Source organism: Kitasatospora sp. NBC_01266, from assembly GCF_036242395.1.
In the GTDB taxonomy this organism is placed as follows: Bacteria; Actinomycetota; Actinomycetes; order Streptomycetales; family Streptomycetaceae; genus Kitasatospora.
Window position 1 is genome coordinate 8,239,015 of record NZ_CP108458.1, and the last position, 186,799, is coordinate 8,425,813.

A 186,799-nucleotide genomic window follows, 5' to 3' on the forward strand; every position below is an offset into this window, starting at 1 on the left:
AGGCCCTGCCGGCACGTGCCGCGACGGCTCGGTGTGTGCCGCACCGGGGCGTCCGAACGCCGGCAACCGGTCTGCGAGCGAGCGTGGGCCGACTCGCGGCACGTGCAGCCAGGCGCTCCGACTGAAGGTCCTGTTGCCCACCGTCGCCGGCACTTCGAGGAAGTCACGCGTTGAGAGCCGGGTGACGCACTCGCCTACGACGACCTGCCGGTAGACCTCGTCCGAGATGATCAGGGCGGTGTGCGAGCCTTGCTCGATCGCCACGTCGAGCCCGGCCCGGACGGCGTCACTGTCGACGTAGCGGCAGGCGTGATTGATCGCGCTGGGCAGGCGGGACTCTGGCAGCGGCCCGCGGTGGATGCTCGCCCGGATTCGTAGTTGCAGTCGGTCAGCGGGGGGAGCGTGATTCTCGCGGTGCAGGGCCTCATCCAGGTTGTGGATCAACGGGTCCATCAGCGCGCAGCTCCGGGTGGTGGGCATCAGGATGACGCAGCGGGCGCCGGTGTCCTCGACCAGTGTCCGGTCGGTCCAGATGCCACCCAGTCCGCTCTGGATGAAGACGCTGCCCAGCACGCGGTCCAGCTTGTCGCGCAGGCCCGGTAGCGCGGTCTCCCCGGCCTCGCTGAGCTCCTCGATGTCAACTACGAACAACGTCAGGTCCGGGGCCGGGTCCTGGTGGTCGACGAGTGCGAGAGTGCACATGACTGATCTCCCGTCAGAGAAGTTGCCTGAGTGGCTGATTGCTGCCGAGTCCTGGGTAGCTGTTGCTGACGCGGGTTGGGGAGCGACCAGCTTCGGGTGGGCCTGGTGACGGCGGTCCCGACCGGTGGCCGTCCTGGTAACCGGCGTCGCTGGCTTACCAACGTCGTTGCACAGAAGGACGGTTGGACGTCTTTTGCCGAAGCGCCCGGCCGGACCGGCCGATGGCGTTGAGATGATGCTAGCGCCTCTCGGTCGTACTTTGGTAGAGCTTTGGAGAAAGTCTGGGATACCATGGGGTAGCTTCGGTTGTTGTTGGTGCCCCTTGGAGTTCCTTGGTTGAGCGGGTAAGCTGGTGTGCATGGCCGAGACACTGGAGCTTCTCGAACAGCGGATCGCCGAGTTGCGGCGCGAGGTGCGCCAGGCGTCGCAGGCCGGTGACAAGCTGGCAGTACGCCGGGCCAGGGTTGAACTGCGCGCGGTTGAGCAGGCGTGGGAGGAAGCGCTCGAACGGGACGGCGCAGAGGGTCCCCCGGTGTCATCGGGGGTGGCCCCCGACTATGCGTCAGCGCCTGGGCCGCTTGCGGGAGCGACGATTCCCGTCCGGGAGCAGGTCCATCAGGCGCTCACCGTCCTGGGAGCCTGCGCCGCACCCAAATTGATCTCCGCCGTGCATGAGGCCTTCTTTAACGACGCCATCGTCACTACCAAGCTGGCCTCATTGCGGCGTGACGAGGAGCGCTCCTTCGCCGCACAGGCCTACGCGCGGCCGTACTACATCTGCGCCGCGCTCAACCACGAGGGTCTGACCTCGGCTCGCGCCCTGCTGGCTGTGTCCACTTGGACGTTGGAGCAGCGCATGCTGGGTCCGCTGGGTCCACGCATCGACTTCCTGACGCACGCCGAGCGGATAGCCGTCCATGTGCAGCGCATTCAGCAGAGTGGGCGTCAACCATCTGATGTCGCCTGGCGGTTGCTGGGGCGGTTTGCAGCCAATGTCCCGGACGGCTTTCAGGGGTCCGGCCGACCGGACCCTGAGCAGGTGGCACATGCGGCCCGGATGGAGGCGGCTGTCCACCGCGAGGTCGATGCCACGCAAAGACGTCTGGCGGCTGATCGTGCCCGGGCTCAACTCGGCGCTTCGGAGCAGCTCTTCGGCGCGCCGGTACTCGCCGAGGCGCGTCGGCTCGGGACTGATCGGCGTACTGCGGAGGGGACGGTCACCTAGTCACCCGCCAAGGTGGATTGGGTCGATTCGGGTAGAGAGTAGCCGAACGCTCAGCTAAGAAGAGGTCATGCCCACGCTCGATTCCTCAGACTGGCTTGCGCTTCTCTGCGGCTCCGCCGCACCCGAGGCGTTCACCGCGCGGAAGATCACCGCACTGACCATCAACCCGGGCTGCCGGCGGCGAGCGGTGCTCGATGCTGCTGGCGTGAACAAGACCCGACTACTCGTCCGGCTGGGCTATCCGGTGCGCGACGGCCGCTCGCCATTCGCCATCGTCCGAGGCAGGGCCTTTGAGGAGCAGGTGAAGCGGGACGGCTACGCCGCACTGATCACGCTGTTACGCGCCGCACTCGCCGTGCCGATTGCCGAGGCGGCCGTCGCTGACCTCAATGGGGCTGGTGAGACGGCTGATCTCCCCAGCCGGGCCACCAGGACGCGTCACCTGTTGCGCAGGCTCGTCGCAGGTAAGGACGAACGGCTGATCCTGGACCGTCCAGTGCTGCCGTTCACGGTGGCCGGTCGAACGGTCCACCTGGAGCCGGATGCGCTCACACACCGGATCAACGGCCGGTTCTATCTGATCGAGATCAAATCCTTCTCTGCCATCGACGGCCGGGCGGATGCCGAGAAGGTGGCCGAGGTCACCAAGCAGGCCGCCACCTATGTGCTCGCGCTACGTGCGCTGGTCCGCGCGCTTGGGGGCGATCCGGCAGATATTGCGGACGAGTACCTGCTCGTCTGCCCCAAGGACTTCAGCAACCTCCCTTTCTGTAGCCTGGTCGATCTGCGGCAGCAACTCGAGCACGTGGCGTTCCAACTCGCCCGCCTGGAAGGGGCGGACCGGCTGGCGGCGGCTCTCTTCGACGCTCTCGGCCCGGCCGCCACCCTGGACCTGTCCACCGATGCGCTTGGGAAGCCGTTCCGAGCTGATCACGAACTACGGGCCACCCTTGACGTGTTGGCCCCCCTGTTTGGCCCTGACTGTCTGGCTCACTGTGAGCTGGCCCCACATTGCCGGGCCGAGGCCACGGTGGCTGGCGAGCCGGCCCGGTTCGGCAGCACGGTGCGCGATGCGGTGCCTGGCATCGCCTCTACCGGGGCAGCGCTGCGGTTGATCAGCGGCGCCGAGGAACCCGACGAGACGCAGCGTGACGTGGTCGAGATGCTGCGCCGAGCCGAGCAGCTGCGCGAGCAGGCGCTGGGTCGGGCCCGTTCGGCCGAGGGCGGTGCGGCATGAGCACGCTGACGCTGGCGGCGCTTGCCACCCTGCACGCCGCTGAGCGCGGCCGGGCCGAGCCGATCGCCACTGTCCGGCACTGCCACCTGGCTACTCGGCCGCTGGTCCTGGTTCCCGTCCAACTGGCCGGCGAGGCCTGCGCACCGCTGGCTGCTCTGGTGGGTACGGAACGGGAGAGACCGGTGCTGCTGACAGTGCGCCAGCCCCTCTCCCGTCAGCTGAGGTTCAGGTTCGCGGCGGAGCTGGGCGAGTTGCTCACCGGCTATCTCGACTGGTGCCGCGCCGGCGGAACGGAGCGGGTGGTCCGGCGCAGAGGTGTGGTCGACCGGTACCGTGAGGCCCCTCAGCTCATTGTGCCAAACCGTGGTGGTGTCGGGTTCCTCTCGCTGCTCGGCCGCTCCACTCGGCTGCGTCGTACCAGCGGACCGCACGCGGTCAATCCGGTAGTACCGGTCCTCGGCAGCTGGCTGAGCTGGCTCGCTGACATGGCGGAGTTGCCGGGAAGTAGCCTGCTGCTCGACTTGTGCGGTGAGCTGACGGGCCAGTGGGCCAGCGGCCAGAGTGAGGCGGAGGACCTGCACCTCGGCTCGTTGTTGGCCTGGATCGCGCCCCCAGCTGGTCTCGATGGCGCCAGGGCTGCGGAATTGGCGGAGGACCCTTGGCGCTGTCCGCCGGCCGGACCGGCCACCAACCCCGACTTCGACCGCCGGTTGGCCGAGCTGATCACTGTGTACAGTCGGGCTCGGCAGGAGCGTGTGCGCGACGCGGCCGGCCTGCGCATCGACCGTGCGTTACGCGCCCAACTTGAGCCGACCTGGCAGTTGGTGTGGCAGGGCATCGACCTGCTGGGATCGGTGGTTCCGGGCGCCCGGGTGGCTCGCCGATGGGATCGGGATCGGGACGCGTTCACCCACCGGGACCGGTACTTGTTGGCCGGTGGCATGCCCCAGCCGCGCCGCGAGCGGGCGGCCGGCGCGGCCCGCCGACTGGCCCGCCTGGAGGACGCGAAGGCGCGCTTCGAGTTCGACCGTGCCCTCGACGACCCGCTGGTCCTGGCCGAGCACGAGCTGTCCGGTGATGCCTTCTCCGGCACGGTGGCGGCCGTCGAGGCCGACCGCACCGTCCCCGGGGCCGGGCCTCGGGCGCGGCCCAAGCTGCGCCCCCTGGTCACCCTTCGGCTTGCGCACTGCCAGGCCGCCCGCCTCGACGCCCACTATGTCAGCCCTGGCAGACAGGGGCAGCAGGCCGTGCTGCTCGCCGTGCGGGCGAATCCTGATGGCATGTTCGACGTGGACCTCGAACTCAGTGGTGGCCTGGGGCGGGGGCGCACTCCAGTACCGGGATCTGTGCCTCAGTGCGGGGAGTGGCTGACCTATATCCGGCATGAACCGTACATCCCGCCCGCGGACTTCCCGGACGAGAGTCAGGTGCCCTGGACCCACGGCGGCCCGGCGGCGCCGTTCCGACCAACCGATGCCGACGCCGGCGAGAACTGGGAATGACTGTGCTGTCCGGGGGTGACCGTCATGATTGATGCCGCTGCTGTTGCGCAGCGAACGGTGGCCGCAGTGCTGGCCGAGCTGGCGTCTACCGCAGAGCGCGGTGTGGTGGTCAACTCGCCACCGGGCGCTGGAAAGTCGACGCTGGTGGTGCGCGCGGCGGCGCACCTCGTGGCGCAGGGCGAGAAGCTCGTCATCGTGGCGCAGACCAACGAGCAGGTGGACGACCTGACCGACCGGCTCGCCAATGCCCAACCACGTCTGGGCATTGGCCGGTTGCACAAGCAGGACTACCGCCCGCCGCCGCGGGTGACCCGTCACTGCGGGGTGAGCGGGTCCAGTCGTGTGGCCGACCTGGCGGGCCTGCCGGTGGTGATCGCCCCCGCTGCCAAGTGGGCGCGAGTGAAGGACTTCACGCGGTCCTGGGCGATCGTCGACGAGGCCTATCAAATGCGCTCGGACCTCATGTTGCAGACTGCCAGGATCTTCCAGCGGGGCCTGTTCGTCGGGGATCCTGGCCAACTCGACCCGTTTGCCACGGTGGAAACCGACCGATGGGCTGGGCTCAGCTGGAATCCCTTGCTGAACGCGGTGGATGTCATCCTGGCTCACAATCCTGGGATCCCGGTTCACCAACTCCCGATCTCCTGGCGGTTGCCGGCATCGGCGGTCCCGTTGGTCGGACGGGCGTTCTATCCCTTCGATCCATTCGACTCGGGCACGGCCCCCGGCGACCGCAGGCTTGTCCTCGACACCCGCGGGCTGGGTCGTTCGCCGGTCGACCAGGTGCTGGACAAGGCTGCGGCGACCGGCTGGGGATTCCTCGAACTGCCCCACCGGCATACTCTGCCGACGGACCGCGAACTGGCAGGGAGTCTGGTTGAATTGGTAGTCCGGCTGATCCAGCGAGGGGCGCATTCGTTCAGCGCGCCGGATTCTGACGGGCGGCGGCTGACACCGGAGCGGATCTGTATCGGTACGGCTCGCACGAATCAGGCCGAGATGGTCCGGGCACTGCTACCCGCCGAGTACGCGGCCGTGACCGTTGCCACGGCCAATCGGCTGCAGGGCCGCGAGTTTGACGTGACCCTGGTCTGGCACCCGCTTTCCGGTCGAGCTGATGCTGGGGCGTTCCACTTGGAGACCGGTCGGCTGTGCGTCCTGCTCTCCCGGCATCGGCAGGCCTGCCTGGTAGTCGGGCGCGGCGGGATGCGCGAGTTGTTGGACCGCTACCCGTCCACCACCCCGGTGCACCTCAACATGCGACCCAAGTTCCCTGACGGCTGGCGGGCCCATCAGGGCGTCCTGGAACAGCTGTGCCAGGACGCCCATCGGGTGAAGATCGGCTGACCAGGACTCAAGGCCCAGTTTCCGCGTAGCGGACGATCTGGGCGGACAGGACCAGAATGGCGACTGTTTCGACGAAGGAGATCAGCAGGGGCATGGTGCTGCTGGTGGCGTTGCACCAGTAAGCGATGACGGCAGCGAGAGGGATGGCCGTGAATACGCTGAGGTCCACCGCACACTGAATGATCTTTCGCTGGGTGCGATGGCGGTCCCGGCGATGAGCCACCTCCCAGCCGAACAGGTTGTGCTCGGCGCCCGCCAGGGCGCTGAGTCGGGGACCGAGATCGGTCCGGATGTACCGGCCGATCGCGCTGATTTTCTGATCGTTCATCAGATATGTCCATCCCAGGACCGAGGTGGCGCCAGGGAGGATCAGGAGTAGCGAGGTGTGCCGACCCTGGACGGTTGTGACCACGACGGAGAAAAGTGCCACAAAAGTGGCGTAGAGAATTTTGTCCCGAGTTCCGATCCGTGCTTTCTGTTCGTCCTTCATCTTGTCATATTCGGCCAAGAGCAAGCTGCTGGACGGTACATCGTCGACCATTGCCATTGGAACTCCTTGGTGCACAATCCGTCTGGCGATAACGCTCATTGTGGCCCTTGGCGCCCGAGTTGGGGAGTGCCCTGGTTCATCCGATGGGGGGGTTTGCATGGTCTTCTGGATAGCTATGAGCGGCGAGGGAATCGCTTTTCTGGCGAACATATTTTCCGAGTGATTCGATCTGGCAAGGAGTTTCCTGTGCACGAAAATGAATTCGGCAGGGTTCGCCCAGTGGTGATCCTGACGGCGCTCGGGCTGGAGCACGACGCTGTCCGCACGCGCCTCACTGGACTGCGCTCAGTGTTGGACAACGGTACCCAGTTCGAGGTGGGTGAACTGCCGGGGGTTCCGACCCCGGTCGTCCTCGCCGTGGTGGGGCCGGGCAATCTGCAGACCGCAGGGCTCGCCGAGCGGGCGAGGGCTCGGTTCAAGCCCCAGGCGATCATCTTCGTCGGGGTCGCGGGCAGCCTGAAGGCCGATGTCCGGCCGGGTGACGTCGTGGTGGCCACCCGGGTCTACGCCTATGAAGGGGCGAAGCACTCACCTGATGGTGTGTCCATCCGTCCGGCCAGCTGGGAGGCCCAGCATGGCCTGCTCCAGGTCGCCCAGCATGCCCTGAGTGGCCCGGCCCTGGCCCGGAACGCCGGTGGGGTCCAGTGGATCGAGGACGATGTTCGGGTCCACTTCAAGCCCATCGCGGCGGGTGAGAGCGTGCTGAACGCGATGGACTCGCCGCTACGCCGCCGACTGGCGGAGGGGTTCAGCGACGCAGTGGCGATCGACATGGAGAGCGCGGGTCTAGCCGCGACAGCCGCGCTGGGCGGGGTGGCCGCGCTGAGTATCCGGGGAATCAGCGACCGTGCTGACGGTCAGAAGGCGGCAGCCGACGCCGCAGGTTCGCAGCCCCGCGCGGCGGTCCATGCCGCGGCTGCGGCTGTCGCCGTCATCGCCGCCCTGCCGTCGGAAGCCGCCGAAGCCGATCGAGGTCGCCTCAACACGGCTACCAGCGCACCGGCGCCGGAGCGCGGTGCCCTTCAGCTCAACACCGCGACGCACGGTGGCACGGTCCAGGCGGTCCAGGGGGGATGGTTGAACGTCTACCACTACGGGTCTGCCGGCGAGCAAGGCAGTGGTGCTCGGTGAACGGGGAGTGGGGAGCGCAGCCCGGACAGACCAATCTTGCCGACCATGGCGGCGCGGTGTACGCCGTGCAGGACGGATCGCTGACCGTCAACAACGGCGTCTCTCGGCTACCCGCACACCAGCTCTTCGACCAGTGGGAGAGCAGTGTGCGACGCGGTAACCGCCGAATGCTCCGCATTGCACCGGATCGGACGGCCGCCTTGGAGCGTACAGAGCCGTTGCGTCGGCTGACCGACGCTCTCGGTGCGGTGAGCCCCGGGCAGGTGCTCCTGGTCCGCGGTGAGCCGGGAGTCGGTAAGACGGCGCTGACCCTGCAGGCCGCAGATCAGCTGCGCGCCCGATCGGTCCGGGTGCTGGTGGCGGCACTGCCCACACTGTCCGTCCATGCCGGCGGGCTGGGGGAATTGCTGGCCGAAGCGGCGCCGCCCGGGACACCTGCGATGCCTCCTGGGCTGCTGATCCTCGACGCTGCGGAGGCTGTCCAGGAGGGCCTCGACGCACTCTGTGCGGAGGCCGTGACAGCTGCGTGGGCGGCCACGCTCACACCGGTGCTGATCAGCCGTGATGATGCTGTAGACAGCGTGCGGGACGTGGTGGAGCAGCTCGGCGGCCGGGATATCGGTGACTGCACGGTGCCGCCGCTGGACGACCATGAGATCTCCGATCTGCTCGCCCTGGCACCTGAGCTGTCCCGGCTCGCGCGCGACCCCCGGGCTCGGTGGCTGTTGCGTCGGCTCAGCGTTGTCGATCTGCTCCTGCGATCCGCCGCGCGGGGCACCGACCTGCCGGCTGTCCTGTCCAGTGAAGCGGACGTATACAGCCACGTCTGGCTCGGTCTGGTGCTCAACAACAGTCGGACCGTGCGCGGCATCGTGCCCGAGGACCGGGAGTCAGCACTCATCTCGTTGGCCGAAGGACGGCTGAGCGGTCGCCGTGTCCCGCTCCTCCCCGGCTCAGCCCTGGCAGTGCTCCGCTCGGACGGGATCCTCGCTCCGTTGGGCGCGGCATCACCGACCTCCTGCGAGGAGCATGCCTTCGCCCATGACGTGGTGCGCGACTTCGCGACGGTCAGACGACTGGTGCTGACTGATGGGCTTCCGCTGCTCGAGGAGCATGGCCCCCGGTGGGCCCTGCGCGCTGCCCGGATCTACTGTCAGGCCAGGCTGTGGCCGGGTGGCGGCTCGACCGGGACGTTCGCGCTGGGCTGGGCACAGGTGCACGGTGAGATGACACGGCTGGCGGCACGGCACGGCTCGCGCTGGGAGGAGGTGTGCTGGGAAGCGGTGCTGTCCGCCGGATGGTGCGCCGATGCCCTGGCCGCGTTGACTGAGCGGCTACTGCACGAACCGGACCTGCTTCGGCAGTTGAAGTTCCCCCCTGATCTTGGACAGCGGGTGCTTACGCTGCGGGGGGTGAAGTCGTGCTGCAGCCTGGCTCGGGTTTCGAGTGGGGTGAGGTACCCGAACTCGGGGTGCCTGCGGAGCCTGGTGCGGTTGTATTCGACTTCGATGAAGCGGAAGACGTCGGCTCGGGCCGCTTCCCGGCTGTCCCAGACGGTGGTGCCGATCTCCGCTTTCAGCAAGCCGAAGAAGCTCTCGGCTGCGGCGTTATCGTAACATATGCCGGTTCGCCCCATACTCTGTCTCAGGTTCAACTTCCTTATCTCCTGGCGGAATTCGCTACTCGTATACTCGCTGCCGCGGTCGGTGTGCATGATGCAGCCCGGCTTCAGGCCGCCCCGGCCGGCGGCCATTTTCAGGGCGTCGGTGACCAGTTCGGCGCGGTGGTGGTCGGCCATCGCGTACCCGATCACCTCGCGGGTCGCCAGGTCGATGACCGTGGCCAGATACCACCAGCCCTCGATCGTGGGCAGATATGTGATGTCGCCGACGAGCTTCGTACCGGGCCGCTTCGCGGTGAAGTCGCGGCCGATCAGGTCGGGGGCCGGGGCGGCCTTGGTGTCCTGTTTCGTCAGGTGGCGGCGCCTGCGGCGGGTGATACCCCGGATGTCGCGCTCGCGCATGATCCGCTCGACCTTCTTCCGGTTGATCGCACGGCCCGTCCGCCGCAGTGCGGCGTGCACGCGCGGGACGCCGTAGGCTCCGCGCGAGGAGGCGTGGATCTCCCTTATCTCCTGGGCCAGTTCGTCTTCTGCCCGCTGCCGCTCGGCGGCGGCCGGCCGACTGGCGAGCCAGGCGTAGTAGCTGGTGCGCGGGAGCTTCAGAACCCGGCACAACAGCGCGACACTGAAGCCGTCAGGTCTGTCCTCGGCAGCCCTCTCCGCGTCGATGAAGCGGCACAACGTGCCTACTTCATCGTCTCCTTCGCGAAGAAGGCCGCGGCTTTTTTCAAGATCTCGATCGTCTGCTGCTGTTCCCGGTTCTCCCTGCGCAGCCGCTGGAGCTCGTCCTTCTCCGCCGTCGTCAGCGCGCCTGGCGCCCCCTCGCCGCGGTCGACCTTCGCCTGTTTCACCCAGCCGCGAAGCCCCTCCGGACTCACGCCCAGCTCCCGGGCGATATCGGTGACGTTCCGATGGGGCGAGGACCGGACGAGCGCGATCGCGTCCCGCTTGAACTCCGCCGTGTACCGCTTGCTCATGTTGCTCTTGCCACTCACTACCTGGACTGCTTCCTCCGGGACTCAACCGTCCCAGTATCAAGCTGTCCAGATCAACGGGGGAACTTCAAGTTGCTCCGCTGCGCGTTGCTGCGGTTCACCGAAGGCGGTGTGGCGGACCCTCTCGTTGTCGCCCCGGTCGCCGCCTGGCTGGTCAGGCACACCGACCTTCTGCTGGGGGAGCAGGAGACGGACGCGGACCGGGTCATCCTGACCTGGCTCCGAGCCGTCGGTGAGCGGGAGGTCCTGGGAGCGGAGGTGGTGGACTTCCGGGCAACCCGGGTGCTGGTTCGTGAGGCGCTGCTCCGAGAGGTTGCCAGGTTCCCGGCGCCGACGTTCGTCGAGGCTCTTGCCCTGCTCGGCGCCGACCGGGACGAAGCCGCCGACAGAGTCCTGCGGCAGCTGGCCAGGGATCGCGCGCACGCGCTCAAGCCCGCGGTCGAGCGGCCCGACGCGACCTACTGCCTTGCCGCGACTGATCCCCAGCTGCTCGCGGAACTGGCGGCCTCCTACTACCTGTTGGCACCTGGATCAGGCTACCGCAGCGGCTGGCTCCGTGACCTTGTGCGGGAGCACGAGTTCGTTGGCTTCATCATGGGGTCACGAGCTGCTCGCCAGCGAGGCCCCTTTCTGGCGCTGATGCAACTGAGTCCCCGACACGGCCTGGCGTTGATCAGTGTCCTGCTCACCGGGGCGATCCGTGCTCAGGAAGCTGCTGCTGTCCGGGACCAGGACGAGGCCTCGGAGCGGTTGGCGCTGCAGGGCGACTTCCTGGCGACGGGCTGCCGGTCGTACCCGGGGAACTCTGACGCCTGGGCTTGGTATCGCGGAGCCCTGACGGGTCCCCAGCCCTGCATGAGCGCGTTGATGGCCCTCGAATGGTGGCTGGAGCAGGCGATCGAGGAAGGGGCAACTGTGCGTGCCGCGGCGGCGAAGGCGCTGTACAGCGTCGGCACCGTAGCCGGAGCCGGCCTCGCCTACGGCATCCTGGTGCGGCACCTCGACCAGGTCACCGACGAGTTGGACGACTTCTTGGCCACTCCCGAGGTCTGGGAGTTCGAGATTCACCGGGTGAGCATGGACCAGGTGCAGCACCGCGGCAGCGGGCCCTCCGGCGGTGAATCCCTGCTTCGCAATCCCGCTGAGATCGCTGGTTCCCTCGTGGCTCTCGCTGCTGAGCGCGGTGACAAGGCGGGATTGGCTCGGCTGCGGGCCGTCGCTGACAGGTTGCGGGCGGCGCCGGGTGGTCAGGCGATGGCGCTGAACGCCAAGATGTGGGCGGACTATCTGGACGTGGAGCGTTACAGGGCCACGCCGGACGGCTGGCTCGCGGTTCAGCCCTCCGAGGAGATCGCGCAGGAGCTGGCAGGCCATCGAGCCCAGCTGGCTCGTCGCTCGGAGTCGTACCGGCTCCGTCACCAGTACCGTGCTTGCGCTGATGTGCCGGGCCAGACGCCCGCGCCTGAGCCTGTGCTGGACACGGTGGACCCTGCCCAACTGGCTCTCGATCTCGAGTTGGCGCGGACGCTCACCGCGAGCGTGGACGAGCAGGACTGGGTCGCCTCGGATGGCGCCCATGCGGTCGCGGCTGCTGCCGTCCACGCGGCGACGTCCGGCGTGACGCTGTCAGCCGATGACCTGCACTGGGCTGTCGAACTTCTGACTGGGACAGTGCTGGATCACCGGCCACCGACGAGCGCTGCCGACCCGACTTTCCCGTGGGACGGTGCTCGGCAGGCAGCCCTTGCGCTGCCATGCGCGCTGCTACCCGCGACCGTGGATGCGCCGATGTCGGCGCTTGGCGTCCGACAGGTCGAGCGGGTCCGCTCGGCTGTTCGGTGCTGTGCGGCCCACCCGGTTCTTGACATACGCGAGTACGTGGTCGAAGGTCTGCGTCCGCTCTGGTCGATCCCCTGTCGGCCTGAATCCCGGCCCTGCCACCATGTCAGCGCCTGGGAGGCGGTGGCAGCCGGTATCGAGCTTGTGCTGGGCGAAGCCGGCGGGACCCTCACGGTGGAAACGGTGTGTCCGGCACCTTCAGCAGCAGCCGCAGCAGTGGAAGCACTGGACCGGTTGACCGGAGCTGAGGGGGCCCTCGCCACCTTGGGTACTGTGCTGCCGGCGGTCCTTGAGGCGGCCCGCACTCGGCATTGCCGGACGGCGGTGGCTAGATCCCTGCGGATGGCGACACTCCACGCCTATGCCCGCACGGCGTGTGCCTGGGCGGACGGCGGCTTCCATCGAGCCGCGGAGGACCACGCGTCCGTGGCCGCCGCACTGTTGCGTGCCGCTGAGGGGGAACCGGGTGTCCTGGTCGACCTCGTCGACCGGTTGGCCGCATCCCCGGGGGCGCTCGACCACCTCCTGCGCGCGCTGAAGACTGCCGCGACCTACCAGAGCCAGCTTGTACGACCGCTTGCGACCGTCTGGCCCCCCATCATGGAGCTGGTCCTCACCCAGCCGACGGCTGATCTTGCCGACCGTGCCCGGCGCGAGCGCACACGACTGGTGGTGGAGGTCCTCCCGGGTCCTGTGCTGTCCATGGCGGACACCGACCCCGACCGCACTCTGCGACAGGCCGCAGGCTGCTGGTTGGGGCTTGACCCGCTGATCGACCTGATCGACGCCTGGACGTTCTCGGCGGCTGGCTTCGAGTTCGCGACTGAAAGCCTCGTCGGGCTGCTCAGGACGCAGCCCGTCCAGCAGCAGCTCGACCCCGGCCTGCGCTGGGTGCGGCAGATCGCCGTCCAGGCTGACGGAACCGTCTCCTCCCTTGCCGGTCTGCTACCGAACTGGCTCCGTGAGCTGCGCCCAGCCCTGACGCTGCCAACTCGCTTCCACTACCTGGCGATCGTGGATGCCCTCGCACTGAGCAGGCACCCTGATGCCGCGGCACTGCAGCAACTCGACGAGTGAGCGGCGACCGCACGCGCCGACGCGACCGACCGAGCGGTGGCCACGGCCGGCGGTGTGCTCCCCCCGCCACCACACAGGTGATGCCCGGGGGAGCAGCGGCGGGGCGGTGGAGGTCGCGGCGGGTGGGCGGGTGACCTTGCCTGACGCGGCACTGGCTAGCGGCTGGACCGTCCCGCCGTCGGATCCGGGTCCGCCCGGCTCCCGCCGCCACTATTCCTGGAGCGTTCCGCCGTGAAACGTGTCAGTACCCTGCTGCTCTCGCTGGTCTGCTCGCTCGCCGGCGCCGCCGCGTCGGCCGCGCCCTCCTACGCGGTGGACGACGGCGTGTACGTCATCCGCGACCTCGCCACCGGCAGTTGCCTGACTCCCGGCGCCCGGAGCGCGTCGGTGGGCGGGGTGCCCGCCGTGCTCGGTTCCCGCACCCGGTGGCGGGTCGAGAACGAGCGTCCGGGGCAGGCCATCCTGCTGGACCTCACCACCTCCGAGCGCGACATCAGGTGCCTCGACCGCGACCTGCCGAACAAGCTGCTCGTGTACCCGTGCGTGGCCCCGCAGCGGTGGTTCGTGCCGACCGACGCCGGAGTGCCCAGCAAGCTGCGCAACGTCGAGACGGGGTTGTGCGCCACCATCCTCCCCGGCAGCAACGGCACGCTCCATCCCTGTGATGCGGCGACCACCTGGCGCTTCGAGCGCGTCCAGCCGGGCGGCGCGCCGGGCCCCCGCGACAGGTGAGGGACGGAACGCGGCCGACCCGTCGGGCTCAGCGCAGCTTCGACCGACCGCCGCCGGGCGCCTTCGCACCGCGCCGGGTGCGCGCCGGGCGGGACGGGCGGACGTCGGGCCGGGCCGGCTCCTCCTCGAGGGCGGGGGGCGCGGCACGCCGGCGGGCGGCGAGCAGCGCGAGGGCGGCGGCTGAGGGCGGCTCGCTGATGCCGCGCTCGCGCATCACGCTCTGGTGCTCGGTGCACCAGAGCGGGCTGGCCGGGCTGCCGTCCCCGTAGACGAGGCCCTCGGGCGGCAGGTAGTGGATTCCGCACTCGGTGCACTGGAAGACAGCTCGCATCTCAGTTCACATGGCCTTTCCCGCCGCAGTGGTCGCAGGGTGAGAGGTAGCTCTCCGCCTTGGGCTGCTGCCGGCCGTCGGGGCCGGTCTCGACGGTGTACCGGAGCTTCTCCGTGACACCGCTGCCGCCGCAGCGCGGGCAGGTCTGCTGACTCATGGCGCTGACGCTACCGCTGGTCCCCGGGGCGCGGGAGGGGTTTCACCCGGTCGAGGGACGAAACCGGTGGGCGGGAGTGCTCAGAGCCACTGGTGGATGGCGGCGGCCGCCTCGTCGAAGCCGATCCGTTCGGTCAGCTGTTCCCCGGGCGGGATGTAGGAGTTGGCGAACAGCTCGTACACGCCGCTCGAGCCGACCGAGAGCAGGTCCCTGAACGGCACGCGCAGCACGGTCCGCAGGTACTCCGGCGGCATGCCGCCCAGACTGAAGACGTCGGCGGCGTGCAGCGTGCGTACGGTGCCGCGCACGCGGTCGAAGAACATCGGGGTGCCGGCGATCAGCCCGCCGGTGTCGATCCGGCCGATCAGCTCCGCCTCCACCGGATCCCCGTGGCGCCGCAGCAGTTCGGTCCACCCGCGCTGCAACTGGCCGATGTAGACCAGGGAACCGGGCCCCACCAGCGGCCGCACGCCGAGGTGCAGCAGCACGCTCATGCAGAGCGCCACCGAGGGGATGATCTCCTCACGCTCCAGGTGGTCGGCGATGGCGCCGGGTTCCAGGGGGACGCTGAGGTCCGAGAAGCGCGGGTCGGCCGGGACCAGGGAGGAGCCGTCGACGAACATCCGCAGCAGCTCGGGCCGGCCCGGGTACTTGCGCCAGAAGAAGTGGGTGCCCTTCCCGGCCGCCTCGTCCCAGGCGATCACGACGCCCCGGAAGGCGGCCAGCACCTCGCGCCGGAAGTCCGCATCGAAGAGGGCGGCGGACAGGAAGTTGGCGCGGGGCAGGAGTTCCAGCAGGCATTCACGCGTCACGTCCTCGGCGGTCGCGTAGAGCAGCTCCGGCAGGGTCGCGCGCAGTGGTTCGGCGAAGAGCAGCGGCCAGGTGCTGCGCAGCGCCACGGTGAGCTGGTCCCGGTGGCGGCCGGTGTGGGAGTAGTCCAGACCGTTCAGGAACAGCTGATATTCCGTCAGGAACTGCTGGTCGCACGGACTGTAGCGGTCCCAGCGCTTGATGGCGCGCAGCCGCTCCACGAAGTCGAAGCGCCTGCTGCCGGTGTAGTAGATCGCGTCCCGGTGCTGCTTGGCCGTGAAGTAGGGGACCGTCTCCTCGCGGAACCGGAAGCCGCCGCGCATATAGGAGTTGCCGGGTGCCACGTTGCTGCAGGAGAAGGTGATGATCGGCCGGCGGTCGTCGCCGCCCAGCAGCCGATCCGCGTTGGCGATGATGTTGGTGCCCAGCAGCAGTGGGTGGTTGAGGAGTTGGTGGTGGTCGACGATGTTCATCGCCGTCACGTCCGCCGCCTCGATGCGGACCCGCGCCGCCGGACCGAGCGCCTGGCGCAGGACCGTGCGGACGGCGCGGGCCAGCAGCTCGTGCCGCTCGGCGTGCGCGGGGTCGGCCCCGGTCGCGTGCAGGCCGGCCGCGTACTCGCCCAGCGGGGCGTCGATCTCGAAGTACGGTGCCATGGGCGGCACATACCGCCGGATCTGCCCCACCACGGCCTCGACGTCCGCCCTGGTCCGCCGCTCGCTCATGGCCGCTCCCGTCCGGCCGCGCGGGCGGCGGCCACCATGGCCTGACCCGCGCTGAGACCGCCGTCGTTGGTTGGGATGCGGCTGTGGGTGTGGACCCGCAGGCCGGCCCGGGTGAGTTCCTGTTCGGACCTGATCAGCAGGTGCTGGTTGAGGAACACGCCACCGCTGAGCACCACGTCGCGCAGCCCGCTCTCGTGCGACAGCCGCAGGCAGGTCTCCAGCACCGCGTGCACCACGCTCTCGTGGAAGGCCCGGCTGAGCTGCGCCGGGGACCGGTCCGGGTCGCCGAGCTCCGCCACCAGGGCTTCCAGCCAGGGCCGGTGATCGATCACCAGGCAGTCACCCGCCGGCCGCAGCCGCACCGGCCAGGGCGTGACCGGCGTCTGGTCCCAGGCGATCAACTGCTCGAGTTCGATGGCCGCCTGGCCCTCGTAGCCGACCCGCTCGCAGACGCCGAGCAGCGCGGAGACGGCATCGAAGAGCCGTCCCATGCTGGAGGTCTCGGGCGCGCTGACGCCCCGCTCGGCCATCCTCAGCAGGACGCCGACCTCGAAGGGGTCCCGCCGGCGCAGCAGGTCCAGCGGCAACCGTGCCGCGTCCGGCCCGAAGTGCTGGCCCAGCAGGGCGATGGCGATCCGGTCGGGCTCCCGCACGGCCCGGTCGCCGCCGGGCAGCCGGAAGCGGGCCAGGTGGGCCTTGCGCTCGAAGCCGCGGTAGTCGCCGATCAGGAACTCGCCTCCCCAGATCGTGCCGTCGGGGCCGTAGCCGGTGCCGTCGAACACTACCCCGATCACCGGCCGGTCCAGCCCGTTGTCCGCCATGCAGGCGGCCATGTGGGCGTGGTGGTGCTGGACGGCGACCAAGGTCACGTCCTGGCAGGCGGCGGCGTAGCGGGTGCTGTGGAAGTCGGGGTGCAGGTCGTGGGCGACGTACCGCGGCGTCACGCCGAACAGGGTGCGCAGCCGGGTGATGGTCTCGGCGAAGAACTCCTGGTTCGCCACGCTCTTGAGGTCGCCGATGTGCTGGCTGACGTAGAGGTTGCCGCCCTCGCCCAGGCAGACGGTGTTCTTGAGCTCCGCGCCGAGGGCGAGGACGGGTGGCACGGGGAAGGGCGTCGGCAGCGGGTCGGGGACGTAGCCGCGGGCGCGGCGCACGAAGCTGACCTTCGGGTCGAGGGTGCTGTGCACGATCCGGGCGATCGAGTCGTCCACCCGGGTGTGGATCTCCCGGTCGTGCACCAGGAGCGCGTCCAGGCCCCGCAGCGAGCCCAGCGCCTCCTGCTCGGTGCGGACCATGGGCTCGTCCGGGGCGTTGGCGCTGGTCGCGATGAGCACCGGCCCGGCGGCGGCGAGCAGCAGGTGCTGCAGCGGCGTGGCCGGCAGCATGAAGCCGAGCGTGCTGGAGCCCGGGGCGATGTCCGGCGCCAGTCCGCTGTCCGGCCGGGCCCGCAGCAGCACGATCGGCCGCCCCGGAGATTCCAGCAGGCGCCGTTCCCGCTCGTCCAGCACGGTGTGCACGGCGACCGTCGCGCTGTCCCGCCCGAGCAGCGCGAAGGGCTTGCCGCCGCGCTCCTTGCGGGCCCGCAGCTCGGCCACCGCGCGGAGGCTGGTCGGATCGGCCATCAACTGGTAGCCGCCCAGGGCCTTGACCGCCAGGATCCGGCCCGCACCCAGCAGGGCGGCGGCCGCGGCCACCGGGTCGGGTGTGTCGACCTCGGAGCCGTCCGGGAGCAGCAGCCGCACCTGCGGGCCGCAGGTCCAGCAGGCGTTCGGCTGGGCGTGGAAGCGCCGGTCGGCAGGCGAGTGGTACTCGGCCAGGCACTGCGGGCACATCGCGAAGTCCGCCATGGTGGTCCGCGGGCGGTCGTAGGGGACGGACCGGATGATGCTGTACCGCGGGCCGCAGTTGGTGCAGTTGAGCAGCGGGTAGCCGTGGCGCCGGTCGCCCGGGTCGAACAGCTCCCGCGCGCAGTCGGCGCAGGTGTGGCTGTCGGGGGTGACCAGCGCTCCGCCGGCGCCGCTCGACTCGCTGCGGCGGATGGTGAAGGAGGCCGACCAGTCCCGCACCGGTTCCTCGGCGACCACCGTGCAGGCGTCGACCCGGGCCAGCTCCGGCAGCCGCTCGAGCAGGTCGGCACCGAACAGGTCGGCCGCCGCGCGCGGGCCTTCGACGCAGATCGTCACGCCCTGGCTGTCGTTGCGCACCCAGCCGCCGAGCAGGTGCTGGGTGGCCAGGCGGTACACGTAGGGCCGAAAACCCACGCCCTGCACGAAGCCGGTGACCTCGAGCGTGCGGCGGACCGCCTCGGCGCTCATCAGCAGAGCCTTGGCAACTGGGCTCCGTAGAGCAGGTCGACGGTGCTGCGCCGGCCGTCCGCGCCGAGCAGCCGCACGGTGCCCGGTGCGCCCGCCACGACCTGTCCGACCACCGCGGCCCGCGCGGTCTCGGGGTGGGCGTGCAGCGCGTCCAGGGCGGCCGTCGCCTGCTCGGGCGCGACGACCAGGCAGAGGTTGCCCTCGTTGGCGAGGTACATCACGTCCACCCCCAGCATGTCGGCCGCCATCGCCGTCTCCGGCCGGATCGGCAGGGCCGACTCGAGGAGTTCGACGGCGGTGGCCGAGGCCTGGGCGAACTCGTTGACGACCGTGCCCAGTCCGCCGCGGGTGATGTCGCGCAGGCAGCGCACACCCGCGCCGCACGCGTCCAGGACATCCGCTACGACGTGGTTGAGCACGGCGCAGTCGCTGCGCACCCGCTGCTCGAAGCCGAGCCCTTCGCGCAGCGAGAGGAGGTGGATGCTGTGGTCGCCGAGGAAGCCGGTGACGATGACCTGGTCGCCGACCCGCAGGGTCCGGCTGGACAGCGTGTGCGGGCGTTCGACCAGGCCGACACCGGCGGTGTTGAGGAAGATCCCGTCGGCCTCGCCGCGCCGGACCACCTTGGTGTCGCCCGCCACGATCCGCACGCCCGCGGCTCGGGCGGTGTCCCGCACGGAGTGCAGGATCCGCCGCAGGGCCTCGAGTTCGAAGCCCTCCTCCAGCACGATCGCCAGCGTCAGGTAGAGCGGGCGCGCGCCGCTCACCGCGAGGTCGTTGACGGTGCCGGCGACGGCGATCTTCCCGATGTCGCCGCCGTCGAAGAAGACGGGGTCGACCACGAAGGAGTCGGTCGTCATGGCGATGCGGGTGCCCGTGAGCTCCAGCACCGCGCTGTCCTCCATCTCACCGATGTAGGTGTCGCCGAGAATCCGCGCGATGGTTCCGGTGATGAGCTCCTGGCTCATGCCGCCGCCGGCTCCGTGGTCCAGGACGACCTTCTCGGTCACTGCGGTCCTCTCCTGCTGGTGTTCGGCGATCGCGGGTTCAGGCGGCGGCGCTGGTGGTTTCGGCCAGGGCCTTGCCGAGCAGCGCCTGCCACCAGGTCTCCATGACCTCGATGGCGTCCAGAGCGCCCTGGCGGACCTGCTCGCCGTCGATCGCCGCACCGTCCGCCGGCTCGCTGCCGCGCTGGTCGAGGTCCACGAACGCGGCCAGGCCGTCCTTGTGGCCCTGCTCCACCCCGTCCTCCAGGTGGATGTCGTGGAAGCGCTTGATCAGGCTGCCCTCGTAGGGGAGGCCGCGGCGGTCGCAGATCTCCCGGCAGATCTCGAAGAAGGACTCGTGCTCGAAGATCGCGGCGGTCTCGGTCGCGTACAGCGCGCCCAGGGCCCGCGAGGGGTCCGGCGCGCAGAGCGCCGCGACCTCGGCCAGGAACGTGGTGGTGGCGGGGAACTCCACCCGCTGGTCCATGTCGGTGCCGACGTCGAGCATGCCCTGCTTGTACATGGGGGCGTGCCCGTCCTCCTCGTCCACGTTGCGCTGCAGCTCCACCGAGACCCCGGGCTCGGCGAACTTCCTGGTGCACTCCACCGCCTGCTGGAGCAGGTCCTTGTTCGCGTAGGAGAACTGGTAGTGCTCCATGACGAGCCACTCCAGCGATTCCGTGCTGATCGCGGAGAGGTCTCCCAGGAGCCTGCTCTTCACAGCGGTGGTGAACGCGTCGTTCCGCTCGTCGATCTGCACCGACAGACGCTCGGTCATGGCACACCTCTGCTCTCTTGCTGAAGTGAAGGCGGGATCGGGTGTAACAGACACCCACCGGAGTCGAGTTGAGCAGCCCGCCGGAGCCCGTTCGCGGTGGTCGGAGCTAACGTAGTCATACGCATGATGGCTGACAAGGCATCAGCTGTGGTGGATATGGCTTGACTTGGCTGGCCACAACCCGTTGCGGCGACTCATACGTATGACTAGTGTCCTCTGGGTCTGGGCCCGCTCTGGCGCCCCTGCACTCCTGGCGGACTGACATGCTCCGATATGCGATCCTGACCAACGATCTGCAGCGTGACCTGGTCGACAAGAACCCGCAGCGCAAGGCCAACGTGGCGGCGATGACGCCGTCCTTCGTGCACTTCCTCGACCAGCTGCGGGAGTTGGGCGTCGTCGTCATCCACCTCCAGCTGATCTACGACGAGGGCGACAAGAAGCTCGAACTCCACGACGGGCGGATCCCGGTACTGCGCGGCACGCCGGGGGCCGAACTGCTGCCGGAGTTCGTGCACCCCTCGGACGTCGTCATGGAGAAGAAGAAGGACAGCGGCTTCTTCGAGACGAAGCTGCACGAGTACCTGGCGGAGCACCGGATCGACACCGTGATCATCACGGGCATGCAGGCGCAGGTGTGCATCCAGACCACCGCGGCCGACGCCCACTTCCGCGGCTACAACGTGGTCGTGCCGAGCGACGGAGTGGTCTCGACCCGCGACGAGGACCGGCTGCGGGCGCTGGAGTGGCTCGCCTCCTACTGCGCCGTGGTGACCCCGATGGCCGAGGTGGTCGAGCGGATCCGCGGCGGCGTCGGCTTCGACTTCTCCGTGCAGGCGCTGCCGTGAACGGGATCGGACCATCCGCTCACTGGAACGGCCTTGTCCTGAACGGAAGTTCGGACCAGTCGGCGGTGCCGGACCAGTCGCCGGCACTGGCGGGGTCGGCCGACCTGTTCGTGATCGGTGTGCCCTTCGAGGGCGGTGCGGGCGGCGCCGGCGGCGCCTCCCGGGGGCCGGAGCGGGTCCGCGAGCTGTCGAGCCGGCTCAAGACGACCGACCGGCGCGGCCGGGACGCCTCCCACCTGCGGTTGCGCGACCTGGGCGACGTCCAGACCTGGCGGTTCGACCTCGCCCGGTCGATCGCGCAGCTGGAGACCGTCTACCGGTCGGTGTTCCAGGAGGTCGACGCCCCCGTGCTGACCTTCGGCGGCGACCACTCGATCACCTACCCCATCGTCCTGGGCGCATCCCAGGAACGGGAGTTGGGACTGATCTGGTTCGACGCCCACCCCGACGTGCTGGACGGCTACCAGGGTTCCGCGATCTCGCACGGCTCCCCGCTGCGCCGGATCATCGACGCCGGCGTGATCGCACCGCAGGACGTGCTGCTGGTGGGGACGCGGGCGTACGACCCGGGCGAAGTCGACTTCATCCGCAAGACGGGCATCAACGAGATCCCGGCGGCGGTCTTCACCGACGATCCGGCCGACGCCCGCGCCCGCTACCGGCAGCACCTGCGGGAGATCGCCGAACGGGTCGGCCACTTCTACGTCACGGTCGACATCGACGTGCTGGACGCCTCCTGCGTCCCCGGCACCGGCACACCGGTGGCCGGCGGTTTCGGCACCGGCGAGCTGATCGGCCTGCTGGAACTGCTCCCGGAGCCCGTCATCGGCTACGACATCGTCGAGTTCGCGCCCGGCCACGACGTCGGCGGGATGACCGGCCACGCGGTGCTGGCGATCACCACGGCCGTGCTGGCCCGGATCGCCGCCGCGCGGTGATCGGACCGGACCGACCGACAGGCCCCGGCACCACCCTCAAGGAGCTTCTGCCATGCCGCCGTTCAGCGCCGCCCGGCCGCCCGCCTTCCTGCTCTTCACCGACCTGCCCAAGGCCGGTCCGTATCTGGCGGCCATCGCCCGCCGGGGCCTGCGCAGCCTGGTGGTCACCGGGCCGCCGCAGTGGCCGCTGGAGCACGTCGCGGTCTCCTACGTCGGCCGGCCGGGGCATCCGTTCGAGGCGGTGGAGCGGCTCGACTTCCGCGCGCCCGAGGACCTTTCGGCGATCCTGGCCCAAGTCGCCCGGTGGGCCTCGGAGTACGACATCCAGGGCGTGTTCGCCTCGTCGGAGACCTTCGTGGAGCCCGCCGGGCAGAGCGCCGACCTGCTCGGGCTGCCCGGGGTGGGGCTGCGGGCCGCCCGGGTCTGCCGGAACAAGCAGCTGCAACGGCTCTACCTGGACGAGTGGAGCCCCGTGTCGGTGCTGGCGAGCAGCGGGCGGGAAGCGGTGCTGACGGCGCTCGGCGAGCGGTACCCGGTGATCTCCAAGCCGCTCGACCTCTACTGCAGCATCGGGGTCCGGGTGCTCAGGGACCGCGAGGCGCTCGAAGCGCACCTCGACGAGGTGGTGTCCGGGCCGCCCGTCCTGCTCGAACAGCGCGTCTCGGGACGTGAGTTCAGCGTGGAGAGCATCATCGCGGGCGGCCGGGTGGTCTTCTCCTCGGTCACCCAGAAGTCGACCAACGAGGACGAGAGCGACTTCTTCGTCGAGATGGGGCACACCGTGCCGGCCTGCAACCTCAGCCCGGCGGAGGCCGAGCGGCTGCGGCAGGCGCAGGCGGCGATCCTGGCGCGGCTGGACTTCGGCACCGGCATGGCGCACGGCGAGTACCGCATCCTGCCGGACGGCGGCGTCGCCTTGATGGAGATCGCCGCCCGCCCGCCGGGCGACGGGCTGATGCACGTCTACCACCTGGCCACCGGTGCCTCGATCGAGGCCTCGGTGATCGACGCCGCGCTCGGCCTGCCGGTCGAGCACCCGCAACCACGGCGCTGGGCCCGGCAGATCTACTTCGACCACGATCCGGGAAAGCTCGCCGGAGTCGCCGTCGCGGGCTCCGCCGAGGTCGAGCCCTTCTGGGTGGTGGACCACGGCCTGTGGCCCGAGGTCGAACCCGTCGCTCCCGGCGCGCCGCCCGCGCTGCGCAAGCTCCTCGTCCTCAAGGCGCCCGGAGCGGAACTGGGGCCGCTGACCGACTCCTTCGGCCGGGTCGTCACCGCCCTGTTCGACGCGCCCGATCCCGAGCAGCTGGAGCGGTTCGACGCCGCGACCCGCGAGGCGGTCCGCGTGCTCGTCAACTAGGACCTTTCCAGCGGAACTTGCCGGGCGCCCAGACCGTGCGTACGGACGACACCAGAGCGTGAGGATGAACCAGGCATGGCGACAGGGCCCAGCAGGACCCGCGACCAGGAAGCCGGCACCCCCCGTCCCCGGAGCCCGCGGGCCGTGGCCCGGCAGGCCCTGGGGCGGCTGCCGAAGTCGCGGGCCGCCAGGGTCTTCGTCCTGGTCGCCCTGGTGGACGCCTTCGGCCGGGGGTTCTTCCTGGCCGGCTCGACCCTCTTCTACACCCAGGTGATCGGCCTCGGGGTCGGGCAGGTCGGCCTCGGGCTCTCCATCGCCGGACTCTGCGGTGTCGCCTGCGCGTTGCCGATCGGGCGGCTGGCCGACCGGATCGGCGACGGGCCCACGCTGATCGCCCTGCAGCTCTGGCGCGCCGCCGCCTTCCTGATCTACCCCTTCGTGCACGACTTCCGCCTCTTCGTCCTGGTCGCCTGCCTGGTCGGCGCGGTGGAGCAGGCGGTCGGGCCGATCATCCAGTCGGTGGCCGGCGCGACGGCCGAGGAGGGCTCACCCGTCGAGTCCATGGCCCTGATCGCCGTGGTCCGCAACGCCGCCTACGCACTCTCCGCCGTGATCGCCACCGCCGTCATCGCGATGGCGAGCTCCGGCACCTACGTCGGCTTCGTCCTGGCCAACGCGCTGGCGTTCCTGGTGACCGCGGCCCTGCTGACCCGGCTGCGGCTGCCCCGGCGGTCACCGCGCCGCAGCGGGCACGCCGACCCCGGCGGCGGCAGGCTGCTGCCGTTCCGCAACCCGCGCTTCCTGCTGCTCTCGCTGGCCAACGGCATCCTCTACCTCCACCTGTCGATCCTCTCGGTCGGATTCCCGCTCTGGATCGTCACCCGCACGCACGCGCCGCGCGGACTGGTCGGCGTCGTCCTGATGCTGAACACCGTGCTGGCCGTCGCCCTCCAGGTACGCCTCAGCAAGGGCGGCGACGACCTCGGCCGGGCCGGGCGCAAGCAGCGGGCAGCGGGAGCCTCGTTGGCCCTGTTCTGCGTGCTCACCGCCGCCACCGCGTCACTGGACGGCGTCGCGGCCGGCGCGCTGCTGGTGCTCGCCGCGATACCGCTCACCCTGGGCGAACTGTGGCAGTCGGCCGGCGGCTGGGGCATCTCCTACGGCCTGTCGCCCGAGAGCGAACGCACCTACTACCTGAGCGCGTACCAACTCGGCGCCACCGGGCTGACGGTGGCCGGGCCCGCGCTGCTCTCGCTGGCCGTGGTCGGCGAGGGGGCGGCCGGCTGGCTCGGCCTCGGCGCCCTGTTCGCCCTCACCGGCCTGGCCGTCCCGCTGCTGAGCCGGTTGGGCGCCCCCGCCGGACGATGAACGGAAACGAGCGGTCCCGCACCGTGACCGCCACCGATGTGGCGCGCGTCGCGCGGGTCTCCCAGTCCACCGTGTCACTGGTCCTCAACGGCAAGTGGCGGGGCCGGATCAGCGAGCAGACCGCGCGGCGCGTGCTGGCGACCGCCGACGAGCTGGCCTACCGGATCAACCACGCGGCCCGCAGCCTGCGGCTCGGGAGGACCGGCACGATCCTGCTGGTGGTGCCGACCATCGCCGATCCCGTCTTCGCCGCCGTGCACGCCGGCGCCGCCCGGCTGGGCGCCAGCACCGGCCTCGGGGTCGTGGTCTTCCCGCTGGGCGCGGAGGACGGCCGCGGCCCGTTCCCCGTCCCGCGCCAGGCCCTGGACGGTGTCATCGCCTGCGCGGTCGCCGCGAGCGCCGTGTCGCAGCTGCGGATCGGGCTGCCGCTCGTCGTCCTCGACGAGGCGCCCGCGGTCGGCACCCCCGCCGTGACCATGGACATCGGCGGCGGCATGGCCAAGGCGCTCGCCCACCTCATCGCGCTCGGGCACCGGCGCATCCTGCACGTGCGGGCCGAACGGCGCGCCTGGACCTTCGCCCGCCGGGCGGAGGTCTTCGACCACTGCGTGCTCAGCCACCCGTTCGTGACGGCGACCCGGCTCCGCTGCCCCTTCGCGCCCGCCGACCTCCGCGAGCGGCTGCTCCGGGTGCTCGCCGCGCCCGACCGCCCGACGGCGGTGGTCTGCGACGACGACGCCATCGCGATGGGCGTCTACGCCGCGTCCGTCGCACTGGATCTGACGGTGGGTCAGGACCTCTCGGTGATCGGCTTCAACGACCTGCCGACCGCAGCGCCGGTCTCGCCGCCGCTGACCTCCGTCCGGCTCCCGTTCGAGGAGTTGGGGTCGCTGGGCCTGCGGACCCTGATCGGCTTGCGCGACGGAACGGTGGGGGAGTCCGCCGCGCAGGTCGCCGAGTTGCCGACCGAACTCGTCGTGCGGCAGTCCGTCGGTCCCGCCCCGTCGGCGCGGACCTGGTGAGGGTGCCGGACCCGCGGTTCCCCCCTGAATGGTGGCGCGCCGGCTTCGGGAGGAGCATGGGACGTACTGGCCCGGCCCCGCCGAGCCCCCGCTGCATGAGGACCGCCGGTGGCCGGGACGTACCGAGCCGGGACGTACCGAGGAAGGACGTCGCCATGGACCGTCGCCCCGCGTACAACGAGCGCCATCGTCGCAACCCGCTGCGCCCCAATCCCCCGAAGTCCGCGACAGGGCACGCCGAGGCCCGGGAGGAGCGCTCCGGCCTGTCCGGGATGCGCGCCAGGCGGCGGTTGAAGGACGTGCCCGAGGTGAAACGGCGGGAGCTGACCGAACGGTCCCTGGACCTGGGCCTGGAGGCCGCGCGGTCGGTCAAGGACCGGAACATCTCGCTGTTCTCGCGGGGCCTGGACCCGATGTTCGCGGGCATCCCCACGTTCCTGAAGTCCCCCTACGTCGAGAACATCCGCGACATAGGCCGCTACGACGTGGCCGTGGTCGGCGCGCCGTTCGACATGGGCACCACCTACCGCTCCGGTGCCCGCTTCGGGCCGCAGGCAGTGCGCCGCATCTCGGCGTTGTACGACTCCTACAGCCCCGACCTCGGCATGGACCTGCTGGAGGAGGTCACCATCGGCGACGCGGGCGACATCTTCGTCATCCCCGCCAACATCGAGAAGACCTTCGACCAGGTCGACCTCGGCGTGTCCCACATCCTCGACCTGGGCGCGTTCCCCGTGATCATCGGCGGCGACCACAGCATCGGCTATCCCGATGCCAAGGCCATCGCGAAGCACATCGACGGCCGACTCGGCATCATCCACTTCGACCGGCACATCGACACCGCCATCACCACCATGGACGAGCGGATGCACACCACCCACTGGTCGCACGCCACGGACCTGCCCAACGTGCCCGCCTCGAACCTGGTCCAGATCGGCATCGGCGGCTGGATAGGCAACCACTCCGGCGTCCAGGTCGCCGAGGAACGCGACACCACGGTCATCACCATGTTCGACGTCGAGGAACTGGGCATCGACCACGCCATGGAGATCGCGCTCGAGATCGCGTGGCAGGACGTGGACGCGGTCTACCTCTCCTTCGACATCGACGTGGTGGACCCCGGCTACGCGCCGGGCACCGGCACACCCGAACCGGGCGGGATGTCCCCACGCGAAGCGCTCAAGGCCGTACGGATGGTGGCGCAGGAGGGGCTGGTGGGAATGGACCTCGTCGAGATCGCGCCGCCGTACGACGTCGCCGACACCACCTCCCAACTCGGCGCCCGCGTCATCATGGACACCCTCGCCACCCTCGTCGAGAACGGACACCTGGGCACCCGGCTCACCAACGAGCAACGCGCCCGGGCCGAAGCCGACCGCGACCGCGAAGCCGGCCTCGAAGGTAATCCTGGTTCGGCAGCGCCGTGAGCGGATGCAGCGCACCGCTGGCACGCCGGTGGGCGGCCTGAGTGAGAACCCAGGCCGCCCACCGGACAATTGACGTGTGATCAGACCAGCACCCGGGTCAGCTTGTCGAGTGCTTCGGCCACACCCGCCAGTTGTTCGGCACCGTGCACCATCTGCAGGTGCCGCCCCGGCATGTCCAGGACCTCCAGGCCGGCCGGGTAGCGCTGCTGCCAGTGGGCGGTGTACTGCGCGGGGCCCACCTCGTCGGCGGTGCCCTCGGGGCCGGCGGTGCGGACGGACTCGCTGACGAAGAGGGTGCTGCGGGTGAAGGCGCGCCCCGGCCGGTAGGCGGCGAGCGAGCGGACCTCGGCCTCCAGCACCTCGTAGGGGAGCCACTCGTCCAGGGTGACGGCGTCCACCTCGATGTTCATCTGCGGTGCCAGCCGCTTGAGGGCGCGCTCCGTCTCGGCGCGCTCGGCACCGGTCTGCCGCTGGCCGCGCCGCCAGAGGTCGTTGACCCGCCGGTAGACCTCGGTGTACCGCTCGAACCGCGCGCGCTGCTCGGGCCCGGTGACGGCCGGTTCGAGCAGGAAGGCCGCCGCGACCTCGTCCGGGCGCTGCACGCAGAGTTCGTGCGCCACCACCGCCCCCGTCGACCAGCCCAGCAGCAGGCACGGCCCGTCCGGCTGGACCGAGCGGATCTCCTCCCAGTACCGGGCCGCCATCGCCTCGATGCCGACGATCGGTGCCTCGCCCGGGTTCAGCCCGGCCGCCTGCACGCCGTAGACCTCGAACGAGCCGGCCAGCCGGGCGGCCAGCTCCCGGTAGGAGTGGGTGCTGCCGCCGCCCGGGTGGACGCAGAACAGGATGGGCAGGTCCTGGTGCCGGCCCTCGGTCAGCCGGACCATCAGCCCGGCCGGTGCGGCGGTCGCGGCGCTCGGGGGCTCGCTGATCGCGGCTGCCAGCTCGGCGATCGTGATGTGCCGCATGATCTGCTGCAGGCTGACCCGCCAACCCGCCTCGCTGATCCGGGAGGCGATCCGGACCGCGTTGATCGACTGCCCGCCGAGCTCGAAGAAGTTGTCGTGGATACCGGCCCGGTCGACGCCCAGCACCGCGATCCAGGCACCCGCGATCGCCTCTTCCACCGGGGTGCGGGGTGGGATGTAGGTGGCGGCGAGGTCGGGGCGGTGGTGGTCGGGGGCGGGGAGGGCTTTCTGGTCGACCTTGCCGTTGGGGGTGAGGGGGAGGCGGTCGAGGGTGACGTAGCTGGTGGGGATCATGTAGTCGGGCAGGTGCTGCTGGAGGTGGGTGCGTAGTTCGGTGGTGCTGGGGGTGTTGGCGGAGACCAGGTAGGCGACCAAGCGCTTGTCGCCAGGGGTGTCCTGGCGGACGGTGACGGTGGTGGCGGTGATGGCGGGGTGGGTGAGGAGGTTGTTCTCGATTTCGCCGAGTTCGATGCGGTAGCCGCGGAGTTTGACCTGGTTGTCGATGCGGCCGATGAACTCCAGCTGGCCGTCTTGGCGCCAGCGGACGAGGTCGCCGGTGCGGTAGACGCGTTCGGTGGTGCCGTTGAGTTCGAGGTCGACGAAGCGGGCGGCGGTGAGGTCGGGGCGGTTGTGGTAGCCGCGGGCGACGCAGATGCCGCCGAGGAGGCATTCGCCGGGGACGCCGATGGGGACGGGGTGGTTGTGGCGGTCGACCACGTAGGCGGTGGTGTTGGTGATTGCCGTTCCCACGGGCGTGGTGCCGCCGTGGGGGTCGATGGTGGTGTTGAGGCTCATCACGTTGGCGACGGAGCCTTCGGTGGCGCCGTACTCGTTGGCGATGACGGTCTGCCCGGCGCCGGTGGCCAGGATGCGGTTGGCGAGGGTGGGGGAGAGGTCTTCGCCGCCGGCGACGATGGTGGCGATGTTGTGGCGCTTGCCGGTGGTCTCGAGGTGGGCGGTGAGGAGTTCGAGGTGGGAGGGGGTGGCTTTGAGGAAGCTGATCTCGGTGCCGGTGAGGATGAGGTCGATGGCGGCGTCGAAGGCGGTCTGGTCGGCGGCGGGCTGGGGGATGGCGAGGCGTTGGCCTTGGATGAGGGGAGGAAGAGGGCGGTGATGGTGAGGTCGAAGGTGACGGAGGAGTAGAGCAGGGTGCCGATGCCGTTGGGGGTGATGACCGGGTAGTTGAGGTCGCACCAGTGGAGGTAGTTGACGACGCCTCGGTGGTCGAGCTGGACGCCCTTGGGGCGGCCGGTGGAGCCGCTGGTGTAGATGATGTAGGCGAGGTGGTCGGGGGTGGCGATGGGTGCGGGGGTGGTGGTGTCAGCTGACGTGGGCCAGTCCTGGTCGACCAGCAGGAGGGGCGTTCCGTCCGGCAGTCGGGAGGCGTGCTGGCTGTGGGTGATCACCAGGGGGGTGTTGGTGTCCTCGACCATGTAGGTGATGCGGTCGGTGGGGTAGTCCGGGTCGAGCGGCACGAAGGCGGCGCCGGCCTTGAGGATGCCCAGCAGCGCGCAGATGAGGTCGGGGCTGCGGTCGAGGCAGACGGCGATCAGCGTGTCGGGGGTGATGCCCTGGGCGCGCAGGTGGTGGGCGAGCTGGTTGGCCCGCTCGTTGATCTGACGGTAGGTCAGTTCCACGTCCCCGTAGGTGAGGGCGATGGCGTCGGGCTCGCGCTCGCAACGCTCCTCGATCAGTGAGTGGATGGTGGCCGTGTCGGGGTACGGACCGTCCGTGGCGTTCCAGTCGACCACGATCTGCCGGCGCTCGTCCGCCGTCAGCATCTCCAACTCGCGGAGCAGTGAGCCAGGTTGCCCGGTCACCACCGAGGTCAGCAGCGTCCGGAAGTGCCCCACCAGCCGCTCGATCGTCGCGTCGTCGAACAGCCCGCGGTCGTAGACGAACCGGAACTCCAGCGCCCGCCCGGCCGAGGCCACCAGCGTCAGCGGATAGCCGGTCCGCTCCACGCAGTTCACCAGTCGGCTGGTCAGCCCATCCGGGACGTCCGAGTCCTCCTGCATGACCGGGTAGTTCTCGAAGACCAGGATGGACCGGAACAGCGGCTCACCGCGCGGGATCTGGCTGTACTCGCGGACGTCGACCAGGTGGCAGTACTCCCACTGGCGCATGTCGAGCTGCTCGTCCTGCAGCGCCCGCAGCCACTCGGCCACCGGCTCCTCGCCGTTGACCCGCCCGCGCACCGGCAGGGTGTTGATGAACAGGCCCATCATCGAGTCGACGCCGGGCAGTTCGATCGACCGGCCGGAGATGGTCGAGCCGAACAGCACGTCCTCGTTACCGCTGTAGCGGGCGAGCAGGATCGACCACAGGCCCTGGACCAGGGTGTTCATGGTGATCCGCTGCGCGCGGGCGTAACCGCGGGCGGCGGCGAAGAGTTGTTCGTCGGCCTGGATCTCGAGCTCGCCGATGCCCGCCTCGCCGGTGATCCGGTCGACGTGCAGGTCGGTCGGCTCGGTGACGCCGGCCAGGTAGCCGGTCCAGAACTCCTTGGAACCGGACGGGGACTGGGAGTTCAGCCACTCGATGTACCGCCGGTAGGGCATGGCCGGCGGCAGCTGCCGGGGCGCGCCGTCCAGCAGGCCGCGGTAGAGAGAGAACAGCTCCTGCTGCAGGATCTGGATGCTCCACCCGTCCAGCAGGATGTGATGGAACGACCAGACCACGATCCGGCGTTCCTCGTCCATCCGGATGCTGGCCACCCGCACCAAGGGCGCCTGGGTGAGGTCGAAGCCCTGCTCCCAGTCCGCCGCCAGGAACTCCGCCAGCCGCGCCTCCTGCGTCTCGGCCGGCAGGCCGCGCCAGTCCTGCCGCTGGTAGGGCAGTCGGGCGGTCCGCTGCACCACCTGGACCGGCTCGGAGACGCCCTCCCAGATGAACGCGCTGCGCAGGATCGAGTGCCGGTCGATCAACTGCTGCCAGGCGTCCCGGAAGCAGTCGTCATCGAAGGAGCCGTTGATCTCCTCGGTCATCTGCACCAGGTAGGGGCGGGTGTCGGAGGAGTCCTCCAGCGAGTGGAACAGCATCCCGAACTGCAGGGGCGAGAGTCCGTAGACGTCTTCGACGTTGTGCGCGCTCATCAGGAGAACCTCTTCAGGATCGCGGCCATGTCGGTGGCACTGACATCGGTGAGGGGGGTGCCTTCGGTGGCCCGCGCGGGGCCGTCGCTCTGGTCGGCGCAGGCCGTGATGAGCTGCCGCAGGCCGTCCAGCAGGTCGGCGGCCAGGCGCTCCACGGTCCGGCGGTTGTGCAGTGCCGCCGAGTAGTTGATGTTCAGGTGGAAGGTGTCGCCCTCGACGGCGGCGGTGATGTCGAGCACGTTCCAGCGCATGCCGTCCGGGCTGATCGAGTGGCCCTTGGGCTCGGTGGGATCCGCGTAGCGGCCGATGCCGGGCAACTGCTCGGTGAACTGGCCCAGGTAGTTGAAGTTGACCTCGGGGGTCGGCTGCGCTCCCAGCGCGGCGGTCACCTCCGGGCTGCCCAGGTAGCGCAGGATCCCGTAGCCGACGCCCTTGTTGGGGATCCGGGCCAGCTGCTCCTTGACCGCGGTGAGTGAACTCACCGGATCGGCGGCGCTGTCCACCGTCAGCGCGACCGGGAAGACGCTGGTGAACCAGCCGATCGTGCGGGACAGGTCCACGTCGCTGAACAGGTCCTCGCGACCGTGGCCCTCCAGGCCGATCAGTGTGCGGCCGTCGCCGGTCCACCGGGCCACCGCGCGGGCCAGCGCGGTCAGCAGCGCGTCGTTGATCTGGGTGCTGAACGCTCGCGGCACCTCCCGCAGCAGGGCGCCGGTCTCCTTCGCGGTGAGCGCGGCACTGACCGTGTCCGCCGAACGCGCCGTGTTGGCGCCGTCGCGGTCACGCGGGAGCCGGCCGCTCGGCTTGGGCTCCGACCAGTACCCGAACTCCGCCTCGGCCTCGGCCGACACCGCGAACCGGCTGAGCTTCTCCGCCCAGGCCTTGAACGAGGTGGTCTTGGGCGGCAGTTGCGGGGACCGCCCGGCAGCGCGCTGCTCGTAGGCGCTGCCCAGGTCCTCCAGCAGGATCCGCCAGGAGACGCTGTCGATCGCCAGGTGGTGCACGGTGAGCAGCACCCGCTGCCCGCGCCCGGCGCCCAGGTTCAGCAGGGCGCAGCGGAGCAGCGGCCCGTCGGCCAGGTCGAGGCTGCGCTGGACCGCCTCGCCGATGCCGCGCATCGCCGACCACAGGTCGTCGTCGGCGACCTCGGAGAGGTCGTGCACGTCGAGCAGGTCCGGGCCGGCCGAGTCGGCCAGGTGCTGGGTCCAACCGGGCTGCTGGGGACGCTGGTAGCGCAGTCGCAGCGCGTCGTGGTGCTCGGTCAGGTCGGTCAGCGCCTGCTCCAGCAGCTCCGGGTCGAGATCTTCGGTGGCCAGCAGCTCGGCCTGGTTGAAGTGGTGGCTGCTCGGCAACTCCTTCTCGAAGAACCAGTGCTGAATCGGCGTCAGGATCACGTCGCCCAGCACCTTGCCCTGCTCCGCGTCCGCCGAGGCCCCGGACTGCGCGTGGGCGGCGATCTCCGCGATGGTCTGGTGCTTGAAGATCATCCGAGGCGTCAGGTGCAGGCCGAACTTCTTGGCCTTGGCGATCACCTGGATGCTGATGATCGAGTCGCCGCCGAGCTCGAAGAAGTTGTCGTGGATGCCGATCGGGTCGACGCCCAGGATCTCGCTCCAGATCGTGGCGAGGGTCTGCTCGATGGGCGTGCGGGGTGGGGTGTAGCCGGCTTCCAGGTCGGGGCGGTGGTGGTCGGGGGCGGGGAGGGCTTTCTGGTCGACCTTGCCGTTGGGGGTGAGGGGGAGGCGGTCGAGGGTGACGTAGCTGGTGGGGATCATGTAGTCGGGCAGGTGCTGCTGGAGGTGGGTGCGTAGTTCGGTGGTGCTGGGGGTGTTGGCGGAGACCAGGTAGGCGACCAAGCGCTTGTCGCCAGGGGTGTCCTGGCGGACGGTGACGGTGGTGGCGGTGATGGCGGGGTGGGTGAGGAGGTTGTTCTCGATTTCGCCGAGTTCGATGCGGTAGCCGCGGAGTTTGACCTGGTTGTCGATGCGGCCGATGAACTCCATCTCACCGTCCGCCCGCCACCTGACCAGGTCGCCGGTGCGGTAGACGCGTTCGGTGCTGCCGTTGAGCTCCAGGTCGACGAAGCGGGCGGCGGTCAGCTCCGGGCGGTTGTGGTAGCCGCGGGCGACGCAGATGCCGCCGAGGAGGCATTCGCCGGGGACACCGATCGGGACCGGGCGGTTGTAGCGGTCCACCACGTAGGCCGTCGTGTTGGTGATCGGGGTGCCCACCGAGGTGGTGCCGGCGGTGGGGTCGACAGTGCTGCTCAGGCTCATCACGTTGGCGACGGAGCCTTCGGTGGCGCCGTACTCGTTGGCGATGACCGTCGTGCGGCTGCTGGTGCTGAAGATCCGGTTGGCCAGGGTGGGCGTCAACTCCTCGCCGCCGGCGACGATGGTGGCGATGTTGTGGCGCTTGCCGGTGGTCTCGAGGTGGGCGGTGAGGAGTTCGAGGTGGGAGGGGGTGGCTTTGAGGAAGCTGATCTCGGTGCCGGTGAGGATGAGGTCGATGGCGGCGTCGAAGGCGGTCTGGTCGGCGGCGGGCTGGGGGATGGCGAGGCGTTGGCCTTGGATGAGGGGGAGGAAGAGGGCGGTGATGGTGAGGTCGAAGGTGACGGAGGAGTAGAGCAGGGTGCCGATGCCGTTGGGGGTGATGACCGGGTAGTTGAGGTCGCACCAGTGGAGGTAGTTGACGACGCCTCGGTGGTCGAGCTGGACGCCCTTGGGGCGGCCGGTGGAGCCGCTGGTGTAGATGATGTAGGCGAGGTGGTCGGGGGTGGCGATGGGTGCGGGGGTGGTGGTGTCGGTGGTGGTGGTGTCGGTGGTGGTGGGCCAGTCCTGGTCGACCAGCAGCAGCGGGGTGCCCTGCGGGAGTCGGGAGGCGTGCTGGCTGTGGGTGATCACCAGGGGGGTGTTGGTGTCCTCGACCATGTAGGTGATGCGGTCGGTGGGGTAGTCCGGGTCGAGCGGCACGAAGGCTGCGCCGGCCTTCATGATTCCCAGCAGCGCGCAGATGAGGTCGGGGCTGCGGTCCAGGCAGACGGCGATCAGCGTGTCGGGGGTGATGCCCTGGGCGCGCAGGTGGTGGGCGAGTTGGTTGGCCCGCTCGTTGATCTGACGGTAGGTCAGTTCCACGTCCCCGTAGGTGAGGGCGATGGCGTCGGGCTCGCGCTCGCAACGCTCTTCGATCAGCGAGTGGATGGTGGCCGTGTCGGGGTACGGACCGTCCGTGGCGTTCCAGTCGACCACGATCTGCTGCCGCTCCGCCGCCGTCAGCATCTCAAGCTCGCTCAGCCGCGCCTCCGGCCGCTCGGCGACCCCCGCCAGCAGCGTCCGGAAGTGCCCCACCAGCCGCTCGATGGTGGCCGGTTCGAAGAGGTCGGTCCGGTACTCCACCGCGGCGTCCAGCCCACCGCCGTTCTCCGCGACGGTCAGCTGCAGGTCGAACTTCACCGCCTGGCCGCCGACGCTGACCGGCTCGACTGCCAGGCCCGGCAGCGCCCAGGAGTCGTCGCCGTCCGGGACGTTCTGCAGCACGAACATGGTCTGGAAGAGCGGGTTGCGGCCCAGGTCCCGCTCGGGGGCCAGCTCGTCGACCAGCCGCTCGAACGGGAGGTCCTGGTGGTCGTAGGCGCCCAGCGCGGTCTCCTTGACCTGCTCCAGGAGCTGCCGGAAGGTCGGGTCACCGCTGAGGTCGGCACGCAGCACCAGGGTGTTGACGAAGAACCCGATCATCTCTTCCAGTTCGGCCCGGTTGCGGCCGGCGATCGGGGTGCCGACGGTGATGTCCTGCTGGCCGCTGTACTTGGACAGCAGCAGCTGGAACACCGCGAGCAGCGTCATGAAGAGGCTCGCGCCCTGGTCGGCGGTGGCGGCCTTCAACCGCTCGGTCACCTCGGCCGGGACGCTGAACCGGATGACGTCCCCGTCGCCGTCGCGCTCGGCGGGCCGGCGGTGGTCGGTGGGCAGCTCCAGCGGCTCGATGCCCGCCAAGGTCTGGCGCCAGTAGTCCAGTTGCCGGTCCAGCACGTCGCCGGTCAGCCACTGCCGCTGCCAGAGGGCGAAGTCCGCGTACTGCGCGGCGGGCTCCGGCAGTTCGGCCGAACGCTGCTGAACGGCGGCGGTGTAGAGATCGCGCAGATCGCGCGCCAGGATGCCCTGCGACCAGCCGTCCGAGACGATGTGATGCAGCGTCAGCAGCAGGTACTGGTCGTCCTGCGCCAGTCGCACCAGGTCTGCTCGCAGCGGCCGGCCGGCGGTCAGGTCGAAGGGCAGGGCGCCCTCGGTCGCCAGCAGCCGCTGCGCGGCCGCCTCGCGGGCGTCGTCGTCGGCGATCTCGCGCAGGTCGTGGACGGCCACCGTCACCGGGTGCGGAGCGTCGATCAGCTGGGCCGGGCGGCCGTCCGCGTCCGCGAGGAACCGGGTCCGCAGCACCTCGTGCCGGGCCACCAGCCCGCTCAGCGCCGCCTCCAGCGCACCCACGTCCAGCCGGCCGCGCAGGCGGAGCCCGAAGGGCACCAGGTACTCGGCGCTGTCCGGCTCCAACTGGTCGAGGAACCAGAGCCGTTGCTGGGCGAAGGAGAGCGGCAGCGGGCTGCCGTCGCGGGGCACCGCGACCAGCCGCTCGGCCTGGTCAGCGCCCAGATCGGCGATGGCGGCGGCGAGTTCGGCCGGTGTCGGGGCGGTGAAGACGGTCCGGACCGGGACCTCGACGCCGAGCTCCTTGCGCAGTCGACTGGTGACCTGGGTGGCGAGCAGTGAATGGCCGCCGAGCTGGAAGAAGTTGTCGTGGATACCGATCGGGTCGACGCCCAGGATCTCGCTCCAGATCGCCGTCACGATCTGCTCGACGTGGGTGCGGGGTGCGGTGTAGGCGGCTTCCAGGTCGGGCCGCTCGCTGTCGGGAGCCGGCAGCGCCTTCTGGTCGACCTTGCCGTTCGGCGTGAGCGGGAGCTGGTCGAGGGTGACGTAGCTGGTGGGGATCATGTAGTCGGGCAGGTGCTGTTGGAGGTGGGTGCGCAGCTCTCCGGCGCTGGGCGCGGTCGTGCCGGCGAAGTAAGCGACCAAGCGCTTGTCGCCGGGGATGTCCTCGCGCAGGATCACGGTGGCGTCGGTGATCGCCGGGTGGGTGAGGAGGTTGTTCTCGATTTCGCCGAGTTCGATGCGGTAGCCGCGGAGTTTGACCTGGTTGTCGATGCGGCCGATGAACTCCATCTGGCCGTCTTGGCGCCAGCGGACGAGGTCGCCGGTGCGGTAGACGCGTTCGGTGGTGCCGTTGAGTTCGAGGTCGACGAAACGGGCGGCGGTGAGGTCGGGGCGGTTGTGGTAGCCGCGGGCGACGCAGATGCCGCCGAGGAGGCATTCGCCGGGGACGCCGATGGGGACGGGGTGGTTGTGGCGGTCGACCACGTAGGCGGTGGTGTTGGTGATTGCCGTTCCCACGGGCGTGGTGCCGCCGTGGGGGTCGATGGTGGTGTTGAGGCTCATCACGTTGGCGACGGAGCCTTCGGTGGCGCCGTACTCGTTGGCGATGACGGTCTGCCCGGCGCCGGTGGCCAGGATGCGGTTGGCGAGGGTGGGGGAGAGGTCTTCGCCGCCGGCGACGATGGTGGCGATGTTGTGGCGCTTGCCGGTGGTCTCGAGGTGGGCGGTGAGGAGTTCGAGGTGGGAGGGGGTGGCTTTGAGGAAGCTGATCTCGGTGCCGGTGAGGATGAGGTCGATGGCGGCGTCGAAGGCGGTCTGGTCGGCGGCGGGCTGGGGGATGGCGAGGCGTTGGCCTTGGATGAGGGGGAGGAAGAGGGCGGTGATGGTGAGGTCGAAGGTGACGGAGGAGTAGAGCAGGGTGCCGATGCCGTTGGGGGTGATGACCGGGTAGTTGAGGTCGCACCAGTGGAGGTAGTTGACGACGCCTCGGTGGTCGAGCTGGACGCCCTTGGGGCGGCCGGTGGAGCCGCTGGTGTAGATGATGTAGGCGAGGTGGTCGGGGGTGGCGATGGGTGCGGGGGTGGTGGTGTCAGCTGACGTGGGCCAGTCCTGGTCGACCAGCAGCAGCGGGGTGCCCTGCGGGAGTCGGGAGGCGTGCTGGCTGTGGGTGATCACCAGGGGGGTGTTGGTGTCCTCGACCATGTAGGTGATGCGGTCGGTGGGGTAGTCCGGGTCCAGGGGGACGAAGGCTGCGCCGGCTTTCATGATTCCCAGTAGCGCGCAGATGAGGTCGGGGCTGCGGTCGAGGCAGACGGCGATCAGCGTGTCGGGGGTGATGCCCTGGGCGCGCAGGTGGTGGGCGAGCTGGTTGGCCCGCTCATCGACCTGACGATACGTCAGTTCCACGTCCCCGTAGGTGAGGGCGATGGCGTCGGGCTCGCGCTCGCAACGCTCCTCGATCAGCGAGTGGATGGTGGCCGTGTCGGGGTACGGACCGTCCGTGGCGTTCCAGTCGACCACGATCTGCTGCCGCTCCGCTGCCGTCAGCATCTCAAGCTCGCTCAGCCGCGCCTCCGGCTTCTCCGCGACCCTCGCCAGCAGCGTGCGGAAGTGGCCCACCAGCCGCTCGATGGTGGCCGGTTCGAAGAGGTCGGTCCGGTACTCCAGCGAGGCCAGCAGGCCGTCGCCGCTCTCCACCAGGGTGAGCGTCAGGTCGAACTTGGCGAAGCCCCGCTTGAGTTCAACGGGTTCCACCCGCGTGCCGGCCAGCTGCCAGCCGCCCGCCCCGGTCTCGCCACCGCTCTCGGGGGCCTGGAGCACGAGCATCGTCTGGAAGAGCGGGTTGCGCGACAGGTCCCGCTCGGGCGCCAGTTCCTCCACCAGCCGTTCGAACGGGAGGTCCTGGTGGTCGTAGGCACCCAGCGCCGCCTCCTTGACCCGCGCCAGCAGTTCGCCGAAGGTCGGGTCGCCGGAGAGGTCGGTGCGCAGTACCAGCGTGTTGACGAAGAACCCGATCACGTCTTCCAGCTCGGCCCGGTTGCGGCCGGCGATCGGGGTGCCCACCGCGATGTCCTGCTGGCCGCTGTAGTTGGACAGCAGTAGCTGGAACACCGCGAGCAACACCATGAACAGGCTCGCGCCCTCGCCCGCCGCCGCGCTCTTCAGCCGCTCGGTGATCTCGGCCGGCACGCTGAACAGCACGGTGTCGCCGCTGCCGCCGTGCCGCGCGGGCCGCCGGTGGTCGGTGGGCAGCTCCAGCGGCTCGATGCCGGTCAGCTGCTGCCGCCAGTAGTCCAACTGCCGGTCCATCGTGGGGCCGGTCAGCCACTGCCGCTGCCAGAGCGCGAAGTCCGCGTACTGCAGGGCGGGCTCGGGCAGTTCGGCCGACCGGCCGGTCAGCCCGGCGGCGTACAGCTCGCGCAGCTCGCGGGTCAGGATGCCCTCCGACCAGCCGTCCGCGACGATGTGATGCACCGTCAGCAGCAGGTACTGGTCGTCCTCGGCCAGCCGCACCAGGTCCGCCCGCAGCGGCCGTCCCGCCGCCAGCTCGAACGGTCGGCTGGCCGCGGCGCGCAGCAGCTCGTGCGCCGCCGCCTCGAGCGCCGCCGCCTCGCGGTCCGCCGCCGGATGGTCGGCCGACCCGCCGACGGCCCGCAGGTCGTGGACGGTGACGGCCACCTGCCACGGTGCCTCGACCAACTGCGCGGGCTGGCCCGCGTCGTCGGCCACGAAGCGGGTCCGCAGCACCTCGTGCCGCGCGACCAGAGCCGAGAGGGCGTCGGTCAGCGCGCCCACCTCCAGCGGCCCGGTGACCCGGAGCGCGAAGGGGATCAGGTATTCGGCGCCGCCGGGCTCCAACTGATCGAGGAACCAGAGTCGTTGCTGGGCGAAGGAGAGCGGCACCGGGCCCGTGGTCTCCCGGCGGGCGATGCGGTCCTCGGCCGCCCGCCGGCGCATCCGGGAGAGCAGGCGGGACTCGACGGACGTGGCGCCGGAATTCTGACCGGACTTCTCGTTCATGATGATGCGTTTCCTCACTGTCCACGTGATGCGGACGTACGGTTTCCCAGAAAGAGCCGTTCTTCCGTGCCGAGCCGGTCTGACGCTGAACCCGCTTTCGGTTCAGTCGACTTCGTCGGCGTCGTCGAGTTCCTCGAGCAGCTCGAGGAGCTGGCTCTTGATCCCGACGACGGTGGGCACCAGGAAGAGCTTCCGCAGGCTCACGCGGACACCGGTCAGTGTTTCGATCCGGTTGACGAGTTGGGTGGCGAGCAGCGAGTGGCCGCCGAGTTCGAAGAAGTTGTCGTGAATGCCGACCCGGTCGAGCTTGAGCAGGGCGCCCATGACCTCCGCGACCGCGGTCTCGATCTCGTCGCGCGGAGCGACGAAGTCGGCGCCCGGGTCCGTTCCGGTGGCGTCGGGGACCGGCAGGACCTTGTGGTCGACCTTGCCGTTGGCGGAGAGCGGCAGTTCGTCCAGCAGCACGAAGGCGCTGGGCACCATCGTCCGGGGCAGCACCTCGCCGGCCCAGGCCCGCAGCCCCGCCGGGTCGATCCGCTGCTCGGGCGCCGCCACGCAGTAGGCAACCAGACGCTTCTCCCCAGGGCTGTCCTCGCGCACGATCACCGCGCAGCTGCCGACCGTCTCATGGCCGAGCAGCATCGCCTCGATCTCGCCGAGTTCGATCCGCACCCCGCGCAGCTTCACCTGCCGGTCGACCCGGCCGAGCAGGTCGAGTTCACCGCTCGCGGTGAACCGTCCCAGGTCCCCGGTCCGGTACATCCGAGGCACCCGGCCGCCCTCGACGCTTCCCCCGGCGACAGCGCCGGCAGCAGCGGCGGCAGCGAACGGGTCGGGCAGGAACCGCTCCGCCGTCAGCTCGGGCCGGTTGTGGTAGCCGCGCCCGACGCTGGCCCCGCCCAGGTAGACCTCGCCCAGCACGCCGGGCGGCACCGGACGCCCCGCCTGGTCGAGCACGTAGACCGTCTGGTTGATCATCGGCCGCCCCGCCAGCACCGGGCCGGTGGGCGTTTCGCGGTCGGCCCGCCAGAAGGTGGTGTCGACCGAGACCTCGGTGGCGCCGTAGAGGTTGATCAGGTCGCCCGGGAACCGGTTCACGAACCGGCTCACCAGGGTCGGCTGCAGCGGCTCGCCGCTGGCGAAGGCGTACCGCAGGTGGGTGCAGTCCTCGGGGTGGGCCTCGGTGACGAAGAGGTCGAGCAGGCTGGGCACGAAGTGCAGTCCGACGATCCGGTGATCACGCATCAGCCGCGTCACCCGGGTCATGTCGAGCCGCTCCGAGCCGGGCACCAGGACCACGTTCGCCCCGCGCCAGAGCGGCCAGAAGATCTCGTAGGCGGAGACGTCGAAGGAGAGCGGCGTGGCCTGCAGGAAGCCCTCGCCGGCCGCGATCGGGAACTCGTCCTGCATGCCCGCCAGGTAGTTGACCACCCCGCCGTGCTCGATCCGCACGCCCTTGGGCCGGCCGGTGGAGCCGCTGGTGTAGATCAGGTAGCAGAGGTCGTCCGGGCCGGCCAGCGGCGTCGGGTTGCCGACGGGCTGCCCGGCGATGACCGCTCGGTCGCGGTCCAGGGCCAGGTACGGGGTCCCGGCGGGCAGCCGGCCGGTGTGCGCCGTGTGGGTGATGACCAGGGGCGTCGCGGTGTCCTCGACCAGGTAGGCGAGCCGGTCGGCGGGGTGCTCGGGGTCGAGCGGGAGGTAGGCGGCGCCGGCCTTGAGGATGCCGAGCAGTGCGCAGATCAGGTCCGGGCCGCGCTCCAGGCAGACCCCGACCGGGGTGTCGGGGGTCAGGCCCAGGCCGCGCAGGTGGTGGGCGAGCTGGTTGGCCCGCTCGTTCAGCTGGCGGTAGCTCAGCGTGTCGGCCCCGCAGGTCACGGCGGTCGCCTCCGGGTCGAGCCCGGCCCGCTCCTCGAAGAGCTGGTGGATGGTCGCGGTGTCCGGGTAGGCGGTGGCGGTGTCGTTCCAGTCGACCAGGATCTGCTTGCGCTGCGCGGCGCCGAGCAGGTCCAGTTCGGAGAGCCGGTCCTGCGGCCGGGCGGTGGCGGCGGTGAGCAGCTGCTGGAAGTGCTCGGCCAGCCGCTGCATGGTGTGCGGCTCGAACAGGTCGGTGCTGTAGACGATCGCGCCCTCCAGGCTGCCGTCCGCCGTCTCGCTGAGGTACATGGCCAGGTCGAACTTGGCGTCCTTCGCGCTGAGCGGGACCGGGGCCACGGCCAGTCCGGGCAGCTGCCAGGTGTCGAAGTCGGGGACGTTCTGCAGTACGAACATGGTCTGGAAGAGCGGGTTGCGCGACAGGTCCCGCTGCGGCGCCAGCTCCTCGACCAGCCGCTCGAAGGGCAGGTCCTGGTGCTCGTAGGCGCCCAGCGCGGTCTCCTTCACCCGGTCGAGCAGCTCGGCGAAGGTGGGGTCGCCGGACAGGTCGGTGCGCAGCACCAGGGTGTTGACGAAGAACCCGATCAGCTCCTCCAGCTCGGCCCGGTTGCGGCCGGCGATCGGGGTGCCGACGGTGATGTCCTGCTGGCCGCTGTACTTGGCGAGCAGCAGCTGGAAGGCCGCGAGCAGGGTCATGAAGAGGCTCGCCCCGTGCCCGGCGGCTGTACTCTTCAGGCGCTCGTTCAGCTCGGCCGGTACGGCGAACGCGATGGTGGCGCCCTCGCCGGTGCGCTGGGCCGGGCGGCGGTGGTCGGTGGGCAGCTCCAGCGGCTCGACACCGGCCAGCCGGGTGCGCCAGTAGGCCAGCTGCCGCTCCAGGGTGTCGCCGGTCAGCCACTCGCGCTGCCAGCGGGCGTAGTCCGCGTACTGCACGGCCAGCGCGGGCAGCTCGGCCGCGCGCTGCTGCCGGGCGGCCGTGTAGAGCTCGGTCAGCTCGCGCGAGAGCACGGTCACCGACCAGCCGTCGAAGGCGATGTGATGGACGGTGACGGCCAGGATCGACTCCTGCTCGGACAGCCGGATGAGCAGCGCCCTGATCATCGGACCGGTGCTGAGCTCGATCGGCCGGAAGGCCTCGGTCTCCACCAGTTGTCGGGCCGCCGCCTCGCGCTCGGCCGGATCGGCCAGCCGCCGCAGGTCGTGGCAGGCCAGCGCGGGCTCGGCCGGGGCGTCGACCAGCTGGGCCGGGCCTTCGGCGCTGGTGCTGAACCGGGTGCGCAGCACCTCGTGCCGGGCCACCAGCCCGCGCAGCGCGGCCCGCAGCGCGTCCGTGTCCAGCGCGCCGGTGATCCGCAGCGCGAACGGGATCAGGTACTCGGCCCGCCCGGGGTCCAGCTGGTCCAGGAACCAGAGCCGCTGCTGGGCGAAGCTCAGCGGCAGCGGGCGCCCGTCCCGCACGGCCGGGGTGATCCGGCTCGCCTCGGCGCTCTCCAGGCCCTCGATCGCGGCGGCGAGCTGAGCGGGCGTCGGCCCGGTGAACAGCGCGCGCACCGGCAGTTCGACGCCGAGGGCCTTGCGCAGCCGGCTGGTGACCTGGGTGGCGAGCAGCGAGTGCCCGCCGAGGTGGAAGAAGTTGTCGTGGACGCCGATGGTGTCCACGCCCAGCACCTCGGACCAGATCGCGGTGACGGTCTGCTCGACGGAGGTGCGCGGGGCCGTGTAGGCGGCGTCCAGCTCGGGCCGGTGGCTGTCCGGCGCCGGCAGCGCGCGGCGGTCGATCTTGCCGTTCGGGTTGAGCGGGAAGCGCTCCAGGGCGACGAAGACGGCCGGGACCATGTAGTCCGGCAGGGTGCGCTGCAGGTGGGTGCGGAGCTCGCCGGTGCCGGGCACGCCGTCGGCACCGATCAGGTAGGCCACGATGCGGTGGTCCCCCGGGGTGTCCTCGCGCAGCAGCACGATCGCCGCGTCGACCTGCGGGTGGTCGGCCAGCGCCGCCTCGATCTCGCCCAGTTCGATCCGGTAGCCGCGCAGTTTGACCTGGTTGTCGGCGCGCCCGACGAACTCCAACTGCCCGTCCGGGTGCCACTTGGCCAGGTCACCGGTCCGGTAGACGCGGCGGGCCACGCCGTCCAGGTGGTACTCGGTGAACTTCTCGGCGGTCAGCTCCGGCTGGTTCAGGTAGCCGCGGGCCAGACCCGGGCAGCTGATCAGGATCTCGCCCGGCACCCCGACCGGAACCGGGTGGCCGTCCCGGTCGACCAGGATGACCTCGGTGTTCGCCACCGGTCGTCCGATCGGGACGAACCCTCCCGGCCGCTCGATCAGCGCGGTGGCGGCCTCCTGGGCCCCCTCGCTGGGGCCGTAGCCGTTCACCAGCGGGACCGCGCAGCGCTCGAACCACTGCCGGACCTGCTCCTGCTGCAGCGCCTCGCCGCCGATCCGCACCAGCCGCAGCGCCGGGCCCACCGACCCGGGCCCGTCGAGCTGGGCGGTCAGCGCGGCGAAGGCGGTCGGGGTGAGCCAGGCGACCGTCACCTCGGCCGCCCGGATCAGTTCCGCCAGCCCGGCCGGGTCCCACTCGGCGTCGCGCAGCGCGACCGAGGCACCGCAGCTGAGCGGTGCGAAGGTCTGCCCGACCGAGGAGTCGAAGGCGACCGAGGCGAACTGCAGCACCCGGTCCTCGGGCGTCAGCCCGAGCTGCCGGACGGTCTCACGCATCCGGGCCCGCAGCGCGCCGTGCTCGATCTGCACGCCCTTGGGCCGGCCGGTGGAGCCGCTGGTGTAGATCAGGTAGGCGAGGTCCCCCGGGCCGGCCAGCGGCTCGGGGTTGCCGCCGGCACCCGCCGGCCAGTCCTGGTCGACCAGTAACTGCGGGACGGAGGACGGGAAGTGGTGACTGTGCGCGCGCTGCGCCACGATCAGCGCCGCCGCGCTGTCCGCCACCATGTAGCTAAGCCGCTCGGCGGGGTACTCCGGGTCGAGCGGGAGGTAGGCGGCGCCGGCCTTGAGGATGCCGAGCAGCGCGCAGACCAGGTCCGGGCCGCGCTCCAGGCAGACCCCGACCGGGGTCCCCGGGGCCAGTCCCAGGCCGCGCAGGTGGTGGGCGAGCCGGTTGGCCCGCTCGTTGAGCTGACGGTACGTCAGCTCACCCGCGCTGGAGCTCACCGCGATCGCATCCGGACGCAACTCGACCTGCTGCTCGAAGAGCTGATGGATAGTCACCTCATCCGGGCGATCGCTCTTCGCGCCGTTCCAGTCGACCAGCAGCTGCCGCCGCTCGGCGGCCGTGAGCAGTTCCAGCTCGGAGAGCCGGCGCTCCGGGGCGGCGGTCGCGGTCGCCAGCAGCGCCTGGAAGTGGCCCACCAGACGGTGCATGGTGGCCGCCTCGAACAGGTCCGTGGCGTAGACGACCATCCCGTCGAGGCTGCCGTCGGGCGCCTCGGTGAGGTACCAGCTGAAGTCGAACTTGGCGTCCTGGGCCTCCAGTTCCATCGGCTCGACACTCAGCCCGGCCAGCTTCCAGCTGCTGGTGTCAGGGACGTTCTGCAGCAGGAACATGGTCTGGAAGAACGGGTTGCGGGACAGGTCGCGCTCGGGGGCGAGGTCCTCGACGATCCGCTCGAACGGCAGGTCCTGGTGGTCGTAGGCGCCCAGCGCCGTCTCCTTGACCCGCGCCACCAGCTCGCCGAAGCTCGGGTCGCCGGACAGGTCGGTGCGCATCACCAGGGTGTTGATGAAGAACCCGATCATCTCCTCGATCTCGGCCCGGTTGCGGCCGGCGATCGGGGTGCCCACCGCGATGTCCTGCTGACCGCTGTACTTGGCGAGCAGCAGCTGGAAGGCGGCCAGCAGGGTCATGAACAGGCTCGCGCCGCTCTCGGCGGCCAACGCACGTGCCCGCTCGAGCAGTTCGGCGGGCACGGTGAAGGTGATCTCGGCGCCGTTGCCGCTGCGCTGGGCCGGGCGGCGGTGGTCGGTGGGCAGCTCCAGCGGCTCGACGCCGGTCAGGCGCTCGCGCCAGTAGCCGAGCTGCCGCTCCAGGGTGTCGCCGCTGAGCCACTGCCGCTGCCAGAGGGCGAAGTCGGCGTACTGCAGGGCCGGCGCCGGCAGGGTCGCGCCTGCTCCGGCCGCCGCCAGAGCGTAGAGCTCGGTGAGTTCACCGGAGAGGATCCCGGTGGACCAGCCGTCGAAGACGATGTGGTGCACCGTCACCGCGAGCAGGTGCTCCTCCTCGGCCACCCGCACCAGCACCGCCCGCAGCATCGGCCCGCGCGCCAGGTCGACCGGCTGGAAGGCCTCGTCGTCCAGGATCCGCCGCGCACTCTCCTCCCGGGCGGCCGGCTCGGCGAGGTGCCGCAGGTCGTGCGTGCTGATGGCCACCGGGCTCGGCGCGTCGATGAGTTGGGCGGGCTGCCCGTCCTCGTCGGCGACGAACCGGGTCCGCAGCACCTCGTGCCGGGCCACCAGGGCGCTCAGTGCCGCCCGCAGCGCCCCGGCGTCCAGCGCGCCGGTGATCCGCAGCCCGATCGGGATCAGGTACTCGGCCCGCCCGGGGTCGAGCTGGTCCAGGAACCAGAGCCGCTGCTGCGCGAAACTCATCGGCAGCGGACCGCCGTCGCGGGCGGCGACCGGAATGCCCGGCTCCTCGGCGAGGTCGGCCGCGACGTCGAAGTCCGTACCCTCCTCGAACATCCGCATCGCCTGGAGCATCGCCTGCTCGGCCAGGTATGACGAGATCGAACCCACCGTCAGCGGCCCGCTGATCGCCTCGACCCCGAAAGCGGTGCCGAATTCGGCCGTGACCCGCTCCGCCATCGCCACGGCACCGGCCCGGTCGCCACCGAGCTCGAAGAAGTCGCGGTCGCCATCGGCCACTTCGACACCGAGTAGCGCCTGCCAGATCGCGGCAATGCGCTGCTGGGCCGGAGACAGCTCCTCGCGCCTCGGTTCCGCCATCGGGTTCGTCGTCATGAGTCCCACCAGATCCTCGTCATCGACCAGCTCCGGTTGAGCCGTTGGCCGATATTGAGGCTGGCAGAGGCATCCCGAGGGGATAACTGGTTACTTTCACCCGGCGGCCGGCGGGGCACTTCTGCCCGCCGAGGGCGAGGGCGGGGCGCTGCCTCGCCGCCCGCTGCGCAGGGACCGGCGGGTCCCGGGAACAGGGCTGTCCGGGACTTGTGCGGGGCCCCTGGGAGGCGCTCACCGCCGGCGCGGACAAACTGCTCGCCGAACGGCCTGTGCTCCGCCGGCTTGAGGTCGAGCAGGCGGACCGTCCCGCCATGGAGCACGGCGCGCAACAGCCTGGCCATCCGGCGAGCGGATGGCCAGGCCGGCCCGCATGGTCAATCCTCGATGGCAGAGCTGTGCCGTGACACGGTGATGGGAACCTGGTCACGAGAGTGGGAACCGGGGGACACCGGCGTCGATCCTCTGGGCGAGGAGTGGAGGACTGTCAGAGCGGGTCGAGACGGCGCTTGAGCAGGCAGAACTCGTTGCCTTCCGGATCGGTGAGGACGTGCCAGGACGCCTCCGCAGGCTGACCGATGTCGACGAGTTCGGCCCCGGCGGCCAGCAGGCGCTCGAGCTCGGCGTCCTGATCGCGATCGGTGGGGTTGACGTCGATGTGCAGCCGGGCAGTCCCGTTCTCCGGCTCGTCGTCCCGGATGAGGAAGATCGTCGGCTGCGGGCCGCCGAACCCTTCGCGCGGACCGATCTCGATACAGCCCTCCGCTTCGCGATCGAGCTCTACGAAGTCCAAGACCTCGCACCAGAACCGCGCCAGCACCTCGGGGTCGTGGCACTTGAGCACGATCTCACTGATACGGCATGCCATTGACGAAACCTACTCTCAGCTCGGGAACTGCCGGGGCGGCCGCACGCGGATCCCATGGGCCGCTCCCCGCAGTGAGAACAGGCTCGCGACCGTACCGGGTGAGGCGAGCGGGGTCGAATCGATTTCCGGCCCTCACCTGGCCAGTTCGCCAGCTGAGGGCGGTGCCGACAGACGTGCCCCGCAAGCTCAGAACCGCCAGGTCACCACACCGCCTCGGTCTCAACCACCGTGTCCCGACAGCCTCCTATGCGCCGGCCGGCCACTCGGCTTGCTTGCGTCCGAACCACGCCACGGCCGCATCGGTGAGCTGCACAAGGTCGTGGCTGGCGCGACGGAGGAGTTGGCCGGCGACTGATGTACGGAAGTGGCGGGCGGCGGACTAACTGTCCGCGCGTGGGCGCAGGCCGCCGAAGGCGAGGTCGATGAAGCGGCGCCAGTCACCGCTGCCGGTGTGGATGATGCTGGAAAGGCCGCCGACGATCATGTAGACGTCCGCGACTGTGACGTCCGACCGAAGGGTGCGGGCGGCCTGGTCCTGTTCGACCAGGGCCCCGACCGCGCGTTCGAGCTGGGCGAGCGTCTCTCCCCGGGGCGCCGACGAGCCCACGGCGGCCGCGATGGAGGCGGACAGCCCCCGGTCCTCGGCCAGTACCTGACCGACATGGCGGAGGTATCGGGCAAGCCCCTGTCCCGACTGGGGATCATGCAGGCAGTCGGTGCGTGCGAACTGGAGGATCTCGGCGAACCGGTGCTCTGCGGCGGCCTCGACCAGTGCCTGCCGGGTCGGAAAGTGGCGGTAGACCGTGCCGATGCCGACTCCAGCGGCACGCGCCACCTCGGGCATCTGGACATCGTCGCCGCGTTGCGAGAACAACGCACGTGCTGCGGTCAGCACTCGGGCGCGGTTGCGCTCTGAGTCGACGCGCGGCTTGCGGCCGGCGGGTGTCGAAGGCATCGACAAGCTGAGCACTCCCCTGACTACACTTTTCCGGAATCGGACTCCGCTTCCGATTATGCCACTCAAGGAGGGCCACGCCCATGCCTGAAGACCGTTTCATCCTGCTGGAGCCGGGTGCCGCCCGGCCGGGGCGAATCCCGCTGCCATCCGCCTTCGCCGTCAACCGTGGTCGGCGGGTTCGTCCTCGACTCCGCCGGGTTTGTCCCGCTGCAGGTCCCCCTCTTCCGCCCCGGTGGCGTGCTGGTGGGCGCGAGCGACCGTGGAACCCTCGCTGACGTCCCAGGTGATCAAGCCCTTCGAGTCGGCCTCGGCCTGCAACTGAGTCAGGATGCGCTTCTTCGGCGTCGACTGGTGGGCGCGGGGCCGGACCATCGACCCCGAGACCGGGTTCGACACCCGCACCATCGATCCATTGTCGGCCCCGTGCCATCGATGGTTGAGTGTGATCATGGACGGCTTCGAGATCAATGAGAACTTGGTGCGCTCTCTGGTGCGTGAGCAGCATCCGGACCTCGCAGGACTGGACGTGCGTGAGGTGGTCGGCGGTTGGGACAACCAACTGTGGCGTCTCGGGGATGAGTTGGCCGTTCGCATGCCACGCACGGAGCGTGCGCCGTCGCTCCTGCGCAACGAGCACCGGTGGCTGCCCGCCCTGGCCCCGCGGCTTCCACTGCCGGTCCCGACCCCCGTCCGGATCGGGGAACCGTCCGCACGTTTCCCGCGGCCGTGGACCATCGCGACCTGGGTTCCCGGTGAACCGGCCGACCACGCCCCGATCAGCCACGACAGCGCGGCCGACACTCTGGCGGGCTTCCTCCAGGCGCTCCATGTGAAGGCGCCCGTCGAGGCACCGGTCAGTAAGGATCGCGGCGTTCCCGTTGAAACGCTCACGGACGGTTTCGAAAGGACCCTCGATGAAGTCGCCTCGGGAGACGCCGCCGCTGGCCTCCGGGATGTCAGGGACGTCAGGGATGTCCGGGACGTCTGGGACGAGGCCGTGGCGGCTCCCGGTTGGGAGGGCCCGCCGGTATGGCTGCACGGCGACCTTCACCCGGCGAATGTCGTCGTCTCGGACGGGACGCTCTCGGGCGTGATCGACTTCGGTGACATGTGCGCCGGCGATCCGGCGGTCGATCTCGCGGCTGCCTGGGTGCTCCTTCCCGCAGGGGCGGCTGCCCGGTTCTTCGACGCGTACGCACACGTGGACGAGGCGACGATCCGGCGCGCACGAGGGTTGGCTGCCCTGAAGAGCCTCGTCCTCATCCTCATCGGGCGGGCCGGGGATCGGGGCCTGCCAGGCGGCAAGCCGACATGGGGACCCGCGGGCCGGGCGGCGCTGGACCGTGTTCTGGTATCAGTCCAGGAGACTGGACTCTGACGGTCCGTCAGGAACGGGGCTCGGTGGCGTCCGGCCAGACGCCCCGCTCGGACAGGTGGAGAATGAGGGCGGCGATGTTCCAGGCATCGTCCTCGCCGCGATGGTGACGGCCTTCGAGTCGCCGTCCGGCGATCTTCAGGGCCTGCGCCATCCCGGGGCGTTTGCGCAGGCCGTATGCCTCGGCGAAGGCCGCTTTGGCGTTGCTGTGGTGTCGGCCGAACGGGTAGGACGTCCGGGTGGCCTCGCACTGCCGGGTGAACTGGTGGCGGTCGTAGTCGCCCCAACTGGCCCACGGGCGGGACCCGGCGTGGTGTTCGGCCGCCAGCAGGCGGCATGCCTCGGCGAAGCCGACCCCGCCGTCGACCTCGTGTTGGGTGAGGCCGGTCAGCTCCGTGCAGAACTCGCTGACCGTGGACCGGGCGGGCCGTACGAGGATCCGATGGCGGGCGAGGCGCTCCCCGGCGGCCAGGTCCACGACGGTCAGCCCGATCTCGATGATCTCGCTGACCGCTCCCGGCGGCTGGTCGCCGGCCCAGCAAGTGGCTTCGACGTCCGCGACGTTCAAGAGGTGCTCGGCCCCAGTGCTGTCCATGGCGGGAGCGTAGGCAGGGGAGGCGGCCGGGGCACCTGGTTTTTGCCCACTGGATGCGAGGCTGCGCCGGGCCGCCTCCGGGCACCGACCGGCCCCGGACGGGGGCTGACGATGTACCGGTTCGACCTCAACGGCCGGTCGCAGCAGCGCTGTTCGTGTCCGGGCGGTTCGTGTCCGGGCGGTTCACGCGCCGCCGGTAGTAGGAGATGGTGACGACCCCGAGCAGTGGCCCCCAGAGCAGGAGTGGTGCGTAGCAGGCGTCCATCACGACGAGGGCCGGCCCGGTCGGTGCTCCCTGTGCCCCGCCGAAGCCGCGGGCGTGGGGGAGGGTCAGCAGCATCAGAACTGCCGAGCCGAGCGCGGCCGGGATCACGGCGGCCAGCGGGGCGACGCGCTTGCCTCCGATGAGCGGGAGCCGGCGCGGTACCACCTCGCCCCAGGGCTTGACCAGGCCGAGGGTGAGCAGCGTGAGCCCTTCGACGCCCAGGCTCATCGCGAGGCACATGACGGTGAACCAGCCGGGGACGCCCAACCCCCTGGTGTCGAAGCCCACCGGGATGCCGAGTCCCATGGTGATCCGCCAAATCCCGGATGGCACCGCGCTGAGGGCGGCGAGGTGCGCGACCCGGACCACCCAACGGGCGGGCGGTGGGCTCGCGGAGACGGTGGTGGCTGCAGGTGTCCCGAACGTGACCATGGCCCCATGCTGCCCGGTGGACCGCCCCGCCGAATCCTGCGGGAGGTTCATCTCGGCTCCCCCGCACGGGGGATGGAGAGCTGAGCGGTCCGGCGGACTCGGCAGACTCAGCGGTCTCAGAGGACCAGGCGCAGGGTGACGCTCGACGCGCCGTTGACGTCCAACTCGCGCATGCCGATGTTGATCGACGGGCTGGCAGCGACGTCCGGGCACCAGTCGAATTCCGACTCGGGGACGTTCTCGGGAAACGGCCCGGACCATTGCGTGTTGTCCACGGCAAAGGCGTACCAGTACCAGTACCGGTTGAGGGCGGCGAGATCTCCGCCGTAGGCGACCGCGGATGAGCCCGGCGAGATGACCCACCAGCCGGTCCGGTGCCACGGCGTCGGCTGACAACTCGAGTCGTACCGCTCGATCATGACGTTGATGGTCTGGGAATAGCCGTTGTCGAAACGCAGCACGTGCCCCGCCCCCTCAGTCTCCGGAGCCGGCCGGCTGGCGCCGGTAGGCGGGGCCGGTGCTCGGTTGCGTCGCCGCCGTCGGTGCCACGACCGCGGTGATGGCGCCGGAGCGCTCCTCGCGGACGGAGCCTTGAACGGAGCCGGCTTCCTGGGGCGCGATGCCCGCGGGCTGTGCCGCGGCCGCGGCGGTCAGCTGCTGCAGATTCACGCCCGAGACGGGATCGATCGGGATGTCGTCAGGAGATTCGTTGGCCATGAAGCAGAGCTCCTTCTCCAGCGAACTGGTACCGCGCGCCACGTGCGGCGGACCTGACTTGAGAATAGTGGCGCAGGGGACTTGTCGCTAGAGTGGTGGATTGATTTTAAAAAGTAATCAAGGGTGATGATATCTCGAATAGGGGCCGCATTGTTCGGGAATCGCGAGGCACGGGAATCGCGAGGCACGGGAATCGCGAGGCGCACGGGCGTCATCTCCCGGTCCGGTAGCGGCCCGGGGTCGTTCCGATGATGTTGGTGAACGCTGCGATGAAGCCGCTGGGATTGGCCCATCCGCAGGCGTAGGCGGTCTGGCTGGTGTCGTGGCCGTCGGCGAGGAGCACGAGCGCGTGGTGAATGCGTAGCTGCGTGCGCCACTCGTAGAAGGTCATGCCGAGTTCGTTGCGGAACAGTCGGCTGAGGGTGCGGGTACTGGCTCCGATCGTCTTCCCGAGTTCGGCCAGCGTGGCGTTGTCTGCCGGCTGCTCGTACAGCATCCGGGCAATGGCTTGCAGTCGGTCGTCCCGTGGCTCCGGCAGGTGCAGTGGCTGCTCGTGCACTTCGCGGAGTTCATCGACGAGGACTCGAAGGAGGCGAGCGCGCGCGGAGCGGCTGTAGCCAGGCGCGGCGTCGTCGTAGTTCCGGGGGCCGGTCAGGGCGAGCAGGACCTCGCGGGCGAGGTCGGAGGCCAGGAACACGGCGGGATGGTCCGGGATGAGCCGGGCGAGGGACGGCGCGAGAAAGACGATCCGCATATCGGTGTCGCCGTGGGCGCGGTGATAGTGCGTGAACCCGGCGGGGGTCCAGGCGACCCGGTTGGCGGGAACGATCGAGGTGCCGCGCTCGGTGTGAACTGCCAGGACGCCGCTGGCCGCGTATACCAGGTGCCCTCGTGCGTGCGACCGCACGGCGCTTGTTTCGCCGGATGGCCAGAGGTGGCGCCCGCCTGACGGCCACACATGTGACGTCACCTCGGCGATCCGGCGAGGTTGGCGGTGAATGGGCATCAGTTGGCATCGTAGCGATAACAAGCCACCTCCTGATCCGGTGACACTTCCTCATGCGGAGTGGTCGTCAGTCGCGCGAAGCGCCCGACCGTGCCACTGCGCCACTGCGCCACAGGTCATCGAGGCAGCGTGCCTCGATGCCGCGGCTTGAGACAGAAGGAGAAACGCATGGCGACGTTCGTCCTGGTACCCGGCGCCTGGAAGGGTTCCTGGGCGTTCGAGGCGGTGGTTCCGCTGCTGGAGCGTGCCGGTCATGCCGTTCACGCCCTGACCCTGACCGGTCTGCGGCCGGACGACGACAACGCGACGGTGGCGACCGCCAACCTCGACACGCACGCCGACGACGTATTGCGGCACCTCGATCGCAACCACATCACCAGCGCGACGCTGGTCGGCCACAGCTACGCCGGGATGGTGATCGCCGCCGCAGCCGATCGCGCCGGCGGCCGGATCTCACGACTGGTGCATCTCGACGCCTACGTACCGCGCGATGGCGATTCGTGCTGGTCGTCGACGAACGAGCACTTCCGGGACGTGTTCGCGGCCGGCGCTACGGCCGCCGGCTACGCCGTCCGACCGCCGGACGGCGGCGATCCCCGCCGCCGTCCGCACCCCCTCGCCTCGTTCCTGCAGACGATCCGGCTCACCGGCGCGCTCGCCCAGGTCCCCCGTCGGGAGTTCGTCTACTGCTCGGGATGGGAGGACCGGACGCCGTTCGCCGAACTCCGCACCCGACTCCAAGCCGACCCGGACTGGCAGGTCCACGAACTCCCCACCGGACACGACGCGATGCGTGAGGCCCCGGAGGCGGTCGCCGCCCTACTGCTCGGCGAATGAACCGCGGCTGCGTCGAGGTACGGACGACAGGCCGACGCACGCGGCCTCGAAGTCACCGGGCAGTGGCTCGACCCGGATCGTCCGGCCGCCAGCCTGCCGCACCTTCTTCGGGACCTTCTTCGGCACCGTCTTCGGCCGCCCGGAGTTCGGCGATGATCTCGGTGCCGAGCGCGTAGGCCGGCACGCCCGCGGTGATCAGCGCGGTCTCGGCGACCCCGATGAGGTCGGCGAAGCCGGCGCCCGCGTGGAGGGCACCCCGGGCGTGCAGCCGGGCGGGGGCGTCCCGGCCGAGCGCCAGCAGCTGTCCGAAGTGGACCAGTTGCTGCACCCGCGCGCCCAGCGGGCTGTCGGTCAGGACGATGTGCCGCAGTGCCGCGATCGCCTCCTCGGTAGGGAGCCGGCCGAAGTCCTGGGCCAGGCGCAGTCGGTCCGCGACACTGCTCGGCACGGTGCCGAGGGTGGCGCGGTAGCGGTCCCGGATGGTCTCGGTGCGTCGGGTCAGGGCGTCGTCGGTCATGACGAGACCCGCGCTATCGAGGCTCGCACGGCCTCCAGGGCGCCGTCGGGAAAGTCCACGGCTCCGCCGATCGCCGCCGCGGTGACCTCAGCCTCGGCGCTCTCCTCGATCGCCACCAGGAGGTGGGCGGTGGCCGCGGGGTCCGGGCCGAACACCAGGAGGCCGTGGTTGGCCAGCAGGGCCGCTGCCGTGGTCGGGCGCCGTTCCAGCACATCGGCGATGCCGCGCACCGATACGTCCGACCCGCGAGGTCCCCAGGGAACCACCGGGACCTCCTCGGCCTGCCCGAAGCGCAACATCGGCTCGGTTCGGCAAGGCAGCGGCCGGTGTGCCACCGCGAACGCCGTCGCGGCGGGCGAGTGGGTGTGGATGATCGCGCCCACGCCAGGGCGGGCGCGGTAGACGACGCTGTGCATCGCGATGATCTCGGTGCTCACGGACCGCAGTTCTCCTCGGAGGACCCGCCCGTCGAGACCGACGGTCGCCAGCTGTTCGGGCCGCAGCCCGCGGACGAACCCCGGCGTCAGCAGGAAGCGATCGCCGTCGAGCCTGGCGCTGAGGTTGGCGTGCCCGGAGTGGGACATCACCCCCGCTGTGAACAGGCTCTCGGCGGCTTCGACGAGTTGCCGCGCCTGCTCGTTCTCCACTTGTACGTCTGTCATTCCGGTAGCTCCGAACTCCGTTGCCAGCGGCCGCTCATTCGCCGCTGTCCAGCTGCGGACCACTCTTCAACTTGAACTAAGGTTCAAGTCAAGGGCTGGAACGAGGGGAGGGGGCGAAGCATGCGCATGACGATCGGGCGGCTCGCCGAGATCACCGGAGTGCCCGCGTCGGCCATCCGGTTCTGGGAACGCCATGGCCTGCTGCCGACGCCCGAACGCCAGGGCGGGCAGCGGCGTTATCCACCGGAGGCCGCCGAGCGGATCGTGCTGCTGCGCAAGTGCCAGCAGGCCGGGCTGACCCTGGAGGAGATCGGCGAGCTCCAACAGGACCGGCAGCGCAGGCAGATGATGATCCGTAGCAAGGTCGCCGAGATCGAGCAGCGCATGGTCGACCTCGAGCACGCCCACCAGATGCTGACCCATGCCCTTCAGTGCGGCGAGGAGGACATCGTCAGCTGCCCGAAGTTCCGGGAGCAGATGGCGACTTGGCGGACGCCACCCGGGCCCTCGCCCGTCCCGTGACGGCGAGTTCACCGTCGTCGCCCCGGACGACCCCGGGTGACGCCGGACGACGCCGGGCGACCAGGGCCGCCGGGCCCGGCCGAAAAACCCCGCGCCCTGGATTCCCGAAGGAGTCCAGGGCGGCGGGGTGGTCCACCCCTGACGGGGCGGGCTCGCTCAGGTGGTCGACAGCTCCGGCACCGGCAGTCCGGCGGCGGCTTCCGTTGCCGCCTCCTGCGCCGCCGCCTCCGGTGCGTCCTCCCGCACCGCCGGCTCGGTGGCCGCCTCCGTAGCAGGCTGCTGCTGCTTGCGCATCCCGGACCAGTCGCCGCTCAGACCCGGCAGGACGATCGCGACCAGGTAGAGCCCGCCGGTGATCCACAGCGCGCCGCTCACCCCGGCGAGCGTCACCAGACCCGCGCCGACCAGGCCGCCGAACGGGATGCCGGCCCAAGTGACCGCCTGCGCCAGGGTCTTGACCCGGCCGAGCAGGACGGTGGGGATCAGCTCGTAGGTCACCGCGCCGAGGATCGGGTTGACGAAGCCGGAGCCGAGGCCGCCGGCGGCCAGCACCACCAGGACGCCCCAGAGCGGGACACCGGCGGCCATCGCGACGAAGCGCGGGATGCCGCCGATGACGAAGCCGATCAGGTAGACGGTGCGGCGCGGCAGGCGCTCGGCGACACCGGCGGCGACCAGGGCGGCGATGATCGAGGTGGCGGCGAAGACGCTGACCACCAGGCCGATCGCGGCGGCGCCGTTGCCGGAGTGCTTGGCCCAGACCGGCAGCAGCACCGACATGAAGGTCTGGTCCAGCAGGTTGGTCGCGGCGAGCATCAGGATGATCGAGCGCAGCAGACCTGAGCTGCGCAGGAAGTCGGCGCCCTCGCGCAGCCGGGTGAAGTAGCCGGCGTCCTGGGTGGCGGCCTGCTCGGCAGCGTCGGGGACGGGGTTGCTCAGGGTGCTGGAGACGATCAGCGCGGAGAGGCCGAAGAGCGAGGCGGTGACCCAGAGCGCGAAGATGCTGCCGAAGGAGGCGACCACCACACCGGCCAGCGCCGGGCCGACGGTGGTGGCGGTGCGCTCGACCACGGCGGACAGGCCGGTGCCGCGTTCGATCGAGACCTTGGCCGCCTTGGTGGCGCCAGGCAGGAAGAGGCCCTTGGCGCCGTTGGCCGGGCCGTCCGCGATGCCGATGACGGCCATCAGGCCCATCAGGACCGGGAAGGAGAGCGCGCCGCTGAGGTAGAGCACCGGGGCGACGGCCATCGCCGTCATCGAGACCAGGTCACCCAGCACGCTGATCCGCTTGGGGCCGACCCGGTCGATGATCGGACCGGACAGGGCCTGCGAGATGACGTAGGGGAGCACCTGGCAGAAGGCGACCAGGCCGGTCTTGGCGATGCTGCCGGTGGTGGTGAGCACGAACCAGGGCAGCGCGATCGACAGCACCCGGTTGGCGGAGAGCGAGGCGGCACTGGCGGAGAGGATGCCGATCAGGCCACGCAGTAAGCGGCGGTTCGTCAGGTCCGTGGTAGCCGTGGTAGCCGTGGTCATCGTCTCACTCCGTTTCGGGGGCGGTGCTCGAGTTCGGGGCGGTGCGGGAGTCCGGTGCGGTGCGGGGGTCCGGGGAACCGGGGCGCTGGTCCTCGGGGTTGGGGAAGAACTGGAACTGGAAGGTCACCCGGGCCGCACCCTCGGTGGGCTCGTCCTTGGCGTCGGTGCGGTGATGCCGCTTCAGCACCTCGTGCACCTCGCTCATCAGGTGCTTCGCCTCGTCGGGCGTGAGGTTGAACATGTAGTCGCCGAAGTCCTGGGCGTCGCGCCAGGCCGGCGGCAGGGCCGGGGTCGCTTCGACGGCCCGGACCAGGTTGTCGGCCCAGACCCGGGAGAGCGACTCCAGGAAGAGCGGCCCGAGTCCCTGACGGTCCGTCAGCAGCTCGGTGTCCGCCAGCACCGTGTTGGCGTGCGCCGCCTGCCACCACCGCTCGCGTCGCACCCCGCGGGCCGGCACCTCGGCGATGAAGCCGTGCTCGGCCAGCTGCCGCAGGTGGTAGCTGGTCGCGCCGGTGTTGACGTCCAGCCGGCGGGCCAGCGTGGAGGCCGTGGCCGGTCCGTCGGTGCGCAGGATGCCCAGGATCCGCACCCGGAGCGGGTGCGCGATCCCGCGCAGGTTCCGCGCGTCCAGGTTGACCTGTGCGAGCTGTTCGGTGCGGTCTTCCTCGTTCATGGGATTACCGTACGACATCACAGAGTTCTTTGCACAGGGTTCTGTGCAAAGAAAAATGTGTACTGGTTGGTAACTTGTCGGGCGGGCGGTCCGAATGGGTGGCCCGCCCGCCCGGCGCGGCCGTTGGCGCTGGTCAGGGGAGTGAGTGTGCGTCAGGCTGCCCCGAGAGGAAGGGAGGGCGAATCCATGGAGCGGCGCCCGGTGGCGGAGTTGGTGCTGTGGGTGCTGCGGGTGCTGACCGCGGCGGCGCTGGCGGTGGACGCCTATGTGCACGCCGATGAAGCGAGCGCCTACGACCTCGTCAAGAAGCAGGTCAGCCAGGGCACCCTGTTCCGGGCCGAGGCCGCCGCCGCCGGGGTGGCGGCGCTGCTGGTGCTGGTGGCCGGGCGTCGCCTGGTGGTCTGGGCGTTCGCGTTCGTGGTGGCCGCCGCCGGGTTGGCCGCAGTGCTGGTCTACCGGTACATCGACGTGGGCACGCTCGGCCCCTTCCCGAACATGTACGAACCGGTCTGGTTCGGCAAGAAGACCGCTTCGGCGATCGCCGAGGCCGTCGCGACGGTGGCCGCTCTGCTCGGCTTTCTGACGGCACATCGGCTGCGGCGGGCCGAAGCCCGGCCGGTCAGCCGAGTTGATTGACGAGAGCCGCGAAGAGCGTCGGGAAGCGGGCGGCGGTCGGCACGATCCGGTGCGCCAGCGCGGGCCGTTCGCGCAGCTCGAGCAGTGCGCCGGTGAGCAGGCGGTAGCGCGCGGACACCCGGCGCCAGGCCTGCTCGTACTCCTGCGGCCGGTCCGCCCGTACGCAGCGCACCAGTTGCTCGGCCGCGCGGAGCGCCATCGCGACTCCCTCGCCGGTCAGCGCGTCGACGTAGCCGGCGGCGTCGCCGACCAGCAGCACCCGGCCGGCCACCCGGCCGCGCACCCGCTGGCGCAGCGGCCCGGCGCCCCGGGTGGCCGTCACCGGCGCGGGCAGGCGCTCGGCCAGGCGCGGGAACCGGGCCAACTGCTCCTCGAACGAGGCGCGTTCGCCGCTCAGCAGGGCGACTCCGACCAACCCGGGGCCGACCGGCGTGACATAGGCCTCGGAGTGCGCGGACCAGTGCACCTCGACGCAGTCCGTCCACGGTGGCAGCGCGAAGTGCCGGCGCAGCCCGTACCGGGCCGGGCGGCGGCCAGAGCGGGCGGCCGGGCCCGGGCCTGGGTCCAGGCTCAGGTCCAGGCCCAGCGCGCGGCGGATCGGTGAGTGCAGGCCGTCGGCGGCGGCCAGGTAGCGGGCGGTGATCCCGGCCGCGGTCACGCTGTCGGGACCCTGGTGGACCGCGCCGACCCGCAACGGGAGGACCGGGATGCCGAGTTCGGCGACCCGTCCGGCGAGCGCGGCGTGCAGGTCGGTGCGTCGCACACCCCGGCCGGGCCGCTCGCGGAAGTACGCCACGGCCTGCCGCCGGGCGTCCAGGTAGCGGATGCCGCGCAGCGGGTGCCCGGCCACCTCGACGCCCAACTCGGCCAGCGCGCGGACCGCTCCGGGCAGCAGCCCCTCGCCGCACGCCTTGTCGACCGGTGTGCGGCGCGGTTCCAGGACCACCACGCGCAGCCCGGCCCGCGCCGCGTTGATCGCGGTGGCCAGGCCGGCGGGGCCACCACCGGCCACCAGCAGGTCGATCACCGGGCCACCCCGGCCGGATCGCCCGTGCCCTGCGGCAGGCGGCCGCCCGGCGCGGTGCCCAGGGCCGCGTTCTCGCAGCGCAGCCGCACCGCCAGCAGCGGCAGGTTGAGCAGGGTGAACCCGGTCGCGGTGAGCCAGGCGCTGTGCACCAGCGGCAGCGCGGCGCCCTCGACCACCACCGCAAGGTAGTTGGGGTGGCTGAGCAGCCGGTACGGCCCGCCGGTCACCAGTGGCAGCCCGGGAACCACGATGACCCGGGTGTTCCAGCGCGGCCCGAGCGTGCCGACGCACCACCAGCGCAGGCCCTGCGCGGCCAGCGCCAGGAGCAGCATCGGCCAGCCCAGGGCCGGCAGGAACGGCCGGTCGGCCCAGGCCGGTTCGGCCAGGCAGCCGACCAGCAGGGCGGTGTGCAGCAGGACCATCACGGGGTAGTGCCCGCGGCCGTACTCGATCCCGCCCCGCCGCCGACTCCAGACGGTGTTGCGGCGGGCGATGACGAGTTCGGCCAGCCGTTCGGCGGCCACCAGCAGGACGAGCGCGGTGTAGGGGGTCATCGGTGGCCTACCAGCGGAGCAGGACGGCTTCGGAGCAGAACCCCGGGCCCATGGCGAGCAGCACCCCGGGGGTTCCGGGCAGCGGTGGTCGCAGGGTCAGCGTGTCGCGCAGGATGTGCAGCACCGAGGCGGACGAGAGGTTTCCGACCTCGGCCAGCGAACGCCAGGTCAACTCCAGTGCGCGAGCGGGCAGATCGAGCGCCTCGCGGACGGCCTCCAGCACCTTCGGGCCGCCCGGGTGGCAGACCCAGGCCGTCACGTCCTGCGGCTTCAGCTCGTGGTCGGCCAGGAACGCGCGGACCTCGTCGCCCAGTTGGCGGCGGACCAGTTCGGGCAGCTCGCTGCCCAGCAGGATCCGGAAGCCGCTGTCCCCGATGTCCCAGCCCAGCAGGCGCTCGGTGCCCGGATAGAGGTGGCTGCGGGTCGCCTCCACCACCGGGCCGTCGTCCGGCCGTCGGCTCGGGTGCTCGCGGCCGAGGGCGACCACGGCCGCCGCGCCGTCCCCGAAGAGCGAACCGGCCACCAGGTTCGCCGCCGAGGAGTCGGCGCGCTGCAGGGTCAGTGAGCAGAGCTCGACCGAGAGCAGGACCGCCACGCCGCGCGGCCGGCCTTCCAGGAAGTCGTGCAGCCGGGCGAGCCCGGCGGCGCCGGCCACGCAGCCGAGCCCGAAGATCGGCACCCGCCGGACATCGGGGCGCAGCCCCAGGCGTTCGGCCAGCCGGGCCTCGATCGAGGGGGCGGCGATGCCGGTCACCGAGGTGGAGATGACCAGGTCGACCTCGTCGGGCCGGATCCCGGCCTCGTCCAGCGCCGCCCTCATCGCGCGCTCGCCCAACTCCACGGCCAGCTCGATGAAGAGGTCGTTGGCCTGGCCGAAGCCGCTCAGCGTGGCATACCGCTCCAGCGGCAGCGCGAGCCGGCGGGTGCGGACCGTGGCGGTGCTGTGAAGCCGGTCGAGCACCCCGCGTTCGGCCTGCGGCACCAGGCCCATAGCGACCAGGGCGTCGCTGATCTCGTGCTGCTCGTACTGGTGGGGTGGCAGGACTCCGTGGACAGCGGCGATTCGCGTCATTGGCCCAGCATAGGGAGAAAAGCCGCAAAACAGCCTTAGCATCGTGCGGTGCCCAGCATCGGAACTCGCCGCGCGGTCGCTCAGGACCCCGATCAACAGCAGCAGCTGACGCCACGTCCGTCGGCCTCGCCGGTGCTGGGGCTGCTGCGGGCCTGCCATCCGGAACCCGCGCTGACCGTCACCGTGCTGGTCACCGCGCTGGCGGCCACCGCCGGACGCGGGCCGCTCGGCTGCCTGCTGGTGGCGTCGGCGGTGCTGACCGGTCAGCTGTCGGTCGGCTGGTGCAACGACCGGCTGGACCGCGAGCGGGACATCGCGGCCGGCCGCGCGGACAAGCCGCTGGCCACCGGCGACCTCGCCGGGTCGACGGTGTCGCGGGCCGCCGCCACCGCACTGGCCCTGTGCGTCCCGCTCTCGCTGGCGAGCGGCGCGCTCGCGGGCGCCGCCCACCTCACCGGGGTCGCCGCCGCCTGGGCCTACAACCTTGGCGTCAAGCGCACCGCGCTCTCCTGGCTGCCCTACGCGCTGGGCTTCGGCCTGCTGCCCGCCTTCGTCACGCTGGGCCTGCCGGGCCACCCGTGGCCGCCGGGCTGGATCGTCGGGGCCGGCGCGCTGCTGGGCGTGGGCGCGCACCTCACCAACGTGCTGCCGGACATCGAGGACGATCTGCGGGCGGGGGTGCGCGGGCTGCCACACCGGCTGGGCCGGCGCCGGGCCCGCGCCGTCGCGGCCGGACTGCTGCTCGGCGCCTGCGCGGCCCTGGTGTTCGGCCCGCCGGGGACGGTCGGACCGGCGGGCTGGGCCGCGCTCGCCGTCACCGGCGGCCTGTCCGTGGCGGTCGTGCTGCCGGGCGCCGCCGGTGGCGACCCGCGCAGCCGCCGGCCGTTCCTGGCCACCCTCGCCATGGCGGCGATCGCCGTGGCCTTGCTGCTGCTGCGCGGCGCCGGGCCGGCCTGAGGTCGGCCGTGCCGCCGAATGCCGGTCAGCGTGCGGTGAATTGCTGGTGGACGCAGTGCTGCCACTGCTGGATCCTGTTGAACTGGTAGCAGCTCTGCGTCTTGTGGGCGAACCACACGGCAGAGATCGCGACCAGGACGGACGCCACGATCGCGATGGACGACGTCACCGTGCCGGTGATGGCCTTGCCCCGGCCGACGCCGGTCCGCTTGGCCGTCCTCAGCGCGAGGACGCCCAGGACCAGGCCGATGACGCCGAGCAGGCCGCCGACGACGACGATCGAGCTGATCAGGCCGATGACGCCCAGCACCACCGCGGCCAGGGCCAGGCCGTTCTTCCCGGCCGGTGCCGCCTGACGCGGCGCTGCCTGATTCGGTGACGTCTGTATCCCTTGGGTGTTCATCTGGGTGCTCATCGGCGGTCCTCTCGTCCACTGGGCGGGACATGATCATGGCTTACGGGATCGCGGGCGGGCATCGCGGGAAGGAGGGAGAACGTACTCCCTCGATCGGGGGAGGTCGCCGGTGAGCTGCCCGGTCGTCCTGATGATCAGCTGCCGGACAACGGCGTGCGGCGGCGCCAGGTCAGGGCAGCGGTCGGCGCGCCCTGCTGCCTGCGCCCCGGCCGTGGCCGGGGCGCAGGGACCGCAGATGTCGGGTCAGCTCGCCGGATGCTCGGCCAACAGACGTGCAGCGATGATTTTCTGACGCAGTATCAGAAACACACCGGCAGCCGCAGCAGCCCGCGAGCGCGCAGCGAGGGACGGTGCCGCAGCTGTTCGGCGGGCTCCGCCAGGGCCAGCGCCGGGAAGCGGCGCAGCAGGGTGGTGAGGGCGATCTCGGTCTCCATCCGGGCCAGCGGCGCGCCCAGGCAGTAGTGGATGCCGTGGCCGAGGGTCAGGTGGCCGTTGTCCGTACGGTGCAGGTCGAGCAGCTCGGGCCGGGCGAACCGGTCCGGATCCCGGTTGGCGGCGGCCAGCGAGAGCAGCACCGTCTCGCCGACCGGCACGGTCACCCGGCCGAACGTCAGCTCCTCGCGGGCGAAGCGGCGGATGGCCACCGGCACCGGACCGTCGAACCGGGCCAGTTCCTCGACTGCGGGGCCGATCAGGCGCTCGTCGGCGCGCAGTTCGGCCAGCCGCTCGGGGTGCTGGAGCAGGGCCAGCACGGCGTTGCCGATCAGCTGGACGGTGTTCTCGTAGCCCGCGAAGAGGATCAGGAAGGCGAGCGAGGTCAGCTCGTCCTCGGTGAGCCGGTCCTCCTGGTCGCGCACCGCGATCAGGGCCGAGAGCAGGTCGTCGCCGGGTTCGGCGCGCTTGCGGGCCAGCAGCCGGGTGAAGAAGTCCAGGATCGCGACGACCGCCGCCCTGGCGTCCTGCGGGCGGTCGGGGTCGGGGACGATCAGGGCGTCGGTCCAGGCGCGGAAGTCGTGGCGGTCGTCGACCGGGACGCCGAGCAGGTCGCAGATCGCGGTGATCGGCAGCGGGCCGGCATACGCGGCGACCAGGTCGGCGTGGCCGAGCGGGGCGATCGCGTCCAGCAGCTCGTCGGCGATCCGCTGGACGGGCTCGCGCAGCCGCTCGACCTGCCTGGGGGTGAAGGCCTGCCCGACCAGGCGGCGGATCCGGGTGTGGTCCGGCGGGTCCATGTTCAGCAGGTTGGCGTCCAGGGCGGGCGGCAGCGCCAGGCCCCGGTAGTTGCCGGGGGTGGCATGCCGCTTGTCCAGCGCCAGCCGCTCGTCGGCGAGCCCCTGGCGCACGTCGGCGTAGCGGGTGACCAGCCAGACGGGCAGGCCGTCCGAGCCGATGATCCGGTGCACCGGACCGGCCTCGCGCAGCGCGGCGTAGCTCGGGTGCGGGTCGGCGATCAGGGCCGCGAGGGAGACGGGGGAGGTGTTCGGGGCGTCGGCTGACGCCTGCTCAGGAGAGATCACAAGGTCAGCCTACAAACTGGCATCAGCCGGTCGCGCCCGGTTCCGCCCGCTCCCGGTCGCGCCCGCTCCCGGTCGCGCCCGGTTCCGCCCGCTCCCGGTTCCGCCCGCTCCCGCTCCCGCCCGCTCCCGCTCCCGCCCGCTCCCGCTCCCGTCCGGCTCCCGCTCAGTCGCCGAGGAGCAGCCGCTCCAGCGCCGCGCGGGCCCGCGCGTCCGAGCGCGCCCGCGCGGTCACGGCCGCCGCCAGCTCGTGGGCCCACTCGTCCAGCGGCACCGGCCGCCGGGACAGGATCACCCCGCGGACCACCCGGCACACCTCGGCGGCCGGCCGTCCCTGGGTCACGCTGAGGATCAGCCACTGGTCCTCCATCGAGACCTCGACCCGCTCGATCCGGCCCGGCCGGCCGGCCATCCGGTCACCCATGCTGCGCTTGCGCTCGATCGCCACCGCGTCGGCCGGCAGCGCGTCCGCCAGCGCGCCGGTCAGCACCTGGGTGTACACCTCCAGGTCCGCGGCGTCCCGCCGGAGGGCGGCTGCGAGCAGGTCGATCGAGCCCTCGCCCTCCGAAGCGGGTTCGAGCTCGCCGTGGTCGGTCATGTCGCTCCTTGACGCGATCGGTCGACGATCGCTGGCTCGCGGGTCGGTGGTGGGTCAGCGGGCCGCTCAGCGGTCCAGGCTCAGCACCATGGTCGGGCGCTCGATCTCGTGGTCGGCCCGCAGCGGTCGCACCGCCGTGCCGATCGCGAAGAACTCGGTGGTGTGCCCGCCCCAGCGGTGGTTGTGCGCGTTCAGCTGGACGCCGACGATGCCCTCCGCCTGCAGCTCCTCGGCCTCCGCCTGCATCCGCGCCATCGCCAGCTCGCGCGCGTCGTAGAGCGCCTGGGTGTACTGCTCGATCTCCACGTTCTTGCCGATGTTGGAGAAGACCGAGCCCATCTTCTGGTGCGCGATGTGGTAGACGCAGGTGCCCATGGTCATGCCGAGCGGCGCGTAGCCGGCCCGGATCAGCGTCCAGAAGTCCTGGCCCGACAGGTCGGAGGTGAACGGCTGGCCCTTGTTGTTGCGCCAGCTGGTGCCGTCGGGGGCGGGCTGGTCCGCCTTGACGGCGGTGCCGATGGCGATGAACTCGGCGATGTCCGAGCCGAACTCCCGGGCCTCCACGGTCAGCCGGACCCCGACGATGCCGTCCGCGCCCAGTTGGGCGGCCTCGGCCTCCATCCGGGTCATCGCCAGCTCGCGCGCGTGGTACATCGCCTGGCTGAGCGTCTCCAGCTCCTGGTTCTTGCCCCAGCGCCCGAGCTGGATCCCGACGTGGTAGATCGAGCTGCCCAGGACCAGGCCGATCGGCTTGAACCCGGCCTCCCGGACCAGCAGGAACTCGTTGACCGAGAGGTCGCTGGTGAAGATGGAGCCGGGCTTGCCGGGCTCCAACTCGGCCAGCCGCCGCATCGCGTCGGCGGGCACACCCTGCGCGGTGGGATCGAAGCTGCTCATGTGGGTCGTTCTCCCCTGACTGTGCTGATGCCTGACGGTGGTGAGGAAATGGGGGCGGCGCGGCGCCCGGCCGGCGGTTCGACGGCCGGAGGTTCAGCGGCGGGCGGTCGGCCGTCCGGCCTGGGCCAGGCGACGACGCAGCAGGTCGCCGCCGCCGTTCAGCGGCATGACGGTGAGCGTGCGCGGCTCGGCCGGCTTGGCGGCGAAGCGGGCGATCGCGGTGCCGATCAGGGTGCTCTCCGCGATGTGGTCGGTCTGCTCGGCGTTCATCGAGGTGCGGATGCACCGCTCCTCCCAGATCCGCAGGTCGCTGTCGGCCAGGATCACGCCGTCGCCGCCGTACTCGCTGCCCTGGCGGCGCAGTTGGGTGCGGGCGTCGGCCCGCACCCGGCGCACCAGCTCGCTCCAGCCCTCGACCTCCACGTTGCTCCAGGACATGTTCAGCCGCCGGGTCCGGTAGTCGTCGTGGCGCACCCCGACCGACATGCCGACCAGCAGGTCCACCGGGACCCAGCCGGCCGTGATCAGCTTCGCGAACCCCTGGCCGTCCAGGTGCGAGGTGAACGGGCGGCGCGGTCGCACCGGGCCCTGCGCCCGTACCGCGGTGCCGATCACCTTGAACTCCAGGCAGTTCGGCACCGCGGGGAACGGCGCCATCGTCAACTGCGCCGCCACCACGCCGTCGCCGCCCAGGGCCGAGCACTCGGTGGTCATCCGGCCCAGCGCCGTGCGCCGCGCCGAGTCCATCACCTGCACCAGCGCGGCCGAGGGTGCGCCGTTGCCGGACAGGGCGATGCCGGCGTTGCCGTAGCCGCCGCCCAGCATGCCTCCGCCGTTGTAGAGGCAGTCGTGGTAGCCCCAGTACTGGCCGCTGCGGCCGACGTGGTAGACCGCCGAGCCCATCACCTGGCCGACCGGCTCGAATCCGACCGACCTGATCGCGGCGAACTCGCCGGTCGACAGCGCCGACGACCACGTCCCGCTGGCCCGCCCCTCGGCGACCCGCGCCGCGGCCGTGGGCGGCAGCCCCGCCCCGCTCCACGACTCCGTCATGCGTCCACACCCGTTCCTGTCCGGCCGGTCCGGCGTTCCCGTCGCCGACCCCGCTGAGGTTCGACAAGGCAGCCTATGCGCAGACCCCTGCCGGGCACAGCGTCAGGGGGACGTTCCGCGTGGTCAGGCCCGGACCCCACCCGCCGGTGGGATCCGTCCGCTACTCACCGGCCGGCTGCGCTCGCTGCCCGCCGGTGGCCTCCGCCCGCTGCCCGCCGGTCGGGCGGGCCCGGACGTGCATCCGCTCGCCCTGCGGCCCGAAGAGGCTGAGCACCTCCACCGGGGCCTGGCCGGTGCTGCCGAACCAGTGCGGCAGGCGGGTGTCGAACTCGGCGGCCTCGCCGGTCTTCAGGATCAGGTCGTGGTCGGCGAGGACCAGGCGGAGCTTGCCGCCGAGCACGTAGAGCCATTCGTAGCCCTCGTGGGTGCGGGGTTCGGGGGTGCTCCGGGTGGCGTTGATGATCATCTTGAAGGCCTGCACGCCGCCCGGATGCTGACTGAGCGGCAGCACGGTCGCGTCGAAGCGCTGGATCGGCCGCAGCCTGACCCGGGGGTCGCCGACCGCCGGGGCGCCGACCAGCTCGTCCAGCGGGACCTGATGGGCGTGTGCGATCGAGAGCAGCAGCTCCAGGGTCGGCTTGCGGCCACCGGACTCCAGCCGGGAGAGGGTGCTGACCGAGATCCCGGTGGCCTGCGACAGCGAGGCGAGCGTGCAGTCGCGCTGTCGGCGGATCCGCTTCAGGCGCGCGCCGACGCCGGCCAGCACGTCGGCGGTGTCCGTGGCGGCCGGCCCGTCGGAGGCGCTCGCGTGGTGATCGTGTGCCATGCCCCCATCTTGCCGATCCGGCAACAAGCTTTGTCAACCAGGCCGGGGTGGCAGCATGGTCAGTGGCAGGAGGTGCTCAACCATGGCACATGTGAACGACTTCGACTGGGCCGCGCTGGCCGACCTGCTGGAGCTCGAAGGCGAGACCCAGGGCTCGTACGTGCGGGGGGCCATCGGCGAACTCGCCGCGCTGCCCGCGCTCACGCCGCGGCGGATCCTGGACATCGGCAGCGGCCCGGGTGTCGCGGCCTGCACCTTCGCGGCGGCGTTCCCGCAGGCCGAGGTCGTCGCGGTGGACGGGACGGCCGAACTGCTCGGGCGCGCCGAGCAGCGGGCCGACCGGCTCGGTGTCCGGCTGCGGACCAGGCAGGCGGAGTTCCCCGGCCAGCTGGCCGAATTGGGGTCGGCGGACCTGATCTGGTCGGGGCAGGCGGTGCACCACGTCGGGGACCAGCAGGGCGCCCTCGACCAGCTGGCCGCGCTGCTGGAGCCGGGCGGTGTGCTGGCCGTGGTCGAGGGCGGTCTGCCGGCCCGCACCCTGCCGCGCGACCTCGGCTTCGGGCGCCCCGGCCTGCAGGAGCGGTTGGACGCGGCGCAGGCCGAGCGGTTCGGGCGGATGCGCGCCGAGTTGCCCGGTGCGGTCCGCCTGGCGGAGGACTGGCCCGCGATGCTGCGGGCGGCCGGGCTCACCGAGGCGGGCAGCCGCACCTTCCTGGTCGAGCTTCCCGCTCCGCTGTCGGACGGACCGCGCCGCTGGGTCCGCGGCTCGCTGCGGCGCCAGCGCGAGATGCTCGCTCGGGCCTCGGAGTGGTCGAAGGACCTTGACTGGCCGGAGCGGTGGATCACCGAGGACCTGGCCACCCTGGACCGGCTGCTCGACCCGGCGGACCCGGCGGGCGTCGACCGGCGGACCGACCTCTTCCTGCTGACCGCCAAAACCCTGCACTACGCGCGCCGGGCCGTCGCCTGACGCGTCCGGCCGCCCGACGTTCGGTCCGACGCTCGGTCCGACGTCCGGGGCACTGACAGTCTGTTCGATCACCCAATCCGGCCCTCGGACGCTGGTGTCCCGCACCACTCGTTCCATTCGGCACGCGTTGCTTCAATCGCCGTAACGAGCTGGTCGAGGACGGTGGAACGACGTGGATCTGAACACGGTGGCGGAGGTGCGCGACGCCCGCGAGCGCGTGGCGTGGCGGGACGGTGACGCGTGGCTGGGCGGGGGCACGTACCTCTTCTCCGAGCCGCAACCCCGGCTGCGCAGGCTGATCGACCTGAGCCGCACCGGCTGGGCGCCGCTGCGGATCACCGCCGACGGTGACCTGGAGATCGCCGGGACCTGCACCATCGCGCAGCTCTCGCGCTACCCCAAGCCGGCCGGCTGGACGGCGGCGCCGCTCTTCGAGCAGTGCTGCCGGGCCTTCCTGGCCTCCTGGAAGATCTGGAACATGGCCACCGTCGGCGGCAACCTGTGCAACTCGCTGCCCGCCGGTCCGATGATCTCGCTGGCCGCCGGCCTGGACGGGACCGTGCTGCTGCTCGACCAGGCCGGCGGCCGGCGCAGGGTGGCGGTGGCGGACTTCGTGGTCGGCGCCGGGCGCAACGTGCTGCGGCGCGGCGAGCTGCTGCGCGCGGTGACCCTGCCGGCCCGGGCGCTGGCCGCCCGCACCGCCTTCCGGCAGGCCTCGCTCTACGGGCTGGGCCGCTCCGGCGCCCTGCTGATCGGCGCCCTCGAACCGCCCCTGCCCCTCGAACCGCCCCTGCCCCTCGAACCGCCCCTGCCCCTCGGCCGCACCGCGCCGTCGGGGACCGGCACCCTGACCATCACCATCACCGCCGCCACCGTGCGGCCGATCCAGCTGCGGTTCCCGGTGCCACCGAACGCCGAGGCGGTGCGCGAGGCGGTCGAGCACGCCGTGGCGCCGCACGAGTACTTCGACGACATCCACGGACTCCCGGCCTGGCGGCGGCACATGACCTTCCGCTTCGCGGAGGAGATCCGCCGGGAGCTGACCGAGCCGGCGCACACGGGCGCGGCCTATTCGCACGCCGAGGAGGCCGGACGATGAGCTTCGCGATCCGCGTCAACGACCAGGACTTCGACGCCGACCCCCGCCCCGGCCAGTGCCTGCGCACCTACCTGCGCGAGCGCGGCTGGTTCGGCGTGAAGAAGGGGTGCGACGCCGGCGACTGCGGCGCCTGCACGGTGCAGGTGGACGGTCAGCCCGTGCACAGCTGCCTCTACCCGGCGGTCCGCGCCGAAGGCCGCTCGGTGACCACCGTCGAGGGCCTGGCCAAGGACGGTGAGCTGCACCCGATGCAGCAGCGGTTCCTGGACGCCCAGGGGTTCCAGTGCGGCTTCTGCACGGCGGGCTTCCTGATGACCACCTCCGCCCTGGACGCCGAGCAGCTCACCGACCTGCCCCGCTCGCTCAAGGGGAACCTGTGCCGCTGCACCGGCTACCGGGCGATCGAGGACGCCATCCGGGGCGTCAAGCACGCCGAGGAGCCGTGCGCGGGTCAGGCCGTCGGCCGCAGCCTCGGCGCCCCGGCCGGGCCGCTGGTGGTCACCGGCACCGCCCGCTACACCTTCGACGTCGAGGTCGAGGGCCTGCTGCACCTGAAGCTGCTGCGCTCCCCGCACCCGCACGCCCGGATCCGCTCCATCGACACCTCGGCCGCGCTGCGGGTTCCCGGTGTGCACGCGGTCCTCACCCACCACGACGCGCCCGCCAAGCTGTACTCCTCCGCCCGCCACGAGCACCCCACCGAGGATCCGGACGACACCCGGGTGCTGGACGACGTGGTCCGCTTCGTCGGCCAGCGGGTCGCGGCCGTGGTGGCCGACAGCGAGGGTGCCGCCGAGGAGGGTTGTCGCCGGATCGTGGTCGAGTACCAGGAACTCCCGTACGTCATCGACCCGGAGCAGGCGATGCTGCCAGGGGCGCCGGTGATCCACCCGAAGGGCCCGGAGTCGCGGATCTTCCGTGCCGAGGACAACGTCTGCGGCGAGGTGCACGGCGAACTTGGCGATGTCGAGCAGGGTTTCGCCGAGGCCGACGAGGTGTACGAGGAGACCTTCCAGACCCAGCGGGTGCAGCACGCCAGCCTGGAGACCCACGGCTGCCTCGTCTCCTTCGAACCGCAGGTCGACGAGGAGGGCACGGAGACCGGCGAGGAGCGGATCGTGGTCCGCTCCAGCACCCAGGTCCCGTTCCTCACCCGGCGCGCGCTCTGCGACCTGTACGACCTGCCGATGGAGAAGGTCCGAGTGGTCGCGGGCCGGGTCGGCGGCGGGTTCGGCGGCAAGCAGGAGATGCTCACCGAGGACATCGCGGTGCTCGCCGCGCTGAAGCTGCACCGGCCGGTGAAGCTGGAGTTCACCCGCCCCGAGCAGTTCTACGGCGCCACCACCCGGCACCCGTTCAAGGTCACGGTGAAGGTCGGCGCCAAGCGCGACGGCACCCTGACGGCCCTTCAGTTCCGGGTGGTGGCCAACACCGGCGCCTACGGCAACCACGGCCCGGCCGTGATGTTCCACAGCGTCGGCGAGTCGATGGGCGTGTACCGGGCGCCGAACAAGAAGGTCAACGCCTACTCGGTGTACACCAACTGCGTGCCTGCCGGGGCCTTTCGCGGTTACGGGCTCGGCCAGGTCACCTTCGCCCTGGAGTCCGCGATGGACGAACTGGCGCGCCGGCTCGGCATCGACCCGCTGGTGCTGCGCGAGAAGAACGTCATCGGTCCCGGCGAGCAGATGGCAGGCCCGACCGGTGAGGAGGAGGACCTGCACATCGCCAGCTACGGCCTGGACCAGTGCCTGCAGGTGGTGCGCGAGGCCCTCGCCGCCGACCGCAGCGCCGAACTGGCCCCCGAGGGCTGGCTGGTGGGCCAGGGCTTTGCGATGGCCGCGATCGCCACCGGCCCGCCCGGCGGGCACTTCGCCGACGCCACGGTGAAGCTGCTGGCCGACGGCAGCTACGACATCGCCGTCGGCACCGCCGAGTTCGGCAACGGCACCACCACCGTGCACAAGCAGATCACCGCCGGGGCGCTGGGCACCACGGTCGACCGGATCGCCATCCGGCAGTCCGACACCGACGTGGTCAAGCACGACACCGGCGCGTTCGGCTCGGCGGGCACGGTGGTGGCGGGCAAGGCCGTGATGAAGGCCGCCAACGCGCTGGCCGAGCAACTCCTCTCCTTCACCGCCGAGTACGCCCGCACCCCGCGCGGCCTGCTGCGGCTGACCGCCGACGCGGTGGACTGCGACGGGCGGCCGGTGCCGCTCAAGGAGGTCTTCGAGGCCGCGCGCGGCGCGGGGATCGAGCTCAAGGCCGACGGGCACTGGGGTGGCTCGCCGCGCTCGGTGGCCTTCAACTCGCAGTGGTTCCGGATCGCCGTCGACCCGGACAGCGGCGAGATCAGGATCCTGCGCAGCGTGCACGGGGCCGACGCCGGGAAGGTGATGAACCCCATGCAGTGCCGTGGCCAGGTCGAGGGCGGCGTCGCCCAGGCGCTCGGTGCGACCCTCTTCGAACAGGTGCTGGTGGACGAGCGCGGCGAGGTGACCACCGCCGCCTTCCGCCGCTACCGCCTGCCGGCCTTCGCCGATGTCCCGCGCACCGAGGTGCACTTCACCGAAACCTCCGACGCCATCGGCCCGTTGGGCGCCAAGTCGATGAGCGAGAGCCCCTTCAACCCGGTCCCGCCCGCCTTCGCCAACGCACTGCGGGACGCGACCGGCATCCGCTTCACCGAGGCCCCGTTCCTGCGCGACAAGGTGTGGCAGGCGCTGCGGGAACGGGCAGCGCGACCGTAACTGTGCCGCGAAGGAAGCTTGTTGACTGTTACCGTCGCACGCCGCGCCGTCAGAACAGCGTTGCCGCCGGGTCCGGTTGCCCACCGGTGCCCGGCAGTGCGTCCTGCCAGGCGTCGGCCGTCGAGGTCGGCAGCTGCCGCATGCTCGCCTCGCACAGGATCAGCGAGCGGCGGTCCTTCTTGTGGTCGTGGACCACGCCGTAACCGGCACGCCGGGTCGGCATCAGGGCGACCGGGCGGCCGCAGCTGGGGCATTGGATCCGAGGAGCGCGCATACGGATCAGGGTGCCAGAGGCCACTGACAGCGCGCAGCCCGCCCGGGCGCGGAACCTGCGGCAGCCGCGCCGTGGCCAGAGGTGTGGAAGGCGTGCGACAGGCCCGCTTGAGGAGTCAGGCGCTCGCGCACGGTCTCCCGGACCCGGACCAGGGCGCGGCTGCCGTCGAGGGCTCGCGGATGGGGCGCGGGCCGGGGCCCCGTGCGGTGGGGCCGAGGCCTATCCAAACAGGGGCGCGGCCGGTGCGGCGACTGGTGCCGGGCACCACGCGGCGCGCGCCTGCCTGGGTGATCGAACAGCCGGCTCGGCCTGGTGGTCGCGGTACCTCAGCGGCCTACCGGTTCGTCAGCGGCTCAGCGGCTCAGCGGGTTTGGCGGATCGCCGTGCGCGGGACGGTCCGGAGCAGCAGCGGCTGACCGGCGGCCAGCAGCAGGCAGCCACCCGCCATCGCGAACCAGAGGGCGCCGCTCCCGGCGCGGGCGAGCAGCTGGGTTCCGAGTACCGGCGCCGCGACGGCCGCGATGCCCCAACTGGTGCCGTAGGCAGCCAGATAGCGGCCACTGGCGCCGGGCGGGGCGAGGTCGGCGACCACGGCGTAGGCGCGGCCGAGCAGCAGCAGCTCGCCCAGCCCCAGCGGCACCGTTGCGGCGAGCAGGCCCGCCAGGGTGTGCGCGATCGCGTAGCCGGCCAGCCCCGCCGCCAGCAGCAGGTAGCCCGCGCGCAGTGCCGCCGGGGCCGGCAGGGCGGCGAGTCGTGGCCGGCGCAGCAGCGGTTGGCCGGCCAGCACGGTCAGCGCCGAGGCGGTGTAGAGCAGCCCGGCGTCGGCGGGCGGCAGGCCGTGCCGGGCCAGCGAGAGCGGCAGGGCGACGGAGAGTTGCAGGTAGACCAGGGCGAACAGGGTGCCGGAGCCGAGCATGGCGAGCAGCGCGCGATCCCGCCAGGGGCTGATCGGCGACGCGTCGGCGGTATCCGGGCCGCCGGCCGAGGAGGGCCGGTCCGGCGGCAGCACGGCGCGCACCACGAGGGCGCAGGCCAGGCAGCTCACCGCGTCCGCGACGAAGAGCCACCGCAGGTTCCAGCGGCCGAGCGCGGCGGCCAGCACCCCGGCCACCAGCCCGGCCGCCGCCAGCGTGGCGTTGAGCAGGCTGTAGGCGCGCACCCGGTCCGAGGGGCCCACCGCGTCGGCGATCATCGCCTGGCTCGGCGGTTCGTACAGCTCGAAGGCCAGCCCGAGCAGCACGGCGAACCCGGCCGCACCCGCCAGGCTGCCCGCCGTCGCGAGCCCCAACTGCGCGACGGCGCAGCCGGTCAGCCCCAGCACGATGGTGCGCCGGCGCCCCAGCCGGTCCGCCAGCCGCCCGCCGGCCAGTCGGGAGGGGATGGTGGCGAGCCCGAAGGCCGCGCCGACCAGTCCGGCGGTCGCGGTGGAGGCGCGGAAGTCGGTGCTGATCAGCACGGTGAGGAAGGCGAGCGAGAAGGCCGCGAGGCGGTTCACCGCGCGGGCCGCGATCAGCAGCCGGACGGCGCGGGGCAGCGGGGGGCACGCTGCCGCAGGATCCGGGTTCGGGCCAGTGGGTGGTTCGGCTGGAGCTGTGCCTGAGCGCATCGGAGTGCCAATCGTCACTGGTGAACCCTGTATCGTCAGTGACGGACGCTAGAGGGCAGAGGAGTAATTGGTCAAGTGATGTTCGACAGTCACCTGGTGACGCTGCTGGACGCCGCGGCCGCCCTGGTCAACGCGCTGACCGACGGCGACCGGCGCGGCAGGCCCCACGCCGCGCCGCGCGGCGCCGAGTTGGCGCCCGCGATCGTTGCCGCCCTGCCGCCCGCCGGTACCGACCCCGCCGCCATCGGCGCGGACCAGGCCGACTACCTGGCGGCCACCGCCCGGCGGATGCGCGAGGTCTTCGAAGCGGTCGCCGTGGGCGACCTCGACGCCGCCGCCGGCACGCTGAACCCGCTGCTGCGCTCGGCCGGTGCCCGGCCGCAGCTGGACCGGGTGCCGGGCGAGCCCTGGCAACTGCACTTCCACGGCACCGACGACACCCTCGCCGTGGGTTGGAGCGCGGGCTGCGCCACGGCGCTGGCGCTGGCCATCGGCAGCGAGCTGGCCGGCCGCCTGGGCCTCTGCCAGGCCGCCCGCTGCGACCAGGTCTACGTGGACCGCTCACGCAACGCGGGCCGGCAGTTCTGCTCGACGGCCTGCCAGAACCGGGCCAAGGCAGCCGCCTTCCGGGCCCGCCGGGACAGCGCGGGAGCGGGCTGAGCCCCGGTCAGCCCCGCGCGACGGTGACGATCGCCGGGCTGGCCTCCGTCAGCGGGCCGCCGCGCAGGTCGCCGAACTGCTCCTCGATCACCAGCCCGGCCTCGGCCAGCGCGATCCCCAGCGCAGCCCGGTCCAGGAACCGCAGCCTGCTGCCGCTGCGCCGGGGCGGCCGCCCACCGGGGAAGCTGGCCCTGGCGGGGGCCAACTGCTGCAGGCGGCCGGCAAGTTCGCCTCCTTCCGGCGGCACGGCAGACTCCTGGCAGCGGCTGTCGAGCAGCCGGTGCGGAGCGAGGAGGCGGCAGTCGGTTGAGGTGTCCCGCGTTCGGCCGTCCGGGTAGCGCAGCGTGCGGACCGTTTCGCCGAGCTGACGGCGGGTCATGCGTACCGGGTCGCCCCGTGAACCCAGGAGGCCCGCACTCGTGCTGTCCCGTCCGCTGCGCTCGCTCGCCCTCGTCCTGCTGGCTGCCCTCGGGCAGTCCTCCGTCGGCTGGGCCGCCGCGCCGTCACCGCTGACCGCCGACGACCTGAACCGGGGTCGCCTGAACCGTGAGCTGGCCGAGCTGGTGCAGACGCCCGGCGGGCCGCCCGGTGCGATCGCCGTGCTGCGCGACGGCGATCGGGTCGAGGCCTTCCGGGCCGGAGTCGCCGACCTCGCGGGCCCGGCCGCCCGCCCGCCGCAGGCCGACGACCACGTGCGGCTGGCCAGCGTCTCCAAGGCGTACAGCGGCGCGGTGGCGCTGGCCCTGGTGGATCAGGGGCGGCTGAGCCTTGACGACACCATCGCCCAGCGGCTGCCCGATCTCCCGGCCGCCTGGGGTGCGGTGACGCTTCGTCAACTGCTCAATCACACCAGCGGCTTGCCGGACTACCCCGGATCACCCGACTTCCAGGCGGTGCTCAAGGCCGACCCGCACCACATCTTCGACCCGCACTGCCTGCTCGCCTACGTCGCGGACCAGCCGCTGGCCTTCATCCCCGGCACCGAGTACCACTACGCCAACTCGGACAACGTGGCGGTCGCCCTGATGGCCGAGGCCGGCACCGGGCAGCACTACGAGGACCTGCTGCGCACGCTCGTCCTGGACCCGCTCGACCTGCACGCCACCAGCCTGCCGCGCGGCTTCCGGATCCCCGAGCCGTACCTGCACGGGTACGCCGTCGACCCGCCCGCCGGCCCGGAGGACGTGAGCACGGTGTACGGCATGTCCGGCCTCTGGGCGGCCGGCGGCATGATCTCCACCCCGCGTGAGCTGAGTGCCTTCACCGCCGCCTACGCGGGCGGTCGACTGATCTCCCCGGCCACCCGCGCGCAGCAGCTGACCTTCGTCCCCGGCCGCTCCCAGCCCTCCGGCCCCGGCCGCAACGAGGCGGGGCCTGGCGATCTTCCGCTACACCACCCGGTGCGGCGTCGTCTATGGCCACACGGGCAACTTCCTCGGCTACACCCTGCTCACCGCCGGCACCCCCGACGGCCGTCGCAGCCTCGCCTTCGTCGTCTCCGAGCAGCTCAACGACGCCGGGCAACCGGAGCTGGTGGCCAGGCTCCGCGCGGTCCAGGAGGACTTCGTCTGCCACCTGTTGGGTACTGCTTGAGCCGGGCCGCCAACCCGCAGAGATCGTGACGTAGCATCAAGCCGGTTTCAGCAGACGGTTATTGACGGGCGTCCGCCGGATCGGCGGCGTACCATCGCACCCGTGATCTCAAACGCCCCCACTGCACTGTCACTTCGGCCCGAGACCCCCGAGGATGAGGACGCGGTGCGCGAGTTGCACGCGCTGGCCTTCGGTGACAGCGAGCGGGTGCCGGGGCTGGTGGACGCGCTGCGGGCCGCCGAGGCCGCGCTGCCCGCGCTCTCCTTCGTCGCCACCCTGGAGGGCCGGGTGGTCGGTCATGTGCTGCTGAGCGCCTGTCGGTTGGACGCGCCGGAGCGGCTGGTCGACGTCTACGCGCTGTCCCCGCTGGGTGTGCTGCCGGAGTACCAGGGCCACGGCATCGGTGCCAGGCTGATCGAGCACGCGCTCGCGGCGGCCGACCAGCAGGGCGTGCCACTGGTCTTCTTGGAGGGCTCACCGCGCTACTACCGCGAGCGGGGCTTCGACGCGGCGGAGGAGTTGGGCTTCCGTCCGCCGACGCTGCGCTATCCGCCGGGCGCCTTCCAGGTGGCCAGGCTGTCGACCTACCAGGGCTGGATGACCGGGACCTTCGTCTACGCGGAGCCCTTCTGGGCACTGGACTGCGTCGGCCTGCGGGGCCTGTGACCGACGGTGCTGGGTGGCCGGGCGCGGGAAAAAACCGGTCGCTGTTGATCCAGGTTTCTGGAACCCTGACCAGCATGAATCCGGACCCCGTCGACCAGGCTCGACGTCTCGCCCGTGACCGCTTCCCCGATGCGCTCGCCGTGCTCCTCGCCGGGTCGACGGCCGCGGGGCGAGCCACCGCCGGCAGTGATCTGGACATCGCGGTGCTCGTCGCGGACGGCGGGGAGACGGGGCGCGAGACCATCCGGTTCGAGGGTCGGGTCGTCGAACTCTTCATTCACACCCGGGCCGGCCTCGCGGAGCTCTTCGCGGCGGACGCCGCCAGCCGCCGTGCGGTGCTGCAGAGCATGTATGCCAGCGGCCTTGTCCTGGTCGACACGGACGGTGCGGCCGGGTGCGCCCGCGCGCTGGCCGAGGCGGACCTGCGCCAAGGGCCGCCGGCGCTGGAACCGCAGGCGGTCGAGACGAAGCGGTACGGGCTGACGGACGCACTGGACGACCTCGCCGACACGGGCGACCGGATCGAGCGCCTCGCGGTGGCCGGGTTCGTGCTGAACGCCGCCGCCGAGTTGCTCTGCGACCACCACCGCGCGTGGACCGGCAGCGGGAAGTGGCTGCCGCGGCGCCTGCTGGCAGCGGACGCGGTGCGTGGGGCCGCGCTGCTCGAAGGGCACCTGGGGCTCTGCGAGTCGGGGGATCCGGCGCTCCTGATCGACGCGACGGCGGCGATCCTCGACCTCGTCGGCGGGCCGCTTCGCGAGGGCTACCGCAGGACCTGGCGCGGTGTCATCGAATCGCTCGCCGGCACTGCCGGACGTTGACGAGTCCGACCGATCGACCCGGAGGTGCCATGTCCCCGCAGCTGAAGTTGACCATGATCACCCTCGACTGCGCCGACCCGTTGGCGCTGGCGGCGTTCTACCAGCAGGCCACCGGCCTGGAACCGCACCCGAAGTCGGACGCCGACTTCGCCGCTCTCGGCCGTGCGGACGGACTGTTCCTCGGTTTCCAGCGGGTGGACGACTACCGGGCGCCGCGCTGGCCCGACCAGAGCGGTCCCCAGCAGTTCCACCTCGACTTCACGGTCGAGGACCTGGCCGAGGCCGAGGCCCGGCTGCTGGAACTGGGCGCCGGCAAGCCGGAGTACCAGCCAGGGGAGGGGAAGTGGCTGGTCCTCACCGATCCGGCCGGGCACCCGTTCTGCCTGGTGCGGGGCTGATGGCCGGCTCCCGGCTGCCGGGCCGTGCGGGAGTGCGCCACCAGCCGGCAGCCGGCGCGGGCAGGATGTGCGGGTGAACACTGTGACCATCACCGACGAAGACCGCCGGTCGCTCGGACTCTGGGCCGCTGACTGCGCCGAGCGGGTGCTGCCGCTCTTCGAGGCGAAGGCTCCGTCCGACAGCCGCCCGCGCGAGGCGATCGAGGGCATCCGGGTCTTCGCCCGGGACGGGAAGCGGACCCGGCAGCTGCGCACCCTCGCCGTCGCGGCGCTCGCGGCCGCGCGCGAGGTCGGCGATCCGGCTGCCACCGCCGCCGCCCGGGCCGCCGGCTACGCGGCGGCGACCCCCTTCATCCACCCGCTGGCCACCCCGCACCAGGCGAAGCACGCCCTGGGGCCGGCCATGTACGTGGCACTCGCTCGCGAACTCGCGGCGGGCGACGACACCGGCGTCGACGCTGAGGCCGACGCCGACGCCGACGTCGGCGACGCGGAGATCCGCTGGGCGATCGAGCACGCCCCGCCGGCGGTTCGCGGGATCCTGCGGCAGCTGCCGGTGTTCAGCCCTGGCCGCAGCCGCCTGGACGGGTTCCGCCACCAGCTCGACGCAGCCCTGCGCCGCTGATCACTGAGGCGCGCGACCGGTCGGCCGACCGGTCGCGCGCGCTGCCACCTGGACCGGGTGGCGCGGTCAGCCCTCGGCCGGCAGCTCGTAGATGTGGTCCGGGGTGATGACGGAGGTGATCGCCTTGGCGATGATGGTGCTGGGCTCGAAGCCGTCGTGCAGGATGTCGGTGTTGATCAGGATCACCATCGTGGCGTCCTCCTCCGGCAGGTACATCGTGACGCTCTCGTAGCCGGGCAGCGACCCGTTGTGCCCGATCCAGCCGTGGGTGTTGAACAGGCCCAGCCCGTACCCCGCGCCGTCGAACCCGGGGACGGGGATGAACTTCTCCCGCTCCGCCTGGGTGGCCGGGGAGAGCAGGGTGCCGGTGGCGACGTCCTTGGCCCAGTGGTGCAGGTCGTGCAGGTCGGAGATCATCGCGCCGGCCGCCCAGCCCCAACTCGGGTTCCAGTGCGTCGTGTCGGCGATCTCACCGGTCAGCGTCTGGTTGGTGTAGCCGTGCGCGTGCGGCTTCGGGAACTCGGCGCCCTGCGGGAGGAAGGTGCGGCCCAGGTGGGAGGGTCCGGTGACGTGCTGCTGGATGAAGTCGGCGAGCGGCATCCTGCCGAGCTTCTCCACCAGCAGGCCGAGCAGGATGTAGTTGGTGTTGGAGTACTGGAACTGGGTGCCCGGGGGGAAGACGTTCGGGTTGCGGAAGGCGTACCCCAACAGCTCCTGCGGCGTGAACGGCCGGGTCGGGTCGCTGAGGAAGGCCTGCACGAAGCCCGGGTCGGCGCTGTAGCTGAACAGGCCGCTGCGCATCTCGGCCATTTCACGGATGGTGATGTGGTCGCCGTCGGGGACCCCGTCGAGGTAGGCGGAGATCGGGTCGTCCAGCTTGACCAGTCCCTCGTCGACCAGCTCCAGCACGGCGGTGGCGGTGAAGGTCTTGGTCTCGCTGCCGATCCGCATGTTGAGGTAGGGCTTCATCGGTGCGTCGGTCGCGGTGTCGGCCACCCCGGTCGACCTGATGTAGCTGCCCCGGCCGGGAAACCACAGACCGACCGTCACACCGGGGACGTTGGCCTCCTGTTGGGCCTGCGCGATCGCCTTGTCGAGGCGGGCCGTGAGTTCGGGGTCGAAGCCGTGCGGGCAGTCGTCCGCGTACGGGTCGGCGGTGGAGACGGCGGCCGCCGGTGGGGCGGCCTGGGCCTGGGGCGCGGCAAGCGCCAGCGGGGCCAGGGTGGAGAGGGCGAGGAGGGCGGTGGCGAGTCGGCGGGCGGGGGCACGGCGCATGGCAGGACGTCTCTTCCGGGGTGAGGGGACCTTGCTTCAGGCAAGGTCACCACCTGCCCCGGCTGCGGATCCCGCGTCCTGGCGCGCCACTCGGCGAGTCCACCCGGACGGGCCTGCTGCCGCAGGCCTCGCCGACGGGCCACCGACACGCCGCTCAGTGCCCGAGCACGCCGGTCAGTGCCCGAGCACGCCGGTCAGTGCCCGAGCACGCCCGCGAAGTCGGTGCCCAGGTTGGCGAGCTTGGTGAGGTCGCCCAGGTCGGTGATGCCGCCGACCGGGATGCTGTAGGTGTGCTGCTGCTTCGAGGGCGCCGGGTACGCCGGGTCGCCGGCCGCGCATGCCGAGGCGGTACCCGCCAGAGCGGCGGCGGTGAGCAGGACGCCGGTGACGGTGAGTCGGATCGCGGTACGCATCTGGTCCTCCGGGGGTGGGGTGTGGCCGTCCTGATCAACGGCCGGTGACCCGATCGGTCACGCGAAGGCGGGCGTTTCACCAGGTCGGGGGAGTCCTCGGGATCAGGCGTGGTGATCCGCCACGGTGATCCGTTATTCGGTGGCGGGTTGCGGCGCCGAAACGGCAGGGTGGGGCGGATGGACGTCGAACTTGTTGCCACCACCGCCGAGGACCGGCCCGTGCTGGCGAATCTGCTGCAGCTGTACCTGCACGACTTCTCCGAGTTCCAGCCCATCGAGCTGACCGCGCACGGCACGTACGACTATCCCTACCTGGACCGGTTCTTCGGCGACCCGGACCGCGAGGCGTACCTGATCCGGGTCGGCGGCCGGCCGGCCGGGTTCGTGTTGGCGCGGTGCGATATCGCGGGGGACGACGGCGCCTGGAACGTCAGCGAGTTCTTCGTGGTGCGGGGGCAGCGCGGCAAGGGTGTGGCCGGGGCGGCCGCGCGGCTGCTCTTTCAGCGCCATCCGGGGATGTGGACGCTCTCCTACCTCCAGCAGAACGCGCCGGCGGCCCGGTTGTGGCCGGCGGTGGTCGCCTCGGTGGCCGAGGGGCCGGTGGCGCGGGTCGAGCAGCTGCCGCCGGCGGTGACCGAGGCCAGGTACCGGCTGCGGTTCGAGGTGGCCGCCGGTTCCTCGGCCACCGAGGCCGTGAGCGGTGGGCGAGGAGCGGCGGGATAGGCTGCGTCGATGCGTGCGGAACTGGTGGAGTCACAGGGGCCCGAGCCGCTGCTGCCCGGCCTGGCGGCCGAGGAGCGGCTGGTGGCGCGGGTCACCTGTCGTGGGTGCGGGCGGCTGCTGCACGACCCCGAATCGCGGATGCTCCGGCTGGGCCCGGGCTGCCGCCACACCGGCGAGCCGGTGCGGCGGCATGTGGTGGAGCAGGACGCGCTGCCGGGTCTGTGAGCCGGGCGAGTCCGGCTGGCCTTGGCTCCGGTGGGCGGTGACTCGGGCGGGCTGTGACTCCGGCGCGGGCGCAGGCACAGGCGCTGGGTTGGCGGTGCGTCAGACTTCCAGGTCGGCCTCGATCTTGGCGAGCTGGTGCCGCGCCATCGCCAGGTTGGCGCGGCGCTTGTCGAGCGCGAGGTAGAGGAAGAGGCCCTTGCCGCTGCGGCTGGTCAGCGGCCGGATCAGGTGGTACTGGCTGCTCAGCGAGATCAGGATGTCCTCGATCGCGTCGTTGAGCCCCAGCATCTCCATGGTGCGGAACTTGGCCCGCACCACGTCGGTGTTGCCGGCCGCCGCCACCGTCAGGTCCAGGCCGCCGCCGCCGTCCACGGTCCCGAGCGCCATTCCGCTGCTGTAGTCGACCAGGGCGGCGCCGATGGCGCCCTCGATGTTAGCGATCGCCTGTCGGAGCGAGTTGTCGGCGTCTGCCATGGTGATCTCCTGAAGGGGTGTTGAGTGGGTGAGTTGGTCGGGAAGAGGAGGACGGGGAAACCGGGTCAGCCGGCAGGGGGGTGCGGCTCGCCGCCGTGCAGCACCTCGCTCAGCCGCTGGGCCGAGCGGCGTGCCTCCAGGTGCAGGCGGCCGATGCTCACATCGGGGTGCGAGAGCAGGGTCAGCACGCAGCCCGGCCCCGCCGCGTAGGTCGCGATGTAGCCGTGCTCGCCGCGGAACAGCGACTCGCGGAAGCCGCCCTGGCCGGTCGTGTCGGAGAGCCGCTGGGCCACCCCGAGCGCGGTCGCGGTCAGTGCGGCCAGGCTCTCGGGGTCGGTGCCGTGGGTGTCGTGGGCGAGCAGCAGGCCGTTCACGCCGGCCACCAGGCCGCCCGCCAGGTGCGGCACGCGCTGGCGCAGCACGCGCAGCTCGGCGAGCAGGGTGCTCTCCAGGAGCGCGAGTTGGTGCCGGTCGGGCCGCGGCTTCAGCATCCGCCTCATGACCGGGTGTGCGGGGCAGCGGGCGGGGCGAGGGTCATGGTCGGGCCTCCAGTGCGGTGCGGACGCGGATCAGCAGGGCGATGTCCGGTTCGGTGGGTGCGGAGCGCGGCGGCGGGGTTCGCGCGGTGGCGTGCCGCAGGGTGGCGCCCGGGACCCGGCGGACCGGCGCGTCGCGGGGGAGCGGTACGAGCAGCGCGGCCGGTACCGGAGCTTCAACTGGTGCGGCCAGTAGGGGCGGTGGGGCCGGTGCGCGCAGCGCGGCCGGTGCAGTCGGTGTGGCCGGTGCGCTTGGTCCGGGCGATGCGGCTGGCGCGGGTGGTGGTGCGACCGGCTCGGCGGTCGGCGTCGCGATCAGGCCGGCTGCCGCCAGCTGTCGGACCTCGACGATCGTGGCGTAGGTGGAACGCCCCAGCAGCCGGGCCAGTTGGGCGGGCGTGCGGCGGCCGTCGGCGAGGCCGAGCAGCTCGCGCCGTCGCGGGCTGGGGGCGAGGGCACGGTGCGCAGCTCCGGCGCGGCGGACGGGGGCGGTGTCCACCTGGGGCCAGGGCCAGATCCGCTCCAGCCGGTCCCGGCGGCGCACCGCCTCGCGCCGCAGCAGTCTCGGGTCCACCTCGTTGACCGGGCCCAGCCAGTGCCGCACTCCGGGTTCGAAGCGGGTGGTCAGCGAGCGCGGACCGAGGGCGAAGTACGCGGCGTCGTGCAGGGCCGCGAGGTGGCACACCTCCAACTCGCCCTGGGTGAGCGAGCCCTGGGCGACGAGCATGTGGCCCACCAGGCAGTGCTCGGCGAACCGGTCCAGGGCGTGCCGCCAGCAGTTCGGCGCGACCCGGCCGCAGCGGGTCAGCAGGGTGCCGAGGTCGAGGGAGTGCGGGCTGTCCGCGTGGACGACGGCGCCGTGGTCCAGGTAGAGGGTGCCGGTCTCGGTGTGCAGGGCCCCGGTGGCCCGCCCGTCGGCCAGTTGCTCGATGGCCGGGCCGGGTGGCTGCCAGTGGCGTGCTTGTGGTGTGCTCACATCCTCAGCTCCCGTGCGTGGGGGAAGAATCGGCGGCTGCGTCTGGCGCCGCCCGACCGCCCGGTGGTGCGGCTGCCCGGGCGCGCGGCTCGGGTGGCAGGCGGCGGGTCAGCCGAGCACCAGCTCCTCCGCGAGCGCCTGCAGGCGCAGCCGGGCACCTGCCAGATTGGCCACCTCGCGGTCGAGCCACAGGTGCAGCAGCAGTCTGCTGTCGAAGACCGTGCCGATCAGCCGGAACAGGTGGTAGCTGCGCTCGGTGGTGAGGATCAGGTCCTGCAACGGCAGTCGTGGATCGCTGGGTTCGGCGAAGCTGAGGCTCTCGGCGGCCAGTCTGACCAGGTCGGTGGCCTCGGCGGCGGTCGCCTCGTGGTCATCGGCCGGGCTGTCTCCCGCCGTGCCCAGGGCCAGACCGCTGCCCCAGTCGAGCAGGCCCGCGCCGCGCGCGCCGGCGATTCGCATCGCCGCCGACAGGCAGTCCTCGATCCCCGGCACCTGGGCTCCTTCGGGATGGTAGAAGTCGCGGGAGTTCACGGCTCGGCGACCGCCGTCCGGCTCATGGACGGCGGCCGAGCCGCATGGGTAGGCCGAGTTGGACGGGGTCGGCCGCGCCGCATGGGGCCGACCGCCACGACGTGTCGCTCAGCTGCCACGGAAGGTTACTGAGTGCAGCGTGCCGTATGACAATGCCGTTGGCATATTTACTACCTCAGCGAAGCTTTTCGGCCAACCGTGGCGCACTTCCGACGGCCGACCGCAGGGCTCGGGCTTCGGCGGTTGCACTGCCGGGCGCCGACGCGAACTCGGCCACCAGCACCGGGTGGTTGGCTGATTCCGCGTTCCTCGAACGGTGCGGGCGCCCTGGTCGGCCGGATCTCTGGGATGCTCCGGGGCAGCGTTTTTCGAAACGGCTGCTCCGGCGCGCCCGCACCGCTGGGCGGGTCAGCCGCGCAGGTGCCCCAGCACGGACCGGAACGCCTGGCGCACGGCGTGGCGCGCCTGCTCGGTGTGATCGATCGTCTCGAAGCCGTGGTGGGCGAGCGGCACGTCGACCACCTCGACGTCGGCACAGCAGATCGTGGCGGCGGTGAGGAACTCCTCGACCGTGGCCGCGATCTGGGCGTTCTCCAATTCCACCCGGGTCAGCACGACGGGCAGTCGACTCGCGCTCGCGCCGCCGATCGAGGCCGCGGGGCGGAACCGGGACTCGGCGAGCCCCCAGTTCGGCAGCGGTGCGAGCACGGGGTAGCTGGCCGCCACACAGCGCAACCAGGCCGGCGGTGCGGCGAGCCAGTCCGCCGACAGCAACCCGCCGCCGGAGAAGAACCAGAGCGCGACGCGTTCCTCGTCGACCCGTGGATCGGCCCGCACGAGTTCGACCGCCTCGGCGATGTCCTCGGCGGACTGCTCGAAGTCGCCCAGCCCGTGAAGTCGGTGATCCACCGTCACGCCGATCGCACCCAGGCTTGCCGCGTACCGGGCATAGCCGAGAAAGGTCTGGCTGTCGCGTGGCGTGGACGGCGCGTCGCGGGGGACCGGGCCGCCATGGACGAAGACCACGGCTGGATAGGCTCGGCCGACTCGGCCTACCGGGCCCGCCGCATCCGGCAGATGGAGGTCGACCCGCCCCACCCGCTCGCGACGGCACTCCGGCACGTCCAGCAGGAACTGCCGGGCTGGGGCGGGCTGTTCGCCCGCCCGCGCGGTGATCCGGTGGCCCTCGCCCGCGGCGGCGCGGAGCAGCGCCGTGGCCAGTTCGTCGGGGGTGGAGAGCATCGGCCAGTGCCCGGTGGCGAGTTCGAGGAAGCGCACCCGAGGCTCGGTGAGGACCTGGAAGCGCGGATCCCCCATGGCCACCACGGTCTCGACCATGGCGATGCTCGCTCCGTTGGCCGTGCACAGGATGCCGGTGGCCGGCAACTCGGCGGCCACCCCGGAGAGTCGGAGCGGTTGGGTGAGCGTGCCCAGCGGCTGCGGTGTGGCGAGCCGGACCAACCGGTCCAGCGCCTCCTCGGGGACACCGGCCAGGCTGCCCCAGAGCGGCCACTCCTCGGCCGGCGGCGGGGGGATCCGCCGGCCGTCCCCGGTCGCCGTGGCCCGCCGCAGCAGCAGGTCCCGGACCGCCGGGTCGGGCACCAGGTCCAGCACCGAATCGCCGTCCTGGGGCAGGCCCGCGTCCAGGTGGACGATCCGGGCGATCCGCTCCGGGCGCCGTTCGGCGGCGCCCAGCACGGGATGCATGCCGTGCCCGTGTCCGACGAGCACCACCTTTGGGGAGGGCACCTGGTCGATCAGCCGCAGCAGGGCGGCGATCTGCGTCTGCAGGTCGAGGTCGTCCGGCCCGTCCGGCTGGTCCGGCAGCTCTGTGAGCGTCACCGGGAACACCTGGGCCCCCGACTCCCGCAGCCGGGTGGTCACCTGCCGCCAGATCCAGTCGCCGGTCCAGGGGCCGGGCACCAGCACGAATGCCGTCATGATCGTCTCCTCGTACGCCTTGGTTCGCTTACGGGCACGGTAGGAACTCCCCTTGAAGGAGGTTCAAGCCGTGTCCGCCGAGGATCTGAACCGCTGCGGCCTTGCTGATTGACCCAGCGGCCATGAACGGCTCCAGTCCGGTGCTCCGCAAGGGCGAGGGTGTCGTGTGCTCCCGTTGCCGTGGCGATCTCCAGGCCGAACTCGTCGTCCTCGTTCTCGGAGTCCTGGCTTTATACGTGAGTTGTGGGTTCTGGCACAGATTTTGGGGAGCGGTCGCAGAGGATGACAGGTTCGTTCGATTACAGGGGGCGGCGACCTCGGGGACCGTCAGCGTTCACGCGTTCTGGTCCACCACCAGCGGGTCGTCGCCCACTCGTTGTAGTTGGGCTCCGGCAAGGTGCGGCGCCCGAATTCCTCATCGATACGCGTGATCAAGCGGCCCAAGTCCCGTTTGGCTCCGGGCGGAAGGTACAGCATCGCCCACTCGAGGTCATCACGGGCATCTCACACCCCGGGCGATTCAAACGCGGAGGCGTCCAGGTAGCGTCCGGGCTCCTGAAAAGCCCACTCGAAACACGAGAGTGCCTTGGCGACCGCGTTGGGCCACATCTCCTGGTCTTCGACCCGGCGGATCGCTGCACGAGTCCGCGCGGAGACACCGGGGACCCTCAGAACCGGATACCGCCATCGTGGCCGCCACCGCTCTGCACGGACGACCTTGGGACGCCTACGCGGCATCGCCCTTTCGGATCAACATGAGGCCATCCTGCCACGGCTGGGCACTTGCATGCACTGGCGATATGCCAGCCGCAGCAGGGGTTCTTCTTCCTACTGTCCGGTTCTCGCGCAGCTCCTGGGGAACGTCGCAAAGTGTTACTGGAGAAGGATCATCTTGCGGAGTAGTTCGAATCCAGCGCGGCCGTAGATCTCCACGCCTGGGTGACGGACCAGCCACGCAGCCAGCGGCCCGGCCCCACGCGTCGGGAGCACATCGACCACACGATGGTCTTCGACGCTGGTCAAGACGGTGGAGTAGGTCTGGCCGCGACGGATCGCCAAATCGTCCACGCCCAGCACACGCGGCGTGCTGAACGCGGGATCGGGCAATGCCATGACCCTGCGCAGCAAGGTCATCCTTCCCGCGCCGAAGCCCAGCTGGGCTGCCAGCCGGGCGCCGGCCCGACCGGCCAGCGCGAGCCCCACCCGCTCCAGGGCATGGTTGAGCCGAGTGGTGAACCGTGCGTACGGGGCAGACAGTCGCGAGAACCGCTCAGCAAACGTCCGACGCGGACAGTCCGCCGTCCCACAGATGAAACGCCGGACCACCAACCGAATCACGAAGCCCTGCTCAGCGAGCGGAAGATCCTTCGGCCTGCGGAGATAGCGGTCGTGCACCCGGTCCGAGAAGCGGCCACAGTCCGGACACTCCTCGCCGGCCACCCGGCCACCCGGCCCCGCGCCACCGCCTCGACCTCCACGTCGTCGATCCCGTCGAACACGAGTGAGTCCCAGGACGATGCGTTGGTCTGCATGACCGACACGATCACCGCCCACGGCCGACGATGGCAGGGGTCCATCAGGGAGTTGATGGGGCGTCACCTTCGGCTGCCGGGCAGCCGGGCGTACGCGGTCTCACGCGACACAGCCCCTCACAATCGAACACCAAGGTGACGCTCCGCGACCGCTCCCAAGATCTCTGCCAGAACCGCTCCCTGGCAGCTTTTGTCGGCGGGTTTCGGCATCAGGAGGAGCCTGGAGCAGGTGAAATGTCGGCGAGAAGTAGCAGCACCGCGCGGCGGCCTCAGGTGTGAACGGCGCGTCCGTCGGAGAAAGCGATGTCTCCGGAGTCTCCCACGGCCCACTGCTCCCAGGCCCGAGCCTGCGGGTGCCGTGTCTCGAAGGCAAAGTGACCGCCGTTCCGCAAGGCGCCGCGGATCGCGGCGAGGGAGACCTGGACCTCCTGGTCGGACAGCAGGCACTGGAAGGCGTGGCCGGTCATCGTGGCCAAGTCGAACTCTCGATGCCAGGCAATGTCGGCGGTCGTCCCCTCGACCCACTCGATATCGGCGCGCCGCCGCGCCCGTCCAAGGGCCGCCGCGTCGGGATCGAGGCCCGCAAGATGGCCGACGTGGCCGCGGACTCGGGCCTCGTGCAGCATCTGCCCAGTACCGCAGCCGACGTCCAGTGTTGAACCGGCGGCTATCACAAGGCCGTTGTAGAACCGGTCACTCGGCCATCGGTCGGCGTCCCAGGGGTTCGTCAGATCGTACAGCTCCGCGACATCGTCATCAGTGAAGTCCAGCCCGGCATGGTCCCGTTGACCGCGGAACTGGTCAACGGAGAATCGCACCCGCCCCGTTCCACCCACCCAGAGCGGCCTCGGGCCGGGTTCAGTGTCGAGGGGCTGGATTGGGTGACAGCGGACACTTGGTCGTCAACGCCACCGGTCGACCGGCGCCTGGCGATCCTCGCCGCGAAGTACGACAGCATCGGGATGGGCCGCTCCGGGCGCGAGCACTCGATCTCGTTCGCGGCGGCCTGGCCCAGCCCCCGGGGCGGATCCGCGCGCTCCCGCGCCGGCCCGTTCCTAACGGCACCTGACGGACTGCATCGCACGCCCCGGCGATGGCACTACGACGAGGCTCCGCCGCCGCCGGGGCCTCGGAAGGTCAGGAACCGGTCGGCCGGGGTGGCCGGCCTACCGGTCACCGCCGTTGGCGATCAGTGTTCACGCGTTGCACGTGATCACCACGGTTGACTCCCAGGCGAACGGGCTGATCCGGCTGGCGTACGCGGGGGAGGTCAACTGGCACTGGGCGGCCGTGTACCCCGCGTCCTCGCCCTCGGAGAAGCCGAACGCCTCCGCGGCGCTGACCGCCTCCGGTGAGGTCGCGCCGTAACCGATGGCGGTGTACCGGGTCTGCCCGGAGACGGTCGGCTGAGCGGCACTGGCGGGCAGGACGCCTGCGGTCAGCAGGATGGCGCCAGTGGCAAGGGTGGTTCCAAGCACGCGGCTGAGCACAGTCATGGTGTGACCCTTCGGGAGGGAGCGGCTTCATGGGGTGCGAAGCGCGAGGCCATGTGGCACGTGAGTTGATGCAGCGTGAGGCGTGTTTATTCTGGCTGCCACATTGCTCGGGCCGCAAGGGGCCCTGCGCCGCCCGCAGGCGCCGGCCGGACACGGCTAACCGCCCGATAGCACGCGGCGCAGCACCGCGAGCACCTCGGCCTCAGGGAACCTGGTCAGCGCGGCGGCTTCGGCGCCGGCCAGCACCTCGGCCAGATCCTGCGGTGCCGCGTAGCGCGCCAGCTGACCCACCCACGCCGCCAGGTCGGCCACGTCCTCGGGCAGGCCCGGCGGCAGCACTCCCGCGTACGGCGCGGGAGCCCTTCGCGCCCGGCTCCGCCCGCTCGGCGCCGCGCCTCCCTGCGCAGGCCGTCGGGCGATCGGAGAGCAGGGCCCGTTGCCCAGTCCAGCGTCCCGCCAGCAGCACAGACTCGTCGGTCTCCGTCCTGGACCGCGTCCCAGGACGAGACCTTGACCCAGCGCTGACGCCCGGCCGGTGCTCTTCAAGTCGTCACGCGCAGCATTCTCTCCTGCGACCGTCCACGGGCGCCGGCAGCAGCCAGCGGGCGCTGGAACCGGGGCCAAATCGGCCCGGGAGCCAGGGCCAGCTCAAGCCGGAACATTCGCCGCAACAGACCCAGGGTGGGGCCGGCTCGGACCAGAAAAGAGGGGCCGGTTCGATGGTGCAGGCACGGATTTCGTGAACTCGATCAAGACCTGCTGCTGAGGAGGGCTCCTGGCCGACTGTCGACTCCATGCCGTGGCTAGACTCACGTCGTGAGGATCAGTCAGGCGAATCCGGACGACGTTGCAGACTTGGCCCGACTGTTGTGGCTGGATACCCATCATGAGGACCCGGCAGAGCGGTCTGTCGACGATTTTGCAGCGCAGCTCGCGCAGTGGTGGGCGACCCGCCAGGACTCGCACGTAGCGTTCGTGGCTCGACTCCTCCAGCCGGAGATCGTCGGCATGGCCTGGGTCGCACTCGTCCCTCGCGTGCCGAGACCTGGAGCGACAAGTCGGCTGTCCGCAGACATCCAGAGCGTCTTCGTCATGCCGGAGCAGCGAGGCCAGGGGATCGGCTCGGCGCTCGTGGAGGCTGCTTCGGAGCATGCGACACGCCTCGGATCCCTTCGCGTGACGGTCCACTCCGGTCGCACGGCTGTGCCAGTGTACGAACGGCTGGGCTTCGAGTCGTCGCGACAGCTCCTGAAGCGACCGCCGGGCTAGGGGCTGTCGTCATCAGCAGGAGTCGCTTCCGGAGCAGGGGCGGCTTCGCTCGGCCGAACATGCTGCGCTTGAGGGCCCTGAGACCGTTGACGCAGCCCTCGACCGGGCCGGACGACCAGTCGGTGCTCATGCCGTAGGCGACGGCGTCCAAGTCGGTGGTCAACCCGCCGGCGAAGCCGGCCAGGCCACACTGCTCGTCCGCGCAGACATCTGCGATCCGGTGCCGCAGTTGGTCTCCCTCGCGGTTGGTCATGATGGCCGCGAAGGCCGAACGTGGCCGGCAGCGGCAGCGGCAGCGGCTGTGAGTTCGGGAGAGCGGGCGAGCAGTGCCTTGAGCTGCTGCTGGCTGTCCTCGCGCAGGTGGTCGGGGTGGGCCGTGATCCAGCGGATGGCCTGGCGTGGTGAGGGAGGGCGGGCCAGCGGGGGGTGTGGTCGCCTCGGTCCTGCGGCCGGGGTGTAGTGGATGGACCTGCCATTCCACCGGCGGACACGGCAGCCCCAGATGTCGCGCAGCAAAAGCATGGTGATCACCCGTCAGCACGAGCAGAAGGAAGCCTTGATGGGCTCAATTCCCTTCAGAGCCAGGGCCGCTGACGGCTCCGACGACGGTTTACCCGCAGTCATTTGGACCTGGTGGGTAGCCGAGACGACCGAACTGTGTATCCAGACGTGCTGGCGGGGTCTGGCGCAATCCGGCCGCCATCGTCATCATGGGAAGTGAGGGAACATCCCGGGGGGCCGTCGACGCGGAACGTCGAATCCGGGCCCGCGCCTCCGCGTGAGGGGTCCCGGAGAATGGATCCCTCCCATGGACACGATCCTCCTCACCGTAGATGCCGTTCTCGGCGTCCTCGGCTCCGCCCTGTCCCTGTCGGTGGAAATTGTTCGGGCACGACGGCGGGCCTCGGACCAGCAGTCCAACTGCCCTCAGGGACAAGCGCCGTTCCCGGACCAGGACGCGGCTGCGTGAGCCAGTACCACGGCCTGTCAGGGACTACTCGCGAGCTCGCCGCCTGATCAACCTTCATGAGTTTCTCGTGGTGTCCAGCCGGATGGTGACCGTAGGTGGTTGCCGGTGGCGTGCTGCTGGAGCCGGCGGCCTTCCGCGGCGTGGACGGCACCCGCTACGCCAAGGTGTCCTCCCAGCCGTGCTGGACGATCGTCGAGACGGCCGGCCGCCGCCCCTCGGACGGCGCGATGGTCGACTCCTCGGCGCTGTTGCCCGCCGACGGCCGGGCCGGGCGCTACTGGCCCGGCCCCGCGCTGAAGGACCCGCGAACCGGCGAGCGCGTCGGCGGCCGGTTGGAGCCGCTGACCCCCAGCTCCCTCATCCTCGGCGCGGACGACGGAAGGTGGAGAGCCACCTCGGGTACGCCGTCGTGCGGTACGAGCGAGGGCGTCCGTCCCGGCCCCGGGAAAACGTAGGCCCGTTGGACCTGCTCAGTGGTCGGCTCCGGAAGTCCTTCGGGGGTGTTGTGTGGTGTCTCGTTCGGCCGCGCCGGTTGATCGAGTAGCCGGCGCGATTCGGTCGGCTCTCAGCGCAGGCTGCTGAACCAGCGGACGATGGCGGCCGTGGCCGCGACGTTGGAGCCAAGGTGCCGGGAGCCCGCGAAGTCCGGGGTGCCGAGATTGACGACCGGCGCGTTCACGCCGTGTGCTTGCAAGGCGGCCTCGCAGTGGTCGGTGTTGGCGCTGGCAGCCTGCTCGTCCGCGCTGGCGGCGTACAGGCGGACCGGGACGCGGGGGCTCCAGGCGCAGGTGTCGTCGGCCACCCGCAGTGCCGCCGCCAGCTGGCCGGTCGGGTGGCTCAGCATGTCGAAGCCGTGAGGGGTGAGCAGCGCGCTGAGGGTGTTGGGCGTGCCGGCGAAGAGCTGCTGACCGGTGTGGGAACCGTCGAACAGTGCCTCGATCGTGTCGGCGTACGGCGCCTGGAAGACCTCGCCCGGCGAGTCGTACAGCTGGTGCAGCCGGTTCCACGCGACGAGAAGGTACGCCGTGTAAAGCACACTGGATTTCGCATCGAGAGAGCCGTCGAGGAGCGCCGGCAGCTCGGCGTTCTGGAAGTCGTAGGCGCCGCTGATCGGCGCGACGGCTTCGAGCCGGAACCAGCGATCGCCGCCGGCCTGGAGCGTTCGCGCGAGTGCCATCGCTGCCGAGGCTCCCTGGGAGAACCCGGTGACCAGCACATCGTGTCCCAGCGCCCGGCCAGTGTGCGGAACAAAGGCGCGCGCTGCCCGCAGCATGTCCATCGAAGCGGTCGTTTCGGAGGGCACGTCCATCCAGGGGTGGAGTCCCGGGCCGACGCCGAGGCCGAGGTAGTCCGGGGCGACAGCGGCGAACCCGGCGGACGCGTACGTCATGGCGGGCGCGGACGCGAAGCCGACCTTGACCATGGACGACGGCGCATCGGACCGGTAGCTGGCGGTGCCATGAGTGAACGAGACCGTCCGCAGCTCGTGTTCGCGGCTACGGGGCAGCACCAGCAGCCCGCTGGCGGTGGTAGGCCGACCCTGGGGGTCCACGGTGCGGTACACCAGCCGGTAGGCGTCCACCCCGAACCGGACCGTACTCGCGTCGAATCCGGCAGCGTCCAGTGCCGCAGCGACGTCCTGCTTCGTGGCCAGTGTGCTCACCTGCTGAGCGGACACCAACTGTCCGCGATCGCTGGGGGCCGCCGCGCTCGCGGAGGCGGCTCCAGTCGTCACCGTATTCACGGCCAACACCAGGGAGGCCAGGGTTGTCACGGCGCTGAGCCGACGGAACGCGGCGCGCGAACTGCCTGTTGAATGAACGGATTTCATGTCGCAGACGCTACTGACGACCGCGTTCGCGCACCGCCCGGCCAGCAGGTGTATCTGCCCTGGAGCCAGCTCTACCACGGCACCAGGTTCGAGCGCCTGATGAGCCTCCCGTCAACCCCCGAAGGACTTCCGGAGCCGACCACTACGCGTCGCTTCGGCTCAGGAATTCGCCGACGGTCCGGACGAAGAACTCCGGGTCGTCCAGCCACGGGATGTGCGCGGCGCCCGGCTGGACGACGAACTCCCCGCGCGGGAAGAGCGCCGCGACCTCCGCAGCCTTGTCCGGGCGAGGGGACGGGGCCAGCTCGCCCGCGAGCACCAGCACCGGCGCGTCGAGCTTGGTCAGCACCTCGCGCACCGCGGCCGCGTCGTCGAACGCGCCGGGACCGGGGTAGGCGTGAGCGGCCTCCTCGTTGTAACCGTCCTCGCCGGAGGCGGCGTGGAGCAACGCGAGGTCGCCGGAGGCGGAGTGGGCCAGCACGTCGATCCGCTCCGGCCCGAGGTGAGTCCGGAGAGTTTCGACGTCGTCCACCTGCCGGTCGACGCGGTAGCTCGACGGGTCGGCCGGAGTCTCGGACTGCCCCGTGCCACGCAGGTCGAGCAGCACGAGCGAACGCCCTGCGGCGGTCGGCAGGCCGCCCAGGTCACCGAGGTAGGCGGAGGCCTGCATCGGGCCTCCGGGGAGACAGATCAGCGGATCGCCCTCTCCCATGAAGAAGATGGCCTACGGCCACAAGGCCGAGCACCGGCTGCGGATACGCGCGCAGGTGGTGCTGCACGCCGCACGCGGACGCTCCAACGCGCGCATCGCCCGCGCCACCGGCCTGCACCTGGACACGGTCCGGTGCTGGCGCGGCTGGTTCGCCGAGCACGGTCTGGGTGCTCTGGCCGACCGCGACCGGTCGGGGCGGCCGCTGTCCTTCACCGCGCTGCAGGTGGCCCAGGCCAACGCGCTGGCCTGTCGCCTGCTCACCGAGACCTGGGTGCCGCTGGCGCGCTGGTCCTGCCCAGAGTTAGACCGACCGGCAAATGGTGGGCGGCGTCGCGGGCCCCGTCTCCGCCGCGACCGTGCGCCGCTGGCTCAGGGACGACGCGCTCAAGCCCTGGCAACACCGCTCCTGGATCCTCATCACCCATCCCGGCTTCCGTGCCAAGGCCCAGCGAGTGCTGGACGTGTATGCCCGCACCTGGCAGGGCGTCCCGCTCGGCGAGGACGAGTACGTCATCAGCGCGGACGAGAAGACCTCCACCCAGACCCGCTGCCGCTGCCACCCCACCCTCGCCCCCGGTCAGGCCCGGGCGATGCGCGTCAACCACACCTACGGACGCGGCGGCGCCCTGGCCTACCTCGTACACCGGCATCGGATCCGACTCGGGGCAGCAGATGGTGTGCTCATCAGCGATCACCGTGAGGCAGCCCCCACAGAGCCACGCCGTCTCGGGCTCCCCGCACGGGCCCACGCACGGGCCCGTGCGGGGAGGGCTGCACCGGGGGAGCCGGACGAGCGAAAACCCATGGCCTGACGGCCTGCCAGGGCGATTGACTGACACTGGGCATAACATCGACCGACGAGGGGGATCCGTGGAGGATCCGAGTTTCACAGTCCTGCTCACCGGCGACTCCCCTCACGACCCCAGGGTCCTCAAAGCGGTCCGCACGGTCACCGGGCTGAGCCTGTGGCGCTGCCGGCAGCTGTTGGACAGCGCGCCCGCCACCGTCAGGTCGGAGATCCCGTTCGACATCGCCGCTCGCACGGCTCAGCATCTGCACCAGGCCGGCGTACCAGCCGTGATCCGATGCGGCTGGTGCCGGCGCACCCTGCCCGGCGACACGCGGGTCGACCCCGGCCCATGCGCTTCGCCGTACTGGCCCACCGCCCACTGCCAGGCCAACTCCCTGACCAGTTGCGGCTGCGAGTTCTGCGCCGTGCACGGTCCCCTGCCCGGGCACACAACCTACCGCAGCCCCTGAACCCCATGCCGACGACCCCGGGCCCGGCCCCGGTTCGGAAACCATGAGCACAGGCCCAACACCACCCGGCACTGGGCCGGCTGCCCGCCCAGGGATCTGCATCAAGATGTCACTACGCGAAGTCTCCTGACGTCACCACACATCCGCACCCCGGTGACACCCCCCGGCCCCCCGCCCCCAAACACCACCATCATCAGGGGCTGGTGACACCGGCCGATTCCCCAGTGACAACAAGCCGCAGATTCGCAAAGGGGTCTGACGCCCCATCGCGCGGCCAGGAAGAAGGTGACGGGCGGGTCCCCGGGGAGCGGCCTCCCGGGGACCCGCCGGTCAGGTCCGTACTCGCGTGCGAACGCGGGTCAGCTGATCGTCCACTGCTGCTGCGGCGAGTTGGTGTTCACCTGCTCCGTGGCCATGGTGGTGCCGCTGGCGGTCGAAGCGGTGGTGAGCAGCAACCCGTTGTCCATGAAGGACACGATGTAGGAGCCGTTCGAAAGCGGCGTGAGGGTCCAGTGCTCGCTGGAGTTGTAGGGGTTGCACGACATCTGGATCACCTTGCCGCCCGCGTCGGTGGACGCGCCGTAAACCGAAGCGCCCTCGGCGCACAGGCCAGAGGAGCCGTTGGCCAGTTCGTAGGAGCCGTCGGACTGCTGGACGAACCGCCAGTTCTGGTTGACGCTGCCGGCCACGGTCCAGGCGTCGAGCTGGATGCCGGCGTTGGGGCTGCTGCCGGGGTCGTCGAGGGCCAGGCCGCCGGTGACCAGGGTGTGGTAGCCGCTCAGGACGGGGTTGACCGAGCTGATCGTCCACTGCTGCTGCGGCGAGTTGCTGTTCACCTGCTGCGTGACCGTGGCGCCGTCGGCGGTCGAAGCGGCGGTGAGCAGCAACCCGCTCCTCACCGAGGCGACGTTGTAGGAGCCGTTCGGCAGCGGCGTGAGGGTCCAGAGCTCGTTGGTGCTGCCGACACACTGCCACTGGTCCACCACGGCGCCCGCGGCGGTGGACCCGCCGGTGACGTCGGCGCACAGGCCCGAGGAGCCGTTGACGAGTTCGTAGGAGCCGTCGGACTGCTGGACGGACTTCCAGTTCTGGTTGGCGCTGCCGGCCACGGGCCAGGTGTCGAGCTGGGTGTCGGCGTTGGGGCTGCTGCCGGGGTCGTCGAGGGCCAGGCCGCCGGTGACCAGGGTGTGGTAGCCGCTCAGGGCGAGGTTGACCGAGCTGATCGTCCACTGCTGCTGCGGCGAGTTGCTGTTCACCTGCTGCGTGACCGTGGCGCCGCTGGCGGTCGAAGCGGTGGTCAGCAGCAACCCGCTGCTCACCGAGGACACGATGTAGGAGTCGTTCGACAGCGACGTGAGGGTCCAGAACTGGTTGGGGCTGCCGACACACGGCCACTGGTCCACCACGGCGCCCGCGGCGGTGGACCCGCCGTTGACCTCGGCGCACAGGCCCGAGGAGCCGTTGACGAGATCGTAGGAGCCGTCCGACTGCGGGATGAGCTCCCAGTTCTGATTGGCGCTGCCGGCCGCCTTCGAGGTGTCGAGCTGGGTGCCGGCGTTGGGGCTGCTGCCGGGGACGTCGAGGGCCAGGCCGCCGGAGAGCAGGGTGTGGGTGCCGGTCAGGATGGGGGTGGCGGACCGCTGAGTGGCGGCTGAGGTCGAACCGGTCGTGACGGTGGCGTGGGGCGCGGCCGCCGCAGCCGCTGTGGCGGCCGAGGCGGTGGTGGTCAGACCGGCGGCGGTCAGCGCGAGGGCCGTGGCGGCAAGCGCGCCGAGGAGTTTTCGCATGCGAGGAACTGACACAGGGACTCCTTTGTCGGTGTCCGGGTACGCCAGGCTGGCGGACCCGTCGTGGGCCGGCGCCCTGGTAGGTGCCGGTGGGGCCGGGCAGGTGCCCGCCTGGTCGTTGCCTCTTCGCGGATGGCCCCTTCCATCGGTGCCGGGGGCCGGGTCCCCGGTTGCGGATGTGCGGACGTTCTCGTGCGGTGGCACCGGTCGGCCGGGACCGGGCGGGCGGCGAGCCGGAGGGCGCGGAGGGAGACCCCGCCATCGTCAACCGACCTTCGGGTCCGGCCGGTTCGGCTGGTAGAGAGCAGATCATCGAGCTGGTCGGGGCACCAGGAAAAAGGACGGGACAAACCACCGGAAGAACCCGCGTCCGACCGGACGACCCCGCGTCCGCGACGGGCTCAACGCCCTCGCCCGCCCGCCCGGGTGCCCGCCCCGAGGAGGGGCGGGCACTGCCGTTCGGGAAGGGCCGGGGGTCTGATTCGCAGGCCGGACGTGACCCGTCGCACCTGCCGATGGTGCGCGGGAGTTGACGCTGCCTCAACTGCCGCGCCACCGTGCCCGTCACGGCGACGGACGGGCACGGTACGGAGGCCGCCGGTGGGGTCGCCCGGCCGTGCTACTGACCGGTAGGGTGCGGTAGCTCAGCAGTCCCGTCCTGCCGGGGACGGGACCTGTTGTGACGTCTGGACACCAGGGGAGGGTGTGTTGGTCGGACAACGAAGTTCGCGCCGGGCGAGTGCGGCGGTGGACCGTTGAGGGAGTTCGGCGAGATGCTGCTCGAGTGCCGCCGGGTGGCCGGGCTGACCCAGGAGGAGCTCGCCGAGGCGGCCGGCCTGTCCGCCCGGTCGGTCAGGGATCTGGAGCAGGGGCGACGCGGGCGCCCGCAGCGCCGGACGGTGGAGCAGCTGGTGTCGGCGCTGGGCCTGGTGGGAACCGGCGCCGCCGAGCTGCTGGCGGCCGGGCGTCCCGGGCGCCCGGCCGACCGCGGCCGGGAGGGAGCCGTGCTGCTCGACCGGACCGAACAGCTCGCGGTGCTGGAGCGCGCGGCCGACGGGGCACGGGCCGGTCAGGGCGCGGTGGTGCTGGTGTGTGCCGGTGCGGGGATGGGGAAGACCTCGCTGCTGAACGCCTGGGCGGGCGCCGAACAGGCCCGTGGGATGCGGGTGGTGCGGGCCGACAGCGGTGAACTGGAGCAGGACTTCGCCTTCTCGGTGCTGCGGCAGTTGATCGAACCGCTGCTGGCCCGGGCCGATCAGGCCGGGCGGGAGCGCCTGCTGTCGGGCCCGGCGGAGTTGGCCACCTACGCCCTGCGCGTTGACGGCGCCGACGGGGGGCCGGGGCTGTCGCCGGACGCGTCCCTGGGCGTGCTGCACAGCCTCTACTGGCTGATGGTGCACGTCGCCGACGACGGGCCGCTCGCCCTGGTGGTCGACGACGCGCACTGGGCAGACGTGCCGTCGGTGCGCTGGCTGGAGTACCTGGCCCGGCGGATGCGCGGTCTGCCGCTGCTGGTGGTACTGGCCGCACGCCCGGATGCCGGACGCGGGTCGAGCCGCTGCTGGAGCAGATCGGCGCCCAGGCGCACTGCCGGCCCGTGGAGCTGCCGGCCCTGGCCGCCGACAGTGTGGCCGCGCTGGTGCGAACGCGGCTGGGCGGGGACGCCGATCCGCGGTTCGCCGCCGCCTGCGCCGAGGCGACCCGGGGCAATCCCCTGCTGCTGCGCGAGCTGCTGCGGACGCTGGCCGACAACAGGGTCAGGCCGGCCGGCGATCAGGCGTTGGTGGTGGAGGAGTTCCGGGGCCGGATCCTGGCGGGCACTGTGGTCAAGCGCCTGGCGGGCGAGCCGGAGGCGGTCCGCCTGCTGGTCCGCGCCCTGGTGGTGCTGGGGGACGGCACCGGCTGGCCGGTCGCGGCCGAGCTGGCCGGGCTGGGCGAGGCGAGGACCCGGGAGCTCGGCCGCCGGTTGCAGCGGATCGGGGTGCTGGCCCCCGGTGACCCGGCGCGGTTCGAGCATCCCCTGGTCCGCGCCGCGATCGCCGAAGCCCTCTGCGGGCCGGTGGAGTTGGCCGACGGACATGCCCAGGCGGCCGAACTGCTCCGGCGCGAGGGGGTGTCCGAAGCGGTGGTGGCGGCTCATCTGCTGCTGGCTGAACCGAACGGTGAGGCCTGGCGGGTGGACGTCCTGCGGGAGGCGGCGCGGGCCACCCGCGGCCGGGGGGCACCGGAGGTCACCGTGACCTATCTGCGCCGCGCCTTGCGCGAACCGATGTCGGTCAAAGAACGCGGCCCGCTGCTGCTGGAGTTGGGCGCGGACGAGTTACAGGTCGACGTCGGTGCGGCCCGGCACCGCCTGGCGCGGGCCGCGGACGCGCTGACCGACCCGTACTCCCGGGCCCAGGCGGCCCACCTGCTCGCCCACGCGCTGTTCCTCGGGCAGCAGCACGAGGACGCCGTCGACGTGCTCGCCCGCGCGGTGGAGGACCTGCGGGAGGCGGAGGACGGCAGCGGGATCGCCCGCGAGGTGTCGTGGTACCTGCAGGCCCAGATGCTGCTGATCGGCTACGACCAGCTGTCCACCCTCCCCGCCGCCCGGTTGCGGGCCCGGCGACTGCGCGACCACGCACTGGCCGGTGACACCCCTGGGGAGTGCGCGATGCTCGCCGCGCTGTCCGTCTCCGCCCTCAGCGGCGAGGCCGGCGCCGCCGTCGCCGATGACCTCATGGACCGGGCGCTGCGCGGCGGGTTGGCGGGCACGGACCAGACGCAGATGCTGCTGAGCCTGGCCGGGCTGGCCTTCGTGGCCACCGATCGGCTCGACGACGCGGCGGCGCGGTTCGACCAGATCGCCGACGTGGCCGGGCGCTGGGGTTCCTTCCTCATGGTGTCGGCGGCGCTGACCTGGCAGGTGTCGATCAGCCGCCACCGGGGTCGACAGCTCGCGCTCACCCCGGAGTTCGGGCACCCGGCGATGTCCGACGAGGACATGGAGCTCCGGGTCCGGGCAGCCATGATGACCCAGGTGGGCGAGTCGATGATCGAGCGCGGCGACCTGGCCGGGGCCGCGCGGGCACTGGCCCCAGACGCCGACAGCGACCGGGTGGGTTGGGCGTGGCAGGGCCCGATGCTCCTCGTCCGCAGCCGGGCGCACGCCGAGCGGGGCGATCCGGCCGCCGCGCTCGCGGTCCTGCTGGAGTACGGCGCGCAGGAGCGGTGGGCTCAGGTCACCAACCTCGCCCTGGCGCCCTGGCGGTCGCAGGCGGCCCTCGCCCACCTGGCACTGGGGCAGCGGGCGGACGCACTGCGACTCGCCGCCGAGGAGTTGGAGCTGGCGCACCGCTGGGGCACCGAGCGGTCCATCGGGGTGGCGTCGCGCTGCCTGGGCGTCGTGACGGGCGGGGCCGAAGGGGCCGCCCTCCTGCGCGAAGCCGTCGGCGTGCTGAAGCGGTCCCCGGCCCACCTCGAGCTGGCCCGGGCGCGGTACGACCTGGGGATCGCCCTGGCGCGCACCGGCGAGGCCGATCGCGCCCGGCAGAGCCTCGCCCAGGCGCTGGACCGCGCGCAGGCCTGCGGCAGCGTCCTGCTGGCCGGCCGGGCGCGTCGGGCGTTGACCGAGCTGGGCGTGCGCCCCCGCCCGGTGCCACCGCCCGCCCCCCAGCCTGTCGATGACCGAGCACCGCGTGCTGGAGCTGGTCGGCGCCGGCCACAGCGACCGGCAGATCGCCCAGGCCCTGCTGCTGACCCCGCAGGACGTGACCGTGCTGATCGGCCGGGTGGCCCGCACCCTGGGTGTCACCGGCCGGGCCGACCTGGCCGGCCGCGGGCAGGGCATCGCACCCGCGAGCCCGCCGTGACCGCGGGACGACGGCCACGTCGCACGGGTCGGCCCGTCCGCGCCGGGTGCCGTCGCCTCGTGTCGCACCACGTGTCGCACCACGTGTCGCAGGACCGGCCGCCGGCGGCGGGCCCGCACCGGGTCGGCTCCGCCGGCCAGGGCCCCGAGCTTGCGGGCGCGGCCCAGGAGGGAGACGGTGTTGCCTGCCGCCGCGGCCAGTGCTTGATCGCCGCCGCCGTCGTGTGCGTCCTCCAGGCGCACGTCCAGGTACTCGCCCGCGATCCGCCCCGTCAGACGATCAAGACCGCGGACACCCGCCCACGACCAGCACGAGTAGGAGCAACTCGGCGCCACGCCGGTCGAGTTCGAGATATCCCAGCTCGTCGACGCACAAAAGGTCGACGCGCCCGTAGCGGGTGATCGTCTTGGTCGGCTGCTTCTCGTCGGCGGCCTCCACGAGCCCGTTGACGAGCTTGGCCGCGAGCACGTACTTGACCTGGAAGCCGGCCATCGCGGCAGCCGAGCGAGGGCGATCGGCAGGTGGGACTTTCCGGTCCCGGAGTCCCCGATCAGGCAGAGGGGTTCGCCCTTGCGGATCCGTTCGCAGCCGGCGAGGTTGTTGATCTGGGCCTGGTTGACGTTCGGATTGGCGGAGTAGTCGAAGTCCGACAACCACTTCGGCCGGGGAAAGCCGGCCGTCTGCGGGCGCCGCTCGGATCGGCGGCGGTCCCGTTCCTCGCACTCGGTCATCAGCAGCTCGGCCAGCAGGCCGCGGTAGGTGAGCTGATCGCGGTAGGTGAGCTGATCGGGCTCGGCTCGTCGGATGATCTCCTGGTAGTGCGCGAGCACGGTCGGCAGTCGAAGGACCCGGCAGGCGGTGTCGATGCCCGCGTCGGCGGCCTGCTCACGGATGTCGCACAATCGGCCCTGACCCGAGCCGGTGTACGCCTTCAGGAGCGGAGCGTGGCGCGGTAGGCGCTGGGAGGCATGCCGTGGTGGCGTTTGAATGCGGTGCTGAAGGCGAATGCGTCGGTGTATCCGACGCGTTGGCCGACCGTGGTGATGGGGGTGGTGGGGTCGTGGAGGAGGTCTGCGGCCAGGGACATGCGCCGGCCGGTGAGGTAGGTCAGGGGTGGCTCGCCGACCAGGGTGGTGAAGCGTCGGGCGAGCGCGGCCCGTGACACGCCTGCGGTGGCGGCGAGTTCGGCGACGGTCCAGGGAAGCTCGGGGCGCTCGTGCAGGGCGTGCAGGGCTGGGCCGACTGTCTTGTCGCCGAGGGCGCGGTACCAGCCGGGTGAGTTGGCGCCGGGGCGGGTGAACCAGGTACGCAGGGTCCGGATGAGGAGCAGGTCGAGCATGCGATCCAGCACGACCTGCTGGCCCGGTTCGTCCACGACGATTTCATCGACGGCCACCGCCAGCAGGGCACGTGGGTTGTCAGCGGCAGGCAGGTGCACCACCTGCGGCAGCGCGCACAGCAACCGGTGCGCGGTCTGGGTCACCGTGGGGTAGAAGCCGGTGAACATCATCATCGGTGCAGCACAGGTCTCCCCGTAGGTGCGCGGGGCGAGCGGGACGGGCTCCGGGACGGGCGTCCCGTGCGGGGTGCTGCAATCGCCGGCGCCGTGGATCAGTACCAGCGGTGCCGTCTCCGGGGCGTCGGCGACGGTGTGCGGGCCGGGGCCACGAGCCAGAACGATGTCGCCGCTGCCCAGACGGATGGGCGTGCTGTCGTCGGGAATGATCCAGCCGGTGCCGCGGAGCATGGCGTGCAGCGTGAGGGGCGGCGGCGACACGTACCGCACCGACCACGGCGGGGCCTCGATGACCTGCCGCAGCACCGAGCCACGCGCGCGAACGGAGTGCAGGAGATCGGCTATGACGTCCACTCCACTGAGCGTAGACGATGACAAAGGAATCAACGCGGATCACCCATGGAACGTCTCCCACTGAGTGGTGTGCATCGTGAAGTTGCAGGTCATGGTTCTGGTGTGCGTCGGCGTCAGGGTGCTCACGCTGGTTGTGGACGTATGACTTCGGCGTAGATCGTCGGTCAGCGGGCGACTTCGCGGTTCGTCAGGACCAGAAGGGCCCGGACCAGCGCGGTCGCCCACTTCGGGTCGGTGCGGACCTTGCCGAGGACGCGCCAGTTCTTCAGGTGTGCGAAGCCGTGTTCGACCGGCGCCCGGACCGCGGCCAGCGCCTTGTTGGACACTTTCTGACCTCGGGTCAGGGGTCGGTTGCGGGCGGCCTTGTAGCCGGTGATCACCGCCGGGTCGGCGTCGGGGTCGCTGTCGTCGAGGCCGACGAAGCCCAGGTCGGCGATCGCGCCGAGGCCGGCCGCGCGCAGATGGGCGGTCAGTTTGTCGTGGCGGCAGGCGGTGATCTCCGAGGTGCGTCCGGGCCGGACCGCGCTCACCCAGACCAGGCGGCCCTTGTCGTCGGTGAGCGCGATCACGAGCAGGCCGTGGCATTTGTGCTTGCCGGAGTAGTTCTTCCGGTTCTCGGTCCCGGTGCGGCGGTGGGTGCGGATCAGAGAACCGTCCAGCAGGGCCACCCCGCCACCCGATCGGGTGATCTTCTTGAGCGCGCGGTCCAGGCGCGGGGCGCGAGCGGCCAGCAGGCCGACGACCTCGCGCACCCACCGGGTCACGGTGGTGCGGTGCACCCCGTTCCCGCCGGCCAGGTCGCCGGGCCGCTGGTCACAGCGCAGCACCGCCAGCACGATGCCGGCGATCCTCCCTGCCGACAGGGCCCGCCACCGCGATCCGATCTTCTTGCAGTGGCCGCGGATCAGGTCGGCGAGCCAGTTCAAGGTGGCACTCGACAGCGGCAGGCGGGCGGTGTAGACAAGACCGTCGGGGCCCTCGACGAGACCGTTGTTTTTCTTCACACCAAACTCAACTGCCGCCGGGGGCCCTCCGGTTACGCCCCTGCGGCGTGCAGGGCCGGGATGGCTACAGCCGTGCGGTGAACTTCCCGTCGCCGCGTTTGTGCAGCCATCCGCGGTCCTCGAGCTTGACCAGTTTCGCCCGCAGCGGCTCCAGCTTCCCGCGCGCCTCCACCGGAAGGCCCAGCTCTTCGCCCACCGCCCGCACCTGCACCGGACCGCCGGCGGCTCGCACGATCGCCAGTATCCGGCGGTAGTCCTCGGGCAGCGCGGTCTCGTCAACGCTGTCGCCACGGTGCGGGACCAGCAGCACCGCACGCCCGCCAACATGCGCTGACGCCGGTGCGACGGCAGCCCGTTCCCCAGCTGTCCGCTCGCTCATCCGCGTCAGGACCCTCTCGGCGACTGCGCGTTCGTCCCGCTCGGCCCGCACCTGGTCCAGCTGCTTGACCAGCTGTTCTTCCAGCTCGTCCAGTTCCGCGCGGCGCGCGGCGATCCGTTCCAGTACCTCGGGGTCCACCATGCCCGGGAGCGTAGGAGCACCGCGGGCTGGAACGGGCCAGAACCCACGAAGACCTCCCTGCCCGATGATCTACACGCCAGACTGCCGCGCATGACCAGCACGAGCACCCGGGCACGGAATCACACCAGGCCCGTGACCTGCCACTTCACGATGCACACCACTCACTGCATTGATTGCCTGGAACGACACAACAGCCAGGCGGCCAGCGGCCGCTGTCGAACGGAAGAGACGCACCATGAGCAGGAGTGACACGGCCAAGGCGCTGCTCCAGAGCTACATCGACACCATCAACGCCAACGACCTCGAAGGACTGCTGTCCCTGTTCGCCGAGGACGTCGTGTGGGAGGACCCCTACGGGACGGAGCCCGTCCACGGCCGCGCCGCGCTCCGTGAGATCTACGCGCCGGTCATCGGCACCTTGCAGCTCACCCTGGACACCCCGATCCGGGGCTCCCACGGCGACAGGGCCGCCATGGCGTTCAGCTTCGAGTGGGTCGTCGACGGCAAACCCGCTCGCGCACGAGCGATCGACCTGATCACCGTCAACGACCAGGGGCTCATCTCCGGCTTCCAGGCTCACTGGGCACCCGACGACACCGAACTGCCCGACGGCACCACCATCGCTTGACGAAGCGGAATCCGCGCCGGCTGCCGATGCCGCCTGCGATCCACTCACACACCGGTTCTGGGTGAAGTCGCAGAGTGTGAACGTGACGTTCGGAGAAGCCCACGATGTCGTTGCCGCAACCGAGTCGCCTTGCTTGCGGTCCGGTGCCGAAACGCCCGGCCTTCGGACGTCTTCGGAGCGTCGGTGAGCCGGAGCACGGTCCTGCGGCACTGCCGAGGGCCCTGGTGCGGCGACAGGGATCGCTGTGCCAGGGCCCTCGGTCGTCCGGGTGTCAGTCGTTCTGGTAGTAGCCGAACATGTCGACGATCAGGTCGCTGGGGCCGTCGGCCGCATTCCAGAAGTCGACGATGCCGTCGGGGCCGCCGGCTGTCTGGACCAGGTTCGGAACCGTCGCACCGGCAGTCCAGTTCAGCGAGGACGACGACGGCTGCCACGGCGGCGAGGCAGCGTTCTGCAGGTACTGCTGCAGCGTGTTCGGGTCGGGTGCGTCACTGAGGTGGCCGGTGGAGGTGGTGTCGGTGACGGTCGTGTTCAGTACGACCGCGCTGATGTCCGGCGCGAGGGGGGATAGTGTCATTGAAGTTCCCCCGTTGATCTGGACAGCTTGATACTGGGACGGTTGAGTCCCGGAGGAAGCAGTCCAGGTAGTGCGTGGCAAGAGCAACATGAGCAAGCGGTACACGGCGGAGTTCAAGCGGGACGCGATCGCGCTCGTCCGGTCCTCGCCCCATCGGAACGTCACCGATATCGCCCGGGAGCTGGGCGTGAGTCCGGAGGGGCTTCGCGGCTGGGTGAAACAGGCGAAGGTCGACCGCGGCGAGGGGGCGCCAGGCGCGCTGACGACGGCGGAGAAGGACGAGCTCCAGCGGCTGCGCAGGGAGAACCGGGAACAGCAGCAGACGATCGAGATCTTGAAAAAAGCCGCGGCCTTCTTCGCGAAGGAGACGATGAAGTAGGCACGTTGTGCCGCTTCATCGACGCGGAGAGGGCTGCCGAGGACAGACCTGACGGCTTCAGTGTCGCGCTGTTGTGCCGGGTTCTGAAGCTCCCGCGCACCAGCTACTACGCCTGGCTCGCCAGTCGGCCGGCCGCCGCCGAGCGGCAGCGGGCAGAAGACGAACTGGCCCAGGAGATAAGGGAGATCCACGCCTCCTCGCGCGGAGCCTACGGCGTCCCGCGCGTGCACGCCGCACTGCGGCGGACGGGCCGTGCGATCAACCGGAAGAAGGTCGAGCGGATCATGCGCGAGCGCGACATCCGGGGTATCATCCGCCGCAGGCGCCGCCACCTGACGAAACAGGACACCAAGGCCGCCCCGGCCCCCGACCTGATCGGCCGCGACTTCACCGCGAAGCGGCCCGGTACGAAGCTCGTCGGCGACATCACATATCTGCCCACGATCGAGGGCTGGTGGTATCTGGCCACGGTCATCGACCTGGCGACCCGCGAGGTGATCGGGTACGCGATGGCCGACCACCACCGCGCCGAACTGGTCACCGACGCCCTGAAAATGGCCGCCGGCCGGGGCGGCCTGAAGCCGGGCTGCATCATGCACACCGACCGCGGCAGCGAGTATACGAGTAGCGAATTCCGCCAGGAGATAAGGAAGTTGAACCTGAGACAGAGTATGGGGCGAACCGGCATATGTTACGATAACGCCGCAGCCGAGAGCTTCTTCGGCTTGCTGAAAGCGGAGATCGGCACCACCGTCTGGGACAGCCGGGAAGCGGCCCGAGCCGACGTCTTCCGCTTCATCGAAGTCGAATACAACCGCACCAGGCTCCGCAGGCACCCCGAGTTCGGGTACCTCACCCCACTCGAAACCCGAGCCAGGCTGCAGCACGACTTCACCCCCGCAGCGTAAGCACCCGCTGTCCAAGATCAGGGGGGAACTTCAGTTCGGGGCGGGCGGCGGTGTGGTGGGCGACCAGGACGGTGCCCAGGGCGGTGGCCGCTCCGCGGACCACGCCGGTGAGTGCGGTGCGCTGCAGGCGCTCGATCTGCTCGGCCGTGAGCTTGTCCTTCCGGGCTTTCTGGTTGTTGAGCCACACTCCCAGCGACAGTCCTTCGCGCCGAGGCCGACGGGCGATCGGTGGCCTCGTGGACCCGTCGCGCTGTCGGGCACGAGCTCAATCGGACGGCGTGCCCGGGGAGCACACGCCGAGCCACTGCTCGGCGCCGTAGTCCTCGAACCGCTCCGCCTCGGTGAACCCCAGCTTCTGCGCGACGCGCATCGAGGCCTCGTTGGCGGTCTGGGTGGAGAGCACCACCAGCTCGCCGGGATGCGCGTCGGCGAACCAATCAAGCGCCGCTGCGCACGCCTCAGTGGCGTACCCGTGTCCCCATGCCTGCGGCAGGAACATGTAGCCGAGCTCAGGCTCCCCGCCCGCTGGACGGATGTGGCCCTTCCGCTCCGGGTCGCGCCGATCGAGCGTGATCATGCCGATCGTTGTTCCGTGGAGCTCGACCACAAAGAAGCCGAAGCGCTGCCCGGGCACCTCGGGCATCGCACGCTCGAGCTCGTCACGCGGTCGGGAGCCGCCGACGTAGGTGCCCACCTCTGGTGAGGCGGACAGGTCGATCAGCGCCGCACGGTCCCGGGCCTCTGACTGGCGGAGCACGAGCCGCTCGGTCTTGATCGGGGCAGGTGGCCAGGCGGCGGGGTGCACTGTGATCTCATCCGACATGGAACGCTCCTGATTCTCTCGGCCACACGGTTCGACCTCGTATGGCCGTTGCGGGCACCGACTTCTGACGTCGTCACACTTCGAGACGCGCTCTGACGTGATGCCAGTTGCGTGCGCCCGGAAAGATCCGCGGGGCAGGAGCCTCAGATGACCGACAGCAGCCGCGGCCGCAGGGGCGCCTCCGACCGGCTGTGCCAGGCCGAGGGGCTGACCAACCTCGGCCCGAGCCCAGATCGCCTGCAGGAGACCGGGGACGGCGCCGTCCGCGACGCACTGGCCCAGACACCCAGACGAAGACCGTTGGGCGAGGGCTCGCACCTGGTACTCGTCGACGCACGGACCCTTGGCGCTGAGTATTCCGCCCCCGGCGGTGACCGTTCCGGGCTTCGCCCTGATCTCTGTTGCCTCACGCCGTGTCGCCCGGCGTCTGCCTCAGGTCCGTGTCACCTCCTCGGGCTCTGACTCACTCACCGATCAGACGGCATCGAGGACGAAGAACAGAAAGCACAGGAACCTCGGCGCGGCCGCGACCTCGGCGGGGAACAGCTTCTCGGCACCTGGCGCAGCCGGCGGTTCACTGATCACGGAAATCCGAAAGCCGGATGCGGTGAAGGCGTCCGTCATAGCGTGCAGCGGCCGGTGCCAGTTCGTCAGGACGGCTTTCTGGCCGGCGAAATCGCAGTCGTAGGACCACTGGACGGTCGCGAAGTAGTCGTTGGCCGGATCCATCATTTTGAAGACCGAAGGATGGTTGACGGACACGATCAACCGACCGCCGGGCTTCAACACGCGCCGCAGCTCCGCCAGCGGCGCCGTCCAGTCCTCCAGGTAGTGGAGCACCAAGGACGCGACGACGTCATCGAAGACACCGTCGGAGAACGGCAGCGGGTCGCCCAGACCCGCACGATGCAGGACGGCCTCGGGCCCGAGCCTCTTGCGGGCCAGCTCCAGCATCCCAGCGCTGGAGTCGAAACCGGTCACGATCGCACCCCGGTCACGCAGCGACGCGAACAGGGGACCGGATCCGCAGCCGACGTCCAAGACCCGCCGCCCGGCCACGTCCCCGGCCAGGTCCAGGATCGCGGGCCGGGCGTAGTAGCCGTTGATGAGATTCGCCTCGGTGCCGGTCTCATACGCCTGCGCGAAGCTGTCGTAGTCGTTCGCCACGGCCTGACTCGCCGGCTCGGCAGAACTCTCAGAGGGCGGTACGCAAGGATTCGCCCGACTTATCCCTGTCGCGGGATTGACCTGCAGGACAGGGCAGTTCGCGGGCCTCCCACTGCCCTCGCGGCCTGGGATCGGGACAGAGGGCTGTCCCAGCCGGGGCTCAGCGGCATACTGCGGTCATGAGTGAGGAATCGGCACGACTGGCGCGAGCCCTCGTCGAGTTCCGTGAGGCCGAAGGCATCTCGGAGCGCGAGCTCGCACGACGTACCTGGCTGAGTCACGCGACCATCAGGACCTTCGAACGCGACCGCGCGGGCCTGCCCACTCCGACCGTGGCCCGAACGTTCGAGGAAGTCCTCGGCTGGGCTCCGGGGAGCATCAAGGCCACGCCGTCCGAGGCGACGGGCCTTGTGTCATCGGCCGATTCGAGCTCAGGCCTCAAGTAGGCGCGCTGGTCAGGCCTGCTTGCCGGACGGCTACGGTCGCGGCAGGGCGAACAGGCCCGGTTCGGGCTCTGCCAGGATGTTGCGCCCGGTCAGGCGCTTGAGCTTCAAACGGACGTTGTTGATGTTGTTCGGAGCCGGGTCCAGGTCCATCGCCTCGCACACGCCCCGCGCGCGCAGCGGACCGTCTGCCTGGGCGAACACCACCATGATTTCCTGGTAGGCCGCCCCGTCCGGCACCTGCGGGGCGGACGCCGACGGCGCGGGCGGGTCCGGGTCGGGCAGCCCCAGCAGCGTCTTGCGGGTGATCCGCACTTCCTCGGCGGCCCGATCGAGCTCGTCCAGCACGGCGATGAGCCGCGTGATCTGCTCGCGGGTCTCTTCGGCCTGCGCGGCGATCTCTCGCTCGCGCTTCTCCAGACGCACCAGCACCGCCCCCAGGGTCAGGTCCCCGCTGGTCACGCGCCGCGCCATGACATCGCGCCGCCGGTCAGCCGACGGGTCATCACGTCGCTTATCGCCCAGTAGACCCGGGACTCGGCCGAGGCGGGGCGGTGCTCGTAGTCACGTACCAGTCGCCGGTGCAGCATCAAGATCCCGTTCGTCTGCTCCACCCGCCACCGGATCGGCTGCGGGACGAACCCGGTCTCGGCAGGGTTGCGTTCGACGATTTCGACGTCGATGCCCACCTGCTTGCCGTGGTCCACAACGGTCTTCTTGAACCCCTGGTCCACCAGGGCCTTCGTCACGGTGTCGCCACTGGCTACTGCGACCTTGTCGAGCAGGGCGGTGCCGAAGGCGTTGTCGTGGACGGAGGCGGCCAGCACGACCACGGCGATCACCAGGCCCAGCACGTCCACGGCAAGGCCCCGCTTGCGGCCGGGCACCTTCTTCGCCACGTCGCGTCCCGTCGTCTTGGCCGGCACCCCGGCCGCCGCGTGCAGGCTCTGGGTGTCGAGCACCACCAGGCTGGGGTCGGCTAATCGGCCCCTCTTCTCGCGGACCTGCCAGCGCAGCAGGTCATGAATGACCTGGTCGGTGCCGTCATTGCGCCACGTGTAGAAGTAGTACTTCACCGCGCCGGCGGGTGGCAGGTCGTGCGGGAGGTAGTCCCACTGGCAGCCGGTCCGGGACTGGTAGAGCAGCGCGTTGACGATCTCCCGCATCTCGTAGCGGCCTTCGTGGCCGCTGACCGAGGGATGCTGGACCTTCCACGAGGTGATCACCGGCTCGATCAGCGCCCAGCGTTCGTCGGACAAGTCGCTCTTGTAGGGCTTGCGGTCGCTCACGCAGTCACCTCAGCACGGCGCCAGCCCCGCGACCTGCCAGAGGTAGCAAGGCCACACGTTCAGGCGACGACAGAACGGACTTAATCTCTCATTCCGCCCACTCAGAAGTGGAAGGCATGCGACTCACCCTCGCATGCCCGGCCCCGCCGTCCTGGGCTTGGGACGGAGCTGTGACAGTTCGGGAAACCACGCTCCTCGTGCCAGGCGTTTGGTTTTCAGTGGGTTCGGCGTCGCTGTCCCCGGGGGTGATCGGGTGGTCTGCCTGGTCAGGTGGGTGTTGCGGGCGGCCTGCGCCGCGGCGGCGTACCCGTGGCGCCGCAGCCGGTCGGGGAGGGCGGCGGCGTCTTCCAGCGCGGTGTGCGGCTCGGTGGTGCGCGGGTGCGGTCGGCCGGTGTCGCGGGCGTAGTCGGCCAGCGGCTCGGCGACCAGCCCGTGGAGCCAGGCGATCCTCGGCTCGGCGTATGGGTCGTCGGACACCTCGGTGTAGCCGGCCCGCTCCGGACAGCCCGCTCCGATGGCCCGGTGGGGCAGGTCGTCGGCGGCCGGCGCGTTGTCAGGGCCGTCGGCTCAACGGCTCCGGACCGGCTGGGTGAATGATGCTTGGCAGTAACCGCATCCGCTGATCACACCGCAGGGCACGACGATCGCCGCCCCTGCCCGGGTACCGTGCTGTTCGACGGATCACCAGGGGGGCAGATGGCAGTACAGCGGCACAATCCGAACGACCGGCTCGTGGAAGCCGTAACCGCAAAGGACTCCGGCGCGGTGCGGGCATGTCTGGAGGACGGCGCCGATCCGGACACTCCGGGCCCCGAAGGCCTCTCGCTGCTCTGCGCCGCCGTGGCTGGATTCGACCACGAGACCGCCGAGGCTCTGGCGGAGGGCGGCGCCGAAACCGACCGCGCGCTGCCGGACGGCACGACAGCGCTGCTGCGGGCCGTCGATCTTGGCTCCCCGGCACTGGTCGACGCCGTGCTCGGAAAAGACCCTCGAGTGCGGCTCACCGAGGCCGCCCAGAAGCAGCTGCTCGACCTCGCCCGGCACTGGTACGAGACAGGCGAGGCCGAGGAACTGCGCCGCCGCACGGGAGCCTCGGGCCCGGCCGCCCGGCGTCTGATCGAGGACGCCAAGTACACGGAGGTCGAGGAGGTCTCTCTCGGCGGGCTCACCGTCCGGGCAGGCCACAGCGCCGTCCTCACCTCGCTGGAGTGGGCGTTCGGCGTCCTGCCGCCGGTGGCGGAGCTGGTGGCACGCGCGGTCCGGTGCCCGGACGGGACGAACGTCAACTGGTCCGCTGCCAGTTACACCCTCGCCCACCGCCGGAGCCCGCAGGCCTGGTCCGACCTGGCGGCCCTGCGCCACCACCCCGATCCCGTCCACCGCCGCTTCCTCGCCGGCGTCCTGTGGCACCGGGACTTCCTGGCCGGCGTCTTCGAGGACCGCCCGGATACCGCGCAGGATGTCGACTTCCTGGCCGCCTGGGTGCTCGAGGAGCCGGACGGCCAGGTGCTGGCCAAGGTCCTGGACGTCTACGCCGGCAACGACGACCCGGGCCAGGAGGCCGTCGGCCTGCGGTACGCCGACCACCCGGACCCGCGCGTGCGCCGCGAGGTGCCCGGCTGCCTGAGCCGGTACCAGACCCCGCGGAGCGAGGCCGCCGCCACCACCCTGCTCGCCATGGCTCGCGACCCCGACGCCGGGGTTCGGGGCGTCATCGCCCGGACCTTCGCCGCCCCGCGCGATCTCGCCCCCGCGATCCGAGAGGCTCTGCTCACCCTGATCCGCGACCCCGACCCCGGCGTCCGGGCCTGCGCCGCCGAGTCCCTCTCCGGCTCCCACGACCGGACGGCCGCTGTCACGGAGGCCCTCACTGCCCTGCTGGACGAGGAGGACCAACTCCTGCGTCTGGAGGCCGCCTGCGCCCTCGCCCGCCGCGACGACCCGCGCACCGAGGAAGCCTACGAGCGCGTCGGCCGGTTCGGCCCCGGGTTCCAGGACGACCACCGCGTGGACGCCCACTTTCACTACCGCTGGCGCAACCGGCCCGATCGCACCTGACAGTCCGGCTCAACGACTGACATGAAGGGTTCGCCGGCGCGCGTGACTCGCGGACGCGGACGCGCCGTCGGCCGGGGAGTGGAGCAAGGGCCGCGCACGGACCGGTGTACTGCTCAGCGGTTGCGTTCCGCGATGAGCCGCACCCCCAGTGATGACATCTGCCGGCCGAAGCGGTCGTTGGTGAAGCGCTCCATGATCCTCTCGCGGGCGAGAGCGCCTCGCGCCGCAGCCCCCACCGGGTCCTCCAAGGCGCAACGCAGCGTCTTCGCAAGGCTGTCCGGATCGAGGCGCCGACTTCCTGACGCGCCTTCGACCGGCACCGGGTAACCAACCGAGTCGTCCGGTATCAGTTCGCGGAGGGAGTCCACACTGCTGGCCACCACCGGTCGGCCGAAGGCCATCATCTCGGCGCACACGTAGCAGAACGACTCCCAGAGGCTGGGAACGACCGCGACGTCAGCCACCGACATCCATCCAAGGGCCTCCTCGCGCCTGATGTCGCCGAGGAAGGCGATCTGCCCGGTCAGACCGAGGTCGGTTGCCCGTTGCCGCAGAAGTCCCTCCTCGGGACCGACGCCGACCACCGCGAGCTGTACGAGTGCGGGGCCTGAGCCCGGCCGGTGGACGGGTCCCAGGCGGGCCAGTGCCGTCAGCAGCACGTCGAAGCCCTTCACGGGTACCAGCCGGCCGCAGGCCACCAGGAGCGGTGCCGCGGGGGCGGAGGCGCCGCGGAGCGCGGTGAGCCGCTCGAACCGGCCTGAGTCGGCCTCGACAGCGGCGATCTCGGCCGGGTCGACTCCCAGATGAACCACTGACTGAGTGGCGCTGTCCACCCCGTAGCGGCCGGTGATGGCGTCGCGCAGAGCGTGGCTGATGAAGACCGTGTGATCGCTGGTGCGCAGTGCCTTCGCTTCGATGGCGAGCAAGTCCGCGCGATCGGCAGTCGTTCCGGTCGTCACCCGGTGACCGTCACGGTCGTACGGCGTGATCGCCTCGAAGTCCTGGAGCAGGACATTGATCAACGGTACGGAGTGCTCCCGTGCCAGGAGCATGGCCTCCGGATAGCAGAACAGGTCGGGCAGGGCGACCAGGTCCGGCGGGCCCAGCACACTCACGAGCCAGTTGGCGGCCGCGAGGATACGGCGGTGGGTTCGAAGGCTCTGATCCCGCAGGCCCGTCTCTCCGTTGTAGAGGACCCCGGTGCCGGTCCGGAGCACACTCACGTCGTCCACGAGTTCGTGGACATCGTCGGTTCCGGTGTGGCTCGTGACGACAAGGACCTGCCAGCCCTCTGCCGCCAGGCCCTTCGCCAGACTTCTGGCCACCGTACTGGTCCCGCCCACGGTGAGCGGCGGGTACTCGCGGGAGAAGATGAAGACGCGGCGGGTGGGACTCATGGCTGGTTGCCTCCGGCAGGGTCGGCCAAGTCTTGGGCACGTGAGAGATACCGGTCGATCTGTGCGCGGGTGGCCAGGTCGGGGTCCAGGCCACGTCCGACCATGCGGTGCCATTCGACGGTCGCCGCCGCGGCCTCGTCCAGACCGAGGTGGTGGTCCCACGCGAGTTCGGCCGCGGCCCTGCGACCGTCCAGGCGGAGCACCGCCTCCTCGGTGAATCCGGGATCGGGTCGCGTCAGCAGGACGGAGCCGGGCGGCTCGGTCGCCCGCTGTCCGGTGCGTGCCCAGTGGTCGGCGAGAGCGGCGGCGAGTTCCCGAGCGGTGGCACCGTCGCCCGGAGGCGCGAAGTTGAACACGCGGCCGGCGGGCACCCGACCGGCCCTGAGAGCGTCGGCAAGGCGCAGCAGACCTGCCGTGACATCGAGGACGTGCTGCCAGGGGCGCACGCCGGACGCGTTGCGCAGCTGGATCGGAGCACCGGTGGCCAGGGCCGCGATCGTGTCGGGCACCAGTCGGTGCGCGGCGTGGTCGCCGCCCCCGATCACGTTGCCGAATCGTACGGAGGCGGCACGGGGCCCCTGGCCGTCGAAGAGGGCCGTGTACCCCTCGAAGACGATCTCCGCTGCCGCTTTGGAGATGCTGTAGGGACAGCCGCCACCGATCTCGTCGGTCTCCCGGTAGGGCCAGGGCCAGCCGAAGTTGCGGTAGCACTTGTCCGAGGTCACGTGAACGAGAACGCCGGGCCGGGCGTGGCGGGCCGCTTCCAGTACGTTGATGGATCCGCCGATGTTGGTGTCCAGCGTGGTCCGAGGATCCTCCAACCCGGCGCGGACCAGGGGTTGGGCCGCCAGGTGGAAGACGCTGTGATAGGGCGCCCCGCTCATCACCCGGTGAACGGCGTCGTAGTCCCGGATGTCCGCGACGTGGCTCGTGACGCCGTGGCGTGCCAGCCAGCCGTCGCGCGTGCGGGTCGCCGGGTCGGCGTTGAGGGCGATCCCCTCGACCTCGGCTCCGAGCCGACACAGGGTCAGGGCGAGCCAGGAACCGATGAATCCGCTGTGACCTGTGATCAGGACCCGGCGGCCGCGCCAGGATTCGTTCAGCTGGGTGTCGGCCACGGGAAGTCCTCTCGCCTGACGAGGTCCTCGACCTCGGTGAAGTCCTTGTAGGTGTCGACAGGGTGCCAACGGCCTTCGTGGACGACCGCCCGCACCTGGCCGTCGGCTGCCAGCCGGGGCAGGATGACGTCCTCGAGTTCCCCACCTGGTTCGGCCAGTTCCTCGAAGATGGCGGGAGTGCACAGGAAGTAGCCGGCGGAGATCAGTTCGGGGCGCAGGGGCTTCTCCTCGAAGGAGGTGACCATCGAGTCCGGTCCGACGGTCAGCTCGCCGTATCGCGCCCTGACCCGTGTCGCGGCCATCACGACCATGGCGCGGGTGGTCCGCTGCACAGTGAGCAGCCTGCCCAGATCGAAGTCGGAGAGGGTGTCGGCGTACCCCATGAAGAAGGAGCGTTCACCGATGTGGGTTCGGGCGTCCAGCAGGCGCCGGGACTTCTCCGCCAGCGGTCCGCTGTCCACCAGCGTCACTCGGACGGTGCTGGTGAACCGCGTCCAGCCCGGCCCCGACTCCACCGCGTGCGCGGGGACACCGAACTCGGCGAGGACGGCGCGGCGGACCGCGTCCGAGCCGTACCCCACGCAGAGGACGAACTCGCTCAAGCCGAAGGCGCGGTAGTAGTCGATGACGTGTAGCAGGAGGGTGCGTCCGTCCGGCAGGGGCCGCAGCGGTTTGGGGGTGTGGTCGTCGTGGGTGCGCTGGCGCAGGCCGAGGCCTCCGCACAGTAGAAGGACCGGTGGTCGGTCGTCCGTCCTCGTCGCGGGCCCCAGTATGGCCGTCATGAGATCTTTCCGTTCTCGTTGATGCCGGTCCCGCCTATCGCAGGCCGGTGCGGTAGGCCTCCGCCTGGATCCCGTACAGCTGTGCGTAGTGCCCACCCAGCGCGATCAGTTGGTCGTGCGTGCCGAACTCCGTGGCGCGGGCGCCGTTCAGCACCAGGATCAAGTCGGCTGCCCGTACCGTGGAGAAGCGGTGCGACACCAGCAGGGTCACTCCGCCCGTGCCGGACCCGGCTCCGGTGCGGGCGGCCATGGTGTAGCGGTCGAAGAGCGCGTGCTCGGTCTCGGCGTCGACCGCGGAGGTCGGCTCGTCCAGGACGGTGAGCAGCGGCTGGTCGCGCATGAAGCCCCTGGCGAGGGCGACGCGCTGCCACTGGCCGTGCGAGAGGTCCACTCCCTGCGGCCAGCTGACGCCCAGCTGGGTGTGCACTCCTTCGGGCAGCGCCCGCGCGATGTCGCTCGCCGCTGCCTTCTCCAGCGCGGTGTCGACGGCGTCCGGCTGGTCCGCACGCGGGAGGTCGCCTATGCCGACCGAGAGCCGCAGCCGGAACTCGAACGCGAAGAAGTCCTGGAAGGTCCCGGTCACCCGACGGCGCCAGGACACCGGGTCGGTGCGCGCGAGGTCCTGACCGTCCAGGGTGATCCGCCCGGAGGTGGGTGTGTACAGGCCGCACAGCAGTTTGACCAGACTCGACTTCCCGGCGCCGTTCTCACCCACGACGGCGACCACGGCTCCGGCCGGGAGCAGGACGCTGACCTCGTCGAGGATCAGGCGATCCGTCCCCGGGTAGGCGAAACTGACCGCATCGAGCCGGATGCCCTCGGACAGGCGCTCCGGTGCGGACCGGTCGGCTGCCACCAGGCGCTTCGCCGCGTAGTCCTCCAGCCAGGCCAGCTTGCGGGAGCAGTCCAGCCAGATGGTCCGGAAGAAGTGGATCTGCGTGATCGTCTGGCCGATGTAGCCGGAGAGCCGGCTGCCTGCGGCGAGGACGAGCAGCACGGCACCCGTGCGGTCCGCGGAGTGCGCCGCCGTATAGGCCACGGCCGCGATGAACGCCGCTCCGAACAGGGCCTGCGCGCCGGACTGCCAGGCCGCGCTGATCCAGCGGGCGCGGGCGAGCGGCCGGTGCCGCTGCTCCCATGCCCGGTGCCGCAGGCGCCGGACGAGCGGGCCGGTGCGGGCCACCCGCAGTTCCTTGCCCGCCACCGCGGAGGTGGCCAGCAGGAACAGGTGGCGGGCGAGCCGGTCGTGCCGCGCGCCGGCTTCTTCCACCCGCTTCTCCACCGCGGCGCGGCGGCCCGAGACGAGGACCGTCGGCAGCGGGAAGAGCCCGAGCAGCATCAGGAGCGGGTTCACCGAAGCCAGCAGGCCGAGGGTGATCGCCGCCCTGAGGAGGACACCGACGAGGCTGAACAGGTGCCGGTACAGGTCGCTCAGCGCCGAGGCGTGGTCGCGCAGCACGGAGATGCGATCGAGCTGGGCGGGCCGTTCGTGGTGCTCGATCGTGGACACGCCGGCCAGCAGCTCGGCGATGTGCGACTCGACGACGACGGCGGCCCGGTCCGCGAAGCGCTGGTTCACCCGTGTGCTCACCGTCTGCAGCAGCCAGTTTCCCGCTGCCATCGCCGCGAGGAGCCCCGAACTGGCCGCGAGCCCGGCGCCGCTCCCGGTGATCACCGCGGTGGCGAAGGCGGCGAGTCCCCAGGCGAACATCGCGTCCGGCACGGCGCTGAGCGCCTCGGCGCAGAAGGCCGCGGCGATCATCGCCGGGCTGGAGCGCCAGCCCATGCGCAGGGAGCGTCCCAGGGATCGCCATGCTCCGGGCAGCGGATCGAGTTCGTCGGTGGTCATGGCCGGGCCTCCTCTGCGCGGTCGTCCTGGGCGGACCCGGCCGACCGGGTCGCCGGCACCAGGTCGTCCTCCGGCTCGGCATCCGTCGCCGGCACCAGGTCGTCCTCCGGCTCGGCACCCGTCGCCGGCGACTCGTCGAACCGGGAGGCCTGGAGGGTGTAGAGGTCGTGGTACCGGCCGCGCGCGGCCATCAGCTCGGCGTGGGTGCCGAGTTCGATGATCCGCCCCTGTTCGAGCACGCAGATCCGGTCGGCCTGGCGCACGGTGGAGAACCTGTGCGAGATCAGCAGGGTCGTCACGCCGCGCGTGGCGCGCAGGAGGCGCCCGAAGATCTCGGCCTCGGCGCGTACGTCGAGTTGTGCGGTGGGCTCGTCCAGGATCACCAGACCCGCCCCGGACCGCACCGCGGCCAGCGCCCGGGCGATGGCCACGCGCTGCCACTGGCCGCCCGACAGGTCGGTACCACCCTCGTACTCGCGTGCGAGAACGGTGTCGAGCGGCGCGAGTCCGAGCCCGCCGGCCTCCCGCAGGGCAGCCTCGATGACTTCGTCGCTCGCTCCGTTCGGAGCGACGTTGTCCCGCAGCGGCAGGTGGTAGCGGAGGAAGTCCTGGAACACGGCCGCGACCTGCCCGCGCCAGGCCTCGAGGTCGAACTCGCGCAGATCGGTGCCGTCCACTTCGATGGCCCCGCCGGTGGGGTCGTGGAGTCGGCAGAGCAGCTTCGCCAGCGTGGTCTTGCCCGCCCCGTTGACGCCGACGACCGCGAGTGAGGTCCCTGCCTCGATGGTCAGGTCGACCCCGTCGAGGACCGGGCTCGCGCTGCCCGGATAGCGGAACTCGAGCCCGCGCAGCCGGATTCGAGAGGCGGGAAGACCGTCCGCCCGCTGCGTGCCCGACGGCAGTCGACCGGCCTCTGCCATGGATTCCCGCAGCTCCAGGGCGGTGGCTACCGACTCGGCGGTGGGCGGCAGGGCCCAGTTGATCCCACCGAAGGCCACTGCGGAGACTCCGAGGGCGGCCTGGGCGAACATCGCCGCCCGGCCGACGGACAGCTCGCCGGCGGCCGCCTGCTGGGCCAGCGACCAGAACAGCAGTCCGTTGGCGGCCACGAGGACGAGCACCGCCCAGCGCAGCGGTCTGCGCCGCAGCCGGGTCGCCTGCCACCGCAGTTCGCCGAGCTTGCGGCGCTCCGCGGTGAACCGGGCCACGGTCCACTCGCTCAGCCCGAAGATCCGCAGTTCCTTGGCGGCCGGCGCGGCCACCGCGAGGCGGTAGGAGTAGTCCGCGTCGCGTTGCGCCGCGAGCACCTGAGCCTCACTCCGGTCCCAGGAACTGCTCTCCCGCAGCAACCAGTGCGTCGACAGCCATGCGCCGGCCAGCAGCGGGGCGGCCCACCAGCTGTAGTCGAGCAGGACCGCCGACTGCGCCAGCCCGGCGGCCGCCTCGACCAGGCCGCCGGAGATCAACCCGATCGCGATGATCATCGGCGGCCCGGACATCCCTTGGTCGAAGTCCTTGGCGAGCGCGAGGCGTTCGGCGAGTTCCCGGGACTCCAGGTGGGCGAGGGCGGGTGGTTCGGTCGAGGCACCCGCCAGGACGTCCTGCAGGCGATCGGACATTCGTTCGCCGAGGCTGCTGCTCACCTGGGCGTGCACCGGAGCGAGTAGTTGGATGAGCACGAACGCGACGCCGACCGCCACCAGCGGGTCGAGGTACGCCCGGTCGGCGTTGAGCGCCCCGATCAGCCCGCCGGTCAGGACCGTGAGGATCGCCGGCAGCATGCCGCGGCTCGCGATCAGGCACCACCAGGCGATGCCCAGGCGGAAGTCGGTCCGGGTGAGGAAGGCGAAGAGGACGAGTTCCTGCCGACGACGGATCGCGGCGATCACCGCTGCCTCGCGGTGAAAGGGGTACACATGCGGGTCGTCGGTCCTGTCTGGGGAGAAGACGGTCGGGACGGGTGCCGGGCAGCGCGGGGGCCGCCCGAGCGGGTGCGGTGCTTCACCTGGTGGTCGTGGACTGGGGCTCGCCCGGGCCCGGAGGGTCGCCCAGCCGCAGGCAGGCGGCGGTGAAGACCTCGCCCACGACCATCGCGGGGCGGCCGCCGATGAACACCCGGTAGACGCGCAGGGCGCCGGTCACCGCCTGATCCGGTCCGCGGGGCGCCGCCGCCTCCTTGGCGCCGTCCAGCGGGTCGGGGGCCTCGCCTGCGAACAGCGCGCGACTGAACAGGAGTTCGCGGAAGGTCTCGACCCGCCATCGGCGCAGGACCCGGCCGATCGGCTCGGCGGTCGTGGTGAGGTCCCGGTGGACCGGTCCGGGCAACGTCTCAGCCGCGAGCACGGACCGTGCGCGCACCAGGGTCGTGCCGGAGCTGGCGCCGACCAGCAGCGTGGACCGGTTCAGGACGGAGCCGGAGCCGATGCCGTCCGCCAGGGCCGCCAGGGCCCCGGCGGGCGCGGGACCGCCGTGGTGCAGGGCGGCGAGGCGGATCGCCTCGCCGGCCAGTTCCTCCAGCAGCGTGGTGACGGTTCCGTCGCTGGTCACGAGCATCCGGCCGAACGGGCTCAGCCGGCCAGGGGGCAGGTGTCCCGCCGGCGTTCCGGCGGCTCTCACCGGGAGTCCCGTACCGGCCGTGCGCGCAGCGCCTTTCCGGTGGCCGACCGCGGGATGTGGTCAACCGGTTCGAAGGCGCGCGGCATCTGATGGGGAGCCAGCTCGGCGCGGCACCACTCGATGAGTTCACCCGCCACGGCACCGGGTCGCAGCACGACCCGGGCGACCGGCACTTCGCCACGCACCTCATCGGCCAGGGCGCAGACGGACACGTCGAGGACACCCGGGTGTTGGGAGATCACCCGTTCCACCTCACCCGGAGAGACCTTCTCACCGGCGACGTTGATGACGGCGGCCGACCGGCCGAGCAGTGTCAGCCGACCCGGTGAGACGCCTGACCACTGGGCCAGATCGCCCGTGCGGTACCAGCCGTCAGGGTCGGAGACGGGCAGCAGCCGGTTGCGCGTCCCAGGCCCGAAGCGCCCCAGGGCGAGTGAGGAGGTCCGCACCTGGAGCTCCCCGCCGTCGAGCCGGACCCGCACACCGGGCAGCGGCTCCCCGATGTCACCGGGTTCCTGGCCGCGGTCGACACGGGAGAGGGTCATCGCTCCCGCTTCGGAGGAGCCGTAGCAGTTGTAGAGCGGCAACTCCAGGGCGTTCCCCGGGCGTTGTTGGACGACCGGTGGCAGTGCCGCCCCGGCCGAGACCGCGGCGTTCAACCGGGCCAGGTCCTGGACGGTCGCCCCTTGCCGGCCCGTCCCCTGCGCCAGCAGGCCGTAGTGGGCCGGCAGCGCGATCAGGGTCCGGGCGTCAAGTGCTCGAACCGCCGCGGCGTACGTCGAGGGCAGGCACCTGCTCGGCAGCAGCCGTACGGGGGCACCCGCCACGAGTGGTGCGATGAGGCCGTAGTTGAAACCGTAGGCGTGGAACACGGGCGCGGCGCAGACCACCGGCGCTCCGGGCTCGTAGCCGAGGAAGTCCGCGACCCGCCGCGCGTCCGCGAGCACGGCGGCGCGGGACCGGACGACCGCCATCGGCGTTCCGGTCGAACCGGAGGTGAAGAAGACCTGCGCGTCGGGCGGTAGTTCAGTCGCCGGCTCCAGGCCGTCGGCGGCGGCGGCGCGGACGAGGCCGAGGAACGGTGACTCCTGAGTACCGGGCCGGGCCGGCCGTTCGGTTCCGGCCGGCCCGGCCCCGTCGCGCACGGCCGGCCCGGACGGACCCGCCGCGGTCGCCGGGTCCCGGTGCAGCAGTGGGATTCCGGCCCGGTCCGCGGCGAGCGTGAGCAGAGCCGTGGCCACCGGATCGTCGGACTCGACGACGACGGCGCTGCCCGAGTAACGACGTGCCAGTGCCTCCGACAGCTCCGTCGCCGTGAGCAGCAGTTCGTCCCGGCTCCAGGAACGGTCGCCGGCGATCAGCGCGGGATCGGTGGAGCTGCCGGCGGCCGCGGCGACCGCGGCGAAGATTCCCGGCGAGTTCATGACGACTCCTGGAGTGCGGTTTCGGCTGGGCGACGGACCGGGCCGGTCAGCCGCGCGCGACGATGTAGTCGGCGATCTTCGCGGGCGTGCTGAAGCTCTCCACCGTGAGCTCCTCGTCCGGAATGGTGAGGGAGAACTCCCCCTCGATCCAGACCAGGAGTTCCAGGACACCGAGCGAGTCGAACTCGGCATAGTCGCGCAGGTCCGTATCGGCCTCCGGAGAGCTGCCGCGTAGCGCGGGAATCACCTCCTGGAGGCGCAGCGAGATCGCATCGAGGACTTCCTGACGTTCTGCCATTCTCTTTGACTACCTGTCTCGTTGGGGGTGGGTGGGAGGGAGGTGGCCGAGCCGGGGTTCGTGTTCAGATCGCCGGGGTGAACGACCGCTCGGCGCTGCGCACGGCTGACAGCAGCGCGCGGTACGAGGCGGCGGCGGGCCCTTCCGGCAGCAGGTCCTTCCAGGGCTTCGCCGGGCTCGCGAAGTGCAGCACCGCGGACGTCTCCTCCAACCGGACGAGGTCCTGCAAGGGCATCAGGTCCTGCGTGGTGTACCGGACCCAGGGCGTGCGGACCAGTGCCGACAGCGGAAAGGCGTTCCAGTGCGGCTCCAACCGCTTCCACCGGTCTTGTGCGGCCCAGTTGAGTGCGTCCTGGTCCCAGAGCCGGATGTGCTCCGGATGGGCCGCGATGAACTCGATCGCCCGGGCGAAGAGCCGCTCCTCGCGGCAGGCGGCCGGGTCGATCAGCAGCACGCCGGAATTGAAGTACTCCTGCTCGGGAGGGATCCCGAGCTTGGACCAGCCGGGCAGGGCTCGCCCCCGTCCGACGACCGGGTTGAGCGGATCCCGTACGGCTCCCAGCGGCCGGCCGTCGAGTTCGGTGCCGAACAGTGCGCTGAGGTCCCCGCGGATGACGAGGTCCGCGTCGAGATACAGGACCCGCTCGCGGTCGAGGTACATCTCGGGTATGACCAGCCGCAGGTAATTGGCATGAGCCCCGCCGAACGCGGTCGGATAGCGGATCGGCTCCAGGTGCACGGGGCGCAACCTCACTCGCAGGCCGAGGAGTTCCGCGTGCCACCGTAAACGCTCGATCGTCAGCGGTGAGAGCTCCTCGTAGAGCAGGTCGATCTGCAGCCGGTCGGTCAGTTCGGCATTCGACGCACGGAGCGAGTGCCACGCCACGGTCAGCGGAAGGCTGTAGGACTCGTCGATGGCGAAGACGATTTGAGTCGGTTCTCCATCGTTCGAAGGCATTGGCTTGGGCACAGGCGCTTTCCCCCGGATTCAATGCAAAGGACGGTTCCGCAGCGAACGTCGCCGGGTCTCGCTCCACCGGCTCCCGTCACCCGGCTGCTGCCGCAACGACGGTTCCACCCACGTCATCTGACTGTTCGTCTCGTCATGTGAGCGGTCACGTGAACCTTCACGGAACTATGATCCAGCCGCCAGTAGCTGTCAATAGCCGCATGCGGAGCATGTATAGCCCGATGCTGTCGTCGAGATCCGAACTGATTGACAGTGCAGCGCGCCTCGGGTCATAGTGCCGTGAACGATCACGTGACCGTTCACGTGACGATCATGCGCTCGCTCCAGCAGCCGCTCCGCCTGGCCGGCGCAGACTCCGGGATCCGCCGGAGTCGTACCGAGGCCCTTTCGCTGCGGACCGGCAACCGGGCCGCGCCGCAGTGCGCCGCGCGGCGGACCCGCTCACCACCTTGCCTCGCCGCAGGAACCGGTCGCGTTCCGAGCAAGTCACGAGAATCGAGGGAGTCATGACACGGCCTCACACGGCGCGGGCTGCCCGGCTGCTCCCCGCGCCCCGTCCCGACTCGCCGGCGCGAGCAACGGGCCGGCCCGCCGGCCGGCTCGCCGAGATCGTCGCCCGGGTCCGCCATGTGCCCGACCGCTACCGCGAGTTCCGGCAGGACGGGCACCGGGCAACCCGTGAACACGGCATCATCCCTGCCCTGCTGGGGGAACTCGGCGATGTCGGGCTGCCTTCCCTGGTCCGTGACGGCGTCAGGTACTTCGACCAGATCGATCTGGCCAACGTCGCCCTGGCGTTGCGCCTGCCCAACGCGCGCACCCTGGCGATGCGCGGCTGGGCGAACTCGCTGCGCGCCACGTCCGGCGCGGCCGCCGGCTCGTTCGAGGTCGAGGTGCGGGCGCACTGTCCGCAGCCCGGACACCCCGGTGAGTGCGAGTACACGCGCAGCGAGGCCCTGCGCTCCCTCGCCGGGTACACGCCGGCCGCCGCCTCCGACACCGGGCAGCTGCGCCACCGGGTTGCGCGGCCCATGACCGAGGGGCGGCTGCCCGACGCGCTCGCGAGCCTGTTCCGGCCGCTGCGTTTCCACCTGCTCCCGGAGCCGCTGCGCGCCGATCTCGGATTCCTGGCCGAGACCAATCTCGCCGACTGCGACCTCGCCGCCCTGTACCTGACGCGCGAGGCCGGCCGACTCGGCCTCGCGGCCCGCTACAGCTACGGGTTCTTCCTCGCCGCGCCGTACTCCATCATCCACACGTGGACGGAGGTGCTCGACGGTGGGGAATGGCACGCATTCGACCCGCACCTCCTCAACCTCCTCGGCGACTGGTCGCTGCTCGACCCCGAGGAGTGGCCGCCGCACCGGTCCATCGGGAGCTGCACGGCGCGCGTCAGCGACCACGACGTCTGGCTGACGACACATCACGGGGCCTGCGCTCCGCTGTCGCTCGCCACTCGCCGGGTCGAGGAGGACGCCAGATGAGCAGCCGATCGGAGCTGCCGGACGGGCGGATCACGGGCACGCCGGTCCGGATCGTCCTCGTCGGCGCCGGCGCGATGGGGCAGGCCTGGGCCCGAGCGCTGCACAAGCACCCCCGTTGCCGGCTCGCGGCGATCGTGGACAGCGATCCGCGTCGGGCGCGGGGGCTGGCGCTGCGCCTGCGCCTGCCGGAACTGCCCGTCAGCGCGACGCTGGAGTCGCTACCGGGACCGGCGGCGGACGCCTGCGTCAATGCCACTCCTCCGCAGGTCCACCGGTCGGTGATCACTGAGGCCCTCACCAGCGGCCTGTCGGTACTGACCGAGAAGCCCTTCGCCATGGATCTCGACCAGGCGGCCGAGCTGACCGGGACAGCCGCGCGCCACGGCCGGTTGTTGATGGTCAGTCAGTCTCGGAGCCTCCAGCCGGGGGCGGACGCCTTCCGAACGGCCGTCGGCCGGCTGGGCGGTCTGCACAGGCTGGAGGCACGCTTCAGTCGCGGCTACCCCGCGGAAGGGTTCCGTTCGGAGTTGGACCAGCCGCTGCTGCGCGACATGGCGGTGCACGCCTTCGACACGGCCCGGATGCTGACCGGAAGCGATGCGGACTCCGTCTACTGCGACGCTCCCGCGCGCCCCCGCTCGGGATACCGCGGTCCGGCCGAAGCGATCGCGCTGTTCACCATGCTGGACGGTTCGCGCTTCCTCTACCAAGGCAGTTGGTGCGCTCCGGCGATGCCCACCGCCTGGAGCGGTCGCTGGCGGGCGACGGGTCCGCACGGCACCGCGACGTGGACGGGGGCGGGGACGGTCCGGTTGGCGCTCGTGAGCGGTGCGGGGGTGTCGTCCCGGGAGGCGGGAGCGGACCACGAGCCCGCCTCGGACGAGGACGGGAGGATCGTGGCCCAGGTCGATGACCAGGGGTTCGACCGGGACCCGGTGCGCCAGGTGGCAGCGCCGCTCGAGGAGTTCCTCGACGCCCTGGCCACCGGAGCACCGGGCTGGGGCAGCGCCCGGAACAACCTCGCGACGATGGCGATGCTCGATGCCGCGATCGCGTCCGCGCGTTGCGGCGCTCCGGTCGCGGTCGTGCCGGGCGCGGCGCGGATTCCCGCCGGACGGGGCGACTGATGCGCCTGGCTCTGGTCCAGGCCCCCGCCGCGCCAGGTGATCCGCAGGAGAACCTCAGGCGCGGGCTGGCGCTGTGCGAGGACGCCAAAGCCGACGGTGCCGACCTCGTGGTCTTTCCCGAACTGTGGCAGACCGGGTACGCCCCCTGCCCGACCGACGCGGCGGGGGAGCAGCGGTGGCGCGACCTGGCCACCTCGGTCCACGCCCCCTGGCTGGGAGCCTTCCGGGAGGCCGCGCGGAGCTTGGGCCTCGCCGTCGTCACGACCTACATGGAGGCGCACGGCACGGGCCTGAGCAACGCGGCGGCCGTCATCGACGCGGCCGGACGGGTCGTGGACGTCTACCGGAAGGTCCACGTCTGCGACTTCTTGTGGGAGCGGGTCTTCACACCCGGGCGCAGGTTCGCCGCCGCGACCGTGGAGACGGTCGCCGGTCCCCTCAGGATCGGCGTCATCATCTGCTTCGACCGCGAGCAGCCGGAGGCCTGCCGGGCGCTCGCGCTGGACGGAGCGGAACTCATCGTCTGCCCGAACGCCTCCCTGCTGTGCGACGACCGGATCGGACAGGTCAGGGCTCGGGCGTTCGAGAACTCGGTGGCGGTCGCGGTGGCCAACTACCCGCTGCCGAGGATGAACGGGCGCTCCTGCCTGTTCGACGGGCGGGCCGTGCACCAAAACCGACCGCGCGACCACACGATCGCGCTCGCCGACGGCCGCAGCCGGCTCGTCCTCGCGGATCTGGACCTCACGGCACTGCGTGAGTACCGCACCGGTTCGATCTGGGGCGCGGCGCACCGGCGGCCGGCGGCCTATGCCTCTTTGACCCAGGGAGTGGCCCGATGACCCGGTCAGCTGCGATCCGGCCCTTCCGCTTCGGCGTGCTCGCCGGCGGTGCCGCCGACGTCGCGCAGTGGGAGGCGCTGAGCCGGCGGTGTGAGGAGTACGGATACAGCTCGTTCCTCGTCCCCGACCACCTGAACCGCGAGTGGGGCCCACTCGTCGCCCTGGCCCTCGCGGCGCGGGCGACCCGGTCGATCGCACTGGGCCCGCTCATGCTCGGCGCCGCCCTGCGGCAACCATCGGTGCTCTACAAGGAGTTGGCCACGCTCGACCTCGTGGCTCCCGGGCGCCTGGAGATCGGAGTGGGCGCGGGATGGCTGGCGTCGGACTTCAGCCGCGCCGGCGTCGAGATGGAGCCCGGTGCCGCCAGGATCCGCCAAGCCGTGGAGGCGGTGACGGTCCTGCGCCGGCTCTGGAACGAAGGAAGCGCCACCTTCCTGGGGAGCTCCCACCGGGTCCTCGACGCGGTCGGCGAGCCCCGGCCGAGCGCGGCCCGCTGGACGATGGGTGGCGGTGGACCCCGGATGTTGCGCGCGGCCGCCGAACAGGCCGACATCGTCTCCTTCTCCGCCCAGCTCTCCTCCGGCACCAAGGACAACCGGTTCGGTCCTTCCGCGCGGGCGGCCGAGTTCGACAGGCGGGTGCGCTGGGTGAGGGAGGCCGGGCCGGCCGCGGACCCGCCGGAGTTCCAGTGCCTGCTCTTCGCCGCCGCCATCTGCGCTTCCAGTACGCGCTACGCCGAGCGGGTCCTCACCCACATGTTCGGCCTCCCGCCCGCGGAGGCACTGGACTCCCCGCTGGCACTGGCGGGCAGTGTGGCCGAGGTCTGCGAGCGCCTCGAGGAGCGGCGGCAGCGGTACGGGATCTCCTACTGGGTGCTCCCCGGTGCCCAGGCGGACGCGTTCGCACCGGTGGTCGAGCGACTGGCCGGCAAGTGACCCATGCCCGACGAACACGATCAGGAGGAACGTTGCGCGTCCTAGGACTGGGCGGATCACACCACGACTTCTGCGCCGCCTTGGTGGCGGACGGTCAGGTCGTGTCGGCCATCGAGGAGGAGCGGCTCACCCGGGTGAAGATCGCTTACGGACTCGGGCCGCGCCTGCAGCAGTGCCTCGCGGCGGAGTACGTGCTGAACGCGGCGGGAGTCACCGCGGACGAGGTCGACCTCGTGATCGCCAACGACTTCGTCAATCCCGTCTACACCCTTCGACTGCGGGACCGGGTGCGGTGGATGGGGCACCACCTCGCCCACGCGGCGAGCACCTTCTACACCTCGCCCTTCGAGCGGGCCGCCGTGCTGGTCATGGACGGCCGCGGATCGACCGTGGTCGAGCAGGGCCGGCTGCACGGTGAGACGGTGACCTGCTACCAGGCCGGGCCCGGCGGCCTCGAGGTGCTGCGCGCGCAGCACGGCCGCGTCACCCTGACGGACCGGCGGTCCGAGGACCCTTACGAGGACTCGGTGGGCTGGATGTACGAGGCGGTGTCCAAGGCCATCGGCCTGTTCACCACCGGAGGCATGGGAGCGCCGGGCAAGACCATGGGGCTGGCCGCCTACGGGACGCCGCGCTACGTCGCGCGACTGGGGGAGTTCTTCCGGCTCTCCGCCGGAGAGTTCCGTCAGTCCACCGCCCAGCAGATCGCCATGCGCTCCTTCATCGACCGGGAGCTCGCCGAGGCCGGTGACGCGGTCGAGGGCCAGGCCCGGCGGGCCGACCTCGCCTACGCGGTCCAGCACCACACCGAGCGGATAGTGATCGAGTTCGCTCGCTGGCTGCACCGGCGCACCGGTCTGACCGACCTGTGCCTGGCGGGCGGGGTGGCCCTCAACAGCGTGGCGAACTACAAGCTCCTGTCGGAGACGGGGTTCGAACGGGTACACGTGGTCCCGGCCGCGGGCGACGGCGGGACGGCGATCGGCTCGGCCCTGTACGGGTACCACGAACTGGGCGGGCACCCGTGGAAGCCGGCACCGCAACCGTTCTCCCCCTACCTCGGCCGCGCGTACGGGGCGGACCGGATCGAGGCGGCGCTTGCCGCCGAGTCCGGCCGGCTGCGCGTCCTGCGTCCGGACGACCCGTACTCCCTGGTGGCCCGCGAGCTCGCCGGTGGAGCGATCGTCGGCTGGTTCCAGGGCCGGTCGGAGGCGGGCCCGCGGGCCCTGGGGAACCGCAGCATCCTCGCGGACGCCCGGGATCCGGGGATGAAGGACCGCATCAACGCCAGGGTCAAGCACCGCGAGCCGTTCCGACCGTTCGCCCCGATCGTTCTGGAGTCCCGCCAGGCCGAGTACTTCACCACCACCGTGCCGGCCCCCTACATGCTCATGGTCCCGGACGTGCGGAAAGAGATGCGTGCGGTCATCCCGGCCGTCACCCACGAGGACGGCTCGGCCCGGCTCCAGACGGTGCTGCGGGCGCTCAACCCCCGCCTGGACGCCCTGCTGGCCGCCTTCGACGCCCTCACCGGCGTTCCCGTGCTGCTCAACACCTCGTTCAACGACAACGAGGAGCCGATCGTCGAGACACCCGAGGACGCCGTGCGCTGCTTCCTCAAGACCCAGATCGACGTCCTGGTGCTCGGTGACCTCGTCGCCTACAAGACCGCGGTCTCGTGACCGGCGAGTCGGCGGCGATCGACGCGCTGTGCGCGCTGGTCGGACCGACGGACCGGCAGGCCGGCCGGCTCGGGGCGCTGCGGCTGCGGACCCTGGCGCGTCCGCACGGAGCGCTCGGCCGACTCGACGACCTGGTGCCCAGGATCGCGATGATCCGCAGCGATCCCGACCCCGGGCCGCTGCCCGCGCTCGTCAGCGTGCTGGCGGCCGACCACGGGCTGGCCCGGCGCGCGGTCTCGGCACTGCCGCAGCCTGCCGGGGGGCGGGTGCTCGCCCTCGTGCAATCGGGCCGGGCGCCGCTGAACCTGATCGCCGACCGGGTGCCCGCGCGAGTCGTCAGTGCGGACTTCGGTCTCGTCGAGCCGGTCGGCGAAGCGGAGTTCCGGATGGGAGCGGGTACCGAGGACATCTGCCTGCGTGACGCGATGACGCGTGCCGACGCCGAACGCGCGGTGCTGAGCGGTGCCCGGTTCCTCCGGAGCCGGTTGGGGGAGGAGACGATGGTCGCCGTCGGTGAGATCGGCGTCGGGAACACGACCGCGGCCGCCGCGCTGACGGGCAGGCTGCTGGAGCTTCCGGTGGCCGCGGTGGTGGGAGCCGGGTCGGGCGTGGACCCGGCCGCAGTGGCACGCAAGCACGCGTTGGTCGAACGAGCACTGATCCGCACCGCGGGCCTTCCCGGGACGGACACCCTGGCGCAGCTCGCCGCCCTCGGCGGCTACGAGATCGCCGGGAACGTCGGAGTGATCCTCGCCGCCGCCGCGGCGCGCCGGGTGGTCGTCCTCGACGGATTCATCACCGCGGTCGCCGCCCTCATCGCGGTCCGGCTCTGTCCGCCGGTCGGCCACTACCTGGTGGCCGCCCACCGTTCGGCGGAGCCGGGCCACCGCCCGCTGCTCCAGGCGCTCGGGCTGGACCCGCTGCTGGACCTGGGCCTGCGCCTGGGCGTGGCGAGCGGTGCCGCCCTCGCCCTGGGTCTGGTCAACACCACGCTGGAACTCGCCCATCGGACGCCGCGGGCCCGTGATGTGGGTCTCGCCCTGCCTGCGGAGGACGGATGAACCACGCGGCCGCCGGGCCGGCGCGACCGCGAGGAGTCGTCTTCGACCTCGACGGAACGCTCCTGGACACGTGGCGGATTCACGAACACTGCCTGCGCGAGGCCGTGCGCGACCTCAGCGGGTCGCAGGTGGGCAAGGTGCGGCTCTGGCGCGCCCAGCGGCCGACCGATCTCGCCACCCTGGGCGAGCTCGTCGGGGCCGAGCACGCCCAGGAGGCGCTGCTGGCCTACCGCGCGGCGCTCGCTCGGGAACTCACGGTCCGTCTGCCACCACCGGTCCGCGGGGTCGAAGCAGCGCTGGCGGGGCTGCGAAGCCGCGGGGTCCCGGTCGGCATCTGCACCGGACGGTCGCGTGAGGACGCGCAGACCCTGCTGACGGCCGCGCGACTCGACGTGCCGCTGATCGTCGCCCGCCAGGACGCGCCGCCCAAGCCCTCCCCGGTGGCCCTGCTGCTCGCACTCCAACACCTCTCCCTGGCGCGGCAGGACGCTCTGTTCGTCGGCGACAGCGAGTGGGACCGGTCGCAGGGGAGTGCCGCGGGCGTTCGCACCCTGATCGTCGGGCGGGCCGGCCTGCCCGCCGAACTCGCCGCCGCGCGCTGGCCCCTCGGCACCGGCCCGGCCGCTGCCGCCGATGACCCGAGCGGAAACCCCATCCCTTAGTGAGAGTCAGACATGGACACCAGTAAAGGGCCCGGCCAGGAAGGTCGGCCGGGCGCCCGAGGTCCGGCCGACGCCGCCGCGGGCGAAGGCTCCATCACTGTCATCGACCTGGCGGACGCGCACGACGCCGTGGGCCGGGTCCGGCTGGCCGCCCGGATCCGGGCCGTCTGCGAGGACCTCGGCGCCTTCCTCGTCGTGGGGCACGGCATTCCCGACCAGGTGGTGCGCGGGGTCCAGGACGCGGCCGCCGCGCTCTTCGGCGGACCCGAACGATTCGCCGCCGGGCTCGCCGTCGACCCCGAAGACCCCCTGCTGCGCGGTCTGATCGCCGGGAGCATCGAGCCGCTGCTGGCCTTCACCGTGAACAGCCTCGGCGAGCCGGGAATGGACGCCCGCTTGCCCGAGGATGTCGCGGCGGCGTTGACCACACCGAACAAATGGCCCCGGATCGCGGGGTTCACCGAGGCGTTCGGGGCCTACTGGGCCGCGATGAGGCGGCTCGCCGATCAGCTGATGGAGCTGTTCGCCCTCTCGCTCGACGTTCCCGAGGGCTGGTTCCGGCCCAGCTTCACGCCTGACATGTCGAGTCTGACCGCGAACTTCTACCCGGCCACGGCGCCGGCCGAGTCCGGCGGCTCCACTGCCGACCTCCTCAAGATCGCCCACCGGGACTGGAGTTCGCTGACCGTCCTGCACCGGGATCAGGGGGCCGCCGGGCTGCAGGTGCTGCACCGCGACGGAGCCTGGCACGAGGTCCCCGTGGTCCCGGGATCGTTCGTGATCAACGTCGGTGACCTCATGACGCACTGGACGAGCGGACGTTGGCACAGCGCCGTGCACCGGGTGGTCGGGCCACCGGTGGGCCGCCCACCCCGTGACCGCCTCTCCATCGCCTACTTCCACCAGCCGGGTCCGGCCGCGGTCGTCACCCCGGTCGTGGGACCTGCCGGCCCCGGAACCGGGGCCGCGTACCGCCGGATCCGTGTCGATGAGTACTTCGCTGCCAAGCGCCGCCATGCGCGTGCCGTCGAGCGGCTCATCACCTCGTCCGCCAGGGGGCGGACATGAGTGGAGAGCTGGTCCTGGTCACCGGCGGTGCCGGTTTCATCGGCAGTCACCTGGTCGAGGCGCTGCTCCGCGATCGCCCCCGAGCGCTCGTGGTGTCAGTCGACTCGTACCTCACCGGGCGGAAGGAGAACCACATCGACGATCCCCGGGTGTGCTACCTGACCGGGGAGACCCTGGAGCTCGGTCGCCTGTGGTCCGAGAACAGCCTGCCCTCTCCTCGTACGGTCTTCCACCTGGGTGAGTACTCCCGCGTCGAAAGCTCCTTCAACGAACTCGATCGGGTATGGCAGTCCAACCTCCACGGCACGAAGGAGGTCGTCGCTTTCTGCCGCCGGCACGGGGCCCGGTTGGTCTACGCCGGGTCGAGCACGAGATTCGGCCAACCGCCCCATGACGAGCACTCGAGCCCCTACTCGTGGATGAAGGCGAAGAATGTCGAATACATTCGCAACACCGCCCACTGGTACGGGCTCGACTACGTCATCACGTATTTCTACAATGTCTACGGGCCGCGGCAGATCCGTCAGGGACCGTATGCAACGGTCATCGGAGTCTTCGAGGAGCAGCGGCGTCGGGGAACCGCCCTGACCGTTGTCGAACCCGGTTCCCAGCTGCGCGACTTCACCCACGTCGACGACATCGTCTCCGGGCTGCTGGTGTGTGCCGCCCACGGAGCGGGGGACGGCTACCTGCTCGGTCGCGGCGAGGAGCACCGGATCGTCGATGTCGCCCGCATGTTCGGCGGCCCGGTGCACATGGTTCCGGCCCGCCGTGGCGACCGGTTCCGCAGCGCGTCCGATTTCTCGAAGGTCCGCGATCTGGGCTGGGTGCCGAAGATCCGCCTGCAGGACTACATCGCTGGGCTCGACCACTCGGATCCCCGTCCGGGGCCGAGCGCGGGAACAGAGCTGGACGAAGGAGCGCGTGAATGAGCATCACCGACAGCACCGAAGTGACGGCTACCTGCCCGGTGCGATTTCCTGCCGCGAGGGAGAACCCCTTCGCCCCGCCCGGCGCCTACCGTCCCCAGGGACACGACGGCGGGCCGATCGAGATCGATCTGGCCTACGGCGGCCGGGCCTGGCTGGTCACCCGGCACGCCGACGTGCGGGCGCTGTTCAGCGACAGCCGGTTGAGTTCGGACGCCACCGTCGAGGGCTATCCGCAGATTCCGCTCTCCTACCGCCGGCAACGTCCCGGTGTCTTCCTGTCCATGGACCCGCCGGACCACGAGCGCGTCCGGAACCTGCTGAGCCGGGAGTTCAGCGCCGCCGCGGTGGCCGCCCGCCGTCCGGCCATCGAGGAACTCGTGGACCGGCTGCTCGACCGGCTCACCACGGGCGGGCGCCGTTCGGGCGACCTGGTCAAGGACTTCGCCGACCTGCTGCCGTGCTACGTGTCCGGTTACCTCTACGGAGTCACCGGCGACTACGAGGACTTCGTCCGGCAGTGCATCAACGCCCGGGCCACCCACGACGGATCGATGGCCAAGCGCCTGGTCGCGGGCGAACGGATGCGGCGCTTCCTCGGTGAGCTGCTGGACGCGAAGGAACGGGAGCCCGGCGACGACCTGCTCTCCCGGCTGCTCGCCAACGCGCGTGCGGCCGGCCTCGGACGGGACGACGTCGTCGGCGCGGCCACCCTGCTGCTCGCCGCCAGCCTCGACGCCACCGCGGCCGTCACGTCCATGACCGTCCTGGCGATCCTGCGGGATCCGGACCTGACGGAACGGATGCGGGCGGATCCGCGCCGCTGGGCCTCCCAGGCGGTCGAAGAGGGGCTGCGGTACTGGACCGTGATCCAGCACGGCCCGGTGCGTTCCGCCACGGAGGACATCGAACTGGCCGGTCGGAGGATCCGCAAGGGCGAGTTCGTCATCCTCCACCTGCACTCGGCGAACTGGGATCCGGCGGTCTTCCAGCACCCCGAGGAGTTCGACATCGACCGCGTCCACAACCCGCACCTGGCCTTCGGACACGGCATCCACCGCTGCCTGGGCGGCGGTCTCGGCACCCTGGAGGCGACCATCGCCCTGGAGCGGATCTTCACCGGACTGCCGAACCTTCGGCTCGACATCGCCGAGGACGATCTCGCGTACCGCCATGAGGACCTCGTCTACGGCGTGCGCAGCCTTCCGGTCGCATGGTGACCCGACCCGGCAGGCCGGTCCCTCCCGGTGCCGCACCGGGGCGGGGCGGGCCTGAACAGGTGGCGGAAACCGTGCCCGGACCGCTGCCGCGAACACCGCCGAAGGCCGCGCTCACCTACCAGGACCTGCCACGGCTGATGTCCGTGATGACGGGCGACGAGAAGCACGGAGCGAGCGCCACCTCGACGCTCGACGTCCTCTGGGTGCTGTACGACAAGGTCCTGCGGGTGTCCCCGGAGCAGCCGGACGCCGCGGACCGCGACCGCTTCCTGCTGTCCAAGGGCCACGGTCCGATGGCCTACTACTCCGTCCTCGCGGCCAAGGGCTTCGTTCCGCTGGACGAGCTCGCCACCTTCGGCCGCGCTGGATCGACGCTCGGCCACCACCCGGACCGGACCCTGGTCGCCGGCGTCGAGATGTCGAGCGGCTCGCTCGGCCACGGACTGCCACTGGCCACCGGAACGGCCTTGGGGCTGCGGGCGCAGGGGCGCACAGAGCCGAGGGTCTTCTGCCTCATCGGGGACGGCGAACTGGACGAGGGCAGCAACCACGAGGCGATCGCCTTCGCCGGTACGCAGAAACTCGAATCCCTCACCGCCATCGTGATCGACAACAAGTCGGCGACCCATGGCTGGCAGGGAGGCATCGCCGACCGGTTCAGCCGCGAGGGGTGGTCCGCCGTGACCGTGGACGGCCGCGATCACGGCCGGATCGAGCAGGCCCTGACCATGCGGCACACCGGCCGCCCGCACGCCGTGATCGCCACGACAGAGACCGGGAGGTGACGCAGACCGTGCGCAGACAATTCGCGCTCGCTGCCACCCGTCTGCTCGACGAGGACCCCGACACGGCCGTCGTCCTCGCGGACATCAGTGCCGTGAGGTTCGCGGTGGCCTGGGCCCGCCACCCCAAGCGGGTCATCAACGTGGGCATCCGCGAGCAGCTGATGATGGGTGTAGCCGGAGGGCTGGCACTCACCGGGATGCGGCCGATCGTGCACACCTACGCGCCCTTCCTGGTATCGCGTCCGTTCGAGCAGATCAAGCTGGACTTCGGCCACCAGGACGTCGGGGCGGTGCTGGTGAGCATCGGCGCCTCCTACGACCTGGCCAGCTGCGGCCGCACCCACCACGGTCCCGAGGACGTGGCGCTCATCGACACCCAGGGCGACTGGGAAGTCCACGTACCCGGCCACCGGGACGAGGTCGAACCGCTGCTCCGCGCCGCGGTGCGCGGCGGCGGCCGTGCCTACATCCGCCTCTCGGAGCGGGCCAACGGCACAGCACACGCGCCGGAGCCCGGTCGGTTCCGGGTGCTGCGCCGAGGCCGCCTGGGAACCGTCCTGGCGGTCGGCCCCATGCTGGAAGCGAGCCTGGAAGCCACTCGCGCGATGGACGTCAACCTGTTGTACGCGACGACGGTCAGGCCGTTCGACGCGGCGACGCTGCTGTCGACCCTCGCAGCACCGGCCGTGGCACTGGTCGAGCCCTACCTCGCCGGCACCTCGGCGCGGTTGGTCAGCGAAGCGCTGACGGACGTGCCGCACCGGCTGCTCAGCCTGGGTGTCGGCCGTGCGGAGGTGCGTGCCTACGGAACGGTGGAGGACCACGACCGGATCCACGGGCTGGACGCACGGAGTCTGCGGCAGCGCTTCGACACCTTCTTCGGCCGCTGAGCGGGGGTGAAGAATGAGCAGACAGCACGGAGTCGCACGACGGGGGCCGATGACGCCCGGTCAACCGGCCCGGAGGACCAGGACGGGCTCAGCCCGGCAGGGCCGCCCCGCCCACGGTCGAAGCCCTGACCACGAGTTCCGGATGAACCACCGAGACCTTCGGACCCCGATCCGACTGCCCGAATTCCGCCGCGACCAGTCGGACCGCCTCCGTCCCGAGGCTCCGCTTGTCCACGTACAGGGTGGTCAGCGCGGGCTCCACGAGTTCCGCCAGGCCCAGGCCGTCGAATCCGATGACGGCGCAGTCCTCCGGTACCGCCCGACCGAGCCTGCGCAGCCCGCGGGTGGCACCGACCGCCACGATGTCGTTGTAGGCCAGAACCGCTGTGATGTCCGGCTGGTCCTCGATCAACCGACCGATGGCGTCCTCTCCGCCGGCGACCGAGTTGACCGAGCGCTGCAGGCGCCGGGGGTCCGCAACCAGTCCGGCTTCCCGGAGCAGGTCGAGGACGATCCGACCGCGCGGACCGATGGCCTCGCCCGCTCCGGTCGGCCGACTCGCGTCCAGGACACCGATGTCGCGATGGCCGAGGTCGACCAGGTGGCGGACTGCCGCCGCCAATCCGCTGCGCAGGTCGATGTCGACGCGGTTGAACGTCGCCGCCGCGGTGTCGGACTCCTCCCAGTCGAACAGCGCGAAGGGGATCCCGGCCTCGACGGCGCTGCGCACCGACTCGTCGAACTCCAGATAGCCCACGAACGCGTCAGCCTGACCGGCGATCAGCTCAAGGCCCACCCGCTCACCATCGGGTGTGGAGCCGGTCTGGTGGATGACCACGTGCCAGCCCATCTCCGCGGCGGACTCCAGAATGCCGTTCGCCACCTCGGGGAAGAACGGATTGGTGATGTTGGGCAGCAGCAGGCCCAAGGTGACGGTCTCCTGCCGCACCATGGCACGCGCGAATCGATTCGGGCGGTAGCCGAGCGACCTGACGACGTCGAGCACCCGCTCCCGGGTGGTCGGATCGATCTCGCCCTTGCCGTTGATCGCGCGAGAGACCGTCTGGCGGGACACCCCGGCAGTTCGCGCCACGTCCTCGATGGTGACGCGCCGAGCGGTCGACCCGAAAGCACCCGCATGCGAACTCTTCATCTGGGACTCCTGGCGAGCGGCCAGGCACCGCCCCTCTGGCACTGGGTGCGACATCGTTGACGCACCGACAGCATACGCGGCCGGCCCTCGCTCTCGTCGTCGCCCTTCGGATCCCTCGCTGCGCCCACGAATGGATGAGCTGACTGCTGTTGACACTATTTCAGGCCGTGAGCGAAAATTTGGTGACGTGAGCGTTCCCGTGAGCGTTCACGGGAACGCTCACGGGAACACCCTCAAAGACAGTGCGCCCGGCTCGACAGCACCGCATACGGAGACGAGGTAACACATTGACGCTGGAACCGGACATAACTCCGCCACGGGACGCGGAGTTCGAGGTCCCGGCCCTGGAGGCCTTCGCGAGCCCCGGGGCACTCCGGCGGCCATCGGCGGGACGGACTGGAAGCCAGGGAGGGTGGCCGCAAAGGGCGCCTTGGTGCCGCTCGGGCGTTTAGCCGGACCGCTCGGCCTGACGCGGCCGGGGAAATTCCGGGCGGCTTGCCGGCCCCGGCTGCGTGTCAATTGGGCTGCCGGCCGGGAGGAAATATTCGGTGATCACCGCGCTCGACTGCTTATCAGTCGGGGATGGGGTTCGACCGTCTACGCACTGGCTGGCGTTCGCTCGGGCGTCGGGCCATTGTGCAAGACCGGTTCTGCGTCGGTGGCTGCGGCAGCTGGGCCGGGTCGCAGCGCAATTGCGCTTGTCTGCCCGAGTCGGCAGTCGGGACCGTAGTCGACCGTGCGCCAGGAGGGGGAGTGAGTGCAGGTATGCGGGCGCAGCCCGCCACAGGGGCCTGAGTCGCCCTGTCGGCCGACGGAGTCGATCAGCTCGAATGCCTGACCGTGCTTCCGTGCGGGAATTCCCGCCACGGAAGCACGATCAGCGATGGGGTGCGTCAGCGGTAGCGAAGGAATTCGCTGATCACGCTTACGGCTTTCCCATCTTGAACGAGCGGTCGTCGGCCTCCTCCAGCTCGGTGATCCAAGCCTCGAAGTCCGCGATCTCCTCGACGGTCAGCGCCGTCCGAGTCTCCTCGACGAGTGCGACGGACATTTCTCCACCTCCTTCCCTCTCGAAGTTGGGACCGAGATTATCAGTTCGGATGGGAATTGCAAGGCATGATTCTCGACCTATGGTCGGCGGGTGTCGGCCGAGACTGTTCGTTTGCCCGCTTTGGGTGTTTCGAGTGAATGGTTTCCGGGCATGGGTCGCGGGCCGGGCTATCGACATGCCGGCTGCGGTCATTTATGGTGACGGCTGGAGTTCCGGTAGTGGTGGCACGGCAGGGTTTCTCGTGCCGGCCATCCGTTCTGTTCGCGCGGCCGGATGGATATCCGGAATGCATTGTATGGTGGAGGGGGATTGACCGGGATGCTTCGCCGCCGGGACAATCGGAATTCATTTGGCCCGCCCCGCGGGTGCACGGATTCCTTGCTGCCCGCGACCGGGAGCGGGGTGTCTGCGGGCACTGCCCACCTGGAATCCCGTGAACTCGACGCACTCGCCATGGCACGCGATGTCGAGACGTCGACCAAGCGAGACTTCGGCCAAGGCGGCTCCGGGCCGCCGATCGTCATCGTGCCGGACCGCTCCTGCCGGCCGGAGTTCGGCTCGCACGCGGAGCCGCCGGCCCATCGGGGCCGTTGTCGCGGGGTCTGCGGCGCGCAGACCGCTTGCAGGCCGCTTCCTGTCGGAGTGCGGCGGGTGGACAGCTCGGAAGGGTGGAGCAGGTGACCGGTGCGAAGGACATCGAAGCGAACGGGGCGGGCGGGTTGGCAGGGGATCGGCCGGTGCGGGGGCCGCTGGTCGGCAAGACCGCTCTGGTGACCGGTGGTTCACGTGGTGTCGGCCGGGGGATCGTCGAGCGGTTGGTCCGTGACGGCGCGGTGGTGGTGATCGGCTTCCGCGAGGACGCGGCCGCGGCCGCGGCGGTGGCGGCCCGCATGGCAGCCGTGGGCGGCCTGGTCCACCCCGTGCAGGCGGACCTGACGCGACCCGGTGAGGTGGCGCGGTTCTTCGCCGTCGGCGAGGAACTCACCGGCGGGATCGACATCCTGGTGAACAACGCCGCCACCATGCTCCGGGGCAAGTTCGCCGACGCCACGGAGGAGGACTTCGACCGGATCATGGCGCTCAACGTCAAGGTTCCGTTCCTCGCCATCCAGCAGGCCGCCCACCGGCTCCGGGACGGCGGACGCATCGTCAACATCTCCTCCACCGCCACTGTGCTGGCCCACCCCTCGCAGGCCGCCTACTCGGCCAGCAAGGCGGCGCTCGACCAGTTGACCAGGGTCGCGGCGAAGGAGTTCGCCAAGCGCGGTGTCACCGTCAACACCGTCTCACCCGGCGGCGTGGAGACCGAGGAGGTCGTGGCCGGCGTCCGGCCCGAGGTGCTCCAGCAGTGGCGCCGCTCGAGTGCCTTCGGCCGGCTCGGGCTGCCGCAGGACATCGCCGACGTGGTCGGCTTCCTGGTCGGGCCCGATGCCAGATGGCTGTCCGGCCAGAACCTGCAAGCCGCAGGAGGGGCGGTCTGATGGCGGTGCTCGATAGCCGCTCGGGCCGGGCAGGAGGGCTCGGTCACCCGCTCTCCTGCCCGCCCCAGCTGGACGAACCCTCGCGACGAGCTGACCGCCCAGGTGGGCGGGCCCCGCGCCCGCTCGGACAAGAAACGGACCCCGGAGATGACCTCACACCACGGCGAGCGGTCGCTGGGCCTCTACTTCTTCTCCGCCCTGGAGGACGGCGCCAGGGGCGACGCCGCGGGTTACCGCCTGCTGCTCGATGCGGCACGAGCCGCTGACGACGGGGGACTTGACTTCCTGTGGCTTCCCGAGCGCCACTTCACACGGTTCGGCGGCGCACACCCGAACCCGTCCGTGGTGGCGGCCGCGGTGGCGGTGACCACCCGGCGGATCCGGATCCGAGCGGGCAGCGTGGTGCTCCCGCTGCACGATCCGCTCCGGGTCGCGGAGGAATGGGCGGTCGTGGACAACCTGTCGGACGGGCGGGTGGAGATCGCCTCGGCCGCCGGCTGGAACCCGCGGGACTTCGTGTTGGCGCCGGAGGCTTACGCGGACCGCGCCGCACTGGCCCACGAGAACCTGCGAACCGTGCGGGACCTGTGGGCCGGAAGCGAGGTGTGCCGCACCGGCGCGCTCGGCGAACGGTACGCCGTGCGCTCGTACCCGCGGCCGGTCCAGGCCGTCCTGCCCCACTGGGTCACCGCCGCCGGCAACCCCGAGACGTTCGAGTACGCCGGCCGGATCGGCGCGGGAGTCCTCACCAGCTACGGTGCGTTCACCGCCGCCCAGCTCACGGAGCGGATCGCGGTCTACCGCCGTGCCTTCGAGGAGCACCACGGTGGGACGGGCCGGGTGTCGGTGATGGCACACGCCGCCATCGGGGCCTCGGGGCAGCAGGTCCGCAGCGAGGCCGAGCAGCCGCTCCGCCGGTACCTGGCCAGCTACGCGAGCCAGCAGGAGGCGCGCGGTGACCAGCGGACGGTCGAGAAGAGCCTGGACTTCGCGGCGCAGCGCTACCTGCGGGGCCGGTCGCTGATCGGCGACCGGAACGAGGTGCTCGCGGTCCTGCGGAACATCTTCGCCACCGGTGCCGACGAGGTGGCCTGCCTGGTCGACTTCGGCGTGCCGCGGCGGACCGTGCTCGGCACCGTCGACGAACTCGCCGAGATCCAGGCAGCCCTGCCCCGACTCCCCTGAGCCCGCACCGTGTCCAGCAGGGCCGCCGGCCGTGCCGAGAGGAAAGGATCACCATGCCCCGCGCATCCCGAGCCGCCGACCAGGTCGAATCCGTGAAGCCACTGCCGCTCCCGATGGTGCGGTCATACGTGCGTGAGGTCGTGGCGGCGGTCGTCGGCGGTACGGCGGACGAACTGACCGGCCCCGACGCACTGCGGGAGCTGAACATGGACTCGCTGACCCGGATGAACATCACCCTGCGGTTCGACCAGGACCTCGGCGACATCCCGCCCACTCTCATGTTCGAGCAGCAGACCGTCGAGGATCTCGCCCACTACCTCGTGGCCGAGCGCGACACCCGGCTGCGCCACGTGCTCGCGCCTGCCGGGCCGCGGCCGAGCCAAGCGGCGGCTCGGCCGCACCCGGCGCCGGCCGGTGACAGCCCGGTGACGCCGCCCGCCGGGGACATCGCGGTGATCGCGGTAACCGGACGGTACCCGGGTGCGCCGGACCTGGAGGCGCTCTGGCGCAACCTCCGGGACGGCGTGTCCACCATCAGCGAGGTTCCGGCGGACCGCTGGGACTGGCGCGAGCACTTCGACCCACGTCACGGGCAGCCGGACCGGAGCTACGGGCGCTGGGGCGGGTTCATCGACGGGGTGGCGGAGTTCGACGCCGAGTTCTTCAACATCCTGCCGGTCGACGCGGTGAACACGGACCCCCAGGAGCGGCTCTTCCTGCAGGCGTGCTTCCACCTCCTGGAGCAGGCCGGCCAGTTGGGTGCAACGACGCACGAGCCGTCGACCGGTGTCTTCGTCGGAACGATGAACGCCACCTACGGCAAGATCGGTGCCACCGCCTGGCCGTCGGGCAAGCTGACCGGAGCCCACTCCGCCCCGTGGTCGATCGCCAACCGGGTCTCCTACTTCTTCGACCTGCACGGCCCGAGTTTCGCGGTCGACTCGGCCTGCTCCTCCTCGCTGACCGCCATCCACCTCGCGGTACAGAGCCTGCGGAGCGGTGAGTGCCGCACGGCGATCGCCGGGGGAGTGAACCTGATCCTCCACCCCGCGCACCTGGTCGGCCTGTCCGCGGCGAGCATGCTCTCGTCGGACGAGGCCTGCAAGGTGTTCGACGCGACCGCCGACGGGTTCGTGCCGGGAGAGGGCGTCGGGGCGGTGCTGCTCAAGCCCCTGGCCGCAGCGGTGTCCGACGGCGACCGCGTCTGGGGCGTGATCAAGGGCACTGCGATCAACACGGCCGGCCGGACGTCGGGGTACGCGGTGCCCAACCCGGCCCGACAGGCGGAGCTGGTGACCACCGCGATGCGTGTCGCCGCGGTGCCACCGGCATCCATCTCCTACGTCGAAGCCCACGGCACCGGAACCGAGTTGGGGGATCCGCTGGAGACGGCGGGCCTGGTCCGGGCGCTCGCCCCGGGACGGGCGCCGCAGGCCCCCTGTGCCGTCGGCTCCATCAAGGCCAACATCGGGCACCTCGAGGGAGCCGCGGGGATAGCCGGTCTGACGAAGGTTCTCCTCCAGCTGAAGCACCGTCAGATCGCGCCGTGCTCCAGCGTGGTGAACCTCAACCCCAAGATCGCGGAGTCCCCGGTGCTGCGCTTCCCGCGTGCTCTGGAGGACTGGCAGGCCGAGGGCCCGCGCCGGGCCGGCGTCAGCTCGTTCGGCGCGGGTGGTGCCAACGTCCATCTGATCGTGGAGGAGTACCTGCCCGTGTTCCCGGAGCCGGCAGGTGAACCCGTCGGGTCGGCTGATCCGGAGCAGCTGGTGCTGCTCTCCGCGCGCACCGGCACTCAGCTGCGGTCATTGGCTGGTGCGTTGGCCCAGCGCCTGAATGAAGTGGCCACTGAGCCGTACGACTTGGCGCGACTCGCGTACAGCACGCAGGTGGGGCGCAAGGAGCTTGCGGTGCGACTGGCCCTACCCGTCACCGACGTGGCCGCGCTCCGCAGTGCCCTGACCGCGTTCGCCGCCGGTGAGCGGGCCCCCGGGGCCCGCACTGGCCGCCTGGACCGGGACCGCGCACGCGGCGACCTGCTGGACGACGAGGACGGGCAGGCATATGTCGAGGCCCTGACGGCGAAGCGCCGGCTCGGCAAGCTCGCCGACCTGTGGGTGGACGGAACCCCGATCGACTGGGCACGGCTGTGGGACACCCGTCCGCCCGCCAGGGTCGAGCTGCCGCCCTATCCGTTCGAGCCCACGCACTACTGGGTCCCGGTCGCCCAGGACCACGCGCCGGCCCCCGCCGCCCGGAGCCACGCGCCCGCGGTGACGGCACCAACCACCCGCACCACGGCGGGCGTTCCGAGCGGGACCGATGGCCGGGCCGCCGCCGACGGCCATCGTGCGGTGGTCGAGCGGGACGTGCGGCTCGCGGCCTGCGGATTCCTGCTGATCGACCCCGCCGACGTCGACATCGCGGCCGACCTGATGGAGCTGGGCTTCGACTCCGTCTCCCTGGTGCAGTTGACCGGCCGGCTCGGTGAGACGTACGGCGTGGAAGTGGAGCCGGTGGTGGTGTTCGACCACCCGACACTGGCCGATCTCTGCGGCTTCCTGGTGACGAACTTCGCCGAGGCGGTCGACGCGCGCTGCCGGCAGTCGGGTGCGGCGGCAGCCGGTGCCGCGCCGACCAGCGGGGAGGAGTAGCCATGACGACCTCGACGACCGCTCAGGTGGTGGGCAGAGCCCTCAGGATTCCGGACCGGTACCGCGAGTTCGACATACCGTGGGATACGGTGCTGACGGTCTACCGGGTCCCTCGGCCGTTGCTGGACGAACTGCTGGATCTCGGTCTCCCGCACCGAGGCCGGGGTGAGGAGCGGCGGTTCGACCTCTTCGACCTGGAGAACCTGACCACCGCGCTGGAGATCAACGCGCCCAACTGGGTCCTGATGAGGGCTCTGGGGCACACGTACGACAGGGACATCGGCAGGACCGACGATGCGTACCGCCTTCAGGTGACGGCCCGTTGCCCGGAGCCGGGCCACGCCGGCGACTGCGACGTCGCCGCCGCCCCTCTGCTCCTCCCGGCACCCGAGGAGGCGGACGACCTCCGCTACGAACCGCCGAGCACCATCGTGCGGCGGGTCGCCCTGCCGGCTGACGAGTACTACTTCGAGGACTCGGTGCTCCCGCTCTTCGAACCGGCCGAGCAGCTGACCTTCTACCTCATCCCGACCGACCTCTCCACCGATCTCGGATTCGCCGCCGAGACCGGCCTGGCGGACTGCCGCCTGGCCAACCGCCTCCTCCTCGATCGTGCCCGGCGAGCCGTCGTCGAGTCCCGGATCGCCAGCGGCCTCATCATGGCCGCCCCACTTCCCCTGCGCCACATGTGGATCGAGGTCAGGGTGGGCGACCGCTGGATCGCCGCCGACCCGTTCTTCATCCAGACGCTGACCCGTTGGCGGATCATCAGCCCGCACAAGTGGCCGGTGCGGCGATCACCGCGGCGCATCTACTGGCCGATCGCCGGCTCCCCGTTGCCCGAGGACATGTCGCTCGCCACTCACAGAGGCTCAAAAGTTCGCGGATCGGCGCGGATCACCAACTGGCGACAACGATAGGAAGGTGTCGGACGCTTGGACGTGATCGCTGCGCTGCTGGAACGCACGGCGACCGGACGTGATCACGCGGGTCGCCCGTCCCGGACGCCGCCTGGTCGGCCGGCCCTGCCGGGTGGCACGCACACGAGCCGGCGGCGCACGGTGGAGGCCGGCAGCCGTTGCCAGGCCTCGGCCGGGGCCTGGCCGATGAGGTGGTCGATGCGCGGGCCCGAAGGATCATGATCCGGGCCAGCTCGCCCTTGGTGCTGAGGTTGCGATCGTCCGGCACGCGGGCGGCCCGGCAGCGTTCGCGGTCCTCGGTCCAGGACTTGGGCAGGTAGAGCTCGCGGTCGACCAGGGTGTGGCCGCGGCTGGTGGCGTAGGCGGCGAAGACGCCGATCTGGCGGTTCTCGGTGCGGCCGGCGGTGCCGGAGTACTGGCGCTGCACGCCGGCGGAGGTGGTGCCCTTCTTCACGAAGCCGGTGTCGTCGATGATCAGTACGCCGTCGTCGGTGCCGAGGTGTTCGGCGATGTAGACCTGCAGGTCGTCGCGAACCTCGTCCGCGTCCCAGCGGCTGCGGGGCAGCAGGTGCTGCAGGCCGTCGGGTGTGGCGTGACCGGCGTATTCGGCCAGCTGCCAGCCGTTCTTGCGGCCTACCGGGCCGATAAGTCGATAAGTCCGCGGACGTAGTCCCGCATCCGGCGGCGCGGATCCACGCGGGAGAAACGACCTACACTCCCCACTCCCAGGCTGTTGACCAGCGGGAATGGACAAGTCCGGCTGGAGTACTAGGTGCCGGCCCGGAGCTGGCGGTCGGGTGCCCGCGTCGCCGTCACAGCCGGCCGATGGCCACCCCCATGGTGTCGCCGGCGCCGACGGTGATGGGGGTCACCGCTTCGGTCGCGGTGTTGATCGCGAACACCGTCCCCTGGGGTGTTCCGTTGCCGTAGGAACCCACCACGTAGGCGCTCTTCCCGTCGGGGGTGACGGCCACCTCCGCGGGTAGGAAGTACCTACCCGGCCCGGTGGTCGGCGGGGTGTCGCCGATGGGGATGGTCTTGGTGACTGTGCCGGTGGTGGTGTTGATCACCGACACCTTGTCCCCGTGGAAGGGGTTCTGGACGGCCACGTAGGCGTGCTTGCCGTCAGGGGCGATCGCTTCCCCGTAGAGGATGTCGGGAGAGAGCGGGGTCTGGTCGTAGGGGATGTTCGTGACGCTCCTCTTAGCGATGTTGACCACCGACACGTACTTGAAGGCGTTGGTCACGTAGAGACTGGCGCCGTCAGGGGTGACCGCCACCTGTTCGGGACCACCGCCGACGGTGGTGGTCGCGATCCCCAGGACGTTGTTGGTCCTCGTGTCGATCACGTACACGTGGCCGTCGAGGCTGGTGATGTAGGCATAGACCTGCCGGCGCGGCTTCGGCGGGTGCGCGGCGGCCGTGGCGGGCGCGGGTGTCAGGAGCGCCAGCCCTGACGCGACGGCCACCGCGGCGATGGTTCGCCGCACAGCGGATCGCTGCAAGGCACGTGGACCTCCGGATCGACGTGATGGTCTCTCGTGCCATCCGGTGTACCGCGGCAGCTGACCAGCCGTCAGCGGATCAGTACGTCAATCACCCGGAAGAGTAGTGTCAGCCCGAGCAGTACGACGCCAGAGGAATTCGAAGCTGGCACGGCCGTAGCCTTGGCGTTTGAGGATGGGCACACGTCAAACGCAGCCTGGCCAACCTCGCCGTGGCCGCCCCTCGACCGGCTCAAGCTACTCGTCCGCAACCGGCGCAAGCGCCTGCAGTATCGGCCCGACATCCTCGACGGATTCATGGCCGGTACCGGCTTGACCCTCGACGCCCCAACCTCACCCTGACGAGCCGAAGTCAGTAACGACCTTGGGAGCGATTCGAGGTCGGGCGTGCCGGCCTGCGGGTCGCAGTTCGGCCCGTTCCGGCTCGGTAGGCGCCGCAGGCGGACAGGGTGATGCCGCCGTGCCGTTCGGTCAGCCGTGGAGGCTGTCGTTCCTGACCAGTTCAAGGAACGCGGACCACGCTTTGGAAGGGAACGACAGATGCGGCCCTTGTCGGTCCTTCGAGTCCCGAACCCCGATCCCGTGGGATAGATCGCCTACCTCCACGCAGTAGGAGTCGTGTTCCTGCGAGTGGGAACTCTTGCGCCAGGTGCTGTCGGCCATCGCCAGCCCTCTCTGTCCTGCTGCCAGTAGACCGTGGCGGGCATCTCGCGGCCGCGCGGCCTGCTCCCATCCTGCCCTGTCCGGGTTGTCCCACGCACACTTCGGCGAGTTGATCGAAGAACTCGCCCCGAGAACAGTCTGCTGGGCGCTCAGACGTCCGGCGCCGGAGCCGATGGAGCCGGCCAGCGTGATCAGCAGTTGCAGCAGCACGATGTCGCGCAGCTGCGGGGCCGTCTGACTCCAGACGCCCGCGCCGCCCGTTCACCGCCTTCGCGGTGCGCCACGAGGAGGGTCAGGACGGCCGCTGTCGCGGGGTCGGCCGCCGCGAAGCTGGACGGCTACGCGGTGGGTGCGTGGATGCGCCGCCAGCGCAAGGCTGACAACCTGACCAAGGGCCAGGCCGCGAAGCTCGACGCGCTGGACGAGTTGTGGCGGCTGGAGCCGGACTGGAACAGGTCGTACCGGCGCCTGCTCGCCTACCTCGCCGCCAGCGGCACCCTCGACGGACCGGCCAACCGCACCGGCCTCGGCGACGACTCGGCGTTCCGTCCCGGTGCGTGGCTGCGCAAGCAGGTGGGGGCCCGCGCCGATGGAAAGCCGACCGAGCAGCAGACCGCGCTCCTGGACATGCTCCACGGACATACAGCCGAGACCGTCGCCGGCTGACCGGACCCGAGATCCGCCGTCCAGGCCCTCCGGGGCGGCCCGACCCGGAGGGACGAGCGACCACCACCGAGACCACCCCGCGGCCGCCCGAAAGGCCGGTCACCGCCGCCGAGGAACCGGGCACGCCGGTCGGCCGCGACTGGCGGGAGGAGCTGGAGACCACCCGCCTGGCCCGCCTTGCTGTGGTTCGGCTGCGCCGTGCCCTGGCGGCCGGGTCACAAGGATTTCACAAGACCCCTTGTTAGGTTCGCCGCTGATTCGGCACTTGGAAGGGGTAGTTGATGGCGTTCCCCGGGCATTGGACGTTTCCGTGGGCAATGGCCCTGGCCGTGGCGCTGGGCGCGTCGGGCTGTCAGACAAGCGGCACCGGCCCGAGTGGCGGCACCGGCCCGGCGTCGTCCGTTGCGGTAGCCACAGCGGTTGCCCCGCCCGGGTGCCAGACCGGGCCCGCGCCTTCGCAGCCGCAGCTCACCGGTGTCCGCACCACGAGCCTGACGGTGCCGGCCCAGCCCTTCGGATTGGTCTACGCCCCTACCGGCCACGTCGCCTTCGCCGTGCTGCAGTCGGCACTGGGGGTGCTGTCCACCGACAGCGCCACGCCACGGCTCGTGCGGACGATCCCGCTTCCGGCCGCGAGCCTGGGCAAGGAAGGCGCCACCGGCATCACGCTCACCCACGACGGAAGCGAACTGCTCATCGCCGCGGGCAGCGGGGCGATCGTGGTGGACACGGCCAAGGCAGCGGCCGGCGCGCCAGGGGCCGTGCTGGGAGCGCTCACCGGCGCGGCCGGGACCAGCGCGATCGAGGTTACGGTCTCACCCGACGACCGCTACGCCTTTGTCAGCCAGGAGTACGGCAACGCCCAGACCGGCCACCGCGGTGACATCGAGGTCTTCGATCTGCGCACGGCGGTTCGTACCGGGTTCGGCCAGGCTGCGCGGATCGGCAGTCTCACGCTGGGCGACGCCGTGGTCGGCACCGCCCTGTCCCCTGACGGGCGCCGACTGTACGCGACCAGCGAAGTCGACCCGAGCACGCCGGCCGGCTCCAAGCACGGCGAAATCAGCGTCATCGATCTTCCCACCCTGGAGTCCACGCCGGGCAAGGCCCTGCTGGGCAGCGTCGCCGCCGGGTGCGAGCCGGTACGAGTCCTCCCCGCACCGGACGGGCACACCGTGTGGGTCACCGCACGGGGAAGCAACGCCCTGCTCGCCTTCGACGCCGACAGGCTCACCACCGACCCCGGGCACGCCCTGCTGGCCTCCGTCCAGGTGGGCACCGCCCCGGTTGGCCTGGTCCTCGTCCAGGGCGGCGCCCGCATCATTACCGCGGACTCCGACCGGTTCCACACCGCGGGCGCCACGACCGGCCTGACCGTGGTGGACACCCGGGCCGCGCTCGCCGGTAAACCGGCCGCCCTCGGGCGCATCCCGACCGGCGCCTTCCCCCGCGAGTTCGCCCTCAGCCCCGACGCGACGACCCTGCTCGTCTCGGACCACGACTCTGACCAGATCCAGGCGATCGACACCGCCAAACTGCCGTGAGGTGGGTCAGCCGAGTCGACGTCCGAGCTGTGGACGCCATGTGCTTCACGGTCCCGAAGTCGTCGGTCATCGACATCGCCCAGGCCGCCGGAAGGGCGCTGCGCCAGTTCTACCGTGAGGGCAAGGCGTCCTGGGTCATCATCCCGGTCTACCTGCCGACGCCGGAGGCCGGGGAGGGCGAGCAGCAGCCGGTCGCGGTGGAGTCGCCGATCGAGTGGCTGCGGATCAACGCCCGCCGGCGCGCGGCGCGGATCCTCCAGACGGTGAAGCTGCGGGCGTTCAACCCGCGCGCGGTGGAGTGGCAGCGGATGCACGCCGTCGCCGCCAAGTTCTACATTGGAGCAGGTCACCTCGACCCTACCGACAAGGCCGAGCACGTCGAGCTGATCTGAGGGGGGCGGCCGGGCGGAAGCCGCCCGGCCGCCCCTTCGTCGTGCCACCCGAGACATCTTCACCGACGCCCGCCCACCCGGATGTTCAGCCGCAGCGGCGGGCGACCGCGTCCACGCCCGGGCGGGCGTACCGCTCGATCGGGAAGGGAAAGTGAATGACGGTTGTCCTTCCCTCCCGCTCCGCCAGCGAGATCCGTACTACGAACCCGCTCCTTGAACCAGGCGGTCTGTCGGGCTGGGCGGATTCGCTCGCCAGGCGACCGTAACCACCACCACGCCGCCGCCCCCACTGGACGGAGGAATAGTCAAGACCGGTGGATCGGCGGGTCTGTCGCGAGTGCTGCGGATCCCGAATCCTGGTCGACTTCGTCAAGCAGTCCCCAGGCTTGCTGAGCTTGTCGTTTTACCTCCGGTGATCATCTTCTGCGGCGTTCGGGTTCTCGCCTGTCCGTTCGCTATTGGTTGGTGACCAGGGCGAGTCCGACGTCGTAGACGGGGGCTGGGCGCCGGTTGGGCCGGCCGGGTGGACGCCCGGCACTGGGGCGGGAGGGTCTTGCAACGGCTGCTGGGCAGGGCAGAGTTGTGCGGATGTTGCGGAACCCGCGTCGGACCCGGGCTGGAGTGAGGCGTTCGGCAGGCTGGGGCCGCTCCCAGGGTCGGCGAAGGTCGGCGAAGGTCGGCGGACAAGGCTCTGGCGAGGCGGAGTTGGGTGTAGGCGGCCAGGACCAGGTGGGTCCAGCGGTCGGCCGCTGTGGTTTCGCGCAGGCGGGGGCGGGTCCAGCCGAGGGTCTGCTTGAGGAAGCGGAAGGTGTGTTCCAGGTCGAAGCGCCGTAGGAACGCGTGCCAGGCGGTGTCGATGTCGGTGTCCGCGTCGGCGGGGTGGGGTCGGAGAACCACAGCCAGACCGGCTTCGGGGTGCCGCCGGAGGGCAGGTGGTCGACGTCGAGGCGGATCAGGGTGCCCTCGATGGTGGGGAGTTGGCCGCGGTGTCCGCGCCGGGCTCCAGCCGCTTGGCGTCCAGCAGGGCCGTCCACGAGGTCGGGCCCGACTCCAGGGTGGCGACGAAGGAGTAGGGCCAGCCTGGCACCATCTCGTGCGTGTTCTCGCGCCGGCCGTAGGTGTGGCAGAAGGAACGGCCGTCGCTGGTGTTGGCGTCCGGCCGCAGCCAGGCGGACACGTCGACGGCGGGTACGATCCGTCCGCCAGGGCCGCGGGGCATGCTTCGGGCTGCGATCGCGGACCGAAGGCGATCAGCATCGAGGTCTCCCCGGTTCAAGGCGGCGTAGAGGGAAGCGTGCGAGCGCCGGTGCTCCGGCGCCAGGGCCAGCTCGACCAGGGCACGGACCGGACCGTCGGCGCACAGCAAGGCATCCGAGAGCTCAAACAGTGCGTCCGCGCGGCGGGGCATCGCGGCATACAAGTCCATTCGAAAGGAGGACAGTTCCGAGATTGCCTGCTGGCGAACGGCTTCAGGGACAACAATCGACACCGACGACCTCCGGCTCTGCTGTGCGACTCGACATCACACAGCGTGAGACGGAGGTCGTCGCCTTGTCCGGCAGATCCCCATGTGGGTGATCAGCTCGAACAACCTCGAGTCGATCACCGGAGGTAAAACGACAAGCTGAGAAGCCGTTGTCGTACCGAACTTGATCGGCGGGTTTCCGCAGTTCAGGCATGATGCCGGCATGGCGAGGCATGCTCGGGCCGTTGGGTTGTCCCGTTGGTGGAGGTGCCGGGATGGCGTCGGTGGTGGGTCTCCTGGAGGAGCGGGAGCTGGCCGCGCGTGAGCGCGTGGAGGAGCTTCGGGAGGTGGCGGACCGGGTACTCGCTGAGCTCGCCGAAGCGGAGACGGCCTGGCACGAGTGGCTGATCGCCCGGCAGCGCGTTGGCGAGGTTCTGTCCGGGCCGCGGCCCGGACAGGCAGGTGAAGCCGGCCCGGGAGCCGGTGAGTCGTCCGGGCCGGAGCCCGCGACGAACGCGCCCGCCGAGGTTCCCCTACCGAGGGCCGCGCGATCGGGCTCGATCGTCCCGGTGTGGCGTCCCGCGCTTTCCGTGGACGCGCTCGCTCCCCACTACCAGCGCGTCCTCGCCATGCTCACCGAACAAGCATCCGGCGGGAAGCCAGTGATGTCCTGTCAGGAGATCACCGCCGTACTCGGACTGGAGCCGGTTCCGGCAAGTGTGGAAGGAGTTCGGTCGAAGATGAAGCGGCTGGCCGACCGGGGCTGGGCCGACGAGCCCACCCCGGGATGGTTCACGCTCGCCGCCGGGCCAGCCGGCGGCTCATGAGTATCGTCATCGACCACAGCACCATCTGCTCATGCACGGCGGGGCAGCGAATCGTCTCGTCCTCGCGTGATCGCCAACGAAAGAGCAACCAATGCAACCGATTGTCCTATTCGACCTAGACGGCCTTTTGATCGACTCCGAGCCGATCTGGGACGCGGCAAAGCGCGAAGTGTTCGGTCCGCTTGGCCTGCACCTCACAACGGAGATGCAGGCGGCGACGCGCGGGCTGCGGCAAAGGGACATGGTGGCCTACTGGTTCGATCGGGCCACCATTCAAGCCGACCCCGACGACGTCGAGCAGCAGATCGTGGCCGCCGTGTGCCGTGTGCCGTAGGTTGGAGGGAGTGGCGCTGAAACCCGGCGCCGAACACGCCGTCGCGGCGTGCGCGCGTGCATCGAGGGCGATGGCCGTCGTGTCATCTTCGCCGGAGTCGGTGATTCGGCATGCGCTCGCGAGCACCGGCCTTGACCGATCTTTCGATGCCGTGTTTTCGGCCGAAGACGACGAACACGGCAAGCCCCACCCGGGCGCCTATCTCCGCGCAGCCGCCGCCCTCGGCGCGTCACCCGACGAATGCATTGTGATCGAGGACTCGCTCAACGGCGTCCTCGCTGGCGTGTCGGCCCAGATGACGGTCGTCGCCGTTCCCGAGGCCGCCGATCGCTGCGATCCTTGCTTTGCGATAGCCACTCTGGCCTGCGTTCCGCGTAATTCAGGGGCCTGGAGGATCGAATCTGGGGTCTGACCTGGGCGGACATGGCTTCGGCCGCCTGGAGGGCGTTTCTCTAGGCGGTCGCGTTTCGGCTGGTCAGCGGGATGCGGGCTGAAGCGCGACGACCTGCTTGGGGATGGGGATCTGCAGCTTCGCGAGCAGGTCTCGCTGGGGCTTCGTCAGAGTGGTGACCTGCTGGAACGTTCCGGTGGGGCCGGTGAAGGTGCCCAGGTGGAGGCGGTCGAGCTCGCGTCGGATGTGCGGCCAGGTGTCGCCGGTGGTGGTCTCGGTGATCCGGATCAGCAGGAGGGCGAGCCAGCACAGGATGACGTGGGCTCGGATGCGTTCTTCGAGTCGGTGGTAGACGGGCCGCAGGTCGATGATCTGCTTCATGTCGCGCCAGCCGCGCTCGACTTCGAGCAGTTGCTTGTAGCCCAGAGCGATGTCCTCGGCGCTCAGGTGGGGGTCCGAGCAGCGCAGGAGGTACTTCCCGTCGAGGTTCTCCTCCGCCTTGATCTTGGCCTGGTCGATGCGGAGCTTGCCGGCCGGGGTGGCGCGAAGGTAGCGGTTCAGGCCGGGCTTGTCGGCGATCCGGCCGCGCAGTTCGCCCCGCTTGAAGTCGCTGAGCTTGTCGGTATCGGTGATCAAGTCGGCTAGCTGGGCGACGAGTTGTTCGCGCATGTGTCTGTCACGCTCGGCTGCTTCGGGGTTGTGGCAGATCACGAACCGGTCGGTGTCGGATATCCGCACCTCCTTGACGCGCATGTTCTCGCCCACGTCCTGGTAGCGGCCCTGCCGGGACAGGGCGGCCTGCACCTCGGGACTCCCTGAACGGAGCTTCTCGCCGATGATGTAGGCGTGGTCGCCCTTTCGCAGGTAGCGGCGGTTCTCGGCGGAGGAGAAACCGCGGTCGGCCACCCACACGATCTTGGAGAGGGTCCAGTCCCGCATCTCGTCCTTGACCTGACGGATCAGGGTCTGGTCGGAAGCGTTGCCCGGCCAGCACCAGCAGCGGACCGGGATCCCGTCCCTGGTGACCGCCATGCCGATCACGATCTGCGGCAGGTCGTCGCGGGAGTCCTTCGACTTGCCGTAGGTCCGGAACCCGACCTGCTTCGCTTCGCCGTCCACATCCTCGGTGTTCAGGCGGCGGCCCGCGTCGTCCCGGGCGACGGGCTCGTCCGGCTCCTCCAACTCGAAGTAGGTGCTGGTGGTGTCGAAGAACAGCAGGTCCACCTCCAGGTTCAGCAGGTTCGCGACCTCGTCGAACACCTGCTTCTCCAGGTCGCCGGTCACCTCGTGCAGCCAGTCCATCGCCCGGTAGCAGGTGTCGTCGTCGGTTGCCGACAGGCCGTCGATGTGCACGTCGTTGGTGATCCAGTCCGCGGCCGCGAGCTTCGACGACGGCGCCAGCGCACGGTTGGCGACCAGGGCGAACAGCACCCGCTCGGTGGTGGTCATGTCCCGTCGCCTGCCGCGCTTGGGCTGCCCGACCCGGCCCAGGATCTGGTCGATCCGCAGGCGGCGCCACAGCTGATCGAGCACGTAGGCACCGCCGAACGCGCGCGACGAGGTGAACTCCAGGTCCGACGCCGTGGTCGCGGCCGGGGCGTCACCCGGCTCCAGCAGCTTCGATAGAGACGCGACCAAGCGCCTGACCGCGTCGCGGTCCAGGTCGTCCTCGCGGCCGAAGGTGAACAGCACCTTCGGTACCGCCCGGCCCTTCACCGGATCCCACTCGTTGTGGGCCAGGTGCAGGTACCGGACCGTCCCGGACTTGTTCTCCCGCTTCGTCGTCTTCACGTACACAGCTCCAGACGATAGGCCGAAGCCACAGGCCAGCGCAGCCAAATCACGGAAGTCGCGTCTCTAGGCACTTTCGGCCCGCAGCGACAGCCTCACCACCCTGGCCTGCGACTTCACCCCGCTGACGTCTCCAGAACCGTCGAACTACGCGGAACGCGGGACGGCGGCGACCCCCACCTGAGCGCCGAACTGGAGCGCCGTCAGGTCGGCTACGTCCTCGCCGTCTCACGCAAGCGACCGATCCCGACCCGCGCGGGCGTCTTCACGGCCGGCATGCTGGCCCACTGCCTCCCGAAGACTGCGTGGCAGCGACTTTCGGCCGGAGACGGCGCCAAAGGTCACCGCTTCTACGACTGGGCCCAAGTAACGAGCCGACAGGATCAGCGCCGGTCGGATCGGCCAGGCCACCAGGGCAGACCAGGCCGACAATCCGCCGAATCGTGGCGGCACTCGGCGCGACGCGCACGCTCAACGACCCTACGACCCTACGACCCAGGCACCCAGGCGGGCCAGGGCATGCTGCGGCGCGTTCGCGGACCACTGGCCGATAGCCGTATACGAGCATGCGCCGGCGACAACCGCCGAGGCGGCAACCAGCAGCACCGCCACGAACGGGTGACGCACACCGCGCCGCCGACGCGGATCCGGCAACAGCCGCAACCGCTCCACCAGCGACAACCCTGCGGTGTCCTCCAGAGCGGGCGAGTTGATCAGACAGGCGGTGGCAGACTGACGACACATCGAAGTTCCGGTGGTGTGAGGCGACTTGGGAAGGTCACCCCCGTTCAGCCGGAGCTTCGCTGCGTGCGTGACGGCCCAGCCCGCGTTCCTTGGACCGCCGCGACCTGCGGACCCTCAGGCCTGGTCGTACCAGGAGAACGCCGCGATCCGCCAGCCCTCCGGGGTGCGGACGAACTGGATGGTCTTGGTCCCGCCGCCCTCGAACGGCTCGCCGTCCAGGACGCCGGCCTTCCGGTACTCGCCGAAGCGCGACGCGATGTCGCCCGCGATCTCGGTTCGCTCGGAGGTCTCCCACTCCGAGAACTCGACCAACCGGCCGTCGGCGAGCAGGCGTTCGCGCGGCTCGATGAACTCGTCCACGGCGTAGACCGTGTACTTCGGCCCGGTCAGCACGATCACACCACCCGGAATGACCAGCCGACGGATCCGGGCCACGTCCGCGGCCTTGCCGCCGCGGTTGTCGAAGGCTCCGAAGAACTCGGCGGTTATCGCGTCAATCTCGATCTTGGACATGGCGCGACAGTAACACCGTTGGGGGGCAACGGACATGGCGTCGAGGCAACTTCGACCCAGGGCACCCACGAGATCACGCGACTTTGCAACAGCCCTGCGGGACAGCCATACCGACTGGCTGGGGGAAAGCGACCTGGAATCCGCGTATACGGGCCGCTTCAGACGACGCCAGGCCGCAGAGGAACACCTGGCGGCAATGGCCGACGAGCTGGCAGGACACCTGCGGCGCCACGACGCGAACATCTGGATCACGGTCACCGCCGCCGCGTCGATGCCGTCCAATGCCACCACGGACCGAACCGTCGACCGACCCGTCGACCGAACCGTCGACCGACCCGTCGACCGAACCGTCGACCGACCCGTCGACCGAACCGCGCCCGAGCCGAGCCTGCTCTCCGCGCTCCCACTACTTCCCGACGAAAGCCTGCTCCACCAAGCCTTCGACGGCGGGTTGCCCGCCCGAGGGTCGGTCTGCGGCGCGCGGTGGTCAGCACCGACCTGCCCTACACCGGCCTGAGCACGAGGGGGCACATCGAGCTCTTCCACGGCGGCTCCTTCGCCGGAACCCCGAACGCGTCCCATCCCGACACTGTGAGGCAGGTTCGCTACCTTGTCCAAAGTCGGCTTGAACGCGCGATACATGATCTGGTGACCGTTGCCGCACTGCATGCCCGCCGACAGCACGCCGATGGACTCCTACAGATCCGTGCCACCATCCAGGCCCCCGAGCACGGTCACAACGCCAAGGAAATCGCCCTCACTCACCAATTCCACAACGCGAGGGCGAGCACACCCGAACCCGTCGCCGACAGCATCGCCTTGCGCTGGATAGCCCCTGTCACGGGCGAAGGCCCACTCGTCGACCTCGTGTCCTCGAACGACGCGAGAAACCGCCTGACCAGGCAGCTCGCCCTCGACCTGGTCCACCAGTTTGCGGTTCCCTCGGTGAGGACCCTGTAGCCCGCGCGCAGGCCGACCGGCCCGGCCACGGCGGCCTTGCCCGGGCACGCGCCCACGACGACCCCGTTCCGCCGACGAGAGCCAGCTCACCTTCCGTATCCCAGCCTGACGGAGAACCACGTGCACCGACCTGTCATCGCGCCCATCCCCGAGAGCCCCGCCGGCCAGGCACGCACAGCAGCCGATCGCTCTCGGCGTTCTCGTCGCGGTAGACGATGAGGGCCGGTCCCGCACCGCTGAGGTGGCCAGGGAACTTCTGGTCCGGCTCCCAGCCCTTGCCCGCGATGAAGCTGGTCGCCCACAGGTTCTGGTCGCCGCTGCCGTAGCCGCGGTGGACGAGGTGGAGGGCGCCGTTGTAACCGCACGGGGCCGGGTTGGACGCCGACTCGTGGGCGGGCATCTGCCGGTCCTGGCTCCAACTGGAGCCGTCGTAGGTGGCGTGTCAGAGTCTGTGGCTGTTGCCGGCACGGGTGCACGAGATGGAGCTTGCCGTCGTGGACCGCCAGCGCTGGCCTTGGGTGAGTTGCCGAGCGTGCCGCCGGTGGTCGTGCGGCTCGCCGAAGTCCAGGCCGTGCACCGGCGGTTCGAATCCGGAGCCTCGCACGGCAAGTCGGTGCTCGCGGTCACCGAGCTGAGCTCGGACTGACGCGGTCATGCGTCGCACCGGCAGGTGGCCAGGCCGGAACGGGCGGCCACCTGCCGGTGCGAGCGGTCAGCTCCGGTCGAAGCAGCGATCCAGTTCGTTCAGGTCGTAGAAGTAGCTGCCGCTGGCGATGGGTCGGCAGGAGGGCTTGAACGCCGTCTGCTTCTCGTTGTCGAGCATGCGCACCAGGTGCCGGGTGCCCTCGCCGCCCTCGGGGGTGCCCGTGTACAGGTCCCACTGCACGTTCGCGGCCATTGGGGCGACGCGTGAGCCTTCGCGTGTCCGCAGTGACAGGGCGTGCCATCGGGTTCTGCCCGGCGTGCCCGCCGTGGGCGTAATGAAGGTCATCACCGCAGTCATCGATCATCCTGTTAGCCGTGAGCAGCGATGAAGCGGACGACAGCGGCCTGGACCGGCTGGCCACTCTGTCGGACGGCATCTTCGCCATCGCCATGACGCTGCTGGTGCTCGACATTCACGTGACTCCCGGGCTGGACGCGGCCGGTTTCCGCCGCATGGTGCACGGGTTGCTGCCGAACATCGGCGCCTACGGGTTGAGCTTCGCCATCCTTGCCGGCGTCTGGCGCGACCACCGCCGGATCCTCCAACTCGCCGGGCCACTGGGCACGCTGTCCGTGCGGCTCGCGCTTGCCGGGCTGGGCGTCATCGCACTGCTTCCCTTCCCCACCACGATGTTGTCCGAGTACGCCTCGCAGTCCCTGGCCGTCACCGTCTACGCGGGCACCATCATCGTCATCGACCTGCTGCAACTCGCGCTGCTCTTGTCGATTCGGCGTGGTCCGGGGCGGGCTCGTCCCTCTGACGAGCGTGTCGGCCGGAAGATCGTCATGGACCTGGGCACGAACATCGTGGTCTTCGGCGCGACGGTACCGATCGCCTTTGCCTCACCCTCGGCGGCGATCTGGAGCTGGGTGGCCCTGCTTCCCCTCAGGATCGCGCTCGGAAGGCGCGAAGCTGCCCGGGGACGTCGGTGAGAGGCCTTCGGGCAGGTCGCTCAACCGCGACCGCTCATCGTCGTCCGGCCCGGGCTTGAGACCTGGTCGTCCTCGGCCGCGACGGCTCGGGGCGGGCGGGCGTGGGCCGCCGGCGGGCCCGCACCCGCCCCCGCCCCGAGCGACAGCTCCCGATCGATCAGCGGGCAGCGCGCGTACATCTGCCCCGAGTCGGCGCTGAGGCCCGCCTCCGCGCCACGAGAACAAATTCACGCCGCTGCGTCCGGACGGGTGGCCGACTGGTGGCGCCGGCCTCATTGATTCGTGTACTGGGCTGTGTTGCTGTGCGACCCGCACCAGCTCCCGGAGGACACCGACGACCATCCCCGCCCTGGACTACTTGGCGACCCGCTACTCCCTGGCCCATGCCTACTGGATGGCCCGGGCGGCCGGGCTGGCCGTGCAGGACCCGGATGGTAGTGAGGCCCAGGCCCGGACCTGGGGCTTCGAACAGGTCCGGTGCTTCGAGTCGCCGCACAAGATGCCGTTCCCGATCGAGGACACCCAGGCCTACACCATGGCCAGCGACCGCATGGTCGTCACCGGGTTCCGGGACACCGAGGTCCTGAAGATCTACGACTGGCTGACGGACGTCGACATCCCGCCCGTCCCCGAGCCCCACCCAGGTCGACCTCCACCCCAACCAGTTCACCCCCGACCAGCTGTGCCAGGCCGCGTCGGCCGCCGGCAGCAAGCTCCTCTTCCATGAGTCCACGGTCTTCGACGCCCTGCAGTTCCTCACCGAACTCGACCTCGACGACGACTTCGACCCCGACGACTTCCCGACCGAGCCTCATAACGGCGACGACCCCAGCACCCGCGAAGCCGGAACCGGCGGGGACGAGGACGATGAGGCGGCGACAGCCGAGCTGCGCAGGCTCCACGGTTGGGCATGGCGACAGCAGGGCAAGCTGGCCGGCCTCGAAGTGTGCGTGGCCGCTGACGGCGTCACGCTCCGCTGGAACCGGTTGGCCAACTGGGCTCGCGAGATGCTCCAGACCGCCGAGCAGCTCAAGGCCGAGGAGACCGAAGCCGCCTATCAGGAGAAGGAACTCGCCGAGCAGGAGCAACAGAGTGCCATCACGCGCCTGGCCGCGCTGCTGCAAGACCACCCGGACTTCCGTCAGGCCACCACCAGGACCGCCCGCTACCCGGCAGCCGAGCACCTCCACCCGGCTTCCGGCCCTGACGACCAGAACTGGCGCCGGGTCACCTGGCGGGCCGTCGACCAGGCCACCGAAACCACCCTCCAAGCCGCAGCCGAGATCTTCGCCACCTACGCCGACCAGCGCGAGCAACTCGCCGACGAACTCCTGCTGGAACCGCTCCGCCCCCGACCAGAGTCTTCGCGAGGACGCTGAGCCTGCCGCCCTCTACATGCCGTTTGATCCGCTGCTCTTCTTCGCGGACGCAGGGAACGGGGACCTGTTCGCGCTCCTCCCCAGGATCGGTCGGCCCGATGTCTTCGTCTGGAACCACGAGGACGACAGCCGCACCTGGGTGGCACCGAGCCTGGCCAAATACCTCGAATGGTGGCTGACAGGGCAGATCAAGCTGTAGCACTTACACGGCAGCTGCAGTTCGTGATCCGTAGCCTGTGCGCCCCCCTACGCCCCGGCGCCGACCCAGATCGGGCACTATGAGCGGCGAGCGGTCATAGGCTCGGTGCTACATCAAGCGTCGATCGACCTCACCGACAACTGCGGTGGTCCGCGCTGCGCGCGGGTACATCCGCCCGCGCTCGAGTGCAGTACCGGCGGAGTGTGACGCCTCGCTCTACACGCGCTCGTAGGCGAGGTGGACCGCGTTCCTCGACGGGCGAACGTCGCGTTGGCGGTACATCTGACGCGTGCCGGGCTTGAAGAGCGGCGTCCCCCCGCCGAGCAGCATCGGCGCGAGGTGGATGCGCAGCTCGTCGACGAGACCCTTTTCGAGCGCCTGGCCGATGACGTCGCCGCCGCCCATGATCACGACGTCACCGTGCGTCGCGGCGGCCCGAGCCTGGTCGACTGCAGTGGCCAGATCGTCGACGAAGGTAAAGCGCATCCCGAGCTCTCGTTCGAGCCGAACGTCCTGCGGCGGCGCGTGGGTGACGACGAAGAACGGCGGCGCCCCCGTCTGATCCGCGCCGTACCCCACGTCCTCGTTCCAACCCCCAGGGCTGTCGACGATGTCGAACAGCCGCCGCCCCATGACCACGGCACCACTCTGCGCCGTGGCCCGTTCGAGGATCTCGGTGTCGACCGCGTCCTGTTCCGTCACCCACGTGTGGAGCTCAGTCGCGTCGCCGAGCCCGTGCTGTTCGTCGGCGCCAGGCCCGGTCACGTACCCGTCCAGCGACATTGTGATATCGGCGATCACCTTCGGCACTGCGGTCTCCTCCCGGCGACGATCAGTAGTGCAGACCGAGTGCCGACCACGGACTCAGCGCGGCGAAGCAAACGTGTCAGACGGGGCCGGTCACGTTCGGCCGCCACCCGTTGACATTAGTGTTGTTCGCCTCCTGGTGCGCGAAGCCGGTCCGGCCGAACTCCGCGTGTTGTGCCTTCACCGCGTCGCTCACCGGCTCGACCTTCGAGCTGCCCGGGTCACCCACCGAGCGCCCCTCGGCGTGGGAGTGTCATGAATTCGGCTCTGTCCCGTAATCGGTGGTAGCACTGCGTAGTGGTTACTGGAGGAGGATGCGGTGGCGGAGCAGGGGAAAGATCACTATCTGGGGATCCTGCTGGTCAGGCCGGCTGGCGAGGTCCCGGTACAGCTACAGGGCCAACTCGTCCCCGGGCTCGGTGGCGAGTGCGGACAGCAGCGGATCGTCAGGAGCCGGAGTTCGTTGCGTGACGACGAGCACCTGGAGCCGCTCATGGCGGGTCAGCAGGCCGATCCGACTGTCCCCGTCCGCTGCTGCATCTCGCGCCAGTTGAGGGTGCGCCCTTCTGCGGCTGCCTCGAGTAGCGCGCCGCGGACCGGACGTGCGACATCCGCGAGGATCTCCGCACGGGCCGACGCTCGGCGCGTTCATGCCGTTCCCGCTCGGCCGACCGCTTCCTCCTCGTCGATGTCATGGGTGGTGCCGTGGTCACCGAGGCCGAGCTGGTCGCGCTCGTCGCCTCACGGCAGGTGGTGTTCGAGGCGATCGGGCCGGACGGGGAAGAGCCGGTGGTCCGGTTCTTCGGCGCGACGGCGGTAGTGACCGGTCGCACGCGGATGGCGGGCCGGTTCGACGGGGTGGCATTCGCGGTTCGCAGCCGCTGCACCCACGTATTCGTCTCCGAGCCGGTTCGTCTCCGAGCCGGTTCGGCACGGAACGGACTGGGTTCTCGTGAACGCGCAGGGCACTCAGGTCGATTGACGTCACCGCCCCGGGGCGAGGACGGGAAGGCCGACCCCGGCTGGCCGGCACCCGCGGTTCAGGTGTCGGGGTCCGTCGCTGCCGCGAGCTCGGCCAGCACTGCCGGCAGGCCAGGTCGGCCTCGCCGCTGGGACCGTCGGGTGCCGGTGCCGGCCCACCCCCTACCGGGGTTACGGGTTGTGGCTGAAGGTCACGGGGAACTGCAGGAGTTGGGCGACCACCTGGTTGGGTGCCCCCACCGGCGCGAGGTCGACGGGCCACCCGCCAAGCCGCGTCCCCAACCTCACGGTCAGAACAGCTAGGGCAGACTTGGTACATGATCACACTGTCCACCCGGCCCGCGGGGAAGACCCGTCGGCGCTGGCCGCTGGTCGGCAGGGCGCCCCTGGCTGTGGATGTCCCCTTCGGCATCCTGCTGTCTGTCCTCGAGGCGGCCATCTACGTCTGGCAACTGGTCTTCCTGCGGCTGGACATGCTGCAGACCAATGACTTCCAGGTGACCGACTCCTCGGCCGACGCCTACGCACTCGCCAGCCTGGCCTGGACGCACCGCCTCCTGCTGCTCGCGCTGGCCGTGACCGTGCTGGCCGCGGTGGCCCGCGCCCCGTGGAGTCTGGTGCTGCAGCTCACTGCCGTGATGGCCCTCGGAGCACTGCTCAGCCTGGCGCAGAACCACTACGACCGGGCTCACCCGCCGAAGCCCGTGCCGTACACCGGGCCAGTCTGCTACAGCGGGAGCAGATGCTCGTGACCCGCCAGCCCGTCGACCAGAGCTCGGCGCTCGAAGTCAGTGTTCAGCGTGTCGGCGAACCGGGTACCCATTCGGTCACGTGCCAGTGAGGGCATGCAGAATTGCGTCCATGATTGACGATTACCGGCCCGGTGATGTGCTGAAGCTGGAGTGCCCGTTCACCGAGGCCACGGTCACCGAGGTCTCCCGCTCCTACGTCTCCGTACGGTGGCCGTGGCTGGAGGCGGACCCGCAGGCCAAGAACATCAGGTGGAACGGCCAGTGGGCGCTTCCAACGCCTGAGGCCCACGAGTGGGAGATCTTCCGAACGGAACCGGCGGAGACCGTACTGGGGCCGGGTGACACATGCCTCGTGGGAGTTCCCGCGACCGTGGTGCACGTCCAGGCGGTCTATCACTTCGATCCGCCCCGGGTCACCGGCATGCTGCCGCGGCCTGCGTCCTACCTCGACCTCCTGCGGCAGGGTGACACCTATGACCCCGAGCTTGAGGACCAGGCTTACGCGCTCGATCCGGCCGGCGGTGAACCGATCCGCATCGAGCTGCTCTTCCGCCCGTACGCATTCCTCGAACCAGGCGATGAGCTCGCCGACCAGGCCAGGCGCGTCTGGCGGTTCGACGCGGCCTGGGACTGGCACCCCTTCGACGGTGAGCACTCGGAAACCCCGGCCTGGCCACTGGCTCTGCTCTCCCGCAATGGTGAGCCGACGCCTGAGGAAGCCGCGACGGTAGCCCGGGCGACGGCGGTCGGCAGCCACGCGGAGGAGCTTGATCGGTGGGCTGGACTCACTCTCGCGCAACCAGCCGCCCAACAGCGGTGACCTCGCCGGGATCGACAAGATCAGATGGCAGGAGCACCGCCAGCGGCCAACTCCGCTCGGTACGCGAAACGGTGAGAATCCGACAACATGGACGAGACCGAGTGAGAATCCGCCGGCCTCAGTGCGACAGGGCAGCCATCTCAGCATGATCGCAGCCCCGGACTGGGCGTCGGTGACAGTTACCGTGACCAAGTGACAACTATCTCGACCAGTCACAACCGGGGGCCGGGTTCTCCCCGGTGTGCAGGCCTCGCCATACCGGCTGCCGCAGCCGGCCGGCCGCGGTGAGCTCCAGGTAGGTGACCTCGGCCCGCAGGTACGGGTGGACGAACCGCACCCTGGTGCCGCGCGGTAGACCGAAGGAGTCCGTGCTGAACGGCGAGACGGGGACCTCGAGTCGCCGCAGCGCGGCTGCCAGCGCTTTCCGCTCGGCCGTGGACAGTCCGCTGCCGACCGAGCCGACGTAGAGCAGGCCCCGGTCCAGGTCCAGTGGCACGCCGAGCAGCAGTGCCCGCACGGTCGAGTCGCCGGGCCCGCCGGGCAGCCACCCGCCGATCGTGACCACGGACTTCTGGAGGTTCCCTCGTTGAGGTCCACGAAGACGTCGACGTTGTCCGCCGACTCCAGGTCCTCGTCGGCATTCGGCAGGAACGCCGCCTCTTGGACGCGCTCTCGGTGATCGGCGCGTTCGCGGCGCAGGGCCTCGGTGAGGGTATGGATCACCGTACTGGTCCGCAACGAGAGCGGCAGCCTGGTCGCCCTTGTGGCAGATGATCCTGCCCCGGGCTGTCAGCGGCAGACCCAGTAGCTGTCGCGGGCCGGGTGCCTGCGTCGCTCACCGGTCGGGCGAATCACCACGACGTCGCCGGCCTCGTACGAGATCCGGTCGCCCGCCGCGACGAACACCGGCCCGTCCAGCTTGACCTGGAAGTCGAGGCAGAGCAGGAACTCGCTGATCAGCAGCATTCGCGGCACTGGGGTGTTCCCGTCGAAGTTCACGCGCATGTGCTGAGCATCCCGGACGACCCACTGCGGCCGCGACGGGTTTCCCTTCTGTCGCGGGACACCGGTGGGGCGATCGGGGGTGGCGGCATGAAGGACATGTTCTCAGCCGTGGAAGCCCTGACCAGCCGCGATGCCCGCGAGGACCCTCGGGATGGCCGGTCACGTGCACACGAGCACCAGCGACACCCCCGCCGATCCGGGAGTTCCTACAGTCGGGCTGAACCCGAACGCAACGCTGCTCGCCCCCATCGAACGGCAGCTCGGAGCGGGCGAGGCGAGGTTCGACCCGGAGGACCGCGCGCTGGCGCTGCCGCAGACCCGGTGCCGTCGGCTGCGGCAGGTGATGCCCGGTCCGCTGGAGACGGAGTCCAGCCGCGGTCGAGCCGGCGGCGAACGTGTGAACTCGCAGCCCGCGTCCCGGTGGTCCGACGCTAGGCTGATCGGCATGCCTGTTGCCGCCACCTCGTCCCCACGCTCCGGTTCGGCCGTCCTCAGCAGCGCGGCCGACGTGCTGCTGGCACTGTCCAACGGGCGCCGGCTGGCCATCCTGAACGCGGTGGTCGAGCTGAACGCTGCCTCCGGCCCGGTCGCCCTGTCGGATCTCGCAGGGAAGCTGGGCCTCGACCTCAAGCAGTTGTCCAAGGAGGTCGTGCGCCTGACCGAGGCGGGCCTGGTCGGCCGCGAGAACGGCCTGCTGACGGCGCGGATCTCCGCGCTGGGTGAACTCGCCGAGTCGGTCGCCGAGTCCACCGCGCTGTGCCGGGTGATCCCGCCGGCCTCGCCGCTGCGCCGGTTCCTCTCGCACGGGCGGATCACCGACCTGCCCAAGCGCCCGGAGGATCTCGACGCGATCGCCGCCGCGCTGGCCGCCCTGCTGCCCGCGGACCGTTCGCTCACCGAGGCCGAGGTCAACCTGCTTCTCGGGCAGGCCGGTGACGACGTGGCGCGCCTGCGCCGACTGCTGGTCGACCTCGGCCTGGTCAGCCGGTCCGGCTCGGCCGAGTACCGGCGCCACGCCGCCGGGGCCGGGGCGGTGGCGTCGTGACCGCGCCGGTGAGCGAGCTGCCCGTCGTCGAGTTCGCCGAGCTGTCGAGCCGCTGGAACCGCCAACCCTGCGTGGTGCGCGGCCTGGAGGAGCTCGGCGCGCTGGACGTCTACGACATCTACTCGCGGATCGGCGCCGCCTTCCGCGCCGGGATCCACCGCCGCCCCGACGACGTCAAGCTGTTCACCGCCCCGCCGGCGCCGAGCGGGCTCGGAGGCTGCCTTCCGGACCCGGCAGAGCGGGACTTCGCGGCGTACGCGGCCCGCGTCTCCCGCGAGCTGGGCAAGGACTGGAGCTTCGTCCTCAACTCCGCCCAGGCCGTCTCGCCGGAGCTCTACCGCCAGGCGCGCGACGTGCTGACCCGGCTGCGCGAGACGGAGAACGGGCTGCCCGCCGGCGTCGCCGACTGCTTCATCGTGGCCGGCTCCTACGCCACCGGCCCGACGCAGATCCACAAGGACACCGCGGACGTCTTCCTGTACGTCGCCGAGGGCGTCAAGACCATGCTGCTGTGGCCGTATGACGCACTGTCGGCCCACGTGCCGCAGGACGCGGATCCGCTGCACGACTACGTCGCGCTCAGGGTCGATCCCTCCGCCGTCGACGTCGCGCCGTTGCGGCTCAGCGGTCGGCCGGGGGAGGTCCTGTACTGGCCCTCGTCCTACTGGCACTGCGCGGAGTCCGACGGAAGGCCGTCGCTGAGCCTGCACCTGGCCGCACACCGCAACCGCGACATGGCACCGGTGTGGGCGGGTGCCTTCGCCCGAGCCGGGGTCGGCGCGGCGGCGCACCGGTGGGAGATCTCCGAACGGGCGGTCGGCGGAGCCGAGCTGGCGTTCGGGCGGGAGGCTGCCGAGGCGGCCACCTCGGCTGTGCACCAGTGGAGTCTGGGCCGGCACAGCACCGCCAACTTCGAGATCCTGCCCGAGCTCGGCCCGCGCACCGCACCTGACCGGGCGGCGCGTCGAGCGGTCGCCCTGCAGCGGGCCCCGATCTCCTGGGCGGTCGACGCCGGCCGGCCCGCCGACGTGATCGTGGCGGCCAACGGAAGGTCGTTCCGCGTCCCGGCCCGGCAGCAGGTGCTCGCGCTGCTCGGCGCGCTGGCCGGGCTGGAAGCCGGCGCGGCCCTGGACCTGGAGCCGTGGTCGGCGCCGTCCGGGCCGGTCGGCGATGCGGCGGGGGTGCTGGAGGCGGTGTACGCCGCGGGCGCCGTCGACCTGCTCTGACGGGCCCGCGGGCCGACCGGCCCCCGATCGCCGATCGTTCATCGCCTGACGGCCCGTCAGGCCATCCCAGGTGCGTCATCCTGGCTGGACGGCATGCACTCTGATGGCACGTCAGGTCGAACGGGCCCCTGGTCCCGACGGGATGACCAGGGTGATCGCCAGCGGCTCGGCGAGCACGGCCGGCAGGGCCGCGGCGACCTCCTGATGCGTGACCTCGCGCAGCGCCCCGAGCAGCGAGGCGGTGAACCGGACCGGAAGTCCCGCGCGTTGCACCTCGAACTGCCCGGCCAGCACGCGCTTGGCCGAGCCGAGCCGCCGCAGCAGGTCGGTGCGGATGATGCGCCGTGCGGTGTCGACCATCTCGGGCGGTACCCGTCCGCCGTCCGAGTGGGCCTGCCGGACGATGGCGATCACACGGTCGGCCGCCCGGGGATCGGGAGCCACCAGCATCATGAACTCCCCGCGGGTCAGATCGACCACGCAGTCCCACAGGTAGCTCGCCGCCTCCCGCGACCGGATCGCGTGGTCCACCACCGAGCTGTACGGGCCGACCCAGGCCTGGTTCGCGATCAGGGCCGCGGCCAGGGCGCGGACGGTGGAGACCGGCGGGATCGCACGGCGGATCTGCAGGTAGGCGAGCTCGGCGTGCGGCGATGCCACCTCGACCCAGGGCGGTGGCGCCGCGCCGCGGGGCAGCCGGACGGGTAGTTCCACGGCCGGTTCGTCGGCCTCGGCGGGTCGCGTGGGGCTGTGCGTCGCGGTCAGCAGCACGCTCGCCGCCAGGCGGTCGGCCCGGCCCGGCGCGTCGGCGATGACCTGCCGGGCTCCGGCGAGGGCGAGGGCGGCGACCTGATCGGCGTGCAGGCGGGTGGGGGCTCCGGCCGCCGATCCGACCGGAGGACCGCTGAATGTGGCGAGCGTCGCCAGGTCGTACGACCGCTGGGTGTGCGCGGCGACGACCCGGGTCAGCGCACGGTCGGTGGCGTCAGCCGGCGCGGCACCGGTGCTGACGGCGTGCTGGACGGTACGGAGCAGCACGGCGGCCTCGTCCCAGAGCCGTTGCGGTTCGAGGTCCGGCATCGTGAGGTCGACCCCCACCACGCGGCCGTGGTCCGCCAGCGGTCGCGGGGCGGCCCGGGACGCGTAGAAGTCCCAGAGCAGCGGCAGGACGACGGCGTCGTGGGCGAGTTGCACGGCGGGATCGTGCGGCAGGGCGCAGGCGGTGCGCACGTGCAGGCGCGGCTGTGGTTCGGCGACGGCGAAGCAGCGCAGGCTGCGGGTCGGGTCGGAGCGTTCCACGCTGCACAGCGTGCCGTCGGCCGCGGTGTCCACACCGCTCGACGGGTTCACCGGGCCGGCCCGGCGTGGAACTCGGCGTACGGGCTCGCGGCCAGCAGCGCGGCGAACCGGCGCAGGTCGTCGGCCTTGGCGCTTCGCACCGCGTTCAGCAGGTCCTGGTAGCCGCACGAGGGGGCGGCGGGGGCGGCGCCGAGCAGGGCCACGGCGTCGATCGCCGCGAGCTCGGCCGCGTCGGGGCGCAGCCGCAGCAACTGCTCGCGGGCCGCGTCCAGCTCGGCCGGCCCGGTGTCGAGCGCCGGGTGCAGCACCTCTCGCTGCAGGTCCGGCGGATCGTCCGCGGGGCCGGCCGGCGCGGTGCCCGCCGCCACCGCGTAGAGCAGGCCGCCGCGAACCGGCGCCGCGCCGCGCGGGGAGACGACCTGCCCGGACGCCCAGCGCAGCGTTCCGGGCCGGGCCCGGTGTTCGATCAGTACGCCGAGCAGCCACGCGGCAGCCGCGTTCCCGGGGCTGCCGGGGACGATCCAGGCGGTCGCGCAGGTGCTGGAGCCCTCGGGCCTGACGGGCCGTGAGACCTCCGACGGGACGCCGGGCACGCCGTCGTGGATGCCGGGCACGGCGCCGCGGACGGCGGCTCCGGCGAAGGTGCGCGGCAGCAGGTGCCCGGGTCCGGCGGACCGCGAGCCCTCTCGCCGGTCGGCGGGCCCGGCAAGAGTGCGCAGCAGGTCGTCGGCGGACAGCCGGACGTCCGGTCCGGCCACGCAGACGGCGCGGGGCCGCCCGGCGGCGAACCTGGTGACCCGGTCGGCGAGACCGGGCTCGTCGGAGATGACCGCCGTCGGGTCGAAGCCGGGCTCGCCGCGCAGGGCCTGGGCGATCTCCCGGCGCGGGAACCCCGACATCCGGAGCTCGCGTCCGCCGCGGCGCTCCAGGGTGATCAGGCTGCGCGCCGCGGCGATCCGCTGGGCCGGTGCCGCAGGCCCGTCCAGGCAGTCGGCGAGCCGCTGGGCGACCGCCGCCAGCACGGGCCCCAACTCGTCCGGCGGGCAGAGGTGGTAGAGCAGGATCACGTCCTCGAACGTCTCGCCCCACTCCAGGGTCAGCGCGGCGGGGGAGTGCAGGAACCAGAGGTGCTCGAACAGATGGGCCAGCCCGGCCTCGGTCGGCGGGTCGTCGAGGTAGCCGCGGTCGAATGCCACGCAGACCACGCTGTAGGGGCTGTCCGGGAGGTGCCGGGTCGCGGTGCGCAGCTCTCCCTGGCGCGCGGTGGTCAGCATTCGGTCTCCGTCAGAGCCGTGGTGGCGGGGTTCGACGCTGCCCTGCGCAGACGCAGGCCCTCCCGGGCGAGCCCGGCGCCGGCGGCGGCCATCGTGACGGCCCCGGCCGCGACGATGGTCGCGCGCGGGTTCGTGGCGGCGAAGAGGCCGCCGAGCGCGAAGCCCACCAGGAAGAACGTGTTGACGACCGATCCGGCCGCCGCATGGGCACGCCCGAGCAGTTCCTCCGGCGTGCGCAGCTGCACCGAGGTGCGCAGCGCGATGTTCTGGTAGGCGTTGGCCGCGCCGGCGCACAGGGCCATCACGACGGTGACGCCCACCAGGGCGAAGGCCCCGTACAGCAGGATCGCCAGGCCCATCGCGGCCGCGCCCAGCTGCACGGCGCGCTCCGGGGCGGCCCACTCCCGGCGGGAGGCGAGGGCCGAGCCCGCGAGGGAGCCCAGGCCCCACGCCGCGGTCAGGATCCCCAGCACCGCGCCCGAGGAGTGCAGCGGCCCCCTGACGAAGAACACCGCGGCCACGTTGACCATCGAGCTGGCGGACACGGTGAAGACCAGGACCGGCAGCACGCCGCGCAGCTCGCGCTGACCGGCCAGGAACCTCAGCCCCGCGGTCGCCCCCTTCCACCAGACCCGGCCGTCGCCGGCCACCGGCCGGTGCACGCGGACCAGGGCGAACACGGCCGCGGCGACGGCGAACGACACCCCGTCGGCCAGCAGCGCGGACCTGATCCCCGCGCCGGCCACCAGGACGCCGCCGATCACCGGCCCGGCGAGCGTCGATGCCGAACGGCTGAACTCCAGCAGCCCGTTGGCCCGGGCGGGGAACGCCTGTCCGACCACGATGGGGATCAGCAGGACGGCGGCCGGTGCGCAGACCGCGCCGAGAACGCCGACGGCCGCGGTGCCCAGGAGCAGCACCCCGGTGTTCGGCCAGGCGCACATGGCGAGCAGCACCAGGGCCTGGAGCACCGAGGCGAGGGCGAGCATCCGGCCCGCGTCGCGGCGGTCCAACAGCTGGCCGGTCAACGGGGCGAGCAGCACCGCGGGGGCGATCTGCAGCACCAGCACGGCGGCGATCAGCAGGGACTGCCGGCCGGCGGCGAGGTGGATCAGGACGGCGATCGAGGCGATCTCGTCGCCGGCCGCCGACACGAACACGGCGCCCAGGAATCCCGCGCTGGCGGTCCGGTGCCGGTGTGCTGTGCGGTCCTCCAGGACGGTGCCGCTCATTCCTTCCAGCCTGTGAGGACGTGGTCGACGTCGCTGCCGTAGGCGTGCAGCCGGATCAGGCCGGCCTCGGCGAAGAGCTCGGCGAGCTCCGCGACCGGCCGCAGCCGGCGCAGCTGCACGCCGTCCTCCCGGGCGCGGACCCGGCCGTCCGGGTCGACCACCTCGATGACCCGTTCGACCTTGAGGCAGCGTCCGTCGGGTTCGACGGTGCGGCGCTCGGTGACCTGGGCCACGTCGCCGCCGGGGATCGGCACGTCCGGGCGCCGCACCCAGTCGGTCCGGGTGCGCAGCAGCGAGTCGCCGGCCGAGCCGGTGAGCGCGAGGACGCCGCCCGGGGCGAGCCCGGCGGCGTAGCTGCGGACCGACTCGCGGGCGAGGTCGTCGTCCACGATGAAGCTGAACGCGTTGAGCGGGCAGAACATCGCGGCGTAGCCGCTCAGCGCGCCGTCCAGCGGGGCGAAGCTCCCCCGGTGGACGACCGGTTGCAGGCCGAGGCGGGCGGCCTCGGCGAGGCAGACCTCGGTCATCTCCTCGGAGATCTCCAGACCGTGCACCTGGTGGCCGTCGCCCAGCAGCCGCAGCAGGAGCCGTCCGGTCCCGCTTCCCAACTCCAGGGCGGTGCCGCCGGTTTCGGCGAGGATTCGCTCGAACACCGCGTCCTCACTGAAGTGCTGCTCGGCGATCGCCGCCGCGTAGACGGTCCCGATCAGGCCGTTGTAGAAGCCGGTGGATTGCGCCATGGCTAGTCGTGCCGTCCTCATGTGTGGAGTGGTCAGAACCGGAAGGCGTTGTCGGGCAGTCGCGGCAGGTCGTGCGCGCTGGGCACCCAGTGGGCGTAGCGCCGGTGCACCGCGTCGAGGTGGCCGCGGTAGAGGTCCATCATCTGCCGCAGCACCACGAACAGCCGCTCGACCCTGGCTCCGGAGAGCGCGCGGTCCTCGGCGAGCAGGGTGCTCGGCAGCCCGGCGTGGTCACCCTCGACGTCGTCGTCGTCGTGGGCCCGGAAGGTGCGGATCACGGCCTGGGGGACGCCGTGCTCGCGCTCCAGCAGGTCCAGCACGTCGACGCCGGCGCGGGAGGTGTCGGCGCCCAGCACCCGGACCTCCGGCAGCACCAGGGCCGCGGCGAACTCGGGGACGCCCTGCCAGGCGAAGGCTCCGTAGGCGTGGCTGTACGCCATGGTCTCGACGGCCTCCTGGGCCGTGCGCAGCGCCCCGGGCTCGAGACCGGCCGCCGCGAAGCCGCGCACCAGGAGCTCTCCGTGCCCGGACTCGGAGGCGCGGAAGGCCTCCAGGGCCTCCCGCTGGATCGGGGTCATGTCGTGCCGGAAGACCGGCTGGGCGCTCCAGCTGGCGGCCCGGACCACGAAGTAGGTCTCCAGCAGGAACCCGAGGGCCAGGCCGGGGTTGGGTCCGGCGGCCAGGTCCCGCAGCAGTGGTGCGCCGCCCACGATGCTCGGGAACTCGCGCCGGAAGGTGTCGACCAGTCGGCAGGCGACGTAGGCGCCGGGCAACGCGTCGAGCCGGCCGGCCTCCGGGTCCACCAGCAGGCCGGTGCTGAACAGGCGCTCGACGAAGGAACGCGCCTCGGCCTCGGGGCAGTCGAGCCACCCGCCGACGTCGGCGAGCAGTTCGGCGGGCGCCACGCCGGCCGACAACCGATCCAGCTCCCGCAGGCTGACGCCGTGCGACGGGAACGCGGCCCGGTAGGTGCCGTCCTCGATCCGGACCAGGTCGTCGGCCATGGTGAGCGAGACCTGACGGCTGAACCGGGGACGCACCGCGGAGTCGATGACCTCGACCATCTGTGCTACCTCCTGTCGGGCTTGATGAAGATGCGGCCTTGGGTGTCCATGCGGTGGAGCAACGGCGGGTGCTCCAGTTCGGCGAGGTACTCGTCGGTGGCCCGAGTGGCCCCGGCGAGCTTGCCGTAGTCGTCGATGATGACCACGCCTCCTGGTGAAACCCTCGGATAGAGCTCGCGCAGCTCGTGCAGGGTGGAGTCGTACTGGTCGGTGTCCAGGCGCAGCAGGGCGATCCGCTCGGGGGCCTGGTCCGGAACGGTGTCCTGGACCAGGCCGGTGACGCAGCGGATCCGCTCGGCCGGGTAGCCGCCGGCGGCGATCCGCCGGAACACCTGCTCGGCCGTCACCCCGGCGGACATCTGCTCCGCGGCCACTGTTCCGGCGTCGGCCGGCCGGGTCTCGGCCGACGGGGCGTCGGCCGGCGGCTGCCCGATCAAGCCGTCGCGGTCGCCGCTCTGCTCCCACTTCCAGTCGAAGGTGTCGAACAGGTAGAGGTCGCGGTCCTCGGTGCCCGTGCCGAGCAGTGCCAGCGCGGACAGCAGCATGCTGCCGCCGCGCCAGACCCCGCATTCCACCAGCGCGCCGGGGATGCCGTTCGACACCAGGTAGCGCACCGCGGACCAGAGCGCGTACTGCGCGGCCGGCGAGGTCAGGGTGAGCCCCTCGCAGCTGCGGGCCGCCCGCATGAACTCGGGGTCGGCGTGCAGGTCGGGAGCCGCCGCGATGGCTTTCGCGATCTCGACGTTGACATCACGCAGGGCGGGCTGCGGCTCGTCCACGACCACCTGCGCCTGCCGCAGCCGGGCCAGCGCGGCGTCCACCGCGGGCCGGCCGGCCGCCACGGCGCTACCCAGCTCGTCCGGTCCGGTCCCGCGCGAGATCTCGGCGAGCAGCACCAGGATGCCGGCGTCGGCCTGCCAGAGATCGAACGGGTGGTCGACGTGGCCCAGTACCAGTCGTCCGTCCCGGGCGGCGACGAACGCCCCGTCATTGATCCTCATGCTGCGACCTCTCCGTGGTCCAGTGCACCGCGCTTCACCATCTCCCGCATCAGGAAAGCGAATTCGCCGCCGGAAGGCCCGCCGGCGGCCTGGGCGAACTCCTCCCAGCGCGCGAACGGACGACTCGTGCCGGGCGCCAGCGAGGGTAGGAACGCGTCCAACCACGCGCCGCCCCGCACCCGCAGGACGTGACCGTTGACCGCGAGGTAGGTCTCACCGTCGACGTCCACGGTCCGGACCGCCGACTCGGCGGGCACCGTCAGCCGGTCCTCCGTGCCGAGTTCGGCGCACGGCCGCAGCGGCGGGACCACCTCGAAGTCGGAGGACGTCTGCCGCCTGGCCCGGCGCAGCCGCAGGTCGAGATCGAGCCCCTGGTCGTCGAGCAGGCGGGCCACCACCTCGCGGATCCGCGCGTCCACCGGTCGCGGGTCGCCCGGGCCGTCGCCGGTGACCTGGTCCGGCAGGGCGCCGCCCGCGAACCTCCTGATCCCCAACTCGGCGGCGGCCGAACGCTGCAGGCGGCGCGTCAGCAGTGCGAGCCGGTCCTCCCAGCGGTAGTGGGCGAGGTGCAGCGAGACGGCCAGGTCCCCGTCGGAGGTCGCGCAGTGCCAGCGGTCCGAGGGCCAGTAGAGCACCGACCCGGGCCCTGCCTCGACCACGGTGGCGGTGTCCAGGTGGTCCTGGTAGCGGACCGAGGCGGGGAGGTTCACCTGGCGCTGCGTCGCCTCACCGCCGGCCAGGTCCGCGAAGACCTCGAACGGCCAGGTGTAGTAGCGCTTGAAGCCGCTCACGACGTAGGTGAAGACCCCGGCGGTGTCCTTGTGGACCAGTGTCGGAGCGGTCCCGTAGGCCGAGGCGATGAGGTGGCAGTCGACGCCGCCGGCCGGCGGGGCCGGCACCGCGGCGAGCACCGGATCGACCTGGCGGCGCAGCGCCCGCCACAGCTCCCAGCCGAACTGCTGGAGGGAGTTGATGGTCAGCGCGAACGATCCGGCCCGGGCGCGCAGCCGCTCCGCGTAGCCCGCGAAGTCGCCGTCGATCGCTCGGGACGGTAGGTAGGCCTCGACCATCGAGGGGTTGACGATGTTGTCGCCGGCGAACACGCGCACGTCCTGCGGGTCGGGCAGGGTGGCGCGCCGCGCGGCGGCGGTGCAGGCGAGGTCGAACAGCGCGCCTTCGGTGAACAGCGCCTCCTGGTCGAGGCGGTCCAGGACGCGGGGCCGCGTCTCCCAGAACGCCTCGACGTCCCATCGGTCGGTCATCGCAGCGACCTCCTCGCCTGCTCCACGTACGGCGCGGTCCGCGGGTCGAGGGCGGTCAGCCGCTCGCCGTGGACCCGGACGAACTCGTCAGGGTGGTCGACCTGTTCGGCCTTGAGCAGGGTGGCGAGCTCCTCGCCCGTGGCGCCGGCCCAGAGCAGCGCGGCGAGCAGGTAGCCGTCCGCACCGTGGGCGGGCACCCGCGACATGATCTTGCGGCGGCGGAACTCGGGCACCGCCGGGGCGAGGCGGGCGAGGACGGTGTCCTCCCGTGCCGCGTCGGCCCGTTCCAACAGGGTGGTGACCTCGTCGACCGGGTTGTCGCAGAGCTCCTCCAGCACGTGGACCAGGTGGATCGGGTCCACCAGCGGCAACGCCGCCTCCAGCGTGCCGAGGTAGAGGCCGCGGTTGGCCCGCCGCAGCATGCCAAGGCCGTCGACCCACCGCTGTATGTTGGAGGTCTCCTGGAACGCCGCGGGCAGGTAGGCCGCGCCGGGGGCGATGAACTCATGGGGGCGGTGCGGCGCGGGGCCGGGCGCGGTCGGCGCGGGGGCCGGCCCGGGAACCCGGCGGATCGCCACCGTCACCGACGGCTTCTCTATCCAGTACAGCTCATGGATCATGCTCGGCAGGATCGGCGAGACCGAGGCCTCCCTCATCATGGTGCGGGAGGTCGCCGACAGGGTCCCGAAGGTCACGCCCGTGCCCAGCGCCGCCGCGGAGGCGAAGTCGTACTCCAGGTGCAGCCGCCGTCCGCTGAGCGCCAGGAACGCCCCGGACGACACGTGCTTGTGCAGGGTGGAGGCGTTCTGCAGCCAGTAGAGCACGTCGACCCGGAGCGTCTCGGTGCGGATCACGGTGACGCACGCGTTGCCGAAGTAGTTCTTCCAGGACTGGTCCGGCCAACCGCGCGGGTCGGCCAGCAGGTCCGCGAGCAGCAGGGCGGGATCGACCCGGGTGAGCGCGTGCGTGTCGGCGAGCACCGCGGCCAGCGCGTGCGCCTGGCCGTCGTCGGCGCCCGGACCGTCGTCGGCGTCGACGGCTGCCAGCGCGTCCTCCAGGTCGCGGAAGGCGTCCAGCGTCTTCACAGCGGCTCCCTTTCAGTGGTCGGGTGGGCTTGGTGCGGGCAGGGCGGGTTCGGACCGGGTCGGACGGCACGGCAGGCTTCCGGGCGGCTCGGGTCAGGTCGGGATGCCATGTGCCCACGGCGCGTCGAGCAGTGGGCGTCCGCCGCGGCTGCGGGAGGCGTGGGGCGAGGTGGTCGCCCCCGGCACCAGGACGCGCACGACGGTCCAGTCGGGGCCTCGCAGTGGTAGCCGGACCACGATCGGATCGGTCCCCAGCACGGCCAGAGCGTCGACGAGATGGGCCAGTTGGCCCCTCTCGTCGGAGTACGGCAGGGCCTCGCGGCTGCCCCAGGGCTGCGCGTCCAGATACCGCCGGGCCCGGTCAATGACGGGACGCCGAGCCCAGGCCGCGTGGACCGCGCTGGTCGCCTCACCCGTCCGCCGCGCCCGCACCGCCTCGAAGTGCACCTGGCACAGCTCGGTGACGGCGCCGTCGAGCGCCTCCTCGAACGACACGCCGGAACCGCTCGCCCGCACCAGCAGACCGGCCTGCGGGTCGTGGTGGAACGCGTGCACGTCCGGCAGCGCGTAGCCCTCGTGCGGCCAGTGCACGGCCCAGAGCCGCCCGGGGAACGCGCCGTCCAGACCCAGCCGCCGCAGCGCGCCGGTGTGGTCCAGCCGGCGGGCCGGAAGCAGCGCGCTGAACGAGGTGTAGAGCTGCTGTCGCTCCAGCACCTCGCGCAGGCCGCGCAGCACCGCCGTGTCGGCGTCCGGCGCCGCCGCCAGGCCGGTGGTGGTCCCGTCGGTCGGGCGGTCGGCCGACGGGCAGGGGAAGGTGACCAGGGCCTTGGGCACCGCGACGCCGGCGCCGTCGACGAGGCTCACCCCGTCGACGTAGGCCACCGGGCCCGGCGCCCCCTCGCACTGCCGCTCCCACGCGGCCCCGTACGGGTGGAGGTCCGCGAGCTCGACCCGTCGCGAGGCCTGCCGGGCGGGCGGCAGGCTCCAGTTGGCCTGGTAGGCCGCGTATCGCTCGACGGCCTCGCCGACCGCCCCGGTGATCGCGGCCGAGGGGGTGATCCCCTTGCCGCTGTTGCCCTCCAGGTGGTCCTGACCGCCCGCCGGGGTCCGGCAGGTGGCGACCTGGCTGCCGGCGATCGACCCGGGCCGGACCACCAGGCCGCGGACCATGCCGAACGTCCAGCCCTGCCGGTCGGGCAGTTCGCGAAACGGGGTCGACCCGACGCTCCCCGGGGTGGCGAACGCCACCGTCCGCCCTGTGGCGGCGAGGACGGCGCCGCCTGGCGGGAGGCTCGCGGCCGTGCGGATGGCCCGGGCCAGCGCGGCCGGATCCGTCCGGATCCGGTGGACGATCGGCACCGGACGGTCGGTGAAGCCCAGTGAGGCGAGCCGTTCCTCGAACGCCCAGTGCGCGTCGACCGAGCCGCTGTCGCTGCCGCGGTCGTCCGCGGCGGCGACGTAGCTGCCCTCGAACGCCTCGCCGATCCGGAGCAGCCGGTATCCCGGGTGAGCTGACGGATTGTCAGGAAGTCTTGCGGCGGCCAGCTGGGCGGCGTCGATGACGAACGGTGCCCGGCCGTCCGGCGCCGGGAGCTCGCCGTCGCGGGCGAGGACCCAGCGCCCGGCCCCCTCGGCGCGAAGGTGCCGGATCAGGTGGGTGCAGGCATCGGCCGTGGACGTGTCCCGGCAGACGATGATCCCCGCCACCGGTTCGTCGCCCCGGTTCTCGTCGGCGGGCGAAGGCGGTTCGTCACGAGGCTCCGCCTGGTCGAGGAAGCCGGCCGCAACCGCCCGGTCGGCTCCCAGGCAGTCCGCCACGGCCCGGGCGACCAGCGCCGGGGTGCGGTGCTCGGTGTCGGCCTCCACCCGGACGAGCGCGAGGTCGGGGCCCAGCAGGAGTACGTCCGCTCCCTGGGCGGCGATCGCCACCCAAGGAGCGAGACGGTAGGGAAAGGCCTCGTTCTCGAGCGGTCCGGACACGGCTGGCTGATGCACCGAGAACGAGTCGATCATCTGCGGTGCTGACCTCAGTAGGACTTCGGCTGCAGCACGATCGGGTTGCTGTCGAGCTCCACCAGCTCGACGGTGAAGGGCACTCGGTCGGCCTCGGTCTCGGTGGCACCGGCCTCTGCGACGCCGTCGGTCTGCGGGTCGGGGTTCTCGGACATGGTGGCCCTCCTGATGCGGTAGTGGTTGGTGTCGGTGCTTGTGAAACCACTATCGGGCTGCGCCGGAACGGGCGTCAACGAGATCCTGTTCGACCGTCAACTTCCTCAAGTGAGCCTTGAGTTGGCCGTGCTGCGAGCAGGCTCGCGCGGTCATGTCCGGGCCTTCGGCGAGGACTTCTCGGTCAGCGCCGGATCGCACTCGGCGACCGGCGCGAGGATCGCGTCCATCCGGGCGACCAGCTCCGGCTCCAGCGTGACCCCGGCGGCCGCGGCGTTCTCGGTGATCTGCTCCGGGCGGGAGGCACCGATGATCGCGGCCGCCACGTCCGGGTTCCGCAGCACCCAGGCGAGGGCCAGCTGGGCCGTGCTCAGCCCGGCCTCGTCCGCCAGCGGCCGCAACCGCCCCACCCGCTCCAGCACCTCGTCGCGCAGGAATCCCTTGATGGTCGTGGCGCCGCCGCTCTTTCGGTCCGCCGCCCGGCTGTCCGCCGGCACCGGCGAACCCGGCAGGTACTTGCCGGCGAGCACGCCCTGCGCCAGCGGTGACCAGACGATCTGCCCGACACCCAACTCCCGGCAAGCCGGGGCCACTTCACTCTCGATCACCCGCCACAGCGCCGAGTACTCGGGCTGGTTGGAGACGAACGGCACGTGCAGCTCGCGGGCGAGCGCGTGCCCCGCCCGGATCTGCTCGGCGGTCCACTCGGAGACACCGATGTAGTGGGCCCTGCCGGAGTGCACCACGTCCGCGAAGGCCGACATGGTCTCCTCCAGCGGTGTGAAGTGGTCGAACCGGTGCGCCTGGTACACGTCCACGTAGGGGGTCCGCAGCCGGCGCAGCGAGTTGTCGATGGACTCCAGGATGTGCTTCCGGCCCAGCCCGCGGTCGTTTCGCCCCGGACCGGTGGGAAAGTAGACCTTGGTCAGGATCTCCAGACCCTCCCGCCGCTCCCCGGCGAGCGCCCGGCCGAGCACCGACTCCGCCCTGGTCGCCGCGTAGATGTCGGCGGTGTCGAAGGTGGTGATGCCGACGTCCAAGGCCGCCCGCACGCAGGAGATCGCGGCCTCCTCGTCGATCTGCGACCCGTGGGTGAGCCAGTTGCCGTAGGCGAGCTCGCTGACGGACAGGCCGCTGCGGCCGAGCGATCGGTACTTCACTGATGGAACTCCACTCCTGGACAAGGGACTCCGCTCCTGGATGCGAGCGCACCCGGACGCTACGCACCCGGACGCTACGCTCCCGGCACGGAGCATTGCTGGATCCGGCCGGCCTCAGTCGGCCCGGCCCGCCTCCTGCCGGGCCACGGCGTCGCGCACCAGCGGGATGACGTCGCTTCCGAACTCCTCGGCGTCGAGGAGGAAGTCGAAGCCGCGGACCGAGAAGATCCGGACTCCCAGCCGGTAGTAGTCCAGCAGCGCCGCGGCGACCGTCGCCGGTGCGCCGACCAGCACCGCAGGGCCGCGCTCGGGCACCCACAGCGCCCGGTCGTGGTGGCGCCCGCCCTCGAACGGCGCCGACCGCTCCGCGGCGGGCCGCCCGCCCATCCTGGCCCGTACCGTGCCGAGCGTCAGCCGGGCCTTCTCCAGGGCGAGTTCGTCGGTGGCCGCCAGGACCGGCTGGACGGAGAGCTGGATCCGCGGCGGCGCCGCGCGGCCCGCGCGGGCGGCGGCCTGCCGGACCTGCCCGATCTGCTCCGCGACGGTGGCCAGCGGACCGATCCACAGGCAGTAGACGTCCGCCTCGGCGGCGCCGACCGCCACCGCCTCGGGCGTGGTGCCGCCGAAGGAGACGCTCGGCCCGGGCCGCCGGTGCGGGAAGACGTCGCTGAGGTAGCTGTCGAACCGGTAGTGGGTGCCGTGGTGGTCGAACCGCTGACGGCTCGTCCAGACCTTCTTCATGACCTGCATGTACTCGGCGGCGCGCTGGTAGCGGCCGCTCTTGTCGAGGGTGTCGCCCTCGCGCGCCTGCTCCGCGTCACCGCCGCCGCCGGTGATCACGTGCACGCTGACGCGGCCCGCGCTCAACTGGTCCAGGGTCGCGAACGCCCTGGCCGCGTGGGTGGGATGGGAGGCGTTGGGGCGGTGGGCGATGGTCACCCCGAGCCGGTCCAGTCGCGCCGTGAGATAGGCGGCCACCTGCATCGGGTCCGGCGCGCCGGAGCCGTAGTAGAGGAGCACTCGATCCCAGCCGGTCCGCTGGTGCACCCGGGCGAGCTCCAGCGTGAACGCGCTGTCCAGCGCGTCCCGGCTCGACCGCGGCCGCGCCTCGGTCTCGTCGTTGGTCGCCCCCGTGCCGATGAACTCGACCGGCATGTGTTCCCCCAGCAGCTCTGGACGGCCGCGCGATCGGGCGGCTCGTCTGGGAATGCGCTGGTCGGGTCCGTGCGGGACACCCGACCGCCGCCTCCACAGTGTGGGAGAACATCCACACGGCGGGCAACAACCCGGCTCCCGCCCCGCGCCGGCCCAACCCGCCCACCCGGGGCGGCTCCTGGCGAGGCCCGGGCCGGAACGCGGCCCCTTCGGCGGCAGCCGCTCCGGTGTCTGCGGGGCGCCGGCCTCCGGTCAGGCTTGAGCGGACCTCCGGCGGGACGCTCGGGCACCCGCGTGGCGCGGTGCTGGTCGCCGCGATCCTGGACGGTCGCAGGCGTGGGCGATCGGTCCGGCGGGCTGCCGGGCGCCGGCCCTCCCCTGCCGGGGTCAGCGGCCGGCCGGACCTCCCCAGGGCGTCAGCCTACGGGGCGGTGGCCAGCATCCAGTGGCTGAAGGCCGCGTAGGCACCGGCGAACTGCTCGGCGGTCGCGGCGTCCTCCACCGTCGCCGAGTGGGCGCGGACCTGGGCGAACCGGGCGGTGCGCTGCCGCTCGCAGGAGCGCGGCGCGGTGCCCGGGTCGTCCGGTGCGGTGGTGAGGCGGGTGCGCAGCACGGTGACGTCCTCGACGCCGAGGTGCCGCCGGCGGAGATGTGCGGGGAGAGTCCGTGGGCCGCGTCGCTGATGAGCACGACGCGCGCGCCCGTCCAGCGCGGGAGTTCGGGGACCAGCTGCACGGCGTTCTCCAGGACGGCGTCCTCGGGGGTGCGGGCGATGAGCTCCAGCAGCTCCTGGTGCCAGCCGCCGTCGGAGAGGTGGACGGCGACGCCGCCGGCCCGCTCGTCGTAGCCGGTGACCTGCGCGCCCAGCCGGATGTGCGCCGGCCCACGGCGTCGGCCAGGGCGCTGTTCAGCGCCGGGCGGGGGACCAGCAGGAAGCTGTGGTCGGCGTCGTCGTAGCCGGCGGCGCGTACCTGTGGCGCCTGCTCGACGACGGTGACGCGGTGTCCTATCCGCTGCAACGAGGCGGCGGCGGTCAGTCCGACCAGCCCGCCCCCGGCGATGACGATGCGCATGGCGCCCTCCCCGGGCTCGGTGCTTCGGGGCCCTGACAACCAGTCAACGCCGGTCGGAGCATGACTTCGAATGCATGCTCCTGATGCTGAGGATTACTGCCGTGCATCTGGATCTGAACCTGCTCACCGCGCTGGACGCACTGCTGGACGAGGGCGGCGTGGGGGCCGCCGCCGACCGGCCGCACCTGTCGCAGCCGGCCATGAGCCGCACCCTGGGACGGATCCGGCGGGCCACCGGGGACGAGATTCTGGTGTGCAGCGGGCGGCAGATGCTGCCGACGCCCTACGCCGAGCAGATCCGGGCCGAGGTGCACCAACTCGTCACCCGTGCGAAGACGGTGCTCACCCCGGCCGCCGAGGTGGACCCGCCGACCCTGCGGCGCACCTTCACGCTGCGGTGCGACGACGTGCTGGCCGACGCGCTGCTGCCGCCGCTGGTGGGGGAGTTGGCGGTGGCCGCGCCCGGCGTGGTGCTGGGCCCGCTGCGACCGTGCCGGCGACGACGTCCCGCACCGCGCCGGTGTCCCGCCCCGTTGGCCTGGCTAGGCTGACCGCATGACTGATGAGGCGGGACGCGTTGAGCCGTCCGGGGTGTGGGCCACGGCCGTGGGCGTGGCCCGGGTGAGGGCGATGGAGACGGCACGCGAGCAACCGCTGTTCCGGGACCCGCTGGCGGCGGCCTTCGCCACGGCCGGCGGGAGGGGCCCCGCGACGCCGTCGCCCCCGCGCGCGGACGAGGCGTCGCGGCGCCGCTGGCTCGGCGTGGCCTTCTCGATCGTCGTCCGGACGAAGTTCCTGGACGACCTGCTGGACCAGGCGGTCGCGTCCGGCATCCGGCAGGTCGTGCTGCTCGGAGCCGGCATGGACAGCAGGGCCTTCCGGATGAACTGGCCCGCGGGGACCCGGCTGTTCGAGGTCGACACGGCCGAACCGCTGGCCTTCAAGGAGTCGGTGCTCCGCCAGGAGCGGGCCGTTCCGCGCTGCGAGCGGATCACCGTCCCGGTCGACCTGCGCGAGGACTGGCCCGGCGCCCTGGCCGCCGCCGGGCACGATCCGGCGCGGCCGACGGTGTGGATCGCCGAGGGGCTGCTGATCTATCTGCCCGAGGACGCGGTGCGGTTGCTGCTCGAACGGGTCGGGGCGCTGTCCGCTGCGGGCAGCCGGATGGGCCTGACACTGGGCTCGCGCGGTGTGGTCGAACGCTTCCGCGCGGACGCCGCGCCGGGATCGGCGGCGTCGATGTGGGTCTGGGAGATGCCGGAGGATCCGGTCGGCTGGCTGGACGGCCTCGGTTGGGAGGCGGAGACCTTCACCCTGCGTGAGCGCGCCGAGGCCTACGGGCGTCCGGTGCCCGGCCCGCCGCAGCAGGACGAGGGCGCCGGCGGGCTGGTCTCGGCGGTGCGCGCCGCGAACTGAACGCGACGAGGTCGTGCGGGCCGGGCGAGGACCTCGCCGGCCCGCGCTGACGTGGCGGCGGTCAGCCGCCGTGGGAGGCTTCCTGCTGGAGCGGCACGGAGATCTGGTTGAGGTCGTTGACCAGGTCCAGGAAGGTGTCGGTGGTCGGCGCCGAGGCGCCGGTGACCAGGAGGTCGAAGACGCGCAGGCAGCCCTGCTCGCTGAGCAGGTAGCCGCCCAGGGCCTGGCCGCCGACGGCGATCTGTTGGTTCAGGCGGTCCGGCTCGATCATCGAGCCGGGCTTGGCGAAGACCTTGCCCTTGGCCGGGCAGTCGGTGGTGCAGTACAGGGCGCCGGTGCCGTCCACCCCCAGGATCGGCAGCGAGGGCCGGAAGGCGTCCGCGTCGGGGGTGCGCAGCCAGTACCGCAGGAGCTGGTCGATGCCGCGCGGGGTGGCCCGGTCGGCCGGGTCGCCGCCGCGCCCGTCGCCGAGCTGGAACCGCGTCGGATCGATGCCCGCCGTGCTGGTGAGGAAGCCGTTGATCAGACCGAAGGCGTCGAAGCAGTCGGTACTGCCGCGGGAGGCCGCCATGTCGCACAACGCGAGCTTCGCGACCAGGTTGTGACTGCCCTTCAGGATAAGTTTGGCGTACTCCCGGTAGGGCGGGGAGACGTAGGCGGCCACCTGCTGGTCGCTGTGGTACGAGTCGGGCAGCTCGGCCACAGGGTTGGCGCCGGTCGGCGGGGCGGTGACGGTGACGCCGGCGCGGGCCTGGGCCTCGATGAGCGCGGTGCGGCCGAAGGCGTTGGCGTCCTGGATCTGGGAGACCCGCAGATCGGGCCGGGCGTCGGTGGCGATGGTGCCGGAGAGGGTGACCCGGGTGCCGTCCGGCGAGGCGGAGACCTGGATGTCGGTCGCCCCGCCCGCGGCGACCGTCTGGACGGTGGAGGTGACCTGGTAGGGCGCGACCTGCGGGCGCCAGGTCGGCTGGGCGGGTCGGGGTGGAGAGCAGGTCGATCAGGTTGTCGTTGATGATCAGTGGGGTGGGCTGCGGGTCGAGCGGCGGGGGCGTGAACTTCCGGGCGTCGACCACGACGTCGCCGTTGGCCCGGGTGATGCCGGCGGCGCGGATCTGCTGGGCGATCCGGTCGATTCCGGCCAGTGGGTCCTCGGGCGTGAGGGTGGCGCCCAGGTGGCCGCCGAACGGGGGTACGGCGCCCCGGCGGTTCGCCGGTCCCGCCCGCACCCGGTGGTGGGTGGGTCCGGCGTGTTCCGGGGCTCGGCGCGGGACTCGTGGGGACGACACCTGTCGGAGGACGACCGACCCTAGTGCGTCACCGTGCCCGTGGCGGTCACGGCTGCCCCGCCGTGGTCGAAGCTGATGTTCCGGCAGCCGTTCTTCTCGGCGTGGACGATCACGAACAGCCCGGTGGCGTCCAACACCACCTGGCCGGACGCGCCGACGAGGACCACCTCGACCCGCCACTGCCCCGCCGGCTGATCACCGAACTCGATGGCCGCCCTGGCGGCCGAGACCGGCACGAGGTGCGCCTCGGCCTGCGCCACGCCGCAGACCGACGGAGCTCCCAGGCACGCGCCCATCTCGGCCACCAGTCCCGGGTGCGCCCTCACGTAGGCCGTGGCGTCGACCTCGGAGCTGCTTGCCACCTCGTCCATGGGACATGCCCGCGCGCTGCCGACGCACCCGCTCACCGAGAGCACGACCGTCAGCGCTGCCGCCACCGCGGCCCACACCTTGTCTCCCCGCATGGCCCTTGGACGGCCGGGGGCTCGGAACGGTTCCCTGACGGGGCGTCTCATCCGGCTGCGGCAAGGCCACTCGGACGATCCCGGGCGGCCGGCGGGCGCCGACTCGCGCTCACGGCCCGGGTGCCGTTGCCGTCGACCACCACGACGTCGGCGGCGTGCCGACGGGCTCAGCAGGTGATGAGTCGGGCGGCCGCCTCGCCGGCGACCGGCGCCCGGCCGGTCAGGTGCCGGTAGCGCCGCACGAGGTGGCCGTGCCGCAGTCGGCGGCCCAGCCGTCGCTCCGCGCGCAGCAGCGGGTTGCGGGCCGGGGGAGGGAAGGCGGCGGCGAGCTCGGCCAGGAGGGCGCGACGGTCCGTACCGATGCCGGCCAGTACCCAGGCCGCGCCCGGGTCGAGCGCGACGAGGGCCAGCGCGAGGTGCTCGGGCCGGTGGTGCCGCTCCCGGCGGGCCAGGGCCAGCCGGAGGGAGGCCTCCTGGACCGCCTGCGCGTCGAGTCCGATCGGCGGCGCTGCCCGGGCGCAGCGCTCGCGGGCGGCGCCGGCGCCGAGGGGGAGGAGGGGTGCGGGGCCGACGGGCCGGTCCAGGACCCTCGCGTCGGAGTGCCGCAGGAGGTCGTCCAGGTCGACGCCGAGCGAGCCCACGAGCGCGCGATCGGCTGCGGCGCCGACACCTGGGAGCGGCTGTTCCTCGGCCAGCTCCAGGACCAGGACGACGATCTGCGCCGGGCCGTGCGAGATGCGGTCGGGCACCTGGATGACGCCGCCGACAAAGGCCGGCGCCGCCGTGAGCCGGACCATCGCGCCCTGCACCTGCGCGATGTGACCTGCCGCTCCGGCCGTACCACCCACGCCCTGCCGACCCGGCGCGGACCGATCGCCGCGATCAGCGGCTGGACCCTCGGCGAGCCCGAGAAGGACCGAGCCGCGCGGAGCGGAGTAGGCCCCGTGGCGAGGGCCTTCCGTCCGCGGTCTGCGTGCCTTGGGGCTGCCGCGCTTCTACCTGCCGCTTACGCGAGCAACTGCAGGTGGATCGCGAGGACTCCGAGCTGCTCTTTCGCGGGTGGGTAGATGGCGCGGCAGGCGGCCAGGAGATGGTTTGCGGGTCATGCCTTCGCTGCCGATCGCTTGGTTGTCTTCGGTGCCGAGCATGGCGTCGAAGGAGTCGAAGGAGGGGTACTCGGCGACCTTGGTGACGCGGGTGCGGCAGATGGTGTCTCCGGAGGCGAAGACGAGGCCACGTGGACCCTGACCTGCGCTGGGGAGTTTCGCCTCGGAGCCGGTGAGTTTCGGTTGGCATTGCAGGTCAGCGGCCGGCGAGAGCGGCACGCGCTACGCCGTCCGGGGGGGCGGGGTTCGGCTCGGCAGCGCGGCGGGCAGAGCCTGCGACATGACGACACCCCAGGCCAGGCACCGCGACCGTCGCCGCCGTCCGACCGCGCCGACCGTTTCCGCACCGGCCTCCCCGGTCCGCGCCGGATGGTCGCCGGCCCCCGATCCGGCCGGGCGGTGGATGCTGCCGGACCTGGTCCAGCGAGCACCTGACCCCGGGCGGGATGGTCGTCCGGACGAGCTGGCACGAGCCCGCGTGCACGACGTGGGCCCGACCGCCCGCACAGCCCCGGTGACCGGACCGTTCCAGGGTCCTGACCCGCCGTCACACCTTCGAGCGGACTCCCCGGCCCCGGGGCCGGGAACACTCCTCGCCATGACCGACACCAAGCTGTTCCAGCCCGGCACCACCGCGATCCGCCGCGACGTCCACGCCGACCGGGTATGGACCGCGATGCCGCAACGCGTGATCGACGACACCGGCCACATGCTGACCCTGGCCTACTGGCCGGGCATCGAGAGCCTGGCCCCGACAGCCTGGATCACCTCGACCCGCACCGGCGACGACGCCACCCGCCAGCAGGGCCTGGCCGACCTGGCGGCCGGCACCTGGACCCTGGACCACTACCAGTGGACCGGCACCGAGCTGCTGTCCCACTTCCTGAACAGCGAGTGGTTCTCCGTGCACCGCTTCCAGGACGCCACCACGAAGGAACCACTGCGCTGGTACGTGAACTTCGAGCACCCCTACCGGCGCCGCCCCGGCCTCGGCATCGACACCATGGACCTCGCCCTCGACCTGGTCATCACCCCCGACCTGTCGGGGCACCACTGGAAAGACCAGGAAGAGTACGCCCAGCTGCGCCGCCTCGGTGTGGTCGACGACTACGTGGGCCGCCAGGTCGAGCGGGCCCGAGAACGGGCGATCGGCATGCTGGACGACCGCACCGGGCCGTTCGCCGGCGGCTGGCCGACCTGGGCACCGGATCCGTCCTGGCCGCTGCCGACGCTGCCGCCCGGCGCCGAGGAAGCGGCCACCTCGGCGACCGCGTACCGGCCATGACGAGCAGCGGCACGGGAAGCGGGCCGGCCCGCGTGCGGGTGCGCGCGGTCCTGCTCCACAACTGCCGAGCCGCCTCGCAGGATTTGGCTCATTGAGCCGAAGCGCGATAGCGGGGCGGGCATGTTGTCACCGGGATTTGTTCCGGCGGCGGCAGGCTCGCCTCGCATACAAACCCAGAGTGCAAGCGAAAGGCGCGCACCCGGCGGACCGCGATCCGTCAAATGCGCGCCTATGTGACGCCCTGTCAATGTGGCATCAGGTTCTCGGTACTGTGGCCACGGGCACCGAGACCGTTCAACTCAGTTGCCGGTGAAGACGATCAAGGTCAGATTCGCCCCGTAAGTGTTTGTGCACGCGCCTCGGTAGAAGTCCCAATTGCGCCCCGAAGCATCCCGCACGTATCCCGTGTAGCTGTTCGAGCACACCTGATGGGAATTCGTGATGTTCATCCAGCCTTGGTTGGCGGGCCCGCCGTCCCAGACGTAGCAGTAGTGGCCGCCGCCCGAGCCGTAAGAGACGTTGACGACGGACGACAGGTTGCACGTGGAGTTCACGACCGTGGCGCTGGCCGGGGTCGCAGCGAGGACGCCGGCGGTGGTGAGGCCCACCGCGATGGCTCCTGTTGCCAGCTTTCGGGCGAGATTCATGTAGTTCTCCCTGAGGATGCGTGCTTGGTGAGTTGTCTCCCAGGCGAGCAGTGCCGCCGAGAGGCGTGCGAGCTCCCGTGACGTGCTTTAGTGCTGACGGCTCGTTATGGGGTCGTCGTGCAAGATCGAGGCTAAGAGCTGCTGTCCTAGATCCGTCCTAGATCCGTCCTTGCGCACTCCGTTCACATGAGCACATGTGACAAGTCGAATGCCTTGTTGGTGAAAACCAGACTGCTTCGACCGGTCCGAATCGCCAGGTCATCCCTCTCCTCTGGTGACAACTACGGTGCTTCGGCTCACTCATGCAGGTGCCCGGCAGCGCTATGCCCGTCGACGTTGCCGGGCCCTCGACCCGCTTCCTTCATCTGCCGGGGTCGGCTCCAAACCTGCCTGGGTGGCGGGCTGGCGTGGGTCGGCCATCGTTCCCGCTACGTGCTTCCGGCTGATCGGGACCTGCGTTCTGCTCGGGCTCGTCGAGCGTCTCGACTTCGACGCTGTCGTTGTGCGCCGGCTTCCGGGCCTCTGGAGGCACGACCGCCGGGTGCATTGGGCCAGGGTGGATGGGGACCGCTGAGATGGCGGTGGCGGTCCTGAGGGCGTCGGCCAGGCCGGAGAGGTCGGCTTGGGAGAGCACTGCTGCCTTGAACGCGTCCGTGATCAAAGGTGTGTAGTCGAACTTGGGCAAGGCAATCGCTGCTGCGATCGTGTCGGGCTTCAGCGAGAGCCAAGGAGTGATCGAATGCGGGCGCGAGAGTGGCTGCCGGCGCGATGGCCGTGCCGCTGTTGTGAGCGGTGTCGTGAAGTTCCCCCTGATCTTGGACAGCGGGTGCTTACGCTGCGGGGGTGAAGTCGTGCTGCAGCCTGGCTCGGGTTTCGAGTGGGGTGAGGTACCCGAACTCGGGGTGCCTGCGGAGCCTGGTGCGGTGTATTCGACTTCGATGAAGCGGAAGACGTCGACTCGGGCCGCTTCCCGCTCGGCGACGACGAGGACCGGGGATTTGGCGGGGTCTCCTGACGGTCGGTTTCTGATACGGCCGGGCGGTGGTGATTTCCAGTCCTCGTGCGGACGGGTTTTCCGTGCCGGAACATGGGGAGCGGACGGGGTGTTTTCAAGTGGGCCCGGACGGGCTTTTCGGCAGGATCATCTGACGATGGAGTTCTGATACACCCTCGGAGGAGGGGCCGGGCTAGTCGGCCCCAGGGTGGGGTGACTGGGTGATGGTCAGTCAGGGGAGTGGGGTACCAGTGGGCCCCGGCCCGGACGGTGGCTCAGTCCCCCCGCGGCCGGACCACCCCTTCCCAGTCAGCCTCTTGATTCAGGCTCAGCCACCTGGGGCCGCCGGAGCGAAGCGGAGCGGCCCCAGGGAGGGGAGCGAAGCGGACCGACCAGGCCCGGCGCAGCCGGGCCGGCCTGACCGAAGGTCAGGCCACCGCGCCCCGAAGGGGCGAGAGGCTGGCCGAAGGCCAGCCTGGACCCGCGGCGCGGGTCCGCCACCGCGCGAAGCGCGGTGCGCACGGAGGGCCGAAGGCCCGTAGGGAC

At 71.2% G+C, this 186,799-nt stretch carries 172 protein-coding genes and 13 pseudogenes (1 of these 185 cut by a window edge); 81 read left to right on the forward strand and 104 right to left on the reverse strand.

The genetic code is table 11. The features are described 5' to 3' along the window. A protein-coding gene (locus OG403_RS35275) for a hypothetical protein (protein ID WP_329571726.1) crosses the window boundary here: on the reverse strand, positions 1-702 show its 5' portion. The gene continues 129 nt to the left of window position 1, outside the view; only the first 702 of its 831 coding nucleotides appear in the window; its start codon is at positions 700-702; its stop codon lies beyond the left edge, outside the window. A gap of 358 nt (positions 703-1,060) precedes the next feature. Between OG403_RS35275 and OG403_RS35280 the strand changes: the two genes are divergently transcribed. The 4 genes from OG403_RS35280 to OG403_RS35295 all read left to right on the forward strand — a co-directional run bounded on the left by OG403_RS35280 (position 1,061) and on the right by OG403_RS35295 (position 6,013). Beyond that, positions 1,061-1,927 carry a hypothetical protein gene (locus OG403_RS35280; RefSeq protein ID WP_329571728.1) on the forward strand — a complete coding sequence of 289 codons (867 nt, stop codon included), beginning with the start codon at positions 1,061-1,063 and terminating at the stop codon, positions 1,925-1,927. Positions 1,928-1,994: 67 nt separating this feature from the next. After that, complete coding sequence (locus OG403_RS35285) at positions 1,995-3,164, forward strand: hypothetical protein (protein ID WP_329571729.1); 1,170 nt, start codon at positions 1,995-1,997, stop codon at positions 3,162-3,164. 182 nt (positions 3,165-3,346) lie between these two features. Further along, positions 3,347-4,666, forward strand: coding sequence for a hypothetical protein (locus OG403_RS35290; protein WP_329571730.1), 1,320 nt, complete (start codon positions 3,347-3,349; stop codon positions 4,664-4,666). Positions 4,667-4,732: 66 nt separating this feature from the next. After that, positions 4,733-6,013 (forward strand): AAA family ATPase, encoded by a 1,281-nt coding sequence (locus OG403_RS35295; RefSeq protein ID WP_329571732.1) that lies wholly within the window; start codon positions 4,733-4,735, stop codon positions 6,011-6,013. 7 nt (positions 6,014-6,020) lie between these two features. On the opposite strand, the gene OG403_RS35300 is transcribed toward OG403_RS35295, so the two are convergent. Continuing rightward, positions 6,021-6,560: a hypothetical protein gene (locus OG403_RS35300; RefSeq protein WP_329571734.1), complete on the reverse strand. Its 540-nt coding sequence runs from the start codon at positions 6,558-6,560 to the stop codon at positions 6,021-6,023. A 189-nt stretch (positions 6,561-6,749) separates the two neighbouring features. Between OG403_RS35300 and OG403_RS35305 the strand changes: the two genes are divergently transcribed. Both OG403_RS35305 and OG403_RS36825 read left to right on the forward strand, forming a co-directional pair. Beyond that, positions 6,750-7,694 carry a 5'-methylthioadenosine/S-adenosylhomocysteine nucleosidase family protein gene (locus tag OG403_RS35305; RefSeq protein WP_329571736.1) on the forward strand — a complete coding sequence of 315 codons (945 nt, stop codon included), beginning with the start codon at positions 6,750-6,752 and terminating at the stop codon, positions 7,692-7,694. A 167-nt stretch (positions 7,695-7,861) separates the two neighbouring features. Next, positions 7,862-8,368: pseudogene (locus tag OG403_RS36825) on the forward strand (AAA family ATPase); the annotation flags it as partial. A 479-nt stretch (positions 8,369-8,847) separates the two neighbouring features. Here OG403_RS36825 and OG403_RS36830 read toward each other — a convergent pair. Continuing rightward, the gene (locus OG403_RS36830; RefSeq protein ID WP_442911034.1) at positions 8,848-9,996 is read right to left on the reverse strand and encodes an IS3 family transposase; all 1,149 of its coding nucleotides are present in this window, start codon (positions 9,994-9,996) and stop codon (positions 8,848-8,850) included. Between the two features lie 5 nt (positions 9,997-10,001). After that, entirely contained in the window at positions 10,002-10,310 is a 309-nt protein-coding gene (locus OG403_RS35315) for a transposase (RefSeq protein WP_329561174.1), read from the reverse strand. A gap of 111 nt (positions 10,311-10,421) precedes the next feature. Here OG403_RS35315 and OG403_RS35320 point away from each other — a divergent pair, with 111 nt between their 5' ends. Both OG403_RS35320 and OG403_RS35325 read left to right on the forward strand, forming a co-directional pair. Next, positions 10,422-13,226, forward strand: a complete 2,805-nt coding sequence (locus tag OG403_RS35320) for a hypothetical protein (RefSeq protein ID WP_329571740.1) — start codon at positions 10,422-10,424, stop codon at positions 13,224-13,226. Positions 13,227-13,457: 231 nt separating this feature from the next. After that, positions 13,458-13,958 carry a hypothetical protein gene (locus OG403_RS35325; protein ID WP_329571742.1) on the forward strand — a complete coding sequence of 167 codons (501 nt, stop codon included), beginning with the start codon at positions 13,458-13,460 and terminating at the stop codon, positions 13,956-13,958. A gap of 28 nt (positions 13,959-13,986) precedes the next feature. Here OG403_RS35325 and OG403_RS35330 read toward each other — a convergent pair whose 3' ends face one another. The 6 genes from OG403_RS35330 to OG403_RS35355 all read right to left on the reverse strand — a co-directional run bounded on the left by OG403_RS35330 (position 13,987) and on the right by OG403_RS35355 (position 20,060). Then, positions 13,987-14,289: a hypothetical protein gene (locus OG403_RS35330; RefSeq protein WP_329571744.1), complete on the reverse strand. Its 303-nt coding sequence runs from the start codon at positions 14,287-14,289 to the stop codon at positions 13,987-13,989. A 1-nt stretch (position 14,290) separates the two neighbouring features. Beyond that, positions 14,291-14,446, reverse strand: a complete 156-nt coding sequence (locus OG403_RS35335) for a hypothetical protein (protein WP_329571746.1) — start codon at positions 14,444-14,446, stop codon at positions 14,291-14,293. 80 nt (positions 14,447-14,526) lie between these two features. Further along, positions 14,527-15,981 carry a hypothetical protein gene (locus OG403_RS35340; protein WP_329571747.1) on the reverse strand — a complete coding sequence of 485 codons (1,455 nt, stop codon included), beginning with the start codon at positions 15,979-15,981 and terminating at the stop codon, positions 14,527-14,529. Then, positions 15,978-18,296, reverse strand: coding sequence for a carbamoyltransferase HypF (gene hypF / locus OG403_RS35345; RefSeq protein WP_329571749.1), 2,319 nt, complete (start codon positions 18,294-18,296; stop codon positions 15,978-15,980). Before hypF ends, OG403_RS35340 begins: the two co-directional genes overlap by 4 nt. Next, complete coding sequence (gene hypE, locus OG403_RS35350) at positions 18,296-19,306, reverse strand: hydrogenase expression/formation protein HypE (RefSeq protein WP_329571751.1); 1,011 nt, start codon at positions 19,304-19,306, stop codon at positions 18,296-18,298. Before hypE ends, hypF begins: the two co-directional genes overlap by 1 nt. A 37-nt stretch (positions 19,307-19,343) precedes the next feature. Further along, the gene (locus OG403_RS35355; protein WP_329571753.1) at positions 19,344-20,060 is read right to left on the reverse strand and encodes a hypothetical protein; all 717 of its coding nucleotides are present in this window, start codon (positions 20,058-20,060) and stop codon (positions 19,344-19,346) included. A 263-nt stretch (positions 20,061-20,323) separates the two neighbouring features. On the opposite strand from OG403_RS35355, the gene OG403_RS35360 reads away from it, so the two are divergent. The 6 genes from OG403_RS35360 to speB all read left to right on the forward strand — a co-directional run bounded on the left by OG403_RS35360 (position 20,324) and on the right by speB (position 27,023). Further along, positions 20,324-20,908 (forward strand): isochorismatase family cysteine hydrolase, encoded by a 585-nt coding sequence (locus OG403_RS35360; RefSeq protein ID WP_329571755.1) that lies wholly within the window; start codon positions 20,324-20,326, stop codon positions 20,906-20,908. Positions 20,909-20,973: 65 nt separating this feature from the next. After that, positions 20,974-21,846 (forward strand): arginase family protein, encoded by an 873-nt coding sequence (locus OG403_RS35365; protein ID WP_329571757.1) that lies wholly within the window; start codon positions 20,974-20,976, stop codon positions 21,844-21,846. A gap of 52 nt (positions 21,847-21,898) precedes the next feature. Next, complete coding sequence (locus tag OG403_RS35370; RefSeq protein ID WP_329571759.1) at positions 21,899-23,206, forward strand: ATP-grasp domain-containing protein; 1,308 nt, start codon at positions 21,899-21,901, stop codon at positions 23,204-23,206. Positions 23,207-23,281: 75 nt separating this feature from the next. Beyond that, positions 23,282-24,574 (forward strand): MFS transporter, encoded by a 1,293-nt coding sequence (locus OG403_RS35375; protein ID WP_329571761.1) that lies wholly within the window; start codon positions 23,282-23,284, stop codon positions 24,572-24,574. Positions 24,575-24,597: 23 nt separating this feature from the next. After that, positions 24,598-25,596, forward strand: coding sequence for a LacI family DNA-binding transcriptional regulator (locus OG403_RS35380; protein ID WP_329571765.1), 999 nt, complete (start codon positions 24,598-24,600; stop codon positions 25,594-25,596). A gap of 155 nt (positions 25,597-25,751) precedes the next feature. Next, entirely contained in the window at positions 25,752-27,023 is a 1,272-nt protein-coding gene (gene speB / locus OG403_RS35385; protein ID WP_329571767.1) for an agmatinase, read from the forward strand. An 80-nt stretch (positions 27,024-27,103) separates the two neighbouring features. Here the strand turns inward: speB and OG403_RS36835 are convergent, their stop codons facing one another. From OG403_RS36835 to OG403_RS35420, 7 genes and pseudogenes are all read right to left on the reverse strand, one after another. Continuing rightward, a complete protein-coding gene (locus tag OG403_RS36835; protein WP_442911104.1) occupies positions 27,104-28,150 on the reverse strand; it encodes an alpha/beta fold hydrolase in 1,047 nt (348 codons plus the stop codon). 134 nt (positions 28,151-28,284) lie between these two features. Next, positions 28,285-31,086: pseudogene (locus OG403_RS35395) on the reverse strand (non-ribosomal peptide synthetase); the annotation flags it as partial. After that, the gene (locus OG403_RS35400; protein WP_329571771.1) at positions 31,086-39,029 is read right to left on the reverse strand and encodes a non-ribosomal peptide synthetase; all 7,944 of its coding nucleotides are present in this window, start codon (positions 39,027-39,029) and stop codon (positions 31,086-31,088) included. The pseudogene OG403_RS35395 and the gene OG403_RS35400, both read right to left, overlap by 1 nt. A gap of 102 nt (positions 39,030-39,131) precedes the next feature. Next, complete coding sequence (locus tag OG403_RS35405; RefSeq protein ID WP_329571773.1) at positions 39,132-45,872, reverse strand: non-ribosomal peptide synthetase; 6,741 nt, start codon at positions 45,870-45,872, stop codon at positions 39,132-39,134. A gap of 484 nt (positions 45,873-46,356) precedes the next feature. Next, positions 46,357-46,737, reverse strand: coding sequence for a VOC family protein (locus OG403_RS35410; RefSeq protein ID WP_329571775.1), 381 nt, complete (start codon positions 46,735-46,737; stop codon positions 46,357-46,359). Between the two features lie 379 nt (positions 46,738-47,116). Further along, positions 47,117-47,707 carry a TetR/AcrR family transcriptional regulator gene (locus tag OG403_RS35415; RefSeq protein WP_329571778.1) on the reverse strand — a complete coding sequence of 197 codons (591 nt, stop codon included), beginning with the start codon at positions 47,705-47,707 and terminating at the stop codon, positions 47,117-47,119. 147 nt (positions 47,708-47,854) lie between these two features. Beyond that, positions 47,855-48,100, reverse strand: coding sequence for a hypothetical protein (locus OG403_RS35420; protein ID WP_329571779.1), 246 nt, complete (start codon positions 48,098-48,100; stop codon positions 47,855-47,857). A gap of 43 nt (positions 48,101-48,143) precedes the next feature. Here OG403_RS35420 and OG403_RS35425 point away from each other — a divergent pair, with 43 nt between their 5' ends. Continuing rightward, the gene (locus tag OG403_RS35425) at positions 48,144-49,073 is read left to right on the forward strand and encodes an aminoglycoside phosphotransferase family protein (RefSeq protein ID WP_329571781.1); all 930 of its coding nucleotides are present in this window, start codon (positions 48,144-48,146) and stop codon (positions 49,071-49,073) included. A gap of 7 nt (positions 49,074-49,080) precedes the next feature. Here the strand turns inward: OG403_RS35425 and OG403_RS35430 are convergent, their stop codons facing one another. The 5 genes from OG403_RS35430 to OG403_RS35450 form a co-directional block, all read right to left on the reverse strand. Then, positions 49,081-49,665, reverse strand: coding sequence for a 3'-5' exonuclease (locus OG403_RS35430; protein WP_329571783.1), 585 nt, complete (start codon positions 49,663-49,665; stop codon positions 49,081-49,083). A gap of 127 nt (positions 49,666-49,792) precedes the next feature. Further along, entirely contained in the window at positions 49,793-50,362 is a 570-nt protein-coding gene (locus OG403_RS35435) for a hypothetical protein (protein ID WP_329571785.1), read from the reverse strand. Between the two features lie 116 nt (positions 50,363-50,478). Next, positions 50,479-50,823, reverse strand: coding sequence for a DUF1036 domain-containing protein (locus tag OG403_RS35440; protein WP_329571787.1), 345 nt, complete (start codon positions 50,821-50,823; stop codon positions 50,479-50,481). A 13-nt stretch (positions 50,824-50,836) separates the two neighbouring features. Beyond that, a complete protein-coding gene (locus tag OG403_RS35445) occupies positions 50,837-51,079 on the reverse strand; it encodes a hypothetical protein (protein WP_329571789.1) in 243 nt (80 codons plus the stop codon). A 211-nt stretch (positions 51,080-51,290) separates the two neighbouring features. Further along, on the reverse strand, positions 51,291-51,986 hold the full coding sequence (locus tag OG403_RS35450) for an AraC family transcriptional regulator (protein WP_442911105.1): 696 nt from the start codon (positions 51,984-51,986) through the stop codon (positions 51,291-51,293). A 267-nt stretch (positions 51,987-52,253) separates the two neighbouring features. On the opposite strand from OG403_RS35450, the gene OG403_RS35455 reads away from it, so the two are divergent. Next, a complete protein-coding gene (locus OG403_RS35455; protein WP_329571792.1) occupies positions 52,254-52,922 on the forward strand; it encodes an alpha/beta fold hydrolase in 669 nt (222 codons plus the stop codon). A 52-nt stretch (positions 52,923-52,974) separates the two neighbouring features. On the opposite strand, the gene OG403_RS35460 is transcribed toward OG403_RS35455, so the two are convergent. Further along, positions 52,975-53,439, reverse strand: coding sequence for a carboxymuconolactone decarboxylase family protein (locus OG403_RS35460; RefSeq protein ID WP_329571794.1), 465 nt, complete (start codon positions 53,437-53,439; stop codon positions 52,975-52,977). Beyond that, a complete protein-coding gene (locus tag OG403_RS35465; RefSeq protein ID WP_329571795.1) occupies positions 53,436-54,101 on the reverse strand; it encodes a class II aldolase/adducin family protein in 666 nt (221 codons plus the stop codon). Before OG403_RS35465 ends, OG403_RS35460 begins: the two co-directional genes overlap by 4 nt. A 120-nt stretch (positions 54,102-54,221) precedes the next feature. Between OG403_RS35465 and OG403_RS35470 the strand changes: the two genes are divergently transcribed. Then, positions 54,222-54,623, forward strand: a complete 402-nt coding sequence (locus tag OG403_RS35470) for a MerR family transcriptional regulator (RefSeq protein ID WP_329571797.1) — start codon at positions 54,222-54,224, stop codon at positions 54,621-54,623. A gap of 156 nt (positions 54,624-54,779) precedes the next feature. Here OG403_RS35470 and OG403_RS35475 read toward each other — a convergent pair whose 3' ends face one another. Both OG403_RS35475 and OG403_RS35480 read right to left on the reverse strand, forming a co-directional pair. After that, positions 54,780-56,159, reverse strand: a complete 1,380-nt coding sequence (locus OG403_RS35475; RefSeq protein WP_329571799.1) for an MFS transporter — start codon at positions 56,157-56,159, stop codon at positions 54,780-54,782. A gap of 4 nt (positions 56,160-56,163) precedes the next feature. Next, on the reverse strand, positions 56,164-56,832 hold the full coding sequence (locus OG403_RS35480; RefSeq protein ID WP_329571801.1) for an ArsR/SmtB family transcription factor: 669 nt from the start codon (positions 56,830-56,832) through the stop codon (positions 56,164-56,166). Between the two features lie 186 nt (positions 56,833-57,018). On the opposite strand from OG403_RS35480, the gene OG403_RS35485 reads away from it, so the two are divergent. After that, positions 57,019-57,468: a hypothetical protein gene (locus tag OG403_RS35485; RefSeq protein WP_329571803.1), complete on the forward strand. Its 450-nt coding sequence runs from the start codon at positions 57,019-57,021 to the stop codon at positions 57,466-57,468. On the opposite strand, the gene OG403_RS35490 is transcribed toward OG403_RS35485, so the two are convergent. From OG403_RS35490 to OG403_RS35500, 3 genes are read right to left on the reverse strand one after another with little or no spacing between them, the layout of a single operon-like run. Further along, positions 57,452-58,495 (reverse strand): NAD(P)/FAD-dependent oxidoreductase, encoded by a 1,044-nt coding sequence (locus OG403_RS35490; protein WP_329571805.1) that lies wholly within the window; start codon positions 58,493-58,495, stop codon positions 57,452-57,454. The genes OG403_RS35485 and OG403_RS35490 overlap by 17 nt on opposite strands. Further along, positions 58,492-59,049: an isoprenylcysteine carboxyl methyltransferase family protein gene (locus OG403_RS35495; RefSeq protein WP_329571807.1), complete on the reverse strand. Its 558-nt coding sequence runs from the start codon at positions 59,047-59,049 to the stop codon at positions 58,492-58,494. The genes OG403_RS35490 and OG403_RS35495 overlap by 4 nt, the downstream gene beginning before the upstream one ends. Before the next feature lie 7 nt (positions 59,050-59,056). After that, positions 59,057-60,121, reverse strand: coding sequence for a type III polyketide synthase (locus OG403_RS35500; RefSeq protein WP_329571809.1), 1,065 nt, complete (start codon positions 60,119-60,121; stop codon positions 59,057-59,059). A gap of 48 nt (positions 60,122-60,169) precedes the next feature. Between OG403_RS35500 and OG403_RS35505 the strand changes: the two genes are divergently transcribed. After that, on the forward strand, positions 60,170-61,078 hold the full coding sequence (locus OG403_RS35505) for a UbiA family prenyltransferase (protein WP_329571812.1): 909 nt from the start codon (positions 60,170-60,172) through the stop codon (positions 61,076-61,078). Between the two features lie 25 nt (positions 61,079-61,103). Here OG403_RS35505 and OG403_RS35510 read toward each other — a convergent pair whose 3' ends face one another. The 6 genes from OG403_RS35510 to OG403_RS35535 form a co-directional block, all read right to left on the reverse strand. Beyond that, complete coding sequence (locus OG403_RS35510) at positions 61,104-61,493, reverse strand: DUF4190 domain-containing protein (RefSeq protein ID WP_329571813.1); 390 nt, start codon at positions 61,491-61,493, stop codon at positions 61,104-61,106. 299 nt (positions 61,494-61,792) lie between these two features. Next, positions 61,793-63,007, reverse strand: a complete 1,215-nt coding sequence (locus tag OG403_RS35515; protein ID WP_442911106.1) for a cytochrome P450 family protein — start codon at positions 63,005-63,007, stop codon at positions 61,793-61,795. A gap of 166 nt (positions 63,008-63,173) precedes the next feature. Beyond that, complete coding sequence (locus tag OG403_RS35520; RefSeq protein WP_329571814.1) at positions 63,174-63,605, reverse strand: hypothetical protein; 432 nt, start codon at positions 63,603-63,605, stop codon at positions 63,174-63,176. A gap of 66 nt (positions 63,606-63,671) precedes the next feature. Continuing rightward, complete coding sequence (locus tag OG403_RS35525; RefSeq protein ID WP_329571816.1) at positions 63,672-64,502, reverse strand: heavy metal-binding domain-containing protein; 831 nt, start codon at positions 64,500-64,502, stop codon at positions 63,672-63,674. A 93-nt stretch (positions 64,503-64,595) separates the two neighbouring features. Then, positions 64,596-65,555, reverse strand: a complete 960-nt coding sequence (locus OG403_RS35530; protein ID WP_329571817.1) for a heavy metal-binding domain-containing protein — start codon at positions 65,553-65,555, stop codon at positions 64,596-64,598. Positions 65,556-65,715: 160 nt separating this feature from the next. Then, positions 65,716-66,381, reverse strand: a complete 666-nt coding sequence (locus OG403_RS35535; protein ID WP_329571819.1) for a helix-turn-helix domain-containing protein — start codon at positions 66,379-66,381, stop codon at positions 65,716-65,718. 82 nt (positions 66,382-66,463) lie between these two features. Here OG403_RS35535 and OG403_RS35540 point away from each other — a divergent pair, with 82 nt between their 5' ends. The 3 genes from OG403_RS35540 to OG403_RS35550 all read left to right on the forward strand — a co-directional run bounded on the left by OG403_RS35540 (position 66,464) and on the right by OG403_RS35550 (position 71,203). After that, positions 66,464-67,351: a class I SAM-dependent methyltransferase gene (locus OG403_RS35540; protein ID WP_329571820.1), complete on the forward strand. Its 888-nt coding sequence runs from the start codon at positions 66,464-66,466 to the stop codon at positions 67,349-67,351. Positions 67,352-67,523: 172 nt separating this feature from the next. Then, positions 67,524-68,450 (forward strand): FAD binding domain-containing protein, encoded by a 927-nt coding sequence (locus OG403_RS35545; RefSeq protein WP_329571822.1) that lies wholly within the window; start codon positions 67,524-67,526, stop codon positions 68,448-68,450. Beyond that, complete coding sequence (locus OG403_RS35550; RefSeq protein ID WP_329571824.1) at positions 68,447-71,203, forward strand: molybdopterin-dependent oxidoreductase; 2,757 nt, start codon at positions 68,447-68,449, stop codon at positions 71,201-71,203. The genes OG403_RS35545 and OG403_RS35550 overlap by 4 nt, the downstream gene beginning before the upstream one ends. A gap of 49 nt (positions 71,204-71,252) precedes the next feature. Here OG403_RS35550 and OG403_RS35555 read toward each other — a convergent pair whose 3' ends face one another. Then, complete coding sequence (locus tag OG403_RS35555; protein ID WP_329571826.1) at positions 71,253-71,426, reverse strand: hypothetical protein; 174 nt, start codon at positions 71,424-71,426, stop codon at positions 71,253-71,255. Positions 71,427-71,838: 412 nt separating this feature from the next. Then, entirely contained in the window at positions 71,839-72,972 is a 1,134-nt protein-coding gene (locus OG403_RS35560; protein ID WP_329571828.1) for an MFS transporter, read from the reverse strand. Positions 72,973-73,161: 189 nt separating this feature from the next. Between OG403_RS35560 and OG403_RS35565 the strand changes: the two genes are divergently transcribed. Then, positions 73,162-73,743, forward strand: coding sequence for a CGNR zinc finger domain-containing protein (locus OG403_RS35565; protein WP_329571830.1), 582 nt, complete (start codon positions 73,162-73,164; stop codon positions 73,741-73,743). Positions 73,744-73,750: 7 nt separating this feature from the next. Here OG403_RS35565 and OG403_RS35570 read toward each other — a convergent pair whose 3' ends face one another. Beyond that, on the reverse strand, positions 73,751-74,122 hold the full coding sequence (locus OG403_RS35570; RefSeq protein WP_329571832.1) for a hypothetical protein: 372 nt from the start codon (positions 74,120-74,122) through the stop codon (positions 73,751-73,753). Here OG403_RS35570 and OG403_RS35575 point away from each other — a divergent pair. The 5 genes and pseudogenes from OG403_RS35575 to OG403_RS35595 all read left to right on the forward strand — a co-directional run bounded on the left by OG403_RS35575 (position 74,121) and on the right by OG403_RS35595 (position 77,846). Beyond that, positions 74,121-75,336 (forward strand): annotated as a pseudogene (locus OG403_RS35575) (serine hydrolase domain-containing protein). The gene OG403_RS35570 and the pseudogene OG403_RS35575 sit on opposite strands and share 2 nt — an antisense overlap. Positions 75,337-75,438: 102 nt before the next feature. Further along, positions 75,439-76,002 carry a GNAT family N-acetyltransferase gene (locus OG403_RS35580; protein ID WP_329571834.1) on the forward strand — a complete coding sequence of 188 codons (564 nt, stop codon included), beginning with the start codon at positions 75,439-75,441 and terminating at the stop codon, positions 76,000-76,002. A gap of 74 nt (positions 76,003-76,076) precedes the next feature. Continuing rightward, complete coding sequence (locus OG403_RS35585) at positions 76,077-76,823, forward strand: nucleotidyltransferase domain-containing protein (protein WP_329571836.1); 747 nt, start codon at positions 76,077-76,079, stop codon at positions 76,821-76,823. A gap of 29 nt (positions 76,824-76,852) precedes the next feature. Then, a complete protein-coding gene (locus OG403_RS35590) occupies positions 76,853-77,221 on the forward strand; it encodes a VOC family protein (protein ID WP_329571838.1) in 369 nt (122 codons plus the stop codon). Positions 77,222-77,294: 73 nt separating this feature from the next. Then, positions 77,295-77,846, forward strand: coding sequence for a putative immunity protein (locus OG403_RS35595; RefSeq protein ID WP_329571840.1), 552 nt, complete (start codon positions 77,295-77,297; stop codon positions 77,844-77,846). Positions 77,847-77,912: 66 nt separating this feature from the next. On the opposite strand, the gene OG403_RS35600 is transcribed toward OG403_RS35595, so the two are convergent. Together OG403_RS35600 and OG403_RS35605 are read right to left on the reverse strand one after the other, a co-directional pair. Further along, on the reverse strand, positions 77,913-79,121 hold the full coding sequence (locus OG403_RS35600) for a serine hydrolase domain-containing protein (protein WP_329571842.1): 1,209 nt from the start codon (positions 79,119-79,121) through the stop codon (positions 77,913-77,915). 194 nt (positions 79,122-79,315) lie between these two features. Continuing rightward, complete coding sequence (locus OG403_RS35605) at positions 79,316-79,534, reverse strand: hypothetical protein (protein WP_329571844.1); 219 nt, start codon at positions 79,532-79,534, stop codon at positions 79,316-79,318. A gap of 177 nt (positions 79,535-79,711) precedes the next feature. Here OG403_RS35605 and OG403_RS35610 point away from each other — a divergent pair, with 177 nt between their 5' ends. Together OG403_RS35610 and OG403_RS35615 are read left to right on the forward strand one after the other, a co-directional pair. Further along, positions 79,712-80,257: a GNAT family N-acetyltransferase gene (locus tag OG403_RS35610; RefSeq protein ID WP_329571846.1), complete on the forward strand. Its 546-nt coding sequence runs from the start codon at positions 79,712-79,714 to the stop codon at positions 80,255-80,257. A gap of 9 nt (positions 80,258-80,266) precedes the next feature. Continuing rightward, positions 80,267-80,482, forward strand: coding sequence for a DUF6011 domain-containing protein (locus OG403_RS35615; RefSeq protein WP_329571847.1), 216 nt, complete (start codon positions 80,267-80,269; stop codon positions 80,480-80,482). A 99-nt stretch (positions 80,483-80,581) separates the two neighbouring features. Here the strand turns inward: OG403_RS35615 and OG403_RS35620 are convergent, their stop codons facing one another. From OG403_RS35620 to OG403_RS35660, 9 genes are all read right to left on the reverse strand, one after another. After that, a complete protein-coding gene (locus OG403_RS35620; RefSeq protein ID WP_329571849.1) occupies positions 80,582-80,956 on the reverse strand; it encodes a hypothetical protein in 375 nt (124 codons plus the stop codon). Between the two features lie 65 nt (positions 80,957-81,021). After that, positions 81,022-81,447, reverse strand: coding sequence for a roadblock/LC7 domain-containing protein (locus tag OG403_RS35625; protein ID WP_329571851.1), 426 nt, complete (start codon positions 81,445-81,447; stop codon positions 81,022-81,024). A gap of 43 nt (positions 81,448-81,490) precedes the next feature. Beyond that, positions 81,491-82,468, reverse strand: a complete 978-nt coding sequence (locus OG403_RS35630) for a hypothetical protein (RefSeq protein WP_329571852.1) — start codon at positions 82,466-82,468, stop codon at positions 81,491-81,493. A 108-nt stretch (positions 82,469-82,576) separates the two neighbouring features. Continuing rightward, positions 82,577-82,960, reverse strand: coding sequence for a hypothetical protein (locus OG403_RS35635; protein ID WP_329571854.1), 384 nt, complete (start codon positions 82,958-82,960; stop codon positions 82,577-82,579). Between the two features lie 447 nt (positions 82,961-83,407). Continuing rightward, positions 83,408-84,940 (reverse strand): S9 family peptidase, encoded by a 1,533-nt coding sequence (locus tag OG403_RS35640; RefSeq protein ID WP_329571855.1) that lies wholly within the window; start codon positions 84,938-84,940, stop codon positions 83,408-83,410. Between the two features lie 873 nt (positions 84,941-85,813). Further along, on the reverse strand, positions 85,814-86,380 hold the full coding sequence (locus OG403_RS35645) for a transposase family protein (protein WP_329571856.1): 567 nt from the start codon (positions 86,378-86,380) through the stop codon (positions 85,814-85,816). Positions 86,381-86,741: 361 nt separating this feature from the next. After that, positions 86,742-87,290 (reverse strand): class I SAM-dependent methyltransferase, encoded by a 549-nt coding sequence (locus tag OG403_RS35650; protein ID WP_329571858.1) that lies wholly within the window; start codon positions 87,288-87,290, stop codon positions 86,742-86,744. A gap of 378 nt (positions 87,291-87,668) precedes the next feature. Beyond that, entirely contained in the window at positions 87,669-87,968 is a 300-nt protein-coding gene (locus OG403_RS35655; RefSeq protein ID WP_329571860.1) for a hypothetical protein, read from the reverse strand. A 156-nt stretch (positions 87,969-88,124) separates the two neighbouring features. Then, positions 88,125-88,307: a hypothetical protein gene (locus OG403_RS35660; protein ID WP_329571863.1), complete on the reverse strand. Its 183-nt coding sequence runs from the start codon at positions 88,305-88,307 to the stop codon at positions 88,125-88,127. A gap of 477 nt (positions 88,308-88,784) precedes the next feature. Between OG403_RS35660 and OG403_RS35665 the strand changes: the two genes are divergently transcribed. The 3 genes from OG403_RS35665 (at position 88,785) to OG403_RS35675 (ending at position 90,662) form a co-directional block, all read left to right on the forward strand. Further along, positions 88,785-89,237, forward strand: coding sequence for a GNAT family N-acetyltransferase (locus tag OG403_RS35665; protein ID WP_329571865.1), 453 nt, complete (start codon positions 88,785-88,787; stop codon positions 89,235-89,237). A gap of 808 nt (positions 89,238-90,045) precedes the next feature. After that, entirely contained in the window at positions 90,046-90,207 is a 162-nt protein-coding gene (locus tag OG403_RS35670) for a hypothetical protein (RefSeq protein ID WP_329571867.1), read from the forward strand. 95 nt (positions 90,208-90,302) lie between these two features. Beyond that, a complete protein-coding gene (locus OG403_RS35675; RefSeq protein ID WP_329571869.1) occupies positions 90,303-90,662 on the forward strand; it encodes a hypothetical protein in 360 nt (119 codons plus the stop codon). 110 nt (positions 90,663-90,772) lie between these two features. Here OG403_RS35675 and OG403_RS35680 read toward each other — a convergent pair whose 3' ends face one another. Both OG403_RS35680 and OG403_RS35685 read right to left on the reverse strand, forming a co-directional pair. After that, positions 90,773-92,038, reverse strand: coding sequence for an alpha/beta hydrolase family protein (locus OG403_RS35680; protein ID WP_329571870.1), 1,266 nt, complete (start codon positions 92,036-92,038; stop codon positions 90,773-90,775). Between the two features lie 142 nt (positions 92,039-92,180). Further along, positions 92,181-92,750 (reverse strand): alpha/beta fold hydrolase, encoded by a 570-nt coding sequence (locus tag OG403_RS35685; RefSeq protein ID WP_329571871.1) that lies wholly within the window; start codon positions 92,748-92,750, stop codon positions 92,181-92,183. 7 nt (positions 92,751-92,757) lie between these two features. Here OG403_RS35685 and OG403_RS35690 point away from each other — a divergent pair. From OG403_RS35690 to OG403_RS35700, 3 genes and pseudogenes are all read left to right on the forward strand, one after another. Then, positions 92,758-92,952, forward strand: a pseudogene (locus tag OG403_RS35690) (helix-turn-helix domain-containing protein); the annotation flags it as partial. Positions 92,953-93,067: 115 nt separating this feature from the next. Next, a complete protein-coding gene (locus tag OG403_RS35695; protein WP_329572746.1) occupies positions 93,068-93,562 on the forward strand; it encodes a hypothetical protein in 495 nt (164 codons plus the stop codon). Positions 93,563-93,620: 58 nt separating this feature from the next. After that, positions 93,621-94,010, forward strand: coding sequence for a ribosomal protein L7/L12 (locus OG403_RS35700; protein ID WP_329571873.1), 390 nt, complete (start codon positions 93,621-93,623; stop codon positions 94,008-94,010). A 359-nt stretch (positions 94,011-94,369) separates the two neighbouring features. Here the strand turns inward: OG403_RS35700 and OG403_RS35705 are convergent, their stop codons facing one another. Continuing rightward, positions 94,370-95,797: an RICIN domain-containing protein gene (locus tag OG403_RS35705; protein WP_329571874.1), complete on the reverse strand. Its 1,428-nt coding sequence runs from the start codon at positions 95,795-95,797 to the stop codon at positions 94,370-94,372. 773 nt (positions 95,798-96,570) lie between these two features. Between OG403_RS35705 and OG403_RS36840 the strand changes: the two genes are divergently transcribed. Beyond that, the gene (locus OG403_RS36840; RefSeq protein WP_442911035.1) at positions 96,571-98,037 is read left to right on the forward strand and encodes an AAA family ATPase; all 1,467 of its coding nucleotides are present in this window, start codon (positions 96,571-96,573) and stop codon (positions 98,035-98,037) included. A 1,920-nt stretch (positions 98,038-99,957) separates the two neighbouring features. Here the strand turns inward: OG403_RS36840 and OG403_RS35715 are convergent. The 4 genes and pseudogenes from OG403_RS35715 to OG403_RS35730 form a co-directional block, all read right to left on the reverse strand. After that, positions 99,958-100,553: pseudogene (locus OG403_RS35715) on the reverse strand (ATP-binding protein); the annotation flags it as partial. A 29-nt stretch (positions 100,554-100,582) separates the two neighbouring features. Further along, complete coding sequence (locus OG403_RS35720) at positions 100,583-101,521, reverse strand: AraC family transcriptional regulator (protein ID WP_329571878.1); 939 nt, start codon at positions 101,519-101,521, stop codon at positions 100,583-100,585. 164 nt (positions 101,522-101,685) lie between these two features. Then, the gene (locus OG403_RS35725; RefSeq protein ID WP_329568899.1) at positions 101,686-102,525 is read right to left on the reverse strand and encodes a transposase family protein; all 840 of its coding nucleotides are present in this window, start codon (positions 102,523-102,525) and stop codon (positions 101,686-101,688) included. Between the two features lie 64 nt (positions 102,526-102,589). Continuing rightward, positions 102,590-103,045, reverse strand: coding sequence for a hypothetical protein (locus OG403_RS35730; RefSeq protein WP_329571880.1), 456 nt, complete (start codon positions 103,043-103,045; stop codon positions 102,590-102,592). 235 nt (positions 103,046-103,280) lie between these two features. Here OG403_RS35730 and OG403_RS35735 point away from each other — a divergent pair, with 235 nt between their 5' ends. Further along, positions 103,281-103,673, forward strand: coding sequence for a nuclear transport factor 2 family protein (locus tag OG403_RS35735; protein ID WP_329571882.1), 393 nt, complete (start codon positions 103,281-103,283; stop codon positions 103,671-103,673). Positions 103,674-103,944: 271 nt separating this feature from the next. Here OG403_RS35735 and OG403_RS35740 read toward each other — a convergent pair whose 3' ends face one another. Further along, positions 103,945-104,250: a hypothetical protein gene (locus tag OG403_RS35740; RefSeq protein WP_329571884.1), complete on the reverse strand. Its 306-nt coding sequence runs from the start codon at positions 104,248-104,250 to the stop codon at positions 103,945-103,947. Between the two features lie 70 nt (positions 104,251-104,320). On the opposite strand from OG403_RS35740, the gene OG403_RS35745 reads away from it, so the two are divergent. Next, positions 104,321-104,629: a transposase gene (locus OG403_RS35745; protein WP_329571885.1), complete on the forward strand. Its 309-nt coding sequence runs from the start codon at positions 104,321-104,323 to the stop codon at positions 104,627-104,629. A gap of 5 nt (positions 104,630-104,634) precedes the next feature. After that, entirely contained in the window at positions 104,635-105,537 is a 903-nt protein-coding gene (locus OG403_RS35750; protein WP_329571887.1) for an IS3 family transposase, read from the forward strand. On the opposite strand, the pseudogene OG403_RS35755 reads toward OG403_RS35750, so the two are convergent. The 3 genes and pseudogenes from OG403_RS35755 to OG403_RS35765 all read right to left on the reverse strand — a co-directional run. Next, positions 105,521-105,778, reverse strand: a pseudogene (locus OG403_RS35755) (helicase associated domain-containing protein); the annotation flags it as partial. The gene OG403_RS35750 and the pseudogene OG403_RS35755 overlap by 17 nt on opposite strands. Positions 105,779-105,802: 24 nt before the next feature. Beyond that, positions 105,803-106,360 carry a GNAT family N-acetyltransferase gene (locus OG403_RS35760; protein ID WP_329571888.1) on the reverse strand — a complete coding sequence of 186 codons (558 nt, stop codon included), beginning with the start codon at positions 106,358-106,360 and terminating at the stop codon, positions 105,803-105,805. A gap of 474 nt (positions 106,361-106,834) precedes the next feature. Continuing rightward, positions 106,835-107,527, reverse strand: coding sequence for a class I SAM-dependent methyltransferase (locus tag OG403_RS35765; RefSeq protein ID WP_329571890.1), 693 nt, complete (start codon positions 107,525-107,527; stop codon positions 106,835-106,837). A gap of 179 nt (positions 107,528-107,706) precedes the next feature. Here OG403_RS35765 and OG403_RS35770 point away from each other — a divergent pair, with 179 nt between their 5' ends. Then, entirely contained in the window at positions 107,707-107,973 is a 267-nt protein-coding gene (locus OG403_RS35770; protein ID WP_329562113.1) for a helix-turn-helix domain-containing protein, read from the forward strand. A 30-nt stretch (positions 107,974-108,003) separates the two neighbouring features. Here the strand turns inward: OG403_RS35770 and OG403_RS35775 are convergent, their stop codons facing one another. The 3 genes from OG403_RS35775 to OG403_RS35785 all read right to left on the reverse strand — a co-directional run bounded on the left by OG403_RS35775 (position 108,004) and on the right by OG403_RS35785 (position 109,736). Continuing rightward, entirely contained in the window at positions 108,004-108,432 is a 429-nt protein-coding gene (locus OG403_RS35775; RefSeq protein ID WP_329562112.1) for a hypothetical protein, read from the reverse strand. Beyond that, on the reverse strand, positions 108,429-109,259 hold the full coding sequence (locus tag OG403_RS35780; protein WP_329562111.1) for an IS5 family transposase: 831 nt from the start codon (positions 109,257-109,259) through the stop codon (positions 108,429-108,431). The genes OG403_RS35775 and OG403_RS35780 overlap by 4 nt, the downstream gene beginning before the upstream one ends. A 123-nt stretch (positions 109,260-109,382) precedes the next feature. Further along, complete coding sequence (locus OG403_RS35785; RefSeq protein ID WP_329571892.1) at positions 109,383-109,736, reverse strand: hypothetical protein; 354 nt, start codon at positions 109,734-109,736, stop codon at positions 109,383-109,385. Between the two features lie 288 nt (positions 109,737-110,024). Between OG403_RS35785 and OG403_RS35790 the strand changes: the two genes are divergently transcribed. Further along, entirely contained in the window at positions 110,025-111,317 is a 1,293-nt protein-coding gene (locus OG403_RS35790; protein ID WP_329571894.1) for a HEAT repeat domain-containing protein, read from the forward strand. Between the two features lie 113 nt (positions 111,318-111,430). On the opposite strand, the gene OG403_RS35795 is transcribed toward OG403_RS35790, so the two are convergent. The 9 genes from OG403_RS35795 to OG403_RS35835 all read right to left on the reverse strand — a co-directional run bounded on the left by OG403_RS35795 (position 111,431) and on the right by OG403_RS35835 (position 121,759). Further along, positions 111,431-112,714, reverse strand: coding sequence for a glycosyltransferase family 4 protein (locus tag OG403_RS35795; protein WP_329571896.1), 1,284 nt, complete (start codon positions 112,712-112,714; stop codon positions 111,431-111,433). Beyond that, positions 112,711-113,832: a CDP-glucose 4,6-dehydratase gene (rfbG, locus tag OG403_RS35800; RefSeq protein WP_329571898.1), complete on the reverse strand. Its 1,122-nt coding sequence runs from the start codon at positions 113,830-113,832 to the stop codon at positions 112,711-112,713. Before rfbG ends, OG403_RS35795 begins: the two co-directional genes overlap by 4 nt. After that, on the reverse strand, positions 113,814-114,614 hold the full coding sequence (locus tag OG403_RS35805) for a nucleotidyltransferase family protein (protein WP_329571900.1): 801 nt from the start codon (positions 114,612-114,614) through the stop codon (positions 113,814-113,816). The genes rfbG and OG403_RS35805 overlap by 19 nt, the downstream gene beginning before the upstream one ends. Before the next feature lie 34 nt (positions 114,615-114,648). Beyond that, positions 114,649-116,463, reverse strand: coding sequence for an ABC transporter ATP-binding protein (locus OG403_RS35810; RefSeq protein WP_329571902.1), 1,815 nt, complete (start codon positions 116,461-116,463; stop codon positions 114,649-114,651). Beyond that, positions 116,460-118,379, reverse strand: a complete 1,920-nt coding sequence (locus tag OG403_RS35815) for an ABC transporter ATP-binding protein (RefSeq protein WP_329571903.1) — start codon at positions 118,377-118,379, stop codon at positions 116,460-116,462. Before OG403_RS35815 ends, OG403_RS35810 begins: the two co-directional genes overlap by 4 nt. Positions 118,380-118,464: 85 nt before the next feature. Continuing rightward, entirely contained in the window at positions 118,465-119,010 is a 546-nt protein-coding gene (locus OG403_RS35820; RefSeq protein WP_329571905.1) for a chorismate--pyruvate lyase family protein, read from the reverse strand. Positions 119,011-119,075: 65 nt separating this feature from the next. Then, on the reverse strand, positions 119,076-120,503 hold the full coding sequence (locus OG403_RS35825) for a class I adenylate-forming enzyme family protein (protein WP_329571907.1): 1,428 nt from the start codon (positions 120,501-120,503) through the stop codon (positions 119,076-119,078). Positions 120,504-120,549: 46 nt separating this feature from the next. Then, the gene (locus OG403_RS35830) at positions 120,550-120,801 is read right to left on the reverse strand and encodes an acyl carrier protein (RefSeq protein WP_329571909.1); all 252 of its coding nucleotides are present in this window, start codon (positions 120,799-120,801) and stop codon (positions 120,550-120,552) included. 64 nt (positions 120,802-120,865) lie between these two features. Further along, positions 120,866-121,759, reverse strand: coding sequence for a glycosyltransferase family 8 protein (locus OG403_RS35835; RefSeq protein ID WP_329571911.1), 894 nt, complete (start codon positions 121,757-121,759; stop codon positions 120,866-120,868). Positions 121,760-122,277: 518 nt separating this feature from the next. Here OG403_RS35835 and OG403_RS35840 point away from each other — a divergent pair. From OG403_RS35840 to OG403_RS35895, 12 genes are all read left to right on the forward strand, one after another. Beyond that, positions 122,278-123,255, forward strand: a complete 978-nt coding sequence (locus OG403_RS35840) for a transglutaminase domain-containing protein (RefSeq protein ID WP_329571913.1) — start codon at positions 122,278-122,280, stop codon at positions 123,253-123,255. After that, positions 123,252-124,382, forward strand: coding sequence for a Gfo/Idh/MocA family protein (locus OG403_RS35845; RefSeq protein WP_329571915.1), 1,131 nt, complete (start codon positions 123,252-123,254; stop codon positions 124,380-124,382). Before OG403_RS35840 ends, OG403_RS35845 begins: the two co-directional genes overlap by 4 nt. Continuing rightward, positions 124,382-125,224, forward strand: coding sequence for a carbon-nitrogen hydrolase family protein (locus OG403_RS35850; RefSeq protein ID WP_329571917.1), 843 nt, complete (start codon positions 124,382-124,384; stop codon positions 125,222-125,224). The genes OG403_RS35845 and OG403_RS35850 overlap by 1 nt, the downstream gene beginning before the upstream one ends. After that, positions 125,221-126,159, forward strand: coding sequence for a TIGR03621 family F420-dependent LLM class oxidoreductase (locus OG403_RS35855; protein WP_329571919.1), 939 nt, complete (start codon positions 125,221-125,223; stop codon positions 126,157-126,159). The genes OG403_RS35850 and OG403_RS35855 overlap by 4 nt, the downstream gene beginning before the upstream one ends. Before the next feature lie 32 nt (positions 126,160-126,191). Then, on the forward strand, positions 126,192-127,841 hold the full coding sequence (locus tag OG403_RS35860; RefSeq protein WP_329571921.1) for a carbamoyltransferase family protein: 1,650 nt from the start codon (positions 126,192-126,194) through the stop codon (positions 127,839-127,841). After that, complete coding sequence (locus OG403_RS35865; RefSeq protein WP_329571923.1) at positions 127,838-128,902, forward strand: nicotinate-nucleotide--dimethylbenzimidazole phosphoribosyltransferase; 1,065 nt, start codon at positions 127,838-127,840, stop codon at positions 128,900-128,902. Before OG403_RS35860 ends, OG403_RS35865 begins: the two co-directional genes overlap by 4 nt. After that, complete coding sequence (locus OG403_RS35870; protein ID WP_329571925.1) at positions 128,899-129,564, forward strand: HAD family hydrolase; 666 nt, start codon at positions 128,899-128,901, stop codon at positions 129,562-129,564. Before OG403_RS35865 ends, OG403_RS35870 begins: the two co-directional genes overlap by 4 nt. A gap of 12 nt (positions 129,565-129,576) precedes the next feature. After that, positions 129,577-130,632: an isopenicillin N synthase family dioxygenase gene (locus OG403_RS35875; RefSeq protein ID WP_329571927.1), complete on the forward strand. Its 1,056-nt coding sequence runs from the start codon at positions 129,577-129,579 to the stop codon at positions 130,630-130,632. Further along, the gene (locus tag OG403_RS35880; RefSeq protein WP_329571929.1) at positions 130,629-131,564 is read left to right on the forward strand and encodes an NAD-dependent epimerase/dehydratase family protein; all 936 of its coding nucleotides are present in this window, start codon (positions 130,629-130,631) and stop codon (positions 131,562-131,564) included. Before OG403_RS35875 ends, OG403_RS35880 begins: the two co-directional genes overlap by 4 nt. Beyond that, complete coding sequence (locus tag OG403_RS35885) at positions 131,561-132,781, forward strand: cytochrome P450 (RefSeq protein WP_329571931.1); 1,221 nt, start codon at positions 131,561-131,563, stop codon at positions 132,779-132,781. The genes OG403_RS35880 and OG403_RS35885 overlap by 4 nt, the downstream gene beginning before the upstream one ends. 137 nt (positions 132,782-132,918) lie before the next feature. Continuing rightward, a complete protein-coding gene (locus OG403_RS35890; RefSeq protein ID WP_329572719.1) occupies positions 132,919-133,566 on the forward strand; it encodes a thiamine pyrophosphate-dependent enzyme in 648 nt (215 codons plus the stop codon). Next, positions 133,563-134,456 carry a transketolase family protein gene (locus OG403_RS35895; RefSeq protein WP_329571933.1) on the forward strand — a complete coding sequence of 298 codons (894 nt, stop codon included), beginning with the start codon at positions 133,563-133,565 and terminating at the stop codon, positions 134,454-134,456. Before OG403_RS35890 ends, OG403_RS35895 begins: the two co-directional genes overlap by 4 nt. 88 nt (positions 134,457-134,544) lie before the next feature. Here OG403_RS35895 and OG403_RS35900 read toward each other — a convergent pair whose 3' ends face one another. Then, the gene (locus tag OG403_RS35900) at positions 134,545-135,765 is read right to left on the reverse strand and encodes a LacI family DNA-binding transcriptional regulator (RefSeq protein ID WP_329571934.1); all 1,221 of its coding nucleotides are present in this window, start codon (positions 135,763-135,765) and stop codon (positions 134,545-134,547) included. Between the two features lie 769 nt (positions 135,766-136,534). After that, a complete protein-coding gene (locus OG403_RS35905) occupies positions 136,535-136,660 on the reverse strand; it encodes a hypothetical protein (protein WP_329571936.1) in 126 nt (41 codons plus the stop codon). A 677-nt stretch (positions 136,661-137,337) separates the two neighbouring features. Between OG403_RS35905 and OG403_RS35910 the strand changes: the two genes are divergently transcribed. The 4 genes from OG403_RS35910 to OG403_RS35925 all read left to right on the forward strand — a co-directional run bounded on the left by OG403_RS35910 (position 137,338) and on the right by OG403_RS35925 (position 142,897). Beyond that, the gene (locus OG403_RS35910; RefSeq protein ID WP_329571938.1) at positions 137,338-138,141 is read left to right on the forward strand and encodes an SDR family oxidoreductase; all 804 of its coding nucleotides are present in this window, start codon (positions 137,338-137,340) and stop codon (positions 138,139-138,141) included. A 147-nt stretch (positions 138,142-138,288) separates the two neighbouring features. Then, positions 138,289-139,326, forward strand: coding sequence for a MupA/Atu3671 family FMN-dependent luciferase-like monooxygenase (locus OG403_RS35915; RefSeq protein WP_329571940.1), 1,038 nt, complete (start codon positions 138,289-138,291; stop codon positions 139,324-139,326). Between the two features lie 128 nt (positions 139,327-139,454). Then, complete coding sequence (locus OG403_RS35920; protein WP_329571942.1) at positions 139,455-141,977, forward strand: beta-ketoacyl synthase N-terminal-like domain-containing protein; 2,523 nt, start codon at positions 139,455-139,457, stop codon at positions 141,975-141,977. A 2-nt stretch (positions 141,978-141,979) separates the two neighbouring features. Beyond that, complete coding sequence (locus OG403_RS35925) at positions 141,980-142,897, forward strand: hypothetical protein (RefSeq protein ID WP_329571944.1); 918 nt, start codon at positions 141,980-141,982, stop codon at positions 142,895-142,897. 199 nt (positions 142,898-143,096) lie between these two features. Here OG403_RS35925 and OG403_RS35930 read toward each other — a convergent pair. Further along, positions 143,097-143,638 (reverse strand): annotated as a pseudogene (locus OG403_RS35930) (IS701 family transposase); the annotation flags it as partial. A 71-nt stretch (positions 143,639-143,709) separates the two neighbouring features. Then, positions 143,710-144,366 (reverse strand): YncE family protein, encoded by a 657-nt coding sequence (locus tag OG403_RS35935; RefSeq protein ID WP_329571946.1) that lies wholly within the window; start codon positions 144,364-144,366, stop codon positions 143,710-143,712. Positions 144,367-144,578: 212 nt separating this feature from the next. On the opposite strand from OG403_RS35935, the pseudogene OG403_RS35940 reads away from it, so the two are divergent. Continuing rightward, positions 144,579-144,744: pseudogene (locus OG403_RS35940) on the forward strand (IS630 family transposase); the annotation flags it as partial. A gap of 129 nt (positions 144,745-144,873) precedes the next feature. Here the strand turns inward: OG403_RS35940 and OG403_RS35945 are convergent. Continuing rightward, complete coding sequence (locus tag OG403_RS35945; RefSeq protein WP_329571948.1) at positions 144,874-145,275, reverse strand: DUF397 domain-containing protein; 402 nt, start codon at positions 145,273-145,275, stop codon at positions 144,874-144,876. Between the two features lie 147 nt (positions 145,276-145,422). On the opposite strand from OG403_RS35945, the gene OG403_RS35950 reads away from it, so the two are divergent. The 3 genes from OG403_RS35950 (at position 145,423) to OG403_RS35960 (ending at position 147,667) form a co-directional block, all read left to right on the forward strand. Next, positions 145,423-145,731: a hypothetical protein gene (locus OG403_RS35950; RefSeq protein WP_329571950.1), complete on the forward strand. Its 309-nt coding sequence runs from the start codon at positions 145,423-145,425 to the stop codon at positions 145,729-145,731. A gap of 518 nt (positions 145,732-146,249) precedes the next feature. Continuing rightward, complete coding sequence (locus tag OG403_RS35955; protein WP_329571952.1) at positions 146,250-147,275, forward strand: YncE family protein; 1,026 nt, start codon at positions 146,250-146,252, stop codon at positions 147,273-147,275. A gap of 38 nt (positions 147,276-147,313) precedes the next feature. Beyond that, positions 147,314-147,667, forward strand: a complete 354-nt coding sequence (locus tag OG403_RS35960) for a hypothetical protein (RefSeq protein WP_329571954.1) — start codon at positions 147,314-147,316, stop codon at positions 147,665-147,667. Positions 147,668-148,122: 455 nt separating this feature from the next. Here OG403_RS35960 and OG403_RS35965 read toward each other — a convergent pair. Then, positions 148,123-149,093: pseudogene (locus OG403_RS35965) on the reverse strand (transposase). A gap of 314 nt (positions 149,094-149,407) precedes the next feature. Here OG403_RS35965 and OG403_RS35970 point away from each other — a divergent pair. The 3 genes from OG403_RS35970 to OG403_RS35980 all read left to right on the forward strand — a co-directional run bounded on the left by OG403_RS35970 (position 149,408) and on the right by OG403_RS35980 (position 150,705). Then, a complete protein-coding gene (locus tag OG403_RS35970; RefSeq protein WP_329571955.1) occupies positions 149,408-149,959 on the forward strand; it encodes a hypothetical protein in 552 nt (183 codons plus the stop codon). 91 nt (positions 149,960-150,050) lie between these two features. Further along, positions 150,051-150,293 (forward strand): HAD hydrolase-like protein, encoded by a 243-nt coding sequence (locus OG403_RS35975; RefSeq protein ID WP_329571957.1) that lies wholly within the window; start codon positions 150,051-150,053, stop codon positions 150,291-150,293. A 10-nt stretch (positions 150,294-150,303) separates the two neighbouring features. After that, positions 150,304-150,705, forward strand: coding sequence for an HAD family hydrolase (locus OG403_RS35980; protein WP_329571959.1), 402 nt, complete (start codon positions 150,304-150,306; stop codon positions 150,703-150,705). Positions 150,706-150,768: 63 nt separating this feature from the next. Here OG403_RS35980 and OG403_RS35985 read toward each other — a convergent pair whose 3' ends face one another. After that, positions 150,769-152,481, reverse strand: a complete 1,713-nt coding sequence (locus OG403_RS35985; RefSeq protein ID WP_442910869.1) for an IS1634 family transposase — start codon at positions 152,479-152,481, stop codon at positions 150,769-150,771. Between the two features lie 159 nt (positions 152,482-152,640). Here OG403_RS35985 and OG403_RS35990 point away from each other — a divergent pair. After that, positions 152,641-152,844 (forward strand): annotated as a pseudogene (locus OG403_RS35990) (IS701 family transposase); the annotation flags it as partial. Positions 152,845-152,955: 111 nt separating this feature from the next. Here OG403_RS35990 and OG403_RS35995 read toward each other — a convergent pair. Together OG403_RS35995 and OG403_RS36000 are read right to left on the reverse strand one after the other, a co-directional pair. Next, the gene (locus OG403_RS35995; protein ID WP_329571961.1) at positions 152,956-153,219 is read right to left on the reverse strand and encodes a transposase family protein; all 264 of its coding nucleotides are present in this window, start codon (positions 153,217-153,219) and stop codon (positions 152,956-152,958) included. A gap of 114 nt (positions 153,220-153,333) precedes the next feature. Continuing rightward, the gene (locus OG403_RS36000) at positions 153,334-153,732 is read right to left on the reverse strand and encodes a DUF4440 domain-containing protein (RefSeq protein WP_329571963.1); all 399 of its coding nucleotides are present in this window, start codon (positions 153,730-153,732) and stop codon (positions 153,334-153,336) included. A 196-nt stretch (positions 153,733-153,928) separates the two neighbouring features. Here OG403_RS36000 and OG403_RS36005 point away from each other — a divergent pair, with 196 nt between their 5' ends. Both OG403_RS36005 and OG403_RS36010 read left to right on the forward strand, forming a co-directional pair. Further along, positions 153,929-154,249, forward strand: a complete 321-nt coding sequence (locus OG403_RS36005) for a hypothetical protein (protein ID WP_329571964.1) — start codon at positions 153,929-153,931, stop codon at positions 154,247-154,249. Continuing rightward, positions 154,216-154,692: a hypothetical protein gene (locus tag OG403_RS36010; RefSeq protein WP_329571965.1), complete on the forward strand. Its 477-nt coding sequence runs from the start codon at positions 154,216-154,218 to the stop codon at positions 154,690-154,692. The genes OG403_RS36005 and OG403_RS36010 overlap by 34 nt, the downstream gene beginning before the upstream one ends. Before the next feature lie 133 nt (positions 154,693-154,825). On the opposite strand, the gene OG403_RS36015 is transcribed toward OG403_RS36010, so the two are convergent. Beyond that, positions 154,826-155,092, reverse strand: coding sequence for a hypothetical protein (locus tag OG403_RS36015; RefSeq protein ID WP_329571967.1), 267 nt, complete (start codon positions 155,090-155,092; stop codon positions 154,826-154,828). Between the two features lie 123 nt (positions 155,093-155,215). Between OG403_RS36015 and OG403_RS36020 the strand changes: the two genes are divergently transcribed. Continuing rightward, positions 155,216-155,338, forward strand: a complete 123-nt coding sequence (locus tag OG403_RS36020) for a hypothetical protein (protein WP_329571969.1) — start codon at positions 155,216-155,218, stop codon at positions 155,336-155,338. A gap of 66 nt (positions 155,339-155,404) precedes the next feature. On the opposite strand, the gene OG403_RS36025 is transcribed toward OG403_RS36020, so the two are convergent. Then, positions 155,405-155,590, reverse strand: a complete 186-nt coding sequence (locus OG403_RS36025; protein WP_329571971.1) for a hypothetical protein — start codon at positions 155,588-155,590, stop codon at positions 155,405-155,407. A 122-nt stretch (positions 155,591-155,712) separates the two neighbouring features. Between OG403_RS36025 and OG403_RS36030 the strand changes: the two genes are divergently transcribed. The 4 genes and pseudogenes from OG403_RS36030 to OG403_RS36045 form a co-directional block, all read left to right on the forward strand. Beyond that, complete coding sequence (locus OG403_RS36030) at positions 155,713-156,330, forward strand: TMEM175 family protein (protein WP_329571973.1); 618 nt, start codon at positions 155,713-155,715, stop codon at positions 156,328-156,330. A gap of 358 nt (positions 156,331-156,688) precedes the next feature. Next, positions 156,689-157,057, forward strand: a complete 369-nt coding sequence (locus tag OG403_RS36035) for a hypothetical protein (RefSeq protein WP_329571975.1) — start codon at positions 156,689-156,691, stop codon at positions 157,055-157,057. 280 nt (positions 157,058-157,337) lie between these two features. After that, positions 157,338-157,709: a hypothetical protein gene (locus OG403_RS36040; RefSeq protein ID WP_329572748.1), complete on the forward strand. Its 372-nt coding sequence runs from the start codon at positions 157,338-157,340 to the stop codon at positions 157,707-157,709. A gap of 13 nt (positions 157,710-157,722) precedes the next feature. Continuing rightward, a pseudogene (locus OG403_RS36045) lies at positions 157,723-157,908 on the forward strand (SMI1/KNR4 family protein); the annotation flags it as partial. A gap of 216 nt (positions 157,909-158,124) precedes the next feature. Here OG403_RS36045 and OG403_RS36050 read toward each other — a convergent pair. Continuing rightward, complete coding sequence (locus OG403_RS36050) at positions 158,125-158,718, reverse strand: dihydrofolate reductase family protein (protein WP_329571977.1); 594 nt, start codon at positions 158,716-158,718, stop codon at positions 158,125-158,127. A 1,295-nt stretch (positions 158,719-160,013) separates the two neighbouring features. Here OG403_RS36050 and OG403_RS36055 point away from each other — a divergent pair. Then, a complete protein-coding gene (locus OG403_RS36055; protein ID WP_329571978.1) occupies positions 160,014-160,448 on the forward strand; it encodes a DUF6234 family protein in 435 nt (144 codons plus the stop codon). A gap of 109 nt (positions 160,449-160,557) precedes the next feature. Next, positions 160,558-161,268 carry a hypothetical protein gene (locus OG403_RS36060; protein ID WP_329571980.1) on the forward strand — a complete coding sequence of 237 codons (711 nt, stop codon included), beginning with the start codon at positions 160,558-160,560 and terminating at the stop codon, positions 161,266-161,268. A 199-nt stretch (positions 161,269-161,467) separates the two neighbouring features. Here OG403_RS36060 and OG403_RS36065 read toward each other — a convergent pair whose 3' ends face one another. Continuing rightward, positions 161,468-161,833, reverse strand: a complete 366-nt coding sequence (locus OG403_RS36065; RefSeq protein WP_329571982.1) for an ATP dependent DNA ligase — start codon at positions 161,831-161,833, stop codon at positions 161,468-161,470. 224 nt (positions 161,834-162,057) lie between these two features. Then, entirely contained in the window at positions 162,058-162,273 is a 216-nt protein-coding gene (locus OG403_RS36070) for a hypothetical protein (protein WP_329571984.1), read from the reverse strand. 445 nt (positions 162,274-162,718) lie between these two features. Between OG403_RS36070 and OG403_RS36075 the strand changes: the two genes are divergently transcribed. Beyond that, positions 162,719-163,318 (forward strand): DUF2087 domain-containing protein, encoded by a 600-nt coding sequence (locus tag OG403_RS36075; protein WP_329571986.1) that lies wholly within the window; start codon positions 162,719-162,721, stop codon positions 163,316-163,318. Further along, the gene (locus tag OG403_RS36080; protein WP_329571988.1) at positions 163,315-164,544 is read left to right on the forward strand and encodes a hypothetical protein; all 1,230 of its coding nucleotides are present in this window, start codon (positions 163,315-163,317) and stop codon (positions 164,542-164,544) included. The genes OG403_RS36075 and OG403_RS36080 overlap by 4 nt, the downstream gene beginning before the upstream one ends. A 111-nt stretch (positions 164,545-164,655) precedes the next feature. Here the strand turns inward: OG403_RS36080 and OG403_RS36085 are convergent, their stop codons facing one another. The 13 genes from OG403_RS36085 to OG403_RS36145 all read right to left on the reverse strand — a co-directional run bounded on the left by OG403_RS36085 (position 164,656) and on the right by OG403_RS36145 (position 178,595). Then, complete coding sequence (locus OG403_RS36085; protein ID WP_329571990.1) at positions 164,656-165,843, reverse strand: hypothetical protein; 1,188 nt, start codon at positions 165,841-165,843, stop codon at positions 164,656-164,658. 47 nt (positions 165,844-165,890) lie between these two features. Beyond that, positions 165,891-167,117 (reverse strand): hypothetical protein, encoded by a 1,227-nt coding sequence (locus OG403_RS36090; protein ID WP_329571992.1) that lies wholly within the window; start codon positions 167,115-167,117, stop codon positions 165,891-165,893. Further along, positions 167,111-168,349 carry an MFS transporter gene (locus tag OG403_RS36095; RefSeq protein ID WP_329571994.1) on the reverse strand — a complete coding sequence of 413 codons (1,239 nt, stop codon included), beginning with the start codon at positions 168,347-168,349 and terminating at the stop codon, positions 167,111-167,113. Before OG403_RS36095 ends, OG403_RS36090 begins: the two co-directional genes overlap by 7 nt. Continuing rightward, positions 168,346-169,089, reverse strand: a complete 744-nt coding sequence (locus OG403_RS36100) for a class I SAM-dependent methyltransferase (protein WP_329571996.1) — start codon at positions 169,087-169,089, stop codon at positions 168,346-168,348. Before OG403_RS36100 ends, OG403_RS36095 begins: the two co-directional genes overlap by 4 nt. A gap of 32 nt (positions 169,090-169,121) precedes the next feature. After that, positions 169,122-170,153 (reverse strand): hypothetical protein, encoded by a 1,032-nt coding sequence (locus OG403_RS36105; RefSeq protein ID WP_329571998.1) that lies wholly within the window; start codon positions 170,151-170,153, stop codon positions 169,122-169,124. A gap of 5 nt (positions 170,154-170,158) precedes the next feature. Continuing rightward, a complete protein-coding gene (locus tag OG403_RS36110) occupies positions 170,159-171,154 on the reverse strand; it encodes a TylF/MycF/NovP-related O-methyltransferase (RefSeq protein ID WP_329572000.1) in 996 nt (331 codons plus the stop codon). Then, a complete protein-coding gene (locus OG403_RS36115) occupies positions 171,151-172,416 on the reverse strand; it encodes a hypothetical protein (RefSeq protein ID WP_329572002.1) in 1,266 nt (421 codons plus the stop codon). Before OG403_RS36115 ends, OG403_RS36110 begins: the two co-directional genes overlap by 4 nt. Continuing rightward, the gene (locus OG403_RS36120; protein WP_329572004.1) at positions 172,413-173,501 is read right to left on the reverse strand and encodes a hypothetical protein; all 1,089 of its coding nucleotides are present in this window, start codon (positions 173,499-173,501) and stop codon (positions 172,413-172,415) included. Before OG403_RS36120 ends, OG403_RS36115 begins: the two co-directional genes overlap by 4 nt. Positions 173,502-173,594: 93 nt before the next feature. Further along, positions 173,595-175,481 (reverse strand): YcaO-like family protein, encoded by a 1,887-nt coding sequence (locus OG403_RS36125; RefSeq protein WP_329572006.1) that lies wholly within the window; start codon positions 175,479-175,481, stop codon positions 173,595-173,597. A 47-nt stretch (positions 175,482-175,528) separates the two neighbouring features. Beyond that, the gene (locus OG403_RS36130; RefSeq protein ID WP_329572008.1) at positions 175,529-175,669 is read right to left on the reverse strand and encodes a hypothetical protein; all 141 of its coding nucleotides are present in this window, start codon (positions 175,667-175,669) and stop codon (positions 175,529-175,531) included. 150 nt (positions 175,670-175,819) lie between these two features. Then, a complete protein-coding gene (locus OG403_RS36135; RefSeq protein ID WP_329572009.1) occupies positions 175,820-176,827 on the reverse strand; it encodes an aldo/keto reductase family protein in 1,008 nt (335 codons plus the stop codon). A gap of 114 nt (positions 176,828-176,941) precedes the next feature. Next, a complete protein-coding gene (locus OG403_RS36140) occupies positions 176,942-177,982 on the reverse strand; it encodes an LLM class flavin-dependent oxidoreductase (protein ID WP_329572010.1) in 1,041 nt (346 codons plus the stop codon). A gap of 421 nt (positions 177,983-178,403) precedes the next feature. Next, the gene (locus tag OG403_RS36145; protein ID WP_329572750.1) at positions 178,404-178,595 is read right to left on the reverse strand and encodes a hypothetical protein; all 192 of its coding nucleotides are present in this window, start codon (positions 178,593-178,595) and stop codon (positions 178,404-178,406) included. 53 nt (positions 178,596-178,648) lie between these two features. On the opposite strand from OG403_RS36145, the gene OG403_RS36150 reads away from it, so the two are divergent. Further along, a complete protein-coding gene (locus tag OG403_RS36150) occupies positions 178,649-178,939 on the forward strand; it encodes a hypothetical protein (protein WP_329572751.1) in 291 nt (96 codons plus the stop codon). A 41-nt stretch (positions 178,940-178,980) separates the two neighbouring features. Here the strand turns inward: OG403_RS36150 and OG403_RS36155 are convergent. Continuing rightward, a pseudogene (locus OG403_RS36155) lies at positions 178,981-179,055 on the reverse strand (hypothetical protein); the annotation flags it as partial. Positions 179,056-179,156: 101 nt separating this feature from the next. Here OG403_RS36155 and OG403_RS36160 point away from each other — a divergent pair. After that, positions 179,157-179,606, forward strand: coding sequence for a LysR family transcriptional regulator (locus OG403_RS36160; protein ID WP_329572012.1), 450 nt, complete (start codon positions 179,157-179,159; stop codon positions 179,604-179,606). Positions 179,607-179,610: 4 nt separating this feature from the next. Further along, positions 179,611-180,471: a class I SAM-dependent methyltransferase gene (locus OG403_RS36165; protein ID WP_329572014.1), complete on the forward strand. Its 861-nt coding sequence runs from the start codon at positions 179,611-179,613 to the stop codon at positions 180,469-180,471. A 61-nt stretch (positions 180,472-180,532) separates the two neighbouring features. Here the strand turns inward: OG403_RS36165 and OG403_RS36170 are convergent. The 3 genes and pseudogenes from OG403_RS36170 to OG403_RS36180 form a co-directional block, all read right to left on the reverse strand. Then, positions 180,533-181,387, reverse strand: a pseudogene (locus OG403_RS36170) (D-alanyl-D-alanine carboxypeptidase); the annotation flags it as partial. Between the two features lie 390 nt (positions 181,388-181,777). Then, the gene (locus tag OG403_RS36175; RefSeq protein ID WP_329572017.1) at positions 181,778-182,119 is read right to left on the reverse strand and encodes a hypothetical protein; all 342 of its coding nucleotides are present in this window, start codon (positions 182,117-182,119) and stop codon (positions 181,778-181,780) included. Between the two features lie 269 nt (positions 182,120-182,388). Then, a complete protein-coding gene (locus OG403_RS36180) occupies positions 182,389-183,018 on the reverse strand; it encodes a hypothetical protein (protein WP_329572019.1) in 630 nt (209 codons plus the stop codon). Between the two features lie 907 nt (positions 183,019-183,925). On the opposite strand from OG403_RS36180, the gene OG403_RS36185 reads away from it, so the two are divergent. Next, entirely contained in the window at positions 183,926-184,612 is a 687-nt protein-coding gene (locus tag OG403_RS36185; protein ID WP_329572021.1) for a DUF402 domain-containing protein, read from the forward strand. A gap of 299 nt (positions 184,613-184,911) precedes the next feature. On the opposite strand, the gene OG403_RS36190 is transcribed toward OG403_RS36185, so the two are convergent. After that, entirely contained in the window at positions 184,912-185,259 is a 348-nt protein-coding gene (locus OG403_RS36190) for a hypothetical protein (protein ID WP_329560288.1), read from the reverse strand. Positions 185,260-186,799: the final 1,540 nt, after the last annotated feature.

Coding starts and splice junctions, on each gene's coding strand:
- OG403_RS35600 (WP_329571842.1), bottom strand. CDS start 79,121: ATGCGCCGTGCCCCCGCCCGCCGACTCGCCACCGCCCTCCTCGCCCTC.
- OG403_RS35950 (WP_329571950.1), top strand. CDS start 145,423: ATGCGCCGCCAGCGCAAGGCTGACAACCTGACCAAGGGCCAGGCCGCG.
- OG403_RS35925 (WP_329571944.1), top strand. CDS start 141,980: ATGACGACCTCGACGACCGCTCAGGTGGTGGGCAGAGCCCTCAGGATT.
- OG403_RS35300 (WP_329571734.1), bottom strand. CDS start 6,560: ATGGCAATGGTCGACGATGTACCGTCCAGCAGCTTGCTCTTGGCCGAA.
- OG403_RS35680 (WP_329571870.1), bottom strand. CDS start 92,038: ATGAAATCCGTTCATTCAACAGGCAGTTCGCGCGCCGCGTTCCGTCGG.
- OG403_RS35810 (WP_329571902.1), bottom strand. CDS start 116,463: ATGACCACCGACGAACTCGATCCGCTGCCCGGAGCATGGCGATCCCTG.
- OG403_RS36105 (WP_329571998.1), bottom strand. CDS start 170,153: ATGGTCGAGGTCATCGACTCCGCGGTGCGTCCCCGGTTCAGCCGTCAG.
- OG403_RS35760 (WP_329571888.1), bottom strand. CDS start 106,360: ATGTCGGATGAGATCACAGTGCACCCCGCCGCCTGGCCACCTGCCCCG.
- OG403_RS35730 (WP_329571880.1), bottom strand. CDS start 103,045: ATGGTGGACCCCGAGGTACTGGAACGGATCGCCGCGCGCCGCGCGGAA.
- OG403_RS35280 (WP_329571728.1), top strand. CDS start 1,061: ATGGCCGAGACACTGGAGCTTCTCGAACAGCGGATCGCCGAGTTGCGG.
- OG403_RS35855 (WP_329571919.1), top strand. CDS start 125,221: ATGACCCGGTCAGCTGCGATCCGGCCCTTCCGCTTCGGCGTGCTCGCC.
- OG403_RS35285 (WP_329571729.1), top strand. CDS start 1,995: ATGCCCACGCTCGATTCCTCAGACTGGCTTGCGCTTCTCTGCGGCTCC.
- OG403_RS35485 (WP_329571803.1), top strand. CDS start 57,019: ATGGAGCGGCGCCCGGTGGCGGAGTTGGTGCTGTGGGTGCTGCGGGTG.
- OG403_RS35565 (WP_329571830.1), top strand. CDS start 73,162: ATGTTCGACAGTCACCTGGTGACGCTGCTGGACGCCGCGGCCGCCCTG.
- OG403_RS36130 (WP_329572008.1), bottom strand. CDS start 175,669: ATGTCCGAGAACCCCGACCCGCAGACCGACGGCGTCGCAGAGGCCGGT.
- hypF (WP_329571749.1), bottom strand. CDS start 18,296: ATGAGCGCCGAGGCGGTCCGCCGCACGCTCGAGGTCACCGGCTTCGTG.
- OG403_RS36190 (WP_329560288.1), bottom strand. CDS start 185,259: ATGAATCTCGCCCGAAAGCTGGCAACAGGAGCCATCGCGGTGGGCCTC.
- OG403_RS35420 (WP_329571779.1), bottom strand. CDS start 48,100: ATGGTGCGGGTGTCGAACCCGGTCTCGGGGTCGATGGTCCGGCCCCGC.
- OG403_RS35410 (WP_329571775.1), bottom strand. CDS start 46,737: ATGGCATGCCGTATCAGTGAGATCGTGCTCAAGTGCCACGACCCCGAG.
- OG403_RS35370 (WP_329571759.1), top strand. CDS start 21,899: ATGCCGCCGTTCAGCGCCGCCCGGCCGCCCGCCTTCCTGCTCTTCACC.
- OG403_RS36040 (WP_329572748.1), top strand. CDS start 157,338: ATGCTCCAGACCGCCGAGCAGCTCAAGGCCGAGGAGACCGAAGCCGCC.
- OG403_RS35670 (WP_329571867.1), top strand. CDS start 90,046: ATGGACACGATCCTCCTCACCGTAGATGCCGTTCTCGGCGTCCTCGGC.
- OG403_RS35550 (WP_329571824.1), top strand. CDS start 68,447: ATGAGCTTCGCGATCCGCGTCAACGACCAGGACTTCGACGCCGACCCC.
- OG403_RS36840 (WP_442911035.1), top strand. CDS start 96,571: ATGCTGCTCGAGTGCCGCCGGGTGGCCGGGCTGACCCAGGAGGAGCTC.
- OG403_RS35870 (WP_329571925.1), top strand. CDS start 128,899: ATGAACCACGCGGCCGCCGGGCCGGCGCGACCGCGAGGAGTCGTCTTC.
- OG403_RS35475 (WP_329571799.1), bottom strand. CDS start 56,159: ATGACCACGGCTACCACGGCTACCACGGACCTGACGAACCGCCGCTTA.
- OG403_RS35555 (WP_329571826.1), bottom strand. CDS start 71,426: ATGCCGACCCGGCGTGCCGGTTACGGCGTGGTCCACGACCACAAGAAG.
- OG403_RS35445 (WP_329571789.1), bottom strand. CDS start 51,079: ATGGCCAACGAATCTCCTGACGACATCCCGATCGATCCCGTCTCGGGC.
- OG403_RS35685 (WP_329571871.1), bottom strand. CDS start 92,750: ATGGGAGAGGGCGATCCGCTGATCTGTCTCCCCGGAGGCCCGATGCAG.
- OG403_RS35975 (WP_329571957.1), top strand. CDS start 150,051: ATGCAACCGATTGTCCTATTCGACCTAGACGGCCTTTTGATCGACTCC.
- OG403_RS35495 (WP_329571807.1), bottom strand. CDS start 59,049: ATGACCCCCTACACCGCGCTCGTCCTGCTGGTGGCCGCCGAACGGCTG.
- OG403_RS35585 (WP_329571836.1), top strand. CDS start 76,077: ATGAATCCGGACCCCGTCGACCAGGCTCGACGTCTCGCCCGTGACCGC.
- OG403_RS35620 (WP_329571849.1), bottom strand. CDS start 80,956: ATGGCAGACGCCGACAACTCGCTCCGACAGGCGATCGCTAACATCGAG.
- OG403_RS35615 (WP_329571847.1), top strand. CDS start 80,267: ATGCGTGCGGAACTGGTGGAGTCACAGGGGCCCGAGCCGCTGCTGCCC.
- OG403_RS35845 (WP_329571915.1), top strand. CDS start 123,252: ATGAGCAGCCGATCGGAGCTGCCGGACGGGCGGATCACGGGCACGCCG.
- OG403_RS35335 (WP_329571746.1), bottom strand. CDS start 14,446: ATGAGTCAGCAGACCTGCCCGCGCTGCGGCGGCAGCGGTGTCACGGAG.
- OG403_RS35885 (WP_329571931.1), top strand. CDS start 131,561: ATGAGCATCACCGACAGCACCGAAGTGACGGCTACCTGCCCGGTGCGA.
- OG403_RS35705 (WP_329571874.1), bottom strand. CDS start 95,797: ATGCGAAAACTCCTCGGCGCGCTTGCCGCCACGGCCCTCGCGCTGACC.
- OG403_RS35455 (WP_329571792.1), top strand. CDS start 52,254: ATGGCGACGTTCGTCCTGGTACCCGGCGCCTGGAAGGGTTCCTGGGCG.
- OG403_RS35435 (WP_329571785.1), bottom strand. CDS start 50,362: ATGGTCACGTTCGGGACACCTGCAGCCACCACCGTCTCCGCGAGCCCA.
- OG403_RS35960 (WP_329571954.1), top strand. CDS start 147,314: ATGTGCTTCACGGTCCCGAAGTCGTCGGTCATCGACATCGCCCAGGCC.
- OG403_RS35355 (WP_329571753.1), bottom strand. CDS start 20,060: ATGACCGAGCGTCTGTCGGTGCAGATCGACGAGCGGAACGACGCGTTC.
- OG403_RS36055 (WP_329571978.1), top strand. CDS start 160,014: ATGATCACACTGTCCACCCGGCCCGCGGGGAAGACCCGTCGGCGCTGG.
- OG403_RS35880 (WP_329571929.1), top strand. CDS start 130,629: ATGAGTGGAGAGCTGGTCCTGGTCACCGGCGGTGCCGGTTTCATCGGC.
- OG403_RS36060 (WP_329571980.1), top strand. CDS start 160,558: ATGATTGACGATTACCGGCCCGGTGATGTGCTGAAGCTGGAGTGCCCG.
- OG403_RS36000 (WP_329571963.1), bottom strand. CDS start 153,732: ATGTCCAAGATCGAGATTGACGCGATAACCGCCGAGTTCTTCGGAGCC.
- OG403_RS35770 (WP_329562113.1), top strand. CDS start 107,707: ATGAGTGAGGAATCGGCACGACTGGCGCGAGCCCTCGTCGAGTTCCGT.
- OG403_RS36110 (WP_329572000.1), bottom strand. CDS start 171,154: ATGAGGATCAATGACGGGGCGTTCGTCGCCGCCCGGGACGGACGACTG.
- OG403_RS35875 (WP_329571927.1), top strand. CDS start 129,577: ATGGACACCAGTAAAGGGCCCGGCCAGGAAGGTCGGCCGGGCGCCCGA.
- OG403_RS35655 (WP_329571860.1), bottom strand. CDS start 87,968: ATGACTGTGCTCAGCCGCGTGCTTGGAACCACCCTTGCCACTGGCGCC.
- OG403_RS35695 (WP_329572746.1), top strand. CDS start 93,068: ATGGTGGGCGGCGTCGCGGGCCCCGTCTCCGCCGCGACCGTGCGCCGC.
- OG403_RS35610 (WP_329571846.1), top strand. CDS start 79,712: ATGGACGTCGAACTTGTTGCCACCACCGCCGAGGACCGGCCCGTGCTG.
- OG403_RS35480 (WP_329571801.1), bottom strand. CDS start 56,832: ATGAACGAGGAAGACCGCACCGAACAGCTCGCACAGGTCAACCTGGAC.
- OG403_RS35340 (WP_329571747.1), bottom strand. CDS start 15,981: ATGAGCGAGCGGCGGACCAGGGCGGACGTCGAGGCCGTGGTGGGGCAG.
- speB (WP_329571767.1), top strand. CDS start 25,752: ATGGACCGTCGCCCCGCGTACAACGAGCGCCATCGTCGCAACCCGCTG.
- OG403_RS35430 (WP_329571783.1), bottom strand. CDS start 49,665: ATGGACAGCACTGGGGCCGAGCACCTCTTGAACGTCGCGGACGTCGAA.
- OG403_RS36185 (WP_329572021.1), top strand. CDS start 183,926: ATGACCGACACCAAGCTGTTCCAGCCCGGCACCACCGCGATCCGCCGC.
- OG403_RS35375 (WP_329571761.1), top strand. CDS start 23,282: ATGGCGACAGGGCCCAGCAGGACCCGCGACCAGGAAGCCGGCACCCCC.
- OG403_RS35640 (WP_329571855.1), bottom strand. CDS start 84,940: ATGACGGCATTCGTGCTGGTGCCCGGCCCCTGGACCGGCGACTGGATC.
- OG403_RS35825 (WP_329571907.1), bottom strand. CDS start 120,503: ATGAACTCGCCGGGAATCTTCGCCGCGGTCGCCGCGGCCGCCGGCAGC.
- OG403_RS35425 (WP_329571781.1), top strand. CDS start 48,144: ATGGACGGCTTCGAGATCAATGAGAACTTGGTGCGCTCTCTGGTGCGT.
- OG403_RS36180 (WP_329572019.1), bottom strand. CDS start 183,018: ATGGTCCGGCTCACGGCGGCGCCGGCCTTTGTCGGCGGCGTCATCCAG.
- OG403_RS35830 (WP_329571909.1), bottom strand. CDS start 120,801: ATGGCAGAACGTCAGGAAGTCCTCGATGCGATCTCGCTGCGCCTCCAG.
- OG403_RS35890 (WP_329572719.1), top strand. CDS start 132,919: ATGTCCGTGATGACGGGCGACGAGAAGCACGGAGCGAGCGCCACCTCG.
- OG403_RS36095 (WP_329571994.1), bottom strand. CDS start 168,349: ATGAGCGGCACCGTCCTGGAGGACCGCACAGCACACCGGCACCGGACC.
- OG403_RS35525 (WP_329571816.1), bottom strand. CDS start 64,502: ATGAGCAGCTTCGATCCCACCGCGCAGGGTGTGCCCGCCGACGCGATG.
- OG403_RS35360 (WP_329571755.1), top strand. CDS start 20,324: ATGCTCCGATATGCGATCCTGACCAACGATCTGCAGCGTGACCTGGTC.
- OG403_RS35605 (WP_329571844.1), bottom strand. CDS start 79,534: ATGCGTACCGCGATCCGACTCACCGTCACCGGCGTCCTGCTCACCGCC.
- OG403_RS35590 (WP_329571838.1), top strand. CDS start 76,853: ATGTCCCCGCAGCTGAAGTTGACCATGATCACCCTCGACTGCGCCGAC.
- OG403_RS35470 (WP_329571797.1), top strand. CDS start 54,222: ATGCGCATGACGATCGGGCGGCTCGCCGAGATCACCGGAGTGCCCGCG.
- OG403_RS35740 (WP_329571884.1), bottom strand. CDS start 104,250: ATGACACTATCCCCCCTCGCGCCGGACATCAGCGCGGTCGTACTGAAC.
- OG403_RS35970 (WP_329571955.1), top strand. CDS start 149,408: ATGGCGTCGGTGGTGGGTCTCCTGGAGGAGCGGGAGCTGGCCGCGCGT.
- OG403_RS35460 (WP_329571794.1), bottom strand. CDS start 53,439: ATGACCGACGACGCCCTGACCCGACGCACCGAGACCATCCGGGACCGC.
- OG403_RS36025 (WP_329571971.1), bottom strand. CDS start 155,590: ATGGCCGCGAACGTGCAGTGGGACCTGTACACGGGCACCCCCGAGGGC.
- OG403_RS35540 (WP_329571820.1), top strand. CDS start 66,464: ATGGCACATGTGAACGACTTCGACTGGGCCGCGCTGGCCGACCTGCTG.
- OG403_RS35330 (WP_329571744.1), bottom strand. CDS start 14,289: ATGCGAGCTGTCTTCCAGTGCACCGAGTGCGGAATCCACTACCTGCCG.
- OG403_RS36090 (WP_329571992.1), bottom strand. CDS start 167,117: ATGCTGACCACCGCGCGCCAGGGAGAGCTGCGCACCGCGACCCGGCAC.
- OG403_RS36070 (WP_329571984.1), bottom strand. CDS start 162,273: ATGCGCGTGAACTTCGACGGGAACACCCCAGTGCCGCGAATGCTGCTG.
- OG403_RS36005 (WP_329571964.1), top strand. CDS start 153,929: ATGGCCGACGAGCTGGCAGGACACCTGCGGCGCCACGACGCGAACATC.
- OG403_RS36140 (WP_329572010.1), bottom strand. CDS start 177,982: ATGCCGGTCGAGTTCATCGGCACGGGGGCGACCAACGACGAGACCGAG.
- OG403_RS35520 (WP_329571814.1), bottom strand. CDS start 63,605: ATGACCGACCACGGCGAGCTCGAACCCGCTTCGGAGGGCGAGGGCTCG.
- OG403_RS35510 (WP_329571813.1), bottom strand. CDS start 61,493: ATGAGCACCCAGATGAACACCCAAGGGATACAGACGTCACCGAATCAG.
- OG403_RS35530 (WP_329571817.1), bottom strand. CDS start 65,555: ATGACGGAGTCGTGGAGCGGGGCGGGGCTGCCGCCCACGGCCGCGGCG.
- OG403_RS35535 (WP_329571819.1), bottom strand. CDS start 66,381: ATGGCACACGATCACCACGCGAGCGCCTCCGACGGGCCGGCCGCCACG.
- OG403_RS35570 (WP_329571832.1), bottom strand. CDS start 74,122: ATGACCCGCCGTCAGCTCGGCGAAACGGTCCGCACGCTGCGCTACCCG.
- OG403_RS35465 (WP_329571795.1), bottom strand. CDS start 54,101: ATGACAGACGTACAAGTGGAGAACGAGCAGGCGCGGCAACTCGTCGAA.
- OG403_RS36015 (WP_329571967.1), bottom strand. CDS start 155,092: ATGCCCGCCCACGAGTCGGCGTCCAACCCGGCCCCGTGCGGTTACAAC.
- OG403_RS35835 (WP_329571911.1), bottom strand. CDS start 121,759: ATGCCTTCGAACGATGGAGAACCGACTCAAATCGTCTTCGCCATCGAC.
- OG403_RS35850 (WP_329571917.1), top strand. CDS start 124,382: ATGCGCCTGGCTCTGGTCCAGGCCCCCGCCGCGCCAGGTGATCCGCAG.
- OG403_RS35500 (WP_329571809.1), bottom strand. CDS start 60,121: ATGACGCGAATCGCCGCTGTCCACGGAGTCCTGCCACCCCACCAGTAC.
- OG403_RS35400 (WP_329571771.1), bottom strand. CDS start 39,029: ATGAACGAGAAGTCCGGTCAGAATTCCGGCGCCACGTCCGTCGAGTCC.
- OG403_RS36165 (WP_329572014.1), top strand. CDS start 179,611: ATGACTGATGAGGCGGGACGCGTTGAGCCGTCCGGGGTGTGGGCCACG.
- OG403_RS35905 (WP_329571936.1), bottom strand. CDS start 136,660: ATGTCCGTCGCACTCGTCGAGGAGACTCGGACGGCGCTGACCGTCGAG.
- OG403_RS36075 (WP_329571986.1), top strand. CDS start 162,719: ATGCCTGTTGCCGCCACCTCGTCCCCACGCTCCGGTTCGGCCGTCCTC.
- OG403_RS35915 (WP_329571940.1), top strand. CDS start 138,289: ATGACCTCACACCACGGCGAGCGGTCGCTGGGCCTCTACTTCTTCTCC.
- OG403_RS35840 (WP_329571913.1), top strand. CDS start 122,278: ATGACACGGCCTCACACGGCGCGGGCTGCCCGGCTGCTCCCCGCGCCC.
- OG403_RS35805 (WP_329571900.1), bottom strand. CDS start 114,614: ATGACGGCCATACTGGGGCCCGCGACGAGGACGGACGACCGACCACCG.
- OG403_RS35405 (WP_329571773.1), bottom strand. CDS start 45,872: ATGACGACGAACCCGATGGCGGAACCGAGGCGCGAGGAGCTGTCTCCG.
- OG403_RS35795 (WP_329571896.1), bottom strand. CDS start 112,714: ATGAGTCCCACCCGCCGCGTCTTCATCTTCTCCCGCGAGTACCCGCCG.
- OG403_RS36115 (WP_329572002.1), bottom strand. CDS start 172,416: ATGACCGACCGATGGGACGTCGAGGCGTTCTGGGAGACGCGGCCCCGC.
- OG403_RS35735 (WP_329571882.1), top strand. CDS start 103,281: ATGAGCAGGAGTGACACGGCCAAGGCGCTGCTCCAGAGCTACATCGAC.
- OG403_RS36100 (WP_329571996.1), bottom strand. CDS start 169,089: ATGGCGCAATCCACCGGCTTCTACAACGGCCTGATCGGGACCGTCTAC.
- OG403_RS35995 (WP_329571961.1), bottom strand. CDS start 153,219: ATGTGTCGTCAGTCTGCCACCGCCTGTCTGATCAACTCGCCCGCTCTG.
- OG403_RS35625 (WP_329571851.1), bottom strand. CDS start 81,447: ATGCTGAAGCCGCGGCCCGACCGGCACCAACTCGCGCTCCTGGAGAGC.